Annotated in this window: 218 protein-coding genes, 6 tRNA genes, 1 other RNA gene, 3 pseudogenes, 2 riboswitches and 1 other annotated feature (2 of these 231 only partly in view); of the genes and pseudogenes, 104 read left to right on the top strand and 124 right to left on the bottom strand. The window is 74.8% G+C overall.

Annotated elements, in window-relative coordinates; genetic code table 11:
* Positions 1-989: the 5' portion of a DUF6779 domain-containing protein gene (locus MODMU_RS03555; RefSeq protein ID WP_166503388.1), read on the bottom strand. Its footprint begins 370 nt before the window's first position; only the first 989 of its 1,359 coding nucleotides appear in the window; it begins with the start codon at positions 987-989; its stop codon lies beyond the left edge, outside the window.
* Between the two features lie 158 nt (positions 990-1,147).
* On the opposite strand from MODMU_RS03555, the gene MODMU_RS03550 reads away from it, so the two are divergent.
* Entirely contained in the window at positions 1,148-1,756 is a 609-nt protein-coding gene (locus tag MODMU_RS03550) for a DUF1684 domain-containing protein (RefSeq protein ID WP_014738799.1), read from the top strand.
* 72 nt (positions 1,757-1,828) lie between these two features.
* Here MODMU_RS03550 and MODMU_RS03545 read toward each other — a convergent pair whose 3' ends face one another.
* The 3 genes from MODMU_RS03545 to MODMU_RS03535 form a co-directional block, all read right to left on the bottom strand.
* Positions 1,829-2,848, bottom strand: coding sequence for a glycine betaine ABC transporter substrate-binding protein (locus tag MODMU_RS03545; RefSeq protein WP_014738798.1), 1,020 nt, complete (start codon positions 2,846-2,848; stop codon positions 1,829-1,831).
* 151 nt (positions 2,849-2,999) lie between these two features.
* Positions 3,000-3,722 (bottom strand): ABC transporter permease, encoded by a 723-nt coding sequence (locus MODMU_RS03540; RefSeq protein ID WP_014738797.1) that lies wholly within the window; start codon positions 3,720-3,722, stop codon positions 3,000-3,002.
* Positions 3,719-4,393 carry an ABC transporter permease gene (locus MODMU_RS03535; RefSeq protein WP_231851759.1) on the bottom strand — a complete coding sequence of 225 codons (675 nt, stop codon included), beginning with the start codon at positions 4,391-4,393 and terminating at the stop codon, positions 3,719-3,721. Before MODMU_RS03535 ends, MODMU_RS03540 begins: the two co-directional genes overlap by 4 nt.
* A 49-nt stretch (positions 4,394-4,442) precedes the next feature.
* Here MODMU_RS03535 and MODMU_RS03530 point away from each other — a divergent pair, with 49 nt between their 5' ends.
* Entirely contained in the window at positions 4,443-5,627 is a 1,185-nt protein-coding gene (locus MODMU_RS03530; RefSeq protein WP_014738795.1) for an ABC transporter ATP-binding protein, read from the top strand.
* Between the two features lie 59 nt (positions 5,628-5,686).
* Here MODMU_RS03530 and MODMU_RS03525 read toward each other — a convergent pair whose 3' ends face one another.
* The 10 genes from MODMU_RS03525 to dacB form a co-directional block, all read right to left on the bottom strand.
* Positions 5,687-6,187 carry a DUF3180 domain-containing protein gene (locus MODMU_RS03525; RefSeq protein ID WP_014738794.1) on the bottom strand — a complete coding sequence of 167 codons (501 nt, stop codon included), beginning with the start codon at positions 6,185-6,187 and terminating at the stop codon, positions 5,687-5,689.
* Positions 6,184-6,687, bottom strand: coding sequence for a 2-amino-4-hydroxy-6-hydroxymethyldihydropteridine diphosphokinase (gene folK / locus MODMU_RS03520; protein ID WP_014738793.1), 504 nt, complete (start codon positions 6,685-6,687; stop codon positions 6,184-6,186). The genes MODMU_RS03525 and folK overlap by 4 nt, the downstream gene beginning before the upstream one ends.
* Positions 6,684-7,070, bottom strand: coding sequence for a dihydroneopterin aldolase (gene folB / locus MODMU_RS03515; RefSeq protein ID WP_014738792.1), 387 nt, complete (start codon positions 7,068-7,070; stop codon positions 6,684-6,686). Before folB ends, folK begins: the two co-directional genes overlap by 4 nt.
* Positions 7,060-7,920, bottom strand: a complete 861-nt coding sequence (gene folP / locus MODMU_RS03510) for a dihydropteroate synthase (protein ID WP_014738791.1) — start codon at positions 7,918-7,920, stop codon at positions 7,060-7,062. The genes folB and folP overlap by 11 nt, the downstream gene beginning before the upstream one ends.
* Positions 7,917-8,588, bottom strand: coding sequence for a GTP cyclohydrolase I FolE (folE, locus tag MODMU_RS03505; protein WP_014738790.1), 672 nt, complete (start codon positions 8,586-8,588; stop codon positions 7,917-7,919). Before folE ends, folP begins: the two co-directional genes overlap by 4 nt.
* On the bottom strand, positions 8,585-10,594 hold the full coding sequence (ftsH, locus tag MODMU_RS03500) for an ATP-dependent zinc metalloprotease FtsH (protein ID WP_014738789.1): 2,010 nt from the start codon (positions 10,592-10,594) through the stop codon (positions 8,585-8,587). The genes folE and ftsH overlap by 4 nt, the downstream gene beginning before the upstream one ends.
* Positions 10,595-10,800: 206 nt before the next feature.
* Entirely contained in the window at positions 10,801-11,400 is a 600-nt protein-coding gene (gene hpt / locus MODMU_RS03495) for a hypoxanthine phosphoribosyltransferase (RefSeq protein WP_014738788.1), read from the bottom strand.
* A gap of 5 nt (positions 11,401-11,405) precedes the next feature.
* Positions 11,406-12,410 (bottom strand): tRNA lysidine(34) synthetase TilS, encoded by a 1,005-nt coding sequence (tilS, locus tag MODMU_RS03490; protein WP_014738787.1) that lies wholly within the window; start codon positions 12,408-12,410, stop codon positions 11,406-11,408.
* Between the two features lie 22 nt (positions 12,411-12,432).
* Positions 12,433-13,527 carry a zinc-dependent metalloprotease gene (locus MODMU_RS03485; RefSeq protein ID WP_014738786.1) on the bottom strand — a complete coding sequence of 365 codons (1,095 nt, stop codon included), beginning with the start codon at positions 13,525-13,527 and terminating at the stop codon, positions 12,433-12,435.
* A 41-nt stretch (positions 13,528-13,568) separates the two neighbouring features.
* The gene (gene dacB, locus MODMU_RS29265; RefSeq protein WP_231851758.1) at positions 13,569-15,752 is read right to left on the bottom strand and encodes a D-alanyl-D-alanine carboxypeptidase/D-alanyl-D-alanine endopeptidase; all 2,184 of its coding nucleotides are present in this window, start codon (positions 15,750-15,752) and stop codon (positions 13,569-13,571) included.
* 135 nt (positions 15,753-15,887) lie between these two features.
* Here dacB and MODMU_RS03470 point away from each other — a divergent pair, with 135 nt between their 5' ends.
* Together MODMU_RS03470 and MODMU_RS03465 are read left to right on the top strand one after the other, a co-directional pair.
* Positions 15,888-16,379 carry an inorganic diphosphatase gene (locus MODMU_RS03470; protein WP_014738784.1) on the top strand — a complete coding sequence of 164 codons (492 nt, stop codon included), beginning with the start codon at positions 15,888-15,890 and terminating at the stop codon, positions 16,377-16,379.
* 160 nt (positions 16,380-16,539) lie between these two features.
* Positions 16,540-18,150 carry a helicase HerA-like domain-containing protein gene (locus MODMU_RS03465; protein ID WP_014738783.1) on the top strand — a complete coding sequence of 537 codons (1,611 nt, stop codon included), beginning with the start codon at positions 16,540-16,542 and terminating at the stop codon, positions 18,148-18,150.
* A gap of 6 nt (positions 18,151-18,156) precedes the next feature.
* Here MODMU_RS03465 and MODMU_RS26700 read toward each other — a convergent pair whose 3' ends face one another.
* The 4 genes from MODMU_RS26700 to MODMU_RS03445 all read right to left on the bottom strand — a co-directional run bounded on the left by MODMU_RS26700 (position 18,157) and on the right by MODMU_RS03445 (position 23,844).
* Positions 18,157-20,148 carry a hypothetical protein gene (locus tag MODMU_RS26700; protein ID WP_014738782.1) on the bottom strand — a complete coding sequence of 664 codons (1,992 nt, stop codon included), beginning with the start codon at positions 20,146-20,148 and terminating at the stop codon, positions 18,157-18,159.
* A 73-nt stretch (positions 20,149-20,221) separates the two neighbouring features.
* Positions 20,222-21,007 carry a GNAT family protein gene (locus MODMU_RS03455; RefSeq protein WP_014738781.1) on the bottom strand — a complete coding sequence of 262 codons (786 nt, stop codon included), beginning with the start codon at positions 21,005-21,007 and terminating at the stop codon, positions 20,222-20,224.
* Position 21,008: 1 nt separating this feature from the next.
* Positions 21,009-21,443, bottom strand: a complete 435-nt coding sequence (locus MODMU_RS03450) for an S-adenosylmethionine decarboxylase (protein WP_014738780.1) — start codon at positions 21,441-21,443, stop codon at positions 21,009-21,011.
* A gap of 109 nt (positions 21,444-21,552) precedes the next feature.
* The gene (locus MODMU_RS03445; protein ID WP_051144113.1) at positions 21,553-23,844 is read right to left on the bottom strand and encodes a putative bifunctional diguanylate cyclase/phosphodiesterase; all 2,292 of its coding nucleotides are present in this window, start codon (positions 23,842-23,844) and stop codon (positions 21,553-21,555) included.
* A 391-nt stretch (positions 23,845-24,235) separates the two neighbouring features.
* Between MODMU_RS03445 and MODMU_RS03440 the strand changes: the two genes are divergently transcribed.
* Positions 24,236-25,453 (top strand): tyrosine-type recombinase/integrase, encoded by a 1,218-nt coding sequence (locus MODMU_RS03440; RefSeq protein WP_014738778.1) that lies wholly within the window; start codon positions 24,236-24,238, stop codon positions 25,451-25,453.
* Between the two features lie 18 nt (positions 25,454-25,471).
* Here the strand turns inward: MODMU_RS03440 and MODMU_RS03435 are convergent, their stop codons facing one another.
* The 3 genes from MODMU_RS03435 to MODMU_RS30270 all read right to left on the bottom strand — a co-directional run bounded on the left by MODMU_RS03435 (position 25,472) and on the right by MODMU_RS30270 (position 28,233).
* Complete coding sequence (locus MODMU_RS03435; RefSeq protein ID WP_014738777.1) at positions 25,472-25,690, bottom strand: helix-turn-helix domain-containing protein; 219 nt, start codon at positions 25,688-25,690, stop codon at positions 25,472-25,474.
* Between the two features lie 525 nt (positions 25,691-26,215).
* Entirely contained in the window at positions 26,216-26,635 is a 420-nt protein-coding gene (locus MODMU_RS03430; RefSeq protein WP_231851757.1) for a hypothetical protein, read from the bottom strand.
* 503 nt (positions 26,636-27,138) lie between these two features.
* Entirely contained in the window at positions 27,139-28,233 is a 1,095-nt protein-coding gene (locus tag MODMU_RS30270; RefSeq protein ID WP_430699187.1) for a DUF732 domain-containing protein, read from the bottom strand.
* A gap of 262 nt (positions 28,234-28,495) precedes the next feature.
* On the opposite strand from MODMU_RS30270, the gene MODMU_RS03425 reads away from it, so the two are divergent.
* Positions 28,496-28,846, top strand: coding sequence for a hypothetical protein (locus MODMU_RS03425; protein WP_014738773.1), 351 nt, complete (start codon positions 28,496-28,498; stop codon positions 28,844-28,846).
* Positions 28,847-28,950: 104 nt separating this feature from the next.
* On the opposite strand, the gene MODMU_RS28315 is transcribed toward MODMU_RS03425, so the two are convergent.
* Positions 28,951-29,622 (bottom strand): hypothetical protein, encoded by a 672-nt coding sequence (locus MODMU_RS28315; RefSeq protein ID WP_166503387.1) that lies wholly within the window; start codon positions 29,620-29,622, stop codon positions 28,951-28,953.
* Between the two features lie 541 nt (positions 29,623-30,163).
* Between MODMU_RS28315 and MODMU_RS29925 the strand changes: the two genes are divergently transcribed.
* Complete coding sequence (locus MODMU_RS29925; RefSeq protein WP_014738770.1) at positions 30,164-30,481, top strand: transposase; 318 nt, start codon at positions 30,164-30,166, stop codon at positions 30,479-30,481.
* Positions 30,442-30,570, top strand: a sequence feature (AL1L pseudoknot). It overlaps the preceding gene by 40 nt.
* An 85-nt stretch (positions 30,571-30,655) precedes the next feature.
* Positions 30,656-31,414 carry an IS3 family transposase gene (locus MODMU_RS29920; protein WP_331437102.1) on the top strand — a complete coding sequence of 253 codons (759 nt, stop codon included), beginning with the start codon at positions 30,656-30,658 and terminating at the stop codon, positions 31,412-31,414.
* A gap of 396 nt (positions 31,415-31,810) precedes the next feature.
* Here MODMU_RS29920 and MODMU_RS28310 read toward each other — a convergent pair whose 3' ends face one another.
* The 4 genes from MODMU_RS28310 to MODMU_RS03390 all read right to left on the bottom strand — a co-directional run bounded on the left by MODMU_RS28310 (position 31,811) and on the right by MODMU_RS03390 (position 33,843).
* Complete coding sequence (locus MODMU_RS28310; protein WP_166503386.1) at positions 31,811-31,981, bottom strand: hypothetical protein; 171 nt, start codon at positions 31,979-31,981, stop codon at positions 31,811-31,813.
* A gap of 166 nt (positions 31,982-32,147) precedes the next feature.
* Positions 32,148-32,675 carry a hypothetical protein gene (locus MODMU_RS28305; protein ID WP_166503385.1) on the bottom strand — a complete coding sequence of 176 codons (528 nt, stop codon included), beginning with the start codon at positions 32,673-32,675 and terminating at the stop codon, positions 32,148-32,150.
* A 169-nt stretch (positions 32,676-32,844) separates the two neighbouring features.
* Positions 32,845-33,375 (bottom strand): hypothetical protein, encoded by a 531-nt coding sequence (locus MODMU_RS03395; RefSeq protein ID WP_014738765.1) that lies wholly within the window; start codon positions 33,373-33,375, stop codon positions 32,845-32,847.
* A gap of 192 nt (positions 33,376-33,567) precedes the next feature.
* On the bottom strand, positions 33,568-33,843 hold the full coding sequence (locus tag MODMU_RS03390) for a hypothetical protein (protein WP_014738764.1): 276 nt from the start codon (positions 33,841-33,843) through the stop codon (positions 33,568-33,570).
* A gap of 161 nt (positions 33,844-34,004) precedes the next feature.
* Here MODMU_RS03390 and MODMU_RS03385 point away from each other — a divergent pair, with 161 nt between their 5' ends.
* Positions 34,005-34,556: a phosphoribosyltransferase family protein gene (locus MODMU_RS03385; RefSeq protein ID WP_014738763.1), complete on the top strand. Its 552-nt coding sequence runs from the start codon at positions 34,005-34,007 to the stop codon at positions 34,554-34,556.
* A gap of 96 nt (positions 34,557-34,652) precedes the next feature.
* Entirely contained in the window at positions 34,653-35,075 is a 423-nt protein-coding gene (locus MODMU_RS03380; protein ID WP_166503384.1) for a barstar family protein, read from the top strand.
* A 68-nt stretch (positions 35,076-35,143) separates the two neighbouring features.
* Here the strand turns inward: MODMU_RS03380 and MODMU_RS03375 are convergent, their stop codons facing one another.
* The 7 genes from MODMU_RS03375 to tmk all read right to left on the bottom strand — a co-directional run bounded on the left by MODMU_RS03375 (position 35,144) and on the right by tmk (position 41,844).
* Complete coding sequence (locus MODMU_RS03375; protein WP_166503383.1) at positions 35,144-35,419, bottom strand: hypothetical protein; 276 nt, start codon at positions 35,417-35,419, stop codon at positions 35,144-35,146.
* Positions 35,420-36,097: 678 nt separating this feature from the next.
* Positions 36,098-36,892, bottom strand: a complete 795-nt coding sequence (locus tag MODMU_RS03365; RefSeq protein WP_014738759.1) for a hypothetical protein — start codon at positions 36,890-36,892, stop codon at positions 36,098-36,100.
* A gap of 225 nt (positions 36,893-37,117) precedes the next feature.
* On the bottom strand, positions 37,118-37,513 hold the full coding sequence (locus tag MODMU_RS03360) for a type II toxin-antitoxin system VapC family toxin (protein ID WP_014738758.1): 396 nt from the start codon (positions 37,511-37,513) through the stop codon (positions 37,118-37,120).
* Entirely contained in the window at positions 37,510-37,734 is a 225-nt protein-coding gene (locus tag MODMU_RS28055; protein WP_014738757.1) for a hypothetical protein, read from the bottom strand. The genes MODMU_RS03360 and MODMU_RS28055 overlap by 4 nt, the downstream gene beginning before the upstream one ends.
* A 234-nt stretch (positions 37,735-37,968) precedes the next feature.
* Positions 37,969-38,041: transfer RNA gene (locus MODMU_RS03350), tRNA-Thr, on the bottom strand.
* A gap of 57 nt (positions 38,042-38,098) precedes the next feature.
* The gene (locus MODMU_RS03345) at positions 38,099-39,277 is read right to left on the bottom strand and encodes a DNA polymerase III subunit delta' (RefSeq protein WP_014738755.1); all 1,179 of its coding nucleotides are present in this window, start codon (positions 39,275-39,277) and stop codon (positions 38,099-38,101) included.
* 83 nt (positions 39,278-39,360) lie between these two features.
* The gene (tmk, locus tag MODMU_RS03340) at positions 39,361-41,844 is read right to left on the bottom strand and encodes a dTMP kinase (protein ID WP_014738754.1); all 2,484 of its coding nucleotides are present in this window, start codon (positions 41,842-41,844) and stop codon (positions 39,361-39,363) included.
* Positions 41,845-41,869: 25 nt separating this feature from the next.
* Between tmk and MODMU_RS03335 the strand changes: the two genes are divergently transcribed.
* Positions 41,870-42,670, top strand: a complete 801-nt coding sequence (locus MODMU_RS03335; RefSeq protein WP_014738753.1) for a trans-aconitate 2-methyltransferase — start codon at positions 41,870-41,872, stop codon at positions 42,668-42,670.
* Between the two features lie 3 nt (positions 42,671-42,673).
* Here the strand turns inward: MODMU_RS03335 and MODMU_RS03330 are convergent, their stop codons facing one another.
* The 5 genes from MODMU_RS03330 to MODMU_RS03310 form a co-directional block, all read right to left on the bottom strand.
* Positions 42,674-43,417 carry a class I SAM-dependent methyltransferase gene (locus MODMU_RS03330; protein WP_014738752.1) on the bottom strand — a complete coding sequence of 248 codons (744 nt, stop codon included), beginning with the start codon at positions 43,415-43,417 and terminating at the stop codon, positions 42,674-42,676.
* A gap of 13 nt (positions 43,418-43,430) precedes the next feature.
* Positions 43,431-46,310 carry a type I DNA topoisomerase gene (gene topA, locus MODMU_RS03325; protein WP_014738751.1) on the bottom strand — a complete coding sequence of 960 codons (2,880 nt, stop codon included), beginning with the start codon at positions 46,308-46,310 and terminating at the stop codon, positions 43,431-43,433.
* Positions 46,311-46,517: 207 nt separating this feature from the next.
* Positions 46,518-48,059 (bottom strand): alpha/beta hydrolase, encoded by a 1,542-nt coding sequence (locus MODMU_RS03320; RefSeq protein ID WP_014738750.1) that lies wholly within the window; start codon positions 48,057-48,059, stop codon positions 46,518-46,520.
* Positions 48,056-48,379: a hypothetical protein gene (locus tag MODMU_RS03315; RefSeq protein WP_014738749.1), complete on the bottom strand. Its 324-nt coding sequence runs from the start codon at positions 48,377-48,379 to the stop codon at positions 48,056-48,058. The genes MODMU_RS03320 and MODMU_RS03315 overlap by 4 nt, the downstream gene beginning before the upstream one ends.
* A 146-nt stretch (positions 48,380-48,525) precedes the next feature.
* Entirely contained in the window at positions 48,526-50,787 is a 2,262-nt protein-coding gene (locus MODMU_RS03310) for a sodium-translocating pyrophosphatase (protein ID WP_014738748.1), read from the bottom strand.
* A 197-nt stretch (positions 50,788-50,984) separates the two neighbouring features.
* Here MODMU_RS03310 and MODMU_RS03305 point away from each other — a divergent pair, with 197 nt between their 5' ends.
* Positions 50,985-53,504, top strand: coding sequence for a DEAD/DEAH box helicase (locus tag MODMU_RS03305; protein WP_014738747.1), 2,520 nt, complete (start codon positions 50,985-50,987; stop codon positions 53,502-53,504).
* 45 nt (positions 53,505-53,549) lie between these two features.
* On the opposite strand, the pseudogene MODMU_RS30265 reads toward MODMU_RS03305, so the two are convergent.
* From MODMU_RS30265 to ssd, 7 genes and pseudogenes are all read right to left on the bottom strand, one after another.
* Positions 53,550-53,891, bottom strand: a pseudogene (locus MODMU_RS30265) (Rv3654c family TadE-like protein); the annotation flags it as partial.
* The gene (locus tag MODMU_RS03300) at positions 53,888-54,271 is read right to left on the bottom strand and encodes a TadE family type IV pilus minor pilin (RefSeq protein WP_014738746.1); all 384 of its coding nucleotides are present in this window, start codon (positions 54,269-54,271) and stop codon (positions 53,888-53,890) included. The gene MODMU_RS03300 and the pseudogene MODMU_RS30265, both read right to left, overlap by 4 nt.
* Before the next feature lie 6 nt (positions 54,272-54,277).
* The gene (locus MODMU_RS29915) at positions 54,278-54,505 is read right to left on the bottom strand and encodes a DUF4244 domain-containing protein (RefSeq protein ID WP_083869656.1); all 228 of its coding nucleotides are present in this window, start codon (positions 54,503-54,505) and stop codon (positions 54,278-54,280) included.
* A gap of 130 nt (positions 54,506-54,635) precedes the next feature.
* Entirely contained in the window at positions 54,636-55,382 is a 747-nt protein-coding gene (locus MODMU_RS03290; protein ID WP_014738744.1) for a type II secretion system F family protein, read from the bottom strand.
* Positions 55,379-56,188, bottom strand: a complete 810-nt coding sequence (locus MODMU_RS03285; RefSeq protein ID WP_231851755.1) for a type II secretion system F family protein — start codon at positions 56,186-56,188, stop codon at positions 55,379-55,381. The genes MODMU_RS03290 and MODMU_RS03285 overlap by 4 nt, the downstream gene beginning before the upstream one ends.
* Positions 56,170-57,321, bottom strand: a complete 1,152-nt coding sequence (locus tag MODMU_RS29000) for a TadA family conjugal transfer-associated ATPase (protein WP_014738742.1) — start codon at positions 57,319-57,321, stop codon at positions 56,170-56,172. The genes MODMU_RS03285 and MODMU_RS29000 overlap by 19 nt, the downstream gene beginning before the upstream one ends.
* Positions 57,318-58,352 (bottom strand): septum site-determining protein Ssd, encoded by a 1,035-nt coding sequence (gene ssd, locus MODMU_RS28995; protein WP_231851754.1) that lies wholly within the window; start codon positions 58,350-58,352, stop codon positions 57,318-57,320. Before ssd ends, MODMU_RS29000 begins: the two co-directional genes overlap by 4 nt.
* A 170-nt stretch (positions 58,353-58,522) precedes the next feature.
* Between ssd and MODMU_RS03270 the strand changes: the two genes are divergently transcribed.
* On the top strand, positions 58,523-59,395 hold the full coding sequence (locus MODMU_RS03270; RefSeq protein WP_014738740.1) for an HAD family hydrolase: 873 nt from the start codon (positions 58,523-58,525) through the stop codon (positions 59,393-59,395).
* 2 nt (positions 59,396-59,397) lie between these two features.
* On the opposite strand, the gene MODMU_RS03265 is transcribed toward MODMU_RS03270, so the two are convergent.
* Positions 59,398-60,195, bottom strand: a complete 798-nt coding sequence (locus MODMU_RS03265) for a Fic family protein (protein ID WP_014738739.1) — start codon at positions 60,193-60,195, stop codon at positions 59,398-59,400.
* Between the two features lie 77 nt (positions 60,196-60,272).
* Between MODMU_RS03265 and MODMU_RS03260 the strand changes: the two genes are divergently transcribed.
* From MODMU_RS03260 to MODMU_RS03250, 3 genes are read left to right on the top strand one after another with little or no spacing between them, the layout of a single operon-like run.
* Positions 60,273-60,839: a histidine phosphatase family protein gene (locus tag MODMU_RS03260; RefSeq protein WP_014738738.1), complete on the top strand. Its 567-nt coding sequence runs from the start codon at positions 60,273-60,275 to the stop codon at positions 60,837-60,839.
* Positions 60,840-60,882: 43 nt separating this feature from the next.
* Positions 60,883-61,446, top strand: coding sequence for a bifunctional adenosylcobinamide kinase/adenosylcobinamide-phosphate guanylyltransferase (cobU, locus tag MODMU_RS03255; RefSeq protein ID WP_014738737.1), 564 nt, complete (start codon positions 60,883-60,885; stop codon positions 61,444-61,446).
* A 43-nt stretch (positions 61,447-61,489) separates the two neighbouring features.
* Positions 61,490-62,269, top strand: coding sequence for an adenosylcobinamide-GDP ribazoletransferase (locus MODMU_RS03250; RefSeq protein ID WP_014738736.1), 780 nt, complete (start codon positions 61,490-61,492; stop codon positions 62,267-62,269).
* A 3-nt stretch (positions 62,270-62,272) separates the two neighbouring features.
* On the opposite strand, the gene MODMU_RS03245 is transcribed toward MODMU_RS03250, so the two are convergent.
* From MODMU_RS03245 to cobN, 4 genes are all read right to left on the bottom strand, one after another.
* Positions 62,273-62,641 (bottom strand): hypothetical protein, encoded by a 369-nt coding sequence (locus tag MODMU_RS03245; RefSeq protein WP_014738735.1) that lies wholly within the window; start codon positions 62,639-62,641, stop codon positions 62,273-62,275.
* Between the two features lie 78 nt (positions 62,642-62,719).
* The gene (locus tag MODMU_RS03240; RefSeq protein WP_014738734.1) at positions 62,720-63,004 is read right to left on the bottom strand and encodes a MoaD/ThiS family protein; all 285 of its coding nucleotides are present in this window, start codon (positions 63,002-63,004) and stop codon (positions 62,720-62,722) included.
* Complete coding sequence (locus MODMU_RS03235) at positions 63,001-64,080, bottom strand: WD40/YVTN/BNR-like repeat-containing protein (RefSeq protein WP_014738733.1); 1,080 nt, start codon at positions 64,078-64,080, stop codon at positions 63,001-63,003. Before MODMU_RS03235 ends, MODMU_RS03240 begins: the two co-directional genes overlap by 4 nt.
* 30 nt (positions 64,081-64,110) lie before the next feature.
* Positions 64,111-67,734 carry a cobaltochelatase subunit CobN gene (cobN, locus tag MODMU_RS03230; RefSeq protein ID WP_014738732.1) on the bottom strand — a complete coding sequence of 1,208 codons (3,624 nt, stop codon included), beginning with the start codon at positions 67,732-67,734 and terminating at the stop codon, positions 64,111-64,113.
* A 51-nt stretch (positions 67,735-67,785) separates the two neighbouring features.
* A riboswitch (cobalamin riboswitch) is annotated at positions 67,786-67,852 on the bottom strand.
* Between the two features lie 129 nt (positions 67,853-67,981).
* On the opposite strand from cobN, the gene MODMU_RS03225 reads away from it, so the two are divergent.
* The gene (locus tag MODMU_RS03225; RefSeq protein WP_014738731.1) at positions 67,982-69,178 is read left to right on the top strand and encodes a CynX/NimT family MFS transporter; all 1,197 of its coding nucleotides are present in this window, start codon (positions 67,982-67,984) and stop codon (positions 69,176-69,178) included.
* 9 nt (positions 69,179-69,187) lie between these two features.
* Here MODMU_RS03225 and MODMU_RS27510 read toward each other — a convergent pair whose 3' ends face one another.
* Together MODMU_RS27510 and MODMU_RS28860 are read right to left on the bottom strand one after the other, a co-directional pair.
* Positions 69,188-69,730, bottom strand: a complete 543-nt coding sequence (locus MODMU_RS27510; RefSeq protein WP_166503381.1) for an FKBP-type peptidyl-prolyl cis-trans isomerase — start codon at positions 69,728-69,730, stop codon at positions 69,188-69,190.
* Between the two features lie 140 nt (positions 69,731-69,870).
* On the bottom strand, positions 69,871-71,721 hold the full coding sequence (locus MODMU_RS28860) for a family 43 glycosylhydrolase (RefSeq protein WP_014738729.1): 1,851 nt from the start codon (positions 71,719-71,721) through the stop codon (positions 69,871-69,873).
* A gap of 1 nt (position 71,722) precedes the next feature.
* Between MODMU_RS28860 and MODMU_RS03210 the strand changes: the two genes are divergently transcribed.
* The 3 genes from MODMU_RS03210 to MODMU_RS03200 all read left to right on the top strand — a co-directional run bounded on the left by MODMU_RS03210 (position 71,723) and on the right by MODMU_RS03200 (position 74,235).
* Complete coding sequence (locus MODMU_RS03210) at positions 71,723-71,902, top strand: hypothetical protein (RefSeq protein WP_041794906.1); 180 nt, start codon at positions 71,723-71,725, stop codon at positions 71,900-71,902.
* On the top strand, positions 71,899-73,356 hold the full coding sequence (locus tag MODMU_RS03205; RefSeq protein WP_014738728.1) for a GntT/GntP/DsdX family permease: 1,458 nt from the start codon (positions 71,899-71,901) through the stop codon (positions 73,354-73,356). Before MODMU_RS03210 ends, MODMU_RS03205 begins: the two co-directional genes overlap by 4 nt.
* Before the next feature lie 165 nt (positions 73,357-73,521).
* Positions 73,522-74,235 carry a hemerythrin domain-containing protein gene (locus MODMU_RS03200; protein ID WP_014738727.1) on the top strand — a complete coding sequence of 238 codons (714 nt, stop codon included), beginning with the start codon at positions 73,522-73,524 and terminating at the stop codon, positions 74,233-74,235.
* 56 nt (positions 74,236-74,291) lie between these two features.
* Here MODMU_RS03200 and MODMU_RS29910 read toward each other — a convergent pair whose 3' ends face one another.
* Complete coding sequence (locus MODMU_RS29910) at positions 74,292-74,633, bottom strand: tetratricopeptide repeat protein (RefSeq protein ID WP_014738726.1); 342 nt, start codon at positions 74,631-74,633, stop codon at positions 74,292-74,294.
* A 174-nt stretch (positions 74,634-74,807) separates the two neighbouring features.
* Here MODMU_RS29910 and MODMU_RS03190 point away from each other — a divergent pair, with 174 nt between their 5' ends.
* The 5 genes from MODMU_RS03190 (at position 74,808) to MODMU_RS03170 (ending at position 80,305) form a co-directional block, all read left to right on the top strand.
* Positions 74,808-75,503, top strand: a complete 696-nt coding sequence (locus MODMU_RS03190; protein WP_014738725.1) for a DUF4383 domain-containing protein — start codon at positions 74,808-74,810, stop codon at positions 75,501-75,503.
* Between the two features lie 182 nt (positions 75,504-75,685).
* Entirely contained in the window at positions 75,686-76,867 is a 1,182-nt protein-coding gene (cobG, locus tag MODMU_RS03185; protein ID WP_014738724.1) for a precorrin-3B synthase, read from the top strand.
* Positions 76,867-77,487 carry a precorrin-8X methylmutase gene (locus tag MODMU_RS03180; protein ID WP_014738723.1) on the top strand — a complete coding sequence of 207 codons (621 nt, stop codon included), beginning with the start codon at positions 76,867-76,869 and terminating at the stop codon, positions 77,485-77,487. Before cobG ends, MODMU_RS03180 begins: the two co-directional genes overlap by 1 nt.
* Complete coding sequence (locus MODMU_RS03175) at positions 77,484-78,989, top strand: precorrin-2 C(20)-methyltransferase (RefSeq protein ID WP_014738722.1); 1,506 nt, start codon at positions 77,484-77,486, stop codon at positions 78,987-78,989. The genes MODMU_RS03180 and MODMU_RS03175 overlap by 4 nt, the downstream gene beginning before the upstream one ends.
* Before the next feature lie 80 nt (positions 78,990-79,069).
* Positions 79,070-80,305, top strand: coding sequence for an MFS transporter (locus MODMU_RS03170; RefSeq protein WP_014738721.1), 1,236 nt, complete (start codon positions 79,070-79,072; stop codon positions 80,303-80,305).
* A gap of 54 nt (positions 80,306-80,359) precedes the next feature.
* On the opposite strand, the gene MODMU_RS03165 is transcribed toward MODMU_RS03170, so the two are convergent.
* The 7 genes from MODMU_RS03165 to MODMU_RS03140 all read right to left on the bottom strand — a co-directional run bounded on the left by MODMU_RS03165 (position 80,360) and on the right by MODMU_RS03140 (position 86,132).
* Positions 80,360-81,958: a YfjP family GTPase gene (locus MODMU_RS03165; RefSeq protein ID WP_014738720.1), complete on the bottom strand. Its 1,599-nt coding sequence runs from the start codon at positions 81,956-81,958 to the stop codon at positions 80,360-80,362.
* On the bottom strand, positions 81,955-83,655 hold the full coding sequence (locus tag MODMU_RS03160) for a GTPase family protein (protein ID WP_014738719.1): 1,701 nt from the start codon (positions 83,653-83,655) through the stop codon (positions 81,955-81,957). The genes MODMU_RS03165 and MODMU_RS03160 overlap by 4 nt, the downstream gene beginning before the upstream one ends.
* Positions 83,656-83,730: 75 nt before the next feature.
* Entirely contained in the window at positions 83,731-84,216 is a 486-nt protein-coding gene (locus tag MODMU_RS03155; protein ID WP_014738718.1) for a hypothetical protein, read from the bottom strand.
* Positions 84,217-84,309: 93 nt separating this feature from the next.
* Positions 84,310-84,570: a VOC family protein gene (locus tag MODMU_RS03150; RefSeq protein ID WP_014738717.1), complete on the bottom strand. Its 261-nt coding sequence runs from the start codon at positions 84,568-84,570 to the stop codon at positions 84,310-84,312.
* Positions 84,567-84,698, bottom strand: a complete 132-nt coding sequence (locus tag MODMU_RS29905) for a VOC family protein (protein ID WP_014738716.1) — start codon at positions 84,696-84,698, stop codon at positions 84,567-84,569. Before MODMU_RS29905 ends, MODMU_RS03150 begins: the two co-directional genes overlap by 4 nt.
* Before the next feature lie 55 nt (positions 84,699-84,753).
* Entirely contained in the window at positions 84,754-85,404 is a 651-nt protein-coding gene (locus MODMU_RS03145; RefSeq protein ID WP_014738715.1) for an HAD hydrolase-like protein, read from the bottom strand.
* Positions 85,401-86,132: a cobalt-precorrin-6A reductase gene (locus MODMU_RS03140; protein ID WP_014738714.1), complete on the bottom strand. Its 732-nt coding sequence runs from the start codon at positions 86,130-86,132 to the stop codon at positions 85,401-85,403. The genes MODMU_RS03145 and MODMU_RS03140 overlap by 4 nt, the downstream gene beginning before the upstream one ends.
* A gap of 26 nt (positions 86,133-86,158) precedes the next feature.
* Here MODMU_RS03140 and MODMU_RS03135 point away from each other — a divergent pair, with 26 nt between their 5' ends.
* Complete coding sequence (locus MODMU_RS03135; RefSeq protein WP_014738713.1) at positions 86,159-87,238, top strand: cobalt-precorrin-5B (C(1))-methyltransferase; 1,080 nt, start codon at positions 86,159-86,161, stop codon at positions 87,236-87,238.
* A gap of 41 nt (positions 87,239-87,279) precedes the next feature.
* Here the strand turns inward: MODMU_RS03135 and cobM are convergent, their stop codons facing one another.
* The 3 genes from cobM to def are packed head-to-tail and all read right to left on the bottom strand — an operon-like array spanning position 87,280 to position 89,797.
* Positions 87,280-88,020: a precorrin-4 C(11)-methyltransferase gene (gene cobM / locus MODMU_RS03130; RefSeq protein WP_014738712.1), complete on the bottom strand. Its 741-nt coding sequence runs from the start codon at positions 88,018-88,020 to the stop codon at positions 87,280-87,282.
* A complete protein-coding gene (locus MODMU_RS03125) occupies positions 88,017-89,243 on the bottom strand; it encodes a bifunctional cobalt-precorrin-7 (C(5))-methyltransferase/cobalt-precorrin-6B (C(15))-methyltransferase (RefSeq protein ID WP_014738711.1) in 1,227 nt (408 codons plus the stop codon). The genes cobM and MODMU_RS03125 overlap by 4 nt, the downstream gene beginning before the upstream one ends.
* Positions 89,240-89,797 carry a peptide deformylase gene (gene def / locus MODMU_RS03120; RefSeq protein WP_014738710.1) on the bottom strand — a complete coding sequence of 186 codons (558 nt, stop codon included), beginning with the start codon at positions 89,795-89,797 and terminating at the stop codon, positions 89,240-89,242. Before def ends, MODMU_RS03125 begins: the two co-directional genes overlap by 4 nt.
* A gap of 45 nt (positions 89,798-89,842) precedes the next feature.
* Here def and MODMU_RS03115 point away from each other — a divergent pair, with 45 nt between their 5' ends.
* The 5 genes from MODMU_RS03115 to MODMU_RS03090 all read left to right on the top strand — a co-directional run bounded on the left by MODMU_RS03115 (position 89,843) and on the right by MODMU_RS03090 (position 95,715).
* Positions 89,843-90,841 (top strand): cobalamin biosynthesis protein, encoded by a 999-nt coding sequence (locus tag MODMU_RS03115; RefSeq protein WP_014738709.1) that lies wholly within the window; start codon positions 89,843-89,845, stop codon positions 90,839-90,841.
* A 248-nt stretch (positions 90,842-91,089) separates the two neighbouring features.
* Positions 91,090-92,541 carry a MocR-like transcription factor YczR gene (yczR, locus tag MODMU_RS03105; RefSeq protein WP_014738708.1) on the top strand — a complete coding sequence of 484 codons (1,452 nt, stop codon included), beginning with the start codon at positions 91,090-91,092 and terminating at the stop codon, positions 92,539-92,541.
* A 176-nt stretch (positions 92,542-92,717) separates the two neighbouring features.
* Entirely contained in the window at positions 92,718-93,434 is a 717-nt protein-coding gene (locus tag MODMU_RS03100; protein ID WP_014738707.1) for a PAS and ANTAR domain-containing protein, read from the top strand.
* A 114-nt stretch (positions 93,435-93,548) separates the two neighbouring features.
* The gene (locus MODMU_RS03095; protein WP_014738706.1) at positions 93,549-94,214 is read left to right on the top strand and encodes a lysophospholipid acyltransferase family protein; all 666 of its coding nucleotides are present in this window, start codon (positions 93,549-93,551) and stop codon (positions 94,212-94,214) included.
* A 1-nt stretch (position 94,215) separates the two neighbouring features.
* On the top strand, positions 94,216-95,715 hold the full coding sequence (locus MODMU_RS03090) for a cobyric acid synthase (RefSeq protein WP_014738705.1): 1,500 nt from the start codon (positions 94,216-94,218) through the stop codon (positions 95,713-95,715).
* Here MODMU_RS03090 and MODMU_RS03085 read toward each other — a convergent pair.
* Positions 95,702-96,091: an acyl-CoA thioesterase gene (locus MODMU_RS03085; RefSeq protein WP_014738704.1), complete on the bottom strand. Its 390-nt coding sequence runs from the start codon at positions 96,089-96,091 to the stop codon at positions 95,702-95,704. The genes MODMU_RS03090 and MODMU_RS03085 overlap by 14 nt on opposite strands.
* A gap of 50 nt (positions 96,092-96,141) precedes the next feature.
* Here MODMU_RS03085 and MODMU_RS03080 point away from each other — a divergent pair, with 50 nt between their 5' ends.
* Together MODMU_RS03080 and MODMU_RS03075 are read left to right on the top strand one after the other, a co-directional pair.
* Positions 96,142-96,762 carry an MSMEG_1061 family FMN-dependent PPOX-type flavoprotein gene (locus tag MODMU_RS03080; protein ID WP_014738703.1) on the top strand — a complete coding sequence of 207 codons (621 nt, stop codon included), beginning with the start codon at positions 96,142-96,144 and terminating at the stop codon, positions 96,760-96,762.
* A 33-nt stretch (positions 96,763-96,795) separates the two neighbouring features.
* A complete protein-coding gene (locus MODMU_RS03075; RefSeq protein WP_014738702.1) occupies positions 96,796-97,221 on the top strand; it encodes a VOC family protein in 426 nt (141 codons plus the stop codon).
* Positions 97,222-97,226: 5 nt separating this feature from the next.
* On the opposite strand, the gene MODMU_RS03070 is transcribed toward MODMU_RS03075, so the two are convergent.
* Positions 97,227-97,436, bottom strand: coding sequence for a hypothetical protein (locus MODMU_RS03070; protein WP_014738701.1), 210 nt, complete (start codon positions 97,434-97,436; stop codon positions 97,227-97,229).
* 219 nt (positions 97,437-97,655) lie between these two features.
* Between MODMU_RS03070 and MODMU_RS03065 the strand changes: the two genes are divergently transcribed.
* Positions 97,656-98,273 carry a type II toxin-antitoxin system PemK/MazF family toxin gene (locus MODMU_RS03065; protein WP_014738699.1) on the top strand — a complete coding sequence of 206 codons (618 nt, stop codon included), beginning with the start codon at positions 97,656-97,658 and terminating at the stop codon, positions 98,271-98,273.
* Between the two features lie 12 nt (positions 98,274-98,285).
* Here the strand turns inward: MODMU_RS03065 and MODMU_RS03060 are convergent, their stop codons facing one another.
* From MODMU_RS03060 to MODMU_RS03040, 5 genes are all read right to left on the bottom strand, one after another.
* Positions 98,286-98,567 carry a hypothetical protein gene (locus MODMU_RS03060; RefSeq protein ID WP_014738698.1) on the bottom strand — a complete coding sequence of 94 codons (282 nt, stop codon included), beginning with the start codon at positions 98,565-98,567 and terminating at the stop codon, positions 98,286-98,288.
* Positions 98,568-98,633: 66 nt separating this feature from the next.
* Positions 98,634-99,689, bottom strand: a complete 1,056-nt coding sequence (locus tag MODMU_RS03055; RefSeq protein ID WP_014738697.1) for an AbrB family transcriptional regulator — start codon at positions 99,687-99,689, stop codon at positions 98,634-98,636.
* 25 nt (positions 99,690-99,714) lie between these two features.
* The gene (locus MODMU_RS03050; RefSeq protein WP_014738696.1) at positions 99,715-100,047 is read right to left on the bottom strand and encodes a transcriptional regulator; all 333 of its coding nucleotides are present in this window, start codon (positions 100,045-100,047) and stop codon (positions 99,715-99,717) included.
* Positions 100,044-100,517, bottom strand: coding sequence for a hypothetical protein (locus tag MODMU_RS03045; RefSeq protein ID WP_014738695.1), 474 nt, complete (start codon positions 100,515-100,517; stop codon positions 100,044-100,046). The genes MODMU_RS03050 and MODMU_RS03045 overlap by 4 nt, the downstream gene beginning before the upstream one ends.
* Positions 100,514-100,960 carry a hypothetical protein gene (locus MODMU_RS03040; protein WP_014738694.1) on the bottom strand — a complete coding sequence of 149 codons (447 nt, stop codon included), beginning with the start codon at positions 100,958-100,960 and terminating at the stop codon, positions 100,514-100,516. The genes MODMU_RS03045 and MODMU_RS03040 overlap by 4 nt, the downstream gene beginning before the upstream one ends.
* 73 nt (positions 100,961-101,033) lie before the next feature.
* Positions 101,034-101,155: riboswitch (cobalamin riboswitch) on the top strand.
* 42 nt (positions 101,156-101,197) lie between these two features.
* Here MODMU_RS03040 and MODMU_RS03035 point away from each other — a divergent pair.
* The 14 genes and pseudogenes from MODMU_RS03035 (at position 101,198) to hflX (ending at position 115,203) form a co-directional block, all read left to right on the top strand.
* Positions 101,198-103,261: a putative cobaltochelatase gene (locus MODMU_RS03035; protein WP_014738693.1), complete on the top strand. Its 2,064-nt coding sequence runs from the start codon at positions 101,198-101,200 to the stop codon at positions 103,259-103,261.
* On the top strand, positions 103,261-103,875 hold the full coding sequence (gene cobO, locus MODMU_RS03030) for a cob(I)yrinic acid a,c-diamide adenosyltransferase (RefSeq protein ID WP_014738692.1): 615 nt from the start codon (positions 103,261-103,263) through the stop codon (positions 103,873-103,875). Before MODMU_RS03035 ends, cobO begins: the two co-directional genes overlap by 1 nt.
* A gap of 97 nt (positions 103,876-103,972) precedes the next feature.
* Complete coding sequence (locus MODMU_RS03025; protein ID WP_014738691.1) at positions 103,973-105,355, top strand: cobyrinic acid a,c-diamide synthase CobB; 1,383 nt, start codon at positions 103,973-103,975, stop codon at positions 105,353-105,355.
* Positions 105,342-106,079, top strand: coding sequence for an energy-coupling factor ABC transporter permease (locus MODMU_RS03020; protein WP_014738690.1), 738 nt, complete (start codon positions 105,342-105,344; stop codon positions 106,077-106,079). Before MODMU_RS03025 ends, MODMU_RS03020 begins: the two co-directional genes overlap by 14 nt.
* A complete protein-coding gene (locus MODMU_RS03015) occupies positions 106,076-106,390 on the top strand; it encodes an energy-coupling factor ABC transporter substrate-binding protein (RefSeq protein ID WP_014738689.1) in 315 nt (104 codons plus the stop codon). Before MODMU_RS03020 ends, MODMU_RS03015 begins: the two co-directional genes overlap by 4 nt.
* The gene (gene cbiQ, locus MODMU_RS03010; protein ID WP_014738688.1) at positions 106,387-107,127 is read left to right on the top strand and encodes a cobalt ECF transporter T component CbiQ; all 741 of its coding nucleotides are present in this window, start codon (positions 106,387-106,389) and stop codon (positions 107,125-107,127) included. Before MODMU_RS03015 ends, cbiQ begins: the two co-directional genes overlap by 4 nt.
* On the top strand, positions 107,124-107,972 hold the full coding sequence (locus MODMU_RS03005) for an energy-coupling factor ABC transporter ATP-binding protein (RefSeq protein ID WP_014738687.1): 849 nt from the start codon (positions 107,124-107,126) through the stop codon (positions 107,970-107,972). The genes cbiQ and MODMU_RS03005 overlap by 4 nt, the downstream gene beginning before the upstream one ends.
* A pseudogene (locus MODMU_RS29250) lies at positions 107,966-108,928 on the top strand (cobalamin biosynthesis protein); the annotation flags it as partial. The gene MODMU_RS03005 and the pseudogene MODMU_RS29250, both read left to right, overlap by 7 nt.
* Positions 108,929-109,349: 421 nt before the next feature.
* The gene (cobT, locus tag MODMU_RS02995; RefSeq protein ID WP_014738685.1) at positions 109,350-110,426 is read left to right on the top strand and encodes a nicotinate-nucleotide--dimethylbenzimidazole phosphoribosyltransferase; all 1,077 of its coding nucleotides are present in this window, start codon (positions 109,350-109,352) and stop codon (positions 110,424-110,426) included.
* Positions 110,423-111,652: a uroporphyrinogen-III C-methyltransferase gene (gene cobA, locus MODMU_RS02990; RefSeq protein WP_014738684.1), complete on the top strand. Its 1,230-nt coding sequence runs from the start codon at positions 110,423-110,425 to the stop codon at positions 111,650-111,652. The genes cobT and cobA overlap by 4 nt, the downstream gene beginning before the upstream one ends.
* Positions 111,653-111,873: 221 nt before the next feature.
* The gene (locus MODMU_RS02985; protein ID WP_231851753.1) at positions 111,874-112,797 is read left to right on the top strand and encodes an ABC transporter ATP-binding protein; all 924 of its coding nucleotides are present in this window, start codon (positions 111,874-111,876) and stop codon (positions 112,795-112,797) included.
* On the top strand, positions 112,794-113,648 hold the full coding sequence (locus MODMU_RS02980; protein ID WP_014738682.1) for an ABC transporter permease: 855 nt from the start codon (positions 112,794-112,796) through the stop codon (positions 113,646-113,648). The genes MODMU_RS02985 and MODMU_RS02980 overlap by 4 nt, the downstream gene beginning before the upstream one ends.
* Before the next feature lie 4 nt (positions 113,649-113,652).
* Entirely contained in the window at positions 113,653-113,913 is a 261-nt protein-coding gene (locus MODMU_RS02975) for a helix-turn-helix transcriptional regulator (protein ID WP_014738681.1), read from the top strand.
* A 126-nt stretch (positions 113,914-114,039) separates the two neighbouring features.
* On the top strand, positions 114,040-115,203 hold the full coding sequence (gene hflX / locus MODMU_RS02970) for a GTPase HflX (protein ID WP_014738680.1): 1,164 nt from the start codon (positions 114,040-114,042) through the stop codon (positions 115,201-115,203).
* An 82-nt stretch (positions 115,204-115,285) separates the two neighbouring features.
* On the opposite strand, the gene MODMU_RS02965 is transcribed toward hflX, so the two are convergent.
* Positions 115,286-116,257, bottom strand: coding sequence for an EamA family transporter (locus tag MODMU_RS02965; protein WP_014738679.1), 972 nt, complete (start codon positions 116,255-116,257; stop codon positions 115,286-115,288).
* Between the two features lie 74 nt (positions 116,258-116,331).
* Here MODMU_RS02965 and MODMU_RS02960 point away from each other — a divergent pair, with 74 nt between their 5' ends.
* Positions 116,332-116,871 carry a CGNR zinc finger domain-containing protein gene (locus tag MODMU_RS02960; protein WP_014738678.1) on the top strand — a complete coding sequence of 180 codons (540 nt, stop codon included), beginning with the start codon at positions 116,332-116,334 and terminating at the stop codon, positions 116,869-116,871.
* A 7-nt stretch (positions 116,872-116,878) separates the two neighbouring features.
* Here MODMU_RS02960 and MODMU_RS02955 read toward each other — a convergent pair whose 3' ends face one another.
* Positions 116,879-117,592, bottom strand: coding sequence for a (2Fe-2S)-binding protein (locus tag MODMU_RS02955; RefSeq protein WP_014738677.1), 714 nt, complete (start codon positions 117,590-117,592; stop codon positions 116,879-116,881).
* A gap of 128 nt (positions 117,593-117,720) precedes the next feature.
* Between MODMU_RS02955 and acs the strand changes: the two genes are divergently transcribed.
* The 4 genes from acs (at position 117,721) to MODMU_RS02935 (ending at position 122,173) form a co-directional block, all read left to right on the top strand.
* Positions 117,721-119,685, top strand: a complete 1,965-nt coding sequence (gene acs / locus MODMU_RS02950) for an acetate--CoA ligase (protein WP_014738676.1) — start codon at positions 117,721-117,723, stop codon at positions 119,683-119,685.
* A gap of 223 nt (positions 119,686-119,908) precedes the next feature.
* Positions 119,909-120,616 (top strand): helix-turn-helix domain-containing protein, encoded by a 708-nt coding sequence (locus tag MODMU_RS26695; RefSeq protein ID WP_014738675.1) that lies wholly within the window; start codon positions 119,909-119,911, stop codon positions 120,614-120,616.
* Between the two features lie 116 nt (positions 120,617-120,732).
* Positions 120,733-121,236 carry a phage holin family protein gene (locus MODMU_RS02940; protein WP_014738674.1) on the top strand — a complete coding sequence of 168 codons (504 nt, stop codon included), beginning with the start codon at positions 120,733-120,735 and terminating at the stop codon, positions 121,234-121,236.
* Positions 121,237-121,243: 7 nt separating this feature from the next.
* On the top strand, positions 121,244-122,173 hold the full coding sequence (locus MODMU_RS02935) for an alpha/beta fold hydrolase (protein WP_014738673.1): 930 nt from the start codon (positions 121,244-121,246) through the stop codon (positions 122,171-122,173).
* A gap of 88 nt (positions 122,174-122,261) precedes the next feature.
* Here MODMU_RS02935 and MODMU_RS02930 read toward each other — a convergent pair whose 3' ends face one another.
* Genes MODMU_RS02930 through nth form a run of 5 tightly spaced genes read right to left on the bottom strand, consistent with a single transcriptional unit; the run spans position 122,262 to position 125,788 of the window.
* Positions 122,262-123,443 (bottom strand): MarP family serine protease, encoded by a 1,182-nt coding sequence (locus tag MODMU_RS02930; protein WP_014738672.1) that lies wholly within the window; start codon positions 123,441-123,443, stop codon positions 122,262-122,264.
* Complete coding sequence (locus MODMU_RS02925; protein WP_014738671.1) at positions 123,443-123,628, bottom strand: cupredoxin domain-containing protein; 186 nt, start codon at positions 123,626-123,628, stop codon at positions 123,443-123,445. Before MODMU_RS02925 ends, MODMU_RS02930 begins: the two co-directional genes overlap by 1 nt.
* Complete coding sequence (locus MODMU_RS02920) at positions 123,625-124,392, bottom strand: NUDIX hydrolase (RefSeq protein ID WP_014738670.1); 768 nt, start codon at positions 124,390-124,392, stop codon at positions 123,625-123,627. The genes MODMU_RS02925 and MODMU_RS02920 overlap by 4 nt, the downstream gene beginning before the upstream one ends.
* Positions 124,389-124,979: a TlpA family protein disulfide reductase gene (locus MODMU_RS02915; RefSeq protein WP_014738669.1), complete on the bottom strand. Its 591-nt coding sequence runs from the start codon at positions 124,977-124,979 to the stop codon at positions 124,389-124,391. The genes MODMU_RS02920 and MODMU_RS02915 overlap by 4 nt, the downstream gene beginning before the upstream one ends.
* Positions 124,976-125,788, bottom strand: coding sequence for an endonuclease III (nth, locus tag MODMU_RS02910; protein ID WP_014738668.1), 813 nt, complete (start codon positions 125,786-125,788; stop codon positions 124,976-124,978). The genes MODMU_RS02915 and nth overlap by 4 nt, the downstream gene beginning before the upstream one ends.
* A 223-nt stretch (positions 125,789-126,011) precedes the next feature.
* Here nth and MODMU_RS02905 point away from each other — a divergent pair, with 223 nt between their 5' ends.
* Positions 126,012-126,296, top strand: coding sequence for a hypothetical protein (locus tag MODMU_RS02905; protein WP_014738667.1), 285 nt, complete (start codon positions 126,012-126,014; stop codon positions 126,294-126,296).
* 161 nt (positions 126,297-126,457) lie between these two features.
* On the top strand, positions 126,458-127,132 hold the full coding sequence (locus tag MODMU_RS02900; RefSeq protein WP_014738666.1) for a Crp/Fnr family transcriptional regulator: 675 nt from the start codon (positions 126,458-126,460) through the stop codon (positions 127,130-127,132).
* Between the two features lie 212 nt (positions 127,133-127,344).
* On the opposite strand, the gene MODMU_RS02895 is transcribed toward MODMU_RS02900, so the two are convergent.
* The 3 genes from MODMU_RS02895 to sp36 form a co-directional block, all read right to left on the bottom strand.
* Entirely contained in the window at positions 127,345-128,151 is an 807-nt protein-coding gene (locus MODMU_RS02895; protein ID WP_014738665.1) for an NUDIX hydrolase, read from the bottom strand.
* A 127-nt stretch (positions 128,152-128,278) separates the two neighbouring features.
* Positions 128,279-128,749 (bottom strand): RidA family protein, encoded by a 471-nt coding sequence (locus MODMU_RS02890; protein WP_014738664.1) that lies wholly within the window; start codon positions 128,747-128,749, stop codon positions 128,279-128,281.
* A complete protein-coding gene (gene sp36, locus MODMU_RS28045) occupies positions 128,749-128,922 on the bottom strand; it encodes a Sp36 family protein (protein WP_014738663.1) in 174 nt (57 codons plus the stop codon). Before sp36 ends, MODMU_RS02890 begins: the two co-directional genes overlap by 1 nt.
* A 61-nt stretch (positions 128,923-128,983) precedes the next feature.
* Here sp36 and bagA point away from each other — a divergent pair, with 61 nt between their 5' ends.
* From bagA to MODMU_RS02875, 3 genes are all read left to right on the top strand, one after another.
* Complete coding sequence (gene bagA, locus MODMU_RS02885) at positions 128,984-129,988, top strand: ATPase BagA (protein ID WP_166503379.1); 1,005 nt, start codon at positions 128,984-128,986, stop codon at positions 129,986-129,988.
* On the top strand, positions 129,985-131,199 hold the full coding sequence (bagB, locus tag MODMU_RS02880) for an ATPase BagB (RefSeq protein WP_014738661.1): 1,215 nt from the start codon (positions 129,985-129,987) through the stop codon (positions 131,197-131,199). The genes bagA and bagB overlap by 4 nt, the downstream gene beginning before the upstream one ends.
* Before the next feature lie 145 nt (positions 131,200-131,344).
* A complete protein-coding gene (locus MODMU_RS02875) occupies positions 131,345-133,732 on the top strand; it encodes a penicillin-binding protein (RefSeq protein WP_014738660.1) in 2,388 nt (795 codons plus the stop codon).
* A 95-nt stretch (positions 133,733-133,827) separates the two neighbouring features.
* Here the strand turns inward: MODMU_RS02875 and MODMU_RS02870 are convergent, their stop codons facing one another.
* On the bottom strand, positions 133,828-134,280 hold the full coding sequence (locus MODMU_RS02870) for a GatB/YqeY domain-containing protein (protein WP_014738659.1): 453 nt from the start codon (positions 134,278-134,280) through the stop codon (positions 133,828-133,830).
* A gap of 66 nt (positions 134,281-134,346) precedes the next feature.
* On the opposite strand from MODMU_RS02870, the gene MODMU_RS02865 reads away from it, so the two are divergent.
* The 5 genes from MODMU_RS02865 (at position 134,347) to MODMU_RS02845 (ending at position 139,779) form a co-directional block, all read left to right on the top strand.
* Positions 134,347-135,258: a metallophosphoesterase gene (locus tag MODMU_RS02865; RefSeq protein WP_014738658.1), complete on the top strand. Its 912-nt coding sequence runs from the start codon at positions 134,347-134,349 to the stop codon at positions 135,256-135,258.
* A gap of 84 nt (positions 135,259-135,342) precedes the next feature.
* A tRNA-Pro gene (locus MODMU_RS02860) sits at positions 135,343-135,416 on the top strand.
* Positions 135,417-135,513: 97 nt separating this feature from the next.
* A complete protein-coding gene (locus MODMU_RS02855; protein ID WP_014738657.1) occupies positions 135,514-136,896 on the top strand; it encodes a hemolysin family protein in 1,383 nt (460 codons plus the stop codon).
* On the top strand, positions 136,893-137,972 hold the full coding sequence (locus tag MODMU_RS02850; RefSeq protein ID WP_014738656.1) for a hemolysin family protein: 1,080 nt from the start codon (positions 136,893-136,895) through the stop codon (positions 137,970-137,972). Before MODMU_RS02855 ends, MODMU_RS02850 begins: the two co-directional genes overlap by 4 nt.
* 4 nt (positions 137,973-137,976) lie before the next feature.
* Positions 137,977-139,779 (top strand): S9 family peptidase, encoded by a 1,803-nt coding sequence (locus tag MODMU_RS02845; protein WP_041795823.1) that lies wholly within the window; start codon positions 137,977-137,979, stop codon positions 139,777-139,779.
* Between the two features lie 205 nt (positions 139,780-139,984).
* Here the strand turns inward: MODMU_RS02845 and MODMU_RS02840 are convergent, their stop codons facing one another.
* Together MODMU_RS02840 and MODMU_RS02835 are read right to left on the bottom strand one after the other, a co-directional pair.
* Positions 139,985-141,016: an aspartate-semialdehyde dehydrogenase gene (locus MODMU_RS02840; protein ID WP_014738654.1), complete on the bottom strand. Its 1,032-nt coding sequence runs from the start codon at positions 141,014-141,016 to the stop codon at positions 139,985-139,987.
* Positions 141,013-142,278, bottom strand: a complete 1,266-nt coding sequence (locus MODMU_RS02835) for an aspartate kinase (protein ID WP_014738653.1) — start codon at positions 142,276-142,278, stop codon at positions 141,013-141,015. The genes MODMU_RS02840 and MODMU_RS02835 overlap by 4 nt, the downstream gene beginning before the upstream one ends.
* 72 nt (positions 142,279-142,350) lie before the next feature.
* Between MODMU_RS02835 and MODMU_RS02830 the strand changes: the two genes are divergently transcribed.
* The 3 genes from MODMU_RS02830 to leuA all read left to right on the top strand — a co-directional run bounded on the left by MODMU_RS02830 (position 142,351) and on the right by leuA (position 146,684).
* The gene (locus MODMU_RS02830; protein ID WP_014738652.1) at positions 142,351-143,955 is read left to right on the top strand and encodes a phospholipase D family protein; all 1,605 of its coding nucleotides are present in this window, start codon (positions 142,351-142,353) and stop codon (positions 143,953-143,955) included.
* A 194-nt stretch (positions 143,956-144,149) separates the two neighbouring features.
* Positions 144,150-144,794, top strand: coding sequence for a helix-turn-helix domain-containing protein (locus MODMU_RS28300; protein ID WP_014738651.1), 645 nt, complete (start codon positions 144,150-144,152; stop codon positions 144,792-144,794).
* A 156-nt stretch (positions 144,795-144,950) separates the two neighbouring features.
* The gene (gene leuA / locus MODMU_RS02820; protein WP_014738650.1) at positions 144,951-146,684 is read left to right on the top strand and encodes a 2-isopropylmalate synthase; all 1,734 of its coding nucleotides are present in this window, start codon (positions 144,951-144,953) and stop codon (positions 146,682-146,684) included.
* A 100-nt stretch (positions 146,685-146,784) separates the two neighbouring features.
* Here leuA and MODMU_RS02815 read toward each other — a convergent pair whose 3' ends face one another.
* Entirely contained in the window at positions 146,785-148,638 is a 1,854-nt protein-coding gene (locus MODMU_RS02815) for an ABC-F family ATP-binding cassette domain-containing protein (RefSeq protein ID WP_014738649.1), read from the bottom strand.
* Between the two features lie 293 nt (positions 148,639-148,931).
* On the opposite strand from MODMU_RS02815, the gene MODMU_RS02805 reads away from it, so the two are divergent.
* Together MODMU_RS02805 and MODMU_RS02800 are read left to right on the top strand one after the other, a co-directional pair.
* Positions 148,932-150,386 (top strand): hypothetical protein, encoded by a 1,455-nt coding sequence (locus tag MODMU_RS02805; protein WP_051143915.1) that lies wholly within the window; start codon positions 148,932-148,934, stop codon positions 150,384-150,386.
* 12 nt (positions 150,387-150,398) lie between these two features.
* Positions 150,399-151,073, top strand: a complete 675-nt coding sequence (locus MODMU_RS02800; protein ID WP_014738647.1) for a hypothetical protein — start codon at positions 150,399-150,401, stop codon at positions 151,071-151,073.
* 53 nt (positions 151,074-151,126) lie between these two features.
* Here MODMU_RS02800 and MODMU_RS02795 read toward each other — a convergent pair whose 3' ends face one another.
* From MODMU_RS02795 to MODMU_RS02780, 4 genes are all read right to left on the bottom strand, one after another.
* On the bottom strand, positions 151,127-152,029 hold the full coding sequence (locus tag MODMU_RS02795) for a transglutaminase family protein (protein WP_197537378.1): 903 nt from the start codon (positions 152,027-152,029) through the stop codon (positions 151,127-151,129).
* 5 nt (positions 152,030-152,034) lie between these two features.
* Positions 152,035-152,985, bottom strand: a complete 951-nt coding sequence (locus MODMU_RS02790; RefSeq protein ID WP_014738645.1) for an alpha-E domain-containing protein — start codon at positions 152,983-152,985, stop codon at positions 152,035-152,037.
* Complete coding sequence (locus MODMU_RS02785; protein ID WP_014738644.1) at positions 152,979-154,631, bottom strand: circularly permuted type 2 ATP-grasp protein; 1,653 nt, start codon at positions 154,629-154,631, stop codon at positions 152,979-152,981. The genes MODMU_RS02790 and MODMU_RS02785 overlap by 7 nt, the downstream gene beginning before the upstream one ends.
* Positions 154,632-154,758: 127 nt before the next feature.
* Entirely contained in the window at positions 154,759-155,778 is a 1,020-nt protein-coding gene (locus MODMU_RS02780; protein ID WP_231851752.1) for a LacI family DNA-binding transcriptional regulator, read from the bottom strand.
* Between the two features lie 219 nt (positions 155,779-155,997).
* On the opposite strand from MODMU_RS02780, the gene MODMU_RS02775 reads away from it, so the two are divergent.
* From MODMU_RS02775 to MODMU_RS02730, 10 genes are all read left to right on the top strand, one after another.
* Entirely contained in the window at positions 155,998-157,308 is a 1,311-nt protein-coding gene (locus MODMU_RS02775) for an extracellular solute-binding protein (protein ID WP_197537377.1), read from the top strand.
* Between the two features lie 148 nt (positions 157,309-157,456).
* A complete protein-coding gene (locus tag MODMU_RS02770) occupies positions 157,457-158,446 on the top strand; it encodes a carbohydrate ABC transporter permease (protein ID WP_014738641.1) in 990 nt (329 codons plus the stop codon).
* A gap of 9 nt (positions 158,447-158,455) precedes the next feature.
* Positions 158,456-159,358, top strand: a complete 903-nt coding sequence (locus MODMU_RS02765; RefSeq protein WP_014738640.1) for a carbohydrate ABC transporter permease — start codon at positions 158,456-158,458, stop codon at positions 159,356-159,358.
* Positions 159,359-159,413: 55 nt separating this feature from the next.
* Positions 159,414-160,514 carry an ABC transporter ATP-binding protein gene (locus MODMU_RS02760; RefSeq protein ID WP_014738639.1) on the top strand — a complete coding sequence of 367 codons (1,101 nt, stop codon included), beginning with the start codon at positions 159,414-159,416 and terminating at the stop codon, positions 160,512-160,514.
* Between the two features lie 89 nt (positions 160,515-160,603).
* Positions 160,604-162,001 carry a GH1 family beta-glucosidase gene (locus MODMU_RS02755; protein ID WP_014738638.1) on the top strand — a complete coding sequence of 466 codons (1,398 nt, stop codon included), beginning with the start codon at positions 160,604-160,606 and terminating at the stop codon, positions 161,999-162,001.
* Positions 161,998-162,711, top strand: a complete 714-nt coding sequence (locus MODMU_RS02750) for an SDR family NAD(P)-dependent oxidoreductase (protein WP_014738637.1) — start codon at positions 161,998-162,000, stop codon at positions 162,709-162,711. The genes MODMU_RS02755 and MODMU_RS02750 overlap by 4 nt, the downstream gene beginning before the upstream one ends.
* A complete protein-coding gene (locus tag MODMU_RS02745) occupies positions 162,711-163,652 on the top strand; it encodes a glycoside hydrolase family 88 protein (RefSeq protein WP_014738636.1) in 942 nt (313 codons plus the stop codon). The genes MODMU_RS02750 and MODMU_RS02745 overlap by 1 nt, the downstream gene beginning before the upstream one ends.
* A 31-nt stretch (positions 163,653-163,683) precedes the next feature.
* Positions 163,684-164,649 carry a pirin family protein gene (locus tag MODMU_RS02740; protein WP_014738635.1) on the top strand — a complete coding sequence of 322 codons (966 nt, stop codon included), beginning with the start codon at positions 163,684-163,686 and terminating at the stop codon, positions 164,647-164,649.
* An 86-nt stretch (positions 164,650-164,735) separates the two neighbouring features.
* The gene (locus MODMU_RS02735) at positions 164,736-165,173 is read left to right on the top strand and encodes a VOC family protein (protein WP_014738634.1); all 438 of its coding nucleotides are present in this window, start codon (positions 164,736-164,738) and stop codon (positions 165,171-165,173) included.
* 5 nt (positions 165,174-165,178) lie between these two features.
* Entirely contained in the window at positions 165,179-165,820 is a 642-nt protein-coding gene (locus tag MODMU_RS02730) for a winged helix-turn-helix transcriptional regulator (protein ID WP_014738633.1), read from the top strand.
* A 34-nt stretch (positions 165,821-165,854) separates the two neighbouring features.
* Here the strand turns inward: MODMU_RS02730 and MODMU_RS02725 are convergent, their stop codons facing one another.
* The 7 genes from MODMU_RS02725 to MODMU_RS02695 form a co-directional block, all read right to left on the bottom strand.
* Positions 165,855-167,543: a dipeptide ABC transporter ATP-binding protein gene (locus MODMU_RS02725; protein WP_014738632.1), complete on the bottom strand. Its 1,689-nt coding sequence runs from the start codon at positions 167,541-167,543 to the stop codon at positions 165,855-165,857.
* Entirely contained in the window at positions 167,540-168,574 is a 1,035-nt protein-coding gene (locus MODMU_RS02720; RefSeq protein WP_014738631.1) for an ABC transporter permease, read from the bottom strand. The genes MODMU_RS02725 and MODMU_RS02720 overlap by 4 nt, the downstream gene beginning before the upstream one ends.
* A 1-nt stretch (position 168,575) precedes the next feature.
* Complete coding sequence (locus MODMU_RS02715; RefSeq protein WP_014738630.1) at positions 168,576-169,676, bottom strand: ABC transporter permease; 1,101 nt, start codon at positions 169,674-169,676, stop codon at positions 168,576-168,578.
* Positions 169,677-169,804: 128 nt separating this feature from the next.
* A complete protein-coding gene (locus MODMU_RS02710; RefSeq protein ID WP_014738629.1) occupies positions 169,805-171,466 on the bottom strand; it encodes an ABC transporter substrate-binding protein in 1,662 nt (553 codons plus the stop codon).
* A 174-nt stretch (positions 171,467-171,640) separates the two neighbouring features.
* On the bottom strand, positions 171,641-173,734 hold the full coding sequence (locus MODMU_RS29900; protein ID WP_014738628.1) for a TPM domain-containing protein: 2,094 nt from the start codon (positions 173,732-173,734) through the stop codon (positions 171,641-171,643).
* A 17-nt stretch (positions 173,735-173,751) separates the two neighbouring features.
* Positions 173,752-174,273, bottom strand: coding sequence for a hypothetical protein (locus MODMU_RS02700; protein WP_014738627.1), 522 nt, complete (start codon positions 174,271-174,273; stop codon positions 173,752-173,754).
* Between the two features lie 53 nt (positions 174,274-174,326).
* Positions 174,327-175,085, bottom strand: a complete 759-nt coding sequence (locus MODMU_RS02695; RefSeq protein ID WP_014738626.1) for a VOC family protein — start codon at positions 175,083-175,085, stop codon at positions 174,327-174,329.
* A gap of 136 nt (positions 175,086-175,221) precedes the next feature.
* Here MODMU_RS02695 and MODMU_RS02690 point away from each other — a divergent pair, with 136 nt between their 5' ends.
* Entirely contained in the window at positions 175,222-175,590 is a 369-nt protein-coding gene (locus tag MODMU_RS02690; protein WP_014738625.1) for a Rieske (2Fe-2S) protein, read from the top strand.
* A gap of 42 nt (positions 175,591-175,632) precedes the next feature.
* Here MODMU_RS02690 and recR read toward each other — a convergent pair whose 3' ends face one another.
* The 3 genes from recR to MODMU_RS02675 all read right to left on the bottom strand — a co-directional run bounded on the left by recR (position 175,633) and on the right by MODMU_RS02675 (position 177,392).
* Positions 175,633-176,229 carry a recombination mediator RecR gene (recR, locus tag MODMU_RS02685; RefSeq protein ID WP_014738624.1) on the bottom strand — a complete coding sequence of 199 codons (597 nt, stop codon included), beginning with the start codon at positions 176,227-176,229 and terminating at the stop codon, positions 175,633-175,635.
* Positions 176,230-176,272: 43 nt separating this feature from the next.
* Positions 176,273-176,608, bottom strand: a complete 336-nt coding sequence (locus MODMU_RS02680; protein ID WP_014738623.1) for a YbaB/EbfC family nucleoid-associated protein — start codon at positions 176,606-176,608, stop codon at positions 176,273-176,275.
* Positions 176,609-176,681: 73 nt separating this feature from the next.
* Positions 176,682-177,392 (bottom strand): TetR/AcrR family transcriptional regulator, encoded by a 711-nt coding sequence (locus tag MODMU_RS02675; RefSeq protein ID WP_014738622.1) that lies wholly within the window; start codon positions 177,390-177,392, stop codon positions 176,682-176,684.
* Positions 177,393-177,487: 95 nt separating this feature from the next.
* On the opposite strand from MODMU_RS02675, the gene MODMU_RS02670 reads away from it, so the two are divergent.
* Complete coding sequence (locus MODMU_RS02670) at positions 177,488-178,990, top strand: DHA2 family efflux MFS transporter permease subunit (RefSeq protein ID WP_014738621.1); 1,503 nt, start codon at positions 177,488-177,490, stop codon at positions 178,988-178,990.
* A 77-nt stretch (positions 178,991-179,067) separates the two neighbouring features.
* Here MODMU_RS02670 and MODMU_RS02665 read toward each other — a convergent pair whose 3' ends face one another.
* From MODMU_RS02665 to ffs, 3 genes are all read right to left on the bottom strand, one after another.
* Positions 179,068-181,338: a DNA polymerase III subunit gamma and tau gene (locus MODMU_RS02665; protein WP_014738620.1), complete on the bottom strand. Its 2,271-nt coding sequence runs from the start codon at positions 181,336-181,338 to the stop codon at positions 179,068-179,070.
* Between the two features lie 46 nt (positions 181,339-181,384).
* Positions 181,385-182,053 (bottom strand): YceI family protein, encoded by a 669-nt coding sequence (locus MODMU_RS02660; RefSeq protein WP_014738619.1) that lies wholly within the window; start codon positions 182,051-182,053, stop codon positions 181,385-181,387.
* Positions 182,054-182,125: 72 nt separating this feature from the next.
* Positions 182,126-182,221: signal recognition particle sRNA small type (ffs, locus tag MODMU_RS27500), an RNA gene on the bottom strand.
* A 110-nt stretch (positions 182,222-182,331) separates the two neighbouring features.
* Between ffs and MODMU_RS27495 the strand changes: the two are divergent.
* Positions 182,332-183,129, top strand: a pseudogene (locus MODMU_RS27495) (DMT family transporter); the annotation flags it as partial.
* Positions 183,130-183,195: 66 nt separating this feature from the next.
* On the opposite strand, the gene MODMU_RS02650 reads toward MODMU_RS27495, so the two are convergent.
* Positions 183,196-183,280: transfer RNA gene (locus MODMU_RS02650), tRNA-Ser, on the bottom strand.
* 139 nt (positions 183,281-183,419) lie between these two features.
* Here MODMU_RS02650 and MODMU_RS02645 point away from each other — a divergent pair.
* Together MODMU_RS02645 and MODMU_RS02640 are read left to right on the top strand one after the other, a co-directional pair.
* Positions 183,420-183,767: a hypothetical protein gene (locus MODMU_RS02645; RefSeq protein WP_014738617.1), complete on the top strand. Its 348-nt coding sequence runs from the start codon at positions 183,420-183,422 to the stop codon at positions 183,765-183,767.
* Between the two features lie 55 nt (positions 183,768-183,822).
* Positions 183,823-185,484, top strand: a complete 1,662-nt coding sequence (locus MODMU_RS02640) for a serine/threonine-protein kinase (RefSeq protein ID WP_166503378.1) — start codon at positions 183,823-183,825, stop codon at positions 185,482-185,484.
* Positions 185,485-185,523: 39 nt separating this feature from the next.
* Here MODMU_RS02640 and MODMU_RS26685 read toward each other — a convergent pair whose 3' ends face one another.
* Complete coding sequence (locus tag MODMU_RS26685) at positions 185,524-187,656, bottom strand: hypothetical protein (RefSeq protein WP_014738615.1); 2,133 nt, start codon at positions 187,654-187,656, stop codon at positions 185,524-185,526.
* Positions 187,657-188,048: 392 nt separating this feature from the next.
* On the opposite strand from MODMU_RS26685, the gene MODMU_RS28295 reads away from it, so the two are divergent.
* Positions 188,049-188,561, top strand: coding sequence for a hypothetical protein (locus tag MODMU_RS28295; protein ID WP_166503377.1), 513 nt, complete (start codon positions 188,049-188,051; stop codon positions 188,559-188,561).
* Positions 188,562-188,626: 65 nt separating this feature from the next.
* Here MODMU_RS28295 and MODMU_RS02620 read toward each other — a convergent pair.
* From MODMU_RS02620 to MODMU_RS02605, 4 genes are all read right to left on the bottom strand, one after another.
* A tRNA-Ser gene (locus MODMU_RS02620) sits at positions 188,627-188,711 on the bottom strand.
* Positions 188,712-188,721: 10 nt separating this feature from the next.
* Positions 188,722-189,180, bottom strand: a complete 459-nt coding sequence (locus tag MODMU_RS02615) for a nucleoside deaminase (RefSeq protein WP_014738613.1) — start codon at positions 189,178-189,180, stop codon at positions 188,722-188,724.
* Positions 189,181-189,246: 66 nt separating this feature from the next.
* Positions 189,247-189,888, bottom strand: a complete 642-nt coding sequence (locus MODMU_RS02610; protein WP_014738612.1) for an HAD-IA family hydrolase — start codon at positions 189,886-189,888, stop codon at positions 189,247-189,249.
* A 35-nt stretch (positions 189,889-189,923) separates the two neighbouring features.
* On the bottom strand, positions 189,924-190,448 hold the full coding sequence (locus MODMU_RS02605) for a tRNA adenosine deaminase-associated protein (RefSeq protein WP_014738611.1): 525 nt from the start codon (positions 190,446-190,448) through the stop codon (positions 189,924-189,926).
* An 11-nt stretch (positions 190,449-190,459) separates the two neighbouring features.
* Between MODMU_RS02605 and MODMU_RS02600 the strand changes: the two genes are divergently transcribed.
* Genes MODMU_RS02600 through MODMU_RS02590 form a run of 3 tightly spaced genes read left to right on the top strand, consistent with a single transcriptional unit; the run spans position 190,460 to position 192,096 of the window.
* Positions 190,460-190,903, top strand: a complete 444-nt coding sequence (locus tag MODMU_RS02600; protein WP_014738610.1) for a PaaI family thioesterase — start codon at positions 190,460-190,462, stop codon at positions 190,901-190,903.
* Positions 190,900-191,817 (top strand): prephenate dehydrogenase/arogenate dehydrogenase family protein, encoded by a 918-nt coding sequence (locus MODMU_RS02595; RefSeq protein ID WP_014738609.1) that lies wholly within the window; start codon positions 190,900-190,902, stop codon positions 191,815-191,817. The genes MODMU_RS02600 and MODMU_RS02595 overlap by 4 nt, the downstream gene beginning before the upstream one ends.
* Positions 191,818-191,862: 45 nt before the next feature.
* Positions 191,863-192,096: a DUF2630 family protein gene (locus tag MODMU_RS02590; protein ID WP_014738608.1), complete on the top strand. Its 234-nt coding sequence runs from the start codon at positions 191,863-191,865 to the stop codon at positions 192,094-192,096.
* 91 nt (positions 192,097-192,187) lie between these two features.
* Here the strand turns inward: MODMU_RS02590 and MODMU_RS02585 are convergent, their stop codons facing one another.
* Positions 192,188-193,390: a PucR family transcriptional regulator gene (locus MODMU_RS02585; RefSeq protein WP_014738607.1), complete on the bottom strand. Its 1,203-nt coding sequence runs from the start codon at positions 193,388-193,390 to the stop codon at positions 192,188-192,190.
* Between the two features lie 171 nt (positions 193,391-193,561).
* Between MODMU_RS02585 and MODMU_RS02580 the strand changes: the two genes are divergently transcribed.
* From MODMU_RS02580 to MODMU_RS02560, 5 genes are all read left to right on the top strand, one after another.
* Positions 193,562-194,446, top strand: a complete 885-nt coding sequence (locus MODMU_RS02580; RefSeq protein ID WP_014738606.1) for an ABC transporter ATP-binding protein — start codon at positions 193,562-193,564, stop codon at positions 194,444-194,446.
* Positions 194,439-195,206 (top strand): ABC transporter ATP-binding protein, encoded by a 768-nt coding sequence (locus MODMU_RS02575; protein WP_014738605.1) that lies wholly within the window; start codon positions 194,439-194,441, stop codon positions 195,204-195,206. Before MODMU_RS02580 ends, MODMU_RS02575 begins: the two co-directional genes overlap by 8 nt.
* Before the next feature lie 38 nt (positions 195,207-195,244).
* Positions 195,245-196,129: a branched-chain amino acid ABC transporter permease gene (locus MODMU_RS02570; RefSeq protein ID WP_014738604.1), complete on the top strand. Its 885-nt coding sequence runs from the start codon at positions 195,245-195,247 to the stop codon at positions 196,127-196,129.
* Between the two features lie 2 nt (positions 196,130-196,131).
* On the top strand, positions 196,132-197,289 hold the full coding sequence (locus MODMU_RS02565; protein WP_014738603.1) for a branched-chain amino acid ABC transporter permease: 1,158 nt from the start codon (positions 196,132-196,134) through the stop codon (positions 197,287-197,289).
* Between the two features lie 89 nt (positions 197,290-197,378).
* Positions 197,379-198,731, top strand: a complete 1,353-nt coding sequence (locus MODMU_RS02560) for an ABC transporter substrate-binding protein (protein WP_231851750.1) — start codon at positions 197,379-197,381, stop codon at positions 198,729-198,731.
* A 68-nt stretch (positions 198,732-198,799) separates the two neighbouring features.
* Here MODMU_RS02560 and MODMU_RS02555 read toward each other — a convergent pair whose 3' ends face one another.
* Entirely contained in the window at positions 198,800-199,531 is a 732-nt protein-coding gene (locus tag MODMU_RS02555; protein WP_014738601.1) for an SDR family oxidoreductase, read from the bottom strand.
* A gap of 96 nt (positions 199,532-199,627) precedes the next feature.
* On the opposite strand from MODMU_RS02555, the gene MODMU_RS02550 reads away from it, so the two are divergent.
* From MODMU_RS02550 to MODMU_RS02535, 4 genes are all read left to right on the top strand, one after another.
* Positions 199,628-200,479, top strand: a complete 852-nt coding sequence (locus tag MODMU_RS02550; RefSeq protein ID WP_014738600.1) for a LysR family transcriptional regulator — start codon at positions 199,628-199,630, stop codon at positions 200,477-200,479.
* Between the two features lie 100 nt (positions 200,480-200,579).
* Positions 200,580-201,563: a UDP-glucuronic acid decarboxylase family protein gene (locus MODMU_RS02545; protein WP_014738599.1), complete on the top strand. Its 984-nt coding sequence runs from the start codon at positions 200,580-200,582 to the stop codon at positions 201,561-201,563.
* Between the two features lie 124 nt (positions 201,564-201,687).
* Positions 201,688-203,346 (top strand): VWA domain-containing protein, encoded by a 1,659-nt coding sequence (locus MODMU_RS02540; protein ID WP_014738598.1) that lies wholly within the window; start codon positions 201,688-201,690, stop codon positions 203,344-203,346.
* A gap of 224 nt (positions 203,347-203,570) precedes the next feature.
* The gene (locus tag MODMU_RS02535) at positions 203,571-204,518 is read left to right on the top strand and encodes a beta-1,6-N-acetylglucosaminyltransferase (RefSeq protein ID WP_014738597.1); all 948 of its coding nucleotides are present in this window, start codon (positions 203,571-203,573) and stop codon (positions 204,516-204,518) included.
* Positions 204,519-204,590: 72 nt separating this feature from the next.
* On the opposite strand, the gene MODMU_RS02530 is transcribed toward MODMU_RS02535, so the two are convergent.
* From MODMU_RS02530 to MODMU_RS02490, 9 genes are all read right to left on the bottom strand, one after another.
* Positions 204,591-205,496, bottom strand: coding sequence for a glycosyltransferase family 9 protein (locus MODMU_RS02530; RefSeq protein ID WP_231851749.1), 906 nt, complete (start codon positions 205,494-205,496; stop codon positions 204,591-204,593).
* Positions 205,497-205,558: 62 nt separating this feature from the next.
* Positions 205,559-206,908 (bottom strand): D-glycero-beta-D-manno-heptose 1-phosphate adenylyltransferase, encoded by a 1,350-nt coding sequence (rfaE2, locus tag MODMU_RS02525; RefSeq protein ID WP_014738595.1) that lies wholly within the window; start codon positions 206,906-206,908, stop codon positions 205,559-205,561.
* Complete coding sequence (locus tag MODMU_RS02520) at positions 206,905-207,573, bottom strand: D-sedoheptulose-7-phosphate isomerase (protein WP_014738594.1); 669 nt, start codon at positions 207,571-207,573, stop codon at positions 206,905-206,907. The genes rfaE2 and MODMU_RS02520 overlap by 4 nt, the downstream gene beginning before the upstream one ends.
* On the bottom strand, positions 207,570-208,784 hold the full coding sequence (locus MODMU_RS02515) for a glycosyltransferase (RefSeq protein WP_041794885.1): 1,215 nt from the start codon (positions 208,782-208,784) through the stop codon (positions 207,570-207,572). The genes MODMU_RS02520 and MODMU_RS02515 overlap by 4 nt, the downstream gene beginning before the upstream one ends.
* Entirely contained in the window at positions 208,781-209,746 is a 966-nt protein-coding gene (locus tag MODMU_RS02510; RefSeq protein WP_014738592.1) for a glycosyltransferase, read from the bottom strand. Before MODMU_RS02510 ends, MODMU_RS02515 begins: the two co-directional genes overlap by 4 nt.
* Complete coding sequence (locus MODMU_RS02505; RefSeq protein WP_014738591.1) at positions 209,743-210,726, bottom strand: glycosyltransferase family 9 protein; 984 nt, start codon at positions 210,724-210,726, stop codon at positions 209,743-209,745. The genes MODMU_RS02510 and MODMU_RS02505 overlap by 4 nt, the downstream gene beginning before the upstream one ends.
* A 65-nt stretch (positions 210,727-210,791) precedes the next feature.
* Positions 210,792-212,291 (bottom strand): HAD-IIIA family hydrolase, encoded by a 1,500-nt coding sequence (locus MODMU_RS02500; protein ID WP_041794883.1) that lies wholly within the window; start codon positions 212,289-212,291, stop codon positions 210,792-210,794.
* A gap of 126 nt (positions 212,292-212,417) precedes the next feature.
* Complete coding sequence (locus MODMU_RS02495) at positions 212,418-212,933, bottom strand: MarR family winged helix-turn-helix transcriptional regulator (RefSeq protein WP_231851748.1); 516 nt, start codon at positions 212,931-212,933, stop codon at positions 212,418-212,420.
* Between the two features lie 11 nt (positions 212,934-212,944).
* On the bottom strand, positions 212,945-213,865 hold the full coding sequence (locus MODMU_RS02490; RefSeq protein ID WP_166503376.1) for a hypothetical protein: 921 nt from the start codon (positions 213,863-213,865) through the stop codon (positions 212,945-212,947).
* Between the two features lie 212 nt (positions 213,866-214,077).
* Between MODMU_RS02490 and MODMU_RS02485 the strand changes: the two genes are divergently transcribed.
* The 4 genes from MODMU_RS02485 to MODMU_RS02470 all read left to right on the top strand — a co-directional run bounded on the left by MODMU_RS02485 (position 214,078) and on the right by MODMU_RS02470 (position 218,209).
* Positions 214,078-215,376, top strand: a complete 1,299-nt coding sequence (locus tag MODMU_RS02485; protein WP_014738587.1) for an alpha-hydroxy-acid oxidizing protein — start codon at positions 214,078-214,080, stop codon at positions 215,374-215,376.
* Positions 215,377-215,446: 70 nt separating this feature from the next.
* Entirely contained in the window at positions 215,447-216,871 is a 1,425-nt protein-coding gene (locus tag MODMU_RS02480; protein ID WP_014738586.1) for an amino acid permease, read from the top strand.
* A complete protein-coding gene (locus MODMU_RS28290) occupies positions 216,868-217,779 on the top strand; it encodes a universal stress protein (protein ID WP_014738585.1) in 912 nt (303 codons plus the stop codon). Before MODMU_RS02480 ends, MODMU_RS28290 begins: the two co-directional genes overlap by 4 nt.
* Before the next feature lie 145 nt (positions 217,780-217,924).
* A complete protein-coding gene (locus tag MODMU_RS02470; protein WP_014738584.1) occupies positions 217,925-218,209 on the top strand; it encodes an MSMEG_0570 family nitrogen starvation response protein in 285 nt (94 codons plus the stop codon).
* Here the strand turns inward: MODMU_RS02470 and MODMU_RS02465 are convergent.
* From MODMU_RS02465 to MODMU_RS02445, 5 genes are all read right to left on the bottom strand, one after another.
* The gene (locus MODMU_RS02465; protein ID WP_014738583.1) at positions 218,200-218,940 is read right to left on the bottom strand and encodes an MBL fold metallo-hydrolase; all 741 of its coding nucleotides are present in this window, start codon (positions 218,938-218,940) and stop codon (positions 218,200-218,202) included. The genes MODMU_RS02470 and MODMU_RS02465 overlap by 10 nt on opposite strands.
* Before the next feature lie 16 nt (positions 218,941-218,956).
* Entirely contained in the window at positions 218,957-219,136 is a 180-nt protein-coding gene (locus tag MODMU_RS02460; RefSeq protein ID WP_041794879.1) for a hypothetical protein, read from the bottom strand.
* Positions 219,137-219,242: 106 nt separating this feature from the next.
* Positions 219,243-219,315 (bottom strand) — tRNA-Arg (locus tag MODMU_RS02455).
* 18 nt (positions 219,316-219,333) lie between these two features.
* Positions 219,334-219,422 (bottom strand) — tRNA-Ser (locus tag MODMU_RS02450).
* Between the two features lie 89 nt (positions 219,423-219,511).
* On the bottom strand, positions 219,512-220,720 hold the full coding sequence (locus MODMU_RS02445) for an MFS transporter (protein WP_041794877.1): 1,209 nt from the start codon (positions 220,718-220,720) through the stop codon (positions 219,512-219,514).
* 102 nt (positions 220,721-220,822) lie between these two features.
* On the opposite strand from MODMU_RS02445, the gene MODMU_RS02440 reads away from it, so the two are divergent.
* From MODMU_RS02440 to MODMU_RS02430, 4 genes are all read left to right on the top strand, one after another.
* Positions 220,823-221,353: a CGNR zinc finger domain-containing protein gene (locus MODMU_RS02440; RefSeq protein ID WP_014738580.1), complete on the top strand. Its 531-nt coding sequence runs from the start codon at positions 220,823-220,825 to the stop codon at positions 221,351-221,353.
* A 65-nt stretch (positions 221,354-221,418) separates the two neighbouring features.
* Positions 221,419-222,849 (top strand): bifunctional phosphatase PAP2/diacylglycerol kinase family protein, encoded by a 1,431-nt coding sequence (locus MODMU_RS02435; protein ID WP_014738579.1) that lies wholly within the window; start codon positions 221,419-221,421, stop codon positions 222,847-222,849.
* 211 nt (positions 222,850-223,060) lie between these two features.
* Positions 223,061-223,639 carry a DUF6318 family protein gene (locus MODMU_RS28285; protein WP_166503375.1) on the top strand — a complete coding sequence of 193 codons (579 nt, stop codon included), beginning with the start codon at positions 223,061-223,063 and terminating at the stop codon, positions 223,637-223,639.
* A gap of 266 nt (positions 223,640-223,905) precedes the next feature.
* The gene (locus MODMU_RS02430) at positions 223,906-224,544 is read left to right on the top strand and encodes a hypothetical protein (RefSeq protein WP_231851747.1); all 639 of its coding nucleotides are present in this window, start codon (positions 223,906-223,908) and stop codon (positions 224,542-224,544) included.
* Here MODMU_RS02430 and MODMU_RS02425 read toward each other — a convergent pair.
* Positions 224,535-224,938, bottom strand: partial view of a hypothetical protein gene (locus MODMU_RS02425; protein ID WP_014738576.1) — the 3' portion only. Its footprint extends 247 nt past the window's final position; 404 of the gene's 651 nt are visible here — the last part of the coding sequence; its start codon lies beyond the right edge, outside the window — the gene reads right to left on this strand; its stop codon occupies positions 224,535-224,537. The genes MODMU_RS02430 and MODMU_RS02425 overlap by 10 nt on opposite strands.

Raw genomic sequence — 224,938 nt, 5'->3', positions numbered from 1 at the left:
TAGGACGGCGTCCCGTAGGACGGCGTCTCTGGCGACGGCGGCTGGTGGGACGGGGCCGACGTGCCGAAGAGCAGCGCGTCGTACCGCGAGGCGTCGTAGCCGGACCAGGCGTCAGGTGCCGGCTCGGGGGCCGGCTCACGGGTCGGCGCGGCCGCGGCCGGGAGGGCGGTCGTCGGCGGGCCGTCCTCCGCGGGCACCGGCCACTCGCGCGCCGGCCGCTCCCCCGCGGCCGGCCGGGCGACGGGCTCGACCGGCTCGGCGGGCACCACCCGGGTCTCCGACCAGCGGTCGACGTCCCAGCCGGAGGTCATCGGGGCGGGGTCCCACGCCGTGCCGCCTTCCAGCACCCGGCCGTCGGTCCCCGGCTGCGCCGGTCCGCGCACCGACTGGGCCCGCATGACCATGCGCTCGACGAGCAGCTCACCGGAGAGCTGCTCGGTCAGCTCGGCGCGGATCCGCCCCAGCTCGCCACGCAGCTCGCCGAGCCCGCTCAGCTCCCCGCGCAGCTCGGCCAGCGCGGCGACCTCGGTGCGCAGCCGGCCCAGCCCGGCGAGGTCGTCCCGGAGCGCGGACAGGCCGGACAGCTCGGCGCGCAGCTGTGCGAGCTCGCCGCGGACCGCACCCTCCGCCTCCCGCCGGAGCCGGCCCTCCAGCTCGACCTGGAACTGCTGCCGGGCGGTCACCTCGCGCTCCAGCTCGAGGTCGTAGGCGTGTCGCAGCTCCGCTTCCCGGCCGGCCGCCGCGACCTGGTCGGCGCGGCGGCTGCCGGCCACGAACGCGGCGACGACGAAGGCCCAGCAGACGGCGAGCAGGGCCACCCGGAGGTACCGGGCGTCGTCGGTGAGGAGGACCGCGGCGCTGCCCCCGGCGGCGAGGAGCAGCCCGGCGAGGAGCCACCCCCGGTTGCTGTTCCGGCGCTGCTCGGGCACCGGCGGGGCGGGCGGCGGAGTGGAGGCGGACGCCCCCGCGGCCGTAGGGGCCGGCGGCACGGGCGGGAGCGTGCCCCGGCGGCCGGCGGGGCGCGCCGGGGCGTCAGCGTCCCGGCGACCTCCCATGACCCTCACCTTACGGGGTGCGCACGGTCACAGGCAGTGAACGGACCGGTCACCCGGTGCCGCCCGGCGCCCCGGGTGGCAGGCTCCGCCCGGTGACCCTCACCTTGCTGGACTGGCGGCGGCGGGTCGCCGCGCTGTACTCCGACGTCCGCGCCGCCGAGGACCCCGAGGCCGGCTGGCACGCCTGGCGGGAGGGTCGGGACGCGCTCGTCGGCGGCCACCCCGACTCCCCGCTGGACGACGCCGCCCGCGCCTCGTTCACCGGGATCCCGTTCGCGCCCTACGACCCGGCGCTGCGGTTCGTCGTCCCGGTGGACACCGACGGCGAGCCCGAGCGCCGGGAGGTCCCCACCGCCGCGGACGGCGTCGTGGTGCTCGACCGGATCGGCCGGGTGACCCTGGGCGACGTCGGCAGGCTCGACGTCTGGTGGGTCGGCGGCTACGGCGGCGGGGTGTTCCTGCCGCTGCGCGACGGGACCGCCGGGACGACGACCTACGGCGGTGGCCGCTACCTGCTGGACACCATCAAGGGCGCCGACCTGGGCGGGGACGACGGCCGGCTGGTCGTCGACCTCAACTTCGCCTACCACCCCTCGTGCACCTACGACCCGCGGTGGACCTGCCCGCTGGCCCCCGCCGGCAACGTGGTGGACACCCCCGTCACCGCCGGGGAGCAACTGCCGCCCGGCGGCTGGTACTGAGCGGCACAGGTACCAATACCTGCATCTTCGGCGTTCAGACGCAGGTATTGGTACCTAGGCCTGTACGGGCCGTCAGCCCTGGGCGAGGGCGCCGTCGGAGCTGAAGACCAGGCCCATGGAGACGTCGCCCTGCTGGATGGCGGCCTTGGTCAGCGGGCCACCGGCGTCGTACTCGGAGAAGCTGGCGAACTCCAGGCCGTAGGTGTCCTCGAGGCCGAGCTGGCACTGCGGCCGGGTCGGGCACTCCCCCGGCCCGCCGAGGGTCAGCGAGCCGTCGCCGCAGGCGTCGGCGAGCTCGGAGAGCGTGGTCACGCCCAGCGCGTCGGCGAACTCCTGGGTGACGGCGAAGGCGTTCTGGTCGGTCGCCTCGGCCGGCGTGCCGAAGACCAGCCCGTACTCCGCGGCGACGGGCGTGAGCGCGGCCAGCGTCTCGTCGGCGTCGCTGGTGGCGATCGCGGCGGCGTTGGGGTCGACGTTCTTGGCGATGATGTCGGCGACGGTGGCCAGGTACTCCGGGAAGACCTGGATCTCGCCGTTCTTCAGCGCCGGGAGGTACAGCTCGCGGTTGCCGACCGTCTGCACGGTGGCCTGGAAGCCGGCCGCGTTCAGGGTGTCGGCGTACACGTTGGCCAGCACCTGCGACTCGCTGAAGTCCGCGGCTCCCACCACGACCGGGCCGCTGCCGCCGGTGACGCCGGACCCGAGGTCGTTGTCGGACACGTACGCGGCGGCGACGTCGGTGGCGGACTGCCGGTCGATGTCCACGGCCTTGTTCATGCCGATGAGGTCGTCCTCGGTCAGCGCCGCGGAGACCGTGTCCAGCGCCTGGACCAGCGCCGGGTTGGCGTTGGCGGCGGCCGCGTTGACCGCCGGGACGATGTTGTCGGCGTTCTGCAGGCCCTTGTCGTCCTCGAGGACGACGAGCTGGTCGCCCGCCACCGGGGCGCAGGCGTCGCCGGAGGCCGACGAGCCGCTGGCGGCGGCGTCGCCGCCGGTGCCGGAGGACCCCGACTCACCGCAGGCGGCGGTGGAGAGCACGGCCGCGAGGGCCGCGATGGGGAGGATCGTGTGGAAACGGGGACGCGTGCGCATCTTCTCCGCCTTCTGTGTCCCGTGGTGCCCGCTGGTTGGACGGCCACGCGTGTCTGGCGGGAGGTGTCCCGCAGCTCCACTCAACCCCCGGGCGGTCCGGAGATCAAGTCCGTTGTGCACGACCGTGACCTGCCGGTGACCCGGCTCCGGGTCAGGGGGTGACCGGGACCGCCCCGGCATCGGTGGTGCGGGTGCGCACCCGGCCGACCCGCAGTCGCTTGGGCCCGGGCGTCACCAGCCAGGACACGACGGCCAGCAGCAGCTCGGTGGCCACGGCCAGCACCGCGACCAGGATGGCGCCGGCCAGCACCGCGCCGTAGTCCTGCTGCCGGAACCCGAGGGTGATGATCCGGCCCAGCCCGCCGCCGGCGACCAGCGCGGCGAGGGTCGCGGTGGCGACCACCTGGACGGCCGCCGTCCGGACGCCGGTCATCACCAGCGGGACGGCCAGCGGCAGCTCCGCGCGCAGCAGCACCTGCCGGCCGTTCATCCCCATCGCCCGCGAGGCCTCGACGACGTCCCGGTCGACGCCGCGGAACCCGATGTAGGTGTTGGTGAGAACCGGGGGCAGCGCGAACAGCGCCAGCGCGATGGTGGTGGCGGTCGGGCCGAAGCCGATCGGGGTCACCGCGAACACCGTCAGCAGCGCGAGCGTCGGGATCGCCCGGGAGACGTTGGACAGGGCGACGGTGAAGCCGCCCCCGCGGCCGGTGTGCCCGAGCAGCGCGCCCAGCGGGATGCCGATCACCATGGCCACCGCGACGGCGATGACCGAGATCCGCAGGTGCTGGGCGGCCAGGTCGAAGATGCCGTTGGTGCGCGTCCAGTTGAACGGGTCGTTGAGGTAGCGGATGGCCGCCTGCAGCTCGTTCACGCCCGGGCCCGCCGGGTCCACGGAGTCAGCGCGCGCTCGGCGCCGGCCAGCAGCAGGTCGGCCACCAGGGCCAGCAGCACGCAGCCGACGGCGCCGGTGACGATCTCGGCGCGGTAGAAGTTGGCGTTGAACCCGCCGGTGATCAGCTGGCCCAGCCCGCCGTGGCCGACGATGACGCCGACGGTCACCAGCGCGACGGTGGACACGGTGGCCACCCGGATCCCGGCCATGAACGACGGCAGCGCCAGCGGCAGCTCCACCTGCCAGAACAGCCGCGCCGGGCCGTAGCCCATGCCGCGGGCCGCCTCCTGCACGTCGGCGGGGACCGACTGCAGACCGGCGAGGAAGTTCCGCACCAGGATGACCAGCGAGTACAGGACCAGCCCGACCAGCACCGTCGTCGCCGACAGCCCGGTGACCGGCGCGACGAAGGCGAACATGGCCAGCGACGGGATCGTGTAGACCAGCGTGGAGACGCCCAGGACGCCGGCGGCCAGCCAGCGGTTCCGCCGGGCCAGCAGCGCCAGGGGCAGCGCGATCAGCGCCCCGAGGACCACCGCGGCCACCGTCAGCCTGACGTGCTCGCCGAGATAGGACAGGATGGTGTCCCAGTTCTCCGTCACGTAGGAGGGGTCGAACCAGGGGTTCGGCGCCGCATCAGCTGCGAGCACCGCACCGCTCGCCGCGCTCAGCACCGGGCGCCCGTCAGGAAGGCCACTCGTGGACGTTAGCGCCCCGACCGGTTCGATCGCAGCCGCACCGGCCCAGGCCATCCGGCTGGAGGGGGTCAGCAAGACCTACCCCGACGGCAGCGTCGGCGTCCGGCAGCTCGACCTGACCTTCGCCGCCGGGGAGCTGACCGTGCTGGTCGGCCCGTCGGGCTGCGGCAAGACGACCACGATGAAGATGATCAACCGGATCATCGAGCCGACCACCGGGCGGGTCCTGCTCGGCGACGACGACGTCACCGACGTCGACCCGGTCGAGCTGCGGCGCCGGATCGGCTACGTCATCCAGAACGTCGGGCTCTTCCCGCACCAGACGGTGCGCAAGAACATCGGCACCGTGCCGCGGCTGCTGGGCTGGGACAAGCGGCGCACCGCGGACCGGGTGGAGGAGCTGCTGGACCTGGTGGGGCTCGACCCCGCGGCGTTCGGTGACCGCTACCCGCACCAGCTCTCCGGTGGCCAGCGCCAGCGCGCCGGGGTGGCCCGAGCGCTGGCCGCCGACCCCGCCGTCCTGCTGATGGACGAGCCGTTCTCCGCGGTCGACCCGATCGTGCGCGAGCGGCTGCAGTCGGAGTTCCTGCGGCTGCAGGAGACCGTGCGCAAGACCATCGTCTTCGTCACCCACGACATCGAGGAGGCCGTGCGCCTCGGTGACCGGATCGCGGTGATGAGCCAGGGCGGCAAGGTGGAGCAGTTCGCCCCGCCGGCCGAGCTGCTCGGCTCCCCCGCCACGCCCTTCGTCGCGGACTTCGTCGGCGCCGACCGGGGGCTCAAGCGGCTGGCCGTCACCGGCATCGACATGGCCGACCTGGAGCAGCCACCGGTCGTGCACGCCGACGACGACGTGCGCGCGGCGCGGGCCGTGCTCGAGCGGGCCGGCGCCCGCTGGGCCGTGGTGCTGGACGACCAGGACCGGCTGAACGGGTGGATCTCCACCGAGCGGGCGACCGGCAGCGGCACGGTGCGGGAGGCCGGACGCCGGATGGACGCCTGGGTGCCGATCGACGCGTCGCTGAAGACCGCCTTCTCCACCATGCTGCAGCTGGAGGCCGGGTGGGTGGCGGTGCTGGACGGCGAGAGGTTCTGCGGGGTGCTCACCCCCGAGTCGCTGCACGCCGCGCTGCGCCGCTCGATCGAGGGCTCGGTCCCCGAGGTGGCCGGCGCCGCCCACCTCTGAACAAGGACCCCGTCCTCCTCACCCCTCGCGAGCTCGGGGCGAGCCTCTGGACGGGGCCATCAGGCCTGGGCGGACGCGTCCTCGTCCTCGTCCGGGGGGACCCGGCAGACGTGCTCGAGCCACAGCGCGGCAGCGACGAGGGCGGCGGCCAGCAGCACGCCGATGACCGCGGTCGTGGTGTCACCCGAGGCCGCGCCGAGCCGGCCGACCGCCGGGGCGGTGTGCAGCAGCAGGCCGGCCCACAGCCCGGCGACGACCGCGCCGACCCACGCGCTGGCCTGGGCGAGCACCGCCAGCCGGGCGACCAGCATCGGCTCGACCGGCCGCGCGGCGGTCGCCGGGCTGCGGCCGGGACCCCGCCGGCCGGCCCGCTGGGCGCCGAGCCGGGCCCGCAGCGTGCGGGCGCCCAGGGCCTCAGCGACGGCGAGCACGCCCAGCGGCACCGGCAGCCACCACTGGAACGGCGGCAGCGAGCCGTAGCCGGAGCGCACCACCAGCCAGGCGGCGAAGGCCACCGCGACGGCGAGCGCGAGCAGCTCCCGGCGGCGCACCGGCGTCATGCCAGCTGCTCCCACCGGGTGACCGCGGCCACCTCGTCGGCCGGCAGCGCGGCCACCAGGTCGGCGACGCGGCCGTGCCCGGGCAGCGTCGCCGCCGGGTCCAGGGACAGCCACGGGACGAGCACGAACGCCCGCTCGTGCGCCCGCGGGTGCGGCAGGGTCAGCTCCGGGTCGGCCGACAGCACGGGTGCGCCGTCGTCCCCGGTGACGGTGACGACGTCGACGTCCAGCGTCCGCGCGCCCCAGCGCACCTCCCGGGTGCGCCCGGCGGCCTGCTCCAGCTCGTGGGCGAGCGCCAGCCAGCCGGCGGCGTCCCGGTCGCCCCGGACGACGGCGACGGCGTTCAGGTACGGCGGCTGCTCGACCGGGCCCCAGGGCGGGGTCTCGTACAGCGTCGAGCGGGCGACCAGCCCGTGGCCGGTGAGCGCGACCAGGGCGGCGCGCAGCGTGCCCGCGCGGTCGCCCAGGTTCCCGCCGAGCGAGAGGACCGCGCGGGTCACTGGCGTTCGCGCCGGATGGCGACCGTGACGTCGTCGGCGGGCACGCCGAGGTCGACCTCCGGCTTGTGCACGGTGATCTCCACGGCGTCGACGACCGGGTAGGCCAGGCAGCAGTCGGCCAGCCGCTGCGCCAGGGTCTCCAGCAGGTCGACCGGCTCGCCGACCAGCAGCGCATGCAGCTGCTGCGCCAGCTCGCCGTAGTGCACGGTGAGGGTCAGGTCGTCGCCGGCCGCGGCCGGTGCGGTGTCGAGCTCCAGCACCGCGTCGACCCGGAAGGTCTGGCCGTGCTCGCGCTCGGGCGGGTAGACGCCGTGGTAGCCGTGGCCGGTGAGCCCGTGGACGGTGATCCGGTCCGGGGTCGACCGGGGGGCGCTACTGGGCACGTTCTCCTCCTGCGCTGCGCGCTGCCTGCACCGCGGTGACGGTCGCGATCGCGTCCAGGGACTGCACCGGGTCGTGCACGCGCACACCCCACGCCCCGGCCTGCGCGGCCAGCACCGAGATGGCCACGGTCGCGGCCTCCCGCCCCTCCACCGGCCGCAGCTCGCCGTCGGGGCCGGCCAGCAGCCGGCCGAGGAAGGTCTTCCGCGAGGCGCCCACCAGCACCGGCAGCCCGAGGGCGACCAGCCGGTCCAGCCCGGCCAGCAGCGCCCAGTTGTGGTCGGCGTTCTTGGCGAAGCCCAGGCCCGGGTCCAGCACCAGCTGGCCCGGGTCGACCCCGGCCGCGACGACGTCCTCGACCCGGGCGGTGAGCTCGGCGCCCACCTCGTGCACCACGTCGCCGTAGCGGGCGGCGGCGTACATCTCGCGGCTGTGGCCGCGCCAGTGCATCAGCACCCACGGCACGCCGGCCTCGGCGACCAGCCGGGCCATGCCCGCGTCGGCCAGCCCACCGCTGACGTCGTTGACCAGGGACGCGCCGGCCTCCAGCGCCGCGGCCGCGACGTCGGCGCGGGTGGTGTCGACGCTGACCCGGGCGCCGGCGGCGGCGAGGTCGCGGACGACGGGCACCACCCGGCGGCACTCCTCCTCGGCGTCGACCCGGTCGGCACCGGGCCGGGTGGACTCCCCGCCGACGTCGACGTAGTACGCGCCGGCGGCGTGCATCTCCAGGCCGTGCGCGACGGCGGCGTCGTGGTCGGCGTAGCAGCCGCCGTCGGAGAACGAGTCCGGGGTGACGTTGAGGACGCCCATCACCAGGCAGCGCCCCGGCTGCGGCAGGAGGACCGTCACCGGCCCAGGATGAGGCTCATGGCCTCGCTGCGGGTGGCGGCGTTCTCCCGGAAGATCCCGCGCACGGCCGAGGTCATCGTCCGCGTCCCCGGCTTGCGGACGCCGCGCATCGCCATGCACAGGTGCTCGGCCTCGATGACCACGATGACTCCGCGCGGCTTGAGCACGTCGTACAGCGAGTCGGCGATCTGCCGGGTCATCCGCTCCTGCACCTGCGGGCGGCGGGCGTAGACCTCGACCAGCCGGGCCAGCTTCGACAGACCGGTGACCCGGCCGTCGTACCCGGGGATGTACCCGACGTGCGCGACGCCGTGGAAGGGCACCAGGTGGTGCTCGCAGGTCGAGTACATCGCGATGTCCTTGACCAGCACCAGCTCCTCGTGGCCCTCGTCGAAGGTGGTGGCGAGGGCGTCGGCCGGGTCCTGGGCCAGCCCGGCGAAGCTCTCCGCGTAGGCGCGGGCGACCCGGGCGGGGGTGTCCTGCAGGCCCGGGCGGTCGGGGTCCTCGCCGATCGCGGCCAGGATCTCCCGCACGGCGGCCTCGATCCGCCCGGCGTCGAACCGCCCCTCGGGGAGGTCGGCGACCGGGTCGCCGGTGCGCGGGTCCAGCCCCGCACCGTCGACCTGGCCGGCCGCGCTCTCGCGTGCTCCCCCCGGTGCGGCGCTCACCGGCCCTGCGCGGGGGCGCCGACGTCCCCGACCGGTGCCTGGGTCGCGCCGTTCGCCGACCCGTGGACGCCGTTGCCATTGCCCGCGGCCGCCTCGGCCGGGGTGAGCACCGGCGGGCGCTCGGAGGGGGTGCGCTTGCCGAAGCCGTTGTAGGGGGCCATCGACGGGCGCTTGACCACCCCGGCGCAGATCCGGTCCATGTCCTCGCGGGACAGCGTCTCCTTGTCCAGGAGCTCGAGCACCAGCCGGTCCAGGGTGTCCCGGTACTCGACCAGGATCTCCCAGGCCTCGTCGTGCGCGGCCTCGATGAGCGCGCGCACCTCGCCGTCGATGTCGGCGGCGACGGCGTCGGAGTAGTCCGGGCGCGAGCCCATGTCCCGGCCCAGGAACGGCTCGGAGTCGGTGCTGCCGTACTTCACCGCACCGAGCTTCGCGCTCATGCCGTACTGGGTGACCATCGACTTGGCCAGCGAGGTGGCCTTCTCGATGTCGTTGCCGGCACCGGTGGTCGGCTCGTGGAAGACCAGCTCCTCGGCGGCCCGGCCACCCAGCGCGTACGCCAGCGTGTCGATCATCTCCGAGCGGGTCTGGTTGTAGCGGTCCTCGGTCGGCAGCACGAGGGTGTGCCCCAGCGAGCGGCCGCGCGGCAGGATCGTCACCTTGTGCACCGGGTCCAGGTTGGGCAGTGCGTGCGCCACCAGGGCGTGCCCGCCCTCGTGGTAGGCGGTGACCTTCTTCTCCTTGTCGCTCATCGCCCGCGTCTTGCGCTCGGGGCCGGCGACGACGCGGTCGATGGCCTCCTCGAGCACGGCGTCGGTGATCTGCGTGCCGCCGTGCCGCGCGGTGAGCAGGGCGCCCTCGTTGAGCACGTTGGCCAGGTCGGCGCCGGTGAAGCCGGGGGTGCGCCGGGCCACGGTGGTGAGGTCGACGTCGGGTGCCAGCGGCTTGCCGGTCGCGTGCACCTTGAGGACGGCGACGCGGCCGAGCAGGTCGGGGCGGTCGACGGCGATCTGCCGGTCGAAGCGGCCCGGGCGCAGCAGCGCCGGGTCCAGGATGTCCGGGCGGTTCGTCGCGGCGATCATGATCACGCCGCCGCGGACGTCGAAGCCGTCCATCTCGACCAGCATCTGGTTCAGCGTCTGCTCGCGCTCGTCGTGCCCGCCGCCCATGCCGGCGCCGCGGTGCCGGCCGACGGCGTCGATCTCGTCGATGAAGATGATCGCCGGGGCGTTGGTCTTGGCCTGCTCGAACAGGTCGCGGACCCGGCTGGCGCCCACACCGACGAACATCTCGACGAAGTCCGAGCCGGAGATCGAGTAGAAGGGCACGCCGGCCTCACCGGCGACGGCCCGGGCGAGCAGCGTCTTGCCGGTCCCGGGCGGGCCGAAGAGCAGGACGCCCTTGGGGATCTTCGCGCCGATGGTCTGGTACTTGACCGGGTTCTGCAGGAAGTCCTTGATCTCGTGCAGTTCCTCGATCGCCTCGTCCGCGCCGGCGACGTCGGCGAAGGTCGTCTTCGGGGTGTCCTTGCTGACCACCTTGGCCTTGGACTTGCCGAACGCCATGACGCCCCGGCCGCCGCCCTGCATGGAGTTGAACAGCCAGAACAGCAGGAGGAGCAGCAGCACGAAGGGCAGGAAGCTCACCAGCAGGCTGACCAGCAGGTTGTCCTGGGTGACGTTGGTGTCGAACGACGCCGTCCCGGTGCCCGCGTCGGTGCCGCCGCGCACGGCGGCGAAGACGTCGTCAGCCGCGCCGAGGGGGTAGGAGGCGGAGATCTTGGAGCTGCCGTCGACCGGGTCCCGCAGGTCCAGGTCGAGCGTCTGCTCCTTGTCGTTGATCGTCGCCTCGGAGACGTTGCCGCTGGAGAGCTGCTCGAGGGCGGTCGACGTGGAGACCTTGTCGTAGCCACCGTCGTTGCTGAAGAACTGGGAGGCGATGAAGCCCACCACGACGACGACAGCGACCCAGAGCCAGACGGACCGGAAGATCTTCTTACGTTCCATACACCGTTGCCGGGCCACCGGGGACGCCCGGACTGCCCGTCGACCCTCCTGATCGTCGCAGGACGTCGCGCACGACCCTGGGTGGCACCCCGCCGCGGGGCGACGTCGTTGCGACGACGGTACACCGAAGGACCTGTGCCCCCGCTCCACGCGCGCTGCCGGCGAGCTGTCGGAGTGCTGCGTGGCCCGGGCGGCCCGTGCCGCTGCTAGGAGGAGTAGACCTCGGGCTTCAGCGTGGCGATGTAGGGCAGGTCCCGGTAGCGCTCGGCGTAGTCCAGGCCGTAGCCGACGACGAACTCGTTGGGGATGTCGAAGCCGATGTAGCGCACCGGGACGTCGACCTTCACCGCGTCCGGCTTGCGCAGCAGCGTGCAGACCTCGAGGCTCGCCGGCCCGCGGCTGCCCAGGTTCTTCAGCAGCCAGGACAGCGTGAGGCCGGAGTCGATGATGTCCTCGAGCACCAGCACGTGCTTGCCGGCGATGTCCCGGTCCAGGTCCTTGAGGATCCGCACCACGCCCGAGGAGCTGGTGGCGCTGCCGTAGGAGGAGACGGCCATGAACTCCATCTGGGTGGGCAGCTGCAGCGCCCGGGCGAAGTCGGACATGAACAGCACGGCGCCCTTGAGGACGCCGACGAGCAGCACCTCGCGGCCGGCGTAGTCGACCGCGATCTGGGCGGCGAGCTCGGTGATCTTGCCCTGGATCTGCTCCTCGGACAGCAGCACGTGGTCGATGTCCGGGCCGTAGCCGTGGTCGGGTCCCAGCGGCCCCGTGGCCTGGGCTCCGGGGGTGGTGCGCTCGCTCACGGCGCTCAGGGCTCCTCGAGGGGATCGATTGCAGGACGGGCAGCCGGCCGCGGGCCGCGCTGCACGGTCAGCCTGCCAGACGCCCGCACCACCCCCGTACCGCCGGGTAGGTCGGCCTGCCCCTGCCCCCGCCACCGGGTGAGCAGCGCGTCGACGGCGGCCAGGTGGACCGCCTGCAGGTCGGGCACCCCGGCCCGGAGCAGCCAGCCGCGCAGCACCCGGCGGCGCAGCGCGGCGGGGAGCTGGGCGAGCGGGCCGGCCGGCAGCGCGCCGTCCGCCCCGAGCAGGGCGCCCAGCTCGTCGGCGGCCAGCGCGTCGAGCGCGTCGAGGTCCTCGCGGAGCAGCGCCGCGGTGCGGGCCAGCGCCGGCGCCACCCCGCCGCCGAGGACCTCGTCCAGCAGCGGCAGCACCTCGCTGCGCAGCCGCACCCGGGTGTAGGCCGGGTCGGTGTTCCACGGGTCGTCCCAGACCGGCAGCTCCTGCGCGGCGCAGGCCGCCCGGGTGGCCTCCCGGCGGACCCCGAGCAGCGGGCGCCAGAACGGTGCGCGGTGCTCGACCATGCCGCCGACCGACCGCGGGCCCGACCCGCGGGCCAGCCCGAGCAGCACCGTCTCGGCCTGGTCGTCCAGGGTGTGCCCGAGCGCCACGGTCGCGCCGTGCTCGGCGGCGGCGGCCCGGAGCGCCGCACCGCGCGCCTCGCGGGCGGCCGCCTCCGGCCCGCCGGCGGTGCCGACGGTCACCGGCACGACGAGCACCGGCGCCAGCCGCAGCGACCGGAGCAGCGCGGCGGTGCGCCGGGCCTGCTCGGCCGACCCGGGCTGCAGGCCGTGGTCGACGGTCACCGCGCCCACCGGGCGCCCCGACCGGGGTGCCTCGAAGGCCAGCGCGGCGGCCAGCGCGACCGAGTCCGCCCCACCGCTGCAGGCCACCAGCACCAGGCCCGTGGTGGCGCTCAGGCCCGGGCGGACCGCCGCGCGCAGCGCCGCGACGGCGGGGTGCGGACCTGCCATGCCGGCTGTCGCGCCCGCCGGGTCAGGCCGGGATCGCCGGCCGGGTGCCCAGCACCCGCTCCACCCAGCGGGCGGGCTCGGTGAGCTCCTCCTTCAGCGGGAGGTTCGCCGGGCCGGCCCACACCTGGTTGAAGCCGTCCATGCCGACCAGGTCGACCACCCCGGCGACGAAGACGCGGCCGTCGGCGTACTGCTGCATCTTCTGCTCCAGCCCCAGCAGCCGGCGCAGCACCCGGTCGATCGGGCCCCGGCCCTTGCGGCGCTGGGCGAAGCGCTTGCGCAGCGTGCGCACCGAGGGGACGACGTCCGGGCCGACGCCGTCCATCACGAACTCGGCGTGCCCCTCGACCAGGCTCATCACCGCGGTGACCCGGTCGAGCGCCGCGCGCTGGGCCGGGTCCTTGATCAGCGCCATCAGGCCCTGCGGCGCGTCGTCGTCCGGGCTGCCCCCGCGGACCGCGTCGGTGAGGCTGCGCAGCACGTCGGTGAGCCGCTCGCGGAGCACGTCGGGGGTCAGGTCGGTGGCCTCGGCGAACGAGCTGACCTGCTCCTCCAGGTAGCCGCGCAGCCACGGGACGGCGGTGAACTGCAGCTGGTGGGTGACCTCGTGCAGGCAGACCCACAGCCGGAAGTCGGTGGGGTCGACGCCGAGCCGGCGTTCGGTCTCCACGATGTTCGGGGCCACCAGCAGCAGCCGGCCGCCGCTGCCGAAGACCTCGTACTGGCCCAGCACCCGGCTGCACAGGAAGGCCAGCACGCCGCCGGCCTGCACGCCGGTCGCCCGGGACCCGATCGCGGTCGCCAGCGGGCCGGGGCTCTTGCCCTGGGCCTCGGTGAGCGCGTCGGCCAGCGGGTCGAGCAGCGCGGCCATCCCGGCGGTGTTGGCGGTCACCCAGCCGGGCCGGTCGACGACGGCGACGGTGGGCACCGGGCCGCCGGGCACCGGGTGCAGCCCGGTGAGCTCCTCGACGTGCGCGACGGCGGTCGCGGCGGCGCGGTGCAGCTCCTCGACGACGGCGGCGGCCTCCTCGCGGGTGGTCTCCGGCCCGGGCGAGACGAGGCGGCGGGCGGTGCGGCCGGCGAGGTCCCAGTCGACGAGGGACGAGGAACGGCTCATCAGCTCACCGTACTCACCGGGCCCGGGGCCGGCCCGGCCGTTCAGCGGCAGCCGCAGCCGGCCAGGGCGTCGGCGACGACGTCCAGCGACCCCTCCCCCGCGGTGAGGCTGCCGACCGTCCCGTCCGCCATGACCGCGAAGGCCAGCAGCCGGCCGTCGGCGGTGAGGACGGTCCCGGCCAGGTCGTTGGTGCCGAGCAGGGTGCCGGTCTTGGCCCGCACCGAGCCGGGCCCGGCCTGCCCACCCGCGACGACCCGCTCGGCCAGCGTGCCGTCGTAGCCGGCCACCGGCAGCCCGGACAGCAGCCCGTCGGCGTGGTCGGCGCTCCCGTCGGCGGCGGCCCGGACGACGTCCACCAGCAGGTGGGCCGGCACCCGGTCGTCCTGGGACAAACCGCTGGCGTCGTGCAGGTCCAGCCCGGTGGTGTCCAGCCCGGCGTCGGTCAGCGCGGCGGTGATCGCGTCGGCGGCACCGTCGAAGCTGGCCGGCAGGCCGCGGGCGAGGGCCACCTGCCGGCCGAGGGACTCGGCGAGCAGGTTGTCCGAGGCGTTGAGCGCCTCCTCGACCAGCCGGTCGACCGGTGCGGACTCGACCGTGCCGAGCGTCCGGGCGCCGGCCGGGGCCTGGCCCAGGTCGACCGGGACGTCGGGCGCGCCGAGGGCCGCCGCCAGCGCCCGGCCGGCGTCGGTGCCCGGCGACCCGCTGCGCTGGCTCTCCCCAGGCGCGACGCGGGCGCCGTCGACGGCGGTGGCCGTCACCGGGGCGGCGTAGCTGGACGGGGCGTCGTCGGCGCCCCAGCCGGAGGCGGTCAGCGGGCCGGTGAACAGCGAGTTGTCCACCACGACGCCGGTGACCGGCTGGCCGCCGAGCGCCTGGGTGACCTGGGCGGCCAGGTCGGCGACGGTGGCTGCGCCCGGGTAGTCGGTGGAGGGGTCGGTGGTGGACAGCGTCGGGTCGCCCCCGCCGACGAGGACGACCTGCCCGGGGCTGCTGCCGGCCACGACCGAGGTGGAGAGGGTGTCGGTCGGGTCGAGCGTGGTCAGCACGGCGAGCCCGGTCAGCAGCTTCGCGGTGGAGGCCGGGGTGCTCGGGTCCGCGGCGTCCCGGTCGAACAGCACCTGCCCGGTGGCGACGTCGACCACCTGCGCGGACAGCCCCCCGCCGAGGGCCGGCGCCGCGAGCAGCGGGGAGAGCACGCCGGCGAGGGCGGTGGGGTCGGGCAGCGGCGCGTCGGTGCCGAGCGCGGTGAGCACCGGGCCGGGGTCGCTGAGCTCGGGCAGCACGGCGTCGGGCACCTGCTCGGCGTCCGCGGCGACGGTCGAGCCGCTGCGGTCGGTGAGCCGGAGGGTCACCAGCACCCCGGCGGCGACCACGAGCACGAGGGCGAGGAGGGCGGCGACCAGCGCCGTCCGCCGCCGTCGCCCCGCGGGCCGGGGCGCGGTGCCGGCATCCGGCGGGGGCTCCGCCGCGCGCCGCCGGCCCGTTGCCGGCGCGGCGGACGCGCCGCGCGCCCGGGGGGTGGGCCGGGGGCGCTCGGGTCGCTGCTCGTCGCCGACCGGCGCCCGGACCGCGCTGTGCCGGCCGGCAGCCCACTCCTCCTGAGCCCGCTGGACGTCGGCTCGCTCGGCCGCCTGCTGCGCCGCGGCCCGCTGAGCGGTGGCGGCCGCCTCCTGCTGCTCCAGCTGCCGCTGCGCCCGTTCGGCCGCCTCCTGCTGTTCCTGCTCCTCCTGCTGCGCCGCCCGCTCGGCCGCGGCACGGTCGGCCGCGACCTGCTCAGCGGCCCGCTGCTCGGCCTCCGCCTGCTCGGCAGCGGCACGGTCGGCCTCGGCCCGGGCCGCCTCGGCAGCTGCCCGGTCGGTGGCGGCCTGCTCCTCAGCGGCGGCCCGGTCGGCCGCGGCCTGCTCCTCAGCGGCCTGCTCGGCGGCGGCCCGCTGGGCGGCCCACTCGCGGACGGCCGCGAGGTCGGCGGCGGCCTGCTCGGCCCGCGCCCGTTCCAGCTCGGCGTCCTCGGCTGCCGCCTGCGCTGCGGCGGCCTCGGCGGCGGCCTCGGCCGCGGCCCGTTCGGCGGCGGCGCGCTCTGCCGCCCACTGCTTCACCGCGGCGAGGTCGGCGGCGGCCTGCGCGGCGGCGCGGTCGGCCTCGGACGGCCCGGCCTCAGCCTCCCCGGCGTCATCCGCCGCTGGTCCGGGCGCGGCGGGCTCGACCACCTCGGCGGGCGGTGCCACGGCTTCCGCTGCCTCGTCGGTGGAGACCTCCGGCGCTCCCCCGTCGGACTCCTCGCCCGGCCTCGCCGCGATCGCCCCCACCCCCTGGAGTGACCTCCGCCGACACGGCGGCCCGTCGTACGACAGACTATCGGCGTGCAGTTCGACGTGACGGTAGAGATCCCCAAGGGCCAGCGGAACAAGTACGAGCTGGACCACGCCACCGGACGCATCCGGCTCGACCGGATGCTGTTCACCTCGACCCGGTACCCGGCCGACTACGGGTACATCGAGGAGACGCTCGGGATGGACGGTGACCCGCTCGATGCCCTCGTGCTCCTGGAGGAGCCGACCTTCCCGGGGTGCCTCATCACCTGCCGGGCGATCGGCATGTTCCGGATGACCGACGAGGCCGGCGGGGACGACAAGGTCCTCACCGTCCCCGCGACCGACCCCCGGATGGCCCACCTGCAGGACATCAACGACGTGTCGGAGTTCGACCGGCTGGAGATCCAGCACTTCTTCGAGACCTACAAGGACCTCGAGCCGGGCAAGTCGGTCGAGGGTGCCGAGTGGGTCGGGCGCGCCGAGGCCGAGGCCGAGATCGAGGCCTCCCGCCAGCGCGCGATCGACACCCCGCTGCACTGAGGCAGACCCCTCCCGCTCCCTGCGGGAGGGCCGCACCGAGACCGCACCGACCGCCGACGGCGGCGCACCCACCCGGGCGCGCCGCCGTCGGCGTCTGGCGGACCCCGACGCCGCCGGGCAGGCTGTCCCCCGACCTGCCCGGCCGGACGGAACGGACGACGTGACCACACCTGACGAGCAGGCCCCCGCCGACCCGGGCACCGCGGCCGACCCCGTGGCCGGCGCGATCGCGGCCGGCTACGACTTCCCGGGACCGGCGCTGGAGTTCGGCTCGGTCGTCCACGGCGGCGTCCCGCACCCCACGGCGCAGGTGCGCGTGCCGCTGTCGATGATGAACCGGCACGGGCTGATCGCCGGGGCAACCGGCACCGGCAAGACCAAGACCCTGCAGCTGCTCGCCGAGCAGCTCTCCGCCCAGGGCGTGCCCGTCGTGCTCGCCGACGTCAAGGGCGACCTGAGCGGCCTGGCCCGCCCCGGCGAGGCCGGCGAGCGGGTCACCCGCCGCGCCGCGGACACCGCCGACGACTGGACGCCGACCGGGTTCCCCGTCGAGTACCTGGCGCTGGGCGGCCTGGGCACCGGCGTGCCGCTGCGCGCGACGGTCACCAGCTTCGGCCCGCAGCTGTTGAGCAAGGTCATGGACCTCAACGCCACCCAGGCCAGCTCGCTGGGCCTGGTGTTCCACCACGCGGACGCCGCCGGGCTGCCGCTGCTGGACCTCAAGGACCTCCGCGCGGTGATCAGCTGGCTGACCAGCGACGCCGGCAAGGCCGACCTCGAGCAGCTGGGCGGGCTGTCCCGGGCCACGGCCGGCGTCATCCTGCGCGAGCTGGTCACCCTGGAGGACGGCGGCGGCGACGTCTTCTTCGGCGAGCCCGAGTGGGAGACCTCCGACCTGCTGCGGACGGCGCCGGACGGCCGCGGCGTCATCACCGCGGTCGAGCTGAGCGAGCTGCAGGACCGGCCCCGGCTGTTCTCCACCTTCCTCATGTGGCTGCTGGCCGACCTGTTCGAGGAGCTGCCCGAGGTCGGGGACCTGGACCGGCCGAAGCTGGTGTTCTTCTTCGACGAGGCGCACCTGCTGTTCACCGGCGCGAGCAATGCCTTCCTGGAGACGGTGACCCAGACCGTGCGGCTCATCCGGTCCAAGGGCGTGGGCATCTTCTTCGTCACCCAGAACCCCACGGACGTGCCGACGCCGGTCCTCGGCCAGCTGGGCAACCGGGTGCAGCACGCGCTGCGGTCGTTCACCCCGGAGGACGCCGACGCGCTGAAGAAGACGGTGCGCACCTACCCCAAGACCGACGCCTACGACATCGCCGAGACCCTCGGCGCGCTGGGCACCGGCGAGGCGGTGATCACCGTGCTCAGCGAGCGCGGGGCGCCGACGCCGGTCGCCTGGACCATGCTGCGCGCGCCGCGGTCGGCGATGGCCCCGCTGGACCCGGCCGCCCAGCAGCAGGCGGTCGCGGCCTCCCCGCTGCAGGCGCGGTACGGGACCCCGCTGGACCGCGACTCCGCCTACGAGCGGCTGGCCGCCCGGATGGCGCCGCCGGAACCGGCGCCCGCCCCCCGCCGGGCGCCCGAGCGTGAGCCGGCCGACGAGCCGGCCCCCCGGGCACGGCGGCGCAGGGAGCCGGAGCCGGCCGACGACGGCGTCCTGGGCCAGGTGCTCAGGTCCTCGGCCTTCCGGTCCTTCGCCCGGTCGGCGGCCTCGGCGCTGGGCCGGGAGGTCACCCGCGGCATCTTCGGCACCCGCCGCCGCCGCTGACCCCGGTCAGCGGTAGGTGATGCTGACCCGGTTGTCCCGGTAGCTGACGGTGCCCTGCTGGAAGTCCTGCGCCGACCCACCGGGGACGCCGTACGCGTCGCCCACCGGGTAGCCGAGCCGGCCGTTCTCCCAGCCCTGCGACGCCCAGCCGTCCCGGAGCGCCCCGGAGACCGGACGTGCGCCCGTGCGGGGGGACCAGTAGACGCTGCCGCCCTGGAACACCTGGAAGCAGCCGCCGTCCCGCAGGCCGCAGACGGGACCCCTGATCGGGTAGCCGAGCCGGCCGTTCTCCCAGCCCTGCCACGCCCAGGCGTCCCGGATCGCCCCGGACACCGGCAGTGCGCCGGTGCCGCGGGACCAGTAGACGCTGCCGCCCTGGAACACCTGGAAGCAGCCGCCGTCCCGGATGCCGCAGGCCGCCTCCGTCGTCGGGTAGCCCAGGCCGCCCCGCTCCCAGCCCTGCGCCCCCCAGGCGTCGCGGATGGCGCCCTCCGTGATCCGCGGCCCGGTCCGGGGTGACCAGTGGACGCTGCCCCACTGGAACAGCTGGTAGCAGCCGCCGTCCCGGAGGCCGCAGGCCTCGTCGGACATCGGGTAGCCCAGCGGACCGTTCTCCCACCCCTGGGCGGCCCACCGGTCCCGGATGGCACCGCCGACGACCCAGGTGCCGGTGTAGCGGTAGGAGTAGACGCTGCCGCCCTGGAAGTGCTGGTAGCAGCCGCCGTCCCGGATCCCGCAGACCGCGTCGGTCGTCGGGTAGCCCAGGGTGCCCCGTTCCCAGCCCTGCGCCGCCCACCTGGACCCGATGGCGCCCTCGATGCGCCGCACACCGGTCGCGGCGGACCAGTACAGGCTGCCACCCTGGAACTGCTGGAAGCAGCCGCCGTTGCGCAGGCCGCAGACCGTGTCCGTCAGCGGGTACCCCAGCGCGCCGGCCTCCGCGCCCAGTCCTCGCCACCTGTCCCGGATCACGCCGGTCACCAGGTGCGGGCCACCGGTCAGGGGGTACTCGTAGAGGCTGCCGCCCTGGAACTCCTGGCGGTGGCCGGCGTACCGCATGGGGGTCCCGGCCAGGTCGACGGGGTTCGAGGTGGGCCAGCCCAGACTGCCGGCGGGGCCGCCCAGCTGGGCGTACCGGCTCGCGCCGAAGTCCGTGTAGTAGGCCGTCGTCGCACCGGGTGCCAGCAGGACCGACCCGTTGGCGTAGTCCCGGACCGTGCCACCGGCCCGGGCGTACTCACCGGTCACGGAGTGGCCGAGGACGCCCTCGGGCCCACCGAGGGCCCGGTACACGACGCTGATCGGCGTCGAGGGCTCCCCGGGCACGGTCACCGTCACCGGGTCGGACGGCGTACCCGGGTGGTCGTCGGCCTCCGGCCGCGCGAGCCGGTAGGTGTACTGCCCGGCGAGGAGGTCGGTGTCCGACCACCGCGCACTGCCGGACACGCGCTGGCTCCGCCCGTCGCGCAGCACGAGGTACTCCGCCGACGGGCCGAGGTCGTCCCAGCTCAGCTCGGCCCGCCCCGGGCTCACCGTGACCACCAGACCGGTCGGCGCGGGCACCGGCGGTTCCGGGACCGCGGTCACCGCGCGGGACTCGGCTCCCTCCACACCCCGGGAGTCCACTGCGGAGACCGTGTACGAGTAGCTGACGCCGACCTGGAGGTCGTCGTCGGACCAGCTGCCGGTGCTCGCCCCGGAGATCGGCGGCAGCGGATGACCGTCGCGACGGACCTGGTAGCCCACGGCTCCGGGGACGACGACCCAGTCCAGGCGCACCCGGGTGCCGAACACCCTGGCGTCGTACAACCCCGGTGCGGGCAGCAGCGAGGTGGCCGACGGGCTCACCGTCCCGGACGTCGCCGGCGCCGTCGTCCCGGCCGGCGCCGCGGAGGCGGGCGGTGCGACGAGGCCGATCGAGCAGAGGGCCAGGGCGACGACGACCGAGCGCGCGCCCCTCCGACGGTGTGGCCGGTCCTGGCCTGACTGCCGTGTCATCTGTCGTCCCGGGTCCGCGGCTGTGGGCTGCCGCGATGGCGGCGCGGAGATGGTGACACGGAGCGACGTCAGATCAGCCGTAGGTGACGCCGACGCGCTCGCCGCGTCCGGCGGCCAGGTCCGCCGGGGTGGCGGAGATGGTGGGCAGCTCACCGTCGAGCATCACGGGGGCGACATCGGGCCGGCGGGCCCGCATGTTCGGCGCGATGTCGTCGAGCAGGCAGACGCACGGCGTGCTCGCCGGGGAGCCGAGGTAGTACTCCGACCCCGCGCCCGGCATGACGGTCCACGGCACGCCCATCACCCGCAGCAGCCGGAGCACCCGGTCGTCCAGGACGGTGACCCAGCCCTCGACGCCGCTGAGCCGGGAGAACCGGTAGAGGCCGTGGCAGAGCGCCAGGGTGACCTCCCCGCGGCCCGCGCCGCTGCGGTGCCCGCGGGCGACGGCGAGGGTCGCGACGTCCCAGACCACCCGGTCGGCGAGACCGGCCGAGCGCAGCGAGTCCGGCACGGACACCTGCCAGGGCGGGCCCGCGACGTCGGTCAGCGTCTTCAGCTCACCTGCGGCGTCCGGGACGATCAGCCGCATCATCCCCAGCGCCGACCCGTCGGAGTCGTCGAGGACGACGACGTAGCGGGAGCGGTCGGCATAGTGGCCGTACTCCTGCTCCATGACCTCCGGGGTGTTGTCGAACGAGTCGAGGAAGACCTCCGCCTCCAGCGCCTGGGCGGCGGCCACCTCGGCGGCGGTGTCGGCGACGACCAGCCGCAGCCCGCGGTCCGGCGGAGCCAGGCTGCTGGTCCCGAAGAGCTGCGGGTGGACCGGGCCGCCGGGCGCCGGCGGAGGAGCGGTTCCCACGTCAGAAGGACTTCGCGACGATCGTGCTCGCGGAGAGGAAGTCCTGGGTGAAGGCGACGGCGGTGTCCACGTCGAAGGCCTTGCACGTGTACAGGTCCACGGAGAAGAACAGCCGCGGCTGCTCCCAGGCGTAGAAGTGCGCGCCGGAGGTCTCCCAGTGGATCCAGCCGGCCCAGCCGTACAGGTCGGAGCGGTGCGTCACCGGTTCGATGAGCTGCACCATGTCGACCGCGCGGGACAGCGCGGACAGGTAGCCGCGGATGAGCTCGTCGTCGACCGGGTGCGCGGGGACGCCCTCGATCACCAGCCGCTGGCGGAGGATGTCGGGCGCGAGGTCGCGCCACTGCTCGGTCCCCGTCGGCAGCGGCTGCCGGTCGCCGGTGCCGAAGAGGTGGGGTCGGACGAGGTCGGTGGCGGTGATCGGGGAGGCTGTCACGGAACCCAGCGTGGCGGGTCAGCAACACAGCGCGCGCGAGCGCGACGGCGTGTCCGCTGGTGAGATGTGCCGAAGTTGGCCGACCGCGCTGGTCAGCCCGTCGCCGAGGTCAGGCGGCCGTCGGGTCCAGCTCGGCGGCGGCCGCGGTCGCGGCGAGCCAGGCGAGGAAGTCGGCGACCGGCATCGGGCGGGCGATCGCGTACCCCTGGGCCACGTCGCAGCCGAGCTCGGCGAGCACCGCGCCGGTGGCGACGTCCTCCACGCCCTCGGCCACCAGGCTCAGCCCCAGGTCGTGGGCGAGCGCCACGGTGTGCCGCACGATCGCGGCGGCCCGCGGGTCGCAGTCGACGTCCGCCGTGAGGCTGCGGTCCAGCTTGAGCTCGTCGGCGGGCAGGGTGCGCAGGTAGGCCAGCGAGCTGTAGCCGGTGCCGTAGTCGTCGATCGACGTCCGGACGCCGAGCCGGCGCAGGTCGCCCAGCACGGTGCGGCCGCGCTCCGGGTCGGCCATGAGGGTGTCCTCGACGAGCTCTAGCGTCAGCGCGCGGGGCGGCAGCCCGTGCCGGCGCAGGGCCGCGGAGACCTTGCTCGGCAGGTCCAGGTCGGTGACGTTGGCTGCGGTCAGGTTCACCGACACGGCCACCTGCTGCTCGGTCCACCACCGGCCGGCCGCGGCGAGGGCGAGCTCCAGCACCTGGTCGGTCAGCGGCCCGAGCAGCCCGGCCTGCTCGGCGGCGGGCAGCAGGTCGGCCGGCGAGAGCAGCCCGCGGGTCGGGTGCTGCCAGCGGACCAGCGCCTCGGCGCCGACGACCGTCCCGTCCCCCAGGGAGACCTGGGGCTGCAGGAAGACGACCAGCTCGTCGTCGGTGAGCGCGGTCCGCAGCTCCTCCATGGTGCGCAGCCGGTCGCCGGCGGACTTGGCGGTGTCCGGGACGTGGACGTGCACGCCCTCGCGGGTGCTCTTGGCGGTGTACATCGCGACGTCGGCGGAGCGCAGCAGCTCCTGCACGCTGGCGGCGGGGACCGGGGCGGTCGAGACGCCGATGCTGACGCCGACGTGCAGCCGGATGCCCTCGACGGTGAACGGCTGGAGCAGCAGCTCGCGCAGCCGGTGGGCCAGGGCCTGCGCCTCGGCCATGCTGGTGTCGGGCACCATGACGGCGAACTCGTCGCCGCCGAGCCGGGCGAGGACGTCCTCGGCCCGCAGCGCGCTGCGCAGCCGCGGCCCCACCTGGCGCAGCAGGTCGTCGCCGGCGGGGTGACCGAGGCTGTCGTTGACCTCCTTGAACCCGTCGAGGTCGAGCAGCAGCAGGGCGGCCGGCCGGGCGGGGGTCGCCGCGGCGAGGATGGCCTGGGCCCGGGCCAGCAGGGCCCGGCGGTTGGCCAGCCCGGTGAGCTCGTCGGTGCGGGCCTCGAGCTTGACCTCGTTGAAGCCGCGGACCTCGTTGAAGGTGACCGCGATCCGCACGATGCCGGCCAGCACGCAGGCGATGGCGAAGTATGCGGAGACGGCGGGCATCGGGTACAGCCAGCCGTAGCCCAGCACGAACAGGCTGGCCACGGTGCAGACCAGCGGCACGGCCAGCAGCCGCCAGCCGATCCGGGAGCCGACGGCGGGGTCGGCGGGCTGGGGCTGCTCGCGGGCCCAGGACGCGGCCAGCGCGGCCAGGACCATGCAGGTCAGCCAGCCCAGCTCCAGCGGGCCGCCGTCGACGTAGCGGCCCTGGTACTGCAGGGAGAACAGGATGATGTCCGAGCCGGCGACGAAGGTCAGCCCCACGGCGAGCGCCAGCAGGATCCGGTCGAACCGGGCGCCGAGGATGGAGCCGACCGCGACCAGCACCGCCAGGAGCAGCACGTCGCTGGTCGGGCCGACCAGCTCGGGCAGCGACACGACCCGCTCACCGGCGTGCGGGAACAGGTAGGGGCCCAGCACGAAGGCGACACCGAGGGAGAGGCTGCCCAGGGCGCCGATGACGCCGTCGAGCCACATGCTCGGGTGGAAGCGGGGCACCCGCGCCCGGATGATGCCGACCACGAAGACGTAGAGCATCAGGTACCCGGCGAGGGTGAAGACGAGGGACAGCGTGGTCGCGGGCCCGTTGCCGTTCACGTCGGCGGCCAGCACACGCAGCGCGTTGCCGACCGCGCTCAACGCCAGCGCGAGGCCGAGACCCGTCCAGGGGAACCGCTCGCTCCGCACCCGGACGGCGGCGGCGAAGCAGCCGGCCGTCGCGGCCAGGTAGGGCAGGTTGAACAGGACGACGTCGTAGGCCCGGTCCCAGGCCAGACCGGCGGGACGACCGCCCACGCCGGTGGCGTACAGCAACGAGAAGGCGACGGTGGCCAGCAGCGTCCACGCCGGTCGGCGCCGCACCGTCGCCGGTCGCTGTAGCTGCTCCATGGACCTGTCATCGACCTCCGGGAGCTGCTTCCGCAGGCTGGTCCGGGTGCCGGTCACCCGTCCGGGTGATCAACGGCCGGGGTCGACTGGCTGGGAGGTGGAGAGCCGCCTGTCGGAATCCGACCGACGACCTTCTCATTACGAGCGCCTCCGGGACTTCACCAGGCACCGCCGTATGCCGCCGTGCCAGACCGTTCGTCCAGGTCAGAGGGGGCGATGGGCACCGCCGTCGACCACCGCTGACCAGGTACCGCCGGCTACGGCGTGCCCAGTTCGTGCCCAGCGCCTCCCCCGCTGGAGTGGTGTCAGGGCTGCCCGCGACGCTCCCCACCACCGCTCGAACCCCGCGCTCGATCGGGTGGGCGATCGGCCGGAGCGGAGGGAGTGGTCAGTGACCGGGACGGTGTTCAAGCGGTGCAGCTGCCCACCGGCCGTTGACGCGGCGGGCCGGCGGAAGAACTGCCCGAAGCGGCACGGATCGTGGTTCTTCGCCCACGACGTGCGCGATCCCTCCGGACGGCGACGTCAGGTCCGGCGGGGCGGCTACGACTCCGCCGCCGACGCCCGGGCCGCGCTGCAGGCATCGCTCGCGGTGACCGGACAGGGCGTGCGGGTGCAGGACCAGCGGCGGGTCACCGTGGCCGGCTACCTGGAGAGCTGGTTGGAGCGGAAGAAGGACGCCGGCCGGTTCCGGCCGTCCACCGCGTTGCACACCCAAGGGCACCTGCGCGACTACTGGATCCCGCTGCTCGGCCACTACCGGCTTGCGGACCTGACCGTGGACGACGTCGACCGGGCGTTGGCGTCGTTGCGCCGGCAGGGCACTCGGTCCAAGCGGCTGTCGCCGTCGTCGGTGCGCCGGATCCACGCCACGCTGCGGTCGGCGCTCAACGACGCCGTCCGGCGCCGCGTCATCCCCTACAACCCGGCGGCGCTGGCCGAGCTGGAGCCCACCCGCCGTCCGAAGGTCCGTCCCTGGGAGCCCGAGGAGCTCGGCGCCTTCCTGGACGCCTCCGCCGGCCACCGGTTGGGTGTGCTGTTCGAGGTGTTGGCGATGACGGGGCTGCGCCGCGGTGAGGTCGTCGGTCTGCGCTGGGGTGACGTGGACTTGGACAAGCGGGTGCTGTGGGTTCGCCAGTCAGTGGTGCAGGTCGGCTACGAGAGCGTGGTCGGGCAGCCGAAGACCGCCAGCGGCGAGGACCGGCGGGTGGATCTCGACGCCTCGACGGCAGGATCGCTGATCGCCCACCGGCTGCAGCAGGACGCGGAGAGGGCAGCGTTCGGCGCGGCGTACGAGGAGCACGACCTGGTGTTCGCCCGCGAGGACGGCTCCTACCTCAAGCCCGAGGTCGTCTCCAGGACCTTCCAGGCTCTCGTCGCTGACGCCGGGCTGCGGCGGGTGCGGCTGCACGACCTCCGGCACGGGCAGGCGTCGATCATGCTGGCGGCCGGCGTCGACATGACCGTCGTCTCGAAGCGTCTCGGGCACTCCGGCATCCGGATCACGTCGGACACCTACACACATCTGCTGGAGGGCGTGGGCCGGCAAGCCGCCGAGGCTGCCGCCGCCCTCGTCCCGCGCGGATCGGGAGCGCACCGGTCGGGGTGACGTCGCGTCGAACCTCTGTCACCCCTGAGCTGACCGTTGCTGCGGCAGCCCGAGAAATGCACGGAGACCGGCGGTTGGCACCACCCACTGCCGGCCGACGCGGTAGGCGGGGAACGGAAGCTCGTCCCGGCCGGCCAGCGCGTAGGCCGTCGTGGACCCGATGCCGAGCGCGATGCGGCAGGCGGTCACCAGGTCGGTGCGTAGGCCGAGGTCGTCGACGTCCTGGACGCCGAGCATGCGCGAGCCCGCAGCTCCACTGTGCGCTGCACTGCCAGGACCGTCGGCGGCTCGGACAGGAGGGCCCGGGGCTGCGGCTTTCGGGTCCACATGAGGCACCAAGGCCGGTCGAAGCGGTCGACGACTGCGAGGTTGGCGCCGAGTGCCGCCTGTCGGAACCCCCGAGATGCTCAACTGCTCGTCGCTCACGTCCGTCCTCCTTCTCGTGGCGCCCACCTGAGGCGGGGCAGGCATGACCGAGAAGGCGTCAGTGACGAGCTGGAACTGACGTGGGCCAGGCATCGTCAGAACGTGCCCACTCCCCCACGAACGCTGGCCTCATCGGCGCCCCTGCTGACGGTGCTGGCCTCACTGCTCTGAGCGGAGCAACTCGTCACAACGAATCGCGTCCGCCCGAGTGCATGAGGTGTGTCGGATGGTGATCTTGTCTTCGGGAGAAGGTGACAGTGGAGCGCGTCGAGCTGGTCGGCCGCCGGGCGGGGATCGGCGATCGAGGCCGTGCGGCGCGCTCCGGACCCTTCGGGGTCAGCCGATCGACGGTGGGCGGGCGGTGAGGGTGAGCCCGCGCTGCTCGGCGATTCGGACGGCGATGTCGGGGACGGTCTGCTCGCAGCGGTCGGCAGCGGCCCGTGTGTAGAGGACGACCGCCGAGACGGCGTAGGTCCACAGCCGCGGCTCCCAGGCCCCGGCCTCTCGCAGGAGATCGGGCAGCAGTCCGCCACCCAGGCACGCCGCGGCGTAGAGGGCGTACTGGGTGCGGTAGCGCAGCGTGCGCCCGTCCAGCATCTGATCGGAGAGATAGCGGTCTGTCAGCCCCTCGTACTCCAGCGGATCGCTCCCTGGCGGGCAGGCGAGGCCGAGTGCGGTGGCCGCGACCTCGAGCAGGGCGACGTCGGGCGTGAAGTGACCGGGAACGTCGCAGGGCGCGACCGCGCCCAGGAGCACGAGAACGTCGTCATCCCCGGCCGCGAGGCCGGACAAGATCCGGACTTGGGCGTTGAGGTGCAGGACCCCAGGATCCTCAACTCGGCGCTTGACCACGCGTGCATCGTCTCGCGCGTTGCCTTGCCGGAGAACGCCTGACTGAGCGCAGTCACAAGCGAAGTGGGCGGTGGTGTGACCGCAGGGCTACTGCAGCCCGACGCCGGTCGCCAGCGACAGCCGGTCCTGGACAGGGGCAGGTGTCCCAGAAGGCGGCTTCAGGGACACAGCGACTGCCGGCGCACCAAGTGCTCCATCGTCGGCAGGTACAGGGACCACCCATGCGGGGTGACGTCCCGCTGAGTGGTGGATGTGGCCCCCACCGTGTCAATCAGCGATGGGGTGACTTTGACGCGATCAGGGCCGGCTCCGCTACCTGCTCACCAGGCTCGGGCACCCGCTCGGGCCCGCAGCCGTCGTGCGGCAACAGTAGCGGCAACGGTGCGATCGCCTCCTCCGGCATGTCACTACGTCGAGGGCACATACCTCGCAACTTCAGGCCAGACGGTTTCGCAGGGGACTCCATTCCTATCGGCGTCCATGAGATCCGGAGCGCCCCATAGGAACCAATAGTCCACCGCTTGCTTTGGCCCCAGCCCGAGCATCGAAAGTTCAGCACACCGCAGGCCATCGGGAAGGGCAGAGATTTCGCCTAGCGCGGACACTGCGGTGGAGTGCAGCCAGGTGTAGAGAGGGTCCGGATACTGATCGGCGATGTCGACCATCACTTGATATCCACACAAGTCTACGACCTCTAGCACGACGTCGGTCAGGGCGCTTAAGGCAGCATTCGACCCGGTCGTGGGCATCTCCCCTCCGGGGAATGCTGCCTGAACTTGCTGATGGAAAGACGTCACGGCCGCCGACAGCGGAGAACATGGCTGCCCGGCAGGCGCCGTCGGCCGCGCGCCGCCCGTCTCTTCCCCAGGAGAGGACCTCGGCAACTTGCAGTAGGTTCGTCCAGCCGCTGCCGCCATCACCTCTAACCTCTGTCGGTCACTCGAAGACGAGGTGGTTGCGAAGATCTGAGGCAGGGTAAAACCTTCACTCAGTCGAGCACAGACGGCCTCGCCGATCTTGATGTATTGCGCCTGGTCTTGATAGGGGGGCCCAATCTCGAAACCGTGTTCGATTAGGTCGCCAAGATAGAAGGTGTCATACGCCGTCAGGCATTCCCAGGCGCACGCCTTATTTGCCTCGGAGGCAATGGACTCTGGGATGAGCGTTGTGAGAGCAGGTGCGATCGCAGCTTCCGCGGTGCTGGTTGCGCGCGTAGGCGGAGTGTCCGCGGTAGTTGTCGCAGCAACTGTCGGCGCGGAGGAAGACCCAGCGTCCGAGCAGGCTGACAGAGCGACGGTGATCAGCGCCAACGTGGCCAGCAGCCAAGCGGCCGTCGACCGCTGGTGTCGGCGTCCCCGCAAAACCTCGGATCGCCGCGCAGTGAGTCGACGACGTTGCCGGCTAGCTCCCGAGCATTGCCCGTGAAAGTGTCCCCCTGCGGCGCTGGGATGAGCGCCAGAACCAAGAGTCAAGCGACGAGGATGACGTTCAGTGGTGCCCACGCTGCTCCCCGCGCCCTTGGTTCGCCGACTCGATCCGTCAGTCGAGAAATCTTCGCGCACGACTTGGCACGCGGCAGTGATGACGGGCGGCGGGTCACCCAGAAAGTGGAGGGCGCAGGTGACCCGCAGTGGGCCGTTTAGGCGAACGTTGGCAGCCGAGGCACGAGCTACAAGTGCGGGGCATCACTCGTTTGGGCGATCTTGAGCGTGTTGTCGCTGTCGAAGCGCTGGGTCATCACTGAGCGGGCCTAGTGTGCGGGCGGTGCGAGGGCGCCTGCTTACTGTTCTGCTCGGCCTGGTTCTGGGGGTCACCTGCCTGAGCGGCTGCGCCGTTGCCGGCGCCGTGCTGGGGGTGGACGCGCAAAGCTTGGACACCTCCGGCTTCACCGAGGACGAGGCCGACTACCTCATCGATCTATTCGACGGCGGGGTCATCACCGGCGAAGAGAGTCGCACCAGCCTGCGCAGCCTCGTTGACGTCGGAAACGCCGTGTGTCTGCTTCCGCCCAGCGGGGAGAACGACGCCGAGTTCCTCGCCAAGGCTGTCGAGGCTGGGGGGACTTTCTCGGGGGCGGACGCCCTCCTGCGCGCCGCTCGTGCGCACTTGTGCTGATCTCACTTTCCGTGGTGTTGGGATTGTGAACGGGTAGTCAATGCACGGGGTCTTGCCCCTGGCCGTGAGGGCGGCTTAAGAGACACCCTGTGTCGGCCGCGACGTCACGCCGTCGCGGCCGCCCTCCTCGCGGCAGCGGTGAAGTCCTCAGCGTCGAGGTGGTCGAGCAGATCGCTCGTCATTGACACCCGCCAGCCGTTGACATGATCAGCGTGACGAGCTTTCTCCCGGACGACGTCTACTGGCACCAGAACAGCGCGATGCACCTTGTAGTCGATGTCCCGAAGCAAAACGAAAGCGGCACGTTCGAAGTCCCACGAACGGAAGACACTGGTCTGCAGCTGGCTGTTCCGCACGGGGACACTGACCACCCGAGTCTTCACCTGAACTCGCTGCCCGTCAGGCGTCGTGAGGTCGAAGGACTTCACCGAGAAGTTGTCGACGAGTGCGCCACCCAGCGCCCGACACGCAATCCATTCCCCGAAGTCGCCCGCTGGTGCGTTGTTCGAGCGAACAACCCCTCGGCGCCTTAGTTCAGCGAGTATCTGCACATAGCCATTCAGAAGCTCGGCGGTGCTGCGGCCATCAACCGGAGCAGCCACCGTCGGCAACGTCGGGGCCGTAAGTATTCCTGGAGCCACTGACGGCGCGGAAACTTTGGGATCAGCGGACCCATTGCCGAGCATGGCCACGGCCTTCGCTCGGAGCGCCTCACTGGGCAACTCATCAAGCACCGAGGAATCCGCTGTGCCGAGCTCGCGCAGCCGACGTCCCACCAGAGAGGCATGCCGGGCATCGTGACCGGGGCGGTAGAGCGCCGAGGTGCTGACGGTCTCACCGCAGCCGCAACGGCATGTTCGAGGCAGAGTCGACACGCTGGCAGTGTGCCAGCGCGTTTGAGCGCGCCCGCTTCCGCTCCCGAAGACTCGCTTTTGGCACTCGACCGGACAGACGGGCCTGGGATGACTTTGCGGTCGGTGTGCGCGCCATCGCGCTGACACTTGGCTCTGGGAGCTTGTTCGGCTAGCCGCCTGGCATGGAGGGATCGCGAGGATCAACGGTGTCTCTGAGTGGGCCGCTTGAGGACATCCGAATCGGAGACCGTTGCTGAGTCACCTCCATGCGGTCGGCAGCCCACTCATCTGACGACTAAGCCGCCATTCGGCCGGCCGCTCGTCTGGCGAGAACCAAGCGCACCCGGCGGCGATCCACTTCGAGCGGTAATCACGGACTGACATGAGATCGAGATCATCCACGCCTGACTTTATCCCGCCCCGGGTCTGATGGAGGCTCTCCATCCACGTGAGGATGAGAGTCATGGCGGCACCGAGGAAGTACCCCGACGAGCTGCGTGAGCGGGCGACCCGGCTGGCGGTCGAGGCGCGGCGTGACCCGGCGACCCGGACCGGGGCGTTGAAGCGGATCGGCGCGCAGTTGGGCATCAACGCCGAGACGCTGCGCAACTGGGTGATCCAGGCCGAGATCGACGAGGGCCACCGACCGGGCACCACGACCGATGACGCCACCCGGCTGGCCGAGCTCGAGCGTGAGGTCCGCGAGCTTCGTCGAGCGAATGCGATCTTGAAGAGCGCGTCGGCTTTCTTCGCGGCGGAGCTCGACCGCCCCTCCCGCTGATCGTCGCCTACATCGATCAGCACAAGCTCGAACACGGGGTCGAGCCGATCTGCGCGGTCCTCACCGAGGCCGGCGCGAAGATCGCCCCGAGCACCTACTACGCACACCGCACCCGCCCGCCGTCGGCGCGATCGGTCACCGACGCAGCAACCACCGAGGTCATCGAGCAGGTGCATGCCGACAACTACGGGGTCTATGGCGCCCGCAAGGTGCATTGCCGAAGTGCGCCGGCAGGGCCACCCGGTGGCCCGCTGCACCGTCGAACGGCTGATGCGCGCCGCCGGCCTGCGCGGCATCACGCGGGCGAAAGGCCCGCGCACCACCGTGCCCGGCGCGGCCCCGGACACCCGCCCGGACCTGGTGGAACGGGCGTTCACCGCGACCGGCCCGGACCAGCTGTGGGTCGCCGACATCACCTACTGCCGGACCTTCTCCGGCTGGGTCTACGCCGCCTTCGTCATCGACGTGTTCTCCCGCCGGGTGGTCGGCTGGCAGCTGTCCCGCTCGCTGCGCACCGACCTCGCCCTGGACGCCCTGGAGATGGGCATCTGGACCCGCCGGCGCGCCGGCCACGACGTGACCGGGCTGGTCCACCACTCGGACAAGGGCGTCCAGTACGTCGCCGTGCGCTACACCCAGCGCCTCGCCGAGGCCGGCGCGGTCGCCTCCGTCGGCTCCACCGGCGACTCCTACGACAACGCCCTGGCCGAGGCGTTCAACTCCCTCTTCAAGGCCGAGCTGGTCCGCAACCGCGGGCCCTGGAAGGGCATCGACGACCTCGAGATCGCCGTCGCCGAGTACATCGACTGGTTCAACCACCGACGGCTGCACGGTGAGATCGGGCTGGTCCCGCCGGCCGAGCACGAAGACGACTTCTACCGGCACAACACCGCGGCGACTACCGTCGCCGCGTCAGTTCCGAGCCTCCACTGAACCCGGGGCGGGACACTCCGCGCCGCAGCAGGAGCAGACGACGTACTGAGCACGGTTCGTCCCCGCCCAGCGTTCGTCGTCCTCATTGAGACCGCAAACCCTGCACGAACTCTCGACCATGCCCACCTTCCCCGCCGACCACGTCATCTTCGGCAGATGCATGGGTGTCCCTGAGTGGGCCGCTCAGGGACAAGCAAGCCTGCTTGTCTGGACGGCGATCACGGACGCCGGTGATTCCCCGGACGGGAGGCCACGGTGCTCACCGCAACACCAACAGCCGCCTACTGATCTCCGCGTTAGGGCACCCGTTCGAGGCGGGGCGCTCCTGCGCAACGAGTTGACCAGCGATTCCTCTGATAGACACCGCCGGTGAGTAATCCCCTGCGGTCGCCGATTTCAGCGTTGATGCTCGTCGGCGGCGCAGCGGGTGCTCTGTGCGGACTCGGGCTGATGATGAGCGGACACAAAGTCCTTGGGGGCCTGCTGGCCCTTGTTGGCTTCGCCGTTGAGGTTGGCGGCGCTTGGGTGCACGACCGTTCTCACCGGCGCCGAGGTGAGCAGCCCCATGCCATGTGGGGCTCTGGTGACCGTCATCGTCCTACGAAACGTCCCCGCCTCCGCTGAAGGAGGCACGAGGCAGTCGGCGCCCAGCTCGACTTGCCCGGCACGGCGAGTGGTTCGAACACCGGCGCTCGGCGACCCATAGTGGGCCGCCCTGGGACACAGAGCGGCCTCAGAGCTGGCGGTGCCGGTCGACCACGACCAGGTGGTCCCCGAGTTGCGCGACCATCGCGCCCCACAGGGCCCGCCTCTGTGCACCGGGCGGCGGCTCGTTCGCGTCGCCCCACACGAAGTCGTAGAGGGCGTGAAAGCCTGCTCCGTCGCGCACCCGCTCAGCCCAATCCATGTCGTCACAAGTTGCGGCCGCATCCCAGACCAGATCGTCGAACTCGACGATGGCGCCCCTCGTGGTGCCCGTCCAGCGCATCGGTGACCGGCCAAGTCGGTGACCGACCGCCCGGACGTCGAGTACCAGCATCCCCGGCTGTACCGGCGCGGCCAAAGCTCCGTCACCGACGTTGGCCGCAATCAGCCGACTGGGGCTCGTGGCGGCTACCACATGACCATCCGCCGCCAGCAGTCGTTCTGCCCCTGGGTACCGCTCGTCGTCCACACTGCGGCCGTGCTGTCGCAGGACGTAGAGCAGTTCGGTCAGACCCGGGAGCCGCAGTCGAACCACCCGCAAGCACCGATCGTCCACGGCGTCTCCTCGGGGCAACTTGCGGTACGGCAGAAGACGGACCCTACGTCTGCGTCCCCGCTGGGCGGCCCTGACACGTCAGGGTGCCGCGCCGGGTCACTGAGGCGACACTTCTAGTTCAAAATGGCCCGCTCAGGGACGTCAGCGCCGGCTCACCTGGGAGGCGGCTTCAGCGACCGTCCCGCCCGTTCTCCGCCGGCTCTGAGCCTTCTACCCAGAACCAGTCCTCCGGAGGACCGAACTCATCTTCGAACAGGTCCTCGAAGTAGGAGTGCGTGGGGCCGCCATGCCAACTCGCATTCGGTCGCTTCGACCGGCAGACCGCCTCCGATAGGACGAAAACGCCTCGGTCCGTAAGGCACTGGACCACGCTGCCCGGCCATCCACTGTCAGCCGCCGTCGCAAACCGGAGATAGCGCCCGTCTTGGCGGAGGATCACCGCCGCGTACGGCAACACGGTCGAGATGAAGACGACGGCCCCCTGAGGCCCAGGCCCACTCACCTCGTAGACGCACGAGATGTCGCCGATGTCCTCCTCCGTCTGCACCGCCACTTGGCCGAGTTCTGCAAGGGCTCGTTGGACAGGCACATGCACGTTGGCCACCGCGAGCGAGACCGCTCTGCTCCCGTCCTCTGGCGAGCGGAGGGCGACGCGCAGGTAGTGCTCCAGGGTCTCCTCGATGCCGCCGCCATCGGTCACTGGCGCACGCTAACCGATTCGCCGTGTGGAGCCGCCCCTGCGGAGTTCGGGCTCACCGCTGTTCCTCAGAGGGCCGCTGTGGGAAGGACGGCGGCACCGCGGACAGCCTTAGCCCTCGTCTTCCGAGGCAACAGCGGATCTGCGTTGGGCAAGGCGACGGCGGAGCCGGGCACGTCCCCGCGCCCCCTCAAGTCAACCACCGGCCAGCAGCGCCTCGGCACGCTGCACGATGCGTGAGAGAACCTCGACGTCGGCGGGTAACTCGTCCAAACGCACGAACACGTCCTCGTACAACGGAGCCAGCGGAGCCAGGCCGTCCGGGCGGACGTGCGGCTCCAGCCGCTGCTGCCAGGCTGTCTGGCTATCCAGCTGGTCGTCGTAGAAATCGTGATCCACGACGAACTCCAGCAGTTCAGCCAGCGACTCCTCGAGCAGCTCGATGCGGTGCTTGCTGTCAGCTTCCGTCACGGCGGAAGTATGGCCACCCGAGCACGGTCCACGTGTGCGCAAGTGGGCCGCTTGAGGACACAGCTCGGAAGGCTGTCCTAAGGAAACCTGGGACGACGCGCGCGGACGCCGCCTGGGCGTGGCGCGCGATCACGGCTCGCCCCTGCGGGAATCATTCAGCGGTGAATTCGACCGCAGATCTCCGCGATCGGCTGAAAGCCACGTTCGCTTGGCGGGGTGATCGCACAGATGCGCGGTCGCTGGCTGATGTGACCGGGTGGTGGCGGGACCCTGCTCTCCTCGCCGATCTCGGCCCCGCTCTCGGTGACCTCGTTCCCGAGGCGAAACCCACCGTGGTCCTCGGTCCGCAGTCCCGAGGTTCGATGCTCGGCGCACTGGTGGCCACGGCGCTGGACATTGGGCTGGTCGAGGTTCGGAAGGACGACGAGCCGTTGGCCGACAGCGACGCATGGCTCCAGCGCACGACACCACCGGACTACCGGGATCGCCATCTCTCGCTCGGCTTCAGGCGAGGCCTCGTCAAGGGCGGCGATCGTGTGCTGTTCGTCGATGACTGGATCCAGACCGGCGGTCAGGCACTGGCCACTCGGGCACTGGTCGAGGCCGCCGGCGCGACCTGGTGTGGTGCAGCGGTAGTGGTCGACGGACTGTCCGACACCCGCGTTCGGCGTGATCTAGCCATCAGCTCCCTGATCCACGTCCGCGAGCTCTAACACGACCTGTCCCTGATTGGTCGCTATGGGTGACCGGTGGGGCGGACGGACGTCAGTCTCCGAGACGAGCACTCGACGCCAGTAGCGTCCGAGCGCATGACCTCTGAACGTCCTTCGGTGCGAGGAGAGATGCCCTGGCTGCAGTCGGGGCCGCTGTTCCGCGTGCACGCCAGCGCCCGGGAGCAGCTGGACGCGTTCCTGAACCGCCACGGGTACCGGCGACTGGACCTGGACGGCCACGCCATGACGTCACGGTCAGCCGCTCACTTAGAGCTCGCCCGGGCGTTCGGCTTTCCCGACTACTACGGCGAGAACTGGGATGCCTTCGACGAATCCTTCGAAGACGTCATCGAGCAGCACGCCAGCGGCCTCGTTGCGGTGGTCTGGAACCACATGAACGTCTCTGCCGGTCTAGCTCCGGCGACGACCGTTGAAGTGGGGTGCGCGTTGCTCGACAAACGAGCGACTCCGCTGGATGTGTTTGCGGTAGGCGACGGAGATGACTTCGACCGCCCGTAGAACTGACCCTTGGTGGGCCGCCTTGGGACACCGGCGCCGGCTCGCCCGGAGGGCGACTTGAAGGCCAGCTACGTCTCGGGAGCCGTGGGAGTCCAGCGGAAATAGGTTCCGCTCTCGTCGTCGACGTCCACCGCCACTACGTCCACCACATCGGCGGCAGAGTCGAGGACCAGGATGGCGGCCTGAGCCATGTCACGTCCCGCGTCAACAGCAGCGTGAGAGTCAGGGGCGGGGATCTCGATAGTGGCGTGGAGCAGGGTCCTGTCATCGGCATCTACCCAGACGCACTGCTCTTCATCGGGGGGCCGGAACACCATGAAGCGGTTCAGCACGGAGTCGGTCATCGGCCCCGGGACGCGAATCGAGACGGCGACGTACCACTGAGGCATGGGGACAGTATCGAGGCGGGCGGGCTGCGATCTCGTGTAGCCCTGAGTGGGCCGCCCAGGGACACATCCGGCGACGGACAAGCCGGATAACGCCAGCTAGAGGGGTGAAACACCAACCACGGCGATTGGGCTGATCGAGTGCTGAGCGGTCACAGCTACTTCCGCGACGCCCGGTAGTCCGTCCACCCCACGATCAGGAGGACGATCCCGCTGAGGAGGAACACATACCCGGCCAGGGGGATGAGCCCGCCGCCGATGTCGGTCGGGTCCCCAATTCTCCCGACATCCGCGGCCGCTAGCACCTGATACAAGACGTGGAGTGCGATGCCGAGGGCGAGACAGCGCACACCCCGTCTCACGTTGGGTTCCGTCATCACCGGGCGAAGTGTCCTCCTCTGGTCGCGCGGTCGATGGCTCCTCAGCCTGGTTGGCGTGGCGATGTTCGCCTTCGCCTTGTGGGGCAACCGCTACTTCCGTAAGCGGATGTGCGAAGGGAGGCGACCGACCAGCCCGCTGCCCCGCGCCAACCGCGCGACCGGTGTGAGCGACTGTCCTCGAGTGGGCCGCTCAAGGACACCCCGCCGTCGTCAGGCGGGACTGCCCAGGGTCTTAGTGCCAAGGCTCATCGCAGAATCAGCGGTCAGCCGCGGACGATGCTGCGTTCCCCCATTCGCCGACGTGCACCCACACGGTGGTGTCTTGCGGACACTGCCAGATGGCCCGACCCGCAGGCTCCCGCGTGGCAAGCATCGGATGCTCGTGCTGTAGGCACTTCGGCCAAGCACCGTGGACCTCCTCGATGACTTCGTCCTGCACGGCGCCCGCCAGGATGGTCGTCACCTCCTCGAAGTCCTCTACGTCCTCAAGGCGAGGCAGATAGATGTGAGCGTGGGGCAGCTCCAACACAATGTCCGGGAAGTCCAGTGCCCGTTCCTGCAAGGACACCTCGCCCTCAAGCCCCCAAACCCCCTGCCGTGCCGGCGGCGGCGCCAGCCCCTTCCACGCGACCTCGGTCTCCCGGATGGCGACCCGCCATGGGATCGCTCGCCCGGCGGCCGCCTGCACGTCCTGGAACACCCGCGGCGCGACGTCTTCCCAAAGGCGCTGCAGCACGGGGATCTGAGCCCGCCACTCCGCCATGGCCTGCAGATCACGGTCCAGCCGGGTTCCTGGTCCACCCTCGCGGTCAAAGGCGGCCCAGCTATCAATTTCGTCGAACAACCCCTCGGCGGTGAGCGGGTCGGCGTACGCCCCGGCGACCCGGACTCGCAGGTCGCCGTAGTTCACCCACAGAGCGCCGTCTTCGACCGTCAGCCCGCACGGGTCCGTCAACCCGCGTTCCTTGCGAAGCCGCTCGGCCGCACTCCTGAGAGCGCGTTGCCAGTGAGCCAGCGCGACGGCATCCGGCCACTCAGCCCTCGTGTTCATCGGCAGATGATGTCGCACGTCACGGAAACAATGCGGCCTCCTCGTGAAAGCCGGCCTACTCGGCGGCGCATCGCGACGGGGTGCTCCGAAGCCGAAGCCGACTACACGCGGGGCCGGGGGCGCCACTGACCCAGCGGGAAGCCACGCCGCCGGCGACCAGACGACCTTGCTGTCCCCCTTAATGGGTCGCTTCGGGCCATCGGTTGGACGGGCCCTTTTGATCAATCATGTGGCAGCACCACGGATGACTCGGACTTCCACGGCCAGCTGACTCGCCCAGTTCAGCCAAGCTCGATCAGCGGTGTAGGCAGGGCTCGAGAGATTGCGAGCCAGCGCCAAGCAAGCTCGGTCGCCCAGGCTCAGGTCCGATCCGTGGCGGTAGAACGATGCCGCGAGGCGAGCGTCGAGTCGCCCGAACTGGCTCACGGTGATGCCGAGGGCATCGAGATGCGAGTCGACCAGCTCGGGTTGCACGCCCAGCCGGGCTGCCTTCTGGAGCGTCTCGGAGTAGTTGACGGAGCTGACGGTGGCATCCTCCGCAGCTGCGGCTGTCGCGACGACGTCCCATCCCGGCTCCTGCTTGATGAGAGCGAGCAGAGCAGAGGCGTCGAGGACGATCACTGAGCGCGTGGTCGGTCGGAGTGCCGCTCGATCGTCACGCCGCCGCTCATGCCGACGCCGTTCTCGGCTGCCGCCTCGAGGCGTCGCTCGGCGATCAGTTCGTCGCTGAGGCTGACCTTGTCTCCACCAGCGTCCTTGAAGGCCTGCCACAAGGACTCAAGAGCCGCCCGCCGGCGAGGGTCCCACCCCGCCAGAGGATCGTCGTTGGCGGCGGTCGTCATGATCAACAGAGTAGTCGTCCAAGCCCCTCGGGTGAACGATCCTCACGTGCGGAGGGGCCTGGCAGCTTCGCTCAGAAGTGGCCGTCCAAGCGGGTCGTGGCACCCGTCTCCGACCGCCTTGCGACACCGAAGACCGGCAGCGGCAGCGAACCGTCCGTTCCCAATTCGTGCCCAGTCAGCCGAGAATCGGCCCTGGAGGAAGCCGACAACAGGCGAATACGCTGGTCGGATGCGAGCCGCCTGTCGGAATCGAACCGACGACCTTCTCATTACGAGTGAGATGCTCTACCGACTGAGCTAAGGCGGCGGACTGCGCGGGTGAGCTTACGGCACCGCCGCCCTCCGCCCGGCGACCCCCCGGGGTTCAGGCCGGCAGCCGCAGCGCCACGGTGAGCGCCTCGACCGCGATCTGCGGTTTCACGTTCTGCTCCAGCGCGGTGCGGGCGGCCAGCACCGCGTCGATCCGGCGCAGCGCCCCCTCGGCACCGATCCGGCGGGCCAGCTCGACCGCGTCGGCCCGGCGGTCGGGGTGCGCCAGCGGAAGGGTCAGCTCCCCCGACCCGGCGCCGACGGCGCTGACCACCAGCGCGTCCCGGTACATCGCGGCGAGGTCGACCAGGGCCCGGTCCAGGGAGTCCCGGCCGATCCGGGTGGCCCGGGACTTCTGCCGCTTCTCCAGCTCCTTGAGCTGGCCGGCGCCGCGGCTGGCCGCGGCCACGCCCGGCCCGCGGGCGCCGACGCCCAGGCTCGCCTTGACCGCCTCGGTCTCGACCGCGTCGACCTCGGCGACGGTCTTGTCCGACTCGTCCTTGGCCGACCCGACCAGGTCGTCGGCGGCGTTGAGGCAGGCCGCGAGCGAGACCAGCGACAGCGGGATGTCCAGGACCGCCTTGCGGGCGAGCCGGGCCGCCTCGTCGCGGGCCAGGTGCCGGGCGCGGCCGACGTGGCCCCCGGCGGCCGCGGCGGACCAGGCGGCCAGCGCCGGGTCGATGCCGTCCCGGCGGGCCAGCACCTCCGCGACGGCGTCGACGGTCGGGGTGCGCAGCGCCACGACCCGGCAGCGGGACCGGATGGTGACCGGCACGTCGTCGGGGTGCAGGGAGGGCGCGCAGAGCAGGAACACGGTGCGCGGCGGGGGCTCCTCGAGCATCTTGAGCACCGTGTTGCCGGCCTGCTCGGTCATCCGGTCGGCGTCCTCGACGACCACGATCTGCCAGCGCCCGCGGGAGGGCGCCCGCCCCGCGGTGCGCACGATCTGGCGCACCTCGGCGACGCCGATGGACAACCCCTCGGGCACCACCCGGTGCACGTCGGCGTGGCTGCCGGCCAGCACGGTGCGGCACTCGTGGCAGGTGCCGTCCCCGCCGGCCTCGCACTGCAGCGCCGCGGCGAACGCCCGCGCGGCGACCGAGCGACCGGACCCGGGCGGGCCGGTGAAGAGCCAGGCGTGGGTCATCGCGGCCGGCTGCGCCACCGCCGCCTGCAGCTCCGCCACCACCGCCGGCTGCCCGACGACGTCGGCCCACACCCCCGTCGCACTCATGTGCTCACCTTGCCTCAGTCAGTCCCGGCCCCGCTGCAGGGTCCCGCCGCGAGCCCGCGAGTGGTGGGGGGCAGCGGGGTCCTTCACGGGTGCAGCTGCGGCGTCGACCCGGTCTGCACCACGTGGTCGCCGTGCCGGCGGGTGCGCGGCACCCGGGCGTGCTGCGGGAGCTGCTGCAGCGGCAGGCCCTGCAGCAGGTCGCTGACCCGGGTCCGGATCGCCGCGGCGAGCTCGTCGGGGCTGCGGCGCGCGTCGAGCACCAGGTACCGGTCCGGCTGCGCCTCGGCGAGCGCGCGGAAGGTGCCCCGGACCCGCTGGTGGAACTCCAGCGACTCCGACTCCAGCCGGTCGGCGGCGGCCCGGCCGCGCGCCCGGGCGAGCCCCACCTCCGGCGGCAGGTCCAGCAGCACGGTGAGGTCGGGCTGCAGCCCCTGGGTGGCCCAGCGGGAGATCGACCGGACGTCGTCCATCGGGATCGTGCGACCAGCACCCTGGTAGGCCAGCGAGCTGTCGACGAACCGGTCGGTGATCACCACCTCCCCGGCGTCCAGCGCGGGCCGCAGCACGTCGTGCACGTGCTGGGCGCGGTCGGCGGCGTAGAGCAGCGCCTCGGAGCGCGGCGACAGCCCGGCGCTGGCCGGGTCCAGCACGATCGCCCGGATCTTGGCCCCCAGCGGCGTCCCGCCCGGCTCCCGGGTGGTCCGGGCGACCAGGCCCTCCTCGGTGAGCCACTCCTGCAGCCGGCGGGTCTGCGTCGACTTGCCCGCGCCCTCGCCGCCCTCGAAGGCGATGAACACCCCGCCACCGGCGAGCCGGCGGCGGGCGGTGGTGTCCCGGCGCAGCGCGGTGACCACGTCGGCGACCAGCGGCACGGGGCGGCCGTCGTCCATCTGCCGGTAGGCCAGCACGCCGACCGCGACGGCGAGGAGCCCGGCGACGAAGAGCATCACCCGCTCGCCGGTCACCGCCAGCTCCACCGAGCCGACGTCGACCGACGTGCGGCCGAGCAGCCCGACCCCGAACGGCACGACCGCCAGCGAGACGATCAGCGACGCCCGGACCAGGGACTGGACCAGCGCGAAGGTGCGGCCGCGCAGCGCGTCGTCGACCTCGGTGCCCAGCAGGGTGAAGCCGGCCAGGTAGGCGATCCCGGCGAAGAAGCCCATCACCACGACCAGCAGCAGCGCGATCCACAGCGTGAAGGTCCAGGCCAGCAGCCCGACGCCGACGCCGGCGCCGACGATGGCGACGCCGAACAGCCGCTCCCGGGACAGGTCCCGGGCGATGCTCGGCCCCAGCGAGATGCCCAGCCCCAGGCCGATGAAGACCGCGCCGAAGAGCAGGCCGTAGGCGGCCTCGCCGCCGCCGACCGAGCTGGCGAAGGCCTGGCCGGTGGCGATGACCACCCCGGCGGCGACGAACGCGCCGGTGATGCCGACGACCAGGCCGCGCACCAGCGGCGTGTGCCCGGCGAAGCTGAAGCCGGCGCGCAGCGAGTGCAGGAAGCTCTCGCCGGTGACCTGCGTGCCGGCGGCCCGGCGGCCGCTGATCGAGGGCAGGTTCCAGATGACGACCGCGGCCACCAGGAACGTGAGCGCGTTGAGGTAGAGCGACAGCTTGGACTCGTCGAGCGAGGGGACCGTGGTGCCGAGCCGGTCACCCACCGTGGTCAGCACCGCGAAGACCAGCGCGGCCAGCACCGGTGTGAACCCATAGGTGGTCACCAGCGAGAGCTGGTTGGCCGGCTCCAGCTGGTCCTTGCGGAGCATGTTCGGGACGGCGGCCTCCTTGGCCGGGATCCAGAACAGGCTGATCGCCTCGATGAGGAACTGCGCGACGAACAGCCACACCAGCTCGTCGACGATCGGGATCGAGGCGAACAGCGCGAAGCGCAGCACGTCGGAGACGACCATGGTCTTGCGCCGGTCGAAGCGGTCGGCGAACGCCCCGGCCAGCGGGCCGAGCAGGATGGCCGGCAGCAGCCGGAACAGCAGCACGGCGCCGAGCGCGTAGTTCTGCCCGGCGAAGCCGTCGACCAGCGAGGTCGCCGTGGCGGTGATCGCCAGCAGGCCCAGCCAGTCACCGAAGCTGGACAGCGACATCGACAGCCACAGCTTGCGGAAGTCCCGGACCCGGAGGACGGCCCGCACCTTGGCGACCAGGCTCACGCCGGCGGCGTGGTGGTCGTCGGGCTCGTCGTGGTGCCCGTCGGCGGGCTCGCCCTGGTCGCCGGCCGGCTGGGCGCCGGAGCGGTCCGCGGCCGGGGCCTCCTCGACGTGCAGCCCGGCCAGCGGAACACCCGCGCCGTCCGCGCCGGCCGGCGGCAGGCCGTCCGCGGGCTCCGCGGCGACCGGCGGCTGGTCGGCCGCGCTGGGGACCCCGCCCGGACCCGGGTCGGGTGCGGCGGGGACGCCGTCGGCGGACGGACCCCCGGAGGGCGGGCGGTCCGTCGGGTCGGAGCTGATCGAGACCCCCCGGGGTGGTGTGGTGTCTGGCCCGTGGCTCGGCTCGGCAACGGTACCGGGCCGGGACGACGGAATCGCCCCGTTCCACCCGTCCGGGGGCAACTGCCGCCGGCGCTAGCCTCGCCCCGTGCAGAGCCCCGGCGCCTGGGACCCGACCACCTACCTGCGCTTCGCCGGGGAACGGGCCCGGCCCTTCGCCGAGCTGGTGTCCCGGGTCGGCGCCCGCGCCCCCGCGGTCGTGGTGGACCTGGGCTGCGGCGACGGGTCGGCCACCGCCGGGCTGGCGCAGCGCTGGCCGGGGGCCCGGGTCACCGGGGTGGACAGCTCACCGGCGATGCTGGCGGCCGCGGCGGCGCACGCCGTCCCCGGCCGGCTGGAGTTCGTCGCCGGCGACCTGCGGGACTGGCGCCCGGCCGGGCCGGTGGACGTGCTGGTTAGCAACGCGGCGCTGCACTGGGTGCCCGGGCACGGGGACCTGCTGGCCCGCTGGGCCGGTGACCTGGCGCCGGACGGGTGGCTGGCGGTGCAGGTGCCCGGCAACCAGACCGCACCCACCCACGCGCTGCTCGCCGACCTGGTCGGCAGCCGGCGCTGGCGGTCGCGGCTGGCCCCGGGCGGGGACGCGGTGCTCGACCCGGCCGCCGTCCTCGACCCGGCCGGCTACCTGGACGTGCTCTCCGCCGCCGGGCTGGACGCCGACGTCTGGGAGACCACCTACCTGCACGTGCTCAGCGGGGCCGACCCGGTGCTCGGCTGGGTCTCGGGCACCGTGCTGCGCCCGGTCCTCGGCCGGCTGCCCCCGGACGACGCCGACCAGCTGACCGCCGAGTACGCCGCGGCCCTGCGCGCCGCCTACCCGGCGCGAGCGGACGGGACGACCGTGCTGCCGTTCCGCCGGCTGTTCGCCGTCGGCCACCGGCCCGGCTGACCGTCAGCGGAGGGCGAGCCGGTACGCCCGGGTCGTGTACGGCAGCTCCAGCACGTCGCGGCCGCGGGTGTCGGGGTGGGTGGCCAGCAGCGCCCGGACCGAGCCGAGGAAGCGGTCCCGGCCGGCGTCGTCCATGGTGGCGACGTAGCTGCGGGTGCCGATCCCGCGGACCACCTGCTCGGGTGTGACGTGCTGGACCGTGCCCGAGTCGTGGACCTGCACCGCCGCCGGCAGCTCGACGGCGAACCGGTCGACGACCCCCTGGTCGGCCTCGTGGTCCCGGGCCTCCGCGGCGAGCAGCTCGCCCAGCGCCCGGACCCAGGGCACCCGCTCGTCGCGGGTGTTCCAGACGAGGCCGACGACGCCGCCGGGACGGAGCACCCGGCGCAGCTCCGCGGCCGCCGGCGCCGGGTCGAACCAGTGCGCGGCCTGGCCGGCGACGACCGCGTCGACGTCGGCGTCCGGGAGCGGGATCGCCTCCGCTCCCCCGGTCGCCGCGCTGACCTGCGGCAGCCGGGCGCGCAGCTGGTCGAGCATCGGCGCGCTGAGGTCGACCGCGACGACCTCGTGCCCGGCCGCCAGCAGGACGTCGGTCAGCAGCCCGGTGCCGGCGCCCAGGTCGAGCACCCGCAGCGGCCGGCTGCCGAGCAGGAACGCCACCGCGTCGGCCGGGTAGCCCGGCCGCAGCAGCGCGTAGTCGGCGGCCACCCCGCCGAACGAGGTGCGCCGCTGCTCCCAGTCCTCCACCGACGTGCCCGCCTCAGCTGCCGGCGGGGACCGTCTCGGCGACGTCGGCCACCCGGACCGCGGACTTCGCCGCCGTCTTCTTGGCCGCCGTCGACTTCGCCGCCGTCTTCTTCGCCGCGGTGGCCTTCTTCGCCGGGGCCTTCTTCGCCGGGGCCTTCTTCGCCGCCGCCTTCTTCACGGCCTTCTTCTTCACCGGCGCCCGCTCACGGCGGTCGGCCAGCAGCTCGGCGGCCCGCTCCAGGGTGAGCGTCTCGATGTCGTCGCCCTTGCGGAGGCTGGCGTTGACCTCGCCGTCGGTGACGTAGGGCCCGAACCGGCCCTCGCGCACCGTGACCTGGCCCTGGCTGACCGGGTCGGCACCGAGCTCCTTGAGCGGCGGCTTGGCCGCCGCCCGGCCCCGCTGCTTGGGCTGGGCGAAGATCGCCAGCGCCTCGTCGAGGGTGACGGTGAACAGCCGGTCCTCGCTCTCCAGCGAGCGCGAGTCGGTGCCCTTCTTGATGTAGGGCCCGTAGCGGCCGTTGAGCGCCTGGATCTCCTCGCCGTCGGCGTCCGTGCCCACCGTCCGCGGCAGGGTCAGCAGCTGCAACGCCTGCTCGAGGGTCACCGTCTCCGGCGTCATCGTCTTGAACAGGCTGGCGGTGCGCGGGGACTCCTTGCTGCCCTCGGGGACCAGCGTGGTGACGTAGGGGCCGTAGCGCCCGGCCTTGACCGCGACCGGGAACCCGGTCTCCGGGTCGGTGCCCAGCTCGCGGTCCGAGGACGGCGCGTCGAGCAGTTCGGCGACCCGCTCGCTGGTCAGCTCGTCGGGGGCGATCTCGTCGGGGATGCTGACCCGGGCCCCCTCCTCCCCGCCGGCCTGCAGGTAGGGCCCGTAGCGACCGACGCGGACGACGACCGGGTCGCCGTTGCGCGCGGTGGCCTGCAGCGGGATGGAGTTGACCCCGCGGGCGTCGATCTCCTCCAGCCGCTGGCCGATGACCTGCTTCAGCCCGCCGGAGGCCGCGATGCCGCCGGCGTGCCCGCCCCCGCCGCCGAAGTAGAACTCGGTCAGCCAGTCGACCCGGCGCAGGTCACCGGCGGCGATCTCGTCGAGCTCGGCCTCCAGCGAGGCGGTGAAGTCGTAGTCGACCAGCGCGGCGAAGTGCTGCTCGAGCAGGTTGACCACGGCGAAGGCGATGAACGTCGGCACCAGCGCCGACCCCTTCTTCCACACGTACCCGCGGTCCTGGATCGTCTGCATGATCGAGGCGTAGGTGGAGGGCCGGCCGATGCCCAGCTCCTCCAGCGCCTTGACCAGGCTGGGCTCGGTGTAGCGGGCCGGCGGCGAGGTGGTGTGCCCCTTGGGGTCCAGCGCCGTGGTGTCCAGCGGCTGGCCGCGCTCGAGGCGGGGCAGCCGGCGCTCGGCGTCGTCGGCCTCCTCGTCGGTGGTCGCGCCCTCGTCCCTGCCCTCGACGTAGGCCCGCAGGAACCCCGGGAAGGTGATCGTGCGGCCGCTGGTGGAGAACTCGACGGCCTCGTCGGTGGTGGAGCGGCCGGCCAGCCGCACGCTGACGGTCTGCCCGACGGCGTCGGCCATCTGCGAGGCGACGGTGCGCTGCCAGATCAGCTCGTAGAGCCGGAACTCGTCCCGGGCCAGCTGCCCGGCGAGCTGGCCGGGGGTGCGGAAGGAGTCACCGGCGGGGCGGATGGCCTCGTGCGCCTCCTGGGCGCCCTTGGCCTTCTTGGAGTAGCGGCGCGGCTCGGCCGGCACGTAGGCGTCGCCGTACAGCTCGCGGGCCTGGTTGCGGGCCGCGGACAGCGCCGTCTCGGACAGGTTCGTCGAGTCGGTGCGCATGTAGGTGATGAAGCCGTTCTCGTACAGCCGCTGCGCGGTGCGCATCGTCTGCTGCGAGGACCAGCCGAGCTTGCGGCCGGCCTCCTGCTGCAGCGTGGAGGTCATGAACGGCGCGTAGGGACGGCGCCGGTACGGGCGCTCGTCGACCCGGCTGACCGCCATCCGGGTGCCCTCGAGGCGGGCGGCCAGGCCGCGTGCACCGGCCTCGTCCAGGTGAACCACGTCGCTGGTGACCCGGCCGGTGTCCGGGTCGAAGTCCCGGCCGGTGGCGACCCGGCGGTCGTCGACGGTGACCAGGGTGGCCGACAGCTGCCGCGGCTCACCGGCGTCGCCGCCGGTGGTCTGGCCGACCACGTCGAAGGTGCCCTCGACGCTCCAGTAGTCCGCGGCGCGGAAGCGCATCCGGGCGCGCTCCCGCTCGACCACGATGCGGGTGGCCACCGACTGCACCCGGCCCGCGGAGAGCTTGGGGAGCACCTTCTTCCACAGCACCGGGCTGACCTCGTAGCCGTAGAGCCGGTCGAGGATGCGGCGGGTCTCCTGGGCGTCGACCAGCGCGGTGTCCAGCTCGCGCGGGCTGGCGACGGCCCGGGCGATCGCCTCGCGGGTGATCTCGTGGAACACCATCCGGCGCACCGGCACGGTCGGCTTCAGCGTGTCGATCAGGTGCCAGGCGATGGCCTCGCCCTCGCGGTCCTCATCGGTGGCGAGGTAGATCTCGCTGGCCTCCTTGACCAGCTGCTTGAGCCGGGACACCTGCTGGCGGCGGTCCGGGCTGACCACGTAGAGCGGCTCGAAGCCGTGGTCGACGTCGACCCCCAGCCGGGCCCAGGACTCCCCCTTGTGCGCGGCGGGGACGTCGGCGGCGTTGCGCGGCAGGTCGCGGATGTGCCCGATGCTCGCCTCGACCACGTAGTCGCTGCCCAGGTAGCCGGCGATCGTCTTCGCCTTGGCCGGGGACTCCACGATCACCAGGGGCTTGCCCCCGGCCGCGGCCGTCCGCTTGCGCGGGGCGCGGTTGCCGGTGCTGGTGGCTGACGTGGTCTTGGTGGGCGGCACGGTGCTCCTGTCGGGGGTGCTGACGCGGGCGCCGGGAGGACCCGGACGCACACGGGGACAGCGCGAGCTGCACCCGTTCGGCGAGGCCACGGTAGGCCACGCCGGCGGGACGAGCCCGGGCGGCGAGCAGATCCGGGCGCGCCGTCGACCGTCCAACGGTCGGCGGGGGGACGTGTTCCCGCGGGGCCGGCCCGCCGTGACGCCCGCTCACCCGGCCCCCCGGACCCCGGCCACGACCTCGCCGACCGCGGCCAGCGTCGGGCGGTCGGGGTCGAGGTAGTCGGTGTGCCCCTCGGTCAGCTCGGTGGGCAGCGGGGTGTCACCGAAGGAGGGGTCGGCTGGGGTGTCCCCGAACCACTGCAGCCAGGACACCGGGTCGGCCAGCGACCAGGCGCCGTGCACCTCAGCGGCCTCGAGGTCCTCGGCCTCCCCGCCGGCCAGCCCGGGGCTGCCCAGCAGCACCACCGCGTCGGCGGCCAGGCGCCCGGGCGCCCGGGCCGCCTGCCCGGTCACCACGGTCCCGTAGCTGTGGGCGACCACGGTGGTGCGCGGCGGGGCGGCTCCGGCACCCGCTCCGCCGGGGACGGTGCGCGCGGCGGCGAGTCCGTCGAGCGCCCGGTCCAGCGCCGGGCCACCCCGCCGGGCCGCCGCGGGCAGCGCCATCGTGCCCAGCCCCGGCGTCCGGTAGCCGAGCCAGGCCACGGTGGCGACGGCGAGCCCGGGCGCGGCTGCCACCGCGGCCGACCCGACGGCGGCCGCCTGCCCGAGCAGGGCGGGCAGGTCGTCGGCGGGCGTCGTGTTGATCCCCGGGACCAGCACCCCCACCGCGGCCGCGGTGTCCAGGTCGCCCAGGGACACCGCGACCAGGTCCCCGGCCGGGTCGAACTGCACCAGCTGGGCGGTGGCGCCGGCGCGGTCCAGCGCGGTGAGGCGGGCGGCGAGCACCTCGGCCGTCCGGCGCGGTCCGCCGGCGGGCAGCGACGCGAGCGCGGCCGCCAGCACGGAGCGGTTGGCCCGGTCCCGCGCCCAGGCGGGCAGCCCGTCGAGCGCACCGACCACGGCCGGCCGCGCCGCGACCTCGGCCAGCTGCTCGGCGGCCGACAGCCCGGACCACCACGCGGCCACCCGGCGCGGGCCGGCGTCCGGCGGGACCGGCAGCGGCCGCGCGGCCGGCAGCCGGACGACGAGGTCGGCGAAACCGACCGCGCCCGGCGCGGACGCCCCCTGCCCGGCCAGCGGCTGCCGGGCGGCGCGGGCGCAGGCCAGCGCCCGGGCGGCGAGGAGGAGCGCCTCCTCCGCCCGGGCCGCGGCGAGCCGGCCCGCCTCCCGGTCCGCCAGCACGTCGGCCACCTGGTCGGCCGCCATGGCCGGGCTCGGTGGCGCCGGCAGGCCGACCGGCGCGCCCGCCCCGTCCAGCGTCAGCCGGCCGGACGCCGCCGTCGCGAGCGCCCCGGCGGCCCACTCCTGGGCCTCGGTCGCCGCGGCGGTGAGGCCCTGCAGGTCGGTGAGCGACCCCGCCAGCGCGCCGGACACACCCGACGCCACCGTGGACAGCTCGACGACCGCGGCCGCGGCCACCGACCCGGCCGGACCCGACCAGCACTCCGCCCGGCCCAGCTGGCGGCCCAGCACGTCGAGCCGGGCACGCCAGGGCAGCAGCCGGTCGGCCACCTGGTCCAGCCGCCCGACGCCGCCGCGCAGCCCCGCGACGTCCCAGCCGGCGACCTGGTGCACCGTCGTCCCGCTCACCGGGGCACCGCCGGCAGGCCGGGCCGGGCCGGGGTCAGCCGGTCGGCCAGCTGCAGGTCGGCGGCCCGGTAGGCGGCCAGCGCCGCGTCGAGGGTGGCGGCCACGGCCAACGTCCGGGCGGCCAGCGCGCCCAGTGCCCCGGCCCACTCGGCGCCGGCCGCCCCGGCCTCCTCCCCCACCGGGCCGGCGAGGGACCGGGCGAGCGCCTGCCCGGACGCCGCGGTGAGCTGCTGCTCCCCGTCGAGCTCCACCCCGAGCGCCCGCAGCTCCGTCAGCAGCCCGCCCAGCACGTCGAGCTGGACGGAGATCAGGTGGGACACGGCGCCTCCCGGCTGCGGCACGGGCCCCGACGGGACCGACACCACGACGCTAGGGAGACCGGACCGGGGTCCGTGCGCCGTCGTCCACACCCCTGCGCGGGATCCACAACCAGCCGGCCGGGCCACCGGGGGCGGCGGCCCCGTGGTCAGGTGGCGGTCTTGGTCAGCGCCTCCGCCGGGGTGTCGGTCTCCCCGCCCACCACGGTGGAGCGGCGCTTGCTGACCACGACCGCCGTCACGATGACCGCCGCGGCGGCCAGCGCGATGGCCACCCGCAGCGCGGTGTTCTGGTCCTCGCCCACCGTCATCCCCACGACCGCCGGCGCGATCAGCAGGGCCACCAGGTTCATCACCTTGATCAGCGGGTTGATCGCCGGGCCGGCGGTGTCCTTGAAGGGGTCGCCCACGGTGTCGCCGATGACGGTCGCGGCGTGCGCCTCGCTGCCCTTCCCGCCGTACGCGCCGTCCTCCACCATCTTCTTGGCGTTGTCCCAGGCGCCGCCGGAGTTGGAGAGGAAGACCGCCATCAGGGTGCCGGTGGCGATCGCGCCGACCAGGTAGGCGGCCAGCGGCCCGAAGCCCAGCCCGAAGCCGACGGCGACCGGCGCGAGGACGGCGAGCAGCCCGGGCGTGGCCAGCTCGCGCAGCGAGTCCTTGGTGCAGATGTCCACGACGGCGCCGTAGTCGGGCCGCTCGCTGTAGTCCATGATCCCGGGCCGGGTGCGGAACTGCTCGCGCACCTCGAACACCACCCGGCCGGCCGCCCGGGAGACGGCGCTGATCGCCAGGCCGGAGAAGAAGAACACGACCGCCGCGCCGATGACGGCGCCGACGACGTTGTTCGGCGACACCAGGGTGAAGGCGTCCCCGAGGCGGGCCCCGGCGTCGTCGAGGGCCTCGCCGATGCTGGCGTTGTAGGAGCCGAAGAGGGCGGTGGCCGCCAGCACCGCGGTGGCGATCGCGATGCCCTTGGTGATGGCCTTGGTGGTGTTGCCGACCGCGTCGAGGTCGGTGAGCACCTGGGCGCCCTCCTCGTCGATCTCGCCCGACATCTCGGCGATGCCCTGGGCGTTGTCGCTCACCGGGCCGAAGGTGTCCATGGAGACGATGACCCCGGCCGTGGTGAGCAGCCCGCAGCCGGCCAGGGCGACGGCGTAGAGCGCCGCGGCACCACCGATGAGGAAGGCGCCGTAGACGGCGGCACCGATGAGCAGCGCGGCGTAGACCGCGGACTCCAGCCCCAGCGAGATGCCGGAGAGGATCACCGTGGCCGGCCCGGTCAGCGAGCTGCGGCCGACGTCCTTGACCGGGCGCCGCTTGGTCTCGGTGAAGTAGCCGGTGAGCTGCTGGATGGTGGCGGCCAGCACGATGCCGATGAGCACCGAGACGAAGCCGAGCACCTGCGGGCTGACCGAGACGTCCAGGCCGTCGGAGATCGAGGGCAGCACGGTGAACGACGCGGCCGCCACCAGCACCAGCGACACCGCGGCGGAGGTGAAGAACCCGCGGTTGATCGGGGACATCCAGGAGCTGTCCCCGGCGGTCGGGTTGCTGGCCAGGATGCCGACGATCGAGGCGATGATCCCGATCGCGGCCACCACCAGCGGGAACACCATGCCCACGGCGCCGAAGAAGACCTGCCCCAGGATGAGTGCGGCGACCAGCGTGACCGCGTAGGACTCGAAGAGGTCCGCGGCCATGCCCGCGCAGTCGCCGACGTTGTCGCCCACGTTGTCAGCGATGGTCGCGGCGTTGCGCGGGTCGTCCTCGGGGATGCCGGCCTCCACCTTGCCGACCAGGTCCGCCCCGACGTCGGCGGCCTTGGTGAAGATGCCGCCGCCCACCCGCATGAACATCGCGAGCAGCGCGCCGCCGAAGCCGAAGCCCTCCAGCACGATCGGGCCGGTGTCGCGGAACAGCAGCAGGGCGAGCGAGGCGCCGAACAGCCCCAGGCCGACGGTGATCATCCCGCAGACGCCGCCGGTGCGGAACGCGATCCGGAAGGCCGGCCGGTGCCCGCCCGCGGCCGCCGCGGCGGCCACCCGCACGTTGCCACGCGTCGCCAGGGTCATGCCGATGAAGCCGACCGAGGCCGAGAAGGCGGCGCCCACCAGGAAGAAGACGGCCCGGCCGATCCGGGTGCCGGTGCCCCCGTCGGAGACCGGGAGCAGCAGCAGCAGGATGAACACGATGACGGCGAACACCGCCAGCGTCCGGAACTGCCGCCGGAGGAACGCGCCGGCTCCCTCCTGGATCGCCTTGGCGATCTCCTGCATCTTCGGCGTCCCCTGGTCGGCGGCCATGACGGCCCGCGACAGGTAGAAGGCGAAGCCCAGGGCGGCGAGGGAGATGGCGAGGACGACCGCCACGAGGGTGAGGTCGCCTCCGGACAGTTCGGTGTCGGGCATGTGTTCCTCCGCGGCGAGGTGGGGACGCGCACCCGCCAGGCGCCCCCGGGCCTGCGCGCGGGGAGGGCCCGGCGTGGCACGCACTGTGCCGCAGGAACAACGTCAAGACCAGACCTGTTCGTGATCCAGTTCACACCGAGCGTCAGCTGTCCCCACCACCCTCACCCTGGGTTGCGCGACGGTGTGACAGTGGAGAGGTGACGTCCCTGCGTCCCGTCGGGCACCCGCCCGACGGACCCGAGCCCGCCGTCGCCGCCCTCCCCGGCACGGAGCTGCTGGCCGCCCTGCTGGCGGGCACCGAGCCCGAGGACGACCCGGTCACCCACGTCCACCGGCTGCCCGTGCGGCGCAGCCGGACCGCGCCGTGGCCGGCCTGGGTCGGCGAGCCGCTGCGCACCCGGCTGGCCGAGCGCGGCGTGCAGGAGCCGTTCGGCCACCAGGTGGCCGCCGCCGAGCTGGCCCGGGCCGGCTCGCACGTCGTCGTCGCCACCGGCACCGCCTCGGGCAAGTCGCTGGCCTACCAGCTGCCGGCGCTCACCGCGCTGGCCGAGGACCCGCGGGCGTGCGTGCTCTACCTGGCCCCCACCAAGGCGCTGGCCCGCGACCAGCTCGCCTCCGTCGAGGCCCTGGCCGACCCCTCGGTGCGTCCGGCCGCCTACGACGGGGACACCCCGATGGAGGAGCGGGACTGGGTCCGGCGGCACTCGCGCTGGATCGTCACCAACCCCGACATGCTGCACCGCGGGATCCTCCCCGCCCACCAGCGGTGGTCGAGCACGCTGCGCCGGGTGGCCTACGTCGTGATCGACGAGTGCCACGCCTACCGCGGGGTCTTCGGCTCGCACGTCGGCCACGTGCTGCGCCGGCTGCGGCGGATCTGCCGCCGCTACGGCGCCGAACCGGTGTTCGTGCTGGCCTCGGCGACGGTGGCCGACCCGGCCGCGGCCGCCAGCCGGCTGGTCGGGGCCCCGGTCGCCGCCGTCACCGACGACGGGTCGCCGCGGCCGGGGGCCACCTTCGCCCTGTGGGAGCCGCCGCTGACCGAGCAGACCGGCGAGCACGGCGCGCCGGTGCGGCGCTCGGCCGCCGCGGACGCCGCCGGTCTGCTGGCCGACCTGGTCGAGCAGAACGCCCGCACCCTGGCGTTCGTCCGGTCCCGCCGCGGCGCGGAGTCGGTGGCCGAGCAGGCCCGTGCGGTGCTGCGGTCGCGGGGCCGGGCGGACCTGGCCTCGCGGGTCGACTCCTACCGCGGCGGCTACCTGCCCGAGGAGCGCCGCGAGCTGGAGCGGTCGCTGTCCAGCGGTGCGCTGCTGGGCGTGGCCACCACCAACGCCCTGGAGCTGGGCATCGACATCGCCGGCCTGGACGCCGTGGTGCTCGCCGGCTACCCCGGCACGCTGGCCTCGATGTGGCAGCAGGCCGGCCGGGCCGGGCGGGCGCAGAACGAGTCCCTCGTCGTGTTCGTCGCCCGCGACGACCCGCTGGACCACTACCTGGCCCACCACCCGCAGGCGGTGTTCGGCCGGCCCGTCGAGGCGACGGTGACCGACCCGGCGAACCCCTACGTGCTCGGCCCGCAGCTGTGCTGCGCGGCCGCTGAGCTGCCGTTGACCCCCGCGGACCTGGCCGACTTCGGCGGTGACGTGGCCGAGGCCCAGGTGACCGAGCTCGTCGCCGACGGGCTGCTCCGCGCCCGGCCGACCGGCTGGTACTGGGCGGGACGGGGACGGCCGGACGTCGACATCCGCGGCAGCGGCACGGCCCCGGTGTCGATCATCGAGGGCGCGACCGGGCGGCTGCTGGGCACCGTCGACGGCGATGCCTCGCACGCCACCGTGCACACCGGTGCGCTGTACGTGCACCGCGGCGAGACCTACGTCGTCGACGAGTTCGACGTCGACGACGCCTGCGCCGTCGTGCACCCGGAGAGCCCGGAGTGGACGACGGTCGCCCGCGACGTCGTGGACCTCTCGATCGTCTCCACCGACCGCACCCGGCGGCTCGGGGCGGTCACGGCGCACACCGGCGTCGTGGACGTCACCAACCAGGTCGTGGCCTACCAGCGCCGGCGGATCGGCACCGGGGAGGTGCTCGCGGAGTTCCCGCTGGACCTCCCCGCCCGCCAGCTGCGCACCCGGGCGGTGTGGCTGACCCTGAGCGACCGGGCCGTCGAACGGGCCGACGTGGACGAGACCGCGCTGCCCGGCTCGCTGCACGCCGCCGAGCACGCCTCGATCGGGATCCTGCCGCTGCTGGCCACCTGCGACCGCTGGGACCTCGGCGGGGTCTCCACGGCCCTGCACCCCGACACCGGCGCGGCGACGATCGTGGTCTACGACGGCCACCCCGGCGGCGCCGGCTTCGCCGAGCGCGGGTACGCGGTGCTGCGCGACTGGCTGCAGGCGACCCGGGCCACGGTGGCCAGCTGCGAGTGCGAGGCCGGCTGCCCCTCCTGCGTGCAGTCGCCCAAGTGCGGCAACGGCAACGACCCGCTGGACAAGGCCGGCGCGGTCCGGGTGCTCGACGTCGTCCTGGACGAGCTCGCCGGTGCTCCCGAGCTGACGCCGGAGGAGGCGGAGGTGACCCGCCGGCCGGCGCCGCGGCCGGGCCTGTTCGGCACCAGCGGCCCGGCGCCCGCCGGGGTGGCCGAGACCACCGAGGCGGCCGACGAGGTGGCTGCCGAGCCCGAGCGCGACCCCGACGACCTGGTCTTCTGACCCCGCCCCGACGGGGCCGGCGTCGGGCGCCGCCGGGCCGGCACGGGCCCGGGCGGGCGCGTCCACGACGCCGAGCGGGCCGAGCCGGACGGGGACGTGCACCCGCAGCTCCACCACCGCCGCCGCGCTGACCGCGCAGGAGTCGACGACCGCCCCGTTGGCCCGGGCCACCTCGGAGGCGGTCGCGCACGGGTCGGCCTCGCCCTGCACCGCCCTGCCCGCCGCCGCCAGCGCGGCCAGGTCCGCGGCCGTGCCTGCCCGGTGCCGGGCGACCACCGCCGCACCGACCAGGAGCACCGCGGCACCCACCACCGCGAGGACACCGGCCAGCGCGACGGTCCACACGGTGGCCGAGCCCCGCTCGTCGGCCGGCCCCGACGGCGTCACGGGGCTCCGCTCCCGGCCGCAGCCGGCTCGCGCACCGCGGTGGCCGTGGCCGAGACCTCGACGTGCCAGGGCAGCGGACCCAGCGGCGAGATCGTCGCCGAGACGGTGACGGTGACCGTGCCGGTGTCACCGCCGACGGTGGTGACGGCGCCCGCGGGAGCCGCCTCGGCGGCCAGTGCCACCACGACCGCACCGGGCTCGCCGCGCGCCGCCGCACGGGTCGCCTCCCGCGCGGCGTCCACGCAGCGCAGCTGCGCGCCGACGACCACGACCGCGGCGACCGCCCCGGCCAGCACGAACAGCAGGACCGGCAGCACGACGGCGGTCTCGGCGGTGACCATCCCGGCCTCGGAGCGGCCGGCGGGGCGGCGGGTGCGCACGACGGCTCAGGAGAGCGTGGCCAGGGCGGACTCCACCAGGTCGCCGAGCGCGCCGACCACCGAGCCGCCGGTGACCACCTGGTAGAGCACGGCCGCGAAGGCGCAGGCCGCGACGGTGCCCACGGCGTACTCCGCGGTGCTCATGCCCTCCTCCCCCGTGCGGACCTCCGCCCACCGCCGGGCCAGCACGTCCCGCCTCCGCGCTGCCGGCTCCTGCCGCGACCCGTTCCCCATGTCCCCACCTCCACCGGGCCGCCTGCCGGCCCGCCACGGACGACCCTGCGGGGAGCCGGCCCGCCGGCCCAGGGCTGCGCGCGGGTTGTGGACGGGGCCCTCCGCTGTGGACGACGGCGCCCGCTCCCGGTCACGGCGTGCCTCCGCCGAAGACGTCGGTGGCGATGCCGAGCACCAGGGGGACGACACCCAGGCACAGGAACGCGGGCAGGAAGCACAGCCCGAGCGGAGCGAGCACCCAGACCCCCGCCCGGCGCACCGCCGCCTCGGTCTGGCTCCGGGCGCTGCTCCGCAGGTCCACCGCGAGCCGCTGCAGCGCCGGGACGACCGCCGAGCCGGACTCCCCCGCCCGCACCAGCGTCCGGCCCAGCACGTCCAGCGGCGGCGGCGACCCCGACCACGCCCGGCGGGGGGCGGCCCCCAGCCGGTACAGGGCGCCGACCTCGGCCAGCCGCTCGCCCAGCGGCCCGGGCACCGCGTCGCCGACCGCGGCCAGAGCCGCGCCGACCGGGGTGCCGGCGGTCAGGCAGACGGCGAGCAGGTCGCACGCCACCGGCAGGTCGCGGGCCAGCTGCGGGCCCTCGTCGGGGAGGGTGCCGGACCGGCGCAGCAGCCGCTCCAGCCCGACGGCGACGCAGCCGCCGGCCAGTGCGGCGCCCGGGCCGCCGCCGAGGAGCAGGAAGACCCCGGCCGCAGCGGCACCCGCCTCCGCCCACCGGCGCCCGGTGCCCGGCGGCGCGCCGGGGACCCGCCGATCGGACCGGGCGGGGCGGTCCCCCGCCGCCCGGACGGCCCGCAGCCGCTCCCGGCGGTCCGGGCCGGGGGGCACCCACACCAGCAGGGCCGTGGCCAGCGCGGCCACCGCGGCCGCGGTCATCCTCGCGCGGCGCGGCGCACCAGCCGGGCCGACCACGTCGTCCCGGCCAGCTCCAGCGCCACGCCCAGCACGAGCAGCACCGTCCCGGAGCCGGTCGTGGTCAGCACCCGCCACGGGTCGGCCCCGACCCCGCTGCCCATCAGCAGGCCGAGCACCGGGAGCCCGGCCAGCACGGTCGCGCTGGCGCGGGGACCGGCGACGGCGGAGCGGAGCTCCTGCTCCGCGTGCAGCCGGGCGCGCAGGTCGTCCTCGACGGCGCCCACAACGCCGGCCAGCGAGCAGCCGGTGCGCGCGCTGAGCCGTACCGCGGCGGCGATCCGCCGCAGCGCCCGGGCGGGCTCGTCGCCGGCCCGGCCGGGCGGGGCCTCGCCCAGCCGGAGCACCGGCCCGAGCGCGGCGGCGGTGACCGGGTCCGGGCAGCAGTCCAGCGCCGTCGCGGTCGCCTCGGCCAGCGGGCGGCCGGCCCGCAGCTCGGCGGCGAGCGCGCCCAGCCCCACGATGAGCGCGCGGCAGCGCCGCTCGTCGGCGGCGGCCGCCGCCCGCCGCCGGAGGGCGTGCCCGGCGGCCAGCCCGCACACCGCGGCCAGCGCGGCGACGACCGGCGTGGACAGGACGGCCCCGGCGCTGCCGGCCGCCAGCGCGGGCAGCAGCGCGCCCGCGCGACCGCTCAGCAGCGCGGCCGGCCCGGGTCGGGGCAGCGGACCGCTGGGGCGCCCCGCCAACCGGGTGGCCGGCCGCGCGGTCGGCCAGCTGAGCAGCGCCGCGGACAGGCAGAGCAGCGCCGGGGTCATCCCGGCACCGGGCACCGCAGCAGGGCGGCGAGCTCGTCGCGGGCGGGGCAGGGCCCGCCGTCGGCCCGCCAGCCCGCCGCGACCTCGATCAGCTCCCCCCGGCGCCGGACGACGCCCAGCTCGGCGACGTGCCGTCCGGACGGGCCCCGGCGCAGGTGGACGACGACGGCGAGCGCGGCCGCTGCCTGGCTGTGCACCGCCGCCCGGCCCAGCCCGGCGGCCTCGCCGAGGGCCTCGAGCCGGGCCGGCAGGTCCGCCGCCCGGTTGACGTGCACGGTGCCGCACCCGCCGTCGTGCCCGGTGTTGAGCGCGGCCAGCAGATCGACGACCTCCGCGCCCCGCACCTCCCCGACCACCAGCCGGTCCGGCCGCATCCGCAGCGCCTGGCGGACCAGGTCGCGGAGGGTGACCGCACCGGCGGCCTCCACGTTCGGCGGCCGGGTGAGCAGCCGGACCACGTGCGGGTGCGGCGGCGCGAGCTCGGGGGCGTCCTCGCAGAGCACCACCCGCTCCCCGGGGTCGGCCACCCCGAGCAGCGCGGAGAGCACCGTGGTCTTGCCGGTGCCGGTGCCGCCGGTGACCAGGAAGGCCAGCCGGGCCCGCACCACCGCGGTCAGCAGGTCGGCCGAGGCGCCGGGGAAGGCACCGCGGCCGGCGAGGTCGGCGAACGGGAGCGCCGCCCGGCGCAGCACACGCAGCGACAGGCAGGTGCCCGACCCCGACACCGGTGGGAGGACGGCGTGCAGCCGGGTGCCGTCGGGGAGCCCGGCGTCGACCCACGGCGCGGCGTCGTCCAGCCGGCGCCCGGCGGAGGCGGCCAGCCGCACGGCGAGGCGGCGGACCGCCGCCTCGTCGGGGAAGCGCACGTCGACCGGCTCCAGCCCCGCGCCACGGTCGATCCAGACGGCGTCCGGGCCGTTGACCAGCACGTCGGTCACCCCGGGCAGCCGCAGCAGGGGCTCGAGCACGCCGGCCCCGGACAGCTCGTCGGTGCCGTTCCGGACCGCGGAGAGGACGCCGCGGTCGCCCAGCAGCCCGCCGGCCTCCTCCCGCACCAGCGTCGCGACGGTGACCGGGCTGGGGGCGCCCGCGCCGCCGGCCAGCCGGGCGCGCACCCGCTCGACCAGCGGCGCGGCGGACTCGGTCACGCCGGGCGCCCGGGGAGCTGGGCGAGCAGCTGCCGGCCGAGCAGCCCGAACGGTGACCGGGCGGCCACCGACGGCGGTTCGCCGCGCTCGCTCCGCGCCACCGCGGACCGGTCGGGGGCGAGCTCGGCGAACACCGGCCGGCCCAGCAGGTCGGCGACCTCGGCGCGGGTCAGCCCGCCGGGCAGGGGCCGGCTGACCAGCAGGGCCGACGCCCACGGGCTGCGCTCGCCGGCCAGCAGGGCCCGGGCGGCCGCGGCGGCCCGCAGCCGGGCGGGCACCAGCAGCACGGCCAGGTCGGCGTCGGCGAGGACCGCGTCGGTGCCCGCGCCGCGGACGGGCAGGTCGACGACGACCCCGCAGCCGCTGTCCCGGGCGCCGGTGGTGACCGCCAGCAGCGCCTCGACGGGCACCTCCTGCGGCTGGTCCCGGGACGCGGCGAGGACCGGGACGCCGCAGGCCTCGGGCAGCGCGGCGACCAGGGCGGGGCCGGCGACCCGGCCGCTGATCCCGGCCAGCTCCGGCCAGCGCAGCCCCGGGGTCCACTCGGCGCCCAGCAGCAGGTCCAGGCCGCCCGACCAGCCGTCCCCGTCGACGAGCAGCACGTCCGGACCGCTCGCCGTGCGCGCGGCCAGGGCGAGCGCGGTGGCCAGCGTGCTCGCCCCGGCGCCACCGCAGGCGCCGCCGACGGCGACCAGCCAGCCGGGCCGCACCGGCGCCCGGACGGCGGCAGCCACCCGCTCGACCAGCCACGACTCGTCCTGGGGCAGGACGACGACGCGCTCGGCACCGACCGCGACGGCCGCCGGCCAGACCTCGGCGTCCGGCGGGCCGCTGACCACGACGAGCAGCCCCGCCCGCCGCGGCAGGGCCCGCACCGGAGCGCTGGCCAGCGCGTCCGCGCCCACGAGCACCAGCGGGGCGTCGCGGTGGGCGCGCCGCAGCGCACCTCCGCCGGCGGTGAGCTCGCCGGTGGTCCCGGCGGCGGCCAGCAGCCGGAGGAGGTCGTCGAGCAGGACGGGGTCGCCGCTCACGACCAGCGGGTGGGCGGCGGGCGGGGCGGGAGGGGCAGCAGGCACCCGCCCAGCGCAGCGCGTCCGGGCGGCCGGCGGCAGGCCCCGGCCGGATCTGTGGACGACCCGTCCGGGTGTGGACGACGGTGCGCACCGCCGCCGGGACTGCCGATCCACTTACCGTGTGGGATGTGACCTGCGCCGCAGCGTTCTTCGACCTCGACAAGACGGTCATCGCGAAGTCCAGCACGCTGGCCTTCGGACGCCCGTTCTTCCAGGGCGGGCTGATCAACCGCCGCGCCGTGCTGAAGGGCGCCTACGCGCAGTTCGTCTTCTCCCTGGCCGGCGCGGACGCCGACCAGATGGAGCGGATGCGCCGCCAGATCACCGCCATGACGACGGGGTGGGACGTCGCGGTGGTGCACGACATCGTGCGGGAGACCCTGCACGAGATCGTCGACCCGCTGGTCTACGCCGAGGCCGCCGACCTGATCGAGGAGCACCGGGCGGCCGGCCGCGAGGTCGTCATCGTCTCGAGCAGCGGGGCGGAGATGGTCGGCCCCATCGGGGAGATGCTCGGCGTCGACCGGGTCGTGGCCACCCGGATGGTCACCGTCGACGGCCGGTACACCGGCGAGATCGACTTCTACGCCTACGGCGCGAACAAGGCCGCGGCGATGCGCGCGGTCGCCGCCGAGGAGGGCTGGGACCTGGCCGACTGCTGGGCCTACAGCGACTCGGTCACCGACCTGCCGATGCTCGAGGCGGTCGGGCACCCCACCGCGGTCAACCCCGACCGCGGGCTGCGCCGGGCCGCCACCGAGCGCGGCTGGCCGGTGCTGCAGTTCAGCCGGCCGGTGCGGCTGCGCTCCCGGTTCTCCGGCGGCCGGGCGCCCGCGGTGACCAGCGCGGCCGTCGGTGTCGGTGCCGCGGTGGCCGGGCTGGCCTGGTACGCGCGGCGGCGGGCGCTGCGCGCCCTGCCCGCCGTGCCCGCCCTGGCCCCACTGCCGGACGTCGTGCCGCTCGCTGCCCCTGCCCACCGCCGGCGGCGGCGCGGGGCCTGAGCTCAGCCGCGGAGCAGCGCCTCGCAGATCGCCAGGCCCTCGGTCGCGCCGAGCTCGGTGCCCCGGGCGCAGTGCACCAGCCAGCCGGCCACCCCGGCGGGCTCACCGCTGCGGTATCCGGCGAGCGCCTCGGCGTAGGCGTCCCGGCCCAGCTCGGCCAGGCCGACCTCCGGCACGGAGACGGCCTTCGGGTCGAGGCCGCGGGTGATGCCCACCAGCCGGCCGGCGGCCCGGGCCACCACGCCGTCCTGCGTGCCGAACGGCGCCAGCGCCGCCAGCTCGCCGTGCACGACGCTGGCGACCACCACGGCCGGCACGGTGGTCGCGCCGGTGATGACGCCGAACAGCCCGGCCAGTCGCGGCCCGGCGTTCCCCGAGGGCCGGCCGAGGTCGGCCGGGGCGGCCAGCCCGGTTGCGGCCAGCACGTGCAGCCGGGCGAGGACCTGGCCCGGCGCCCGGTCCCAGGTCTCCACCATCGAGCCGAGCCCGACCGACGCCCGCAGGGCGCCCTGCACCACCGGGTCGTCGACCTCACCCGCCCGCAGCGCGGCCAGCGGCAGGTCCACGCCCTCCAGCGCCGCCGAGGCCCGCGCGCCGCGCAGCGCGGACTCCGCGCTGACCCCGGCGGACTCCCGGCGCAGCACCTTGTGGCCGAGCAGCCGGTCGACCGCCGTGCGCGCGGCCTCGGCGGCCTCGGCGACACCGGGCAGGCCCAGCAGGCCGGCCAGCGGGTCGGGGCCGGTCGGGCGGGCGGCGGGCCGGGAGACCCGGCCGGCGCCGGGGCGGAGCGGGATGGTCACGGCTGCGACGGTACGAGCCGCGCGGCGCCGGACCACCGGCACCCCGGGAGCCGTCCGCCGCATAGGCTGCCCCGACGATGGCCGCCTCGCTCACCCTGCTCCTCGTCCGGCACGGCCAGAGCGAGTGGAACGCCGCCGGCCTCATGCAGGGGCAGACGCCGCACGTGCCGCTCACCGAGCTCGGCCACCAGCAGGCCGCCCGGGCCGCCGCGGAGCTGGCCGGCCTCGCCCGCGACGGCGCCGGGCCGGGTGCGCTGCTGTCCAGCGACCTGCTCCGCGCGGTGCAGACCGCCGAGCACTGCGCGACGGCCACCGGGCTCGGCGTCGGCACCACCCCGGCGCTGCGCGAGCAGGGCTACGGCGTGCTGGAGGGCCGGCCCTCCCGCGAGCTGTGGGACGTCGTCGACTGGACCGACCCGCACTGGTCCGCCGAGGGCGGGGAGAGCCTGGCCCAGCTGCACGGCCGGGTCGCCGCGCTGCTCGGGCAGCTGCTGGCCGACCCGCCGGCCCCGGTGCTGGCCCTGGTCACGCACGGCGACACCATCCGGGCCGCGCAGGCGGTCGCGGCCGGGCTCGGCCCGGACCGGCTGCCCGCGGTCACCCCGCACAACGGCTCGGTCACCCGGCTGGAGCTGGACGGGTGACCGCGCCGCCGAGGGAGCAGCGGGACGAGCCGGGAGGCCGGCGATGAGCAAGGTCCTGGTGCTGGGCGGCTCGCGGTCGGGGAAGTCCGCCCACGCCGAGCAGCTGCTCGACAGCGAGCTGGAGGTCACCTACCTCGCCACCTCCCGGCGGGACGACGCCGACGCGGAGTGGACCGACCGGATCGCCGCCCACCGGTCCCGCCGCCCGGTCAGCTGGGCCACGGTGGAGAGCACCGCACCCTCGGAGCTGGTGCGGGGCGGTGCCGTGCTGGTCGACAGCATCACCACCTGGGTCGCCGCGCTGATGGACGAGACCGGGGTCTGGGACGCGGTCGACCCCGGCGGCGCGCACGCTGCCGAGCGGTCCGGCGACGTGCGGGCCGCGCTGGACCGGCTCGCCGGCCGCTGCGACGCGCTGGTCGACAACTGGGTGATGACGCCCGCGCACGTGGTGGCCGTCAGCGACGAGGTCGGCCTGGGCGTGGTGCCCGAGACCCGCGCCGGCCGGCTGTTCCGGGACACCCTCGGCTCGGTCAACCAGCGGCTGGCGGCCACCGCCGACCAGGTGTGGTTCGTCGTCGCCGGCCTCCCCCAGCGCCTCCGGTGACCCGCCCCGGGGGCGCGCACCGTCGCCGTCCGGGGGTGGACCGGTGAGCTCCGCGCCCCGCCGCCCCTGGTCCGGCCCCGCCGAGGCCTTCGCCGTGCTCAGCGTCGTCCGGGTGCCGGCGGCGTCCTCGGCCCGCGGCGTGCTGCCGTGGGCGCCGCTGGTCGGGCTGGTCCTCGGCGCGCTGGCCACCGCGGTGGGGTGGCTCGGCGGGCGGTACGCGAGCCCGCTGGTCGGCGCCGTGCTGGCCGTGGTCGTGCTGGCCGCGCTCACCCGCGGCCTGCACCTGGACGGCCTGGCCGACACCGCCGACGGCCTGGGCCCGCTGCGCGGGCGGGAGCGCGCCCTGCAGGTGATGCGGGCCGGTGACGTCGGCCCGTTCGGCGTGGCCACCCTCGTGCTGACCCTGCTGCTGCAGGTGGCCTGCACGGCTCAGCTGCTCGGCGTCGACGGGGGCTGGCTCGCCCTGCCGGCGGCGGTGGTCGGGGCCCGGGTGGCGATGGCCGGCACCGGGCTGGCCGGCGCGCCGATCGCCGAGGGCTCCACGCTGGGCGCCGCCGTCGCCGGCACCGTCTCCCGGCGCTGGCTGGCCGGCAGCGTCGTGGTCTCCCTGGCGGCGGTCGTCGCCGTCGTCCTCGCCACCGGGCACGGCTGGGGGCGGGCCGGAGCCCTGGTCGGCGCCACGGCCCTGGGGTGGCTGGCTGCCGGCGCGCTGCGGCGCCGCGCGGAGGCCCGCCTCGGCGGGGTCAACGGGGACGTGATGGGCGCGATGGGCGAGGTGACCGCCACGGTCACCCTGCTGGCCGCCGCGGTGCTGGTGGGCTGACCCTCAGCGCCGGAACATCTTGCCGATCCCGCCGGAGGGCTTCGCCGCGGTGCGCCCGCTCCCGGCCTGACCGCGGGTGCCGAAGCCCTTGAAGGACCGTCCGCTGCGGGGCTGCCCGCCGGTGGTGGCCTTGCCGGTGCCGGCCTTGCCGCGGGAGCGGAAGCCCCCGAACGAGCGCCCGGTCAGGCCCCGGTCGTCGGTGCCCCGACCGCCCAGGCCGCCGCCCATGCCCTTGCCCGTGGTGCTGCGCCGCCCGGTGCCGCCCGCCCCGGTGCTGCGCGTAGCGGTGCTGCGCGCCCCGGTGCTGCGGGCACCGGTGCTCTTCTTGCCGGTGCTCTTCGCCGAGCCCGTCAACCTGCTGAGGATCCCCATCCCGTCACCGTCCTCCCCGGCGCGACCGCCAGCCCGCCGGACGGGCTCGGCGCGCGCAGGCACGGCGCGCCGTCGCGCTCAGCCACCGGCGACGGACTGCACCACCATCACCTCGGCGTCGGCCGGCACCGGGGTGCCCAGTCCGGACAGCCGCCGGACCTCCTCCCCGTCGACGTAGACGTTGACGTGCCGGCGCAGCGCCCCGGTCTCGTCCCGGACCCGGCGGCCGAGCACCGGGTGCTCGGCGGCGAGCAGGTCCAGCAGCGCGCCGACGGTCGCCGGCGCCGGCGCGTCCAGCGCCATCGACGTCCGGCCGCCGGCGCACTCGGCCAGCAGCCGCGGGAGCAGCACCTGGACGGTCACGGCAGCACCGCCGCCCGCACGCAGAGCACGTCGGGCAGGTGGGAGGCGACGGTCGTGAAGGTCTCCCCCTCGTCGGCGCTGGCGTAGACCTCGCCGCCGCGGGTGCCGACGTACACGCCGACCGGGTCACCGGCGTCGACGCAGGCGGCGTCGCGCAGCACCGCGTTGTACTCGTGCGCCGGCAGCCCGTCGGTCAGCCGGCGCCAGCTCGACCCGGCGTCGTCGCTGCGGTGCACCGCGAGCTCACCGCCGGGCGGGATCCGCTCGCCGTCGGCGACCAGCGGCACCACCCAGACCGTCCCACCTCGGCGGGGGTGCGCCAGCATCACGAAGCCGAAGTCCGAGGGCAGCCCGTCGGCGATCGAGGTCCACGAGTCGCCGTCGTCGTCGGAGCGGTAGACGCCGTGGTGGTTCTGCGCGTACAGCCGCCGCGGGTCGACGGCGTCCCGGGCGATCTTGTGCACGCACTGCCCGAACTCCGGCGCCGGCCCGGGCATGAAGTACGCGCTGATCCCTGCGTTGCGCGGCTGCCACGAGGCGCCGGCGTCCCGCGTCCGGTAGACCCCGCCGGTGCTCATCGCGACGTGCACCGTGCCGTCGGGCCCGGGGAGGACGGAGTGCGCCGCCGCCCCGCCGTAGCCCGCGCCCCACTCCGACCGGTGCGGGTGGTCCCACAGGCCCCGGCAGAGCGCGAAGGAGTCGCCGCCGTCGTCGGAGCGCCACACCGAGATCGGCTCGCAGCCGGCCCAGACGACGCCCGGCCGGTCGGCGGAGTCCGGCTGCAGCTGCCAGATGCGCTCCACCGCCGCGCCGGTGTCGGCCGGGAAGCTGATCGCGCCGTCGGCGGGCTCGTCCCAGCTGACGCCGAGGTCGTCGGAGTGCACGACCGTCGGCCCGAAGTGCTCCGAGCGCACGCCGATCATCAGCCGGGTGCGCCCGCCGCGGACGTCGATGCCCACGCTGGGCACCTCGGTCATCAGGAAGTGCGGGGAGGACAGCGACCAGCTGCGCCGGTCCTCACTCGTCGCGAGCCAGAGCCCCTTGCGGGTGCCGATCGCCAGCAGGGTCGTCGCCATGCAGCACCAGACCGCAGCACGGCGGGGAACTCATCGGACGACCGATCGCGCGGGGGTGTCGCCGCCCTCCAGGTCGCCCTCGGTGTCGAGGTAGGCCTGCTGCAGCTCGGCGAGCAGCGCCGGGTCCGGCTCGGCCCACATCTTGCGGTCGACGGCCTCCAGCAGCCGCTCGGCGATGCCGTGCAGCGCCCAGGGGTTCGACTTCTCCATGAACTCCCGGTTCTCGGGGTCGAGCACGTAGGTCTGCGCGAGCTTCTCGTACATCCAGTCGGCGACCACGCCGGTGGTGGCGTCGTAGCCGAACAGGTAGTCGACGGTCGCGGCCAGCTCGAAGGCGCCCTTGTAGCCGTGCCGGCGCATGGCGGCCAGCCACTTGGGGTTGACCACCCGGGCGCGGAACACCCGGGAGGTCTCCTCGACCAGCGACCGGGTCCTCACCTGCTCGGGCCGGGTGGAGTCGCCGATGTAGGCCTCCGGTGAGCTGCCGGTCAGCGCGCGGACGGTGGCCACCATCCCGCCGTGGTACTGGAAGTAGTCGTCGGAGTCGGCGATGTCGTGCTCGCGGGTGTCGACGTTCTTTGCGGCCACTGCGATCCGCTTGTAGGCGGCCTCCATGTCCGGCCGGGCGTTCACGCCGTCCAGGTCGCGGCCGTAGGCGTAGCCGCCCCACACCGCGTAGACCTCGGCCAGGTCGGCGTCACCGCGCCAGTCCCGGGAGTCGATGAGCGAGAGCAGCCCGGCCCCGTAGGCACCCGGCTTGGAGCCGAACACCCGGGTGGTCGCCCGCCGCCGGTCGCCGTGCGCGGCGAGATCGGCCTCGACGTGGTCGCGCACGTAGTTCTGCTCCGGGGCCTCGGAGAGCCCCGCCACCAGGGTGACCGCGTCGTCGAGCATGGTCACCACGTGCGGGAAGGCGTCCCGGAAGAAGCCGCTGATCCGCACCGTGACGTCGATCCGCGGCCGGCCCAGCTCGTCCAGGTCGATCGGCTCCAGGCCGGTGACCCGCCGGGAGGCGTCGTCCCAGACCGGCCGGACGCCGAGCAGCGCCAGCACCTCGGCCACGTCGTCGCCGGAGGTCCGCATCGCCGAGGTCCCCCACACCGACAGCCCCACCGAGCGCGGGAACTGCCCGTCGTGGTCGGCCTGGTAGCGCTCGACCAGCGACTCGGCCATCGCCGACCCGGTCTCCCAGGCCAGCCGTGACGGGATCGCCCGCGGGTCGACGGAGTAGAAGTTCCGGCCGGTCGGCAGCACGTTGACCAGCCCGCGCAGCGGCGAGCCCGAGGGCCCGGCCGGCACGTAACCGCCCTCGAGGGCGTGCAGCGTCATGTCCAGCTCGTCGGTGGTGCGCTCCAGCCGCGGCACGACCTCGTCGACGGCGAACCGGAGCACCTCCGTGACCTGGTCGTCCGTCGTCCCCAGGACGCCGGTGACCACGTCGGCGATGGCCGCTGCGGTCCAGCCGCGCTCCTCCATGCCGGCGACCAGCGCCTCGGCGAGCGCCTCGACCCGGTCGGTCTCGTGCAGCCCGGCCGTGCCGTCCTCGGTCAGCCCGAGGGCCTGGCGCAGGCCGGGCAGCGCCACCGCCCCGCCCCAGATCTGCCGCGCCCGCAGCATCGCCAGCACCAGGTCGACCCGGTCCTGCCCGGAGGGCGGGGTGCCCAGCACGTGCAGGCCGTCGCGGATCTGGGAGTCCTTGATCTCGCACAGCCAGCCGTCGACGTGCAGGATCATCTCGTCGAAGTGGTCGTCCTCCGGCCGCTCGGCCAGGCCCAGGTCGTGGTCGAGCTTGGCGGCCTGCAGCAGCGTCCAGATCTGCTGCCGGACGGCGGGCAGCTTGCCCGGGTCCATCGCGGCGATGTTGGCGTGCTCGTCGAGCAGCTGCTCCAGCCGGGCGATGTCGCCGTAGGAGTCGGCCCGGGCCATCGGCGGGACCATGTGGTCGACCAGGGTGGCGTGCGCCCGGCGCTTGGCCTGGGTGCCCTCACCCGGGTCGTTGACCAGGAACGGGTAGACCAGCGGCAGGTCGCCGAGCGCGGCGTCCGGCCCGCAGGCCGCTGACATCCCGACGGTCTTGCCGGGCAGCCACTCGAGGTTGCCGTGCTTGCCGACGTGCACCATCGCGTGCGCGCCGAACACCGACCGGAGCCACCAGTACGCGGCCAGGTAGTGGTGCGAGGGCGGCAGGTCCGGGTCGTGGTAGATCGCGATCGGGTTCTCCCCGAAGCCGCGCGGCGGCTGGACCATCACCACGACGTTGCCGGCCCGCAGCGCGGCGAAGACGACGTGCCCGTCATCGACGAACAGCGACCCGGGGGCGGGGCCCCAGTGCTCCTCCATCGCCGCGCGCAGCTCGGCAGGCAGGGTGTCGAAGTGCCGCTGGTACTCGGCGGCGGAGATCCGCACCGGGTTGCCGCTCAGCTGCTCCTCGGTGAGCCAGTTCTCGTCCTGCCCGCCCGCGGCGATGAGCGCGTGCACCAGCGCGTCGCCGTCCAGGTCTGCGACGCCGGGCAGCGCGTCCGGGCCGTCGAACGGGCCGATGTCGTACCCCTGACCCTGCATCGCGGCCAGCAGCCGGACGACGGACGCCGGGGTGTCCAGGCCGACCGCGTTGCCGATCCGGGCGTGCTTGGTCGGGTAGGCGCTCAGCATCACCACGATCCGGCGCTCGCCGGGCGGGGTGTGCCGCAGCCGGGCGTGCGCGACCGCGGTGCCGGCGACCCGGGCGGCCCGCTCGGGGTCGGCGACGTAGGAGGTCAGCCCGTCGGCGTCGGTCTCCTTGAAGGAGAACGGCACGCTGATCAGCCGGCCGTCGAACTCGGGGATGGCGACCTGGTTGCCCACGTCCAGCGGGGAGAGCCCGTCGTCGCTGGCCGCCCAGTCGGCCCGGCTCGAGGTCAGGCACAGCCCCTGCACCACCGGGACGTCCAGCTTCGCCAGCTCGCCGACGTCCCAGGCGCCGTCGTCCCCGCCGGCCTGCGCGGTGGCCGGCCGCGACCCGCCGGCGGCGAGCACGGTGACGACGAGGGCGTCGGCGGTGCGCAGGACGTCGACCAGGCCCGGCTCGACGGTGCGCAGCGAGGCGGTGAACACCGGCAGCGCGCGGCCGCCGGCGTCCTCGATGGCCGTGCACAGCGCCTCGACGAAGGCGGTGTTCCCGGACAGGTGGTGCGCCCGGTAGTACAGGACGGCGACGGTCGGACCGGTCCCCCGGCTCTCCCGCTCCAGGACCCCCCACTCCGGTGCCACGGACGGCGGCTCGAAGCCCTCGCCCTCGAGCAGCACGGTGTCGCCGAGGAAGCGGTGCAGCTGCGCCAGGTTGTCCGGGCCACCCTGCGCGAGGTAGCCGTGCGCCTCGGTGGCCACGCCCATCGGGACGGTGGACAGCTCCATCAGCTCGGCGTCGGGCACGGTCTCCCCGCCGAGGACGACGACCGGCGCCGGCCCGGCCAGCAGCGGGGCCAGCATCTCCTCGTACTGCCGCCGCACCCCGAGGATCCGGACCACGACGAGGTCGCTGCCGATGGCGAGCTCGACCATCCCGGCCGCGCCGAGCCGGGTCGGGTTGCCCAGCCGCCAGTCGGCCGGGCAGGACCGGGCCGACAGCAGGTCGGTGTCCGACGTCGACAGCAGGGTGTAGGTGCGAGAGCTCAAGGCCGTGCCTCCCTCGGGGTCCGCGCCCCGGGTCGTCGGTCACGGCAGCCGAGGTGTCTGGCTCCCCCGAGGTGGGGTCACAGTGGCGGGACCGCGCCGGGCTCGCACCGGCTTCCCTGCTGCACTGCCGTGGGTGACCCAGACGCTACCCGGCGGACCCCCGGGCAGCCGCCGGTTACCGTGACCCGCGGCTCGGTTGCCCAGCGAAACCCGTCGGCAGCCCGCCTCGACGACGAGGAGACCCCCCATGGCGAGCGGTACGGCGACCGGTGTCCGGGTCGGTGCGGCCCCCCGCTCCGGGTTGCTGCTGGCCGGCATCCTGCTCATCGCGGCCAACCTCCGGGCTGCGATCACCTCGGTCGGCCCGGTCATCGAGGACGTCCGCACCGACCTGGACATCGGCGGTGCGACCGCGTCGGTGCTGATCAGCCTCCCGCTCGTCGCCTTCGCGGTCGTCTCCCCCGTCGCACCGGCCCTCGCCCGCCGGATCGGCACCGAACGGGCGCTGGGTGCGGCGCTCGCCGTCCTGGCGGTGGCGACGGTGGTCCGCTCGCTGCCCTCGACCCCCGCGCTGTGGGTGGGCACCGCCTTCCTCGGCATCGCCATCGCGGTGATCAACGTGCTGCTGCCGTCCCTGGTCAAGCGGGAGTACCCGGACCGGATCGGCCAGGTCACCGGTCTCTACTCCTCGGTCCAGGGCGCCGCCGCGGCGCTGGCGTCCGGGTTCGCCGTCCCCCTGGCCGGCACCACCCAGCACGGCTGGCGGCTCGCGCTCGGCATCTGGGCCGGGCTCGGGCTGATCGCGCTGGCCGTCTTCCTCCCCCAGCTGCGCCGCCGCACCGTCCCGCCAGCGGCGACGTCGGCCGCGGTCCGGCACCGGTCACCGTGGGGCAGCGCCCTGGGCTGGCAGGTCACCGTCTTCATGGGCATGCAGTCGACGATCTACTACACGCTGATCACCTGGTGGCCCTCGGTGGAACGGGCCCACGGCGTCTCCGCCGCCGCGGCGGGCTGGCACCTGTTCGCCATGCAGGTCGCCGGGCTGCTCAGCAACCTGGCGACGGCGCGGCTGATCCCCCGCTTCCCCGACCAGCGGTGGCTCCTCCTGGGTGCGACCGGGCTGTTCGCCACCGCGATCGCCGGCCAGCTGGCCCTGCCCGGGGCCTCCCTGCTGTGGATCGTCGTCGCCGGCGCCGGCGGTGGGGCGTGCATCGTCCTCGCCCTGTCGCTGTTCGGGCTGCGGACCCGCGACCACCACCAGGCCGCGGCCCTGTCCGGGATGGCCCAGTCGGTCGGGTACGCCCTGGCCGCTGCGGGTCCGATCCTGCTCGGTGCCCTGCACGACGCGACCGGCAGCTGGACCGCGCCGCTGGTCGTGCTGCTCGGCGTGCTGGTCGTCCAGGCCGTCGCGGGGGTGCAGGCCGGCCGCGCCCGATTGCTCTGACGCCGCGGGTCAGGCGACGCCGACGCAGTCGATGATGAAGACCAGCGTCGCGTCCCCGGGGATGGGCCCGGAGCCGTTCGGGCCGTACCCGAGGTCGCTGGGGATGACGACCATCCGCCGGCCGCCCACCTGCATCCCCTCGACCGCCTGGTCGAAGCCCTCGATGACCTGCCCGGCGCCGACGGTGACCGGGAAGGTCTCGTCCGCCCCGCGGCTCCAGGAGGAGTCGAACTCCTCGCCGGTCTCGTAGAACGCGCCGACGTACTTCATCGTGGCGGTGCTGCCCGCGACGGCCTCCGCGCCGGTGCCGACCACCACGTCGCTGACCACCAGGTCGGCCGGGGGCGCGGCGTCGTAGCAGGGCGCCTCCGGCTTCACCGCGAGGTCGGCCGAGACCCCGGCCGGGGCCTCCGTCGTCGGCGGCCGGCTCTCGCACGACGAGGACGTCCCACCCGAGGCGGCGGAGGAGCCCTCGTCGTCCCCGCCGCACGCGGTCAGCGAGACGGCGACGGCGAGGGTGAGCAGCAGGCGCGGGGCGGTGCGGCGGTTCATCGGGGCGGGTCTCTCCTGGCCGAGCACGGGGGCTCGCGTCGGGGCGCTGGGGAGCACCCAGCACACCACAGGCCCCGAGAGCACGACGGACCCCCGGCCGGGGGTGCTCCCCGGCCGAGGGCCCGTCGTGGCTGCCGCGGTCAGTACACGTCGACCGCGTCCAGCTCGGCGTAGAAGGTGCCGCGGGTCAGGGTGACCGTGTTCCAGCCCTTCTGCAGCTTCACCGGGTGCTCCACCGTCGTCCAGTTGTCCCAGCGCGTGTGCCAGAAGGTGACCACGCCGGCGTCCTGGCCGTTGACCGTGACGGTGTCGGTCGACTCGACCGGGTAGCCGCCCCGGTCCGAGCCGTTGGCGAAGCGGATGCCGAGCGTCGCCGGCCCGGCCTTGTCCGCGAACACCTGCAGGGTGACGGAGCTGTCGGCGAAGTCCAGACCGCCGACCTTGGCCCCGGCCGAGGCGTTGGGGTCGTCGACGACCCGGGCGTGGGTGACCACGCCGTCCTCGGCCTCGTACCGGACGGCGGTCGCCGGGACCACCGGCGGGGCGCTCGGGGCGGGGCCGTGGTCGGCGGCGTACACGTCGATCGCGTCGATCTCGGCGAAGGCCGTGGCCTTGGTCAGGGTGACCGTGTTCCAGCCCTTCTGCAGCTTCACCTGCTGCTCCAGCAGCTGCCAGTTGCCCCAGGTGGTGTGCAGGAAGGTCACCGTGCCGGCGCTGCGGCCGTTCACCGTGAGGGTGTCGGTCGCCAGCACCGGGCCGGTCGCGTCCACCGACCCGTTGGCGTAGCGGATGCCCAGCGTCGCCGGTCCGGCCTTCTCCGCGTACACCTGCACCGTCACCGAGCTGTCCGGAGCGTCCAGCCCGCCGACCTTGGCCAGCCCGGAGGCGGTGTCGTCGGCCACGACCCGCGCGTTCGTGACCACGCCGTCCTCGGCCTGGTAGCGGGTCGAGGCCGCCGCGACCGACGGGACGCCGGTCGCGGACCAGTCCAGGTCGCTGACGTACATCGCGCGGTAGGAGTAGGTCGGGTCCCAGCCGTGGAAGACGATCGAGGTGCTGCCGTCGGGGTTGGTGACGACGTCCTGACCCCCGGGGCCCCGGACGTCGCCCTGGAACCGGTCGGTGGTCATCAGCTCGGTGCGCGACTTCACGTACGGCCCGGTGAGGCTGGTCGACGTGGCGTAGTTGGTGCGGTACCCGCCCCCGGCGAAGTCGTTCGCCGAGTAGAAGAGGTAGTAGGTGCCGTTCCGCTCCACCAGCGTCGGCGCCTCGACGACGTTGCCCTCGAACGGCTGGTCGCGGCGGATCAGCTCGGTCGGCGGGCCGGTGAGCGTGGTGCCGTCGGCCGACAGCGGCTGGAGGTAGATGATCGCCGTCTTGCCCGCGCAGCAGTTGCCGTCGGCCTTCCACAGCAGGTACAGCTGACCGCCCTCGCGGTAGGTGCTGGCGTCGATGGCGCCACCGAGCGCCGGCGTCCCGTCCTGCCCGGTGGGGCAGACCAGCGGCTCGGTGCCCACGGGCACGAAGGGGCCGTTCGGCGAGGCGGACGTCGCCACCCCGATGCACTGGAGCTGCGAGCTCTCGTCACGCGCGGTGTAGTACAGCGCGTAGCCGCCCTCGACGGCGCTGACCTCGGGGGCCCACACGCAGTTGTCGGTCGCCCCGCCCGGGGCGAAGGAGCACGGGCCGACCCAGTCGCCGAGCACCGGCGCGGCGTCGGGCTGCGGCGTCCAGTGGACCAGGTCCGTCGAGGTCTGGTGCTGGACGTTCTGCCCCTCGTTGTTCGTCGCGTAGGCGTGGTAGACGCCGTCGACGACCAGGATGTCGGGGTCGGGGAAGTTCGCGTCGATCACGGGCTCGATCGAGGCCTGCGCGCCCGCCGACGGCGGTGGCGCCGCCTGGGCGGTGCCGGTGAACGCCGGCGCGAGCAGGCCCAGCGCCAGCAGGGCGCCGGCTGCCGCGGTGCGGCGGTGGGACGTGGGTGACGGCATTGTGACCCTCTCCGGTTGTGCGGTTCGTGTGCGACAGCGTGCGGTGTTGACCGCCCGTGGTCAATCGCTGATCGAACTCGTCCGCTTGCTCACCGTCACCGTCGGCGTCCAGTTGCTGCGCTGCAACCAACGGGTCGAGACTGTGATCATGACGTCGACCGCACGGCCCGAGCAGCGATGACCGTCCTGGCCGCCGAGGTCGACCACACCAGCAGCCAGCCGCTGCTCGTGGTCGCCGCCCTGCTCGGCATCGCCGTGGTGGTCGTGCTGATCACCGTGCTCAAGGTGCACCCGTTCCTCGCGCTGATCCTGGGGTCGGCGGTGCTCGGGGTGGTGGCCGGGGTGGGGGTCAGCGACATCGTCGCCAGCTTCTCCGCAGGGGTCGGCTCCACCGTCGGCAACGTCGGGCTGCTCATCGCGCTCGGCGCCATGATCGGGGGCCTGCTCACCGCCTCGGGTGGCGCCGACCGGGTGGTCAACCGGATCGTCGACCGGGTCAGCCCGCGGGCGCTCCCGTGGGCGATGGGCGGGGTGGCGGCGCTGATCGGCATCCCGCTGTTCTTCGAGATCGGCGTGGTCCTGCTCATCCCGATCGTGCTGCTGGTCGCCCACCGCAGCGAGCAGCCGGTGCTCCGGGTCGGCATCCCCGCCCTGGCCGGGCTGTCGGTGCTGCACGGGTTCGTCCCCCCGCACCCGGGGCCGCTCGTCGCCATCGACGCGCTCGGCGCCAGCCTGGGCCTGGTGCTGCTGTTCGGGCTGGTCCTGGCGGTCCCGGCGGTCATCGTCGCCGGGCCGGTGTTCGGCAGCTTCATCAGCAGGCGGCTGCACGTGGCCACCCCGACCGCGCTGGTCGGCGCGGCGGTGGGCGGCCGGGAGACCGGCACGGCCGGCGCCGGGACGACGGACGCCGAGGAGCGCGACCTCCTCGACACCGGCGACAGCGCCCGCCCCGCCGAGGGCGCCCGCCGTCAGCCCGGTTTCGGGGCCACGGTCGCCACCGTGCTGCTGCCGGTGGTGCTGATGGGCCTCGGCGCCATCGGCGAGCTGACCCTCGACGAGGGCACCGCGCTGCGGACGGTCTCCAACACGCTGGGCACCCCGGTCATCGCCCTGCTGATCGGCGTCGTGGTCGCCATGTTCACCCTCGGGACGGCGGTCGGCTTCGGCCGGCAGCGCATCTCGGACACGATCGGCGGCTCGCTGCCCGCCATCGCCGGCATCCTGCTGATCGTCGCCGCCGGCGGCGGGTTCAAGCAGCTGCTCGTCGACTCGGGGATCAGCGGTCTGATCGCCGACGCCGCCGAGGGCGCCGACCTCTCCCCGCTGCTGCTGGGCTGGCTGGTCGCCGTCGGCATCCGGCTGGCCACCGGCTCGGCGACGGTCGCGACGATCACCGCGGCGGGCATCGTCGCCCCGCTGGCCGAGGGGCTGGACTCCCCGACCGTCGCGCTGCTCGCCCTCGCCGTGGGCGCGGGCTCGCTGTTCTTCTCCCACGTCAACGACGCGGGCTTCTGGCTGGTCAAGGAGTACTTCGGGATGACCGTCGGGCAGACCATCAAGAGCTGGTCGGTGATGGAGACCCTGATCTCGGTGGTCGGCCTGATCGGGGTCCTGCTGCTGAACCTCGTCGTCTAGCAGCCGACCTGCTCCTCCGCCGCGACGGGGTCACGCGCTGCGACGGCGCACCGTACGACCGTCCCCGCCGGTGCGCCGGGGTGAACCGGGAGGGGCCGGGGCCCGTAACCCGGTCGTGCGGCTCTCCTGCCGCGCCCCCCCCGCCCGGCCCCGAGGAGTCGACGCGTGCTCCGTGCGTCCCGCAGCCCCAGCCCGCTCCGCGTCCCCGGTCAGGCCGCGGCACCCGACGGCCCGGTCGACCTCGCCACGATGTACCTCGTCCACTGGGGCTTCCGGCGCGACCTGGCCGCGTTCGCCGCGGCGGTCCCCCGCACGCCGGTGGCCGACCTCGTCACCTGGAACCGGCTGTCCCGCCGGTTCACGCTGTTCGCCGACGTCCTGCACAAGCACCATGCCGGCGAGGACGCCGGGCTCTGGCCGCTGCTCGCCGAGCGCGGCGCGGACCCCGCCGCCCTCGCCGCCCTCGAGGCGGAGCACGCCGATCTCGACCCCCTGCTGGCCGGGTGCACGGCCGGGCTGCGCGCACTCGCCGCCGGGTCCGTGGCACCGAGCACCCACCCGCGGCTGTGCGCCGCCGTCGACGGCCTGCAGGCGACGCTCGGTGCGCACCTGGCCCACGAGGAACGGGTCGGGATGGTGCTCGTCCAGCAGCACCTGCAGCAGTCGGACTGGGACCGGGTGGACCGCGACCACCTGGCCACGCAGTACCGGGCGCGGGACGTCCCGGCCGCCCTGGGCTGGGTGATGGCCGGCCTGCCCACCGGTGCGGAGCGGCACCTGGCCCTGCCCCACCCCGCGGTGCTGGCCGCCGGGCGGGTGCTGGGCAGGCTGCGCCGCCGGTCGGACGCCCGGACCTTCGGCGCCGGGCTCGGGACGTGACGCGGGGCGGCACCCTCGTCGGGAGGGTGCCGCCCCGTGGGTGAGCAGGTCCTTCGTCAGGCGCCGAGCGCGTCGGCCACCCGGTGGTGCACGGTGGCGTCCGCCGCGCGGCTCTGCCGCTCCAGCGTGCGGGCCAGCGCCCGGCGGGCCCAGCCGTTGGCCGGGGCCAGCTCCACCAGGCGGGTCAGCGACGTCTCGGCCCGGGTGAGCTGGGCGGACCCGAAGTAGCTGCGGGCGAGCAGCTCGAGGGCGGCCTGGTTGTCCGGCTCGGCCTCGAGCACCCCCTCCAGCACCTTGGCCGCCTCGATGGGCTGGCCCATGGCGAGGAACAGGTCGGCGCGGAGGTACTCGGAGTGCAGGTCGATGTCGTGCGGCTGACGGGCGTCGGGCTGGGTCATGGCGCTCCTTCCACGGCCCCCAACCAGACGTCGGCCGCAGAGCTTCCCGACCGGGATCGGGGCAGCGGAACCGGAAAAGTCGTGTCCAACCGAGTTGATCCGCACTGAGTGGGTAGCTCACCGTCGCCGGACGCCACCCGGCCCCGGTACCGACTCCCCTCCGGAGTTCCTGAGATGACCCACGCCCTGCACCTGCCGCACTGGTCCTCCTCGGCCGACGGGGAGGAGGCGGGGCTCGTCCCCGCCGTCCACCGGATCGGCGCGGTCGTCGTCGCCGCGGTGATCGCCGCGTTCGGCGTCCTCGGCCTCGTCAACGGCCTGGCCTACTTCTCCACCGACGGCCAGCGGGTGGCCGGGCTGTCGTCCAACGGGCTGCTGTCGACCATCTCGCTGGTCACCGCACTCGTCCTGGTCGTCGCGGCGTTCCGCAGCTCCCGGGTGGCGTCCACGACGATGCTGGTCATCGGCGTGCTGTTCCTGGTCTCCGCGCTGGCGAACCTCGCGGTGCTGGAGACCGACCTGAACGTCCTGGCCTTCTCCATGGCCAACGTGATCTTCTCGATCGTCGCCGGGCTGGTGCTGCTGACCCTGGGCGCCTACGGCCGGGTGAGCGGGAACCTGCCCCCCGACAGCCCCTACCGGGCCGAGGGCGGCGGGGACGTCCCCGACGACGAGGACACCAGCCAGCAGCTGCCCGAGACCCCTGCGGAGCGGGCCGCGGAGCGCGCCATGCGCGACGCAGAGCTGGCCGTGGTCGAGCACCGCGCCACCCCCGACCAGCAGCGCCGGGTGACGGCGATGGCCGAGGTGCGCACCCGGGCCGACCGGCGCGCGGTGTGGATGTCCTTCGACCGCGCGTCGCTGGGCTGACGGCACGAGCGTGGCATCGACGTCCGGGCGGGGGCTGGCCCTGCTCTCCTTCTGCGATCCGGGCCGACCCGACCGCGCCGCTCCCCACCGGGAGCGCCGGCGCCGGGGCCGGCGACCGCCTGCGGAGGGCGGCGGCCGGGGGTGAGCCCCCGGGGCGGGTGGGAAGTAGCCTCGCGGGCGCCATGTCATCTCCCGCCCTCCCCGCCGCCGCACCCTCCCGGGACCGCGTCGACGCCTGCCCCGGCGCGCTGCAGACCCACGCCGCGGCCGACGGCGGGCTCGCCCGGGTGCGGGTGCCCGGCGGCACGCTGGACGCCGAGCAGCTGCGGGCGCTGGCGGCGGCGGCGCGCGAGCTCGGCGACGGGCACCTGGAGCTGACCAGCCGCGGCAACCTGCAGCTGCGCGGCCTGGCGCCGGGCGCGGAGGCCGAGCTGGGCGCCCGGCTGGCCGACGCCGGGCTGCTGCCCAGCGAGACGCACGAGCGGGTGCGGAACGTGCTGGCCAGCACGTTGTCCGGCCGGACCGCCGCGGGCCACGTCGACGTCCGGCCGTGGGTGCGCGACCTGGACGCCGGGCTCCGGGCCGACCCCGTCCTCGCCGGGCTGCCCGGCCGGTTCCTCGCCACCCTGGACGACGGCCGGGGCGACGTCGCCGGGCTGGGCGGGGACGTCGGCCTGCTCGCCCTCTCCCCCGGCACCGTCGCGCTCATCCTGGCCGGCACCGACTCCGGGCTGCGGGCCGCGCCCGCGGACGCCGTCGCGCTGGCGCTGGCCGCCGCACGGGCCTTCCTCGCCGAGCGCGTCGACCAGGGGTCCTCGGCCTGGCGGCTCGCCGAGCTCACCGACGGCCCTGCCCGGGTCGCCGCCCGACTGGGCGGCCAGGACGGCCCCCGGGTGCGGGTGCCCGAGGCCCCGGTCACCGGCCCGGTGGGCGCGGCCGGGCAGCTCGACGGCCGGACGGCGCTGATCGGCGTCCTCCCGCTCGGGCGGCTCAGCGCCGACCAGGCCGACATGCTCGCCCGGCTGGCCGCCGAGGTGCAGCTGACCCCGTGGCGCAGCGTCGTCGTCCCCGACCTCGCCGAGGACGCCGTGGACGACGCCGCGGTCGACCTGTTCCGCACCGGCGTGGTGTTCGACGAGGCCAGCCCCTGGCTGCAGGTGACCACGTGCGCCGGCCGACCGGGCTGCGCCAAGGCGCTGGCCGACGTCCGCGCCGACGCCACCGCCGCCGTCCGCGCCGGGACGCTCCCCGCAGACGGCGCCCGGCAGCACTGGGTGGGCTGCGAGCGCCGGTGCGGCCGGCCCCAGGGCGACGTGGTCGACGTCGTCGCCACGCCCACCGGTTACCGGATCGAAGAGGACTGATGTACGACTACGAGCACGACGGCGCCGAGATCTACCGGCAGTCCTTCGCGACCATCCGCGCCGAGGCCGACCTCTCCCGGCTGCCGGCCGACGTGGCCCGGGTGGCGGTGCGGATGATCCACGCCTGCGGGCAGGTCGACCTGGTCGACGACGTCGTGTTCTCCCCCCGGGTCGTCGAGCGGGCCCGCGAGGCGCTGGACGCCGGAGCCCCGGTGCTCTGCGACGCGCAGATGGTGGCCTCCGGCGTCACCCGCCGCCGGCTGCCCAAGGACAACGACGTGGTCTGCACGCTGAACGACCCGCGCACCCCCGACCTGGCCCGCGAGCTGGGCACCACCCGCACCGCAGCGGCCATGCACCTGTGGGGCGACCGCCTCGACGGCGCCGTCGTCGCCATCGGCAACGCCCCGACCGCGCTGTTCCACCTGCTGGAGATGGTCGCCGACGGCGCGCCCCGGCCGGCCGCGGTCATCGGCATCCCGGTCGGCTTCATCGGCGCCGTGGAGTCCAAGGAGGCGCTGGCCGCCTCGGACCTCGAGCACCTGGTGGTGCGCGGCCGGCGCGGGGGCAGTGCGATCACCGCAGGCGCCGTCAACGCCATCGCGAGCGACGTCGAGTGACCGGCCGGCTGTACGGGGTGGGGCTCGGCCCCGGCGACCCGGAGCTGGTCACGGTCAAGGCCGCGCGGCTGATCGGCGCGGCCGACGTCGTCGCGTTCCACGCCGCCCAGCACGGCCGGTCGGTGGCCCGCGCCCTCGCCGCGCCGTACCTGCGCGAGGGGCAAGTCGAGGAGCTGCTGGTCTACCCGGTGACCACGGAGACCACCGACCACCCCGGCGGCTACCAGGGGGCCATCGACGAGTTCTACGAGGCCGCCGCCGCCCGGTTGGCCGCGCACCTGGACGCCGGCCGGGACGTCGTCGTCCTCGCCGAGGGCGACCCGTTCTTCTACGGCTCCTACATGCACATGCACAAGCGGCTGGCGCACCGGTACCCGACCGAGGTGGTGCCCGGCGTGACCAGCGTCAGCGGCGCCGCCGCGGTGCTCGGCCGGCCGCTGGTCGAGCGGGACGAGGTGCTCACCGTGCTGCCCGGCACGCTGCCCGCCGAGGAGCTGGCCGAGTGGCTGGCCACCACCGACTCGGCCGCGGTGATGAAGCTGGGGCGGACCTTCCGCAACGTCCGGGATGCCTTCGAGGAGGCCGGCGTGCTCGACCGGGCGTACTACGTCGAGCGGGCCACCACCGACCGGCAGCGGGTCGCCCCGCTGGCCGACGTCGACCCGGACACCGTGCCCTACTTCTCCCTCGCCCTGCTGCCCTCCGAGCTCACCCCGGTTCAGGCGCCGAACCCGGAACCGGTTTCGGCGCCGAACCCTGCGGAGGTCGGGGAGGTCGTCGTCGTCGGGCTCGGGCCCGGGCAGCGCAGCTGGACGACGCCGGAGACCGCCGAGGCGCTGGCCCGCGCCGACGACCTGGTCGGCTACGGCCCCTACCTGGACCGGGTGCCGGCCAACCCGCGGCAGGTCCGGCACCCGAGCGACAACCGGGTGGAGGCCGAGCGGGCGGCGGCCGCGCTGCGGCTGGCGCAGACCGGGCGCCGGGTGGCCGTCGTCTCCAGCGGCGACCCCGGGGTGTTCGCGATGGCCGCGGCGGTGCTGGAGGTGGCCGCGCAGCCGGAGTTCGCCGACGTCGAGGTGCGGGTGCTGCCCGGGCTCACCGCGGCGCAGGCGGTGGCCTCCCGGGTCGGTGCGCCGCTGGGCCACGACTTCTGCGTGCTCAGCCTGTCCGACGTGCTCAAGCCCTGGGACGTCGTCCTGGACCGGCTCCGGCATGCGGCCGCCGCCGACCTGGTGATCGCGCTCTACAACCCCCGGTCGAGGGCACGCCCGCACCAGCTCGCCGAGGCCCGCGACCTGCTGCTCGAGGTGCGCAAGCCGGAGACGGTGGTCGTGGTCGGCCGGGACGTCGGCGGGCCGGAGGAGTCGGTCACCGTCACGACGCTGGACGCCTTCGCCCCGGAGACCGTGGACATGCGCTGCCTGGTGCTCATCGGCTCGACCCAGACCCGGGTCACCCCGGCCGGCGCCGTCTACACCAGCCGCCGCTACCCCGGCGGCTGAAGGACCACCCTGCCCCCCGCTGCAGGGTGGCCGGGGGACGGCGGGGAACACCACGGGGCCGTTGGGGCTTGCACCGGAGCGTGCCCCGTCGACAGCTCGCCCGGACCGCTGCCTTCTGGAGCGTCGCCGTCCTGCTGGTGCTCGTGCTCGCCGCGTCCGGGGTGCCCTCGCCGCTGTACCGGGTCTACGCAGAGCAGTTCGGCTTCGGCCCGGGCGTGATCACCGTCGTCTTCGCCGTCTACACGTTCGCGCTGCTGGTGTCGCTGCTGGTGGTCGGCGGGCTCAGCGACCACGTCGGACGGCGCCCGGTGCTGGCCGCGGCGCTGGTCCTCGAGGCCGCGTCGATGGTGCTGTTCCTGGCCGCGGACGGCGTCGGCTGGCTGCTCGCCGCCCGGATCGTGCAGGGCTTCGCGACCGGTGCGATGACCGGCGCGTTCGGCGCCGCGCTGCTGGACCTGCAGCGCCCGGACCGCCCGCTCGGCCCGCTGGTCAACTCCGCCGCGCCCGGCTTCGGCCTCTCCCTCGGCGCGGTCGGCGCCGGTCTGGCCGTGGAGTTCCTGCCCTCCCCCACCGACTGGGTGTTCGGGCTGCTCACCGGGCTGTGCCTGGCCGCCGCGCTCGGCGTGTGGGTGTTCCTGCCGGAGTCCTCGCCGCGGCTGCCCGGCACGGCGGCCTCGCTGGTGCCCAGCGTCCGCGTGCCCACCTCGCAGCGCCGGGCGTTCATCGTCGTCCTCCCCTGCCTGATCGCCACCTGGGCGCTCGGCGGTCTGTACGCCTCGCTCGGCCCGTCGCTGGTCGCGGGCGTCTTCGGGGTCGAGGACCACGTGGTCGGCAGCCTGCTGATCCTGGCGCTCAACGGCACCGGCCTGATCGGCTCGCTGAGCATGCGGGGTGTGGCGCCGACCCGGCTGATGGTGATCGGTGCGCTGGTCTTCGCCGCCGGGGTCGGCAGCACCGTCGCCGCGCTGGCCACCGGCTCGCTGGCGTTCTTCTTCGTCGCCGCGATCATCTCCGGGTTCGGCTTCGGCTCGGCCTTCCTCGGCGCGATGGCCACCGTCACCCGCGGCGTCGCGGCGGGTGAGCGGGCCTCGCTGCTGTCGGCGGTGTTCACCGTCAGCTACCTCGGCTTCAGCCTGCCGGCCATCGCCGCGGGCGTCGCGGCCGGCCACATCGGGCTGGAGCGGACCGCGCAGGTCTACGGCGTCGGCGTCATCGTCCTGGCCCTGCTCGCCGTCGCCGGGCTCGCCCTGCAGGCCCGCCGCCCGGCTCCCACCCCGCTCCCGGCGCCGGAGGCGGACCCCGCCGCGGTCCGGTGACGCTCGTGCTCTGCTGCCCACCAGGCAGCAGAGCACGAGCGTCCCGGGGTCAGGTCAGCTGCCGGCCCGGGTGACCGCGGCGCAGAACCGGTCGTGGTCGGCGCGGGCCTCGGTCAGCGGCTCCAGCACCTCGGTGTCGGCCACCTCGGCCACCCGCTCGGTCAGCCGCCGGCGCACCTGCCGGGCCCGTCTCCGCGCCCCGGCGTGCACCAGCGGTCTGCTCACCAGCGCCAGCAGCAGGCCGGCGAGCAGCCCGCCGACCAGCAGCAGGGTGGGCACCGGGATGCCCTCCACCCGGGGCAGCGGGACGACGTCGTCCAGCTGCAGCAGGCCCAGCCCGACCAGCCCGAGCAGCCACAGCGCCCCGGCCAGCGCGACCAGCGCGAGCAGCCACTGCAGCCCGCCGACCGCCCGCTGCCAGATCGGCGTCCGGTCCGGCCCGAGGTCGGTGCCGGCGACGGCCCGGTCCAGCCGGTCGGCCAGCCGCTCCTCCTGCAGGTCCGCGGTGCGCCGCAGCTCGTCCCGCCAGGCCTGCGGCAGCCCCTGACCGGCGGCGTCCCGGGCCCGGCGCAGCGCGGCGTCCATGCCGGCCGTCTGCACCGCACCGGCCTCGGGCAGCGAGGTGCGGGCCGCCTCGTCGCCCAGGTGCAGCCGGCTCAGCGGGTCGGCCCGCAGCTTCGAGGTCCAGCGCAGCACCGGCCAGCCGGTGTGCTGGTTCCCCCGGCGACGGGCCGAGCGCTCGACCGCGCTGACGACCGCGGGCACCCCGGCCGCGTTCGCCAGCGCGTCGGCCAGGCCCTCGCGCTCGTCGGGGTCCCGGCTGCGGTCCTGGCCGGCGTCCGGGGCGCAGTGCTGGGCCAGCGCGGCCGCGGCGGCCCGGGCGTCGGCGGCCAGCCGGTCGGTGGCCGCCCGCCGGGCGGCCACCCGGGAGGCGAGCTCGGCGCGCAGCTCGGCCAGCCCGGCCCCGGTGCGGGCCGCGGTGGGCACGATGGGCGTCGCGGCCAGCCCCTCCCGGTCGAGCAGCCCGCGCAGGTCGGCGAGGCAGGCCCGGACCGAGGCGTCGTCCAGCCGGTCGACCTGGTTGAGGACGACGACCAGCACCCCCGCGTGCCCGGCCAGCGGCGCCAGGTACCGCGAGTGCACCGCCGCGTCGGCGTACTTCTGCGGGTCCAGCACCCAGACCAGCACGTCGACCAGCTCCACGAGCCGGTCGACCTCCAGCCGGTTCTCCAGCCGGACGCTGTCGTGGTCGGGCAGGTCGAGCAGCACCAGCCCGTCCAGCGCGGGCTCGGCCGGCTGGACCCGGTGCCGGCGGGGCACCTGCAGCCAGTCGAGCAGCCGGTCGGCGCCGTGCTCGCCCCACACGCTGGCGTGCGCGACCCCGGTGGTGGGCCGGCGGACGCCGGGGCTGCTCACCTCGCTGCCGCTCAGCGCGTTGAACAGCGTGGACTTGCCGCTGCCGGTCGCGCCGGCGAGCGCGACGACGGTCGCGTCGCCGAGCGCCTCGCGGGCGCCGGCCTTGGCCAGCAGGGTGCGGGCGCGGGACACCTCGGGCACCTCGAGCCGGTCCTCGGCGACCTCGACCGCCTCGCGCAGCGCGGACAGCCGGTCGGTCAGGGAGAGCTCGCTGCGCCGCCCGCCGCCCAGCCTCACGCGTGGGCCCCGCGGGCGGTGGCCAGCCCGGCGACCGCGGCGCGCAGCTCGGCGGCGGCGTCCGGGGTGGGCGCGACGTCCGCCAGCAGCTCGGTGAACCGGTCCTGCTCCCTCTGCAGCACCCGGTCGGCGCGGGCGTCCAGGTCGGCGCGGGCCTTCACCGCGAGCTCCCGGACGGCGTTGTCGCCGAACACCGCCTCCAGCAGCCGCTGACCGACGGCCGTGGTGCCGCCGGCGATGACGACCTCGGCACCGGAGAGCCCGGCCGTGGAGGCGAAGACGGCGATCATCAGCGCCGCGCCGGCGCCGTTGACGCCCCAGGACAGCAGCCGGGCCTGCGACCGCTTGCCCGCGCCCTCCTCGCGGACCAGCTCCAGCACGAAGCCCTGCCAGGCCCGCACCTCGTCGGCGGCCACCCCGGTGAAGGCCGGGGAGACGCCGTCCAGCTCGGTCTCCCGGCCGCCGATCAGCGCGATGCCGCCGGGCAGCGAGCGCCAGGCGGCGACGGTGTTCTCCGCCGCCCGGTCGGCCTCGGCCCGCAGCAGCAGCTCGACGCCGGACTCCAGCGCGCCCTGCAGGTCCGCGGCCGGGTTGGGCCGACCGGTGAACGCCGCGGTGACCCGGTCGCGCAGCTTCCCGACCTGCCCCTGCAGGCTGCGCATCCACTCGCCGGTGCCGACGAACTCCTGCCAGCGGGCGAGCACCTCCCCGCGCAGCAGGCTGCCGTTGCCGACGCCCTCGTCGATCGAGGCGCGGGCCCGGGCGTAGGCGGCGTCCGCGGCGGCCCGCAGCGCCTCGGCGGACAGCGCCTGCTCCTCGACGCCGGCGGCGACGACGTCGACCCGGCCGCTGAGGCTCTCCAGCGCGCCGGCCAGCGTCTGCCGGACCACGGCCGCCCGCTGCTCCTGGTCGGCGGCGAGCGCGTGCAGCCAGTCCCGAAGCGGCGCCACCTGGTCGGCCGGCAGGAACCCCTCGACCAGCGGCCGCTCCTCGACGACGAACAGCCGGGCGCCGCCCAGCCCGCCGCGCTGCAGCATCGCGGCCAGGTCGTCGGCGACCTCACCGACCGCCTCGGGCGGCACCCGGTCCAGGACGACGGCCAGCGCGGTGCCGCGCTCCTGCGCCGTCCGCAGCAGGTCCCAGGGGACGGCGTCGGCGTAGCGGGACGCCGTCGTCACGAAGACCCACAGGTCGGCGGCCCCCAGCAGCTGCCCGGCGAGCTCGCGGTTGGCCTCCACGACCGAGTCGACGTCGGGGGCGTCGACCAGGGCCAGGCCCGGTGGCAGGGCGTCGGTGGGCACGAGCGTGATGCCGCTGAGGGTGTCGCCCTCGCCGGTGGTGCGGGCCAGCCCCGGCAGCACCCGGTCGCCGGAGAACCACCCCACGTCGGCGGTCGAGCAGACCAGCACCGGTGAGCGGGTCGTCGGCCGGAGCACGCCCGGGGTGGTGACCCGGGCGCCGAGCACGCTGTTGACCAGCGTGGACTTGCCGGCGCCGGTCGAGCCGCCGACGACGGTCAGCAGCGGGGCGTCCAGGTCGCGCAGGCGGGGCAGGAGGTAGTCGTCGACCTGGTCGACGACGGCGCGGGCGGTACGGGCGGCGGCATCGCGGCCGGTGGTGGCCAGGCCCAGCGGCGCTGCGGCGACGGAGTCGCGCAACCGCTGCAGGGCGTCCGGCAGCCCGGTCGGGGTGGTCATGCCCCGGTACCTGCCCGCGGCGGTGGATCTTCACCCCTCGACGGCCCGGCCCGCCGTGCCGGGCTCAGCCGGGGGTCACTCGCGCACCGGCCACGGGACGACCGGCCCCAGGACGACGCGGGCGTCGGCGACCCCGTCGTCGGGGCGGACGACCTCGGCGTGCTCGTGGCTGCCCGCCGCGTGGGCGAGCGCGGCCAGCAGCAGGGTGAGCTCGGCGCGGTCCACCCCCGCGGTCAGGTCGGCGAGGTCGACCGGCTGGCCGTCGGCGAGGCCGGCCGCCGCCCGCAGCAGCCGCAGCTGGCCGCTGCTGCCGGAGATCACCCCGCGGCGCAGGGCGCCGTCCAGGTCGGCCCACTGCACCGCCGCCCACGGGCCGCCGTCGGCGTCGCCGTCCAGCGCGATGGTGATCAGCCCCGCGGCCTGCAGCCGGGGTAGCCAGTGGCCGGAGTTGGCCAGCAGCAGCACGGCGGCCTCCACGGCGTAGTCGCCCACGGCCGCCCGCAGCAGCGCGCTCTCCACGTCCAGCAGGTCCAGGTCGACCGCCTGCGGTTCACCGATCACGGCAGCACACCTCCACGGCAGATCCCCTTCCGGCGGAGCACCTCTGTGCACCCGGTCCCACTGTGCCCGCAGGGTCTGACAAGACGCCGTGGGTCAGGGCGCGGCCCGCTCGGCGTCGCTGCGCAGGATGCAGAACTCGTTGCCCTCGGGGTCGGCGAGCACCACCCAGCCGCTCCCGTCGGGCCGGCGGCGGTCGTCGAGCTCGCGGACGCCCAGCTCCAGCAGCCGCTGCAGCTCCTCGTCCCGGGTCCCGGCGGCCGGCACCAGGTCCAGGTGCAGCCGGTTCTTGACCGTCTTGGCCTCCGGCACCTCGATGAACAGCAGCCGCTGCCCGCCGTCCGGCGCGGCGATCATGCACTCCTCGTGGCCGGCTCGTTCGGGTCGTCCGGGTCCTCGGTGAACCCCAGCACCGCCGACCAGAACAGCGAGAGCGCGTAGGCGTCGGAGCAGTCGACCGAGGTGTGCGAGATGCGTGCCGTCATGGCGGCAGCGTCGCCGCCGGACGGCCGCGGTGTCCACGTCGTTTGCCGGGCACGCTCAGCCCGGGAGTGCGCCCAGTGCCGGCAGCACGTCGGCCGGGGTGGCGGCGACGGCCGCCGCGCCGGCCGCGGCCAGCTCGCCGGGCGGCGCCGGACCCCACCCCGCACCGATGCAGGGCAGCCCGTGCGCGGCGGCACCGAGCACGTCGTGCGACCGGTCGCCGACGAGCACCGGCCGCTCGCCGTCCGGGTGGGCGGCCAGCGCGGCGGCGACCACGTCGTGCTTGTGCCGCACGGTGCCGTCCAGCGTCGCGCCGTGCACGCCGGCGAACGCCGGCAGCAGGCCGGTGTGGGCCAGGATGCGCACCGCGAACGGCTCCGGCTTGCTGGTCGCCACGGCGAGGGTCGCCCCGTCGGCGCGGAGCGCGGCCAGCAGCCCGGGGATGCCGGGGTACACGTCGGCGTCGAACATCGCCCCCGCCGCGTAGTGCGCCCGGTAGGCGCCCACCGCCCGGTCGACGTCCTCGCCGACCAGGCCGAAGGCGCTGGCGAAGCCGTCCTGCAGCGGGGGGCCCACCATCGACCGCAGCTGGCCCGGGGTCGGCTCGGGGAGCCCGAGCGCGGCGGCGGCGACCCGGATCGAGGCCCAGATGCCCGGCGTGGAGTCGACCAGGGTGCCGTCCATGTCGAAGAGCACCAGCCGGCTCATCGGCTGCGGATCCAGGCGAGGGCCTCGTCGACGGTGGCCACGGTCGCGACGCCCGCCGGCAGCGGCGGCCGGCGGACCAGCACGACCGGGATGCCCAGCTCGCGGGCGGCGGTCAGCTTGGCCTCGGTCATGTGCCCGCCGGAGTCCTTGGTGACCACGACGTCCACCGCGTGCTCGCGCATCAGCGCCAGCTCGTCGGCGACGCTGAACGGCCCGCGGTCCAGCAGCAGGGTCGCCCCGGCCGGCAGCGGCTCGTCGGGTGGGTCGACCGAGCGCACCAGCACCCGCCCGGGCAGGTCGGCGAAGGTCCGCACGCCCTGCCGGCCGGTGGTGAGGAAGACGCTGGAGCGGTCGGCGACGGTGGCCGCGGCGTCGGCCAGCGAGTCGACGAACCGCCAGTCGTCCCCGGGCTGCGGCGTCCAGCCCGGCCGCTGCAGCCGGAGCAGCGGCGTGCCGTGCGCGGCCGCCGCGGCGGCGGCCGACGCGGTGATCTCGGCGGCGAACGGGTGGGTGGCGTCGACGACGGCGCGCGGGCGGTGCTCGGCCAGCCAGGCCGCCAGCCCCTCCGCGCCGCCGAACCCGCCGACCCGCACCTCGCCCACCGGCAGCACCGGCTCGGCGACCCGGCCGGCCAGCGAGGAGAGCACGTCGACCCCGTCGGCGACGAGCGCGGCAGCCAGCCGCCGCGCCTCCCCGGTACCGCCCAGCACCAGCACCTGACCGGTCACCGGGGTCCGCCAGGCACCATGGGCCCGTGACCGAGGACGGCAGGGGGCTGCGGCACGGCTGGACGACGGGTGCCTGCGCCACCGCCGCGACCACCGCCGCCTACACCGCGCTGCTCACCGGCGAGTTCCCCGACCCGGTGACCATCGACCTGCCCCATGACCGGCACCCCTCGTTCGCCCTGGCCCGCGAGCACCGGGACGGCGCCCGCGCCACCGTCGGCATCGTCAAGGACGCCGGCGACGACCCGGACGTCACCCACGGCGCGCTGGTGTCCGCGACGGTCTCGCCCGGCGAGCCCGGCAGCGGCGTGGTCTTCCGGGCCGGCGAGGGCGTCGGGACGGTGACCAAGCCCGGCCTGCCGCTGGCCGTCGGCGAGCCGGCGATCAACCCGATGCCGCGGCAGTTCATGACCGAGCACGTCGCCGCGGTGGCCGGCCGGTTCGGCGGCACGGGCGACGTCGTCGTCGAGGTGTCGGTGGAGAACGGCGCGGAGCTGGCCCGCAAGACCTGGAACCCGCGGCTGGGCATCCTCGGCGGCCTGTCGATCCTGGGCACCACGGGCGTCGTCGTCCCGTACTCCTGCTCGTCCTGGATCGACTCCATCCGCCGGGGCATCGACGTCGCCCGCGCGGCCGGGCACACCCACGTCGCGGGCTGCACCGGCTCGACCAGCGAGCGGACCGTCCAGCAGCTCTACGGCCTGCCCGAGGACGCGCTGCTGGACATGGGCGACTTCGCCGGTGCGGTGCTCAAGTACCTGCGCCGGCACCCGGTGCCCCGGCTGACCGTCGCCGGCGGCATCGGGAAGCTGGCCAAGCTCGCCGAGGGCCACCTGGACCTGCACTCGGGCCGGTCGCAGGTCTCGTTCGCGGCGCTGGCGCAGCTGGTCGCGGACGCCGGTGGGTCGGCGGAGCTCGTCGCCGGGGTGCGTGCGGCGAACACCGCCCTGGACGCGCTGCAGCAGTCCCGGGCCGCCGGGCTCCCGCTGGGCGACCTGGTCGCCGCCGGCGCGCGCCGGACGGCGGAGGACGTGCTCCGCGGCGCCCCGGTGGCGGTGGACGTCGTGGTCATCGACCGCGCCGGCACCATCGTCGGCCGCGCCTGAGTGGAGTGCCACGGCGCGGAGAATGATGCCCTGGCACTCCACTAGCGTTGCCGCGTCGTCGAGTAGAGGTGGCTGTCGAGGAACTGCTCGGCGGCCAGCACCCGGCCGACGACGACCACGGCGGTGCGCCGCACGCCGGCCGCGGTGACCTGGTCGGCGATGTCGGCGAGCGTGCCGCGGAGCACCAGCTCGTCGTCCCGGCTGGCCCAGGCCACCACCGCCACCGGGCAGTCCTCGCCGTAGTGCGCGGCCAGCTCCGGGGCGAGCGCGTCCATCCGCTGCACCGCCAGGTGCAGCACCAGGGTGGCGCCGGTGGCCGCGTAGGCGGCCAGCTCCTCCCCCGGCGGCATCGGCGTCGACCGGGCCGACGTCCGGGTGAGGACGACGGTCTGCGCCACCCCCGGCACGGTGAGCTCCCGCTTCAGCGAGGCGGCCGCGGCGGCGAAGGCCGGCACCCCCGGGACGACGTCGTAGGGCACCCCCGCGGCGTCCAGCCGGCGCATCTGCTCGGCCATCGCGCTGTAGACCGACGGGTCGCCGGAGTGCAGCCGGGCGACGTCCTGGCCGGCCTCGTGCGCGGCGACCAGCTCTGCGGTGATCTGGTCCAGGTCGAGGTCGGCGGTGTCGACCAGCCGGGCGCCCGGCGGTGCGGTGGCCAGCAGCTCCCGCGGGACGAGCGCCCCGGCGTAGAGGCAGACCGGCGACGCGGCGATCAGCCGCGCGGCCCGCACGGTCACGAGGTCGGCGGCCCCCGGGCCCGCCCCGATGAAGTGCACGGTCACCGCGTCACGCTCCAGATGGTCACCGGCATGGCGGGCTTCCAGCCGGTGAAGCCGCCGACCGGCTGGGCGTGCGCGACCAGCAGCCGGGTCAGCTGGCCGCCGACCCGCGCGTGCCACTGCGCCAGCACCGCCTCGCTCTCCACGGTCACCGCGTTGACCACGAGCCGGCCGCCGGGGGCCAGCGCGGCCCAGCAGTCCTCCAGCACACCGGGCTCGGTGGCCCCGCCACCGACGAAGACGGCGTCCGGGGCGGGCAGCCCGCCCAGCGCCTCGGGCGCCTTCCCCTCGACCACCTGCAGCCCGGGGACGCCGAGCCGCGCGGCGTTCTGCCCGATCCGGTGGGCGCGGTCCGGGCGGGACTCGACCGCGACCGCCCGGCAGGAGGGGTGCACCCGCATCCACTCGATGCCGATCGAGCCGGCGCCCCCGCCGACGTCCCACAGCAGCTGACCGGGCAGCGGCGCGAGCCGGGACAGCGTCACCGCCCGGACGTCGCGCTTGGTCAGCTGCCCGTCGGAGGCGTAGGCCTCGTCGGGCAGGCCGGGGACGGTGGGCAGCGGCACCGTCCCCGGGTCGGCGACGACCTCGACCGCGGTGACCACGAGCGGGTCGGTCTCGGCGTGCGCCCACGCGGCGGCGGTGCCGGTGAACCGGCGCTCGGCCGCCCCGCCGAGCTGGGCCAGCGCGGTCAGCCGGCTCGCCCCGTAGCCCCACTGCCGCAGCCGGTCGGCGGCCAGGCCGGGCGTGGTGGTGTCCGCACCGAGCACGACCAGCCGCCGTCCGGGGGTGACGTGCGGGACCAGCAGCTCCAGCGGGCGCCAGACCACCGACACGACCGTCGTCTCCTCCACCGACCAGCCCATCCGCGAGCAGGCCAGGGTCACCGACGACGGGTGCGGGACGACGTCGACCGCAGCCGCGCCGAACCAGCGGACCAGCGTGGTGCCGATCCCGGAGAACATCGGGTCGCCGCTGGCCAGCACCACCACCCGGCGGCCGGGGTGGGCGGTCGGGAGCTCCCGGACGGCCAGCGCCATCGGCGAGGGCCACGGCACCCGCTCGGCGTCCACCTCGGCGGGCACCAGGCCGAGCTGGCGGGCGCTGCCGCGGAGGACGTCGGCGCCGGCGATCGCCCGCCGGGCCGCCGGGGACAGCCCGTCCCACCCGTCGGCACCGATGCCGACGACGGTGACCGTCCACCCCTCCGGCGCCGCGGCGGTCACGCGGGCAGCTCACCCTCCGGACCGGCGGCCTCGGCCAGCAGCAGCTCGCGCTGCTCGGCGGGCAGCCGGTCGACGTAGACGGTGCCGTCGAGGTGGTCGACCTCGTGCTGCAGGCACCGGGCGGCCATCCCGGTCGCCTCGATCGAGGTCGGCGCACCGTGCGCGTCGACCCCGTCGACCCGGGCCCGGAAGGCGCGCTCCAGCTCGGCGTACGGGCCGGGGACCGACAGGCAGCCCTCCTCGGTCACCTCGACCGCCGGCTCGTCGCCGACCGGGTCGAGCACCGTGAGGACCGGGTTCACCACGTAGCCGATGACGTCCTCGCCGTCGGCGTCCGGGCAGTCCATGACGAAGACCCGCGCGTCGACGCCGATCTGGTTGGCCGCCAGCCCCACCCCGTCGGCGGCCTCCATGCTGGCGAACATGTCCAGCAGCAGGTGCCGCAGCGCCCGGTCGAACTCGGTGACCGGGGCGCACGGGCGGTGCAGCACCGGGTCGGTGCCGTAGGTGACGATCGGCCGGGCGACGCCGTCGTAACGGCCGGGCAGGCGCATGACCGTCGATCCTAGGGACGTCGCCGGTCTCTACAGTCACCGGCGATGTCCTCCGCCGGCGCTCGTGCTCTGCTGCCTCCCCGGCAGCAGAGCACGAGCCTCGGCCGGAGGGGTGCCGCGACGGCGGCCGGGCTGGCCCTCGGCAGCCTCGCCGACCTGCTGCTCGCCGACCCGCGCCGCGGCCACCCGGTGGCCGGCTTCGGGCAGGCGGCGGGCGCTCTGGAGCGCCGGACGTGGCGGGACCACCGTGCGGCCGGCGTCGCGTACGCGGCCGTCTGCGTCGGCACGGCGGCGGCGGTCGGGACGGCGGGGCAGCGGCTGACCGCCGGCCGGCCGCTGGCCCGCACCGCGCTCACCGCCGCCGCCACCTGGGCCGTGCTGGGCGGCACCTCGCTGGGCCGGGCCGCGACCACGATGGAGCAGCACCTGGCCGCCGGCGACCTGGCCGCCGCCCGCGCCCACCTGCCCACCCTCGCCGGGCGCGACCCCCGCGGTCTCGACGAACCGGCCCTGGTGCGGGCCACCGTCGAGTCGGTCGCGGAGAACACCTCCGACGCCGCCGTCGCGCCGCTGTTCTGGGGCGCGGTCGCCGGGCTGCCGGGGCTGCTGGCCTACCGGGCGGCGAACACGCTGGACGCGATGGTCGGCTACCGGTCGGCCCGGCACCTGCGGTTCGGCTGGGCCGCCGCCCGCCTCGACGACGTGCTGAACTGGCTGCCGGCCCGGACGACCGCCGCCCTCACCGTGCTCACCGCGCCGCTGGTCGGCGCCTCGCCGGCCGGGGCCTGGCGCGCCTGGCAGCGAGACGGCGCCGCCCACCCCAGCCCGAACGCCGGACGCTGCGAGGCCGCGCTGGCCGGCGCCCTCGGCGTGCGGCTGGGCGGGCGCAACGCCTACGGCGAGCGGGTCGAGGAGCGACCGGGCCTGGGCGACGGTCAGCCGCCGGTGCGCGGCGACATCCGCCGCGCGGTCCGGCTCTCCCGGGCGGTGTGGACCGCCGCGGCGGTCCTGGCGACCGCAGCCCGGCTGGCCCGCCGGGGCTGAGCGCCCCGCCGGTGCAGCACCCCCCGCGGAGCGGGGAGCACCGGGAAGCCGGCCGGGTCGGTGCGCTCGTGGCTGGCCGGCGGGTCACCGGACCCCCGCCCGCCGCGGACGGCGACGACGAGGGTGGTGACCGCGAGGCCACCCAGCCCGAGCAGGAACAGCAGGACGAGGACTCCACCTGTGGTCATGGGACGACAGTGGCACCGTCTGGACTGGTGCGATGCAGGCCAATCCGGCATGGTGGCCGCATGCCAGTTGCGTCCGAGCAGTCCACCGGTGCCCGTGAGGTGGCCACGCTGATCGGGCCGGTCGGCTCCCTCGCCGCGCCGCGGTACGCCGGGCTGGCCCGCCGGGTCCGCGAGCTGGTGCTGGCCGGGCAGCTGCCGGCCGGCACCCGGCTGCCCGCCGAGCGGGACCTGGCCGCCGCGCTCGCGGTCAGCCGGGTGACCGTCGCCTCGGCCTACCGGGTGCTGCGCGAGGAGGGCTGGGCCCGGACCCGGCACGGCTCGGGGACCGTGACCGAGGTGCCGGGCGGCGGCGACGACCGGGCGAGCTGGCTCCCGGAGCACACCGCCGACCTGGTCGACCTGGCGCACGCCTCGCCCTCCGCCGTCCCGCAGCTCGAGCCCGCCTACCGCCGGGCGGTCGAGCTGCTGCCCTCGGTCACCGACGGGCACGGCTACTCCCCCGGCGGGCTGCCCGAGCTGCGCGTGGCGATCGCCGACCGCTACACCGCCCGGGGCCTCCCGACCGAGCCCGACCAGGTGGTCGTCACCTGCGGGGTCGGCGACGCGGCGGCCGTCGTCGTCGACGCCCTGCTCGAGACCGGCGACCGGGTGCTGGTCGAGCACCCCAGCTACCCCGGGGCGCTCCGCCTGGTGGAGAGCGCCGGCGCCCGGCTGGTCCCGGTGCCGGTGGACGAGGCCCGGCCCGACGACCTGGTCGAGGCCGCGCACCTGGCCGCCCGGCAGAGCAGCCCGCGGATGGCCTACCTGATCCCCGACTTCACCAACCCGACCGGCGCGCGGCTCACCGCGACCGGGCGCCGGCGGCTGGCGGCGACCCTCTGGCAGCAGGGCGTGCTCGGCGTGGTCGACGAGTCGTGCGCCGAGCTGTACCTCGACGAGGGCCCGCTGCCGCCGTACGCCGCCGGGCTGCCCGACGCCGCCACGATCACCCTCGGCGGGCTGGCCAAGGCGGTGTGGGGAGGGCTGCGGATCGGCTGGCTGCGGACCGACGCCGCCCTGGCCGCCCGGCTGAGCACCGTCTACGGCCGCCGGCAGCTGTCGGTCGGCCTGGTCGACCAGCTGGTCGCCACCCTGCTGGTCCGGGACCTGGACGCCGTGCTGGAGCACCGCCGTGCGCAGCTGCGCACCCAGCGGGCGGCGCTGCTCGACGCGCTGGCCGACCAGTTCCCGGACTGGCAGGTGCACCCGCCGGCCGGGGGCCTGTCGCTGTGGTGCCGGCTACCGCCGGGGCTCAGCTCCGCCGCGCTCACCGCTGCCGCGGCGCCGCACGGTCTGCTGCTCGCCGAGGGGCGCGCCTTCGGCACCGGCCACGCCTTCGACGACCACCTGCGGCTGCCGTTCACCCGCCCCGCCCCGGCGCTGCGCGGCGCGGTCGAGGTGCTGGCCCGGCTGGCCGAGGGTCTGCGCGGCGGCACCGGGCACCCCGCCGTCCCGGCCCGCACCGTGGTCTGACCGGTCACCCGGACGCCGCGCGCCGGGCGGTGTGCGCGTACGCCGCGGGCGCGGTAGCTTCAGCGCACTGGAGCGGTCGCGCCTGAGGAGGGCCGACGGGTCGTCCGGGTCGAGTCAACGGCTGGAGGACCCCCGCCGGAATCCTTCCGGTGCGCCCGGCTAGATCGGTCGATGTCATGTCCTCCACGTCCGCGTTGCCCCTCACCGCACCCACGCACCCGCGCCCGCAGGCGCACGCCCGCGCCCGCCACCCCGCGTTCCGGCCGACGCCGCTGACCGCCCGGTTCCGCGGCGACCTCACCACCGAGCAGTGGTGGTGGTCCCCGGAGCTCTTCGAGCTGCACGGCATCCCGAGCGGCTCGGTCGAGCCCACGGTCGGGCTGCTGCTCGCCCACGTCCACGGTGACGACCGGCCGGCGCTGCAGGAGGCGCTGCGCGAGGCCGCCACCACGGCCGCCCCCTTCACCCGGGAGTACCGGGTGCTGCGGCTGGACGGCCGGCCGATCACCGCCCTGCTGGTGTGCGAGCCGGAGACCGACGCGGCCGGCGCCGTCACCGCCCTGACCGGGCTGGTGGTCGACGTGACGGCGGGACGCAGCCAGGCGCCCGCCGACGACCAGCTCCGGCAGCTGGAGACCGAGGTGGAGCAGCTGCGCAGCGCGATGGCCAGCCGCGCGGCCATCGAGCAGGCCAAGGGGATCCTGATGCTGCTCATGTCCTGCGGTGACCAGGTGGCCTTCGACCTGCTGGCGCACATCTCCAGCCACACCCACCGCAAGGTCCGCGACGTGGCGGTGTCGATCATCGAGTCGGCGAGCGGGCGCACCCCGCTGCCCGACGACGTCCGCGACATCCTGCACGACGCCTGCCCGCCGGGCCGCGCGGCGGTCTGACGGCCCGCCCGGGCCCGCGTCGCACCCGCCCGTCCCCGCCCGGCACCGATCGGAGAGGATGCCCGGAACGGTCCGGGGCCGACGAGGGTCCGGGACGAGGGAGGGGGCCGCGGCGTGTTCTACCTGCTTGCGCGGTTCGTGCTGCGTCCGCTGGTCTGGGTGGTCTTCCGGCCCGCGGTCACCGGCCGGGAGAACGTGCCGCTCACCGGGCCGGTGATCCTGGCCAGCAACCACCTCTCCTTCATCGACAGCATCGCCATCCCACTGATGGCGCCGCGCAAGGTCGCCTACCTGGCCAAGGCCGAGTACTTCCGCGGCTCCGGGTTCAGCGGCTGGGTGTCCCGCACCCTGTTCACCGCGCTCGGTGCGCTGCCGGTGGAGCGGGAGGCCTCGAGGGCGGCGCAGGCCGCGCTGGACACCGCGATGGGCGTGCTCCGGGGCGGTGGCGCGTTCGGCATCTACCCGGAGGGCACCCGGTCCCGCGACGGCCGGCTCGCCCGCGGGAAGACCGGTGTCGCCTGGCTGGCGCTCAACGCCGACTGCCCGGTCGTCCCGGTCGCCGTCCGCGGTACCGACAAGATCCAGCCGATCGGGGCGCGCTGGCCGCGCCCGCACCGGGTGTACGTGACGTTCGGCGAGCCGCTGACCTTCCCCGAGCACCGCGGCCAGGCCGGCAAGGGCCGGGCGCGCCGCGAGGTCACCGACCAGGTGATGGAGGCGATCGCCGAGCTGTCGGGCCAGGAGAAGGCCGGCTGGGGCACGCCGTCCGCGGCCGCCTGAGGTGAGCGGCGCGCTGCTGGTCGCCGGCACGACGTCGGACGCCGGCAAGTCGGTGGTCACCGCCGGCATCTGCCGCTGGCTGGTCCGCCAGGGCGTGCGGGTGGCGCCGTTCAAGGCGCAGAACATGAGCAACAACTCGATGGTCACCGCCGACGGCGCGGAGATCGGCCGGGCGCAGGTGATGCAGGCCGCGGCGGCCCGGGTCGAGCCCGAGGCGGCGATGAACCCGGTGCTGCTCAAGCCCGGCGGGGAGAACGCCAGCCAGGTCGTCGTCCTCGGCAGGCCGGTCGCGGACGTCACGGCGCTGTCCTACCGGCCGATGAAGGCCGCGCTGCTGGAGCAGGCGCTGGCCTGCCTGGCCGACCTGCGGTCGCGCTTCGACGTGGTGGTCTGCGAGGGCGCGGGCTCCCCCACCGAGATCAACCTGCGCGCCGACGACATCGCCAACATGGGGCTGGCGACCGCGGCCGGGCTGCCGGTCGTGGTGGTCGGCGACATCGACCGCGGCGGGGTGTTCGCCGCGCTCTACGGCACCGTGGCGCTGATGCCGCCGGCCGACCAGCGGCTGGTCGCCGGCTTCCTGGTCAACAAGTTCCGCGGCGACGCCCGGCTGCTCGCCCCCGGGCTGGACCAGCTCGCCGCGCTGACCGGCCGGCCCACGCTGGGCGTGCTGCCCTGGCAGACCGGCCTGCACCTGGACGTCGAGGACTCCCTCGGCGTGGACGCACCCCGCGGCCCCGCGCTGCCGCCGCACGGGGAGGACGTGCTGCGGGTGTCGGTCGCCCGGCTGCCCCGGCTGTCGAACTTCACCGACCTGGACGCGCTCGGCGCCGAGCCCGGGGTGCTGCTGCGCTACGCCGAGCGGCCCGAGGAGCTCGCCGACGCCGACCTCGTGGTGCTGCCCGGCACCCGGTCGACCGTCGCCGACCTGCAGTGGCTGCGCGCGACCGGGCTGGCCGACGCGGTCGCGCGCCGGGCCGCCGAGGGCCGTCCGGTGCTGGGCATCTGCGGTGGCCACCAGATGCTCGCCCGCACCATCAGCGACGACGTCGAGTCCCGGGCCGGCGTCGTCCCCGGGCTGGGGCTGCTGCCGGCCGACGTCCGGTTCGGCGCGGAGAAGGTGCTGGCCCGCCCCATCGGCACCGCGCTCGGCCACACCGTGCGCGGCTACGAGATCCACCACGGCGTGGTGACTGTCGACGGTCCCGCGGAACCGTTCCTCGACGGCGCCCGGGTCGGCTCGGTCTTCGGGACGACGTGGCACGGCGCGCTGGAGCACGACGGGTTCCGCCGGGCCTTCCTCACCGAGGTGGCGCGGATCGCCGGCCGCCGGTTCGTCGTGGCGCCGGACACCGACTTCGCCGCCGTCCGTGAGGCCCGGCTGGACGCCCTGGGCGACCTGGTCGCCGAGCACGCGGACACCGACGCGCTCTGGCGGCTGGTCGAGGACGGCCCGCCGGCCGACCTCCCGGTGCTGGCGAGCGGGATCAGCCCGCGCTGAGCAGCGCCCGGACGTCGTCCGGCCAGGGGGTGGGGCGGCCGTCGACGGTGGCCACGTAGGTGGTGCGGACCGTGCAGCAGGTCCGGTCGCCCACCCGCACGGTGAACTCCAGGGTCAGGCTGGTCCGGCCGACCGCCGCCGGCCCGACGTCGACCGCCACCGTCTCGCCGTACCGGGCCGAGGAGACCCAGTCCAGCGAGCTGGCCTTGACGAAGTACTCCACGCCCCGCTCGACCAGCGCCTGCCACGGCAGCCCGCGCGCCGCCCACCAGGCGTTGACCGCCTCGTCGGCCCAGACCAGGTAGTGCGCGTTGAAGGCCACGCCCTGCTGGTCGCACTCGACGAACCGGACCGGAGCACTCCACACCTCGGGCACGGGACGCAGGCTACGGACGACGGCTGCGGGCGGGCCGCTACCGTCGACCCGTGCAGCGCACCGTGGAGACCCAGCCCGCCGACGCGGAGGTCCTGGCCGGCTACCGCGAGCCCTCCCAGCTCGTCCGGGACAAGGTGATCGACCGCGTCGACGAGCACTGCCGGGCGTTCATCGCCCTCTCCCCCTTCGCCACCCTGGCCACGGCCGACGCCGAGGGCTTCCCCGAGATCTCCCCGCGCGGCGGCGACCCGGGCTTCGTGCACGTCCTCGACGAGCACCGGCTCGCGCTGCCCGACCGGCAGGGCAACAACCGGGTCGACAGCCTGCGGAACCTCTCCGTCAACCCGCAGGCCGCGCTGCTGTTCTTCGTGCCGGGCGCGGAGGAGACGCTCAAGGTCTTCGGGACGACGTCGCTCGTGGAGGCCGACGCGCTGGGCATCGACCTGGTCGAGTTCGGCCGGGCGCCGAAGTCGGTGGTCGTGCTGACCGTCCAGCGGGCCTACTTCCACTGCGGCAAGGCCGTGATGCGCTCGGGCCTGTGGGACCCGGAGCGGCAGGTCGACCGGTCGACGATGACGCCGTTCGGCCAGGTGCTCAAGGACCACTGCCGGCTGGAGACCCCGCTCCCCGACGACGCCACGATCCGCGCGGACCTGGCCCGCGAGCTGTAGGAAACTGTCGGGGGTCGGGCCTAGCGTCCCCGCATGGCATACCTCTTCCAGGTGACGATCGACTCCACCGCGCCGCACCCGCTCGCCGACTGGTGGGCCGAGGCGCTGGGCTGGCAGCGCGAGCCGACCGACGAGGCGTTCATCCGGCGCATGGTCGCCGAGGGGCACGCCACGGAGTCCGAGACGATGCGGCACAACGGTGAGCTGGTCTGGGCGGTGGGCGCGGCGATCCGGCACCCCACCGACGAGGCGCCGCGGGTGCTCTTCCAGCAGGTGCCCGAGCCCAAGACGGTCAAGAACCGGGTGCACCTCGACGTCCGCGTCGGCCCGGAGAACGTCGACAGCGAGGTGGCCCGGCTGACCGCGCGCGGCGCGACGGTGCTGCACCACGGCCGGCAGGGCCCCTTCCGCTGGGTCACCATCGCCGACCCGGAGGGAAACGAGCTCTGCCTCACCTGAGCCGGTCAGCCCAGGCGGAGCTCCCGCTCTACCTCGCGCTCGGCCCGCCGCTCAGCGACCGCGCGCTGGGCGAGCAGCCGCCGGCGCTCGTTGCGGGGCCGGCGTCCTGATCGGTACCGCGCGTCCTCGACGAGCTGGAACGCCGCCAGCGCGCTCGCGCGCACGGCTGTGGGGAGTGGGACCTCGACCGGGTGGACCGGCTCCGCTGTGGACATCAGGCTGCTCTTTCCCCCGTGGCGCCCGGTGTTCGGCCGCCAGTGCAATGTGGCCCGCCGGGCCGCATCTCAACCGCGATGTGACCCGTCAGTCCCGCTCCGCGCATCGACGATCACACGTGGGAGGCGCCGCGCCCGAGCGCCGCGCGGGAGCGCGCCGGCCCCGGCGGCGTGTCGCCGGGTGCCACGCCGCAGCGGCCATCCCCTACGGTCCGGTGGGTGGCGAGCAGTGCGTGGCGCAGGGTCCTGGGTCGGCTGGTGGACGTCGCTGTCCGGCAGGGCAGCGAGGAGCTGGCCCGGCGGAGCCGGCGCGACCGCTCCGCCACGGCGCCGCGCCCGCCGGCACCGCGCCGCTCCGCCCCGGCCCGGTCGACCGCCCCGGCGGCCCCGCCGCGGGCCACGCTGCCGCCGGCCGGCCCGCCGCGGCGCCGCGGCCCGGTCACCGAGCACACCGGCCCGCTGCGGCTGGAGTACCGCCCGCACGACGACGACCGGCCCGACCCCGGCGAGGTCGTCTGGGCCTGGGTGCCCTTCGAGGAGGACGACGGCCGCGGCAAGGACCGGCCGGTGCTGGTGGTCGGCCGCGACGGCGACGCCCTGCTGGGGCTGATGCTCAGCAGCAAGGACCACGACCTCGACGCCGACGACGAGGCCCGCCAGGGCCGGCACTGGGTGGACGTGGGCACCGGCGCCTGGGACCGCCAGGGCCGGCCGAGCGAGGTGCGCGTCGACCGGGTGCTGCGGATCGACCCGGCCGACGTCCGCCGGGAGGGCGCGGCGCTGGACCGGGCCCGCTTCGACGAGGTCGCGGCCGAGGTGCACCGCCGCCGCGGGTGAACCGCCGGGCGCTCAGTGCTGGTCGGGGCAGGGGTCCTCGACGCGCTGGGTGCGCGGGCGCAGGTGGTACACCCCGGCCGAGTCGGTGAGCGACTGCAGGTCGTAGCGGTGTACGACCTTCGGCCCGCCGTGCAGGTGCACGTGGGTGATCGTCGGCAACGGGTCCCCGTGCCGGGCCTCGCGGATCTCCACCCGGCCGTCGAGCGGGCCGCCGACGAAGAGCAGCACGGCATCGGTGCCCTCGGCGCTGCTCACGGCGTCGGCACTCGCTTCTCCCTCGGTCGACTGGCGCACCCGGACCAGGGTAGGCGCGCGCCCGCCCGGCGACCGGCTCGTCCACACCGGTGTGGCGGACACCGCTCAGCCGGACCGGGGTCGCAGCACCCGGGCCAGCAGCGGCGCGGAGAAGAGCATCACGAACAGCCGCAGCACCTGCACCGCCAGCACGAAGGTCGCGTCGGCACCGCTGCCGGTGGCGGTGGCGAGCACGGCGTAGAGCCCGCCGGGCGTGGTCGCCAGGTAGCCGTCGAGGAGCGTCACCCCGGCGGCGCGGGACAGCACGACGCCGAGCCCGGCGCAGGCGGCCACCGCTCCGACGATGAGCACCAGCGCCAGCGGGAGCGCCCGGCCGACCAGCCGCAGGCTGTCCCGGGTGAAACCGAGCCCCACCTGCAGCCCGATCGCGAGGAAGCCCGCCGCCTCGACGACCGCCGGCACCCCGGCGCCCCGGGACAGGCCGGTCAGGTCCAGCGCGGCGGCGACCGCGAGCGGGCCGAGCAGCGCCCCGACGGGCAGCCGGCTGACCCGGCCGAGGAGCACGCCGACGGCGACGCAGACCGCGGTGAACAGCAACCCGGCGGGCCAGCCGGGTCCGTCGCCGGCCGGCGCCGTCCCGCTGCCGGCGGAGGCGCCGTAGACCGTCGTCGCCACGACCGGCATCGCGACCACGATGAGCAGCACCCGCAGGTACTGCAGCACGGCGACCACCTGCTCGTCGGCGCCGAGGTCGCGCGCCATCGCGGTGATGCCGGAGGCGCCGCCGGCGATCATGGAGAACGCGCCGGTCACCGGGCTGATCCCGCGCTGCAGGCGCATCAGCTGCCCCGCGACCATGCTGACCAGCAGGGTCGCCACGGTCACCGCGAGCACGGGCAGCCAGTGCTCGGCGATCGTGCGCAGCGTGGCGGTCTGCACCAGGGCACCGATCGAGACCCCGATGACCGCCTGCGCGCCGATCCCGGCCGGGCGGGGCAGCGAGAGCCGGCTGCGGCCCAGCAGCGCCCGCCCGAGCCCGGCGACCAGCCCGCCGAACAGCGGGGCCGAGGGGACGCCGAGCAGGGCGAGCAGCACGCCGGCGGCGACCCCGACCGCGAGGACGGCGGCCCAGTCGAGCAGCCCGCGCCGTCCGCCGTCCATCACGGCCCACTCTGCCCGGCGCTGGTCAGGCTCCCGTGCCGACCCCTCCGGTGGCCGCGTCCAGCGGTCCGGCCACGATGCGGCGGAGCTCGGCGACGTGCCCGGCGAAGGCCGCCCGCCCGGCCTTGGTCAGGGCCAGGCTGGTGCGCTGCCGGGAGGCGATCGTCGCCTTCCGCACCGCCACGTACCCGGCCTCCTCCAGCTGCTTGACGTGCTTGGAGAGCACCGAGTCGCTGACCCCGACCGCGTCCCGGACGGCGGAGAACTCCATGGTGTCGACCGCCGCCAGCAGCCCGCAGATCTGCAGCCGCGGCGACGGGTGGATGACCGCGTCGAACCGCGGGACGACGGCGCTCACCGGCCGGCCCGCAGACCGGCCGCGTAGACCCGGGTCACCCACCGGCCGAGCAGGGCGACCGAGGTGCCGAGCAGCACGCCGACGACGACCATCGTCCCGCGCAGGTCGAGCAGGTACTCGGCTGCGCCGCCGAGGGCGAGGAGTCCGGCGCAGCCGATCGCCCACCACCGGACGGCGAGCCGGACGCGGTCCTGGACCGGGCCCACCCGGCGGGCGTCCCACCAGGTGCCGGTCCGCCGCCGGTACACCGCGACCAGGGCGCGCAGGCCGGCCAGGTAGAGCACCAGAGCGAGCAGCACGACCCAGGCACGGTGGGCGGCGTAACTGCTCACGAACCCGGCGAACAGCAGACCGGAGGCGGCGTCCCACCACCACGGCTGGACGATCCGGTGGGCCAGCGCGGCCTGGTCGGCCTCCAGCACCTGCAGCTGCGCGACCGCGGCCTCCCGGTCGGAGACCCCGCCGGTCACCGCTCGCCCCGCAGCTGCGCGGCGTAGGCCCGCCCCCAGTGCCGGCCGAGCAGGGTGACCGCGAGGCCGAGGACCGCGCCCGCCGGCACCATCACCCAGTGCTGGTCGAAGCCCTCCGCCAGCACGAACGCGGGCACCAGGACCAGCAGCACCAGCGCGGCCCACAGCGCCATCGTCCGGGCGTCGACGTTGACCCACACGCCGGTGATCCGCTTGTAGACCGAGACCAGCAGCGCGAGGCCGACGAAGAAGACGACCATCGCCGGGAAGGTCACCCAGAGGGAGTCGGCGGCGTAGGAGGACAGGAACCCGAACAGCAGCAGCCCCAGGGCCACGTCGTGCCACCACGGCTGCACGACCCGGTCGGCCAGCGCGGCGCGGTCGGCGTCCAGCGCGGCCAGCTGGGCGGCCGCGGCGTCCCGGTCGATCTCGTTGCTTTCCATGTCGGAAAGAGTGACGCATGACTTTCCACTTCGTCAAGAGACACCGCCCCTGTCCTCAGCGGAGCCGCCGTGGTCTGATGGGCGCGAACTGCGACGGCAGTGGAGGAAGCCCGGTGAGACTCCGGCGCGGTCCCGCCACTGTGAGCCGGCTCCCCCGCCGGTGAGTCAGGAACTCCCGCCGTCGCCTCCTGCCACCTCCGGGCGTGGACACCCGGGGAGAGGACCAGTGACCTACCCGTGACCTACCCGTTCGGCGCCGTCGTCGGCATGGACGACATGCGGCTCGCCCTCCTGCTCAACGCCGTCTCGCCCGCCGTCGGCGGTGTGCTGGTCCGCGGGGAGAAGGGGACGGCGAAGTCCACCACCGTGCGGGCGCTGTCCGCCGTCCTCCCGCCGGTCACCGTCGTCGCCGGCTGCCGGTTCGCCTGCGACCCCGCCGCACCCGACCCCGGCTGCCCCGACGGCCCGCACGACCCCGGCACCCCGTCGGTCACCCGGGCCGCCCGGCTGGTCGAGCTCCCGGTCGGCGCCTCGGAGGACCGGCTGGTCGGCTCGCTGGACCTGGAGCGCGCGCTCACCGAGGGCGTGAAGTCCTTCGAGCCCGGACTGCTCGCCGGCGCCCACCGCGGCGTGCTGTACGTCGACGAGGTCAACCTGCTGCACGACCACCTGGTCGACCTGCTCCTCGACGCCGCCGCGCTCGGCCGCGCCTACGTCGAGCGGGAGGGCGTCTCGGTGCAGCACGCCGCCCGGTTCCTGCTGGTCGGCACGATGAACCCCGAGGAGGGCGAGCTCCGCCCCCAGTTGCTGGACCGCTTCGGCCTCACCGTCGAGGTGGCCGCCCCGCGGGACGCCGACCTCCGCGCCGAGGTGGTGCGCCGCCGCTTCGCCCACGACGCCGACCCGGCCGGCTTCGCCGCGACCTGGGCCGCCGACGAGGCCGCGCTGGCCGCCCGGATCGCCGGGGCGCGGGAACGGCTGCCGCAGGTCGTCCTCTCCGACGCGGCGCTGCGCCAGGTCACCAGCGTCTGCGCCGCCTTCGACGTCGACGGGCTGCGCGCCGACATCGTGACCGCCCGCGCCGCCATCGCGCACGCCGCCTGGTGCGGCCGCACCGACGTCACCGAGGACGACGTCCGGGTCGCCGCCCGGCTGGCCCTGCCGCACCGCCGCCGCCGCAACCCCTTCGACGCCCCCGGCCTGGACGAGGACACCCTGGACCAGGCCCTCGCCGACTCCCGCCCCGACGAGCCCGACGACGACCCCGAACCCCCGACCGACGGCGGCCCCGGCGGCCCCGACGGTGGCGGCGGCACTCCCCCGCCGTCCGGCGACGCAGGTAAAGGAACCAATACCGGCGGATCCGAGGCCGAAACGCAGGTAAAGGAACCTATGCCCGCGGACGACGAGGGGCCGACGACGGCGCCGCGCGGTGAGGGCGGTGGGCACACCGAGGCCGCGCCCGCGCCGGAGAAGGCGGCCGTCGCCCCCGACTCGCCGTTCCGCGTGCAGCGCCTGGAGGTGCCCGGCATCGGCGCGGGCGCGGCCGGGCGCCGGTCCCGGGCGCGCAGCGAGCGCGGCCGGGTGGTCGGCTCGCGGCGCCCCGACGGCCCGGTCACCCGGCTGCACCTGGTCGACACCGTGCTCGCCGCCGCACCGCACCAGCGGGCGCGCGGCCGCAGCGGCACCGGGCTGCGCGTCCAGCGCGAGGACCTGCGCCAGGCCTCGCTCGAGGGCCGCGAGGGCAACCTGGTGCTCTTCGTCGTCGACGCCAGCGGCTCGATGGGCGCCCGCTCGCGCATGGCCGCGGTGAAGGGCGCCGTCCTCTCCCTGCTGCTGGACGCCTACCAGCGGCGGGACAAGGTCGGGCTGATCACCTTCCGCGGCGGCGAGGCCGAGCTGGCCCTGCCGCCCACCTGGTCGGTCGAGGCGGCCGCCGCCCGGCTCACCGGCCTGCCCACCGGCGGCCGGACACCGCTGGCCGCCGGGCTGCTGCGCGCCCACGAGACCCTGCGGCTGGAACGGGTCCGCGATCCGCACCGCCGGCCGCTGCTCGTCGTCGTCACCGACGGGCGGGCCACCGGCGCCCGCGGCACCGACTCCCTCGGCGAGTCCCGGCGCGCGGCGGCACTGCTGGCGGCCACGGGGGTGGCCGGTGTCGTCGTCGACTGCGAGTCCGGCCCGGTGCGGCTGGGCCTGGCGGCGTCCCTGGGTCTCCAGCTCGGCGCGCAGATCCTGCGCCTGGAGGAGCTGGGCGCGGAGCAGCTGGCCGGCGTCGTCCGGGAACGGCGGGCGGCCTGATGCCGCAGGGGCAGGTCACCGCCGTCCCGGTCGACGGGCTCACCACCCGCCAGCGCCGTAACCGCCCGCTGCTGGCGGTGCACACCGGGGAGATGAAGGGCAAGTCCACCGCCGCGTTCGGGATGGCGATGCGGGCCTGGAACCAGGGGTGGTCGATCGCGGTCTACCAGTTCGTCAAGAGCGCCAAGTGGAAGGTCGGCGAGGAGAACGCGCTGACCGCACTGGGCCGGCTGCACGCCGAGACCGGCGAGGGCGGCCCGGTCGTCTGGCACAAGATGGGCTCGGGCTGGTCCTGGTCGCGCAAGCACGGCGAGGAGACCGACCACGCCGCCGACGCCGCCGAGGGCTGGGCGCAGATCAAGCGCGACCTGGCCGCCGAGGCGCACCGCTTCTACGTGCTCGACGAGTTCACCTACCCGCTGAAGTGGGGCTGGGTCGACGTCGAGGACGTCGTCGAGACCCTGACCCACCGGCCGGGCAACCAGCACGTGGTCGTCACCGGGCGCGACGCCCACCCCCGGCTCGTCGAGGCCGCCGACCTGGTCGTGGAGATGACCAAGGTCAAGCACCCGATGGACGCCGGCCAGAAGGGCCAGCGGGGGATCGAGTGGTGACCGACGTGACCCCCTCCCCTGTTGATCATCGGCGGGTGGCGCGTCCCGCCGGCGTGTCGAACGACCAGATGCCGATGATCAACCGCGGGGCGGACCGGTGAGCAGCCACCGGATCCCGCGGATCGTCGTCGCGGCGCCGTCGTCCAACGCGGGCAAGACGTCGATCACCACCGGGCTGGTCGCCGCGCTGACGAACCGCGGCCTCGTCGTCAGCCCGCACAAGGTCGGCCCGGACTACATCGACCCCGGCTACCACGGTCTGGCCGCCGGCCGCCCCGGCCGGAACCTGGACATGTGGCTGGCCGGCGAGGACCGGGTCACCCCGCTGTTCCTGCACGGCGCCCGCGGTGCCGACGTCGCCGTCGTCGAGGGCGTGATGGGCCTGTTCGACGGCGCCGCGCACGCCAGCGTCGAGCCCGGCTACGGCTCCACCGCGCAGGTCGCCGCCCACCTGCAGGCGCCGGTGGTGCTGGTCGTCGACGCCGCCTCGCAGGCCCGCAGCGTGGCCGCGCTCGTGCACGGGTTCGCCACCTTCGACCCCACGGTGCGGATCGGCGGCGTCGTCCTCAACCGGGTCGGCAGCGACCGGCACGAGGCGATCCTGCGCGAGGCGCTCGGCGCGGCCGGGGTGCCGGTGCTCGGCGCGGTCCGCCGGATCGAGGCGCTGCAGACCCCGTCCCGGCACCTCGGGCTGGTGCCGGCCGCCGAGCGCTCGGCCGAGGCGGTGCGCACGGTGCGCGCGCTGGGTGCGGTCGTCGAGGCGAGCGTCGACCTGGACGCCGTCCTCCGGCTGGCCCGCACCGCCCCGGACCTGGCCGGCGACGCGTGGGACCCGGTCGCCGAGGTCACCGCGGTGCCCGGCCGGCCGGTCGTCGCCGTCGCCGGCGGCCCGGCCTTCACCTTCGGCTACGCCGAGACCGCCGAGCTGCTGACCGCCGCCGGCGCCGAGGTGGTGACCGTCGACCCGCTGCGCGACTCCGCACTGCCCGAGGGCACCGCGGCGCTGGTCGTCGGCGGCGGGTTCCCGGAGGTGCACGCCAGCGCGCTGAGCGCGAACGTCGGCCTGCGGACGGCGATCGCCGACCTCGCCGCCCGGGGAGGGCCGATCGCCGCCGAGTGCGCCGGGCTGCTCTACCTGTCCCGGGAGCTCGACGGCGAGCCGATGTGCGGCGTGCTGCCGACGACGACCGCGATGCACCCCCGGCTGACCCTGGGGTACCGGTCGGCGGTGGCGCTCACCGACAGCGTGCTCGCCCCGGCCGGCACTCGGGTCCGCGGTCACGAGTTCCACCGCACCACCGCCTCCCCCGCGGCGGGCGCGACCCCGGCCTGGCAGTGGAACGCCGACGGCCCCGAGGGCTTCGTCTCCGGCAGCGTGCACGCCAGCTACCTGCACCTCCACTGGGCCGGCTCCCCCGCCATGGCCTCGCGCTTCGTCACCGCGGCCGCTCGTCAGGAGGTGCTGGGTGCACATCGCTGAGGGGTTCCTCCCGCCCGCGCACGCCATCGGCTGGACCGTCGCCGCCGCCCCGTTCGTCGTCCACGGCGCCCGGTGCGTGGTCAGGGAGGTGCGGGAGAACCCCGAGTCGACGCTGCTGCTGGGCGCCGCCGGGGCGTTCACCTTCGTGCTGAGCGCGCTCAAGCTGCCCTCGGTGACCGGCTCGTCGTCCCACCCGACCGGCACCGGGCTGGGCGCCGTCCTGTTCCGGCCCCCGGTGATGGCGCTGCTGGGCACGATCGTGCTGCTGTTCCAGGCGCTGCTGCTGGCCCACGGCGGGCTCACCACGCTCGGCGCCAACGCCTTCTCGATGGCGGTCGTCGGGCCGTGGGTCGGCTACGGCGCCTACCGGCTCACCCGCCGGCTCGGCGGCGGCCTGCTGCCGGCCGTGTTCGCGGCGATGGCGCTGTCGGACCTCTCCACCTACGTGACCACGGCGCTGCAGCTGGCCTGGGCGCACCCGGACGCCGAGAGCGGCTTCCTCGGCGCGGCGGTCAAGTTCCTCGGCGTCTTCGCGGTCACCCAGGTCCCGCTGGCGATCGGCGAGGGGCTGCTCGGCGTCCTGCTGTTCCGGGTGCTCACGGTCAACGCCCGGCCCGAGCTCGAGCGCCTCGGCGTCCTCACCCCCGAGCCCGACGAACCAGGTTCCGGCGCCGAGACCGGGCCCGGTTTCGGCGCCGAGACCGGCGAGGGGGAACGGCGGTGAGGCGGCACGTGGTGACGGCGCTGCTGGTGCTCGCCGTCGTCGCGCTGTTCGCGCTGCCGCTGCTCCTCGACGACGGGAGCGACTACGCCGGTACCGACAGCCGCGCGACCGAGCTGATCGAGGAGTCCGACCCGGGCTACACGCCGTGGTTCTCCTCGGTCTTCTCCCCGGGGTCCGCCGAGGTCGAGTCCGGGCTGTTCGCGCTCCAGGCAGCACTCGGCGGCGGCGTCCTGGGCTACGTGCTCGGCCGGCTGCGCGGACGCCGGGTCGCCGAGAAGGCGGCGCAGCAGGACGAGGCCGGCGGGCCGTGAGCGGACTCGCGATCGACGACGCCGCCTGGGCCAGCGCCTGGCGTCCCCGCTCCCCGGGGGACAAGGTGCTGGTCAGCCTGGGCCTGGTGTTCAGCGCGCTGCTGCTGCCGGTGTGGCCGGGGAGCGTGCTGGTCGGGCTGGTCGCGGTCGGGCTGGCGCTGGGCCCGGCCCGGGTGCCGGCGCGCACCTTCGGCCGGGCGGTGCGGGCGCCGCTGGCGTTCATCGCGATCGGCGCGCTGACCACGGTCGTCGAGGTCGGCGGCGGCGGGGTCGGCTGGGCGCCGGACGCCGCGGCCCGGGCCGGCTCGCTGGTCGGTCACGCGGTGGCCGGCAGCGCCGCCGTCCTGCTGCTGGCCACCACGACGCCGCTGTCGGACCTGCTGCCGGCGCTGCAGCGGCTGCGGGTGCCCGCCGCCGTCATCGAGGTCGCCTCGGTGACCTACCGGATGCTGTTCGTGCTGCTCACCAGCCTGCGCACCATCCGCGAGGCGCAGACCGCCCGGATGGGCTACGCCGGCCTGCGCCACTCCTACCGCTCGTCGGGGGCGCTGGCCGCCGCGGTGCTCACCCGCTCCTGGGACCGCGCCCGGCGGCTGCAGGAGGGGCTGGCCGGCCGCGGTCTGGAGACCGGGCTGCGGGTGCTGCCGGAGACGCTGCCCGCCTCCCGCCGCTTCGAGGCCGCCAGCGTGCTCGGCCTCGCCGCGCTCACCGCGGTCAGCCTGGTGGTGGCCCGGTGAGCCACCTGACCCTGGCCGGCACCGGGCTGGTGGTCGGCTACGACCGGTCCCGGCCGGTGCTCGACGGCGCCTCGCTCACCGTGGCCCCGGGCCGGCGGCTCGCGGTGCTCGGCGCGAACGGCTCGGGCAAGACCACGCTGCTGCGCTGCCTGTCCGGCGCCCTGGCCCCGGCCCGCGGCCGGGTGACCCTGGACGGCGCGGAGCTGCGGCACACCCGCGCCGGCCTGCGCGCCCACCGGCAGGCGGTCCAGCTGGTGCTGCAGGACCCCGACGACCAGCTGTTCAGCGCCTCGGTCGCCCAGGACGTCTCCTTCGGTCCGGTCAACCTCGAGCTGCCCGAGGCCGAGGTGCGCGCCCGGGTCGCCGAGGCGCTGGACCTGCTGTCCGTCACGCACCTGGCCGGCCGGCCCACCCACCAGCTCTCCTACGGCGAGCGCAAGCGGGTGGCGATCGCCGGCGCGGTCGCCATGCGTCCCTGCGTGCTGCTGCTCGACGAGCCGACCGCCGGGCTCGACCCGACCGCCGTCGGGGAGGCGCTGGCCGCGCTGAGCCGGCTGCAGGAGGCGGACTCCACCGTCGTGATGAGCACCCACGACGTCGACCTGGCGCTGCGCTGGGCCGACGAGGTCGCCGTCGTGGTCGACGGCGGGGTCGTGCAGGGCCGCCCGGACGTCGTCCTCGGGGACGACGTCCTGCTGGCCCGCGCCCGGCTGGACCGGCCCTGGGCGCTCACCGTGGGGGCCCGGCTGCAGGCCCTGGGGCTGCTGCCCGGCGGCGCCCTCCCCCGCGACGCCGACGCCCTGGTCGCCGCCCTGCCCGACTCCCCGGGCGTCCGGGCGTGCTGACCGTCGGGGTCGGCGCCGCCACCGGGGTGACCGTCGAGGAGGTGCTCGCCGCGGTCGACGCGGTGCTGCCCGCGGCCGGGGGCCCGGTGCGGCTGGCCACCCTCGACGCCCGCAGCACCGAGCCGGGGCTGCGCGAGGCCGCTGCCCGCCGCGGCTGGCCGCTGACCGGGCACCCGGCCGCGGCGCTGGCCACGGTGCCCGTCCCGGCACCGTCGGCGCGGGTCGCCGCCGCCGTCGGCACCCCCTCGGTGGCCGAGGCCGCCGCGCTGCTCGACGGCGGGCAGCTCGTCGTCGGCAAGACCGTCCACGGCCGGGTCACCGTGGCGGTGGCGGCCGAGCCGGACCTGCGCCACCACGGGGACGTCGAGGCGACCCCCGGCCTGGTCGACCTCGCCGTCAACGTCCGGGACGGCACCCCGCCGGACTGGCTGCGCGCGGTCCTGCACGACGCCGTCGACGCGAGCGCCGGATACCCCGACCCGCGGGCGGCCCGCGCCGCCGTCGCCGCGGCGCACGGGCGGCCCGAGGCCGAGGTGCTGCTGACCGCCGGCGCGGCCGAGACGTTCACCCTGCTCGCCCGCGCGCTGCAGCCCCGGCGGGCGGTCGTCGTACACCCGTCCTTCACCGAGCCGGAGGCCGCGCTGCGCGCCGCCGGGCACCCGGTCGATCGGCTGCTGCTGGCGCCCCCGGGGTACCTGCTGGGCGGGGTGCCCGAGGACGCCGACCTGGTGGTGCTGGGCAACCCGACCAACCCGACGTCGGTGCTGCACCCGGCCGAGGCGGTCGCGGCGCTGGCCCGGCCGGGCCGGGTGCTCGTCGTCGACGAGGCGTTCGCCGACACGGTGCCCGGCGAACCCGCGTCGCTGGCCGGGCGCGCCGACCTCCCGGGCCTGCTGGTGGTGCGCAGCCTGACCAAGACCTGGGGGCTGGCCGGGCTGCGGGTCGGCTACGCGCTGGGCCCGGCCGACCTGGTCGCGGCGCTGGCCGCCCAGCAGCCGCACTGGCCCGTCTCCCTTACGGGCTCGCCGCGCTGTCGGCCTGCACGGCACCCGCGGCGCAGGCCGAGGCCGACGCGGCCGCGCGGCAGCTGGTCGAGCACCGGGCGGCGCTGCTGGCCGCGCTGCCGGCCGGCGTGCGGGTGGTCGGCACCCCGCGCGCCTCCTTCGTCCTGCTGCACGTCCCCGGCGGCGCGGTCGTGCGCGAGCGGCTGCGGGAACGGGGCTGGGCGGTGCGCCGCGGCGACACCTTCCCCGGGCTCACCGGTGACCACCTGCGGGTCGCCGTCCGGGACCCCGGCACCTCGCGTGCGTTCGGCGCCGTGCTGGCTGAGATCCTTGTCGAGGTCCTCGCCGGGACCACCACCTCGGAGGAGACCCGTTGAGCCACTTCGCCGGCACGCTGCTGGGCGAGACGATCGCCGCCGTCCGCCCCCGGGACGCCGCAGCGGAGCACGCTGCCCGGCAGCGGCTGGACCGGATGACCAAGCCGCCGGGCTCGCTCGGCGTGCTGGAGGACGTGGCCGCCCAGCTCGCCGGGACCGCCGGGGAGTGCCCGGCGCCGCTGCCGACCCCCGCCGCCGTCGCTGTCTTCGCCGGTGACCACGGGGTGCACGCGCAGGGCGTCACGCCGTGGCCGCAGGAGGTGACCGCCCAGATGGTGGCCAATTTCGCCACCGGCGGTGCGGTGGTCAACGCCTTCGCCGCCGGCCTCGGCGCGGACGTCGTCGTGGTCGACGTCGGGGTCGCCTCGCCGGTCGGCCCGGCTGCCGGGCTGCTGGACCGCAACGTCCGCCGCGGCACCGCCGACCTGGCCCTCGGCCCGGCGATGACGCTCGAGGAGGCCCGGCGCGCCGTCGAGGTCGGCATCGAGGTGGCCACCGGGCTCGCCGCCGACCACGGCTGCCTGGTCACCGGCGACATGGGGATCACCAACACCACCGCCTCGGCCGCCCTGGTCTGCGCCTTCACCGGCGCGAGCCCGGTCGCCGCCACCGGCCGCGGCACCGGGGTCGACGACCCCACCCTGGCCCGCAAGGTCGACGTCGTCACCCGCGCGGTGGCCCGGGTGCCGGCGCCGCCGACGACCCCCGAGGAGGCGCTCGCCGCGCTGGCGGAGGTCGGCGGGCTCGAGCACGCCGCGCTGGCCGGCTTCCTGCTCGGCGCTGCCGCGGCCCGCGTCCCGGTGCTGCTCGACGGCGTCATCGCCGGCTCGGCGGCGCTGGTCGCCGCCGCGCTCTGCCCGACGGCGCTCGAGCACGCCCTCGCCGGGCACAGCTCCGCCGAGCCGGGCGCCGGCCTGGCGCTGCGCGCGCTGGGGCTGCGCCCGCTGCTGGGCCTGGACCTGCGGCTGGGCGAGGGCACCGGCGCGCTGCTGGCGTTCCCGCTGGTCGCCAGCGCGGCCCGCGCGCTGCGCGACGTCGCCACCTTCGACTCGGCGGGCGTCACCGAGAAGTGAGCTCCCCGACCGATCCCGCCACCGTCTACCCGGTCGGCCTCCGGCTGGCGGGGCGCCGGGTGGTCGTCGTCGGCGGTGGCCAGGTCGCCCACCGGCGCGTCGCCGGCCTGCTCGAGGCCGGCGCCCTGGTGACCGTGGTGAGCCCGGAGCTGACCCCCGCTCTGGAGGCCCTGGTCGCCCCCGGGTCGGTGACCTGGCACCCCCGGCGGTACGTCGCCGGGGACCTCGCCGGCGCCTGGTACGCCGTCGCCGCCACCGACGCCCCCGCGGTCAACGCCGCCGTCGCCGCGGAGGCCGAGCGCGACCGGGTGTTCTGCGCCCGGGCCGATGACCGGTCGACCTCGACGGTGTGGACCCCCGCCGTCGGCCGGCAGGGCGACCTGGTCGTCGGCGTGCACGGCGGCGGCGACCCGCAGCGCGCCGTCGGCGTCCGCGACGCAGTGCTCGCCGGGCTCACCGACGGCTCGATCGCCGACCGGGCCGCGCGCGCCCCGTCGGTCGCCGTCGGCAGCGTGGTGCTGGTCGGCGGCGGGCCGGGCGACCCGGGGCTGGTCACCGTCCGGGGCCGGCAGGCCGTCGCCGGGGCGGACGTCGTGCTGGCCGACCACCTCGCCCCGCAGGGGCTGCTCGCCTCGCTGCCGCCGGAGGTCGAGGTCATCGACGCCTCCAAGCTCCCCCGCGGGCGGGCGATGGCGCAGGAGCAGATCAACACCCTGCTGGTCGACCGGGCGCGGCGGGGCAAGCGGGTGGTGCGGCTCAAGGGCGGCGACCCGTTCGTGTTCGGCCGCGGCTACGAGGAGCTGGAGGCGTGCACCGCCGCCGGCATCCCGGTGGAGGTCGTCCCCGGCGTGACCAGCGCGATCGCCGTGCCCGGGCTGGCCGGGATCCCGGTCACCCACCGCGGCATGACCCACGAGTTCGTCGTCGTCTCCGGGCACGTCCCGCCCGGGCACCCGTCGTCGCTGGTCGACTGGGCGGCGCTCGGCCGGCTGCGCGGCACCGTCGTCGTGTTGATGGGCGTCGACACCGCCCCGGCGATCAGCGCCGCGCTGATCGAGCACGGCCGGGACCCGCAGACCCCGGTCGCCGTCGTCAGCGACGGGGCGACCCCGGCGCAGCGCTCGGTGCGCACCACGCTGGCCGGTCTGGCGCAGACCCTCGTCGACGAGGGCGTGCGCCCGCCGGCGGTCTGGGTCGTGGGCGACGTCGTCGCACTCGGCGCCTGAGGGCGCTCCCAGCTCCGACGTCCGCCGGCGCACCTCCGGCCGGCCGACCCGGCCCTGCGGACGCCCGGTGACCGTCCGGTGACGCACACGCCGTCGGGCAGCAGCTGTCCCCCTCGCGACAGCGTCTGAGCAGCAGCGCGGAGCTGATAGCACTGGTGCTCTGCATGTAGCAGTCCTACTGTCCGCGCCACGAACCCCGCCTGCTGCCGAGGAGTGGTCCCGTGGCCGCACCCGCCTGTCCCCCCGCCGTCCGGGTCCGTGACCTGCGGATGACCTACGGCACCCACGAGGTGCTCACCGGCGTCGACTTCGACGTCGAGCAGGGCGAGGTGGTGTGCCTGCTGGGGCCCAACGGAGCGGGCAAGACGACCACGATCGAGGTGCTGGAGGGCTTCCGGCTGCCCTCGGCCGGCGACGTGCAGGTGCTCGGCGCCGACCCGGCGACCGGCGACGACGCCTGGCGGGCACGCATCGGGGTGGTGCTCCAGTCCTGGCGCGACCACCCGCGCTGGACGCCGCGGCGGCTGCTGCGCTACCTGGCGGGCTACTACGCCCCCTGGTCGACACCTGCGCACCCCCGCCCGTGGGACGTCGACGAGCTGCTGGGCACCGTCGGCCTCACCGCCGACGCCGACCGGAAGATCGCCACCCTGTCCGGGGGGCGGCGCCGCCGGCTCGACGTCGCCGTCGGCCTGATCGGCCGGCCGGAGCTGCTCTTCCTGGACGAGCCCACCGCCGGGTTCGACCCGCAGGCCCGGCGGGACTTCCACGACCTGGTGCACCGGCTCGCCGACCTCGAGGGCACCAGCATCCTGCTCACCACGCACGACCTCGGCGAGGCCGAGCGGCTGGCCGACCGGATCCTGATCCTCACCGACGGCCGGATCGTCGCCGACGGCAGTGCCGACGCGCTGACCCGCCAGGTGGCCGGTACCAGCGAGGTCCGCTGGGCCGAGCACGGCGAGCGTTTCGTGCATGCCACCGACGAGCCGATCCCCTTCGTCCGGCAGCTGCTCGCCCAGCACGGCGACGAGCTCACCGACCTGGAGGTGCGCCGGCCCGACCTGGAGGACACCTACCTCGCGATGGTCCAACGGTTCGAGTCCCGGACGCCGGCCCGGCACCTGGCGGAGGTGACCCCGTGAACGCCTCCCGGCACGCCGCCGGCCAGGGCCTCCGCCGAGGCTGGACGGAGTTCGTGCAGAGCGTCCGCAGCCCGCAGGACCAGGGCTTCTACCTCTTCACCGGGCTGGTCACCCTCGCCGTCCTGTGGTTCAACCGGGACAACGAGGTGGGCAGCACCGGGCTGATGTACCCGACGTACGCGCTGCCGAGCGTGCTCGGCGCCCTGCTCACCTTCGGCGTGGTGATCGGCCCGGCGTACGCCCTGGCGATGGAGCGCGAGGACGGGACCCTGCTGCGGCACAAGGCGGTCCCGCACGGCATGCAGGGCTACGTGACCGGTCAGCTCACCTTCCAGTCGCTCAGCCTGGCACCCGGCCTGCTGGTCGTGCTGGTGCCGAGCCTGCTGCTCTTCGACGACGTCATGCAGGGTGGCGCGGGCGGCTGGCTGGCCGTCGCCGGCCTGGTCGTGATCGGCCTGCTCGCGACGCTGCCGTGGGGCATGGTGCTCGGCTCGGTGGTGCCGGGCGTCCAGAAGGTCGGCACCTGGGGGATGCTGCCCGTCCTCGTGCTGGTGGCGATCTCCGGCGTCTTCACCCCGGTGCAGGCCATGTGGGGCTGGGTGCAGGCCGTGGCCCAGGTCTTCCCGGTCTACTGGATCGCGCTGGGCATGCGCTCGGCGTTCCTCCCCGCGGAGGCGGCGGTGGCCGAGCTGGGAGACTCCTGGCGCACGGGCACGATGCTGGTGGTGCTCTCCGCGTGGGCGGTGGCCGGCCTGCTGGTCGCGCCCCGGGTGCTCCGCCGGATGGCCCGCCGCCAGTCGGGCTCGGCGGTCCAGGCGGCACGGGAGGCGGCTCTGCAGTGGGTGCGGTGAGCGGGTGAACGAGGGCGTCTTCAACCGGATCACCCTGCTGCGGGCCGAGCAGGGGGTCAGCCGTCGCGAGCTCGCCGACGCCCTCGGCGTCCACTACCAGACGGTCGGCTACCTCGAGCGCGGCGAGTACAACCCCAGCCTGCACCTGGCGCTGCGGATCGCGGAGTTCTTCGGGCTGCCGGTCGAGACGGTGTTCTCGACCCGACCGTTCCCGCGGATCAGCGACGCCCCCCACGACGAGCTGGGTCGCGCCGCCTCCGGCTGAGCCCTCCGGTGACCGTTCCGGTGGCAGGACGTCGTGGACCCGGCGAGGCTGGGCGGACCGGACGCCGTCCCGACGGCGCAGCGACGAGCAGAGTCCGCCCCCGGTCTCCGCACGGAGGCACCTCCCATGCCCGGTCCCTGGCTCGTCCGCTCCGGCGGCACCGCTCTGCTGTCCGCCGACGACCCCGCGGCCGGTCAGGACGACGGAGCCCGCGCCGTCCTGCTCGGGCTGGAGGCCTCCGGTGAGGCGGCCGGCGGGCTCGACGAGCTGGAGCGCCTCGCCGAGACCGACGGGGTGGCCGTCGTCGGCCGGCTGACCCAGGCGCGGGACGAGCCCGACCCGGCGACCTACCTGGGCTCCGGCAAGGTGGCCGAGCTGGCCGGCCTGGTCCGCGAGCGCCAGGCGGGGATGGTGATCGCCGACGGCGAGCTCAGCCCGGCGCAGGTCCGCAACCTCGAGGAGCGGCTGGCGGCCCGGGTCGTCGACCGGACGGCGCTGATCCTGGACATCTTCGGCCAGCACGCCCGCAGCAGCGAGGGCCGGGCGCAGGTCGAGCTGGCCCAGCTGGCCTACCAGCTCCCCCGGCTGCGCGGGCAGGGCACCGAGCTGTCCCGGGTCGGCGGTGGCCGGGTCGCCGGCGGCGCGGGGATCGGCGTCCGCGGACCCGGTGAGCAGCGGCTGGAGACCGAACGACGGCACCTGCGGCGACGGATGGCGCTGCTGCGCCGGCAGGTGGCCGAGACCGGCCGCCGCCGCGCGCGCACCCGCTCCCGGCGGCGGCACAACCAGGTGCCCTCGGTGGCGATCACCGGTTACACCAACGCCGGGAAGTCCGCGCTGCTCAACCGGCTGACCGGTGCCGACGCCCTGGTCCAGGACGCGCTGTTCGCCACCCTGGACCCGACGGTCCGCCAGACCCGCTCGCCCGGCGGCCGCCGGTACACGCTCACCGACACGGTGGGCTTCGTCCGGCACCTGCCGCACCAGCTGGTCGACGCGTTCCGCTCGACCCTGGAGGAGGTCGTCGAGGCCGACCTGGTGCTGCACGTCGTCGACGCGTCGGCGCCGGACGCCATGGACCAGGTGACGACGGTGCGCGGCGTGCTCTACGAGATCGGCGCCCGGGACCACACCGAGCTGCTCGCGCTCAACAAGGTGGACGTCGCCCCGCCGGAGTGGCTGGCGGCGCTGCGCTCGGCCTACCCGGACGCCGTCGCCGTCTCAGCGCTCACCGGGGAGGGCATCGAGGACCTGCGTGCCGCGATCGACCGGGCGCTGCCGCCCGGCTGACCCGCCCCGGCCAGTCCGCGCCCGGGTCGCCGCCTGACCGCACGCGGTGACGGGGCCGGTCGACGCCCGGCCCCGTCAGCGCTCACCGGGCCGTCGCGTCGTCCGCCGCCAGCACCGGGTCGACGTCGACCGCCGGCTCCCCGGGCGGCCGCTCGCCCAACCGGACCAGCACGATCCCGGCCAGGACGACGACGCCGCCGACCAGCTGGACGGCCCCCGGCTGCTGCCCCAGCGCCAGCCAGGCGGCCGCCACCGCGAACAGCACCTCGCTGAGCCCGACGAACGAGCTCAGCCGCGAGCCCAGCCGCCGGACGGCGGCGATCCCGGTGGCGTACGCGAAGGCCGCCGCGAGCAGCGACAGTCCGAGGACCGGCACCAGCCAGCTGGTCGACCGCCCGGCGAACACGACGTCGGAGGCGGTCGTCCGCCACGGCAGGACGCCGACCGCAGCCGCCGCACCCAGGCCCAGTGCCCCGACGGTGAGCCCCGCCCAGGCGCTGGCCAGCGGTGGCAGCGCGTCGTCGGTCCGGGCGGACAGCACGAAGTAGGAGGCGAGTCCGAGGGCGGCGAGCAGGCCCCAACCCAGACCGACCGGGTCGATCCGGGCACCACGGACGACGTCGAGCACGAGCACCAGTCCCACCAGTGCGACGACCACCCCGGCGCCGGTGACCGCGCTGGGGCGCTGCCCGAGCCGGGCCCAGACCCACAGCACGACCAGCAGGACGCCGCAGTACTCCAGCAGCAGCGCCACCCCGACCGACAGCCGGGACACGGCGAGGAAGTAAGCGAGCTGGGGCAGCGCGACCGCGAGCACGCCGAAGGCCAGCACGGCGCCGGCGTTGGCGCGCAGCAGCCCCCACCGGCCACGCAGCTGGACCACGGCGGGCACGGTCAGCGCGAGCGCCGCGACGGCCATGCGCGCGGTGACCGCGGAGCCGGCGGTCCAGCCGGCGTCCAGCAGGCCCGTGGCGAAGACCCCGGAGGTGCCGAAGGCGGCAGCGGAGAGCAGCGCCAGCAGCAGTCCCACGAGTCCGGTCCGGCGGTCGAGCACGGCAGCCACCTCCTCGTCAGGAGTCAACGGACGTACGCTCCTGACATCGGGACGCTAGCAGAGTCAGGAGTCACATGCTGTTTGCCCATGACACCGAGATGGCGCTGGCCGCCGCGGCCGCACTGGTGAACACCGCGGCGGACGGCGAGGAACGGCTGCCCGACCCGGGGGCCCTGGCGGCCTTCCTGGACACCTGGGAGTTCACCGGCAGCCGGGTCGGCGACGAGGCCGAGCTGGCCGAGGTGCACCAGCTGCGCGCGGTGCTGGCCGGCATCTGGGACACCGACGAGGACGGCGTGGTCGCGGTGGTGAACCGGCTGCTCCGCGACGGGCACGCGCTCCCGCAGCTGGTCCGGCACGACGACTGGGGCTACCACGTGCACGCCACCGAGCCGAGCGCGTCGGTGGCCGACCGGATGGGCGTGGAGGCGGCGATGGCGGTGGCCGACGTGGTCCGCGGCGACGCCCTCGACCGGCTGCGGCGGTGCGCGGCGCACGGTTGCGACGACGCGCTGGTGGACCTCACCCGGAACGGCAGCCGCCGGTTCTGCGACAGCAGCTGCGCCAACCGGGAGCACGCGGCCGCCTACCGGGCCCGCCGCGCCGCCGGCTGACCCGCGCTCAGCCCCAGCGCTCCGCGGCGTCCTCCAGCAGCACCTGCCGTGTCGCCGGGTCCCGGTGCGGGCAGGAGGTGCACATCGGCTCGTGCGGCACGCGGTAGAGCAGGCAGCACGACGCCCGCCGGGTGAACCGCACCCCGCGGACGTCGACGTAGCGCGGTGCCGGCAGCGGCGCCCCGACCGCCGCGGCCAGCGGTCCGGCCAGCGCGGTCGCCGCCGGCACGTCGCCGACCGCGCGGCCGACGGCGAGCAGCCGGTTGGCCAGCGAGTCGGTGGCGATCGCCCAGAGCGGCCGCTCCCGGGTGCCACCGGCCTCGGCCACCGCGGCGACGACCGCGCCGAGCGTCGTCCGCAGGTCCTCGACCAGGTGGGCGGCGCTGCGGCCGGTGGTCGTCGCCGCGATGGGCACAGGACCCTCCAGGGCGTGCACCGTGGTGTCGCCGAGCCGGGCGGACAGCCCGACGCCGGTGACCAGCCCGGCCAGCACCGGACCGAGCAGCACGCTGGACGTCGAGTACCACCACACGGTGGCCAGCACCCGGCGGTCCTCGGTGCGCTGCCGGGCGGCACGCGCCGCCAGCATCTCGGCGGTCCAGGCCGGGTCGGCCAGCAGCACGCCGGGCACGACCGCGGCCGACGGCGGTGCGACGAGGCCGAGCGCGGCCGCACCGGGCACCCGGGCGGCGACCAGCGCCTGGGACGCGTCGTCGGTCACCGGGCCAGTCTGCCCAGTCGCCGGCTTCCCGTCGCGCACCGACCTGACGGGGCGGTGACCGGGGCCATAGGTTGTCCCCGAGAGACGGCGCCGTGTGCGGAGGCGGCGCCCTGATCCGGAGGTGCCGCATGAGCGAGACGACCGAGGCCCACGGCCTGACCAACCCCGAGGGCGGCTTCCCGCCGCCGGAGGCGCTCGCCGCCGCCGCCAACGTCGGACCGGACGTCTACGACCGCGCCGCCGCCGACCGGGTGGGGTTCTGGGAGGAGGCCGCCCGGCGGCTGGACTGGGCGCAGCCCTGGGACCAGGCGCTGGACTGGAGCAACCCGCCGTTCGCGAAGTGGTTCGTCGGCGGGAAGCTCAACGTCGCGGTGAACTGCGTGGACCGGCACGTCGACGCCGGCCACGGCGACCAGGTCGCCTACCACTGGATCGGCGAGCCCGGTGACACCCGCACGCTCACCTACGCCCAGCTCAAGGACGAGGTCTGCAAGGCGGCCAACGCGCTGGTCGAGCTCGGGGTCCAGGCCGGCGACCGGGTCGCGATCTACCTGCCGATGATCCCCGAGGCCGTCGTCGCGATGCTGGCCTGCGCGCGGATCGGCGCCGTCCACATGGTCGTCTTCGGCGGGTTCTCCCCCGACGCGCTGGCCAGCCGGATCACCGACGCCGACGCGAAGGTCGTGATCACCGCCGACGGCGGCTACCGGCGGGGGGCGCCGAGCGCGCTGAAGCCGAACGTCGACGAGGCGCTGACCAAGACCGAGGGCGTACGCAGCGTGCTGGTCGTCCGGCGCACCGAGACCGACGTCGAGTGGACCGAGGGCCGCGACGTCTGGTGGCACGAGCTCGTCGACCGCCAGCCGGCCGAGCACGAGGCCGAGGCCTTCGACGCCGAGCACCCGCTCTACATCATGTACACCTCGGGCACGACGGCGAAGCCGAAGGGGATCCTGCACACCACCGGCGGCTACCTGACCCAGGTCAGCTACAGCCACTGGGCGGTCTTCGACATCAAGCCCGACACCGACGTCTTCTGGACGGCGGCCGACGTCGGCTGGGTCACCGGCCACAGCTACATCGTCTACGGCCCGCTCTCGAACCGGACGACCTCGGTGATGTACGAGGGCACGCCGGAGACCCCGCACCGCGGTCGCTGGTGGGAGATCGTCCAGGAGTACGGGGTCACGGTGCTCTACACCGCGCCCACCACGATCCGCACGTTCATGAAGTGGGGCGAGGACGTCCCGGCCGGGTTCGACCTCTCCTCGCTGCGGCTGCTCGGGTCGGTCGGTGAGCCGATCAACCCCGAGGCGTGGCTCTGGTACCACACGCACATCGGCGGCGGCCGCTGCCCGATCGTGGACACCTGGTGGCAGACCGAGACCGGCGCGCACATGATCACCCCCCTGCCCGCCGTGACCACGCTCAAGCCCGGCTCGGCGCAGCGCCCGCTGCCCGGCATCGCGGCCAGCGTGGTCGACGAGGAGGGCAAGCCGATCGAACCGGGCGCCACCGGCTACCTGGTGCTGACCGAGCCGTGGCCGGCGATGCTGCGGACCATCTGGGGCGACGACGACCGGTACGTGGACACCTACTGGTCCCGGTACGGGCAGGGCGTCTACTTCGCCGGCGACGGCGCCAAGCTCGACGAGGACGGCGACATCTGGCTGCTGGGCCGGGTCGACGACGTCATGAACGTCTCCGGGCACCGCATCTCCACGACCGAGGTGGAGTCCGCGCTGGTCAGCCACCCGACGGTCGCCGAGGCGGCCGTGGTGGGGGCCACAGACCCGACGACCGGCCAGGGCATCGTCGCGTTCGTCATCCTGCGCGGGGACGCCGTCGACTCCGGCGAGGACCTGGTGAAGACCCTGCGCCAGCACGTGCGCAAGGAGATCGGCCCGATCGCCAGCCCCCGGCAGATCATGGTCGTCGCGGAGCTGCCCAAGACCCGCTCGGGCAAGATCATGCGCCGGCTGCTCCGGGACGTGGCGGAGAACCGCGAACTGGGCGACGTCACCACCCTCACCGACTCCTCGGTGATGGAGCTGATCAGCTCGAAGCTGCCGTCCTCCGCCAGCGAGGACTGAGGAAGGACCCCGCTGCCCCCCACGCTTCGCAAGCTCAGCGCGGGCCCCTGCAGCGGGGCCGTGCAGGGGGCCGAGTCCAGCAGGTCATCTGTGACGCTCGTGCTCTGCTGCCTCCCAGGCAGCAGAGCACGAGCGTCCCGGGACCACCCCCGGACCACCAGCTCGTCCACAGGCTGCAGCACGCCGGCCCCGGAGCGAGCGGCTGAACGGCACCATCGTCCGGGTGACGGATGCGCCGCCCGCCGCCGGGGACGAGGGCCTGCTCAGCGCCCTGCTCCGGCGGATCCGTCGCACTGCGGACCTGTCCCAGCGCGAGCTCGCCGACGCCCTCGCGGTGGCCCGGTCGACCGTGGCGCGGGCGGAGCTCGGCCAGCGCGACCTCCCGGTGGGCGTGCTCGTGCGGGCGGCAGGTCTGGCCGGACTGCGGCTGGGCCTGCTCGATGCGACCGGCAGCGAGGTGCGGGGGATGGACCGGAACGCGGTCCGCGACCGCGCGGGGCGGCACTTCCCGGCGCACCTGGACACCCGCTACGGCGACGACCAGTGGTGGCATGCCGACTGGTATCGGAGCCGCCCTCAGCCCTGGTACACGTTCGACCGGCGCCGCGACTGGCGTGACAGCCAGCGCAAGGCTGCGGGGACCCCGCCGGACCACCAGCCGCCGCGGGCCGGCGACGCCCCGGCGGACCGCGCACGCGTCCGGGCCGAGGCGGCCCGAGCAGCGTGGCGCGAACGGTGGCGCAAGGAGCTCGCGGAGCACCAGCTGCGCGTGCAGGAACGGCTCCGGCTCGGCCTGCCGCTGTGGTCGGACCCCGTGTGCACCTGCCCGCCGGCGTGCGACGACCTGCTGTTCGCCGACGGGCCGCTGTCCCCGCGGCAGCAGGCGGTCCCGCACGTCGAGGACTGCCCCTGCCTGTGCGACATCGCCTGACGACCCGGGTGACGCGGCACTCACCCGGGTGACCCGGACCGGCGGGCGTGGCGATCATGCGGCACGATCACCCGAGGAACGCGCCGATCCGGGCGCTGATCAGGGAGGAGCCACCCGTGGCCCACAGTGTCTCGACGACCCAGCCGGCGGTCCGGTCCGCGGGCCCCGCCGAGCCCTCGGTCGGCACGCTCGCCAAGAGCGCCATGGCCGACATGTCCACGCTGATCCGCTCGGAGATCGAGCTGGCCAAGACCGAGGTGACCGTCTCGGCCAAGCGCGGCGGCATCGGTGCTGCCGCCTTCGCCGCCGCCGGCGTGCTGCTGGCCTTCGCCGCGATCTTCTTCTTCATCGCGCTCGCCGAGTTCTTCACCTGGCTGGGCCTGGCGCGGTGGATCTCCTACCTCATCGTCTTCGCCCTCCTGGTCCTCATCGCCGCGGTCGCCGGGTTCATCGGCTACCGCCAGGTCAAGAAGATCAAGAAGCCGGAGAAGACCCTCGAGACGCTGTCGGACCTGCCCGACCTGGCCCGCCGCGAGGCCCCCGGCCAGCGGCAGCACGACCTGCCCGTCGTCCGCAACGGTCAGGTCGTCCGCCAGGACCCGCACGCACGCCTGCGCTGATCCCTGCATGACCGAACCCCAGGACGGGCAGCCGGACGCGACCAGCGTCCTGCTCCCCGGCCCCTGGGCGCACCGCGACGTCTCGGCCAACGGCGTCCGGTTGCACGCCGCCGAGGCCGGTGACGGTCCGCTGGTCCTGCTGCTGCACGGCTTCCCTCAGTTCTGGTGGACCTGGCGGCACCAGCTCACCGGCCTGGCCGCGGCCGGGTTGCGCGTGGTCGCCCCGGACCTGCGCGGCTACGGCGCCAGCGACAAGCCGCCGCGCGGCTACGACCTGCCCACCGCCGCCGCCGACGCCGCCGCGGTGATCCGCGCGCTCGGCGAGACCGACGCCGTCGTCGTCGGCGCGGACTGGGGCGGGTTGGTCGGCTGGACCATGGCCGCGCTGCACCCGCGCAGCGTGCGCCGGCTCGTCGTCATCGGGGCGGCGCACCCGCGGCGGCTGCGCGCCTCGGTCACCGACGGGCGCCAGCGGCGCGCGCTGGCCTACGCGCTGCACTACCAGCTCCCCCGGCTCCCCGAGCGGCGGCTCACCCGGGCCGACGACGACCCCGTCGCCGACCTGATGCGCCGCTGGGCGGGGCCGGCCTGGGTGCAGACCGCGGACTTCGCCGAGGCGGTGGACCGCTACCGGGCGGCCTCCCGGATCCCGCAGGCCGCCTACGGCGCGATGGAGTACTACCGCTGGGCCGGCCGCTCCCAGCTGCGGCCCGACGGGCTGCGCTTCGCCCGCCGGATGGCCGCACCGGTCACCGCGCCCACCCTGCAGCTGCACGGCGCCCTCGATCCCTACGTCCTGCCGCGCACCGCCCTCGGCTCCGACCGCTACGTCGCCGGGGCCTACGAGTGGCGCGAGCTGCCCGGCGCCGGCCACTTCCCGCAGGAGGAGACCCCCGCCGACGTCACCGCCGCCATCGCCGGCTGGGCGACCCCCTAGCGCAACCCAGCTGCGCGCCGCACCCAGCCGCCGGCCTCGTTCAGGGGCCCGCGCTGAGCTTGCGAAGCGTGGGGGGAACGAGGTCCTTTCATTCGCAGGGACCGGTGTCGACCGCGGCGACCGCAGCGGTCCCGGTGGCCGCCGCGTCGGCGACCTCGGCCGCGGTGAGCGCGTAGCCGGTGTCCGGGTCGTCGATCGCGGAGGCGAAGACGACGCCCAGCACCGAGCCGTCGGTGGCCAGCAGGGGGCCGCCGGAGTTGCCTGCCCGCACCTGCCCGTACAGGGCGTAGACGTCCCGCTGCACGGTCCGGGTGGAGCGGAAGTCCGGTCCGCTGATCTCCCCGCGGTCCCGGACCCGGGCCGGACCCACGTACAGGCCGCCGCCGCCCGGGTAGCCCATCACGATCGCGTCCGCGCCGGTGTCCACCGGGCTCGGGGTGAAGCGCAGCGGCACCTGCGGCAGCCCGGGCACGGCGAGGACGGCGATGTCGGTCTCCTCGTCGACGTACACCGGCGTCGCGTCGTACGCCTCGCCCTCGGCGGTGACCTGCGGGTCGCTGACCCCGGCCAGCACGTGCGCGTTGGTCATCACCCGCTGGTCGGCGAAGACGAAGCCGGAGCCGTCGATCTGCCGGGAGCAGGACGCCGCGATCCCCCGGATCTGCACCACCGAGCCCTGCACGCTGCCGACGACGGGGCTGTCCAGCAGCGCCTGGTCCGGCGCGGGGACGTCCCGCGCCTCGGTCGGGGTGAGCGGGTCGAGCACGTCGGGCAGGCCCTGCCGGTCGATCGCCGTCCGCAGCGAGTCGTAGAGCGAGCGCACCTGCGAGGGCACCGTCCGGTCCACGACCTGCACCAGCGCCGACTGGCGCACCTGCCCGGCGACCCCGGGGAACGGCGAGCTGGCCAGCGGGGTGGCCACCATCCACGCCACCAGCAGGACGGCGGCCGCCGAGACGACCGCCCCGGCCACGGCGTCGACCATCTTGGCCGGCTCCCAGGTGACCCGGGTGCGCACCGCGCGGCCGATCACCCCGGCCAGCAGCTGCCCCAGCAGGGCACCGGCGAGCACCACGACCAGGGCCACGAACACCCGGGTGACCGAGGAGTCGGCGATGTCGTCGGCGAGCGGCCCGGACAGCTGGGCGCCGAGCACCGCGCCGCCGAAGAAGCCGACGAAGGAGGCCGCGGAGACGATCAGCCCCTGCCGGAAGCCGGACAGCGCGAACACCAGCGCGAGGACGATGAGGGCCAGGTCGACGAGGGACATCACCCGCTCACCGTCATGGTGCCCACCTGCCCGAGCGCGGCGTGGAAGCTGCACTCGACGGGGTGGTCACCCGGCGCGCTGACGGTGAACTCGATCGTCTCTGCCAGCAGCAGGCCGGCCAGCAGCCCGCCGAACGGGGCCGGCCGGCCGCTTCCGCGCGCAGCGCGGGACCGGGCCGGGCTCATGGTCCGGGGACGGTACGCGGCGAACCTGTCCGTCCTCCGTCGTCGGCGACCGTCGGCGCGGCGCGGTCGGCGACGTCGGAGTCCACCGGCTCCTCCTCGGAGTCCGCCGGTGCCGCCGCGGCCAGGCCGGTGAGCGGCCGGACGTCGCCGGCGTCCCAGGGCAGGCTCAGCCCCGCGGCCTGCAGGACGGCGTCCAGCAGGCCGGCGGTGAAGCCCCAGACGACCATGCCGGCCACCCCGAACGCGGGCCCCACGTACCCGGCGGGGTGCCGCACCCGGAACCGGTTCGCCGGGTCGACCAGCTGCGCCAGCGGCACCCGGGCGACCTTCGCCACCTCGCGCGGGTCGGCGGTCGCGATCTCCCGCGGGTCGTCCCACCAGCCGACCACCGGGACGACGACGTTGTCCGACGGGCCGAGGAACAGCGCCGGCAGCGTCGCCAGCACCCGCACGCTCGCCGGGTCGACGCCGACCTCCTCCTGCGCCTCGCGCAGCGCGGTGCCGACCGGGTAGTCCTCCCCCGGGTCGGCGCCGCCGCCGGGGAACGCCGGCTGCCCGGCGTGGCTGCGCAGGTGCGCGGACTTCTCGATCAGCAGCACGTCCGGGCCGCCGGGGCCCTGCCCGAACAGGATGAGGACGGCGGAGCGGCGGGCGGTGGCCGAGGGCGCGCCGTGCCGGTGCCACAGCGGCAGCTCGCCGGCGTGCGCGACCAGCCGCTGGACGTGCTCCGGCAGCCCGGCGAGCTCGTCGGCGGGGAGCGTCACAGCTGCACGCCCAAGTGGTCGGCGACCAGCTGCTCGAACTCCGCGAGCGACTGCACCTGACCGACCTGCACGTAGGCGATGGAGCCGTCGGCGGCGAGGAAGATCGTGTGCGGCAGCGTGTTGACCCCGATCGCGGCCATCACCTCCCCCTCGCCGTCGAAGGCGCTCGGGAAGCTGATCGCGGCGTCCTTCGCGAAGGACGCCGTCTGGGAGGCGCCGTCGAGGCTGGCCACGCCGAGCACCCGCACCCGCTCACCGCCGGCGTCGGCGAGCTGCTGCACCAGCGGCAGCTCCTCCCGGCAGGGCCCGCACCAGCTGGCCCAGAGATTGACCACGGTCGGCACCCCGGGGGCGCGGCTGAGGTCGAGGGTGCCGCCGCCGAAGCAGTCGAAGACCGTGGCGGGCAGGTCGCTGTCGGCGGCCGGCTGGTCGGGCTGCTCCGGGCAGGGCTGCAGGTCGGCGTCGAGGGACTCCAGGTCGCTGCTCGCCGGCGTCGGCGCCGGCTCGTCGGACTCCGCCGACGTGCAGCCCGCCAGCAGCGCGAACAGCACCAGCAGGGCGCCGGCGGCGCGCAGGGCGCGGCTCACTCGGTGTCCGAGGCAGCGGGGGTCTTGACCAGCTTCTCGGCGACCTCGGGGTCCAGCGGCCCGATACCGTAGGAGGGGCACCAGGCGGCCAGCCCGCAGGCCCCGCAGGCGGGCTTCTTCGCGTGGCACACCCGCCGGCCGTGGAAGATCACGCGGTGGGAGAACATCGTCCACTCCTTCCTGGGGACGATCGCCGCGATCTCGGTCTCGACCTTGACCGGGTCCTCCTCCGCCGTCCAGCCGAAGCGGCGCACCAGCCGGCCGAAGTGGGTGTCCACGGTGAGCCCGGGGACGCCGAAGGCGTTGCCGAGCACCACGTTGGCGGTCTTGCGGCCCACGCCCGGGAGCGTGACGAGGTCGACCAGCTTCCCGGGCACCTCCCCGTCGAAGCGCTCGACCAGCGCCTGCCCCAGGCCGATCACCGAGGTGGCCTTGGCCCGGAAGAAGCCGGTCGGCTTCAGGATCGTCTCCAGCTCGTCCCGGTCGGCGCTGGCGTAGGCGTACGCGTCGGGGTAGCGGGCGAACAGCGCCGGGGTGACCTTGTTGACCGTCCGGTCGGTGGTCTGCGCCGACAGGACGGTGGCCACGAGCAGCTCCAGCGGGGTGGTGAAGTCCAGCTCGCAGTGCGCGTCCGGGTGGATGGCCGCCAGCTCCCGGGCCATCCGCCGGGCCCGCCGGGTGCGCCCCAGCGGGCTCTCCTCCGGGTCGAACGGGGAGATCCCCAGCCGCGCCGCGCGACCGGGACGCCGGGGCGGTACGGGTCGTGTGTAGGCCGGGAGGGCGTCGGGTGCGGTGGCGGGCCGGGACACGCGAGTGAGGGTAGGCGTCGCCTCCCCCAGGCTCTGCCGCACGTGCGACACAGGCTCCGCCGCAGGTGCAACACGGCCTCCGCCGCACGTACGCTGCCGGGCGCCGACCGTCATACTCGACGGCGGTGCGCGGCCCAACGGACAGCGCGCCACCATCAGACCGCACGACCGACGTCGTCCTCACCTGGGCGGCCTGCCCGCAGACGTCGCCGAGGAGGTGCACGTGGTCGCCCTCATCGTCATCCTGTTCCCGCCGTTGCTCATCGCCTTCCTGCTCGTCATGGAGCGGGTCGAGGAGCCGCTGCGCCGGCCCACCTCGCAGCGCGAGGTCGAGGACTTCCTGGGCACCGCCACCGAGGCCGAGGTCGGCACGCTGGCCCACTCCGGCATCCGCCGGGCGATGTCCCGGTGGCGGGCCCGGCGCCGGGGCCGCGGCCGCCGGGTGCCCAGTCCGGTGCTCACCGACCGGGTGACCGAGCCCAGCGAGCAACCCCAGCACGCCGACTGAGCGGATGCACACCCGGCCCGCTCACCGGGAGGGACGACCCCCGGAGCCACTCAGAGTGGGCAGTCCGGTGACTCAGTGCACTGGTGAGGTCAGCCACAGGCCCTAGACTCTCCTGGACGCGGGTCGCCATCGCACCCGTGAGGACGTTGCGAGAGGTGCACGTGGACGAGGTCCTTGCCCAGTCCGGTCTCTTCCAGGGACTGTCGGAAGAGGCTGCCGAGCCGGTGGCCAGCTCGCTGGAGACGGTGACCCTGCCCCGGGGCCGCGTCGTCTTCAACGAGGGCGAGTCGGGCGACAGCCTGTACGTCGTCCTCTCCGGCAAGATCAAGCTGTCCCGGCGGGCGCCCGACGGGCGCGAGAACGTGCTGGCCGTCATGGGTCCGTCGGACCAGTTCGGCGAGCTGTCGGTCTTCGACCCGGGCCCCCGGACGGCGACCGCCACGGCGGTCACCGACGTCCGGCTGGCCAAGATGCCGAACAACATGCTCCGGCCCTGGATCACCGCGCACCCGGAGATCGGCGAGCAGCTGCTGCGGGTCCTCGCCCGCCGGCTGCGCCGCACCAACGACTCCGTCGCCGACCTGATCTTCACCGACGTGCCCGGCCGGGTGGCCAAGGCGCTGCTGCAGATGGCCGACCGCTTCGGCAGCCGGGAGAGCGACGGCCTCCGGGTCAAGCACGACCTGACGCAGGAGGAGCTGGCCCAGCTGGTCGGCGCCTCCCGCGAGACGGTCAACAAGGCGCTCGCCGACTTCGTGCACCGCGGCTGGATCCAGCTGCAGGGCAAGTCCGTCGTCGTCCTCGACGAGGACCGCCTCCGCCGCCGCGCGAGGTAGGAAGACCGTCGAACGCGAGAGGCCCGGAACTCACCGAGTTCCGGGCCTCTCGCGTTCAGGCGAGGGGACCACGAGTGACGGGACCACCGGTACGGACCCGAGCGCAGCGAGGGGTGGACCGGTGACGGGGCCCGGAGGGTCCCTCGCCGGGACACGGCCAACGGCTCAGCGCAGCGCAACCCGGCACCTGGCCGCGGTGTGATCCGCCAGGATCACGCGGGTAGTGGCACGACCATGCGGATCCTCGTGCCGTCGGGGAGCACCGCGTAGTTGCCGTCGGGAGTCTGCTCGAAGGTCGGGCTGATCGGCTCCAGCGGGGCGGGCGGCGAGCCGGCGAGGGCAGCGGCGGCGTCCGGGAAGGGCGCGAGCTGGCCGAGGGTGTGGATCGTCGGCGGCAGCATCGGCCGGCTCCCGCCGGCGTGCTCCTGCAGCGCGGCGGCGGGCGTCGTCCAGACCGCCTCGTCGGCCTCGCCGGAGACGTCGCGCGCCTCCTGCCCGGCGGGCAGCAGCGCGGCGAAGAACTTGGTGTCGTAGCGCCGGCGCTCCGGTGGCGGGGTGATCCAGTGCGCGAAGGGCCGCAGCAGGTCCGCCCGCAGCGCCAGGCCGCGGCCGGCGAGCAGCTCGGCCAGGGAGAGATCGCGGGCCAGCAGCGCCTGGCGCTGGGCCTCCCAGTCGTCGCCGGAGACGTCGGGGACGACGCCGGACCCGTCGGCCGGCCCGGCCAGCAGGACGCCGGCCTCCTCGAAGGTCTCCCGGACGGCGGCGCACACCAGCTCGCGGGCCAGCCGCTCGTCGCAGCCGAAGGCCGCTGCCCAGTCGGCCGGCGGGGGGCCGACCCAGGCCAGGTCGGTGTCGCCGTCGCGGTCGTCGACGCCGCCACCGGGGTAGGCGCTCATCCCGCCGGCGAAGGGCATGCCCCGGGTGCGTCGGAGCAGGTAGACCTCGAGGCCGACCGTGCCGTCGCGCAGCAGCAGCACGGTCGCCGCCTGCCGGATCGGGACGGGCCCCGGAGGGGTCATGCCACGCCGACGCAGGAGGCGGTGGACCCGGCACGGGGGCCGGAGGCTCCCTGCCGGGGACACGGGAAGCGGCTCCACGCAGCGCGACCCGGCACCTGGCCGCGGTGCGGCCCGCAGGGTCGCGACGTCATCGCAGCTCGACGGTGAGCTCGACCTCGACGGGGGCGTTCATCGGGAGCTCGGCGACGCCGATGGCGCTGCGGGCGTGCGTGCCGGCCTCGCCGAAGACCCGGCCGAGGAACTCGCTCGCCCCGTTGACCACCCGCGGCTGGGCGCTGAAGCCCTCGGCGCTGGCGACGTAGCCGACCACCCGGATGACCCGGGCGATGGCGTCCAGCCCGACCAGGTCGTCGATCGCAGCCAGCGCGTTGAGCGCGCAGACCTTGGCGTCGGCGGCGGCGTCCTCGATGTCGACGGTGCCGCCGACCTTGCCGGTGCGGCGCAGCCCGCCATCGACGAAGGGCAGCTGGCCGGAGGTGAAGACCAGCTGGCCGCTGCGGATGGCGGGCACGTAGGCCGCCACGGGGGCGGCGACCGGGGGCAGCCGGACGCCGAGTTCGGCGAGCCGGGCGGTCCAGGTCTGCGCGGGCTGGGTCATCAGCTCGTCGGGCGCTTGAGGTAGGCCACCAACTGGTCGCCGCCACCGGGACCCGAGAGCACGGTCACCAGCTCCCACCCGTCGACGCCCCAGGAGTCGAGGATCGCCTTGGTGTTGTGGATCAGCAGCGGGATGGTGGCGTACTCCCACGTGCGGCGGGCGGATTCGGTCATGGCGCGACGCTAGCGCAGCCGAGAGAGGCCGGAGTCGGCCGCCGCTCGTAGGCTCGCAGAGGTGACCCCTGCACCTCGAGAGCCGCTGCCCGTGCGGTGCCACGTCGTGACCGGCAAGGGCGGGACCGGGAAGACGACGGTCGCCGCCGCGCTGGCGCTGTCCCTCGCCGCCGACAGCCGCCACGTGCTGCTGGTCGAGACCGAGGGCCGGCAGGGCATCGCCCAGCTCTTCGACACCCCGCCGCTGCCCTACGAGGAGCGCCGGGTCGCCGTCGCCCGCGGCGGTGGCGAGGTGAAGGCGCTGGCGATCGACGTCGAGGCGGCCTTCCTCGAGTACCTGGACATGTTCTACAACCTCAAGCGGGCCGGGTACGCGCTGCGCAAGATGGGCGCCGTCGACTTCGCCACCGCCATCGCCCCCGGCCTGCGCGACGTGCTGCTGACCGGCAAGATCAAGGAGGCGGTGACCCGCCGCGGCAAGGACGGCCGGCCCGTCTACGACGCCGTCGTCGTCGACGCCCCGCCGACCGGTCGGATCACCCGCTTCCTCAACGTCACCGGCGAGGTGGCCGGGCTGGCCCGCTCCGGTCCGATCAAGGCGCAGAGCGACGGGGTGATGGCCGTCTTCCGGTCGCCGCAGACCGCGGTGCACCTGGTGACCCTGCTGGAGGACATGCCCGTGCAGGAGACCGCCGACGCGATCGCCGAGCTGACCGCGGCCCGGCTGCCGGTGGGCTCGGTGATCGTCAACATGGCGGCCGAGCCGCTGCTGCCCGCCGCCAGCCTGAGCCGCACCGCCGAGGGCCGGCTCATCGGCGCCGACCTGCTCCCCGCGCTGACCGCGGCCTCGGTGCACGGCGGCGTGGAGGTCGCCGACGGGCTCGCCGCCGAGGCGGTCGAGCACGCCCAGCGCTGGGTGGCGCAGGACGCCCTCCGCGGGGAGGTCGAGGCGCTCGGCCGGCCGGTCGTGGAGCTGCCGCTGTCGGTCACCCCGATCGACCTGGGCACCCTGTTCGAGCTGGCCGACCGGCTCGAGGCGATCCTGACCACCGAGGCCGCCGCGTGACCGCGCCCCGGCGGCCGGGCCCGGCGCCCGCCCTGGACCTCGCCGCCCTGGTGGCTGACCCGCAGACCCGGATCATCGTGTGCTGCGGCTCCGGCGGGGTCGGCAAGACGACGACGTCGGCGGCGCTGGCCCTGGCCGCGGCCGAGGCCGGCCGGCAGGTCGTCGTCCTCACCATCGACCCGGCCCGCCGGCTGGCCCAGTCGCTGGGCCTGGTCGAGCTGGACAACGAGCCGCGGGTGGTCGAGACACCGGGTTCGCCGGGCGAGCTCTCGGCGATGATGCTGGACATGAAGCGGACGTTCGACGACGTCGTGTCCGCGCACTCGACGCCCGAGCGTGCCGAGGTGATCTTCGCGAACCCCTTCTACCAGGCGCTCTCCTCGTCCTTCGCCGGGACGCAGGAGTACATGGCGATGGAGAAGCTGGGGCAGCTGCGGGCCAGCGAGCGCTGGGACCTGATCATCGTCGACACCCCGCCGTCCCGGTCGGCGCTGGACTTCCTGGACGCACCCAACCGGATGAGCCGCTTCCTCGACGGCACGATGATCCGGCTGCTCACCGCGCCGGCCCGGGCCGGTGGGCGGGCCGGGGTGCGGATCGTCGGGGCCGGCTTCGCGATCTTCACCCGGATCATCAGCAAGATCCTGGGCGGCCAGCTGCTGAACGACATCTCCGCGTTCGTCTCGGCGCTGGACACCATGTTCGGCGGGTTCCGGGAGCGCGCGACGGCGACCTACGAGCTGCTCCGCCAGCCCGGGACGTCGTTCGTCGTGGTCGCCGCCCCGGAGCCGGACGCCCTCCGCGAGGCCTCCTACTTCGTCGACCGGCTGTCCACCGAGGGGATGCCGCTGGCCGGGCTGGTCATCAACCGCACCCACCCGCCGGCGACGACGGCGCTGTCGGCGACCCGCGCCGAGGCCGCCGCGGAGGCGGTGGCCGAGGCCGGCGGCAAGGGCGCGAAGCTGGCCGCGGGGGCGCTGCGGGTGCACGCCGAGCGGATGACGCTGGCCACCCGGGAGCAGCGGCTGGCCGACCGGTTCACCAGCGCGCACCCCGAGGTCAAGGTGCGCACGGTGCCGGCCGCCGCCGGTGACGTGCACGACCTCGAGGGGCTGCGCACGATGGGCGAGGCGCTGCTGGCCGCCGAGGACGACACCGGCACGGGCACCCCGCGCAGCCGGGTCCTGCCGCTCCGGCCGCAGGCCGGCTGAGCGGGCGCGCGGGGGTCGCCGAGACCCCCGCGCCGGGCCCCCCGACCCGGTGCCGGGCGCGTCCCCGCGCGACCCGCCCGGGGCCGCCGCGCGTCGGGGTCGAGGCGGGGCGCCGGGGCCCGCCGAACAGGTACCTTGGCCTGCGATGTCCGAGTCTGCGCACCTCCGTCGCACCGCCCTGGTCAAGCTGGCCGGGGCCATCGTCGTGGCCGGCCTGCTGGTCGCCGCCATGCTGCTGCCATTCGTCGGCGGGACCGGGCTGGTGGCCCGGAACTCCTCGACCCTCCTCGACGCGCTGCCGGTCGAGCTGACCGACAAGACGCCCAGCGGGAACACCAAGGTGCTGGCCGCCGACGGCTCGGAGATCACCGAGTTCTTCACGAACAACCGCACGCCGGTGACGCCGGACCAGATCTCCGACGTCATGAAGCAGGCGATCGTCGACATCGAGGACTCGCGCTTCTACGAGCACAACGGCCTGGACGTGCAGGGCACGCTGCGCGCGCTGGCGAAGAACGTCGCCGCCGGCGGGGTCGAGGAGGGCGGCTCGACGCTGACCCAGCAGCTGGTCAAGCAGACGCTGCTGCAGACCGCCTCCACCCCCGAGGAGCAGCAGGCGGCCACCGCGCAGACCGTGGGCCGCAAGCTCAAGGAGGCCCGGCTGGCGCTCGCCTTGGAGCAGACCTACTCCAAGGACGAGATCCTCACCCGCTACCTGAACATCGCCTACTTCGGTGAGGGCGCCTACGGCATCCAGGCCGCCGCGCAGAAGTACTTCAGCGTCAACGCCATCGACCTGACCCTGCCGCAAGCCTCGGTGCTCGCCGGCCTGGTGCAGAGCCCGACCAACGACGACCCGCTGGTCAACCCCGACGCCGGCGCGAAGCGGCGCAACCAGGTGCTGCAGCGCATGCACGACCTCGGGCACATCACCGACCAGGAGCTCGCCGACGTCTCGGCCGCCCCGATCCCGCTGGCCGAGGGCGGCACCCCGCCCAACGGCTGCATCGACGCCACGGTCGGCGGCTTCTTCTGCGACTACATGTACAACTACCTGACCGGCACGCTGGGGATCAGCGCGGACGCCATCAAGAACGGCGGCTGGACGATCCAGACGACGCTGCGTCCGGACATCCAGACCTCCGGTGACCAGGCCGTGCTGAACACCCTCCCGATGGGCGGCGGCAACGACCTGGCCGGCGTCTTCACCGCCGTCGAGCCCGGCACCGGGCACGTGCTGGCGATGAGCGTCAACCGCCGGTACGGCTGCGACGCCTACGAGTGCGAGTCGGTCAACCTCAACACCGCGACCAGCGCCGGCGCCGGGTCGACCTACAAGGTCTTCACCGCCGCCGCCGCGCTCGCCCAGGGCTACGGCGCGAACTACACGATCACCACCCCGCAGCCCTACAGCTCCAAGGTGTTCAAGAAGAACGGCGGGACGACGGGCGCCCCCTACGTGGTGAGCAACGTCGGCACCAACTACCCGGACACGATGGACATGACCGCCGCCCTGGTCGAGTCCTCCAACACCTACTTCGTGGGCCTGGAGGACGCGCTGGGCAGCGTCGAGCCGGTGGTGCGCACCGCGCAGGCGATGGGGCTGCACTCCATCGACGCCACCGCCGACCAGATCATCGCCGAGAAGCGCGGCTCCTTCACCCTCGGCGTCGACGCCACCAGCCCGCTGTACCTGGCCAGCGCGTACTCCACGCTGGCCGCCAACGGCACCCAGTGCGAGCCGACGCCGGTCGTCTCGATCGTCGACTCCACCGGTGAGCCGGTCACCAAGGACGACGGCACGCCCTACGTCAGCGGCAACACCTGCAAGGAGAACGCCATCCCGGCCGGCGTGGCCACCACGCTGAACCAGATGATGATCGGCGACACCGTCACCGGCACCGCGACCCGGGCGGCCATCCCCGGCCACCAGATCGCCGGCAAGACCGGCACCATCCAGGACAACAAGTCCGCGACCTTCGTCGGCTCGACGCCGAAGTACACGGTCAGCGTGATGGTGTTCAACCCGAAGTCGCAGCGGGACGTCGGCGGCTACGGCGGCAACAAGCCCGCGACGATCTACCACGACGCGATGCTGCCGATCCTGTCCAAGGAGCCGTCGGTGCCCTTCCCGCCGGCCGACCCGCTGGTGGTCTCCGGCAACCGGCCGACCGTGCCCAGCTGCTCCTCGGTCAGCTCCTGCCGGGACACGCTCACCGGGGCGGGCTTCCAGCCGGTCGTGGCCGAGGTGAACGGCGCGCGCTCCGAGGGCAGCTTCCTCGGCACCAGCCCCCGCGCCGGCGCCCAGGCCAGCCCCGGCCAGGTCGTCACCATCCAGGTGAGCAACGGCTCCGGCTACCGCACACCCGCGCCGACCACCAGGCCGCGCAACACCCCGACCCCGGAGCCGGCGCCCAGCGCCCCGGCGCCCACCCCGGAGGCACCGGCCGTGGAGCCACCGCCGGTGGAGCAGCCGCCCAGCGGCCAGTTCGAGCTGCCGGACTGGAACGGGGACGGCGACCCCGGCGAGTGAAGAAGGACCCCGTTCCCCCCACGCTTCGCGAGCTCAGCGCGGGCCCCTGAACGGGGCCCCGGTGGGGCGAGCTGGGAGGGAACGGGGTCCTGTCGTCAGCCCAGCTGGCGGCGCACCTCGGCGGCGATGCGGCCGCCCTCGGCCCGGCCGGCCACCTTCCCCTGCACCGCGCCCATGACCTTGCCCATGTCCTTCATGCCCGAGGCCCCGGTGCTGGTGACCACGTCGGCGACGATCGCCGCCAGGTCGGCGTCGGCCAGTTGGGCCGGCAGGTAGGTCGCGATCACGCCCTCCTCCGCGCGCTCCCGCTCGGCCTGCTCGGCGCGCCCGGCACCGGCGAACGCCTCGGCCGCCTCGCGGCGCTTCTTCGCCTCCCGGCGGAGCACGGCCATCACGTCGTCGTCGCTGAGCTCACGAGCCTCCTTGCCGGCCACCTCCTCGGCGGAGACGGCGGAGAGCACCATCCGCAAGGTGGCGGTGCTCAGCTCGTCGCGGCCCTTCATCGCGGTGGTCAGGTCGGTACGGAGTCGGTCCTTCAGTCCAGGCACACCGCAGAGCCTGCCACCTCCGCCCGCGCCGGGACGACGGAGTTCCCGCGCCCGTAGGCTCGCAGGATGCGTGCGAGAACCGCCGTCCCTGCCGCCGTCGTGGCCTCCGGCGCCGCCACGGTGGCCTACGCGAGCCTCGTCGAGCGGACCGCGTGGACGCTGCGCCGCTTCGACGTCCCCGTCCTGCCACCGGGTTCGGCCCCGCTGACCGTGCTACAGCTGTCCGACCTGCACATGACCGCGGGGCAGCGCAGCAAGCAGGAGTGGGTGGCCGGGCTGGCCGACCTGCGCCCGGACCTGGTGATCACGACCGGCGACAACCTCGCCGGGATGGACGCCGTCCCGGCGACGCTCCGCGCGCTGGACCCGCTGATGGAGCTGCCCGGCGCGTTCGTGCTCGCCAGCAACGACTACTACGCGCCGCGACCGAAGAACCCGTTCAAGTACTTCAAGACCGACCACAAGCGGGTGCACGGCGACCCGCTGCCCTGGCGGGACCTGCGCGACGGCATGACCGCCCGGGGCTGGCTCGACCTGACCAACGCCACGGGCACGCTCACGGTGGCCGGGACCCAGATCGCGTTCACCGGCCTCGACGACCCGCACCTGAAGCGGGACCGGTACGACGACGTGGGTGGCCCCGCCGACCCCGACGCCGACCTGACGATCGGGCTGGTGCACTCCCCCGAGCCGCGGGTGCTCGACCGGTTCGCCGCCGACGGGTGGGACCTGCTGCTGTGCGGGCACACCCACGGCGGCCAGCTGCGGGTGCCCTTCTACGGCGCCCTGGTCACCAACTGCGGCATCGACCGGCAGCACGTCCGCTGGCTGCACCGCTGGGCGCAGCCCTCACCCGGGCACCCGAACGGCACGTGGCTGCACGTCTCCGCCGGGCTGGGCACCAGCCCCTACGCCCCTGCCCGGTTCGCCTGCCCGCCCGAGGCAACCCTGCTGACCCTCAACCCGCGCGCCGCGTAGCTGGCGGACCCCCTCGGCCCCCCGGCACTCGCCGGGCCCCTGCGAGAGGGCCGCACCCCGTCGGTTACAGTTGTCGACGCACCTCGGGGTGTGGCGCAGCTTGGTAGCGCGCGTCGTTCGGGACGACGAGGCCGCAGGTTCAAATCCTGTCACCCCGACCCACCACTCAGGGACCGCCACCGGCGGTCCCTGAGTCGTTTGTGCTCTCGGGCACCGCTCGTTTCCCCGGCCCGTGCCGCGGGCACCTCAGCGGGGATGACCGAGTGGCTGCTCCTCCTGGCGGCCGTGCTGTTGACCGCGTTCACCGGGTTCTTCGTCGCGGCCGAGTTCTCCTTCACCTCCGTCGACCGCGGTCAGGCCGAGCGGGCCGCCGCCGAGGGCGACAAGGGCGCCGAGGGGGTCGTCCGCGCGCTCCGGGGGCTGTCCACCGAGCTCTCCGCGGCCCAGCTGGGCATCACGCTCACCACGCTGGTGGTCGGCTTCCTCGCCGAACCCGCGCTGGGCGGGCTGATCGAGCCGGTGCTCGGCGCGATCGGGCTGCCCGAGGGCGCCACGGCACCGGTCGCCGTCGCCCTGGGCATCGCGCTGGCCACCTTCCTGCAGATGATCCTGGGCGAGCTCGGCCCCAAGAACCTCGCCATCGCCCGGCCGCTGCGCACCGCCTCCGTGGTCGCGCCGGGCATGCGCGCGTTCACCCTGGTCACCGGCCCGGTCGTGCACGCCCTACAGGCGCTGGCCAACGGGATCGTCCGCCGGCTCGGCTTCGAGCCCAAGGAGGAGCTGGACGACACCCGGGACGCCGAGGGCCTGGCCGCCGTGGCCCGCCGCTCGGCCGAGGAGGGCGACCTGTCCCCCGTCGCCGCCCGGCTGCTCAGCCGCTCGCTGGGGCTGCGGGAGAAGTTCGCCACCGACGTGATGACCCCGCGCACCCGGCTGTGGACGCTGAGCTCGGAGGCGACCGCCGCCGACGTCATCGACGCCGCCATCCGGTCGGGCAACTCGCGCTTCCCGGTCTACGGCTCCGACCTCGACGAGGTCACCGGCGTGGTGCACGTCAAGCACGCGGTCTCGGTCCCCGAGGAGGAGCGGCTGCAGCGCACCGCGGGCGAGCTGGCCGAGCCGGTGCTCGCCGTCCCGTCGTCGCTGCACCTGGACCCGCTGCTGGACCTGCTGCGCGAGCAGGGCCTGCAGCTGGCCCTCGTGGTCGACGAGTGGGGCGCCACCCACGGCATCGTGACCCTGGAGGACATCGTCGAGGAGCTGGTCGGCGAGATCACCGACGAGACCGACCGGCCGCTGCGCCAGCTGCGCCGCGACGGCGAGGACTGGGTCCTCTCCGGCCTGCTGCGCCCCGACGAGGTCCGCGAGCGCACCGGCATCCCGGTCCCCGAGGGCCGCTACGAGACCGTCGCGGGCTTCGTGCTGGAACGGCTGGCGCACCTGCCCGAGGAGGGCGAGTCGGTCGAGGTGGAGGGCTGGCGGCTGACCGTCGCCGGGGTCGAGGGCCGCCGGGTGTCCCGGCTGCGGGCCGCGCCGCAGCAGGCCGAGCCCGACCCTGCCGACGACGAGCCGGCGGACGTCGCCCCTCCGGCCGGCGCGACCGCCGTCCGGTTCGAGCGCGAGGTGGCGCCGGCATGAGCGATGCGCTGAGCCTGCTGGTCCTGATCGCGCTGCTGCTCGGCAACGCGTTCTTCGTCGCCGCCGAGTTCGCGCTGGTCTCCGCCCGCGCCGACCAGATCGAGCCGCGCGCCGCGGCCGGGTCGGTCCGCGCGCAGAAGACGCTGGCCGCGATGCGGAACGTCTCGCAGATGATGGCCGGCGCGCAGCTGGGCATCACGCTGTGCTCGCTGGGCCTGGGCGCGGTCGGCGAACCGGCCGTGGCGCACCTGATCAAGGCACCGCTGGAGGCCGTCGGCGCGCCGGAGGGCCTGCTGCACCCGGTCTCGCTGGTGATCGCGCTGTCGATCGTGACCGTGCTGCACATGGTGCTCGGCGAGATGGTGCCCAAGAACATCACCATCGCCGGGCCGGACCGCGCGGCGATCGTGCTCGGCCCGCCGCTGGCGTTCCTGGTCCGGCTGCTCAAGCCGTTCATCTGGTTCTTCAACGTCGTCGCCAACGGCTTCGTCCGGCTGTTCGGGGTCACCCCGACCGACGAGATCACCGCCAGCTTCGACCACGACGAGATCCAGTCGATGATCGCCCAGTCCCGGCGCGAGGGGCTGCTCGGCAACGAGGTCAGCGAGCTGGCCACCGGCGCGCTGAGCTTCGAGCAGCACGACGTCAGCTCCGTGCTGCTCTCCCCCGACTCGCTGGTCACCGTGCCGCGCCGCTCCACGCCGCGCGACCTGGAGGGCGTCGTCGCCGAGCACGGGTACAGCCGCTACCCGATGCGCCTCGACGACGGCTCGCTCGCCGGCTACGTCCACGTCAAGGACGTGCTGGGCACCGGGCCGACGTCCCGCGACAAGCCCGTGCCCGACCAGGCGGTCAAGGACTTCGTCGAGCTCACCGCGGCCGAGCCGCTGCCGGAGGTGCTGCAGGAGATGCGCCGGTCCGGTTCGCACCTGGGCCTGGTCCGGGACGGCGACCGGGTGCTCGGCCTGGTGGCGCTGGAGGACGTGCTGGAGCAGCTGATCGGCGACGTGCGGAGCGCCGACGTCACCGGGCCGGTGCCCGGTGCGCAGGCCGGGGCAGGCGCTGGAGGACGATGAGCGGGTGACCGCCGAGCCCGTGCCGACCGACGTCCCCGTGCTCCCTCCCGAGGTGACCGCCCGCTGGCAGGCCCGCTTCCGGGCGCCCCGGGTGAGCCTGCCGGACTGGGCGGAGGACGCCCCGCAGCGCAGCCTCTACTCCTCCGACGTCAGCGGCGTGGTCGAGCAGTACGCCTGGGACCGGGACACCGGCACGCACCGGCAGGTCACCGACCGGCCCAACGGCACGCTGGGCGCCACGCTGAGCCCCGACGGCGAGACGATCTGGTGGTTCGCCGACACCGACGGCGACGAGTTCGGCGTCTGGATGACCCAGCCCTTCGCCGGCGGCCCGGACACCGTGGCGCTGCCGGACGTCGGCCCCGCCTACCCCGCGGGGCTGGAGATCGGCTCCCGGGTCGTGCTGGCCGGCCGGTCCACCGACGACGGCAGCGAGCTCTGGGTGGTCCCGGCCGGTGGCACGCCCATGAAGTTCTACGCCAGCCCGGACACGGCCTCGGTCGACGCGCTCTCCCGGGACGAGTCACTGCTGGTGTTCTCCCACTCCGAGCACGGCGACCCGCGCTACCCCGCCCTGCGGGTGCTGCGCACCGACGGGCTCGAGCTGGTCGCGGACAAGTGGGACGGCGAGGGCCGCGGCCTGCACGCGCTGTCCTTCTCCCCCGTCGCCGGGGACCAGCGGCTGCTGGTCGGCCACGAGCGGCGCGGCCGCGAGGAGCTGCTCATCTGGGACGTCGCCGCCGACACCGAGTCCGAGCTGCTGCTGGACCTGCCCGGCGACGTGAGCGCCGGCTGGTACCCCGACGGCTCCGCGCTGCTGGTCGGCCACGACCACGCCGCCCGCAGCGAGCTGTACCGCTACGACCTGGCCTCCGGGGCCCTCGTCCAGCTGGACACCCCGCGCGGCGTCGTCCGCGGCGCGACCGCCCGCCCCGACGGCACCGTGGAGCTGGCCTGGTCCAACGCCGAGACCCCGCCGGTGATCCGCCGGGCCGACGGCCCGGTCGTGCTGGCCGCGCCGGGCGAGGCGCCGCCGACCGCCTACCCGGTGGAGGACCGCTGGGTCCCCGGTCCGGGCGGCACCGTGCACGCCCTGCTCGTCCGCCCGGCCGGGGAGGGGCCGCACGCCACCGCGTTCCTGGTGCACGGTGGGCCGGAGGCGCAGGACGACGACTCCTACCGCGCCCGCCGGGCCGCCTACGTCGACGCCGGGTACGCGGTCGTGCACGTCAACTACCGCGGGTCCACCGGGTACGGCAGCGAGTGGCGGGACGCGCTGACCGGCCGCCCGGGGCTCACCGAGCTCGAGGACGTCGCCGCGGTCTACGACGCGCTGGTCGCCGAGGGCGTCGTCGACCCGGCGCGGGCCGTCCTGTCCGGCGGCTCGTGGGGCGGGTTCCTCACCCTGCTCGGCCTGGGCACCCAACCCGAGCGCTGGGCGGCCGGGATCGCCGAGGTGCCGGTGGCGGACTACATCGCCGCGTACGAGGACGAGATGGAGGGCCTGCGGGCCTACGACCGGGCGCTGTTCGGCGGCTCACCGGAGGAGGTGCGCGACGTCTACGTGCGCTCCTCGCCGCTGACCTACGTCGACGCGGTGGCCGCCCCGGTGCTCGTCGTCGCCGGCGCCAACGACCCGCGCTGCCCGATCCGGCAGATCGACAACTACCTGGCCGCGCTCGACGAGCGGGGCAAGCCGCACGAGGTCTACCGCTTCGACGCCGGCCACGGATCGCTCGTCATCGAGGAGACCATCCGCCAGGTCGAGGTCGCCCTGAGCTTCGTCCTCAGGCACGTCGAGCCGTAGGAGAGCCGGCCACCTACGTGCACGGACCGCGGCACTGCAGCGCCAGCTGCCGGTGACCGTCCGGCGCGGGGCCGGAGGCTCCCGCCGGACGGTCACCCCGTGCCGCGGTCGCACCGACGGGAGGACGGAGTCCTCCCCGAGGTGCGACAGGAAGCGGCTCAGCGCCCCCGGGGCACGGCTCCTGGCCGCGGTGTGACCCGAAGGGTCACCGTGACCCAGCGATCAACTCAGCGATCTGGACGGTGTTGAGGGCGGCGCCCTTGCGGAGGTTGTCGTTGGAGACGAACAGCGCGAGGCCGTTCTCGCCGTCCTGCCGGATCCGGCCGACGTAGGAGGGGTCCTTGCCCGCCGCCTGGAGCGGGGTCGGGACGTCGACCAGCTGCACGCCGGGCGCGGTGGACAGCAGCTCGGTCGCCCGCTCGACCGACAGCGGGCGGTCGAACTCGACGTTCAGCGACAGCGAGTGGCCGGTGAAGACCGGAACGCGGACGCAGGTGCCGGAGACCCGCAGGTCGGGGATGCCGAGGATCTTGCGGCTCTCGTTGCGGAGCTTCTGCTCCTCGTCGGTCTCGAAGGAGCCGTCGTCGACGACCGAGCCCGCCATCGGCAGCACGTTGAACGCGATCGGTGCGACGTAGACCTCCGGCGCCGGGAAGGCGACCGCGGACCCGTCGTAGGCCAGCTCGTCGGCCTTCTCGACGACGGCGAGCGCCTGCCCGTGCAGCTCGCGGACGCCGGCGACCCCGGAGCCGGAGACCGCCTGGTAGGTGCTGGCGACGATCCGCACCAGCCCGGCCTCGTCGTGCAGCGGCTTGAGCACCGGCATCGCGGCCATCGTGGTGCAGTTCGGGTTGGCGATGATCCGGCCCTCGGCGGCCAGCGCGATGTCCCCGGGGTTGACCTCGCTGCAGACCAGCGGGATCGCCGGGTCCCGGCGGAACGCGGAGCTGTTGTCGATCACCGTGACCCCGGCGGCGGCGAACCGCGGTGCCTGCGCCCGCGAGGTGCTGGCGCCCGCGGAGAACAGCGCGACGTCCAGCCCGGTCGGGTCGGCCGTGGCGGCGTCCTCGACCACGATCTCGCCGTCCCCCCAGGGCAGCGTGCTGCCGGCTGAGCGGGCCGAGGCGAAGAAGCGGATCGAGGCCAGCGGGAAGTCCCGCCCGGCCAGGATCGAGCGCATGGCGACGCCGACCTGACCGGTCGCGCCGACGATCCCCAGGTGCAGCGGCCGGCTCATCGTCCCGTCCCTCCGTAGACCACGGCCTCGACCTCGGAGCCCAGGTCGAAGGCGTCGTGCACCGCGCGGACGGCGACGTCGACGTCGGTGTCCCGGCACGTCACGGAGATGCGGATCTCCGAGGTGCTGATGAGCTCCAGGTTCACCCCGGCGTCGGCCAGCGCGCCGAAGAACTTCGCCGAGACCCCGGGGTGCGAGCGCATCCCGGCGCCGACCAGCGAGACCTTGCCGATGTGCTGGTCGAAGCGCAGGTCGCTGTAGCCGACGGTGTGCTTGACCGCCTCCAGCGCGGCCAGCGCGGTCGGCCCGTCGCTGACCGGCAGCGTGAAGGAGATGTCGGCGAGCTTGCTGCCCTCGGCCGACACGTTCTGCACGATCATGTCGATGTTGATCTCGGCGTCGGCCAGGACGCGGAAGATCTGCGCGGCCTCGCCCGGCCGGTCCGGGACGCCGTAGACGGTGATCTTGCCCTCGCTCCGGTCGTGCGCGACGCCGGTGATGATGGCCTGTTCCACGGTGAGGTCCTCCATCGAGCCGGTCACGATCGTGCCGGGGAGCTGTGAGTAGGAGCTGCGGACGTGCACCGGGATGCCGTACCGGCGGGCGTACTCGACGCAGCGGAGCATGAGCACCTTCGCCCCGGAGGCCGCGAGCTCCAGCATCTCCTCGTAGGTGATGGTCTCGAGCCGCTTGGCGTTCGGGACGATCCGCGGGTCGGCGGTGAAGACGCCGTCCACGTCGGTGTAGATCTCGCAGACGTCGGCCTGCAGCGCGGCGGCGACGGCGACGGCGGTGGTGTCCGAGCCGCCGCGGCCCAGCGTCGTCACGTCCTTGGTGTCCTGGCTGACGCCCTGGAACCCGGCGACGATGACGATCGACCCCTCGTCGAGCGCGTCGCGCAGCCGGCCCGGGGTGACGTCGATGATCCGCGCCTTGCCGTGGCTGGAGGTGGTGATCACCCCGGCCTGGGAGCCGGTGAACGACCGCGCCTCGTAACCGTGCGTGGAGATCGCGATCGCCAGCAGCGCCATCGAGATCCGCTCACCGGCGGTGAGCAGCATGTCCAGCTCGCGGCCGGGCGGGTCGGCGGTGATCTGGCTCGCCTGGTCCAGCAGCTCGTCGGTCGTGTCGCCCATCGCGGAGACGACGACGACCACGTCGTCGCCGTTCTTCTTCGCCTCGACGATGCGCTCGGCCACGCGCTTGACGCGCTCGGCGTTCGCGACGGAGGAGCCGCCGTACTTCTGCACCACCAGGGCCACGGGCCCAGGCTACCGACGGTGCCGCGCAGCCGGGGGTTGCGGGGCCGGTTCGTCACGGGATGTGATCACCGGATGGACGACGCCGAGCACTGGCTGCTCACCGCCGACGAGCGCGGGAACCGTGCTTCCGGCCTCCCTGCCTGGACGTCGGGCAACCGCGTCGAGGCGCTCGTCGACGGTGCCACCTACTTCGACCGGCTCGTCAGCGCGGTGGAGGAGCTGGGCGTCGGCGACCACCTGATGTTCACCGACTGGCGCGGCGACCCCGACGAGCGGATGCGCGAGGACGGCCCCACCGTCGGCGAGCTGTTCGGCTCGGCGGCCCGCCGGGGGGTCTGCGTGTTCGGGCTGGTGTGGCGATCGCACTGGGACGGACTCAGCTTCTCCAAGGAGGAGAACGCCGCCCTCGACGAGGCGGTCGAGGACGGCGGCGGAGTCGTGGTGCTCGACCAGCGGGTGCGCCGGCTGGGCAGCCACCACCAGAAGATCGTCGTCCTGCGGCACCCCGACGACCCCGACCGGGACGTCGCCTTCGCCGGCGGGATCGACCTGTGCCACGCCCGCCGCGACACCTACGAGCACCGCGGCGACCCCCAGCCGCAGTCGATGGCGGAGGTCTACGGGCCGCGTCCGCCCTGGCACGACGTGCAGCTGCAGCTGCGCGGCCCGGTCGTCGGCGTGCTCGACACGGTGTTCCGCCAGCGCTGGGAGGACCCGCACGGCCCGGACACCGACCACCCGCTGGCCTGGGTGCACGACAAGCTGTCCAGCTCGCGGATGAACGCCGTCCCGCTGCCCGAGCAGCCCCCGCCTCCCCCGGAGTGCGGGCCGCACCTGGTGCAGACGCTGCGCACCTACCCGGCGATCAAGCCCGCGTACCCGTTCGCCCCGCACGGCGAGCGGTCGGTGGCCCGCGGCTACAGCAAGGCGATCAACCAGGCCCGCCGGCTGGTCTACCTGGAGGACCAGTACCTGTGGTCGACCGAGGTCGCCCACCTGTTCGCCGAGGCGCTGCGCGCCCACCCCCGCCTGCACCTGGTCGTCGTGGTGCCCCGGGTCCCCGACCAGGACGGCGCGATCGCCGAGCGCCCGCAGTACGTGGGCCGGCACCAGGCGATCGAGACCTGCCGGGCGGCCGGCCCCGGCCGGGTGCACGTCTTCGACCTGGAGAACGACGAGGGGACGCCGGTCTACGTGCACGCCAAGGTGTGCGTCGTCGACGACGTCTGGGTCAGCGTCGGCAGCGACAACTTCAACCGCCGGTCCTGGACCCACGACAGCGAACTGTCCAGCGGCGTGCTGGACACCACCCGCGACGCGCGCGAACCGCGCGACCCGGCCGGGACGGGCTACGGCGCGCGGGTCCTGGCCCGCGACCTGCGCCTGCGGTTGGCCCGCGAGCACCTCGGCCGCGCCGTGGACGGTGGCGGGGACGGCCGCGCGGACGACGACCTGCTCGACCCGGAGGACTTCGTCGCCACCCTGGCGCGGTCGGCCACCGCCCTGCAGGAGTGGTACGACGGCGGCCGCGTCGGCCCGCGCCCGGCGGGGCGACTGCGTCCGCACCGGCCCGAGAAGCTGTCCCGGCTGACCCGGATCTGGGCGACCCCGATCTACCGGCTGGTCAACGACCCCGACGGCCGCCCGCTCCGCCTCCGCCGCGCCAAGGAGTTCTGACCCGGACCGCACCCGGCTCGCCGCTGCGAGCGCCAGGCCGGGAGGTGCTCTGCCGGCAGTCGAGCTCTGCCCCCACCTGGGGGCAGAGCTCGACTGTCCGAGGACCACCGTGGCGGCTGTGCACAACCGACAGCTCCCTCCACAGACCGCCCGTGACCGGGCTCGACGGGCGCTCCGGCCGTCAGGCTGGGCACGTGGACGCGTTCCCGCTCGCCGGCGTCCTCCGACGCATCCGCCGGCTCACCGACTGCTCGCAGCGTGAACTGGCCGAGCGCATCGGGATCTCGAAGACGGCGGTGGCAGCTGCCGAGCACGGCACCCGGGACCTCGCCGTCTCCGTCCTGGTCCGGGCCGCGGCCACCGCGGGCTGCCGGCTGGCGGTGCTCGGCCCGTCGGGCCTCGAGCTCGGCCCGATGAGCGGGGACACCGTCCGGGACGGCGCCGACCGGCTGATGCCCGCCCATCTCGACACCCGGCACGGGGACGACGACTGGTGGGGCGGCCCGCACCGCCCCGGGCTGGTCAACCCGCGCTACACGTTCGACCGCGACCGCTCGCTGCGCGACCGGCGGCGCGGGGTCGACCTCCCGGCCGATCACCACCGACCGGAGGACGGCGACTCCCTCGCCGAGCGCGCCGCCGCGCGGCGGGCTGAGGCGGTCCGACGGGAGGCCGCCCGCCGGCTGGAGCGGCACCAGGCCTGGCGGGCGGCCGGCTCCCCGCCCTCCGCGGACTGGGAGGTCGACTGCACCTGCCCGGCCGGGTGCGAGTACGACGAGGAGCGCAACCCGGACCGGCTGCACGCCCCGGACTGCGCCTGCGGCTGCGATGTCGACTGACGCGCTGCTACCGTTCCCGTGTGCGCGGCAGCCTCCTGCTTATCAGCCGCGGCGAGGGCCTCTCCTAGGTCGGCCCCCTCGCCGCGGTGATCGCGCGTCCCCGGGCGCCAGCTGACCGCATCCCGGAGCTGTCCGCAGCCCGCAAGAGGAGCCACGATGCCCGAGTCCCACCCGCACGCCCGCAACCCGCAGCGCCCCTCGGCCATGCCGATCGGCAAGTACGCGCCGTTCACGCCCGTACCCCTGCCCGACCGCACCTGGCCGGAGAAGACCACGACGGTCGCGCCCCGCTGGTGCGCGGTCGACCTGCGTGACGGCAACCAGGCCCTGATCGACCCGATGACCCCCGAGCGCAAGCGGCGGATGTTCGAGCTGCTCGTCCGGATGGGCTACAAGGAGATCGAGGTCGGCTTCCCCGCCGCCAGCCAGACCGACTACGACTTCATCCGCCAGCTCGTCGAGGAGGACCTGGTCCCCGACGACGTCACCGTCCAGGTGCTGACCCAGGCCCGGGACGAGCTGATCGAGCGCACCTTCGAGTCCCTGCGCGGCGCCAGGCAGGCGATCGTGCACCTGTACAACTCGACGTCCACGCTGCAGCGCCGGGTCGTGTTCGGCCAGGACCGGGCCGGGATCACCGACATCGCCGTCCACGGTGCGCAGCTGGTGCGCAAGCTGGCCGAGCAGATGGGCGACACCGACATCCGGTTCGAGTACTCCCCGGAGTCCTTCACCGGCACCGAGCTGGACTACGCGGTCGAGGTCTGCAACGCCGTCACCGACGTGTGGGAGCCGACCGTCGACCGGCCGACGATCCTGAACCTGCCGGCCACGGTGGAGATGGCCGAGCCCACCGTCTACGCCGACCAGATCGAGTGGATGCACCGCAACCTCGCCCGCCGCGACGCGGTCGTGCTGAGCCTGCACCCGCACAACGACCGGGGCACCGCCGTCGCCGCCGCCGAGCTGGGCCACCGCGCCGGCGCCGACCGGATCGAGGGCTGCCTGTTCGGCAACGGCGAGCGCACCGGCAACGTCGACCTGGTCACCCTGGGGCTCAACCTGTTCAGCCAGGGCATCGACCCGCAGATCGACTTCTCCGACATCGACGAGATCCGGCGCACCGTCGAGTACTGCAACCAGCTGGGCGTGCACGAGCGGCACCCCTACGGCGGCGACCTGGTCTACACCGCCTTCTCCGGCTCCCACCAGGACGCGATCAACAAGGGCTTCGCGGCGATGAAGGCCGACGCCGAGGCCGCCGGGAAGACCGTCGACGAGATCCCGTGGGCGGTCCCCTACCTGCCGATCGACCCCAAGGACGTCGGCCGCAGCTACGAGGCCGTGATCCGGGTGAACAGCCAGTCCGGCAAGGGCGGCGTCGCCTACATCATGAAGACCGAGAACCAGCTGGACCTGCCCCGCCGGCTGCAGATCGAGTTCAGCGCCGTCGTCCAGCGGCACACCGAGGACGAGGGCGGCGAGGTCACCGCCCAGCAGATGTGGGCGGCGTTCACCAACGAGTACCTGCCCGACCCGGCCGCGGCCTGGGGCCGGTTCGCGCTGACCGGCCACGAGCACAACGCCTCCGGCAGCGGCCGGGACGAGCTCCGGGTCGAGCTGGTCGACCACGGCGTGCCGGTGACCGTCACCGGGCACGGCAACGGTCCGATCGCCGCGTTCGTCGACGCGCTGCGCAGCGTGGACGTCGACGTCCGCGTGCTCGACTACGCCGAGCACGCGCTCTCCGCCGGGGGCGACGCGCGCGCCGCCTCCTACGTCGAGTGCGCCGTCGGCGAGCGGGTGCTGTGGGGCGTCGGCATCGACGAGAACATCCTGACCGCGTCGCTGCGCGCCATCGTCTCCGCGGTCAACCGCGCCGAGCGCTGATCATCGCCGGGGGCGGAGCTGGATCTCCGCCCCCGGCGGTGGCCCCGGTGCAGGGGCCCGCGGCGAGCCTGCGAGCCGTGGGGGGCACCGGGGTCCTTCATCAACCTTCGGCGACCTCGGCGGCCGTCAGCCAGTCCAGCTCGACCTGCTCCTTCTCCGCCTGCACCGCCCGCAGCCGGGCGTCGAGCTCGGCCGCCTTCGCGTAGTCGGCGGCCGCCTCGGCCAGCTCGCCGTGCAGCGCCTTCTCGTCGGCGTCCAGCTTGAGCATCCGGCGCTCCAGCCGGGCGGCGTCCTTGCGGGCGGCGCGCACGTCGGCCGCGCTGCGGGACGGTGACGCGGTCTGGCTGCCCGGGGAGGCCACCGACCCGGCCGAGGGCAGCGCCGCCTCGCCCGCCGCACGCCGGGCCAGGTACTCCTCGACCCCGCCGGGCAGCGCCGCGACCGTGCCGTCGCCCATGAGCGCGACCACCGAGTCGCAGACCCGGTCGACGAAGTACCGGTCGTGGCTGACCACCAGCACCGTGCCCGGGAAGCTGTCCAGCAGGTCCTCGAGCGCGGTGAGCGTGTCGATGTCCAGGTCGTTGGTGGGCTCGTCGAGCAGCAGCACGTTCGGCTCGGCCATCAGCAGCCGGAGCAGTTGGAGCCGGCGGCGCTCACCACCGGAGAGGTCGCCGACCGGGGTCCACTGCCGGTTGGCGGCGAACCCGAACCGCTCGGCCAGCGTGGACGCCGAGATCTCCTGGTTGCCGATCTTGGCGATCCGGGCGACGTCCTGCACGGCCTCCAGCACCCGGGAGCGCGGCGGCAGCTCCGTGACGTGCTGGGACAGGTAGGCGGGCGCGACCGTCTGGCCCACGACGACCTCGCCGGCGTCCGGCTGCACCTCACCGACCAGCAGCTTGAGCAGCGAGGTCTTCCCCGCGCCGTTCACGCCCACGATGCCGATCCGGTCACCGGGACCGACGTGCCAGGTGAGGTGGTCGAACAGCGTGCGCGCCTCGGCACCCCGCGGGTCGGCCGGGCCGCCCGGGTCGTCGTCGACGTCCCCGCGGCCGCGGACGGTGTACGTGACGTCCTCGACGTCGTAGACGGTCTTCCCCAGCCGCCGGGCGGCGAAGCCGGCCAGCGCCATCGTGTCCCGGGCGGGCGGCTCGTCGGCGATGAGCGCCTGGGCCGCCTCGATCCGGAACTTCGGCTTGCTGGTCCGGGCCGGCGGGCCGCGCCGCAGCCAGGCCAGCTCCTTGCGCACCAGGTTCAGCCGCCGCTCCTCGGTCACCGAGGCGATCCGGGCGCGCTCCGCGCGGGCCAGCGTGTAGGCGGAGTAGCCGCCCTCGTAGGCGTGCACGCTCCCGTCGGCGACCTCCCACGTGGTGGTCGACACCTCGTCGAGGAACCAGCGGTCGTGGGTGACCACCACCAGCCCGCCGGCGCGGGCCTTGACGTACTCGGCCAGCCAGGCGACGCCCTCGACGTCGAGGTGGTTGGTCGGCTCGTCGAGCACCAGCAGGTCCAGCGGCCGGATCAACTGGGCGGCGAGGGCGACCCGGCGCCGCTCACCGCCGGACATCGGCGCGACCGGGGAGTCCAGCCCGAGCCGGTCGAGCTCCAGCCCGGTCAGCACCGACCGGACGGCGGCGTCACCGGCCCACTCGTGCTCGGCGGCGAACCGGGAGGCGGGCAGGACGACGTCGCGCACCGTCGTGCCCGGCGGCAGGGTGCCGGTCTGGTCGAGGACGCCCATGGCCAGGTCGCCGCGGCGGGTGACCCGGCCGGAGTCGGGCTCCTGGGTCCCGGTCAGCACCCCGAGCAGCGTGGACTTGCCGCCGCCGTTGCGGCCGACGACGCCGATCCGCTCCCCGGCCGCGACGCCCAGGGAGACGTCGTCGAGGATGACGGTCGTCCCGTGGGCCTTGTGCACCCGCTCCAGGTTGACCAGGTTCAGCGGTGCGCTCATCGGGGCGGTCCAGCGGTCATCCCGGCCATTCTCCCCCATGCCGCCGCGCGTCCCGGCAGCGCCCCGGGCACCCCACGCGCACCGGGCGACCCACTCGCCCCAGGAGTGGCGGACGATCTCGTTTCGGTGACCGACACGCCGCGGGTCGCGAACCTGCAGGTCACAGGCAAGGGCCAACATCTGCGGCGAATCCCGCCGATGGACGGCGGAAGACGACATGAGGTCACGAGATGACGCGCAGCTCTTCGGCTGTTCTCCGCAAGCCCACGGCCATCCGTACGGCAGCAGTCACCATGGGACTGCTGACCACGGCAGGGGCGTTCGCGCCGGCCGCCCTGGCCGAGGAGACCGCTGCCCCGACCGACACCGCCGCCCCGACGACGGCGCCGGAGACCACGTCCCCCACGCCGACCACGGTCCTGACGCCTGAGCCGACCGCCACCGCCACGGACGCCCCGGCCACCGCTACGACCGAGTCCCCCGCGACGAGCGCGCCCACGACGACCGCCCCGGCCGTCCCGGCGGCGCCGACGACCTCGGCGGACGCGCAGCCGGCCGTCACGCTGCCCGGTGCCGACTACGGCACCGGCAAGCTCTACCCGCAGCTGGAGGCCCCGGAGGGCTCGGGCATCGACTCCGAGGAGATCGACCCGACCGGCGCCCAGGTGAAGCTGACGTACAGCACGCTGAGCGGTGCTCCCTCGACGGCGGAGGGCACCTGCACCTTCGACTACTACGCCTGCGTCTTCCCGAGCAGCTCGACCGTCCCGAAGTCGCCCTTCAACCCGGGCCTGGCCAACATCCCCGCGAACTCGGTCTACACCCTCACCCTCGTCAAGGGTCCCGACTCCGGCCAGGTGCTGCTGCTCCCGGGCGCCACCGTGAGCACCCAGGCCCACAGCAGCGCCGGCACCGGATCGATCGACCCCATCTTCGGCAGCGACGACCTGTTCGGCTCGGTGTACGTACCGCTGGTCGCCCCGCACGGCTACCGGCAGATCGGGATCTCCGGCGGCCCGGCCGGCGAGGAGTTCCGCCTCTGCACGGTCGCCGACTGGGACTGCGTCTCCGAGGACGACGGTGACACCGACGGCGACCTGATCACCCTGGCGAGCGTCGACGAGGACTCTTTCGCGACGGTGACCACCGACGGCTCCGGGAACGCGACCTTCGACGGCATCTACCAGCCGGGCACCTACACGCTGTTCGCGTCCAGCGCGCCGACCACGCCGCTGACCCTCGAGGTCGGGATCGCCACCTCGCTGGCCGAGCGCGACACGGCCGTCCGCCTGCAGCTGGGCGCGCCGGTCACCCAGCCGACCACGCCGGCCGCCCCCGCCCCCACGGTCACCACCCCGGCGACGAAGTCCGTCGCCGCCGCCTCGCTGGCCGCCGGCAAGCAGCAGACGATCAGCATCGGCGGGTTCCTGCCCGGCGAGATGGTGAGCGGCGTGCTGCACTCCACGCCGGTCGACCTCGGCACGGTGCAGGCCGACGCGAACGGCGTCGCGACCTTCACCTTCACCGTCCCCGCGGGCTTCGAGGCCGGCACCCACACGGTCGAGATGCAGGGCCTGACCAGCGGCATCACCGCTGAGGCGACGTTCACGGTGACCGAGGCCGCGACCACCTCGGGCGGCCTGGCCTACACCGGCACCGACGTCCTGCCGCTGATCGCCGTCGGTGGTGGCCTGCTGGCCGCCGGCGCCGCAGCCGTCACCGTCGCCGCCCGGCGTCGCTCCGCCTGAGCGGGGTCGTCGATGCCCAGCGGCCTGGAGTCGCTCTGGCGCGCTCACCACCAGGCCCCCGGTGAACCGGGGTACGTGGTGGTGGCCGTGGCCAGCGCGGAGTTCGCCGACGGGACGGTGGTCCAGCTCCCGCCGCCGGTCCGCCGTCCCACCGGCTGGGTCGCCGAGGTGCACCTGCCCGGCCCCGGCCAGGCGCCCTCCCGGGTGCTGATCGCCGACGCGGCGGTCCCGGGGGCGCCGGTGCTCTGGTACGTCGTCCTCCCGGCCCCCGGTACGGCGTCGGAGGTCGACCTGGTCGCCTTCTCCACGCCGGACCGGGCCGAGGGCGACGTGCTGGACGAGGCCGGCCTCCAGGCCCTGGGCATCGACTGGAGCAACCAGGTGGGGGCCATGCGGTGGGACGCCGCGACCGGCCTGGTCCGCCAGGTCTACGTCGCCCCGGCGTTCCGCCGGCTCGGCGTGGCCACCAAGGTCGGCTGGGCGGTGGCCTGCGTGGCCGCCGGCCGCGGCTGGCCGGCGCTGCAGGCCGACGGCCAGCGGACCGACCTGGGCGAGGCGTGGGTCGCCGGCCGCCGCGACGGCTGGCGCACCCACGTGCCCGAGCGGACCGGCTGGTCACCCCCGATGACCCGGCCCGAGGACACCACCGGCGTCCCCCGGCGGAACCTGGAACCCGACCCCACGTGACCTGACCGACCCGACCCCCGTACCGCCGCCCGGCGGTGCGGGGGTCGCGTCGTTCAGGCGAGGCGGGTGACCTCCACGGTGACCTTCGAGCCCTCGCTCTTCGGCCCGGAGAAGATGCCCTTGAGCGGCGGCACGTCGGTGTAGTCCCGACCCCGGGCCAGCGTCACGTGCCGGGTGCCGATCTCGACGACGTTGGTCGGGTCGTAACCCGACCAGCCGCCGTCCCACCACTCCACCCAGGCGTGGCTCTCCCCCGTCACGGCCTGCCCGATCTGCGCCGACGGCTTGGGGTGCAGGTAGCCGGAGACGTAGCGGGCCGGCAGCCCGAGCGCGCGCAGCAGGCCGACCGAGACGTGCGAGATGTCCTGGCAGACCCCCTTGCCGGAGGTCCAGGCCTGCATCGCGTTGGTCTTCACGTTGGTCGAGCCGGTCAGGTACTCCATGTGCTCGTACACGAACCGGCAGACCAGGCGGCCGGCCTCCCGCGGGCCGGCGTCGCCGACGACCTCGCGGACGGCGGCCACCACCGGCTCGTCCATCGCGGTCAGCCGGGAGGGGCGCAGGAACTCACCGAACCGGTCCAGGACGTCGGGCTCGGCGAGCGCCGTCCAGTCGACCGGGTCGGGCAGGTGCGGCTCGGGCCCGGCCTCGACCACCGAGGTGGCCTTGACCACCAGCTCGGTGTGCGGGCCGTGGGTGTCGAAGGCGGTGACCGTCGAACCCCAGTAGTCGCGGTAGGCGTGCACGGTCGCGGTCGGCTCGATCTCCACCCGCGAGCGCAGCGTCGTCTGCCGGCTGCTGTTCTCCGGGGTCATCCGCGCCTCGTTGTAGGAGGAGCGGACCGGGCCGCCGTAGCGGAACTGGGTGCGGTGCACGACCTGGAGCCGCCAGCGGTCGCTGGGCACCCGGGCCGGGCCCTGGACCTGGGTCTGGTACTGGGACTGCGACTGGGGCACGCCCGTCACCCGACGCTCTCCGGCACCCAGATCTGGGGTGCCTGCTCGGTGAAGAACCGGCTGGTGACCGCCTCGCTGGCCAGCGAGCAGGTGCGCTGCAGCTCGTCGAGACGGGTGGGCAGCTTGGCCAGGATCTCGTCGGTCTGCATGAACTCCAGCATCGTCCGCGCCCGGCCGACGATCCGGTGCGCCTCGCCGGCGACGCCGACCCGGTGCCCCTCGCGCACGTTGGCCCGCTCCAGCTCGGCCAGGCAGCCCTCGGCCTGCTCCAGCGAGGCGAACACCGAGCGGGGGAACAGCCGGTCGAGCAGCAGGAACTCGGCGGCCCGGCTGGAGTTCACCGCGCCGCGGTAGGTGCGCAGGTAGGGCTCGTAGGCGCCGGTGGAGCGCAGCACCAGCGTCCAGGACGGCGCGGCGTCCCCGGCCAGCACGCGGGTGGACAGCATCCGGGCGGTCATGTCGACCCGCTCCAGAGAGCGGCCGAGGATGAGGAACAGCCAGCTCTCGTCGCGGCTCATCGTGGCGTCGGCCAGCCCGAACACCATCGCCGAGCGCTCCCGCACGAACCGGAACAGCGAGTGCGGGCCGTACCGGCGGGCCATGGTGCGCTGCTGCGGGAGGGCGTTGTGGGTGACGTTGAGCGACTCCCAGATCTCCGCCGAGAGCACCTCGCGTGCGCCGCGGGCGTTCTCCCGCGCCGCGGACAGCGCCCCGGTGATCGAGCTCGGGCTGGACCGGTCGAAGGCCAGCGTGGCCAGCACCCGCTCGGTGTCGGCCTCCTCCTCCGCGCACGGCGCACCCATCAGCGCCAGCAGGTTCGCGCAGGCCCGCCGCTCGTCGATCCACGGGTCCTCGACCAGCCGCTGGGTGTGCACGTCGAGGATGCGGGCGGTGTCGTCGGCCCGCTCCACGTACCGGCCGATCCAGAACAACGACTCCGCGATCCGGCTCAGCACGGGGCACCTCCCGTCGGCCCCGCCCAGAGGCTCGCCCCGAGCTCGCGAGGGGTGAGGAGGGCGGGGTCCTTCTGCTGCTGCTGCTGCTGGGACTGGGCGATCGCGTTGTCGTTGGCCGGGCCGGGGTCCTGGGCGGGCGGCTCGGCCGGCAGGTCGGCGGTGGTGAACTCGATCCGGGTGACGTCGTGCTCGGGCGCGGGCTCGGCGGCCGGCCGCGGCGGGGTGATCACCCAGGTGTCCTTGGACCCGCCGCCCTGGCTGGAGTTGACCACCAGCTCGCCCTCCGGCAGCGCCACCCGGGTCAGCCCGCCGGGCAGCACCCACACGTCGGAGCCGTCGTTGACCGCGAACGGCCGCAGGTCGACGTGCCGGGGGGCGATCCGGCCGTTGATCAGCGTCGGGGACGTCGACAGGCCGATCGGCTTCTGGGCGATCCAGTCCCGCGGCGCGGCGCGGACCTTGACCGCGAGCTCCTCCAGCGTGCGCTGGTCGGCGCGCGGGCCGATGACGATGCCCTTGCCACCCGAGCCGTCGACCGGCTTGAGCACCAGCTGGTCGAGCGAGGCCAGCACCCACTCCACGGTGTCCCGCTCGTCGAGCCGGTAGGTGTCGGCGTTCTGCAGGACGGGTTCCTCGGCCAGGTAGTAGCGGATCAGGTCCGGCACCCAGGTGTAGAGCAGCTTGTCGTCGGCGACGCCGTTGCCCACCGCGTTGGCGATGGTCACCCGGCCCGCGCGGGCGGCGTTCAGCACCCCGGCGCAGCCGATGACCGAGTCGGAGCGGAAGTGCACCGGGTCGAGGAACTCGTCGTCGATCCGGCGGTAGATGACGTCGACGCGCTGCTGGCCGTCCGTCGTCCGCATGCTGACCTGACCGCCCGAGCACACCAGGTCGCGCCCCTCGACCAGCTCGACGCCCATCTGGCGGGCCAGCAGCGCGTGCTCGAAGTAGGCGGAGTTGTAGACGCCCGGGGTCAGCAGGACGACGGTCGGGTCGGCGACCCCGGTCGGGGCGGAGGCCTTCAGCGCAGCCAGCAGCCGGCCCGGGTAGTCGCTGACCGGCTGCACCCGGTGGTCACCGAACAGCTCCGGGAGCACCTGGCTCATCGCGGCCCGGTTGGTGATCACGTAGCTCACCCCGGACGGCGAGCGGAGGTTGTCCTCCAGCACCCGGAAGTCGCCGGCCTCGTCGCGGACCAGGTCGATCCCGGAGACGTGCACGCGGACGCCGTTGGGCGGCACCAGGCCGTGCGCGGCGCGGTGGAAGTGCGCGCTGGTGGTGACGACGCTGCGCGGGACGACGCGGTCGGTGAACACCTGGCCGGCGCCGTAGACGTCGGCGAGGAACGCCTCCAGGGCGTGCACCCGCTGGGCCACCCCGCGCTCGATGAGCGACCACTCCTCGTGCCCGATCACCCGGGGCACGATGTCCAGCGGGAAGGGCTGCTCCTCGCCGGCGTGCGCGAAGGTCACCCCGGCGTCCCGGTAGGTCTGCGAGAGGACGTCGGCCCGGGCGGCCAGCTCCTCCCCCGACATCGGCTGCAGCGAGCTGTACAGACCGGTGTACGGCGGGCGGGGCTGGGCGGGGGCCTCGAACATCTCGTCCCACTGCTGCCCGAGGGGGTAGCCGTCGAAGAGGTCCGCCATGGTGGTGAACCTAGACAGACCGTGTGTCCCGCGCGTTTCGACGTTCAGGTGACGTGCTGGAACGGCCCCCTCGCAGGGGCCCGCCACGAGCTCGCGAGTGGTGGGGGGCGAGGGGGTCCTTCGTCCACTACGCGGAGGCGCGGCGGACCAGGTGGGTCTGGCAGATCCGGGACTCCGCCGGGCCGGCCACCCCGTCGATCTGGCGCATCAGCAGCTCGGTGAGCAGCGGGGTCATGTCCGCCAGCGGCTGGGCGACCGTGGTGAGCGGCGGGTCGGTGGTCTCGGCGACGGCGGCGTCGTCGAAGCCGACGACCGCGACGTCCTCGGGCACCCGCCGCCCGGCGGCCCGCAGCGCCCGGAGCGCACCGGCGGCCATCGGGTCCGAGGCCACGAACACCCCGTCCAGGTCGGGGGCACGGGCCAGCAGCTCCTCCATCGCCCGCCGCCCGCCGGCCTCGGTGAAGTCGCCCTCGGCGACCAGGGCCGGGTCCGGCTCGACGCCGGCGGCGGTCAGCGCCTGGCGCCAGCCGGCGTACCGGTCGACCCCTGCGATCATGTCCAGCGGGCCGGTGACCGTGGCGATCCGCCGTCGTCCGGTGCCGAGCAGGTGCTCGGTGGCGACCACCGCCCCACCGCTGTTGTCCGCGTCGACGTAGGCCACCTCCCGGCCGTCGAACGGGCGGCCGCACAGCACGAGCGGCACCCCGGCCACGGCGAGGATGTCCGGCAGCGGGTCCTGGCTGTGCAGCGACATGAGGATCACGCCGTCGACGTGCCCCTGCCGGGCGTACCGGCCGACCTTCTCCTGCTCGCGCTCGTCGCGGGCGGTCAGCAGCACCAGGTTGAGGTCGGTGTCGGCCAGCGTGGCCGACAGCCCGCGCACGATGCTGGCGAAGAACGGGTCGGAGAAGACCTGGGTGTTCGGCTCGTTGAGCACCAGCGCGATGGTGTCGGTGCGCCGGGTGACGAGACTGCGGGCCATCCGGTTGGGCACGTAGCGCAGCTCGGCGACCGCGGCCTGCACCGCCTCCCGCGCCTCGGGGCTCACCCGCGGGGAGTCGTTGATGACCCGGGACACCGTGGCCCGCGAGACGCCGGCGAGCACGGCGACCTCGTCCAGCGTCGGTGACGCAGGTCGTGTGCTCATGTCGGTCATGGCTCTCCCGGGGTTCGGATGGTGGCCACATGGTGCCCTGTGAGAGCGCTTTCCAACAGTCCCCAGGCGTTACCCAGCTGTTACTTGACAGCCTCCTGTGGCGCAGACCACTCTGTGCCGCACGGCCGTGAGAGCGTTCTCACGCCCCCGGCGAGCGGTGCACAGGAGCACTGTCCCGGGCCCGACCCAGGAGGTCCGATGTTCCATTCGATGAGGGGCAAGGCGACGCTCGGCGCCGCCCTGGCCGCCGTCCTGCTGACCGCCGGCTGCGGCGGCTCGGACGACAGCGCCGACGCGGCAGCTGCCAGCTACGACCCCGACGCTCCGGTCACCCTGACCGTCGGCACGTTCGGCACCATGGACTTCGACAACGCCGGGCTCTACGACGAGTACATGAAGCTCCACCCGAACGTCACCATCAAGCAGAACAACATCGCCCAGTCCGCGGCGTACTACAAGTCGCTGCAGACCCGGCTCGCCGCCGGGTCCGGCCTCGACGACATCCAGGCGCTGGAGATCGGCTTCATCGCCGACGTCGTGCAGAACCAGGCCGACGCCTTCGTCGACTTCGCCGCCGAGGACAACGGCGACGAGCTGAAGGCGAACTTCTACGACTGGAAGTGGGGCCAGGCCTCCACCGAGGACGGCAAGACCGTCGGTCTCGGCACCGACTCCGGTCCGCAGGCCATGTGCTACCGCAAGGACCTCTTCGGGCAGGCCGGGCTGCCCACCGACCGCGAGCAGGTCGGGCAGCTGTGGAGCAGCTGGGACCAGTACCTGGACGTCGCCCGGCAGTACAAGACGGCCACCGGCAAGCCGTTCGTCGACAGCCCGGCCAGCGTCTTCTCCTCCTCGGTCTACCAGGGCGACGAGGCCTACAACGACGAGGACGGCAACCCGATCCCGGAGGAGAGCACCGGGGTCAAGACCGCCTGGGGGCTGGCCAGCCAGGCCGCCTCGGAGGGGCTGACCGCCAACCTCAAGCAGTTCGGTGACGAGTGGAACGCGGCGTTCTCCAACGGCGCCTTCGCCACCATCGCCTGCCCGGCGTGGATGCTCGGCTACATCAACTCGCAGATGGGCGACGCCGGTACGGGCCTGTGGGACATCGCCCCGCTCCCCGGTGCCAGCGAGAGCGCCAGCAACTGGGGCGGCTCGTTCCTGAGCGTGCCGGCCGAGGGCAAGAACGTCGAGGCCGCCAAGGACCTGGCCGAGTGGCTGACCGCCCCCGAGCAGCAGATCACGCTGTTCACCGAGACGGCGCACTTCCCGTCCAGCCCGACGGCCGCCGAGGACCCCGCGGTCGTCGACGCCACCAACGCGTACTTCAGCGAGGCGCCGACCGGGCAGATCTTCGGGCAGGCCGCCGAGAACATCAAGCGGACGCCGATCGGCCCCTACGACACGCAGATCCAGGACGCGTTCACCACGGCGCTGACCGACGTCGCCGCCAACGGGACCGACCCCGACGAGGCGTTCGACAACGCGGTGAAGGCCGCCAACCAGGCGATCGGCGGCTGAGCCCCGGGCTCACCCGCACGCCGACCGGACGCGGTGCCCGGGAGCGTCCCCCGCTCCCGGGCACCTGCACCGGCCGCCCAGCCCCGGCCCGCTCCGGCCCCCGGGGACGTCCCCGGTCCGCCCGCCCCCGACCACCTCGAGGCCCCGCATGACCATCGCGAGCCAGAGCTCCCCCGAGGCGATGACCGCCTCGCCCCCGGCCGCCGCGCCGGCCACCCCCGACCGGACGCCGGCCCGCCGCCGGACGACCCTCACCCGCAACCGCTGGGGCTACGCCTACGTCGCCCCGTTCTTCCTGGTCTTCGGGGCCTTCAGCCTCTACCCGTTCGTCTACACCGCCTGGGTGTCGCTGCACCGCACCAGCCTGTCCGACATCGACGGCGGCACCTGGGTCGGCCTGGAGAACTACCGCAACCTGCTGCAGAGCGAGTTCTTCTGGAACGCGGCGCGCAACACCCTGACGATCGGCATCCTGGCCACCGTCCCCCAGCTGTGCCTGGCCCTGGGGCTGGCGCACCTGCTCAACTACAAGCTGCGGAACCGCACCTTCTTCCGCACCGTGATGCTGATGCCCTACGCCACCAGCATCGCCGCCGCGACCCTGGTGTTCGCCCAGCTCTTCGGCCGCGACTACGGCCTGATCAACACCCTGCTGGAGAGCGTCGGGCTGAACGGGATCGACTGGGAGGGCGGCACCTGGAGCAGCCAGATCGCCATCGCGGTGATCGTCACCTGGCGCTGGACCGGCTACAACGCGCTGATCTACCTGGCCGCGATGCAGTCCATCCCCGGCGAGCTCTACGAGGCGGCCGAGATCGACGGCGCCAGCCGGTGGAAGCAGTTCCTCAACGTCACGATCCCGTCGCTGCGCCCGACCATCCTGTTCACCATCGTGGTCTCGACGATCGGCGCGGTGCAGCTGTTCGGTGAGCCGCTGCTGTTCTCCGGCAACGGGACGACGTCCGGCGGCGCCTCCGGGCAGTACCAGACCCTCGGCCTGCTGATGTACCAGCAGGGCTGGAGCAACTTCCACATCGGTCAGGCGGCCACCACCGCCTGGGCGATGTTCATGATCATCCTGGTGATCGTGGGGGTCAACGCCCTCATCGGCCGCCTCCGCAGCCGAGCCGACCGGTAGGAGCCCGACATGGCGACCCTCGCACTCCCCGGCACCGAGACCACCGCGGTCCGCCCGGTCGACAAGCCCGAGCGCCGCGGCGGCAAGAGCGGCCGGGCCGGCAAGGCCGGCCCGGTCACCTACACCCTGCTGACCCTCACCGCGCTGGTGTCGATCTTCCCGCTGTACTGGACCGTCGTCGCGGGCTCGCACACCAACGCCGAGATCGCGGCCACCCCGCCGCCCTTCCTGCCGAACGCGAGCCTGTTCGACAACTTCCGGGCGGCGCTGGACCAGGCGCCGATCGGCAAGGCGATCCTGAACTCGGTGCTGGTCTCCGGCAGCATCACGATCGGCACGGTGCTGTTCTGCACGCTGGCCGGGTTCGCCTTCGCCAAGCTGCAGTTCCGCGGCAAGGGGCTGCTGCTGGCGCTGGTGATCGGCACGATGATGGTGCCCACCCAGCTCTCGGTGATCCCGTTGTTCATGATGATCGCCGACCTGCAGTGGGTGAACCAGCTGCAGGCGGTCGTCCTCCCGACGCTGGTCAGCGCCTTCGGCGTCTTCTTCATGCGGCAGTACCTCATCTCGGCGCTGCCGAACGAGCTGCTCGAGGCCGGCCGCGTCGACGGCGCGTCGACCTTCCGCATCTTCTGGTCGATCGTCGTCCCGGTGGCCCGGCCGGCCATGGCCGTGCTGGCCATGCTGACCTTCCTCACCGCCTGGAACGAGTTCTTCTGGCCGCTCATCGCGCTGACCAACGCCAACCCGACCGTGCAGGTCGCGCTGGCCGGGCTCGGCTCCGGCTACGTCCCGCAGCGCTCGGTGATCATGGCCGGCACCCTGCTGGGCACCCTGCCCGTCCTCATCGTCTTCACGATCCTGGGCAAGCAGATCGTCGGCGGCATCATGCAGGGCGCGGTGAAGGGATGACCCGCTGCGCAGGCTCGACCCCCCTCCCCTCCACCGCAACGAGAGGTGCCTGACCATGGCCACCGTGACCTTCGACCAGGCCACCCGGATCTACCCCAAGGCCGAGAAGCCGGCGGTCGACGCCCTGGACCTGGAGATCGCCGACGGCGAGTTCCTCGTCCTCGTCGGCCCCTCGGGCTGCGGCAAGTCCACCTCGCTGCGGATGCTCGCCGGGCTGGAGGAGGTGGACGCCGGCTCCGTGCTCATCGGTGACCGCGACGTCACCGACCGCCCGCCGAAGGACCGGGACATCGCCATGGTGTTCCAGAACTACGCCCTCTACCCGCACATGACCGTCGGGGAGAACATGGGCTTCGCGCTGAAGCTCGCCGGGGTGGACAAGGCCGAGCGGGCCCGCCGGGTCGCCGAGGCCGCGAAGATCCTCGACCTGTCCGACTACCTGGACCGCCGCCCCAAGGCGCTGTCCGGCGGCCAGCGCCAGCGGGTCGCGATGGGCCGGGCGATCGTGCGCTCGCCGCAGGTCTTCCTGATGGACGAGCCGCTGTCCAACCTCGACGCCAAGCTCCGCGTGCAGACCCGGACCCAGATCGCCGCACTGGTGAAGCGGCTGGGCACCACCACCGTGTACGTCACCCACGACCAGGTCGAGGCGATGACCATGGGCGACCGGGTGGCCGTGCTCAAGGACGGCGTCCTGCAGCAGTGCGACACCCCCGGTGCGCTCTACGACCGCCCGGCCAACGTGTTCGTCGCCGGCTTCATCGGCTCCCCGGCGATGAACCTGGTCACCGGCACCGCCGTCGAGGGCGGGGTCCGGGTCGGCGGCGCGGTGCTGCCCGTGCCGCGCGAGCAGCTCGCCCGCGCCGCGGCCGGCAACGGGCAGGTCACCGTCGGCTTCCGGCCCGAGGCCATGCACCTGGTCGGCCCCGGCCAGGGCGTGCCGGTGCTGGTGAACGTCGTGGAGCAGCTCGGCTCGGACGCGTTCCTGTACACGAAGCTGGCCGGCGAGGACACCGACGACGTCCTGCACCCCTCCGACGTCGTCATCCGCACCGAGCCCCGGTCCGCCCCGGCCATGGGCGAGAAGCTCTGGCTGGGTGTCCGCGAGGGCGCCCTGCACGTCTTCGACGCCGCCAGCCAGCAGCGCTTGGAGTAGCCCTCCTCCCCCTCCTGCGCACGGCCCGACCGGGCCGTGCCGGTCCCTCCTGCCCAGCCCACGCCCAGCACCAAGGAGCAACCCCCCTCATGACCTCCACCGACGTGCGCCCGGACACCGCCACCGGCCTGTCCTTCCCGCCCGGTTTCACCTTCGGCGCCGCCACCGCCAGCTACCAGATCGAGGGCGCGGTGGACGTCGACGGTCGCGGGCCCTCGATCTGGGACACCTTCAGCCACACCCCGGGCAGGACCCACCTGGGCCACACCGGCGACGTCGCCGTCGAGCACTACGTCCGGTACCCGCAGGACGTCGCGCTGATGAAGGACCTCGGTCTGGACGCCTACCGGTTCTCCGTCGCCTGGCCGCGGGTGCTCCCCACCGGCGCGGGCGCGGTCGAGCAGCGCGGGCTGGACTTCTACCGCCGGTTGACCGACGAGCTGCTCGAGGCGGGCATCGCCCCCTGGCTGACGCTGTACCACTGGGACCTGCCGCAGGCGCTGCAGGACCGCGGCGGGTGGGCCGACCGGGACACCGCGCTGCGCTTCGCCGACTACGCCGGGGTGGTTTACGACGCCCTCGGCGACCGGGTCCCGCACTGGTCGACGCTGAACGAGCCGATGTGCAGCTCGCTGCTCGGCTACATGGCCGGCCAGCACGCCCCCGGCCACCAGGACGCCGTCGAGGCCTCCCGCGCGGTGCACCACCTGCTGCTCGGGCACGGCCTGGCCACCCAGGTGCTGCGCGACAAGGGCGCGGACCACCTGGGCATCACGCTGAACTTCACGCCGATGTCGCCGGCCACCGACTCCCCCGCCGACGTCGACGCCGCCCGCCGCCTCGACGGGCAGCAGAACCGGATGTTCCTCGTCCCGATCGTCACCGGCGAGTACCCGGCCGACGTCGCCGCGGACCTGGCGGCGGCCGGCGCACCGCTGCCGATCGAGGACGGCGACCTGGAGGTCATCTCCACGCCGCTGGACTGGCTGGGGGTCAACTACTACTTCCGCTCCGTCGTGCAGGCCGTCGCCGAGCCCACCGGCAAGGCCAGCCCCTTCATCGGTGCCGAGCGGGTGCAGGACCTGGAGCCGGCGGGCCCGACCACCACCATGGGCTGGGGCATCAACCCCGAGGGCTTCACCGAGCTGCTCCTCCGGCTGCGCGACCTGGCGCCGGGCCTGCCGCTGTTCATCACCGAGAACGGCTCGGCCTGGCCGGACCAGGTCTCCGCGGACGGCGCGGTCCACGACCCGGAGCGGGTCGACTACCTGCTGCGCCACCTGGCCGCGATGACCGAGGCGATCGACGCCGGAGCCGACGTCCGGGGCTACTTCGCCTGGTCGCTGCTGGACAACTACGAGTGGGCCCGCGGCTACGACCAGCGCTTCGGCCTGGTGCACGTGGACTACGAGACCCAGGTGCGGACGCCGAAGGACAGCGCTCACGCCTACGCCGAGGTGCTCCGCCAGCACCGGGACGGCGTATGAGCCCCGCCGACCTGACCGGCCGCCGGGTGCTGCTGACCGGCGCCTCGCGCGGCGTCGGCCGGGCGGTCGCCCAACGGCTGGTCCGGGCCGGTGCGGACGTCGTCGGCACCGCCCGCGACGAGCAGCTGCTCGACGAGGTCGCCCGCGCCGCGACCGGCGGACCGGGCTCCTTCGTCCCGGTGGTCGCCGACCTGACCGACCCGGCGACCCCGGGGCGGCTGGCCGAGGTCGTCGACCAGCGGTGGGGCGCCCTCGACGTGCTCGTCAACAACGCCGGGGTGATGCTCGCCCGCGACGAGCGGTTCGAGGACGAGCCGGCCGGCACCCTCGAGGAGACCCTCGCGGTCAACCTGGTCGCCCCGCACCGGCTGGTGCTGGCCCTGCTCCCGGCGCTGCGGGCCGGCAAGGAGCCGCAGGTCGTGCACGTCAGCTCCGGCGCGGGTTCGGTCGCCGGCATGGCCGAACCCGGCATCGGCAGCTACCGGGTCAGCAAGTACGCGCTCAACGGGCTCGTGCTCATGCAGGCCGCGCAGCTGCACGGGGAGGTCGCGGTCAACGCCCTCGACCCGGGCTGGGTGCGCACCGGCCTGGGCGGCGAACAGGCGCCGGGCACGGTGGAGGAGAGCGCCTTCGGCGCGATGGCGCTGCTGGCCGAGCCGACCTCGGTGACCGGCCGGTTCTTCAAGGACGGCATCGAGATCCCCTTCTAGTGCTGGACGACGCCACCCGCGAGCGGGTGCTGACCGCCCTGCTGGTCGGTCAGCGCCACTCGTGGGAGCAGGGGGTGACGGCCGCCGTGCTCGAGCAGACGGGCAGGGCGGCCGCACTCCGCGTGCTGGTGGACGACGCGGTCGCCCGCCAGCTCCCCGACGGCCGGCTCGCCGAGCTGGACCCGGCCTGCGCGGTCAACAGCGCCGCGGTCGGGCTGTTCGTCGAGCGGCTGGCCGCCGGGGACCCCGGGCTCGCGGCCGCCGCCGCCCGGCAGCGGGCGTGGGTGCTGACCGGGGCACCGCGCGCCGCCGACGGCACGCTGTTCCACCTGCTCGGCAGCCGCGAGGTGTGGGCCGACACCGTGCACATGGTCGTGCCCTACCTGGCCTCCCTCGGGGAGGCCGCCGCCGCGGTCGCCCAGCTCGACGGGCACCGGGCGCGGCTGCGGGACCCGCGCACCGGTCTGTGGTCGGCCCGCTGGGACGAGGACTCCGGCACGCTGGCCGACGCCCGCGCCTGGGGCACCGGCAACGGCTGGGTGGCCGCCGGGCTGGCCCGGGCGGTGCGGGAGCTGCCCGGACGGGCGGGGACGGCGGCCGCCGCGGAGGTCCACGAGCTGCTGGACGCCTGCCTGCGGCTGCGCCGTCCCGACGGTCTCTTCGGCGACGTGCTCGACGAGCCGGCCCGCCCCGCGGACACCGACGTCGCCTCGATGCTGGCCTGGGCCGCGCTGCTCGGCGCCACCGAGGGCTGGCTGCCGGCCCGTTACGGCGAGGTCGGCGAGGACCTGCTCGGGTCGGTGGTCGGCTGCCTGGACGCGCTCGGCCGGGTCACCGGGGCCAGCGCGGCGCCGCACTTCGACCGGCCCGGCCACTCCCCCGAGGCCCAGGCGTTCCTGCTGCTCGCCGACTCGGCGCACCGGAGCTGGCGGGCCCGGTGACCGGCGCCGCGTGAGCGGGCAGGATCGGGGCATGAGCAACCTCGAGCCGCGCCCCGACGCGCACGAGCTGGGCGGGCTGGCCTCGACGTCGGCGCGTCCGGCGCTGGACCTGCTGCCGGGCAAGGAGGTGCTGCTCGGCGAGGGCACCCCGGTGCGCCGGCTGCTGCCCACGTTGGGCCGGCGGCTGGTGGGCGCCTGGGCGTTCGTCGACCACTACGGCCCCGACGACCTCGGGTCGTCGGCGGGCATGCAGGTGCTGCCGCACCCGCACACCGGGCTGCAGACGGTGTCCTGGCTGCTGGAGGGCGAGGTGCACCACCGCGACTCGCTCGGCAGCGACGTCGTCATCCGGCCCCGGGAGCTCGCGCTGATGACCGCCGGGCACGCGATCGCGCACGCCGAGCAGTCACCCGTCGAGCACCCGCGGCTGCTGCACGGCGCCCAGCTGTGGGTGGCGCTGCCCGACGGCGCCCGGGACACCGCGCCGGCGTTCGAGCACCACACCACCCTGCCGGGGTTCGACTCCGACGGCGTGCGGGCGACCGTGCTGATGGGGTCGGTCGGCGGCGCGACCTCACCGGGGACCGCGCACACCCCGCTGGTCGGCGTCGACCTCGCGCTGGCCGCCGGCGCCGACGTCGAGCTGCCGCTCGAGCCGGACTTCGAGCACGCCGTGCTGGTGGCCTCCGGGGCCGCCGACGTCGAGGGTGCGCCGCTGACCCCGGGCGCGATGCTCTACCTGGGCACCGGACGGCGCACCGTGCGGCTGCGCACCGAGGCCCCGGCGCAGCTGCTGCTGCTGGGCGGCGAGCCGTTCGAGGAGCGGATCGTCATGTGGTGGAACTTCGTCGGCCGGTCCGGCGAGGAGATCGCCGAGTACGCGAGCGCGTGGGCCGAGGGCGACCGGTTCGACGACGTCCCCGGCTTCGACGGCTACCGGCTGCCCGCTCCTGCCCTGCCGCCGCTGCCGCTGAAGGCGCGCGGCCGGGAGCGCTGAACGGACGCCGTGGCCGGGGGTCTTGACGCCGCACTTGCTATTCACAAGTGTGAGGGCGTCCACAGACCACGCGAAGGAGACCCCCGATGACCTCGATGTTCGTCAACCTGCCGGTGACCGACCTGGAGCGGGCCAAGGCCTTCTACACGGCGATCGGCTTCACCCTCAACCCGCAGTTCACCGACCACAACGCCGCCTGCGTCGTCGTCGAGGACGGCCACAGCTACTTCATGATCCTGGTGCGCGAGTTCTTCCAGACCTTCACCGACCTGCCGATCGGGGACCCGAAGGTGAACCCGTCGGTCTCGACCGCGATCTTCCTGGACAGCCGGGACCAGGTCGACGCCACCACCGCCAAGGGCCTGGCCGCCGGTGGATCGGAGCCGCGCCCCGCCTCCGACTACGGCTTCATGTACCAGCGGCAGCTCACCGACCCCGACGGCAACGTGCTGGAGTTCGGCTGGATGGACCCGGTCGCCGCCGAGCAGGGCCCCGAGGCGTTCGCGCAGCAGCAGCAGGCCTGAGGTCGGTGGCCGCGCGCGAGTACGGGCAGTACGACGGCGTCGCGCGGGCCCTGGAGCTCGTCGGCGAGCGCTGGGCGCTGCTCATCGTCCGCGACCTGCTCGTCGGGCCGCGCCGCTACGGGGAGCTCGCCGCGGGGCTCCCCCGCATCCCGAGCAACATCCTGGCGGCGCGGCTCAAGGAGCTGCAGGCGGCCGGCGTCCTCCGCCGGGCGCCGCGCTCGCGGGTCGTCGTCTACGAGCTGACGCCCTACGGCCGCGAGCTGGAGCCGCTCGTGCTCGGGCTCGGCGCGTGGGGGGTCAAGGCCCTGGGCGACCCGCGGGAGGACCAGATCGTCACCCCCGACGCGATGACGATCTCGCTGCGCACCGCCTTCCGGCCGCAGGTGGCGGCGGAGCTGCCGGCAACCGCCTACGCGGCACGGCTCGGGGCCGCCGAGCTGCTCATCCGGGTGGACGGCCCCACCCTGGACGTGACCGGCGGGAGCGGACCGGTCGACCTCGCCTTCACCGCGGGCCCGGGCATCCACCGGCTGATGACCGGCGAGCTCGCCCCGGAGCGGGCCATCGCGACCGGCGTGGTCGAGGTGCTGCGCGGACGGGGCGACCTGCTCGACCGCTTCGCGGACACCTTCCACCTGGCCGCCTGAGCCGGGCCGGGGCGCAGCGGCCCCGGCCCGGTGGTCAGTCGGTGGCGCGCAGGGCGTTCCACTCGGTGCGGCGGCGGGCCTGCTCGTCGGGGTCGGGCACCGGGAGCGAGGCGAGCAGCCGCTGGGTGTAGGAGTGCTGCGGCGCCCCGAGCACCTCCGCGCCGGTGCCCTCCTCGACCAGCTTGCCCCGGTAGAGGACGGCGATCTTGTCGGCCAGCAGGTCGACGACGGCGAGGTCGTGGCTGATGAACAGCGCCGCGAACCCCAGCTCCTTCTGCAGCTCGTCGAAGAGCTCCAGCACCCGGGCCTGCACCGAGACGTCGAGGGCCGAGGTGGGCTCGTCGGCGATCAGCAGCTCCGGCTGCAGCGCCAGCCCGCGGGCCAGGCTGGCGCGCTGCCGCTGCCCGCCGGACAGCTCGTGCGGGTAGCGGTCGCCGAAGTGCTTCGGCAGCTGGACCGCCTCCAGCAGCTCGTCGACCCGGGCGCGGGCGGCGCGCGGGTCCTTGGCGCGCTTGTGCACCACGAGCGGCTCGGCGACCGCGTCGGCGATGGTGAGCAGCGGGTTGAAGCTGGACGCCGGGTCCTGGAAGACGAACCCGATCCGCTCGCGCACCGGCCGGAACGCGCGCTCCTTGAAGCCGTTCATCTCCGCGCCCAGCACCTGCAGCGACCCACCGGTGACCTTGGTCAGCCCGGCCATCGCGCGGCCGATGGTGGTCTTGCCGCTGCCGCTCTCCCCGACCAGGCCGAGGACCTCGCCCGGGCGGATGGAGAAGCTGACGCCGTCCACGGCGGTGAAGTCCGGCTGGCGGAGCCGCCCGGGGTACACGATCCGCAGGTCGCGGGCCTCGACGACCGGTGCGACCTCCGCCCAGCCCGGCGCCCGCCGGGCCGCCCGCTCCCGGGTGTGCGCGACACCCTGGCCCAGCCGCGGCACGGCGGCCAGCAGCTGCTGGGTGTAGGGGTCCTGCGGGGCGCTGAACAGCGTCCGGACGTCGGCCTGCTCGACGATCTCGCCCTGGTACATGACCGCCACCCGGTCGGCGAGGTCGGCGACCACGCCCATGTTGTGGGTGATCAGCACGATCGCGGCGCCGAAGTCGTCCCGGCAGCGGCGCAGCAGCTCGAGGATCTCGGCCTGCACGGTCACGTCCAGCGCCGTCGTCGGTTCGTCGGCGATGATCACGCCGGGGTCGAGCACGAGCGCCTGGGCGATGACGATGCGCTGCTTCTGCCCGCCGGAGAACTGGTGCGGGTAGTGGTCGATCCGGTGCTCGGGGTCGGGGATGCCGACCCGGCGCAGCACGTCGACCGCCTTGGCCCGGGCCTCCTTGCGGCTGAGCTTCCCGTGCGCGCGCAGCCCCTCGATGATCTGCCAGCCGACCGGGTAGACCGGGTTGAGCGAGGTCGACGGCTCCTGGAACACCATCGCGGCGTCCTCGCCGCGCACCTCGCGCAGCGCCGCGCCGCGCAGCGGGACGACGTCCTGGGAGCTGCCGCCGTCCCTGCTGGTCAGCACCACCGCACCGCGCACCCGGGCGGTCTCCGGGAGCAGGCCGAGGATGCTGCGCGCGGTCACGGTCTTACCGCTGCCGCTCTCGCCGACGATGGCCAGCACCTCGCCGGCCTGCACCTGGAGGCTGACCCCGGAGACGGCGTCGACGGTGCCGGCGTCGGTGGCGAAGGAGATCTGCAGGTCGGTGATGTCGACGACGGCGCTCACCCGCCCCACACCCCGCCCACGGCGATGTCCGTGGCGACGACCGCGCCACCGGGCTCGACGGTGCCGGCCGGCGGCGGTCCGTCCGCGGCCGCCCGGCGGCTGCGCAGCCGCGGGTCGGCCAGGTCGTTGAGGCTCTCCCCGACGAGGGTCAGGCCGAGCACGGTCAGCACGATCGCGACTCCCGGGAAGATCGACGTCCACCAGATGCCGCTGGAGACGTCGGCGATGGACTGCTTGAGGTCGTAGCCCCACTCGGCCGCCGAGGTGGGCTGGATGCCGAAGCCGAGGAAGCCCAGCCCGGCGAGGGTGAGGATCGCCTCGGAGGCGTTGAGGGTGAGGATCAGCGGCAGCGTGCGGGTGGCGTTGCGCAGCACGTGCCGGGCCATGATCCGCCAGTTGCTGGCCCCGATCACCCGGGCCGACTCGACGAACGCCTCGGACTTGATCCGGACCGTCTCGGCCCGGACCACCCGGAAGTACTGCGGGATGAAGACGACCGTGATCGAGATGGCTGCCGCGAGCACACCCCCGATGAGGCTGGACTGGCCGCCGCTGATGGCGATGGCCACGACGATGGCCAGCAGCAGCGACGGGAAGGCGTAGACCGCGTCGCAGACCACGACCAGGAGCCGGTCCAGCCAGCCGCCGAAGTAGCCCGACACCAGGCCGAGCAGCACGCCGGCGACGACGGACAGCAGGACGGCGATGACGATGACCGCCAGCGCGGTCCGGGTGCCCCAGATGACCCGGGAGAGCACGTCGTACCCACCGACCGTCGTCCCGAGCAGGTGGTTGCCCGAGGGGCGCGCCTGGGAGCCGAACGGGCCGTTCGCGTCGCGCAGCTGGTCGTACTCGTACGGCGCCAGCAGCGGCGCGAAGACGGCGGTGAGCACGAAGACGCCGGTCAGCACCAGCCCGGCAACCAGCATGCCGCGCTGCAGCCCGACGCTCTGCCGGACCTGCTTGACCAGCGGCAGCCCGCGCCAGGTCCGCTTCCGGACCGGGCTGTCCACGGTGGTCGCGGTGGCCATCTCAGTACCTCACCCGGGGGTCGATGAGCGCGGCGATGATGTCGACGATGAAGTTGGTGACGGCGACGATCACCGCGAGCAGGGCGACGATCCCCTGCACCGCCACGAAGTCACGGGCGGAGAGGTACTGGAACAGCTGGAAGCCCAGGCCCTTCCACTCGAAGGTCGTCTCGGTCAGCACCGCGCCGCCGAGCAGGACGGCGATCTGCAGGCCGATGACGGTGATGATCGGGATGAGCGCCGGCCGGTAGGCGTGCTTGCGCAGCAGCCGGGACTCGGACACCCCGCGGGAGCGGGCCGCCTCGACGTACCCGGAGCCGAGGGTGCCGATGACGTTGGTGCGCACCAGCCGCAGGAAGATGCCGGCGGTCAGCAGGCCGAGCGCGATTGCCGGCAGGACGGCGTGCTGCAGCACGTCCTTGACGGCCTCGGGGTCACCGAGGCGGATCGCGTCGAGCAGGTAGATGTTGGTCGGGTTGTCCATCGTGGCGAACTGGATCTCGGTGCCGGTGGAGGCCCGCCCGGCAACGGGCAGCCAGTCCAGCCACACCGAGAAGACCAGCTTGAGGACCAGCCCGGCGAAGAACACCGGGGTGGCGTAGCAGAGGATCGCGAAGACCCGCAGGACCGCGTCGGGGTACTTGTCCCGGAAGTAGGCGGCCAGCAGGCCCAGCGGGATGCCGACGATGAACGCCACGATCAGCGCGTAGAAGACGAGCTCGAGGGTGGCCGCGCCGAAGGTCTTGAGCACGTCCAGCACCGGCCGGCGGTCGCTCAGGGTCGTCCCGAAGTCGCCGTGCGCGATGTCGCCGAGGTAGGAGAAGTACTGGGAGATGAGCGGCCGGTCGTAGCCAGCGGCGCGGATGCGCTCGGCCAGCTGGTCGGCCGGCAGCCGGCCACCGAGAGCCGCGGTGATCGGGTCGCCGGTGGTCCGCATCAGGAAGAAGACGGCCGTCACCAGGATGAAGATCGTCGGGAAGATCAGCAGGAAGCGGATCAGCAGGTAGCTGCCGAGGCCGCCACCGCTGCGCGTCCGTTCCGCCGGGGCGTCGCCCGTGGGGTCGGTGGAGCCGGCGGTCAGCTCCGTCGTGGTCGTGGTCATCGCTCCCAGTCCATCAGTACGGCTCCCCGGCCGGTGCGGCAGGGCCGGACGTGCGGAGCCCCGGGCGACCCGCGTCGTGCGGGTCGCCCGGGGCCGTGTGCGGTGTCGATCAGCCGGTCAGCGGCTGATCAGCCCTTGGACAGGACGCCGTAGCGGAACTTGAAGGACGCGTCCAGCGTGTCCTCCGTGCCGCTGACGTCGGTACCGACGACGGCGACCTGGGATCCCTGCAGGTAGGGGACGGTGGCCAGGTCCTTGGCGACCTCCGTCTGCACCTGCTCGATGAGCTGCTGGCGGGCGGCCGGGTCCGTGGCCGTCACCTCCTGCTGGATGAGCGCGTTCACCGCGTCGTTCTGGTAGTGGTTCTGCAGGAACGCGGTGCTCTCCGGGGTGTTCAGGAAGAACGGCGTCAGGTAGTTGTCGGCGTCGGAGAAGTCCGGGAACCAGCCGAGCTGGTAGGCCGGGTAGACGTCGGCGACGCGGTCCTTGGAGTACTGCACCCACTCGGTGGTCTGCAGGTTCACGGTGAACAGGCCGCTGGACTCCAGCTGGTCCTTGATCAGCGCGTACTCGTCACCCGAGGACGGCCCGTAGTGGTCGCTGGAGTACTGCAGGCTGAGCTCGATCGGCGTGGTCACGCCGGCCGCGGCCAGCCGCTCCTTGGCCTTGTCGACGTCCGGGCCACCGTTGCCGTCGCCGTAGGCGTCCTTCAGCGGGGTGATGGCGCCGGTCAGGCCCTCGGGGACGAAGGAGTACAGCGGGGTGTAGGTGCCCTTGTAGACCTGGTCGGCGAGCTCCTGCCGGTCGATCAGGTCGGCGACCGCCTGGCGCACGGCCAGCGCCTTGGCCGGGTCGGCCTCCGGGGTGGTCGCGCCGAAGGGCTGGGTGTTGAAGTTGAAGGTGATGTAGCGGATCTCCCCACCGGGGCCGTCGATCACCTGCACGTTGTCGTTGCCGCGCAGGTCGGCGATGTCGGTGGCCGAGAGGCTGCGGAAGGCGACGTCGATGTTGCCCTCCTGGATGTCCAGCTTCAGGTTCGAGGCGTCGGCGTAGTACTTGACGTTGACCGTGTCGGTCTTCGGCGCGCCGAGGACACCCTGGTAGTCGGGGTTCGCCTCGTAGGAGACCAGGTTGTTCTGGTCGTAGTTGGTGATCGTGTACGGGCCGGCGAAGGACTCGCCCGCGACGATGTCGGCGTCCGGGGTGAGCGCGTCGGCCGACAGCACCTCCTCGTCGACGATCGGGCCCACGTTGGTGGACAGGATCTGCGCGAAGGTCTGGTCGTTGCCGACCTTGAGCTTGAACACGACCGTGGTGTCGTCCGGCGCCTCGACGCTGGCGAGGTTGGCCAGCAGCGAGGCCGGGCCGTTCTCGTCGTTGATCGTCAGGATGCGGTCGAAGCTGAACTTGACGTCCGAGGAGGTCAGGTCGTGGCCGTTGACGAAGGTCAGACCGGGCTTGAGCGTGACCGTGAAGTCGGTCGGCGAGGTGAACTCGGCGGACTCCGCGATGTCCGGCTGGACGTCGGGGTTGCCCGGCGTCGTGTTCATCAGGAACGGGTAGACCTGGTTCATCACCGCGAACGAGCCGTTGTCGTAGGCGCCGGCGGGGTCGATCGTGGTGATCTTGTCGCTGGTGCCGATCGTCAGGCTGCCGCCGCCGCCCGAGCCGCCGCCGCTGTCGCCGTCGTCGCTGCTGCCGCCGCCGCAGGCGGCCAGCGCGAGCGCTGCCGCCGTGATGCCTGCCGTCGCGACCAGCGTGCGCCGGCCGTTCCTGGACACGGAGTTCATCCGCTACCTCGATCTCGTGGGAGGCGGCCTGCGGGCGCACGGTGGCGCAGCACCGCAGCCGCCAGTGGCCATCGGAAGTCCATGACTAACACACCGGTCCCACGGTGTGAGAAGCGCGGATGAGGCTGTGATCGTGTTGTGACCACGGCCGGACGCCGGTGTGGTGCGGGCCGCTCAGAAGCGGCCGCCACCACCGTGCCGTCCCCGGCTGCCCGACCCGCCGAAGCTGCCGCCGCCGCCACGGCCACCCCCGCCACGGCCGCCACCGCCGAGGCCCCCGCCACCGAAGCCGCCACCGAACCCACCGCCACCGAACCCACCGCCACCGAAGCTGCCGCCGCCGAACCCGCCGCGGGAGCCGCCGGCCAGGATGCCGCCGAGCACCAGGCTGCCCAGGTCGACCCCGGGCCCGCGGCCGTACCCGCCTCCGCGGCCGCCGCCGTACGCCGGGCCGCCGTAGCCGGGGCCGCCCGGCCCGCTGGACCACTGGTCCACGTCGGCCTGGGCCAGGTCCAGGGCCTGCTGCGCCAGGGTGGCCGCCTGCTGCGCGTCGCGCAGGGCACCGACCGGGTCCCCGGGACCGTTCGCGACGGCGGCGTCCAGCCGCCGCTGGGCCTCGGCGAGCCGGGTGCGCGCCTCCGGACCGATGGCGCCGCGCCGGGTGCTGATGAAGTCCGCCGCCGCGTCGATCGTCGACCGGGCGGTGAGCACGGTCTGGTCCAGCGCCGCGGTGGCCCGGCGGGCCTGGGTGGCGGCGTCACGGGCGCCGGCGAGGGCCTGGTCGAGGGCGCCGTCGGCCTCCTCCAGCTGGCGCACCACCGCGAGCGGGTCCGGTCGCTGGCCGCCGGCCACGGCACCGGTGGCGGCGAGCGCCGCCTCCGCGCGGGCCACCAGGGGGCCGAGACCGGTGGGGTCGCCGGGGGTGCTGGCCAGCAGGGAGCGCGCCTCGGCGAGGTCCTGCTCGGTCTCGGCCCGGACCGCGGCGAGCCGGGTGGGCGCCGCCTCGAGGTCGGCGGCCAGCCGGCCGATGCCGTCGAGCAGCGTGCCGCTCTGCGCGACGGCGTCCTCGGCGACCCGCAGCGAGCCGACCGCCTGCCCGGCCTGCCCGGCCTGGACGTGACCGCGGGCCTCCTCGACCTCGGCGGCGGCCGCCTCCAGCCGGGCCCGCGCCTGGGCGACGTTGTCCGCGACCGGCGCGAGGGCCGAGTCGGCGAACCGCTGGCGCAGCGCGGCCAGCCGCTGCTCCTCCTGCGGCAGCCGGGCCTGGAGGGCGGCCACCTGCGGCGTGAGCCGGTCCAGCGCCTGCGGTGCGGTGCGCTCCAGGTCGCGCAGCTGGTCGAACGCCGCGGCCTGGGCGTCCAGCCGCGCGTCGGCGGCACCGGTCAGCCGGAGCACCTCCGCGAGCATCCGGCGCTTGGTCGGCTCGTCCTCGGGGATCTCGTCGTCCAGCTGCTGGCGGAGGGTGAACGCCTGCTGCATCTCCGACTGCGACTGCGCCAGGGCCTCCGCGAACCCCGCGACCGGCTCGTCGCCGTACTGGGCGCGGGCGAAGTCGAGCTCGAGCGAGGAGGTGCGGACCGCCTCGTCGACCTCCAGCAGGGCGCCGCTGGCCCGGAAGGTCAGCTGCTCGGTGGTCTCGTCCGGGAACGGGTCGGCGGCCCGGGCTGCGGCCACCTGCTGGGCCGCGGCCTGCTTGCGCCGCCTGCGGTTGCGGGTCAGCACGTAGCCGCCGCCACCCACGACGGCGATCGCCGCGATGACCCCGAGCGCCGCTCCGCCACCGCCGGAGCCGTCGTCCCCGCTGGGCCCGACGTCTCCGCCCAGCCCGTCGGCGACGGCGACGACCGCGCCCTCCCAGTCGCCGGCCGACAGCTCCGGCTCGACGTCGGAGGTGAGGAACTCGTCGATCTCCGCCTCCGACTGCGGGACCGCGTTGCCGACGGAGAGCCCGTAGAGGCCGTCGTCGACGGCGACCGCGAAGACCGCGTCCTCCGATCCCAGTCCGGTCGCCGCGGCGGTGGCGTCGGCCCATGCCTGGCCGTCCTGCCCGTCGAAGCTGTCGACGAAGACGACGAACAGCTGGACACCGGCGTCGGACTCGACGCTGTCGATGGCCGACTGCGCCTCGGCGGGGTCGTCCAGCACCCCGGCGGCGTCGGTGAGCTCCCGGGTCAGGTCGCTGGGCGGCGAGGCGGCCGCGGTGCCGGTGACCAGCAGCGGGGCGGCCAGCACGGAGAGGGCGGCGACCAGTCGGGGGAGGCGGGACATGCCCCCATCGTCGCTGATCAGGCCGCGGCAGGGGTGGGTGGTGCGCCGACCGCGTGCAGCCGGCGCTTGGCCACGGCGATCGGCAGCTGGCCGACCAGGGCGGGGAGCAGCCACCACACCGGATTGCCGGTCTCGGCGATCAGCACCCCGGTGACCAGCGCGATGTAGGACCCGCCCAGCAGGTGCGGCTGCCAGCTCCGCCAGCCCGGCCAGTTCCGCCGCCGGGCCAGCGCCCCGGTGACCGCGAGCACCTCGGTGGCGACCGCGACCGGCAGCAGCCAGGCCAGCTGGGGGTCGGTGACGGCGAGGACCCCGGCGGAGACGGCGACCCCGGCGACCACCGCCTGGTAAGCCGCCGCCAGGCCGGTCGCCGGGCGGCCACGGAGCCGGGCGGCCGCCCACGCCGGGCCGAGCAGCAGCCCCCCGCTGCCCAGCAGGACGTGCACCGCCAGGACGACGTTCCGCACACCGACCACCCCCTGCGGCCGACCGCCGCGGTCCGGCGCCCGGTCGCGGAGGTGCCGCCGCAGGGCGTGCACCCAGCCTGTCCCGGGGCCTCGCCCCGGGACAGGTGCCAGATGTCAGGTCCTGCTCAGCCGGCGATCTCCGCCATCACCGAGAAGGAGGCGCCCCACGGGTCGGCGAGGACGGCGAACCGGCCGAACTCGGTGTCCTGGGCGGCCATCAGGACCTTGCCGCCGCCCGCCTCGACCGCCCGGACCGCCTCGTCGGTGGAGGCCACCGAGAAGCAGGTCGACCAGCCCGTGGGCAGCCCCGGGTCGGTGCCGCTGAGCCCACCCAGCGGCCGGTCGCCGGTGGCGAAGGTGGTGTAGCCCTCGGCGCCGGCGACCTCCTCCCAGCGGAACCCGAACACCGCGCCGTAGAACTCCCGCGCCGCAGCCGGGTCGGCGACGGCCGCCTCGTTCCAGACCAGCGCGCCGGGTTCGTTGAACACCTCGACCCCGGTCGTCTCCCCGGCCTGCCACAGGCCGAAGGGGTTGCCCTGCGGGTCGGCGGCGATCGCCATCCGCCCGGCGGGACCGACGTCCATAGGTCCGGCGAGCACCGTGCCGCCCGCGCCGGTGATCGCGGCGGCGGTGGCGTCGGCGTCGTCGGTGGCGAAGTACGTCGTCCAGCGGGGCGGGTCGTCGGGGCTCTGCTGCGGGCCCATGCCGGCCGCCTTGCGGCCGTCGCGCAGGCACATCGCGTAGCCGCCGTCCTCCGGGCCACCGCCGGAGTACGTCCAGCCGAGGAACGACGCGTAGAACGCCTGCGCCGCGTCCATGTCGGGGGTGCCGAGGTCGACCCAGCACGGCGTGCCGGACGGCCAGGGGGTGTCGCGAGTGGGCATGACTCCTCCTCGGGTCGGGAGGTCGACCGTCCCACCGGGCACCGACAGATCCGGTGCCCCGGCGCGCGAGGTCTGCACGCCGCTGCGCGGGGTAGGGAGGTCGGCACCCACCGAGACCAGGAGGCCGGAGCCCGTCATGGACACCGCACCCGAGCCCGATCGCGTCCCCGCCGCCGACCTGCCGCCGGGTGCCGTGCGCCCGGCCGGGCAGTGGGCGGTGGTCAACGACCGCGGCCGGCTCGCCGCCGTCTCGCGCCGGTGCCGGCACCAGCTCGCCGACCTGGCCCAGGGCAGCGTGGACGCCGAGGGGTGCCTGGTGTGCCCGTGGCACCAGGCCCGCTACGACCTGCACACCGGCGAGATGGTGTCCGGTCCGCGCGGCTTCCTCGGCTACCACGGCCCGACCCCCGGCTACTCCGGGCTGGTGAAGCGGTTCGGCCAGCTCGTCCGGCTCCGCGTCCGCCGCGCCGTCCGCCGCGGGGACGACGTCGTCGTCCTGGACTGAGCGGAGTGCCAGGGGCGCGTTTCCCGCGCCCTGGCACTCCGCTCAGGCGATGCGGCGGCGGCCCTCGAAGGCGCGGCCCAGGGTGACCTCGTCGGCGTACTCGAGGTCACCGCCGACCGGCAGGCCGCTGGCCAGCCGGGAGACCTCCATGCCCAGCGGGTTGACCAGCCGGGCCAGGTAGGCGGCGGTCGCCTCGCCCTCGAGGTTGGGGTCGGTGGCGATGATCAGCTCGGTGACCTGACCGTCCATCAGCCGGGTCATCAGCTCCTTGACCCGCAGGTCGTCGGGGCCGATGCCCTCGATCGGGCTGATCGCGCCGCCGAGCACGTGGTACCGGCCCTTGAACTCGCGGGTGCGCTCGATCGCCACGACGTCCTTGGGCTCCTCGACGACGCAGATGACGTCGAGCGACCGCCGCGGGTCGCGGCAGATCCGGCACTGCTCGCCCTCGGCGACGTTGTAGCAGGTCACGCAGAAGCGGACCTCGGCCTGCACCCGCTGCAGGGCGGCGACGAGCCGGCCCACGTCGGCCGACTCGGCGGCCAGCAGGTGGAAGGCGATGCGCTGCGCGCTCTTGGGACCGACGCCGGGCAGCCGCCCGAGCTCGTCGATGAGGTCCTGGACAGCGCCCTCGTACACGGTTCTCCTTCGAGTGGGACGGCGGGACGCCGCCCCGGGTGGGTCAGAAGCCGGGCAGACCCAGCCCGCCGCCGAGGCCGCCCGTGACGGGGCCCATCGTGGCGGCGGCGAGCTCGTTCACGGCCCGCTGGGCGTCCCGCAGCGCGGCGACGACCAGGTCCTGCAGGGTCTCGACGTCGTCGGGGTCGACGGCGGCCGGGGCGATGGTGAGGGCGACGACGTCACCGTTGCCGGTCATCGTGGCCGTCACCAGGCCACCACCGGCCGAGCCGGTCACCTCGCTGGTGGCCAGCTGCTGCTGCGCGTCGGCGAGCGCCTGCTGCATCTTCTGCGCCTGCTGCAGCAACTGGCTCATGTCGGGCTGGCCACCGGGTCCCATGACTGGAGCGTAGGTGCTGCTGCCGACAGTCGTGGCCGACTCCCCGGTCCCGATCTCGTCCGGTGCGGGTCGGTCAGCCCTCGGCCGGCCCCGGCCCGGCCCGCCGGGCCGGTTCGTCGAGGCAGGCGAGGTCCGCCTCGACCGGCGGCACCCCGGGCAGCGGCGAGGGCGCGTCCCGGGAGACGGCGAGGCCGTCGAGCAGCAGGGTGACGTACCGCTGCCGCAGGTCCGGCCGGTCCGGGCCGCCGATCTGGCTGAGCGTCGCGGTGGCGATGGCGATGTCCAGCGCGGACACGTCCGCCCGGAGCACACCGGCGGACTGGGCGCGGGTGACCAGCAGCGCGACCGCCGGCTCGATCCGGGCCCGCCCCCGGGCGATCCGCTCGTGGCCGTAGCCGCCGGCGGTGAGCACCTGGGACAGGCCGCGATCGGCCGCCTGCGCCTCGACCCCCCAGGTGACGAAGCCGCACAGGCCGGCCCACGGGTCCGGGTCGGCGGCGGCCGCCTCGACCCGGGCCACCACCGCGTCGATCTCCTCCTCGAACAGGGCGTCGACCAGGTCACCGCGGTCGGGGAAGCGCCGGTACACCGTGCCCACGCCCACCCCGGCGACCCGGGCGATCTCGTCGAACCCGGCCCGGAGACCGCGCTGGGCGAACACCTGGCGGGCGGCGGCGAGGATCAGCCGTCGGTTGCGCTCAGCGTCCCGGCGGAGGGGGCGGGCGTCGTCGATGGCTGTGCCGACCGCTGCGTCGGCGGCGGCGACCGGGGTGACCGAGGACATGCCCCGAGGGTAGCCGAAGTGGAACAAGTCTCCGTTTCCCTTGCTAGCCTCCTCGACAGAAACGGAAACACCGCTCCACTTCTCACGGAGGACTGATGACCAGCGCCACCGGCACCGACCGGGCCACCGCGGCCCCGCCGGCGTCTCCCCCCGACCACGCGCGCCGCTGGCTCGTCCTCGCGGTGGTCGCCACCGCCCAGCTCGTCGTCGTGCTCGACGCGACCATCGTCAACATCGCCCTGCCGACCGCCCAGGCCGACCTCGGGTTCGGCAACGACGACCGGCAGTGGATCGTCACCGCCTACGCCCTGGCCTTCGGCTCGCTGCTGCTGCTCGGCGGCCGGCTGGCCGACCTGTTCGGCCGCAAGCCGCTGTTCCTCATCGGGCTGGTCGGCTTCGCCGCCGCGTCGGCCGTCGGTGGCGCCGCCGAGGGCTTCGGCCTGCTGGTCACCGCCCGCGCGGCCCAGGGCGTCTTCGGCGCCCTGCTCGCCCCCGCCGCCCTCTCGCTGCTCACCGTGACGTTCACCGACGGCCGCGAGCGCGGCCGGGCCTTCGCCATCTTCGGCGCGATCTCCGGCGGTGGCGGCGCCATCGGCCTCATCCTGGGCGGGGCGCTGACCGAGTACCTCTCCTGGCGCTGGTGCCTCTACGTCAACGTGCCGATCGCCGCGGTCGCCGTCCTGGGCGCCGTGATGTTCCTGCCCCGCGCCGACGCCCGGGAGAAGGGCGGGCCGCGGCTCGACGTCCCCGGCACCGTGCTGAGCGTCGCCGGCCTGGTGTCCCTGGTCTACGGCCTGGGCACCGCCGAGACCGACGGCTGGACGGCCACCAGCACGCTGGGCTTCATCGCGGCCGGGCTCGTGCTGCTCGTCGGCTTCGTGGTGGTCGAGACCCGCACCGCGCACCCGCTGCTGCCGATGCGGGTCGTGCTGGACCGCACCCGCGGTGGGGCGTACATCGCCGTCGCCGTGATCGGGGCCGGCATGTTCGGCGTCTTCCTGTTCCTGACCTACTACATGACGACGGTGCTCGGCTTCGCGCCGCTGCCGACCGGCGTGGCCTTCCTGCCGATGATCGTCGGGCTGACGGTCTCCGCCCAGCTTGCGCCCGTCCTGGTCAACCGGATCGGGCTGAAGATCCCGGTCGTCGCGGGCTTCCTGCTCGGCGCCGGCGGGCTGCTGCTCTTCGTCACCCTGGGCGTGGACAGCGGCTACTGGACCCACGTCTTCCCGGGCCTGGTGGTCGTCGGCCTCGGCCTCGGCCTGGCGATCGCCCCGGCGTTCGCCGCCGCCACCCTCGGGGTGGACCGCACCGACGCCGGGGTGGCCTCGGCGGCGGTGAACACCTTCCAGCAGATCGGTGGCTCGATCGCCACCGCGGTGCTCAGCGCGCTGGCCGCCGCGGCCGCCACCGACGCCCTGGCCGGGGTGGACCCGGGCGACCCGGCCGCGCTGCTGGAGGCCTCGGTGAGCAGCTACACCACGGTGTTCGCCTGGTCGGCGGCCATCTTCGCCGCCGGCGCGGTCATCTCCGCGGTGCTGCTGCCGCACGGCGCGGTCGAGCAGGACCCGGACGCCGCCCCGGTCATCGCGCACTGAGGAAGGACCCCCTCGCCCCCGGCCCCCTCGCAGGGGCCCGCGGCACGCGGAGCGTGTTGTGGGGGGCGAGGGGGTCCTTACTCGATGGGGCGGGCGCCCAGCTGCGTGCGCAGCAGCTGGAGCGCTGCCGCCTCCGGGTCGAGCGGGGGCGGGGCGTCCGCACCGTCGGGGGTGACCTCGGCGGCCCGCTCGGCCATCAGCTCGTCGGCCTCGGCGCTCTCCGCGGCCTGCACCGCAGCCCGCGCCGCCTCCGGGGTCGGGGCCGGACCGGCCGCCGGCTGCCCCGGGGCGTCGACGACGGCCTGCACCTTCCACCGGACGCCGAGCAGCTCCTGCAGCGCCTGCCGGACGATGTCCTTGTTCAGGTCGTCGCCGAGCATCTTGGCCAGCGCCGGTGAGGTGGCCACCAGGGTGAGCGTGCCGTTGGTCAGGTCGTGCACCTGCGCGCTCTTGAGCAGCGCCTCCGTGGTGCGCTTGTGCCGCTTCACCACCGCGAGCAGCTCCGGCCAGATCCGCCGGACGTCGACGGTGGTCAGCTCGCCGTCTCCCCCGCCCGGCTCCTCGGGGTTCGCCGAGACCAGCGGCGTCGGCTCACCCCCGCGCGGTGCGGGAGCCGACTCCGCCGCAGCGCGCGGCGCCGGAGCAGGCGTCGAGGCGGGCGGGGCAGCCGGAGCCGCCGGCTCGGGCTGCGGCGCCCGTGCCGGAGCCGGGGCCTGCGTGGGTGCGGCGGCGCGGGTCGGCTGCGGCCAGTCCTCGTCGTCGGTCGGCTCGGGCGGCAGCGGCACGTCGGGCTCCCCCGCCGCCACCGGCGGCCGCGGCCGCACTGTCGGCGGCCCGTCACCGGCCGAACCGGACGACGCGGGGGCCGGCGCGGGAGCGGAGGCCATCGCGCCCGGACGGGCGGTGACCGGCCAGCCGTCGTCGCCCTCCGGGGCCGCGGCCGCCGGTGTGGGGGCGGCGACCGGACCGGCCGTCGCCGCCGCACGGGCCTGGGACGGCCGCACGTAGGCCGGGCGGGCGGCGGCCGGAGCAGCTGCGGCCGAGGCTGCCGCGACCGCAGCAGCGGGCGCCGGCTCGCGCTGCGGCGCCGGCGCACGCTCCACCGGGGCGGGGGCAGGTGCGGGGCGCACCGGTGCGGCCGGGGCGGCGGCGACCGCGGGCTCGGGACGGCCGGCGTGCTCGCCGGCGATCGACATCCGCCGCTCCAGGCGCTCCAGCCGCTGCAGCGTCGCGGCAGCCGAGTCGTCGACGCCGGGGAGCAGCATCCGGGCGCAGACCAGCTCCAGCAGGAGCCGCGGCGCGGTGGTGCCGCGCATCTCGGTCAGGCCCTCGTGCACGGTGTCGGCCAGCCGGGACAGCGTCGCCGCGCCCAGCGCCTGCGCCTGCCGGGACATCAGGTCCAGCCGGTCGGGCGGGCAGTCCAGCAGCCCGTTGCCGCCGGCCTCGGGGACGGCGTTGAGCACGATCAGGTCGCGCAGCCGGTCGAGCAGGTCGGTGGCGAACCGGCGCGGGTCGTGCCCGGCCTCCACCACCCGGTCGACGGCCTGGAAGACCCCGGGCGCGTCGGCGGCCGCCAGCGCGTCGACGGCCTCGTCCAGCAGCGCCTCGTCGGTGACGCCGAGCAGCCCGACCGCGGTGCGGTAGGTGACGCCCTCGGGCCCCGCGCCGGCCAGCAGCTGGTCGAGGATGGACAGCGAGTCGCGCACCGACCCACCGCCGGCCCGCACCACCAGCGGGAAGACCGTCGGCTCGACCTGCACGCCCTCGGCGGCGCAGGTCTTCTCCAGCAGCCCGCGCAGCGTGCTCGGCGGCACCAGCCGGAACGGGTAGTGGTGGGTGCGCGAGCGGATGGTCGGGAGGACCTTCTCCGGCTCGGTCGTGGCGAAGACGAAGACCAGGAACTCCGGCGGCTCTTCGACCACCTTCAGCAGGGCGTTGAAGCCCTGCGTGGTGACCATGTGCGCCTCGTCGACGATGTAGACCTTGTAGCGGCTGTGCACCGGCGCGAAGAACGCCTTCTCGCGCAGGTCGCGGGCGTCGTCGACACCACCGTGGCTGGCCGCGTCGATCTCCATGACGTCGATGGAGCCCGGGCCGTCGGGGGCCAGCGAGATGCACGAGCCGCAGACCCCGCACGGCGTCGACGTCGGGCCCTGCTCGCAGTTGAGCGAGCGCGCCAGGATCCGCGCCGAGGACGTCTTGCCGCAGCCGCGCGGGCCGCTGAACAGGTAGGCGTGGTTGATCCGCCCGCTGTCGACGGCGTTCATCAGGGGCGCGGTGACGTGCTCCTGACCGACCACCTCGGCGAAGGTCGCCGGGCGGTACTTCCGGTAGAGCGCCAGAGCCACGCCCTGAGGCTACGTGCCCGCACCGACGATCCGGACGAGGCCGGACTCAGAGGGTCAGGTGCAGGAAGAACTCCACGGCACCCTGGTCGTCCACCCGGACGAAGCCCAGGTTCGGCGCGTCGATCCCGTAGTCGCCGAAGGTCACCGGGACAGACCCGGAGACGTCGACCCCGGCACCGGTGCGGACGACGGAGATCTCCGTCTGCACCTGCTGGGTGACCCCCTTGAGGGTCAGCTCCCCGGTCACCGGCACGGTCACCGGGGTGCCGGTCAGCTCGGGCAGGTCGGCCGGCTGGGTGACCGAGAACGTCGCGGTCGGGTTCGCGTCGACGTCCATGACGTTGCCGCGGAAGTAGGAGTCCCGCTGCCCGCTGTCGGTGGCGATCGAGGCGACGTCGACGCTCAGGTCGGCGTCGGCCAGGTCGCCGCCGGTGATGACCACGCTGCCGGTGACCTGGTCGGTGGTGCCCGCGACGGTCGCGTCGGCGCCGTTGAGCACCTCGTGCACGCGGTAGCCGGCCGACGAGCCCGCGGCCACGGTCCAGGTGCCGTCGGTGTCGTTGACCAGGGCGGCGTCCGAGGGCTGGACCTGGACGGTGGGCGCCGGCGGGGCGTCCTCCTCCAGCGCGGCGTAGACCAGCGGTCCCCCGACCGCGGCAGCGGCGACGACGGCGACCGCTCCACCGGTGATCCACCAGGCGCGGCGACTGGGCATGACGGCTCCCCTGTTTGAAGGTTCATGCATCAAAGCGGATGAACCTGGGAGGAGCCTGTGAAGCCGACAACGAAAAGGGACCCCCCGCACACCCGTCAGAGCCCGCTTATCCTTGCTGCCTTCCGGCCCTGGGGAGGTTCACAGGGTGACGCCGCACGAGGGGTCGTGCACCACTGTAGAGGACGCCCCCGCCGGAAGTCGTTCGCCGTCCGGAGATCGTGCTCGCTACGCTCCCGCGCGCTGACCGCGCCGCCCGACCGGACCACCCCAGGAGCGTCATGCCCTCCCCCGCGCGCGGCTTCGCGCTCGTCGTCCTCGCCGCGCTCTGCTGGGGCACCTCAGGGCTCACCGGTGACGTCGTCGCCGACCGCACCGGCCTGGACCCGCTGGACGTCGCCTGGCACCGGATGGCCATCGGCGCCGCCGTCCTGGGCGTGGTGCACGCGGCCCGCCGGCCGCGCACCGGGACGCCGCTGACCGGCGGGCTGCGGTGGCGGCTGGTCGCCGTCGGCGCCGGGCTCGCCGCCTACCAGAGCGCCTACTTCGCCGCCGTCGCCACCGCCGGGGTGAGCATCGCCACGCTGGTCTCGCTCGGGCTCGCCCCGCTGCTGGTGGCCGTCGGCGCCGCCGTCCTCGGGCACGGCCGGCCAGACCGGCCGACCGGGCTGGCACTCCTCGTCGCGCTGGCCGGCCTGGTGCTGCTGGTCGGCGTCTCGGCCGGCGGCGACGGCGGGGACGCCGTGCTGCTCGGCGCGCTGTCGGCGGTCGGCTGCGCGATCGCCTACGCCGGCGTGGTGCTGCTCTCCGCCCGGGTGCCCGACGGCGTGCCGACGACGACGGTGGGCTTCGCGGCCGGTGCCGTCCTGCTGACGCCGGTGGCGCTCGCCGCCGGGCTGGACCTGACCACCGACCCGCTGTCGCTGGCCCTGCTGCTCTACCTGGGCACGGTGCCGACGGCGCTGGCCTACGGGCTGTTCTTCACCGGGGTGCGCGTGGTGCCGGCCGCGGTGGCCTCGATCGTGACCCTGCTCGAGCCGCTGACCGCGACCGCGCTGGCCGCCGCGCTGCTCGGCGAGCGGCTCGCCCCGACCGCGCTGGCGGGCGGGGCGCTGATGCTCGGCGCCGTGACGGCGCTCTACCTGCGGAGGATGGGAGATTCGAACTCCCGAGGGCTTGCACCCAACCCGCTTTCCAAGCGAGCGCCATAGGCCACTAGGCGAATCCTCCAGTGCGGCGTCACTCTACCGGGCACCTCCCGGGCAGTCAGCCGGTCCCCTCCCTGCCGAGCGGCCCGCACCCTGCGAGAGTGGTTGAGTTGTCGGACCCGGCGACACGCCAGCCGGGCACAGGAGCGGGAGGACGGGACATGAGCGGTACCGAGCAGGTGCGCCCCGAGGTGGTCGCCGCCATCGTGACGGCGCTGCAGGAGACCGACCCCAGCAACCTCCCGGCCGACGCCACGCGGGCCGAGAAGGACGCCGCGAAGGACCAGTACCTCTCCGGCATGGTCGCCGAGCGGGCCCAGCGCGACCGGCAGACCCGGGCCTGGGAGCTGCTGCTCACCCGCAGCCACGACGACCCGCCGAGCTGGTCCCAGCTGTTCGACGAGCTGCCGCAGAGCTCGATCGACGAGCTGGCCGACCTGTACGACGCACTGCCCGAGGGGGCCCAGACGGAGTACGCGCGCCGTTTCGGCGCCCCGGTCTCCGCCTGAGCTCCGGCCGGGCGGGCGGGCGATCGGGACAGGGGTGACGGCGGCGGGTGCCCGGGTGGCCGGGCGCTATCTGCTGAGCCGTCGGCTCGGTGGCGGGGCGATGGGCGCGGTCTGGCTCGCCCGCGACGAGCTGCTGGGTCGCGACGTCGCGGTCAAGCAGGTGCTGATCCCGGTCGGCAGCGACCCGGAGGCCACCGCCGGCCACCGCGACGCGGCGATGCGCGAGGGCCGGATCGCCGCCCGGATCACCCACCCGCACGCCGTCTCGGTCTACGACATGGTCGACGACGGCGGCACGCCGTGGCTGGTCATGGAGTACCTGCCCTCGCGCAGCCTGGCCCAGGTGCTGGCCGACCGCGGCACCCTGCCGGTGCAGCAGGTGGCCCAGATCGGCGCCCAGGTCGCCGACGCCCTGATCGCCACGCACGCGGCCGGGGTCGTGCACCGCGACGTCAAGCCGGGCAACATCCTGATCGGCGAGGGCGGCCGCAGCGAGGGCCAGGTGAAGATCACCGACTTCGGCATCTCCCGGGCGCGCGGCGACGTCTCGCTGACCCAGACCGGGGTGGTCAAGGGCACGCCGGCCTACCTGGCTCCGGAGGTCGCCCGTGGGCAGGAGCCCGACGAGGCCAGCGACGTCTACTCCCTGGGCGCCACGCTGTTCGCCTGCCTGGAGGGCACCCCGCCGTTCGGGATGACCGAGAACCCGCTGGAGATGCTCTACCGGGTCGCCGGCGGCGAGTTCACCCGGCCGCGCAACGCCGGTGCGCTGACCCGCCCGCTGATGCGCATGCTCGACTCCGACCCGGCGCAGCGGCCGTCGATGACCGAGGTCCGCGACGAGCTGGCCACCCTGGCCGCCGGTCGCGACCGGGACGTCACCGCGGTGCTCACCGCCCGGACGCCGCTGCCCTCCACGCTCACCGACGGCCACCCGGTGGGGGCCCGGGTGCTGCCCGCCGTCCCCGCCGCCGGCACGCCGGCCACGCCGGCGGGCACCCCCGCTGCGACCGCCGTCCAGGCCGTGGCACCCGCCCCCGCGCAGCCCGCGCCCGCCCCCTCCCCGCCGGCCGGGCCACCGGCGGACCGCACCCCCGCGGCCGCCCCCGCCCCGGCACCGCGCCGGCGCCGCCGCGGCCGGCTGATCGCGCTGGCCGCGGCGCTGGTCGCCGCACTGCTGGTCGGCCTCGTGGTCGTCTGGCAGCTCGGCCGGGACGACGACCGGACGCCGACCGCCGACCCGACGTCCAGCAGCGCGCCCGCGTCCGAGCCCACCGCCACGCCCTCCCCGACGCCGTCGGCGGCCTCGTCCAGTGCGCCGTCGACGTCGGAGAGCGCGCCCTCCACCCCGCCGTCGACGCCCGCGCCGTCCACGACCCCGCCACCGTCGTCCGACGACGCGGAGCAGGGCTCGGCGGCCGAGGTGCGGCAGGCGATCACCAGCTACTACGCCCTGCTGCCGCAGGACCCGCAGAGCGCCTGGGACCTCACCGGGCCGACGCTGCGCGGCGCCGAGAGCCGCGGCAACTACATCGCGTTCTGGAACCGGTTCGACTCGGTCACCCTCGGCCCGGTGTCGGCCACCGACGGCTCGCTCACCGCCTCCGCGCCGGTCACCTACGTCGAGAACGGCAGCACGCTGCCCGAGCAGCACACGTTCGTGCTGGTCCGCGGCGAGGACGGGCAGCTGCTCATCGACTCCGACCGGGCGGGCTGACGCGCAGGCGGGTCAGCGACGCACGTCAGGTGGGTGCGGTCACCGCACTCGGCCGTTGGCGTAGGTCAGGGTGCCGCCCTGGAAGCGTTGAGCGATGCCGCCGGTCACCCGGTACTCGTCGGTGACCGGGTACCCCAGCCGGCCCGCCTCCCAGCCCTGCGCTGCCCAGGTCGCGTAGATCGCGCCCCAGGTGACGTGCGCCCCGCTGGCCGGCGACCAGTGCACCACCCCACCCTGGAACGTCTGGTAACACCCAGCGCCGCGCAGACCGCAGCCCTCGTCGGACGTCGGGTAGCCCAGCAGCCCGCTCTCCCAGCCCTGCGCCGCCCACCGGTCGTAGATCGCACCCCGCGTGACGTGCGCCCCGCTGGCCGGCGACCAGTGCACCAGCCCGCCTTGGAAGGTCTGGTAACACCCGGCGCCGCGCAGACCGCAGCTCTCGTCCGACGTCGGGTAGCCCAGCACGCCCCTCTCCCAGCCCTGCACCGCCCACCGGTCGTAGATCGCACCCCGCGTGACGTGCGCCCCGCTGGCCGGCGACCAGTGCACCAGCCCGCCCTGGAAGGTCTGGTAACACCCGGCGCGGCGCAGACCGCAGCTCTCGTCCGACGTCGGGTAGCCCAGCACGCCCCTCTCCCAGCCCTGCACCGCCCACCGGTCGTAGATCGCACCCCGGGTGATGTGCGCCCCGCTGGCGACCGACCAGTACACCGAACCGCCCTCAAAGAACTGGAAGCAGCCGTTCCCCGAGAGCGAGCACGTGTCACTGGTGGTCGGGTAGCCGAGGGCCCCGTCCTGCCCGCCGGCCGCCAGCCATGCTGCGCGGATGGGACCCAGGATGGTGCGAGCGCCGCTCGCCTCGGACCAGACGACGGACCCCGTGGTGAACTCCTGGCTGCACCCCCCGTTCCGGAGCGCGCACGTGGCCTCGGCGATCGGGTACCCGAGCGGACCGGTCTCCCCGAAGGTCGACGCCCACCTGCCCCAGACGGCGCCGGTGACGGCATGGGCCCCGGTCCTCGGCGACCAGAGGACCTGCCCGTTCGCGAAGCTGCGCAAGCAGCCCCCGTCGCGCAGCCCGCACGTGGTCGGCCCGGTGATGCCACCGAGGCTGCCGGCGGCACCGCTGCTGGTGTCGTAGCCGACCGCGATCGGGTCCTCCGTCGAGAGCTCGACGGGCTGGCCGACCGTGGGGCCCGCGCCCAGCGCGGCCCGGATGAGCGAGAACCGGCCCTGCTCGCAGCCGTGCGCGTTGTCGGCGAGGTGCAGCCGATCCGCGTGCAGGAGCGAGGGGTGGGCGGTGACGAACGCGTCCCAGTCCAGGACGGTCAGGTTGGGCCACCGGCCGGCCGCATCCCGGAGGACGGCGTTGAACTGCGCCGTCGCGTCGACGAGGTTGCCGTTGTGCAGGTTGAACCAGGCGACCGGCCGCCCAGCGGACTGCTGCATGAACCAGTCCACGTTGGCCCGGTACTGGGCGACCGTCAGCAGCCGCATGTCGTTGGACCCGAGGCCGATGACCCACGAGTCCGCCCGACGGAAGTCGGCCAGCTCCTCTGCGTGCGAGCTCTCGGTCAGGTAGGGCCAGCTCCCAGCGGGGGAGCTCATCCGGTTGCGCATGTCCTGGGTCGTGCCGCCCCACCAGCCGACCATGCCCAGTGAACGGGTGCCCACCCCGAGGGAGTCGCCGCACTGCAGGAACAGCGAGTCACCCATGCCCCAGACGGTCGTCGTGGGCACGGCCGCTGACCCGCTCGTGGACGCATCCCCGGGCGCCGTCGCGTCCTCGATCGCGGGGAGCGCCGGCTCGGTCGTGGGCGGGACCTCGGTCCCGGGAAAGGCCGTCCTGGCTGCGGGTGCACCCGGGTCCACGGGGGGCAGCACCGGCTCCCCGGTGGAGGCCCAGGGCTCGTCGTCCGGGACGACGGCCGGGTCAGCGGCTGCCACCGACTCCTCGGCAGGGCGGTCGCCGGCCTGTGCAGCAGGAACGGCGATGAGCAGCACCGTCAGGGTCGACGCCCCCGTCACGACCGTGCGCACCCACCGGCCACGACAGGCCCGCCAAGGCGTGCCGCGACGATGCGAGGACCGGAACAGCGCGGTACCGACGACCACGGCGAGCACCGTGGTGACCACGAGGGCGACCACGTCCGAGGCAGGGAGAAGTGGCACGATGTCGTCCGATCAGTTGGTGTAGCGCCCTCCAGACGGCAGCGGTCAGCACCCGGCGACCGTCATGGACAGGCGCAGCACCGACCCCGGTCCAGGCGCCAGGAACTCGATTGCGGAACCGTATCGGCCCTAATGGACACCGGTGCGCCAACTCCAGATCCGACGTGGGGTGCCTGTCGCTGCAGGCACTGCGCCCACATGCAGCGCACGAGTCCCACCCGGCCGGCCGGGTCTCCGCTCGACCCAGCTCGCGGCGAGCTCATCCTGCGACCAGCGACGGCAGCACACTGCCCGGGGCGCACGTTCGTGCTGGTCCGCGGCGAGGACGGGCGGCTGCTCATCGACTCCGACCGGGCGGGCTGAGCGTCCACAGCGTTCGTTACGGTCCGGCAATGCGCAGTCACAGGTCCGTCATGCTCCTGCTGCCCTTCGCGGTGGCCCCCGTCCTGCTCGCCGGCTGCGGCTCGTCGGACTCCGCCGCGGACGCCGCCGCCACCACGAGCTCGTCGTCGACGGGGTCGTCGGCCGCCTCCTCCTCCAGCGCCGCCCCCAGCGCCTCCGCCGACTCGGACGCGGAGAAGAAGGAGACCTTCTGCACCGAGGTGCCGGCGCTGCTGTCCGACATCAGCGACGACCTGCAGGGGGTCACCGCCGCACCGGAGCAGGCGCCGGCGCTGCTGGCGGAGGCGGTGGACAAGATCTCCGCCGTCCAGCCCCCGGCCGACGCGGCGCCGCAGTGGCAGCGGCTGGTCACGGCCTGGACGTCGATGCGCGACCTGCTGGCCCAGGCCGACCTGACCAACCCGCAGGCGAACACCGACCTCGCGCCGCAGCTGCAGAGCCTGCAGACCGAGCTCGTCGACTCCGGCACTGCGGTGGACGACTACGGCAAGGCCAACTGCTGACGGTCACCCGCTGAGACGACGACGGCGGCGCCTGATCCAGGGGATCGGGCGCCGCCGTCGTGCTGCGGTGGCGGTGGGATTTGAACCCACGGAGGCGTGAACCTCACACGCTTTCGAGGCGTGCTCCTTCGGCCGCTCGGACACGCCACCGCCGAAGAGACTACAGGGCCCGCTTGGCGCGGAAGAACGCACGTAGCAGCGCGCCGGACTCCTCGGCCCGGACCCCGGCGAGGACCTCCGGCCGGTGGTTGAGCCGCCGGTCCCGGACGACGTCCCACAGCGACCCGGCCGCGCCGGCCTTCGGGTCGTCGGCGCCGTAGACCACCCGGGCGACCCGGGCGAGCACGCTCGCACCGGCGCACATCGTGCACGGCTCGAGGGTGACCACCAGCGACGCACCGGTCAGCCGCCAGCCGTCACCGTGGACCCGCGCCGCCTCGCGCAGCGCCAGCACCTCGGCGTGCGCGGTCGGGTCACCCCGCTTCTCCCGCTCGTTGGCGGCCTCGGCCAGCACCTCGCCGCCGGACCCGAGGACGACGGCCCCGATCGGCGTGTCGCCCCACTCCTGCGCCGCGGCCGCGAGCTGGAGCGCCCGCAGCATCGCCTCGTCGTCGGTCACCGGATCACCTCCGCCGGCAGTCGAGCTCTGCCCCACATGGGGGGCAGAGCTCTACTCCCCGAGTGGTCACGTCAGGTCCAGGCCGGTCAGGACCGAGAGCTCGGCGAGCGCCGCCCCCGGCTCGACGACCTTGATCGTGTGCATGCCCAGCGCCCGGGCGGGCTTGAGGTTGATGCCCAGGTCGTCGAGGTAGGCGCAGTCCCCCGCCTCGACCGGGCGGCCGACCGCCTCGGACAGCCGGCGCAGCGCGAGCTGGTAGATCGCCGGCTCGGGCTTGCGGACGCCCTCGACCGAGGACTCCACCACCGCGTCGAACAGCCCGAGCAGCTCCCCCAGCCGCCCGGTGCGCTCCATCGGCGCGACGTTGTTCGACAGCAGCGCCAGCGGCAGCCCGGCGGCCCGCAACCGCCGGACGGCGGTGACCACCGCCGGGCGGAGGTCCCCGTGCAACGCGGCGAGCACCCGGCCGGCGTCCAGGGTGAACCCGGCCGCCGCGGCCTCGGCCTCGAAGGCGGCGCGGAACCCCGCCTCGTCGAGCTCGCGGCGCTCGTAGCGCGCCCAGGCGTTGGTGTCGGGGTCGGCGCTGTTCAGCCGGCGGACCAGCCCGTCGGGCAGCCCGGCCTCGGCCTCGTACGCGGCGAAGGCGGTCATCGGGCTCTCGGTGATGACCCCGCCCAGGTCGAACACCACCGCGGAGACGGTGCCCACGGGGTCGCCTCCGCGACCAGCCGTCCGGCCGGTGCTCACGGCGCCGCCACCGCGCGCAGCTCGTCGGCGAAGCCCAGCCGCTCGGCGATCCGGAGCACCATCTCGTCGGCCCACAACTCGTCGGAGTCCAGCAGCCGGGCCAGCTCCTCGGCCGGCATCCCGGCGTCGGCGAACACCTCGAGGTCCCCGCCCGGCCAGCCCTGCCCGTCCTCGTCGAAGGCGTCGTCGACGGTCGTGCCGGTCTCCACCGCGATGCCGTACCGCTCGACCACCTCCGCGGCGAGCACCCACTCCTGGAAGGTGGCGTCGGAGATCAACGCCCGCACCATCCCGCCGGGCCCGTGCCGCAGCACGACGAAGTACAGCCGGCTGTCCACCACGACCACGAACGGGCCGGGCCAGCCGGCGGAGCCCGGCTCACCGAGGGCGCGCTCGAGGGCGGGCAGCTCGTCGTCGGCGTCGGCGGCCAGCAGCTCGCAGTGCCAGCGGTCCTCGAGGCGGCTGACCCGTACGGCGAAGCTCTGCCGCAGCGTGCTGCCGTCGTCCGGCGGGGGCGTCATAGCCTCTGATCATGGCCGACGCCCCGGACGAGGACCGCACGCCCGTCGACCCGGCGCTGTTCCGGGCGCTGGCCGCGGACCCGCTCGCCGCCCACCTGGGCATCGAGCTCACCGACGTCCGCCCCGGTTACGCCCGCGCGACGATGACCGTGGGCCCGCAGCTGCTCAACAGCGTCGGCACCGCGCACGGCGGCGCGACCATGGCGCTGCTCGACGTGGTGCACAGCGCGGTGAGCAACAGCCACGGCACGGTCGCCGTCGCCCAGGACGTCCATACCGAGTTCCTCTCCGCCGGCCGGCCCGGTGACCAGCTCGTCGCCGAGGGCGTCGAGGTGCACCGCTCCAGCCGGACGGCGGTCTACCGGATCGACGCCACCACCACCGACGGACGCCGGGTGGCCACCGCCCTGGCCCGGGTGTTCCGGCTCGGCACGCCCTGGGAGACCTCGGCGTGAGCGGCTTCCCGGTCCCGACGATGCCCGCCCCGCCGGTGTCGGTGGTCGGCCTCGGCCAGCTCGGCGGCTCGCTGGCCGCCGCCCTCGCCGGCGCCGGCCGGCCGGTCTCGGGGTGGGACGTCGACCCGGCGGCCCGGGACGCCGCCGAGGACCAGGGCGTCCGGATCAGCCAGGAGCTCACCGGCGTCGTCGTCCTGGCCGTGCCGCTGCCGGTGATGGGCAGCGCGCTGACCGGGCTGCGGATCGACCCGGGCGCGACCGTCACCGACCTCGGATCGGTGAAGGTGCCGGTGCTCGCCGAGCTCGGCGCCGCGCACGGCGACCGCTTCGTCGGCGGGCACCCGATGTGCGGGACCGAACGGTCCGGTCACACCGCCGTCGACCCGGCGCTGTTCACCGGCGCGCGCTGGGCGCTGTGCCTGGAACCGGGCACCGACCTGCGGCGCTGGCTGCGGGTCGCCGAGATCGCGCTGTCCGTCGGCGCCGAGGTGGTGCCGGTGACCGCCGCCGAGCACGACGACGCGGTCGCCGCGATCAGCGCCGTCCCGCACCTGCTGGCCGCCGCGCTCGCCGCCGCCGCCGGGCAGGCCGGACCGCTCGCGCTCTCCCTCGCCGCGGGCAGCTTCCGCGACGGGACCCGGGTGGTCGGCAGCGACCCGGCGTTCGTGACCGCGCTGGTCGAGGGCAACGCCGGCCCGACGGCCGCGGCCCTGGACCGGGTCCGCGCCCAGCTGGCCCGGCCGTGGGCCGACCTGGTCGCCGACGGGCACGCCGTCCGGACGGCGTCCGCGGGTCGCCGGCCGGTGCGGGTGCCGCTGGACCGGACGGCGCTGCTCGCGCTCGGCCGCGCCGGCGGTGCGGTGACCCGGCGGCTGGCCGCGTTCGTCGAGGGCTGGGTCCCCGAGGGGGCCTGACCGACCGCAGGCGCAGAGCCGGGCGGGACAGGGCAAGCTGGGGCCATGGACGACAAGGACATCCACGCCAAGATCGACGCGCTGGTGGAGGAGGAGCACGCGATCCGCAACGCCAGCGAGCACACCGAGGAGCAGCGCGCCCGGCTGCGCCAGATCGAGGAGGACCGCGACCAGCTCTGGGACCTGGTGCGCCAGCGGGACGCCAAGCGCCAGTACGGCGAGGACCCGGACGAGGCCAGCCCGCGCCCCGAGCCGCAGGTCGAGAACTACCTGCAGTAGAGGCAGGGCGCGCAGCACGAGGCTCGTCCGGCCCCGTTCAGGGTCCCGCGCTGAGCGTGCGAGGCGTGGGGCGAACGGGGTCCTCCATCGGTCACCGCTGACCGGCGCCGAGCAGGGCCAGCTGCCACAGCAGCCGGGCCCGGGGGTCGGCCACCGAGCGGCCGGTGACCTGCTCGATCCGGCGCAGCCGGTGCATCACGGTGTTCCGGTGGCAGTACAGCTCCTCCGCGGCCCGGGTCGGTGAGCCGTCGGCGGCGAGGAACGCGGTCAGCGTGCCCAGCAGCACGTCGCGTTCCTCGCCCGGCAGCTCCAGCAGCCGGCCCAGCGACTGCGCGACCAGCCGCTCGGCGATCTCCGGGGAGCTGCTGAGCAGCGCCTCGGGCAGCCGGTCGTCGATGGTGACCACCCGGGCCTGACCCGCCGGCAGCGTCCGGGCGGCGGTGTCCGCCAGCCGCCATGCCGCGGCCACCAACGCCGCGCCCTCCACGACCGGGGAGGCACCGACCGGGCCCTGCGCCTGCTCCGCCAGCCAGCCGAGCACGTCGGCGACCGGGCGGGTGCCCAGCGCGACGACGCCGACCTGGGCACCGCTGCGCCAGCCCCACACCGAGCGGACGCCGCGCGCCAGAAGCCGCGCCGCGGGGTCGGCCAGCGTCGGTGAGCCGGCCTCGTCCGGCGGTGCCACCGCGCAGACCAGCCGCCCGTCGAGCGAGAGCGCCAGCAGCTCCGACGCCGACCGGACGAACACCGGGTCACCGCCCCGGCCGCCGAGCAGGCCGTCGAGCACCTGCTGCCGGGCCTCGTCGTCGATGCCGGCCAGCCGTCGCTCCTCGGCCCGGTAGGCCTCGGCCAGGGCGGCGCACTGCACGTCGTTGACGTGCCACACCGAGCCCGCGACCTCCAGCAGGACGTCGCTGTCCCCGGGCGCCTCGGTGCAGCGGGCCGACGCCCGGAGCGCCTCCCAGGTGACCTGGCCACCGAGCCGGTAGGCCCGCAGCACCGTCTCCAGCGGCACGCCCTGCGCGGCGCGGCGGCGGCCCACCTCGCGGGCCGCGTCCAGGGCGGCGCGCCCGCCGTCCTCGGCGTGGCCCATCAGCGTGCGCACCCCGCGCTCGAGGTTGGCCCGGGTCGATGCGAACAGCTCGCCGACCACACCCGGCCCCTGGTGGGAGTAGCTGTCCTCGCTGCGCTCGAGGATGCCGATCATCCGCGCGGTCATGTCGTCGAGCTGGTCGAGCAGCGGTGGCGCGAGCTCTGCCAGCCTCGCGGCCACCTCGGACCGGAACGGTTGCACCTGCCACCCCTTTGTGACTCACCGCACAGAGCACAGTCCATCTGGGTGATCGCTGTGCTGCCCGCCCATTGTGACCGCACTCACCGGACCGCAGTCTCGACGGGTCGGGGCCACCCGACGCCCGTCCGCCGCGGCATGCCCGGCGGTCGGGGAACCCGAGGCAAGGGAGCCGTGGGCCCGTTGGCGCAGCCGACCCCGACTGCAGGCAGCACCGCGCTGGACCGGACCACCGCGGGAGCCCCGTCGTCCCGGTTGGAGATGACCGGCATCTCGGTGGCGTTCGGCGGGGTCACCGCCCTCTCCGACGTCTCGCTCGTGGTGGAGCCGGGGCAGGTGCACGGCCTGATCGGGCCCAACGGCGCGGGCAAGACGACACTGTTCAACGTCGCCTGCGGCATCGTCCGGCCGACCGCCGGCTCGATGACCTGGCGCGGCAAGCCGCTGCGGCGCCTGCGCCCGCACCAGCTCGCCGGTCTCGGGATCTCCCGGACCCTGCAGGGCGTGGGGCTGTTCCCCGGCATGACGGTGCTGGAGAACGTCATGATCGGTGCACACCGGCACGCCCGGGCCGGCTTCGCCTCCGCCCTGCTCGCTCTGCCCCGCTCCGACCGCGACGAGCGCGAGCTGCGGGCGCGCGCCACCGCCGCCCTGGCCGACCTGGACGCCGAGGGGTTCGCCGGCCGGTACCCCGGCGGGCTCCCCTACCCGGTGCAGAAGCGGGTCGCGCTGGCCCGCGCCCTGGTCGCCGAACCCGAGCTGCTGCTGCTCGACGAGCCGGCCAGCGGGCTGGGCGAGGACGAGATGCACGAGCTCGGCGAGCTGATCCGCCGGCTGTCCGGGCGCATGAGCGTGCTGCTGGTCGAGCACCACATGGACCTGGTCATGCGGGTCTGCGACCGGATCACCGTGCTGGACTCCGGCAAGCAGATCTCGGCCGGCACACCCGCCGAGGTCCAGGCCGACCCGGCGGTCACCGAGGCCTACCTGGGCGACGACGTGGAGGTCCCGGCCGCCGGGGAGCCGTCGGCGACCGACGGAGGACGCCACCGTGGCTGACACCGGCGGGCACGGCAGCACTGCCGTGCGCACTCCGGGGGGCACCCCGGGCGCGGCGCTGCTGCAGGTGGAGGACCTCACCAGCGCCTACGGCGCGGTGCGCGCCCTGGACGGCGTGACGCTGAGCGCCGAGGCCGGCCGGATCACCGCCGTGCTCGGTGCCAACGGCGCGGGCAAGACGACGCTGCTGCGAACCGTCAGCGGCCTGGTCCGCTGCGTCTCCGGCCGGGTCACCCTGGACGGCGAGGACATCACGTCGGCACCGGTGGAGTCGATGGTCGGGCGGGGCATGGCGCACGTGCCCGAGGGGCGTGGCGTCATCGCCGAGCTCACCGTCGACGAGAACCTGCGGGTCGGGTCGCTGTTCCGGGGCAAGGTCGCCCGCAGCGAGTTCGACCGCATCTACGACCTCTTCCCGCGGATCGCCGAGCGGCGCGACCAGCCGGCGCACGTCCTGTCCGGCGGCGAGCGGCAGATGCTGGTGATCGGCCGCGCCCTGCTCGCCCAGCCGCGGGTGCTGCTGCTCGACGAGCCCTCCCTGGGGCTGGCACCGCGCATCGTGGCGCAGATCTTCGGCCTGCTCCGCCGGCTCGTGGACGCCGAGGGGCTGTCGGTGCTGCTGGTCGAGCAGAACGCGCGCAGCGCCCTGTCCGTGGCCGACGTCGGCGTCGTGCTCAACCTCGGCCGCGTCGTCGTCACCGACTCCGCCCGGACGTTGATGGCCGACGAGGACCTCCGGCACGCCTACCTGGGCTTCTGACCTCCGCCCCTCCGCACCACCAGGAAGGCCCCTCTCCCGTGCAGTACTTCGTGAACGTCACCCTCACCGGGCTGACCGAGGGCATGGTCTACGCGGCCTTCGCCCTCGCCCTGGTGCTGATCTGGCGGTCCACCCGGATCGTGAACTTCGCCCAGGGGTCGATGGCGGCCGCCACCACCTTCATCGCCCTGGCGCTCATCCAGGCCGGGCAGTCCTACTGGGTCGCGCTGGTCGTCGCGCTGGTCTCGGGCTTCGTGCTGGGGGCCGTGGTCGAGCGGGTCGTCATCCGGCCGGTCGAGGGCGGCCCGGAGCTCAACGCCGTCATCGTCGCCCTCGGCCTCTTCGTCGCCATCCAAGCCGCGATCGCGATCGTCTTCGGCTCGTCGTTCCAGTCCTTCCCGACCCCCTTCGGCCTCGAGGGCTTCCAGGTCGGCGACGCCCGGATCGCGCTGACCCCCACCAGCCTGTACGTGATCGGCTCGGTGCTGGTGGTCATGGCGCTGCTGGTCGTGCTGTTCCGCTACACGCGTGTCGGGCTGGCGATGCGCGCCGCGGCGTTCGGCCAGGAGGTGGCTCGGCTGCTCGGCGTCCGGGTCGGCCGGATGCTCACCCTCGGCTGGGCGCTGGCCGCCGTGGTCGGGTCGCTGGCCGGGCTGCTCATCGCCGGCGGCGAGTTCGTCTACCCCGCCTACATGGACAGCCTGATCGTCTTCGGCTTCGTCGCCGCGATCCTGGGCGGGCTGGACTCCCCGGTCGGGGCGATCGTCGGCGGCCTGGTCCTCGGCCTGGCGCTGAGCTACGTCAGTGGCTACGTCGAGCGCGGCAGCTCGCTGGTCAACGTCGCGGCGCTGGTGATCCTCATGGTCGTCCTGCTCGTCCGCCCCGGTGGCCTGTTCGCCAGCACCACGGCTCGGAGGGCCTGACCATGAGCGACCTGCAGAGCCCTGCCGCCGCCGGCGCAGCCACCGACGAGGCCCCGTCGACGGCGACCGCGGCGGCCAACGCCAGCTCGGCCCCGTCGTCCACCGGCCGGACCCTCCTCCCCCGGTCGACGCTGCTGCGCCACCTCGTGCTCCTGGCCGCCGCCGCGGTGGCCGTCGTCGTCCTGCTGGAGGTCACCGACCCCTTCACCAACTCGCAGCTGGCGACGCTGAGCTACTACGCCATCGCCGCCGGCGGGCTGACCGTGCTGACCGGGATGAACGGCCAGATCTCCCTCGGCCACGGCGCGCTGATGGCGGTCGGGGCCTACACGACGGCGCTGTTCCTCTCCGCCGACGAGCCGCTGCCGCTGCCGGTCGTGCTGCTGGCCTCCATCGTGGTGGCGATCCTGGTCGGCGCCCTGGTGGGCGTCGCCGCCGCCCGGCTGCACGGCCCCTACCTGGCCGGCGCGACGCTGGCGCTGGCGGTCGGCCTGCCCGGCCTGGCCGTCTACTTCAACGGGACGCTCGGCGGCGACCAGGGCCTGCGGGTGCGGGCGCCGCGCGCCCCCGAGTGGTTCGAGGGCTTCATCGACACCGTCTCCGGCAACCCGGCCACGAACACCAAGTGGCTGGCCTACGTCGGAGCGGTCTGCCTGCTGATCAGCTACTTCCTGCTGGCCAACCTGGTCCGCAGCCGGATCGGGCGCACCTGGCGCGCGGTGCGCGACCAGGAGGTCGCCGCCGAGCTGGCCGGGATCGACCTCGGCCGGTGGCGGGTGCTCGCGTTCGTGGTCAGCGCGGCCGCGGCCGGGCTCGCCGGCGGGGTGCTCGCCCTCGTCGTCCGGCTCGCCGCCCCCAGCGGCTTCACGCTGGTGCTGTCGCTGTCCCTGCTCACCGCCATCGTCATCGGTGGCCTGGGCAGCCTGGTCGGCGCCCTGCTCGGCTCGGCGCTGCTGGTGTTCCTGCCGCCGTACGTCACCGACCTGGGCACCAGCTGGGGGCTGGACAGCACCGAGGCGGCGCAGCTGGCCCCGTTCGTCTACGGCGTGGTGCTCGTCCTGGCGATGATCTTCGCCCCCGCCGGCCTGGTCGGCACCCTCCGCCTCCGCTGGCTCGGCAGCCGCGCGAAGCGGACGGCCGCCCGCGCGAGCAGGGGGTGAGGACGACCCGACGCCTCCACCGCTCCCGTCCTCCCTCCCCGCCACCGACTCCCGGGCGACGACGCCCGGGCCGCACAAGAGGAGCACCGTTGCCCAGATCCTCCCGGCGTCTCGTGACCGTCCTGGCCGCAGCCACCGTCGCCTCCACCCTCGCCGCCTGCGGCGGGAGCAGCGACGACGGCGGCGACGGGGGCGGCGGCGGGGACACCGCCGCCAACGAGGCCTCCGACATCGGCATCACCGAGAACTCCATCAAGCTCGGCGCGCACTTCCCGCTGACTGGCGTGGCCGCGCCCGGCTACAGCGAGATCCCGACCGGCGCCACCGCCTACTACGACTACGTCAACAAGAACGGCGGGGTGAACGGCCGGTCGATCGAGTACGTCTACCGCGACGACGCCTACAACCCGACGAACACCAGCCAGGTCGTCAACCAGCTGGTGCTCGAGGACGAGGTCTTCGCCATCGTCGGCGGCCTCGGCACGCCGACGCACAGCGCCGTGCTGGACTTCCTCAACAGCGAGGGCGTGCCCGACCTGTTCGTCTCCTCCGGCTCGCTGCTGTGGGGCGAGGACCCGGAGACGAACCCGTACACCTTCGGCTGGCAGACCGACTACGAGAGCGAAGGGAAGATCATCGGGCAGTACATCGCCGACGAGTTCCCCGACGCCAAGGTCGGGCTCTTCCTCCAGGACGACGACTTCGGCGAGGACGGCGAGAAGGGCATCCGCGAGTACATCGACGACCAGGTCGTCGCCGCGGAGCGCTACACCCCCGGCAACACCAACGTCGGCCCGCAGATCGCCGCGCTGCAGGCCGCCGGAGCGGACTTCGTCGTCGGCTTCAACGTGCCCAGCTACACGGCGCTGTCGCAGCTCACGGCACTGCAGCTGGGGTACGACCCGCAGTGGTTCTACTCCAACGTGGGGTCCGACCCGGCGCTGGTGGGCTCGCTGCTCAACAACTTCTCGCAGGGCAAGGTGACCGACGCCAGCGTGCTCGACGGCACGCTGACCACCGACTACCTGCCGACGGTCGACGAGCCGGACAACCCGTGGGTGCAGCTGTTCCAGCAGGTGTGGGACGAGTCCGGCCAGGAGGGCGAGCTGACCAACTACCGCATCTACGGCATGGCGCAGGCCTACACCACCGTGCAGGCGCTCCAGGCGGCCGGGCAGAACCCGACCCGCGACGGCCTGGTCGACGCCATCCAGCAGGCGGGCGGCGACTGGGAGGGTCCGGTCCTCGCGCCGTTCCGCTACTCCGAGGACAGCCACATGGGCACCAGCGGGATGTCCATCAGCCGCATCACCGGGACCAGCACGGAGGAGGTCCGGCCGGTGCAGCAGACCGACATCGGTGACGCCGACATCACCGAGTTCGACGGCGACGCCAGCACCCCGCCGGCCAACGGCATCCCGGACGAGGAGTCCGTCGAGTAGTCGACCCGCGCCACCCGGGCCGCCGGTCCCCCTCGGGGGGCCGGCGGCCCGTCGGCGTCCCGGGCGCCTCACCAGGGGACGACGCCGGCGTCCTCGAAGAACCCGCCGGTGGGCCCGCCGTCGGGCAGGGTCGCCAGCCGGATGGCGGTCGCGGCCCCCTGCTCCGGGGTGCGCACGCCGCGGAAGCCGTTGAGGTCGGTGGCGACGTAGCCCGGGCACGCGCAGTTGACCAGGATCCCGGTGCCGGCCAGCTCCCGGACGTACTGCAGCGTGACCGCGTTCAGGAACGTCTTCGACGGCGAGTAGGCCGCGGCCACCGGACCCACGGCGGCCTCCCCGCCCGGGCCGGACTGCCGGGTCAGCGACCCCACGGTGCTGGACACGTTCACGATCCGCGGCGACGCCGAGCGGCGCAGCAGCGGCAGCACCGCGTTGGTCACCCGGACGACGCCGATGACGTTGGTCTCCACGACCGCCCGGATGACCGCCGGGTCGACGGTGCTCGGCTGCTGCGGCCCGCCGCCGGTGATGCCGGCGTTGTTGACCAGGGCGTCCAGCCCGCCGCCGCGCTCCTCGAGCAGCCGGGCCGCCGCGGTGACGCTCCCGTCGTCGGTGACGTCCAGCGGGACGCCGAACGCGTCGACCCCCGCCTCCTGCAGCCGGGCCACCGCCGCCTCCCGCCGCGCCTCGTCGCGCGCGCCGACCCCGACGCTCCAGCCCAGCGCGCCCAGCCCTGCCGCGATCTCGTAGCCGATGCCCTTGTTCGCCCCGGTGACCAGGGCCGTCCTCTTCTCCCTCATGGGATCGATCGTCGGCGCGGGGCACCCGGCGGTCCACGACCACCTCGGTCCTGAGCGATACCCTGGAGGTATCGGCGCCCGGCCCGAGGAGGACCAGTGGTGGAGACCCGCGAGCTGCGCTACTTCGTCGCCGTCGCCGAGGAGCTGCACTTCGGCCGGGCGGCGCAGCGGCTGGGCATCGCCCAACCGCCGCTGTCCCGGGCGATCAGCCAGCTCGAGCGCCGGGTGGGCGTCGCGCTGCTCGAGCGCACCTCCCGGTCGGTGACGCTCACCGCGGCCGGCGAGGTCCTGCTGCACGAGGGCCGCGCGGCGCTGGACGCGGTGGCCGCGGCCGAGCACCGGGCGCGGCGCGCGGGGCAGGCCACGGCGGGGGCGGCCGGCGTCGTCCTGGCCGCCAAGGCCGGTGCCTCCAGCGAGCTGCTGGCCAAGCTGCTGGACGCCTACGCCTCTGAGCCCGGGTCCGTCCCGGTCGAGGTGGTGCTCTCCGGGCCCGGGGAGCAGGCCGGCCTGCTGCGCGACGGCCGCGCCGACGTCGCCGTCCTGCACCACCCGTTCGACGACACCGCGGGCTTCGACACCGAGGCGCTGGCCACCGAGGGCCAGGTCGCCGTGCTGCCGGCCGGGCACCCGCTCAGCACCCGGGCGGAGCTCCGGCTGGCCGACCTGGCCGACGTGCCCGACCTGCCGCAGCCGCGGTGGCCCCGCCCCGACGGCACCTACGCCGACGGCCCGGGTCCGCAGGTGCAGAGCCAGACGCAGCTGCTGCAGCTGGTCGCGCTCGGCCGGACCGTGCTGGTCGTGCCGGACTCCGCCCGGTCCCAGCTGCACGACGGCCTGGTCGCCGTGCCGGTGGTGGACGCACCCGAGGTCACCACCGTCATCGCCTGGCCGGCGCACAGCCGGTCCCGGGCCGTCGCCGACCTCGTCCGCACCGCACTCCGCCGCTGACGAGAACTTCACCTCCGAAGTGGTTGGTGGATGATCATCACGGGTAGGACGGTCCGGACCCACGGGCAGTCCGCGTGGGCAGTCGGGACGGGAGCAGGGCATGGCGGTGCACGGTGCGGTGCGGGACATCGAGCGGGCGGTGGTGACCGGCGGGGCCGGCTTCCTGGGCTCCCACCTCTGCGAGCAGCTGCTCGACCGCGGCGTCGAGGTCGTCTGCCTGGACAACTTCCTCACCGGCTCGCCGGAGAACGTGCTGCACCTGATGGAGCACCCAGGGTTCCGGCTGGTCCGCTGCGACGTCACCGACTACGTGCACGTGCCCGGCCCGGTCGACCTGGTGCTGCACTTCGCCTCCCCGGCCAGCCCGCTGGACTACCTCAAGATGCCGATCGAGACCCTCAAGGTCGGCAGCCTGGGCACGCTGCACACCCTGGGCCTGGCCAAGGAGAAGGGCGCCCGCTACCTGCTCGCCTCGACCTCGGAGGTCTACGGCGACCCGCTGGAGCACCCGCAGCGCGAGGAGTACTGGGGCAACGTCAACCCGGTCGGCCCGCGCGGGGTCTACGACGAGGCCAAGCGGTTCAGCGAGGCGCTGACCACCGCGTACCGCACCTCGCAGGGCACCGACACCGCCATCGTGCGGATCTTCAACACCTACGGGCCGCGGATGCGCCCGAACGACGGCCGGGCCATCCCCGCCTTCGTCGGCCAGGCGCTCGCCGGCGAGCCGCTGACCGTCGCCGGCGACGGCTCGCAGACCCGCTCGATCTGCTACGTCGACGACACCGTGCGCGGCATCCTCGCGCTGGCCTTCTCCACCGAGACCGGCCCGATGAACATCGGCAACCCCGACGAGCTGTCCATGCTCGAGCTCGCCCGGTGGATCGTCGAGCTGACCGGCTCGTCGTCCGAGATCGGCTTCATCGACCTGCCGGTCGACGACCCCAAGGTGCGCCGCCCTGACACCACCGCCGCCGAGCGCGCGCTGGGCTGGCGCCCGACGGTGACCTCCGAGGAGGGGCTGGCCCGCACGGTCGCCTGGTTCGCCGCCCAGCGTGAGGCAGCAGCCCCCCGCGCCAGCTAGGGACCCGAGGTAGGGGCGATCACCGCCTCCGCATGGGTAGAGTTCCGGCCGACCGATGCCCGGGAAGCCGCGCTCCGGCGCGCCCCTGGCACTGCACAGGGCTCGAACACCACGGAGTGACCAGATGGGGCGGCACGCCTCCACACCGTCCCGGTCCGGGATCGCCGGCCGCCCCGCGCTGCTCGGCGGCCTGGCCGTCCTGCTGGTCGCGGCCATCGGCCTGGGCGTGGTCTGGTGGCGGTCCGGGGACGACGGCACCGCCGATGCGGCCACCTGCAGCGACCGGCAGACCGTGCGGGTCACCGTCGCGCCCGAGGTCGGCCCGCTGGTGGAGCGGCTGCTGGCCGACCCGGCGCCGCTCGGCGGTGGCGCCTGCGCCGTCGCCGAGGTGACCGCGGAGGAGCCGCTGCAGACGCTGGCGTCGGTCGGGGCGCTGGAGCCCGACGCGCTGCCGCAGGTGTGGGTGCCCGACTCCTCGCTGTGGGCCGCCCGCGCCGACGGCGCCGACCTCGAGGCCGCCGGCTCGCTGGCCTCCTCGCCGCTGGTGCTGGCCACCAGCCGGGCCGCGGCCGACCAGCTGGGCTGGACCAGCACGCCGCCCACCTGGGGCCAGGCGCTGGGCACCGGCCGCCCGCTCGCCGTCCCGGACCTGGCCGCGAGCGCCGAGGGCCTGTCCGCGCTGGCCGCCGTCCGCCAGTCGCTGGGCGGCGGCGAGGACGCCGACAACGCCGTCGTGGCCGCGGTGCTCGCCGCCGGGCGCGGGGAGGTCCCCTCCCCCGCCGACGCGCTGACCGCCGGGACGCAGGGCGGCGCCGACGCGCCGCTGGTGCCGGTGAGCGAGCAGGAGGTGCTGACCGCCAACACCGCGGCCGGCTCGGACCAGCTGGTCGCCGTCTACCCCAGCGACGGCTCGCCCGCCTTGGACTACCCGGTGCTGCAGGTCGGGGCGGCCGCGGCGACCGAGCCCGAGGCGGTGGACGCCGTCGTCGCGGCCCTGACCGCCGCATCGGCCGGTCCGCAGGTGCGCGCCGCGGGCTTCCGCGACCCGGAGGGCGGCGCCCCGGACGGCGCCGGGCCGGACACCGGGGTGCAGGAGGCGGCGCCCGCGTCGCTGGAGCTGGACCCCGCCGCGCTGCAGGACCTGCTCGGGCGGCTGTCCAGCCTGGCCACGCCGTCCCGGCTTTTGACCGTCATCGACGTCTCCACCTCGATGAGCGCCCCGGCCGGTGACGGCACCCGGGCCACCCTGGCGCGGGACGCGACCAAGAGCGCCCTGACCCTGCTGCCGGACTCCTACTCCGGCGGCGTGTGGGTGTTCGCCTCCCGGCTCGACGGCGACCGCGACTACGAGGAGCTGGCCCCGCTGCGCCAGTTCGGCGCCGACGTCGACGGCCAGACTCAGCGCGAGCTGATCGACGCGCAGTTCGACAGCCTGCCCAGCCGGCTCTCCCCGGGCGGCACCGGGCTGTACGACACCACGCTGGCCGCGGTCCGCGCCGCCCAGGAGGCCTACGACCCGGCGTCGGTGAACAGCGTCGTCCTCATCACCGACGGCGAGAACGACGACGACACCGGCATCGGCCTCGACGAGCTGCTGAGCACGCTGCGGGCCGAGGCCGACCCGGCCCGGCCGGTGAAGGTCATCGGGATCGCGCTCGGCCCGGACGCCGACCAGGACGCACTGCAGCAGATCGCCGACGCCACCACCGGCGCCGCCTACGCCGCGCTCGACCCGGAGGACCTGCAGGGCGTCCTCTTCGACGCCATCCGCCGCCGGGGCTGAGCCGGTTCCCGGAGCGTCGACGACGTTCCCGTGGCAGTCCACCAGCCGATCCCAGAGCTCGATGTGGCCCGGCACCGCAGCGGGACGGGTCGTCGCTGTTCCTGTGGGACACTGCCCGGTACCTCGGGCCTGTGCCCCCGGTGACCCGGCGGCGGGGGCGGTGAGTGCTCCCCTGCCCCAGGGGCCGCACGAGCGTCCTGCGGCCCGCGAAGAGGTGGATTCCCATGACACCGCTGGCGGCCATCGTCCTGGCGCATGCTGACCCGACGCACGTACGCCGGCTGATCGAGGCGCTCCCCGATGTGCCGGTCTTCCTCCACGTGGACGCCAAGACTGCGGACACCGTGGCAGAGGACATGGTCCGGGGTGCCTCGTCCCAGGTGACGCTCTGCCCCCGGTTGCCCACGAGCCTCGCCAGCTGGTCCCTGGTGGCCGCCGAGCTGGTCGGGTTGCGGACGGCGCTGCGCAGCACGTCGGCGGAGCACATCGCCGTGCTGTCCGGGTCCGACTACCCGCTCGTCTCCGCTCCGCGGTTGGTGGCCGAGCTGTCCGCCTGGGCCGGGTCGAGTTGGATGTGGAACCAGCCCCTCCCGTACGCCCCGTGGGGCACACCCCGGCACCCGGACGGCGGGCGGTGGCGCGTCGAGCACCGCTTCCTGACCCGGAGAGACCGGGTCGTCTACCTGCGAGACGTGCCGTTGCGTTGGCCGGTTCGCCGCGAGGTGCCTGCAGGCCTGGAGCTGCGCGCCTCGGCACAGTGGAAGATCTATGCCCGGCACCATGCCGAGTTGGTACTGCAGATCGTCGACCGCCACCCGGAGATGGTCCGGTTCTGGCGCTCCACCCTCGTGCCGGAGGAGAGCTTCACCACCTCCGTGCTCGCCAGCCCGACGTTCGCCGGCTCGGACGCGCTGCCCCCGTGCGCCGCGCACGCCTGGTACATGCAATGGCCGGAGGGGCGCTCGGACCATCCGGAGTGGCTGACGGACGACGCCTTCCCGGCGCTGGCCCGCGTGGTCGCCGCGCCCCCGGCGGAACCTGCGGAGGCCGTGGGCACCGTGGCCGAGAAGCCGCTGCAGCGACGCCGGTTGTTCGCCCGCAAGTTCTCGTCCACCCGCAGCTCACGCCTGCTGGGCCGGGTCGACGCCGAGCTGCGGACGGCAACGCCGTGACGGTCGGTCCCGGACGCGGCCGTCGAGCAGGCGAGCCGACCTACGAGCCGCCATCACCGCCGTCCGTGGTCCTCATCCCAAGAGCAACGTGTCCAGGGCAGTGGTGACCTCCTCGACGGTGATCTGCGCGAGCGCGCGGTCGAGCGTCGTCCCCCAGGGGTCGCCGGTGCCGTCGCCGTGCCAGAGGACGACGTGCTGCTGGCGCGGCGGTGGCCCCCACAGCGCCGGCGACACCGGCCCGAACAGCACCACCGACGGACGGCGGTAGGCGCTGGCCAGGTGGGCGACCCCGGTGTCCCCGCAGACCACGACCCGGGCGGCGGCGACGACGGCGGCCAGCTCCAGCGACGTCGTCCGGCCGGCCAGCACGGCGTCCTCCCCCAGCCCGGCGCCGGCCGCGACGGCGAGCGCGAGCTCCCGCTCCGCCGGGCCACCGGTGACCACGACGTCCAGCCCGGCCCCCGCCAGGTGCGCCGCGACAGCGGCGAACCGCTCGGCCGGCCAGCGTCGGCCGGGGAACGCCGCGCCGGGGTGCACCACGGCGACGTCCCGCACGGGTGGCTCGACGTCGGGCACCGCGAGGTCGAGCGCGTCGGGGTCGCAGGCGACGTCCAGGCCCTCGGAGACCAGCCGGCACCAGCGCCGGACCTCGTGCTCGTCAGGGTACCAGGTCGGCCCCGGGTAGCCGGGGCTGTCGAAGGTGAGCAGCCGCTGCGGCTGCAGGTCGGCGACGACGACGTGCGACAGCGGCCCCTTGCCGTGCAGGTCGACGGCGAGCTCGGGCGGCGGGCCGGTCCAGTCCAGCGGCTCGAGCTCGACCGCGGGCAGCACCTCGTCGACCGCGTCGATCAGCGCGGCGAGCGGCGCCAGCGCCCGGGTGGTGGCCAGCACCAGCCGGTGCTCGGGCACGGCGGCCCGGACCCCCCGGATCGCCGGCACCCCGGTGAGCAGGTCCCCCAACCCCAACGGCCGCAGCACCACCGCCGTCTCGCGCGCTTCCGCGCGCGAAACCGCGCGTGCTTGATCGCGCGAAACCGCCATCAGACCTGGGAGCGCTCGACCAGGGCGGTGGTCGAGTGGCCGTCCAGGTAGGGCAGGACGACGGCCTGGCCGCCCCAGGTCTGCAGCACCGCGGCCTCGGGGAGGTCCGCACCGGCGTAGTCGCCGCCCTTGGCCCACACGTCGGGGCGCAGCTGCTCCAGCACGGCCGAGGGGGTGTCCTCGTCGAAGACGACGACCGCGTCGACGAACTCCAGCGCCTCCAGCACCCGGGCCCGGTCGGCGGCGGTGACCAGCGGGCGGGTGGGTCCCTTGAGCCGGCGGACCGAGTCGTCGGAGTTGATGCAGACCACCAGGCAGTCGCCGAGCCCGCGGGCGGCGCGCAGCGTGGCGACGTGCCCGGCGTGCAGCAGGTCGAAGCAGCCGCCGGTGGCCACCACCGTCCCGCCGGCCGCCCGGACCCGCTCCAGCAGCGCGTCGACGCCCGGCGCAGCCGGGGCCGCAGCGGCGGGGACGGCGTCCCAGGCGGTGGCGCCGCCGCGGGCGACGAACGCCCCGGCCGCGGCGACCGCCGAGGTGACCGCCTCGCCGGTGACCGCACCCCCGGCCAGCGCGACGGTGACCGCGGCGGCGAAGGAGTCACCGGCACCGCACGGGTCCCCGCCGGTCACTGGCACCGCGGGCACGACCATCGGCGCGCCCTCGCCGTAGGAGAGCAGGGCGCCGCGCGAGCCGAGGGTGACCGCGACCGCGCCGACGCCCCACCGGGCGATGAGCGCCTGCGCCCGCGCGCCGACGGCGGCCAGCCCGTCACCGGTCACGTCGGCACCGGCCACCCGGGCGGCCTCGGCGCCGTTGGGGGTGACCAGCCGGGTCGAGGGCACCGGGTCGGCGCCACGCGGGTGCGGGTCCCAGACCACCGGACCGCGGGCGGCGGACAGCGCGGCGCGGACGTCGGCGGCCGACGTCGTCCCCCGGCCGTAGTCCGCGACCAGCACGGCGGCGGCGTCCCGGATCGCGTCCGCGGCGGGTGCCGGCAGCGCCCCGAAGGTGGCGGACGAGCCGCCGGAGTCCAGCCGGGCGACCGAGTGGTCGCCCACCCGGATCCGCTGCTTCACCGCGGTCGGCGACGTCGCCGGGATCTCGATGAGCCGGACCCGGCCGGCCAGCAGCTCCCGCAGCCGCCGGGCGCCGTCGTCGTCGCCGAGCGGGGTCACCAGGACGACGTCGGCACCGGACCGGGCGGCGATGACGGCGGCCAGCGCGGCCCCGCCGGGGCGTTCGCGGCGCTCGACGTCCTCGACCACCGGCACCGGCGCGTCCGGGGTCAGCCGGGACGCCGACCCGACCAGGTCGACGTCGAGCAGCGCGTCCCCGACGACGACGATCACTCGACGACCTGCACGTGGTTGGCGGTCGCGACCCGGGAGGGCTCGGCGAGCACCGCGGCGTCGAACGCGGCGCACAGCAGGTGCAGCGCGACCAGGTGGCACTCCTGCACGGTCGCCGTCCACGGCGAGTCGACGGCGACCGTGTCGTGGGCGACAGCGGCCAGCGGGTTGGGCGCCGGGCCGGTCATCGCCAGCACGGTGATGCCGCAGTCGCGGGCCCGGCGGGCGGCGGCGACCGCGTTCGGCGAGCGGCCGGAGGTGGACAGCAGCACCAGGACGTCGCCCGGCCGGCCGTGCGCCTCGACCTGGCGGGCGAACAGCTCGTCGGCCGGGTAGTCGTTGGCGATCGCGGTCAGCGAGGAGGTCTCCGCGGTGAGGCAGATCGCCGAGAACGGCGGCCGGTCGGCGCGGTAGCGGCCGACCAGCTCGGCGGTGAGGTGCTGGGCCTGGGCGGCGCTGCCGCCGTTGCCCGCCGCCAGCAGCCGGCCTCGGGAGTCGCTGGTCAGCACGTCGGCCAGCAGCCGGCCCCAGCGGTCGAGGGTGTCGACCTGGTCGGTCAGGCTGCGCAGGGCGACGCTCAGCGAGGTGATGTGGTCGTGTCCGGTGAGGTGCGTGCAGGAGTCCGGGGAGACCACCTCGGCGGCGCGGAACGGGACGGTGCTCAACGGGACTCCTCCAGCAGGACGGGCGCGCGGGCAGCGAGCACCTGGCGGTAGACGGCGTCGGTGTCGGCGACGACGCGGGACCAGCGGTAGCGGGTGCGGGCCCGCCGGACGCCGGCGGCGCCGTAGGCGGCCCGCCGCTCGTCGTCGGCGAGCAGCGACGCGAGCGCCGCACCCAGGGCGGCCGGGTCGCGCGGCGGCACCAGGTCGCCGGTGACCCCGTCGGCGACGCTGTCGACCAGCCCGCCGACGGCGGTGGCCACGACCGGGCGGCCGCAGGCCATCGCCTCGAGCGGGGTGATGCCGAACGGCTCGTACCAGGGCACCGCGAGGACGACGTCGGCCGAGCGGATCCAGCCCGGCACGTCGGCCCGGGCGACCGCGCCGGCGAACACCAGCCGGTCGGCGACGCCCAGCTCCTCGGCGATGCCGCGCAGCCGCTGCACCTCGGGGTCGTGGTCGACCTGGTCGGCGGGCGGTCCGCCGACGACGACCAGCTCGGCGTCGGGCACCGCGACCAGCGCCCGGACGGCGTCCTCCTGGCCCTTGCGCTCGACCAGCCGGCCGAGCACCAGCAACCGCGGCCGGCCCGAGCGGGCGGCGACCGGGCCGCGCGGGGTGAACTCCGCGGTGTCCACGCCGCACGGCACGATCGACACCCGGTCGCTGGACAGGCCCAGCCGGCGCAGCTCGAACACCTCGTCGGTGCAGGTGGCCACGACGTGGTCGACGTCGCCGCACAGCCCGCGCTCGAGCTGGATGCGCTGCTCGGGCGAGGTGTCGGCGTCGCCCTGGTGCCGGCGCTTGACCGAGCCGAGCGCGTGGAAGGTCTGCAGCACCGGGACGCCGAGGCCGGCGGCGGCCTGCACCGAGGCCAGCCCGCTCATCCAGAAGTGCGCGTGCACGACGTCGGGCCGGGTGACCGACCACTCGGCGTGCAGCACGTCGGCGAAGGCGGCCATGTGCTGCAGCAGGTCGTCCTTGGGCAGCGTGGTGGCCGGGCCGGCGGTCACGTGCGCGACGTCGTAGCCGTCGGCGGTGCGCACCCGGTCGGGCAGGTCGGGGGCGTCGCGGCGGGTGTGCACGGTGACCTCGTGGCCGCGGGTGGCCAGGCCGGCGGCGAGCGCGGCGACGTGCACGTTCTGCCCGCCGGCGTCCACCCCGCCGATGGCCGCGAGCGGCGAGGCGTGCTCGCTCACCAGGTCGATCCTCATCGGGTCACCTCTCCCAGCAACCTGTCCCAGTCGGCGAGGAACCTCGCCAGTCCGTAGCGCTCCAGGGCGGCGGCGCGCGCGGCCTTGCCGGCCAGCCGGGCGGCGTCCGGCTCGTGCACGAAGGTGCGCACCGCGTCGGCCAGCCGCTGCGGCCGGGTGGAGAGCACCCCGGCCTCGGCCGGGACCGCCTCGACGGCCTCGGTGGTGGCCAGCGCGACCACCGGCATGCCCAGGTGCATCGCCTCCAGCAGCGACAGCCCGAGGGAGGTCCAGCGCACCGGGTGCACGTACACCCGGCGGCGGGCCAGCTCGGCGTGCATCGCGGCCTGCGGCGGGTCGTCGTGCAGCCCGACCCGGCCGGGGTCCAGGTCGTAGCGCTCGTGGAGGCCGGACAGGCCCATGCCGAAGACGTCGAGCGGCGCCGCCTGCGCGAACAGCGGCAGCAGGTCGCCGCCGGTGTAGCGGCCGCGCCGGACCGGCTCGTTCACCACGACCGCGGCCCGGGCCAGCTCACCGGTGTACCGCTCGCCGGGGTCGACGATGCCGTGCTCGATGACGACGGTCGGCGCCGTCCCGTTGTCGTAGAACAGCTCGTTGAAGAACGTGACGTGGGCGATCGGGATCTCGGCCTGGTCGGCGAGCGGGTGCCGGGTGTTCGGCACCGCGCCGTCGGGGGCGTTGTGCTCGAGGAAGACCGCCGGCAGGTCGTGCCCGGGCTCGCGGCCCAGCCACTCGCGCACCAGCTCGAGGTCCCGGGTGCGTTGCAGCACGACGACGTCGACGTCGGTGTCGCGCAGCTCCTCCGGCGTCACCTCACGGACCGAGGCCGGCCAGTCCCAGGTGCGCGCCCGGCCCAACCCGTCGGGGCCCCGGTCGGGCGTGACGGGGAGCAGGTACTCGTGCGGCCCCTGGACGAACGACGTCGTCCAGGACCCGTGCACGTGCCAGAGCAGGACCTTCATGCCGCGACCACCTTCCCCACCGCGGCCACGACGTCCGCGGCGGTCACCGAGCTCAGACAGGGATGGCCGGGCACCGGGCACTCGCGGGCGCGGGTGTCCCGGCAGGGCGCCGACTGGTCGCCGAGCAGCACGGTCGGGACGCCGTAGGGCGCCCACCGCACGGCCGGCACGACCGGGGAGAACAGCGAGACGACGGGGGTGCCGACGGCCGCGGCCAGGTGCGCCGGGCCGGTGTTGCCGACCACGACCGCCGCGGCCCCGTCGAGCAGCGCGGCCATCCCGGCCAGCGTCGTGGCCCCGCCGAGGTCGGTGCCGCGGCTGCCGGCGACGGCCGCGGTGAGCGCGCGCTCCCCCGGTCCGCCGGTGACCAGCACGCGGTAGCCGGCGTCGGTGAGCGCCTCGACGGCCTCCGCGCAGCGGGCTGCGGGCCAGGCGCGGGCGGGTACCGAGGCGCCGGGGTGCAGCACCACGTAGCCGGGCTCGCGGTCGAGGGCGGGCAGCGGACGGCGGACGGCGAGCCGGCCGTCGTCCCCGTCGGGCAGCTCGAACCCGGCGGCCCGGGCGAGGGAGAGGGCGCGCTCGGGTTCGGGCAGGTCGTCGTCCACCCGGTGCCGGACGTCGAGCAGCGAGCCCGGGTAGTCGACGCTGATGGCGGAGACCCGCCCGACGCCGGCCAGCCGCAGCACGAGCGCGAGCGGCAGCGGCGACTGGTGGAACGAGGTGCTGACCACCGCCTCGTCGACACCGCGGAGCCGCTCGGTGAGCGCGGCGATGTCGGCGGGGTCGACCGGCTGCGGCGAGCCGTCGATCCACGGGCAGTGCCAGGTGACGACCTCGTCGACGCCGGGCAGCAGCTCGGCCGCGGCGGTGCCCTGCGGGCTGGCCAGGAACACCACCCGCTCCGCCCCGTGCGCGACGGCCCGCACGAGCGGGCCCTGCAGCAGCACGTCCCCGGCGTTGTCCAGCCGCGCGACCAGCACCGTCCCTGCCGGGTTCGGCGCCGAAACCGGCGCGGGGTTCGGCGCCGAAACCGGCGCGGGGGCGGTCACCAGGTGCCGGCCAGGACGTCGGCGACGGCGGCGGTCAGGGTGGCCGCGCGGTGCGGGGCGGCGGCGATCTCCTGCGGGCGGGTGACCGGCGTCGGCACGATGATCGACGCGGCGCCGGCCGCCGCGGCGGCCCCGACGTCGGCCCCGATGTCGCCGATGACCAGGCAGCGGGCCGGGTCGACGTCGAGCTCGGCGCAGGCCGCCTTGACCATGCCGGGCGCGGGCTTGCGGCAGTCGCACCCGTCCTCGGGGGTGTGCGGGCAGACCTGGACGGTGTCGAACGGGCCCAGCAGCTCGGCCAGCCGGGCGTTGACCGCGTCGACCTGCGCGCGGGTGATCAACCCGCGGCCGACGCCGGACTGGTTGCTGACCAGGCCGATCCGCACGCCCCGGGCGCGCAGCTCGTCGAGCGCCTCGCGGGCGCCCTCGACCGGGCGGACCTGCTCGGGGTCGCCGTTGTAGGGGACGTCGTGCACCAGGGTGCCGTCGCGGTCGAAGAGCACCAGGTCGGGCAGCCCGCGCCACGTGGTGACCTGCCGGTGCTGGACGGCGCCGCGCAGGAAGTGCCAGCTGGCCAGCGGCGGGATCAGCGCACTGGTGGCGAGCATGGTGGTGACCTCGGCGCGGTCGCGGGGGCCCGGGGCGATCCGCGCCCAGGCGAACTCGGCGGTACCGGCGGCCCAGCCGAGGGCGGCCAGTGCGGCGGCGCGCGGCCGGCCGGCGGCGAGCAGCCCGACCGCGCCGAGGGCGGCGGCGGTCACCGCGAGGTGCCGGGGACGGCGCCCGACGGCGGCGTCGGCCCGCTCCCGCCAGGTGGGCCCGTGCAGCCGGCGCATGAGCACGTCGTCGGCGTTGCCGGCCTGCACGCGGGCGGAGACCCAGCGGTCGACCGGCCGGACCGGGTGGGTGATCCACCGCTCGCCGCGGGTCAGCGTCGACCCGGTGTCCATGACCCGCAGGGCGAGGTCGGAGTCCTCGCGGAAGGCGCGCGGGAAGCGCTCGTCGAAGCCGCCGACCGCGGCCAGCGCGGACCGGCGGTAGGCGAGGTCGGCGGTGATCCAGCTGCTGGTGGCCAGGCCGGCAGTGCCGCGCTCCCAGTCGGTGGGGCGGCGGCTCTCGGGCAGCGGCACCCGGACCCGGCCCTGGCTGCCGGCGACGTCGGCCGGCAGCGCGGCGAGGTCCCCGGCGAGCCGGTCGTACCAGTCGGGGTCGGGGACGACGTCGTCGTCCAAGAAGGCGATCCAGCCGGTGCGGGCGGTGCGCCAGCCCAGGTTGCGGGCGGCCGCGGGCCCGCCGCCGCCGGTGCGCACCACGCGGACCGGCGGGAGGCCCGGGCGCTCCGGGGACAGCGGCGTACCGGTGGGGCGGTCGTCGACCAGCACCAGCTCAGCCGGGCGCGGCCCGGTGCTGGTGGCGAGGGCGTCGAGCAGGACGTCCAGCGACGGGCGGCCGATCGTCGGGACGACGACCGTGCAGTCGCGCAGGGCATCCGTCATGCCCGCTCGGTTCCCGCGTTCCACCGCCCGAAACACTACGGGCTTTAAGTGGTCGGCGACCAGCTCGGTCCGTACCCGTTTGGGTGATCGTCAGACACCGTTTCCGTAGTCGTCCACCTGGTGGGACTAGCGGGGCCGGCGGGCGGCGGAGGACACCCGGGCGAGGGCGTCGGTGACCAGCGCGGCGTCGTCCCCGAGCATGCTCAGCAGGTGCGTGACCAGGTCGTCGTGGGTCGAGCCGGCGGCGCGGACCCGCTCCCGGCCGACGTCGGTGAGCCGGGCGTGCAGCAGCCGGCGGTCGCCGCCGTGCCGCTCGCGGGTGACCAGCCCCTCCTCGACCAACCGGTTCACCGTGCTGGTGATGCCGGGCCGGCTGAGCCCGACCGCCTCGGCCAGGTCGCCCATCGAGGTGCGCTCGCCGGGTGACTGGGCGATCCGCCGGAGCACCTCGAAGCCGGTGAGCGAGAGCCCGTGCTGGCGGTGCAGCGCGGAGTCGACCCGGCGGGTGATCCGGTCGTGCACCTGCACGATGCGCAGCCAGGTCTCGGTCGCGGTCGGGCCGGCGCCGGCCAGCCCGCGGACGTCGCGCGGCACGCCCCGCGGCGGGGCACCGTCGTGCAGCTTGTCCATGGGGGGTTCCACGTCCTCGTCGTTCAGCAGGGCGCCGGCAGGACCGAGCCGCGCGGGCGGCGGGCCGCGCGCAGGCCCAGCAGGCTGGTGGCGCCGATCAGGGAGGCCCCCGCGGCGAGCACGGGGACGGAGGTGGTCTGCTCGGCCAGCGGCCGGACGCGGGCCGCGACCTGCAGGTCCAGCCCGGCAGTGGCGGAGGAGAACCCGCCGACGAGCTGCACGGTCGCCGTCCCGAGCGCGGCGGCGCGCGGGATCTGCACGACGGCCTCGACGCTGCCGTCAGGGGCGGCCGGCACGGTGGTGAGCGCGCCGTCGCGGCCGAGCAGGCTGACCTGGACCGGCTCGCCCGGGGTGAACCCGGTGGCCCGGACGGTGACCACGCCACCCGGGGCGACGGACGAGGACGAGGCGCTGGCCGCCTCCACGTCGGCGTCCCCCCAGCTCGGCTGCCCGGTGCCCCAGCTCGGCACCGCGGGCGTGGTCGTCCGGGTCGACGGCCCGGCGTCCGCGGACAGCGCCACGGGTGCGACCGCCGCGCAGTCCTCGGCGGTCGGCCGGGTGTAGGTGCCGAACTCGACCGGGGTCTCCGCGGTGCCGTCGGGCCGGGTGATGGTCACGGACACGTCGACCGTCTGGCCCCAGTCGACGTCGCCGCTGGCCAGCTCGGTCTGCTCGCCGGGGGCCAGCTCGGTGACGTCCTGCTCGGCGATGCCGTCGAACACCAGCGCCACCCGGCGCGGCTGGCTGCCGCCGGTGACCTCGACGCGGACGACGCCCGGCCCGCAGCTGGGCCCGTGGGTGATCTCGGCCGCGGGACGACGCGGGTCCTCGATCGCGGCGGCGGGGCCGGCCAGCGCGACCGCCGCGGTGAGCAGGACACCGGCGGCCGCCAGCACGAGCAGGGCAGCGGCCGAGGCGGAACGAACAGAGCTGGGTGTCGGCACGGTCGTTCCCCCGATCTCGCGCCTGTCGCACGGCTGGTCCCGCGGCGTGTCAGTGCTCTGCCCCGGAACTCCCCCAACCATGTACGAGGAACGCACCGCCAGCCCCGTACGCCACACCAGTCACATCCGTGTCACCGGCGTGTCCCTCCCGGGCGTGTCGTTGGAGGCCCGCCCCGGGACGTCGGGGAGAGGCAGGTCACTACGGTGGCCGGGTGACCTCAGCGGCGGGGACCGGGCGGCGGCGGCAGGACGCGATCTACCGGGCGGGCGTGTACGGCCGGCACCCGCGGGTGCCCACGGTGTACCGGCAGCTGGCGGTGGAGGCCCGGCGTCGGCTGGGCGCGCGGGCCTACGGCTACGTGGCCGGGGGCGCCGGCGACGAGGACACCCAGCGCGCCGACCGGGCGGCGTTCGACCGCTGGGCGGTGGTCCCCCGGGTGCTCCGGGACGTCAGCGCGCGGGACACCTCGGTCGAGCTCTTCGGACGGCGGCTGCCGGCACCGCTGCTGCTCGGCCCGGTGGGCGCGCTGGAGCTGGTGCACCCCGAGGCCGACCTCGCCGTCGCCCGCGCGGCGGCCGCGACCGGCGTCCCGATGGTGTTCTCCAACCAGGCGTCGGTGCCGATGGAGACCACCGCGGCGGCGATGGGCGACGCCCCGCGGTGGATGCAGCTGTACTGGTCGACCTCAGACGAGCTGGTGGAGAGCCTGCTGGGCCGGGCGGAGGCCAGCGGCTGCGAGGCGGTCGTGGTCACCCTGGACACCACGATGCTGGGCTGGCGGCCGCGCGACCTGGACCTCGGGCACCTGCCGTTCGCGCTGGGCAAGGGGATCGCGCAGTACACCTCCGACCCGGTGTTCCGCCGGCTGGTCGAGGAGCGGGCGGCCGCGGCCGGCACCCCGCGGGACCCGCAGCCGCGGCCGAACCCCTCCGCCGTCCGGGCGCTGGTGGGCATGTCGCGGGCGTGGTCGCGGGCGACCGGCATGCCGCTGCGTGAGGCGCTGCGCTCCCCGCTCCCCCGCGCGGCCGTCGAGGTGTTCCTCGGCATCTACTCCCGGCCCTCGATCACCTGGGCGGACCTCGCCTGGCTGCGGCAGCGGACCCGGCTGCCGATCGTGCTCAAGGGCGTCCTGCACCCCGACGACGCGCGGCGGGCGGTCGACGAGGGGGTCGACGGCCTGGTGGTCAGCACGCACGGCGGGCGCCAGGTGGACCGCTCGATCGCCGCGCTGGACGCGCTGCCCGACGTGGTCGACGCCGTCGCCGACCGGGTGCCGGTGCTGTTCGACAGCGGGGTGCGCAGCGGCGCCGACGTCCTGGTCGCCGTCGCGCTGGGCGCCCGGGCGGTGCTGCTCGGCCGGCCCTACGCCTGGGGGCTCGGCGTGGCCGGCGAGGAGGGCGTGCGGCAGGTGGTCGAGGACGTGCTCGGCGAGTTCGACCTGACCCTCGGCCTGACCGGGCACACCGCCGTCGGCCAGCTCACCCGCGAGGTCCTCCGCCGCCGCCCCTGACCTCTCACCACCGGGTGCGGGATGGACGCTGCTTCGGCAAGGTGGGGCGACCCCCGCGAGAGGACGCCCGGTGACCGCTCCCTCCTTGCGCCAGCAGCTGTTCCGCCGCAAGCCGGTGTCGGCGATGGTGGCCGAGACCGGCGGGGACGACGGCGGTGGGGGCCTCGCCCGCCGGATCGGCCCGCTGCAGCTGATGAGCTTCGGCATCGGCGCGACGATCGGCACCGGCATCTTCTTCGTGCTGACCACCGCGGTGCCGGAGGCGGGCCCGGCCGTGATCGTCAGCTTCGTCATCGCCGCGGTGACGGCGGGGTTCACCGCGCTCTGCTACGCCGAGCTGGCCTCGAGCATCCCGGTGGCGGGCTCCTCGTACTCCTACGCCTACGCGACCCTCGGCGAGGTCGTCGCCTACGGCGTCGGCTGGTGCCTGGTGCTGGAGTACGCGGTGAGCTCCGGCGCGGTCGCGGTCGGCTGGAGCGAGTACCTCAACCAGCTGCTCGACGACACCCTCGGCGTGCGGATCCCGGACGCGCTGTCCGCGGCCCCGGGCGCCGGCGGGGTGGTGAACCTGCCGGCGATCGTGCTGGTGACGCTGTGCGCGCTGCTGCTGGTCCGCGGCGCCAGCGAGTCGGCGCGGGCGAACGCAGTGATGGTGATCATCAAGATCGCCGTCCTGCTGCTGTTCGTGGTCATCGCGTTCACCGGGTTCGACAGCGGCAACCTCACCCCGTTCGCGCCGATGGGCGTGGCCGGGATCAGCGCCGCGGCGTCGACGATCTTCTTCTCCTTCATCGGCCTGGACGCCGTCTCCACCGCCGGGGAGGAGGTGCGCGACCCGCGCCGGACGCTGCCGCTGGCGATCATCGGTGCCCTCGTGGTGGTCACGGTCGTCTACCTGCTGGTGGCGCTGTCCGCGGTCGGCGCGCAGCCAGCGGAGGAGTTCGAGGGCCAGGAGGCCGGGCTGGCACTGATCCTGGAGCGGGTCACCGGCTCGTCGTGGCCGGGCATCCTGCTGGCCGCCGGCGCGGTCGTCTCGATCTTCTCGGTGACCCTGGTGACGATGTACGGCCAGACGCGCATCCTGTTCGCGATGAGCCGCGACGGCATGATCCCGTCGCTGTTCGCGAAGGTCGACCCCCGCACGCTCACCCCGGTCCGCGGCACCGTGGCCGTCGCCCTGTTCGTGGGGCTGCTGGCCGGGTTCGTCCCGCTGGACTTCCTCATCGACCTGACCAGCATGGGCACGCTGGTCGCCTTCACCGTCGTGTCGATCGGCGTGATGGTGCTCCGCCGCACCGCCCCGGACCTGCCCCGCGGCTTCCGGGTGCCCGGCTACCCCGTCGTCCCGGTGCTGTCGGTGCTGTTCTGTATGTATCTGATCTCCGGGCTGAGCGGGACGACGTTCGCGCTGTTCGCCGGCTGGCTGGTCCTGGCCGCCGTCGTCTACGTGACCTACTCCCGGAAGCACTCCCGGCTGCGGACGCCGTCGCGATGACCGTGCTGCTGGGGTGGGAGGCCGCCGAGCTCGGCGGTGGGGACGACGCCGCGCTGCAGCTGGCCGCGCAGCTCGCCCGCGTCGAGGACGCGCCGGTCGTCGTGGCCACCGTGGTGCCGCCGGACCCGGTGAGCGCGATCGCCTCCCGGGTCGACCGGGAGTACCGGCAGTGGCGCGCCGCGCTCACCCACACCCGGCAGAGCGAGGCGGTCACCGCCCTGCAGGCAGCCGGCGTGCACGACGCCCGGACGGCCGTCGTCCCGGGGTCGTCGGTGCCCTCGGGGCTGGTCGAGGCCGCGCACCGGTACAAGGCCCGGGTGCTGGTGCTCGGGGCCGCGGTCGGGGCGCCGGTCGGGCGGTTCTCCCCCGGCTCGGTGGCCGAGCGGCTGCTGCACAGCTCGCCCGCGCCGCTGGCGCTCGCGCCGCGCGAGTGGCCGGAGCCGACCCGGCCCACCCGGCTGACCTGCGCCTGGGCCGGCACGGCCCGGTCCCGGGAGGCGCTGGCCGCGGCGCGCGAGTTCGCCGGGCGGTGGGGCGTGCCGATCCGGCTGGTCACCTTCGTGCCGGAGCGGGCGGCGATGCTCCCGTCGGAGACCGGGCTGCGGATCGAGCAGCTGGTGAGCGAGGAGTGGGCCACCCAGGTGCAGGGCTCGCTGGACGACGTGGTGGCGGGCTGGCCGGGGCCCGGCCCGGCGCCGGAGACGCTGCTGGCCCGTGGCGCCGGCTGGCTGGGCGCGGTGGCCGCCGTCCCGTGGGCGCCCGGGGACGTGCTCGTCGTCGGGTCGTCGCGGCTGGGGCCGCTGGCGCGGGTGTTCGTGGGGTCGACGGCCACGAAGATCCTGCGCGCGGCGACGGTGCCGGTGCTCGTCGTCCCGCGTGGTTCCAGCGGCACGCCGACCGGCTCTTGACTTCGATCTGTGAGCGGAGTCACAGTGAGCGCGGGCGGGGGAAGCCGGTACGAATGGCCCTCCACCGCTGGAGGGACCGACCAACGCGGCCAGACCGCCAGGACCGGCCCCCCGCCCGCCAAGCCCCCTCGCGCACACTGAGCCCGTGCCCGAGGTGATGGTCGACGTCCAGTGGCCCGACGGCAGCCGGGAGTGGGTCTACTCCCCCTCCACCGTCGTGGAGGACGTGTTCAGCGCCGGCGCGAGCTACCCGCTCGCCGAGTTCGTCGCGCTGAGCCGGACGGCGATGACCGAGGCCAGCCGCCGGGTGCAGGAGCGCTACGGGTTCCCGTGCTCCCGCGCCGCGGCCACGCTGGCCGGCATCGAGGGGACGGCGACCCGGTTCGACACCGGCGACGTCCAGGTGGCCGGCTTCCGCCGTCAGGCCTGAGCCGAGGCCACCGCGTGGGCGACCGGCCCACGCCAGGGCTCGCCGTGCCCGGGGAGCACCAGGTCGGCGTCCAGCTCGGCCAACGGCGCCAGCGCGGCCACCGTCGCCGTCCGGTCGTGGTCGAAGAAGCCGGGCAGCAGCTGCGGGCCCCGGCGCCGCGAGGTCGGGTGCCCGGTGACCAGCCCGTCGCCGGTGAGCACCGCCCCGACGGCCGGCAGCAGGAAGGCGCTGTGCCCGCAGGTGTGCCCGGGCGTCGGCACCGGCACCGGCCCGCCGGGCAGGTCCAGCGGGCCGGGCCCGGGGAACGGCTGCGCGTGCGGGACGGCGCTCGCCGTCGTGCCGCCGAGCCGGACGGCCCGCACCGCCCACGGCAGCACGCCCGGCCGCCAGGCGTTCGCCAGCACCTGCACCGGCGTCACCTGCTCGAGGAACTCCCGCCGCGCGTGCGGGACCTCGGCGGCGCTGCAGAACGCAGGGGTGCCGTACCGCGCGTGCAGCGGACCGGCCGCGCCGATGTGGTCGGCGTGCGCGTGGGTGACCAGCAGCGCTCGGACGTCGCCCGGGTCGTGCCCGAGGAGCCGGATCGAGGACTCGACGTCCCCGGCGTTGCCCGGGTACCCGGCGTCGACCAGCGTGAGGTCCCGGCCGTCGCGCAGCAGGTACCAGTTCACGATGCCGCCGTCGACGCGGAACACCCCGTCGGCGACCTGCTGGACGTCGCTGCGGTTCATGCCGGCAGTCTGCCGCTCAGCCGGGCTCGCAGTCCGGGTCGGCCGCCGGCGTCGGGCACGACGAGGTGCTGCTCGTCTGGCCCGCCGTCCGGCCACCGGGTGCGCCGTCCGGCGCAGGGAGGGCCCGGCCCAGGGCGACGCCACCGCCGATGACGGCGACCCCCAGCAGCGCGAGGGCGACGCGGCGTGGCTCCATGAGGCCCTCCCGGGGGACAGCTCCAGCATGCGCTGCGGACCCGGGAACACGAACGGCCCCGTTCCTCACGAAGAGGAACGGGGCCGCGCGCTGTCTCAACCAGACGTGCACCCGAAGGGACTCGAACCCCTAACCTTCTGATCCGTAGTCAGATGCTCTATCCGTTGAGCTACGGGTGCGTGTTCAGTTGTCGTGCGCGGAGGCTCCGGGATTTGAACCCGGGATGGGGATTAACCCAAACCGCATTAGCAGTGCGGCGCCATAGACCGGACTAGGCGAAGCCTCCCGGGCTCCGAGTCGCCTCGGAACCACCGAGAAGAGAGGTTACCAGCGCCTGCAGGCGTCCCCCCACACGGGTGGGGGGACGCCGTCGGATCAGGCGTGGACGACGTCCCGGCGGGGTGCGGTCGGCGCGGTCGGGCGGCGGCCCGGCAGCAGCGTGACCAGCACGGCGAGGGCGCCGGCCAGGGTGGCGAGGACCAGCGCACCGGCCACGCCGAACTCGGTCTCGATGAGCGCGCCGCCCACGGCGGCCCCGATCGCGGAGGCACCAAAGGAGACCGTCGACAGCCAGGTGAACGCCTCGGTGGTGGCCGACGCCGGGGCGATCGAGCCGACCAGCGAGCTCTGCACGGTCAGCGTCGGGGCGATCGCCGTCCCGCCGAGGAACAGCAGGACGCCGAGCAGCCACGGGCTGGACACCGCGGCGAGCGGGGCCAGGCCGACGGTCACACCCAGCAGCCCCCACCGGTACTGGCGGGGCAGCGTGGCGCTGATCATCCGCGCGCCGAACCAGAGACCGCCACCGGCCGAGCCGAGCGCCCAGACGGCGAGCAGCAGGCCGGACATTCCCGGGGCGCCGGCGGCGTCGGCGAAGGCCGGGACGGCGACCTCGAGCGCACCGATGCCCAGCATCAGCGCGGTGCCGCTGAGCAGGATGCGCGGCATCCCAGGCGTGGTCACCGTCGCGAACAGCGGCCGCCGCTGCGCCGACGCCGGGACCCAGGCGCGCATGGCCGCACTCGTGGCGATGCCCAGCGCACCGGCGACGCCGAGCACGCCGGCGACCGCGAGGGCGATCGACGGGCTGGCGACCAGGGCGAGGACGGCGACCAGCGACGGGCCGGCGACGAACACCAGCTCGGTGGCCGTCGCGTCCAGGGCGTAGGCGGTGGGCCGCACGCGCGGGTCGACCCGGGACCACAGGGCACGCACGGTGCCGGAGACCAGCGGGGTGCTCGCGCCGACCGCGCCGGCCGCGGCGAGCAGCGCCCACACCGGGGAGCCGACCAGGACGACGATCGCGGCCAGCGTCAGCAGCAGCGGGTACAGCGCGGACTGCGCGAGGAGCACGCCGCGCGGGCTGCGACGGTCGGCCAGCCGCCCGAGCACCGGGGCGACGAGGGCGGTGGCGATGCCGTAGGTGGCCGAGACACCGCCGGCCACCGCGTACGAACCGGTCTGCTCCTGCACCATGAGGAGCAGCGCGAGCGGCACCATGGACGACGGCAGACGGCCGGCGAAGCCGGAGAGCAGGAGCACCGGGGCGGACGGCAACCGCCACACGGTGAGGTACGAACGCATGACTGTGCTCACTTCAGGTTGTGCGAGAAGGGAATCTGTAGGGGGTCAACGCTCGTTGAGTCCCTACAGATTCCGAAGGCTAGCACGGGCGTAGGGAGCCAAATGGACTACGACACCTACGGGTCCAACGCGGTGGAGCTGGCGATCGACCTCGCCAACGCCGACCGCGACGACCCGGGCTGGGTGCGGGCGTTCCTCGATGCCCACACCGAGTGGTTCACCGAGGGCACCTCGCTGACCCTGCCGGAGCAGGACGCCGGGCAGGTGGCCCAGACGGCGACGCTGGTCCGCGACGTCGCCCTGGCCGAGAGCGAGCCCGACGTGATGGCCCGCCTCAACGCCCTGCTGGCGCTGGCCTCCCCCCGGCCCTACGCCACCGACCACGACGGCGAGCTGCACCTGCACTACGCCCGTCCGGACGCCGGTGCGGTCGAGCAGCTGACGACGACGGTGGCGATGGGCCTGTCGCAGGTCGTCGTCCAGCACGGCTGGCAGCGGCTGGGCGTCTGCTCGGCCGAGGGCTGCGGCAACGTCTACGTCGACACCTCGCGCAACGCCAGCCGCCGCTACTGCTCCAACACCTGCGCCAGCCGCTCGACGGTCGCCGCCTACCGGGCCCGCAAGCGCGCCTGACCCCTTGGAGGTGGAGTGCCAGCGCTCGGAAAACGATGCGCTCGCACTCCACTAGCGTCCGCGGCATGAGCTCACCGCGCCGCTGGGACGCCGCCCTGCTGGCGCGCGTCGGCCGCCTCCCGACGACGCGGGTCGACCGGTGGCTGCGCAAGCTGTCCACCTTCGCCGACCACGGCAAGCTCTGGGCGCTGATCGGTGGGCTGCTGTCGTTGCAACGTGGGCGGCCGCGGCGGGCAGCGGTGCGCGGGGTCGGCTCGCTCGCACTGTCCAGCGCGATCGTCAACGTCGTCCTCAAGCGCCTCTTCCAGCGAGGCCGGCCGGATCAGGCGGCCGTCTCCCACACCCGTGCGCTCCGGCGCACGCTGGACTCGCACTCCTTCCCCAGCGGCCACTCGGCGTCCGCGGCGGCGTTCGCCACCGGCGTCGCACTGGAGAGCCCGGTGCTGGGCGCGCTGATCGCGCCGGTCGCGCTGGGGGTGGGCTACTCCCGGGTGCACGTCGGCGTCCACTACCCCGGGGACGTCGCCGCCGGCATGGCCGTCGGCAGCGCCGTGGCGCTGGCGACCCAGCGCTGGTGGCGGGTGCGGCCGGTCGAGCCGGCACGGGTGTGGCAGGCCTGGGACGCCCCGGCACTGCCGGACGGCGAGGGCCTGGTGATCGCGGTCAACCCGCGGTCCGGCCGCGAGGACTACGACCCGGCCGCCGACATCCAGGAGCTGCTGCCCCGCGCCGAGGTGCTGGAGCTGCGCGAGGACGCGGGTGTGGCCGAACTGCTCGGCGAGGCCGCGCGGTCGGGGCGCGCCCGCGCGCTGGGCGTGGCCGGCGGCGACGGCAGCGTGGCGGCGGCTGCGGCCGTCGCGCTGGAGTTCGGTCTGCCGCTGGCGGTCGTTCCCGCGGGAACGCTGAACCACTTCGCCCGCGACCTGGGCGTGGCCACGCCGCCCGAGGCCGCGAAGGCCGTGGTGAGCGGGGACGCCGTGCAGGTCGACGTGGCCGAGGTGAACGGGGTGCCGTTCCTGAACACCGCGTCGATCGGCTCGTACCCGGAGATGGTGCGGCGCCGTGACCGGCTGAGCGGGCGGATGGGCAAGTGGGCGGCGCTGACGGTCGCGGCGGCCCAGGTGCTGCGGCACGGGTCGCCGGTGGAGCTGGAGCTCAACGGGCAGCGGGTGTCGGCCTGGATCCTGTTCATCGGCAACGGCTGCTACGTGCCCCGCGGACTGTCGCCGGCGTGGCGGCCGCGGCTGGAGGACGGTCTGCTCGACGTGCAGTACCTCCGCGCCGACCTGCGGTTCGGGCGCACGCGGGCGGTCCTGGCGACGCTGCTCGGGGTCTCGAACCACAGCCGGTCCTATGCGGAGTTCCAGGCGTCGGAGCTGCAGGTGCGGGTCCTGTCTGGGCCTCAGCAGGTGGCCTACGACGGCGAGACCGGCGAGACGACGTCGGAGTTCGTGTTCCGCAAGCGCGAGCGGCTGACCGTCTACTGCTCCCGGTGACGCTCGAGCTCTGCCCCCACCTGGGGGCAGAGCTCAACTGACTCCAGCACCTCTTCCCGCAGGCTCGATCTCTGCTCCACATCTGGAGCAGAGCTCGAGCCTCCGCACACGCCCCCCGTCCACAGGTACGGCGTCCGGGTGACGCGGACGAGCCGCTGAGCTGCGTAGTCTCTGAGGACTTTTTCGTTCCGAGACTGTGGGAGGACGACGAATGCGGCTCGTGCACGTGGCTGCCGCAGCGATCGCAGGCGTTGCCGTGCTCGCTGGTTGCTCAGATGGCCAGAGCGCCAACGAGACCCTGCCGTCAACCTCGGCCAGCGCAGCCCAGACCACCGCGAGCCTGCCGCCCCTAGGCCCGCCCGACCTGCCCATGCCAAACGAAGCAAGGCGAGACACTTCCGAGGGAGCCGCGGCCTTCACGGGCTACTACTTGGCCCTCATCAATCGCACCAATGCCGTCATGGATTCGCAGTACCTGCGCCAATTTGCCCGATCCTGCGAGACATGTGGCCGGATTGCGGACGAGACAGACGCAGATGCCGCCGCTGGGTACCGATACGTCGGTGGCGAACTCAAACTCGACGGCGCACTGAATGCCGCTATTACGAAGCCCGGCAATGCAGAAGCCGCCTTCCTGCTCGACCAAGCGGCCTTGCAAGTAGTCGATCGCGCAGGCACTCCCGTCCCTGATCTGAGCTTTCCAGCGCTAGACGACCTTTCCTCAGGGGCTGCAACCACCTGGGATCAGGGACTACAGAGCTGGGTCATGCAAGACCTCACCCTGGGCTAGCGAAGATGCGACTTCGCATTGTGGTGGTCGCCCTGGCTCTAGTCTGGGTCACGTTGGCGTCTACCGCAGCAGCAGCACCACCGTGCCGCCGGGGCTCGTGCCCCGACGTGAACATCGGCGAAGGTGCAATCACCGCCTCGTACGTTGACGGCGACGCCAGTTCTCCCGTTCGCTCGGCTTCGAATGCCGCGCCACCGCCGGAGCTCCCGTACCGCTGGTACCTGCGAACGTCATGTCAAGTCACGGACGAGACCCAGGGCGGTTGTGTGGCCGGCAACAACGAGTGCCCGACCGTCGAGGGTCGATTGATCTATTACTACATCGTCCTGCACCGGCGCATCCTGCTTAGCACCGGCCCAATAGACGCGGTTCCAGTACCTGCAGGAACTGCCGTGGGTGACGTCTATGGACCACTGGTGCCGGAGGGCGGCTCCTGTGTTGACGTCACGGACCTCAACCCGCCGCCGTCGCCGGACGAGGTGTTCCGCTACTTCCAGACCCTGCCGCTCCCCCAACTGACCACCCGTCAGCAGCCCCCCGGCGAGGCTCTCGTCGGCCTGCCGGTCATCTTCTTCACCGACAGCCCGACCACCCAGCTGTTCACGGTCGACATCCGCGGCTTCACCGTCGACATCGCAGCGACCGCCAGCACCTACAGCTGGGACACCGGCGACGGCGTCGTCCTCACCACGGACGATCCGGGCGCGCCCTACCCGAACGAGACCATCACCCACGACTACTCGTCGGGCACCTACACCGCTTCGCTCACCACCACCTGGAGCGCCACCTACTCCGTCGACGGCGGCGTGCAGGCCGACGTCCCCGGCACCACCACGACCCAGGGCGCACCGGCCACCTTCACCGTGCTGCAGGCGCGCACCGTCCTGACCAACCCCTACGACTGAGAGCGGCGGCGCGGCACCCAGCGGGACACGACCACCAGCAGCACCAGCGCGGTCACCGCCTCGCCGCCCTCCTCCACGAACGTCGCAATCGCCAGCGCGACCCACGGGTGGTGCAGCCGGGCGACGGCCATGGTGATCTGGTCCAGCCCGATCGCCGCAGCCGCGTAGAGACCCAGCGCCACCACGATCGGCGTCGTCCCGGGCACCGACCACGCGCGACCGGCCCACCGCAGCAGCGACAGCCCGATCGCCGTCACCAGCAGCGCACCGATCAGGGTGGCGAGGCGCCCGTCGTCCCGCTCCAGCGCCGAGTGCGAGCTCACCGCCTTGGCCACCGTCAGCGCGGCTCCCCCGGCGACCACCCCGGCCCACCACCACCGCGCCCGGCCGGCCG

This window comes from Modestobacter italicus (assembly GCF_000306785.1).
GTDB lineage: Bacteria > Actinomycetota > Actinomycetes > Mycobacteriales > Geodermatophilaceae > Modestobacter > Modestobacter italicus.
The sequence above is the reverse complement of the archived record's forward strand: the minus strand, read 5'-3'. Positions and strand labels throughout refer to the sequence as shown.

Excerpts from the sequence above, each read along its gene's own strand:
- MODMU_RS02465 (WP_014738583.1), bottom strand. The coding sequence starts at position 218,940 with ATGAACCGCAGCGACGTCCAGCAGGTCGCCGACGGGGTGTTCCGCGTC.
- MODMU_RS02590 (WP_014738608.1), top strand. The coding sequence starts at position 191,863 with ATGGACGACAAGGACATCCACGCCAAGATCGACGCGCTGGTGGAGGAG.
- MODMU_RS03180 (WP_014738723.1), top strand. The coding sequence starts at position 76,867 with ATGTACGACTACGAGCACGACGGCGCCGAGATCTACCGGCAGTCCTTC.
- MODMU_RS02890 (WP_014738664.1), bottom strand. The coding sequence starts at position 128,749 with ATGACCCAGCCCGCGCAGACCTGGACCGCCCGGCTCGCCGAACTCGGC.
- MODMU_RS02545 (WP_014738599.1), top strand. The coding sequence starts at position 200,580 with ATGGCGGTGCACGGTGCGGTGCGGGACATCGAGCGGGCGGTGGTGACC.
- MODMU_RS02750 (WP_014738637.1), top strand. The coding sequence starts at position 161,998 with ATGAGCCCCGCCGACCTGACCGGCCGCCGGGTGCTGCTGACCGGCGCC.
- MODMU_RS28055 (WP_014738757.1), bottom strand. The coding sequence starts at position 37,734 with ATGACGACCGCCGCCAACGACGATCCTCTGGCGGGGTGGGACCCTCGC.
- tilS (WP_014738787.1), bottom strand. The coding sequence starts at position 12,410 with ATGGCAGGTCCGCACCCCGCCGTCGCGGCGCTGCGCGCGGCGGTCCGC.
- MODMU_RS02830 (WP_014738652.1), top strand. The coding sequence starts at position 142,351 with ATGGACGACGCCGAGCACTGGCTGCTCACCGCCGACGAGCGCGGGAAC.
- leuA (WP_014738650.1), top strand. The coding sequence starts at position 144,951 with ATGCCCGAGTCCCACCCGCACGCCCGCAACCCGCAGCGCCCCTCGGCC.
- MODMU_RS02515 (WP_041794885.1), bottom strand. The coding sequence starts at position 208,784 with ATGAGGATCGACCTGGTGAGCGAGCACGCCTCGCCGCTCGCGGCCATC.
- ftsH (WP_014738789.1), bottom strand. The coding sequence starts at position 10,594 with ATGGAACGTAAGAAGATCTTCCGGTCCGTCTGGCTCTGGGTCGCTGTC.
- MODMU_RS02800 (WP_014738647.1), top strand. The coding sequence starts at position 150,399 with ATGCCCAGCGGCCTGGAGTCGCTCTGGCGCGCTCACCACCAGGCCCCC.
- MODMU_RS28295 (WP_166503377.1), top strand. The coding sequence starts at position 188,049 with ATGCGCAGTCACAGGTCCGTCATGCTCCTGCTGCCCTTCGCGGTGGCC.
- MODMU_RS03310 (WP_014738748.1), bottom strand. The coding sequence starts at position 50,787 with ATGCCCGACACCGAACTGTCCGGAGGCGACCTCACCCTCGTGGCGGTC.
- MODMU_RS03290 (WP_014738744.1), bottom strand. The coding sequence starts at position 55,382 with ATGACCGCGGCCGCGGTGGCCGCGCTGGCCACGGCCCTGCTGGTGTGG.
- MODMU_RS03345 (WP_014738755.1), bottom strand. The coding sequence starts at position 39,277 with ATGAGTGCGACGGGGGTGTGGGCCGACGTCGTCGGGCAGCCGGCGGTG.
- MODMU_RS02600 (WP_014738610.1), top strand. The coding sequence starts at position 190,460 with ATGGCCGACGCCCCGGACGAGGACCGCACGCCCGTCGACCCGGCGCTG.
- MODMU_RS28290 (WP_014738585.1), top strand. The coding sequence starts at position 216,868 with ATGACCGTGCTGCTGGGGTGGGAGGCCGCCGAGCTCGGCGGTGGGGAC.
- MODMU_RS02435 (WP_014738579.1), top strand. The coding sequence starts at position 221,419 with ATGAGCTCACCGCGCCGCTGGGACGCCGCCCTGCTGGCGCGCGTCGGC.
- cobG (WP_014738724.1), top strand. The coding sequence starts at position 75,686 with ATGTCATCTCCCGCCCTCCCCGCCGCCGCACCCTCCCGGGACCGCGTC.
- acs (WP_014738676.1), top strand. The coding sequence starts at position 117,721 with ATGAGCGAGACGACCGAGGCCCACGGCCTGACCAACCCCGAGGGCGGC.
- MODMU_RS02895 (WP_014738665.1), bottom strand. The coding sequence starts at position 128,151 with ATGACCCCTCCGGGGCCCGTCCCGATCCGGCAGGCGGCGACCGTGCTG.
- MODMU_RS27510 (WP_166503381.1), bottom strand. The coding sequence starts at position 69,730 with ATGAACCGCCGCACCGCCCCGCGCCTGCTGCTCACCCTCGCCGTCGCC.
- MODMU_RS02680 (WP_014738623.1), bottom strand. The coding sequence starts at position 176,608 with ATGGGACCCGGTGGCCAGCCCGACATGAGCCAGTTGCTGCAGCAGGCG.
- MODMU_RS02925 (WP_014738671.1), bottom strand. The coding sequence starts at position 123,628 with ATGAGCCCGGCCCGGTCCCGCGCTGCGCGCGGAAGCGGCCGGCCGGCC.
- MODMU_RS26700 (WP_014738782.1), bottom strand. The coding sequence starts at position 20,148 with ATGACACGGCAGTCAGGCCAGGACCGGCCACACCGTCGGAGGGGCGCG.
- MODMU_RS03235 (WP_014738733.1), bottom strand. The coding sequence starts at position 64,080 with ATGGCGACGACCCTGCTGGCGATCGGCACCCGCAAGGGGCTCTGGCTC.
- MODMU_RS29910 (WP_014738726.1), bottom strand. The coding sequence starts at position 74,633 with ATGACCCAGCCCGACGCCCGTCAGCCGCACGACATCGACCTGCACTCC.
- MODMU_RS02695 (WP_014738626.1), bottom strand. The coding sequence starts at position 175,085 with ATGCCCACTCGCGACACCCCCTGGCCGTCCGGCACGCCGTGCTGGGTC.
- MODMU_RS02670 (WP_014738621.1), top strand. The coding sequence starts at position 177,488 with ATGACCAGCGCCACCGGCACCGACCGGGCCACCGCGGCCCCGCCGGCG.
- MODMU_RS02785 (WP_014738644.1), bottom strand. The coding sequence starts at position 154,631 with ATGGCGGACCTCTTCGACGGCTACCCCCTCGGGCAGCAGTGGGACGAG.
- MODMU_RS02770 (WP_014738641.1), top strand. The coding sequence starts at position 157,457 with ATGACCATCGCGAGCCAGAGCTCCCCCGAGGCGATGACCGCCTCGCCC.
- MODMU_RS03445 (WP_051144113.1), bottom strand. The coding sequence starts at position 23,844 with ATGGAGCAGCTACAGCGACCGGCGACGGTGCGGCGCCGACCGGCGTGG.
- MODMU_RS28285 (WP_166503375.1), top strand. The coding sequence starts at position 223,061 with ATGCGGCTCGTGCACGTGGCTGCCGCAGCGATCGCAGGCGTTGCCGTG.
- MODMU_RS02540 (WP_014738598.1), top strand. The coding sequence starts at position 201,688 with ATGGGGCGGCACGCCTCCACACCGTCCCGGTCCGGGATCGCCGGCCGC.
- cobU (WP_014738737.1), top strand. The coding sequence starts at position 60,883 with ATGAGCAAGGTCCTGGTGCTGGGCGGCTCGCGGTCGGGGAAGTCCGCC.
- MODMU_RS02865 (WP_014738658.1), top strand. The coding sequence starts at position 134,347 with ATGCGTGCGAGAACCGCCGTCCCTGCCGCCGTCGTGGCCTCCGGCGCC.
- def (WP_014738710.1), bottom strand. The coding sequence starts at position 89,797 with ATGCGCCTGCCCGGCCGTTACGACGGCGTCGCCCGGCCGATCGTCACC.
- MODMU_RS02555 (WP_014738601.1), bottom strand. The coding sequence starts at position 199,531 with ATGAGGGAGAAGAGGACGGCCCTGGTCACCGGGGCGAACAAGGGCATC.
- cobO (WP_014738692.1), top strand. The coding sequence starts at position 103,261 with ATGCCGCAGGGGCAGGTCACCGCCGTCCCGGTCGACGGGCTCACCACC.
- MODMU_RS28860 (WP_014738729.1), bottom strand. The coding sequence starts at position 71,721 with ATGCCGTCACCCACGTCCCACCGCCGCACCGCGGCAGCCGGCGCCCTG.
- MODMU_RS02645 (WP_014738617.1), top strand. The coding sequence starts at position 183,420 with ATGAGCGGTACCGAGCAGGTGCGCCCCGAGGTGGTCGCCGCCATCGTG.
- MODMU_RS02735 (WP_014738634.1), top strand. The coding sequence starts at position 164,736 with ATGACCTCGATGTTCGTCAACCTGCCGGTGACCGACCTGGAGCGGGCC.
- MODMU_RS02565 (WP_014738603.1), top strand. The coding sequence starts at position 196,132 with ATGAGCGACCTGCAGAGCCCTGCCGCCGCCGGCGCAGCCACCGACGAG.
- MODMU_RS03190 (WP_014738725.1), top strand. The coding sequence starts at position 74,808 with ATGACCCACGCCCTGCACCTGCCGCACTGGTCCTCCTCGGCCGACGGG.
- MODMU_RS03115 (WP_014738709.1), top strand. The coding sequence starts at position 89,843 with ATGTCCTCCGCCGGCGCTCGTGCTCTGCTGCCTCCCCGGCAGCAGAGC.
- MODMU_RS02775 (WP_197537377.1), top strand. The coding sequence starts at position 155,998 with ATGAGGGGCAAGGCGACGCTCGGCGCCGCCCTGGCCGCCGTCCTGCTG.
- MODMU_RS03245 (WP_014738735.1), bottom strand. The coding sequence starts at position 62,641 with ATGGGGATCCTCAGCAGGTTGACGGGCTCGGCGAAGAGCACCGGCAAG.
- MODMU_RS03205 (WP_014738728.1), top strand. The coding sequence starts at position 71,899 with ATGACCGTCCTGGCCGCCGAGGTCGACCACACCAGCAGCCAGCCGCTG.
- MODMU_RS29915 (WP_083869656.1), bottom strand. The coding sequence starts at position 54,505 with ATGGGGAACGGGTCGCGGCAGGAGCCGGCAGCGCGGAGGCGGGACGTG.
- MODMU_RS02500 (WP_041794883.1), bottom strand. The coding sequence starts at position 212,291 with ATGACGGATGCCCTGCGCGACTGCACGGTCGTCGTCCCGACGATCGGC.
- MODMU_RS02740 (WP_014738635.1), top strand. The coding sequence starts at position 163,684 with ATGAGCAACCTCGAGCCGCGCCCCGACGCGCACGAGCTGGGCGGGCTG.
- MODMU_RS03075 (WP_014738702.1), top strand. The coding sequence starts at position 96,796 with ATGGCATACCTCTTCCAGGTGACGATCGACTCCACCGCGCCGCACCCG.
- MODMU_RS02605 (WP_014738611.1), bottom strand. The coding sequence starts at position 190,448 with ATGACGCCCCCGCCGGACGACGGCAGCACGCTGCGGCAGAGCTTCGCC.
- MODMU_RS02760 (WP_014738639.1), top strand. The coding sequence starts at position 159,414 with ATGGCCACCGTGACCTTCGACCAGGCCACCCGGATCTACCCCAAGGCC.
- MODMU_RS29905 (WP_014738716.1), bottom strand. The coding sequence starts at position 84,698 with ATGACGGCACGCATCTCGCACACCTCGGTCGACTGCTCCGACGCCTAC.
- MODMU_RS02445 (WP_041794877.1), bottom strand. The coding sequence starts at position 220,720 with ATGCGTTCGTACCTCACCGTGTGGCGGTTGCCGTCCGCCCCGGTGCTC.
- MODMU_RS02780 (WP_231851752.1), bottom strand. The coding sequence starts at position 155,778 with ATGAGCACACGACCTGCGTCACCGACGCTGGACGAGGTCGCCGTGCTC.
- MODMU_RS03545 (WP_014738798.1), bottom strand. The coding sequence starts at position 2,848 with ATGCGCACGCGTCCCCGTTTCCACACGATCCTCCCCATCGCGGCCCTC.
- MODMU_RS03150 (WP_014738717.1), bottom strand. The coding sequence starts at position 84,570 with ATGATCGCCGCGCCGGACGGCGGGCAGCGGCTGCTGTTCATCGAGGTG.
- MODMU_RS02535 (WP_014738597.1), top strand. The coding sequence starts at position 203,571 with ATGACACCGCTGGCGGCCATCGTCCTGGCGCATGCTGACCCGACGCAC.
- MODMU_RS02840 (WP_014738654.1), bottom strand. The coding sequence starts at position 141,016 with ATGAGCCGGCCGCTGCACCTGGGGATCGTCGGCGCGACCGGTCAGGTC.
- MODMU_RS03055 (WP_014738697.1), bottom strand. The coding sequence starts at position 99,689 with ATGGACGGCGGACGGCGCGGGCTGCTCGACTGGGCCGCCGTCCTCGCG.
- MODMU_RS29900 (WP_014738628.1), bottom strand. The coding sequence starts at position 173,734 with ATGTCCCGCCTCCCCCGACTGGTCGCCGCCCTCTCCGTGCTGGCCGCC.
- MODMU_RS02460 (WP_041794879.1), bottom strand. The coding sequence starts at position 219,136 with ATGGAGCCACGCCGCGTCGCCCTCGCGCTGCTGGGGGTCGCCGTCATC.
- MODMU_RS03435 (WP_014738777.1), bottom strand. The coding sequence starts at position 25,690 with ATGCTCGGCGTCCAGGACGTCGACGACCTCGGCCTACGCACCGACCTG.
- MODMU_RS02855 (WP_014738657.1), top strand. The coding sequence starts at position 135,514 with ATGACCGAGTGGCTGCTCCTCCTGGCGGCCGTGCTGTTGACCGCGTTC.
- MODMU_RS03485 (WP_014738786.1), bottom strand. The coding sequence starts at position 13,527 with ATGAGCCGTTCCTCGTCCCTCGTCGACTGGGACCTCGCCGGCCGCACC.
- MODMU_RS03160 (WP_014738719.1), bottom strand. The coding sequence starts at position 83,655 with ATGACCACCCCGACCGGGCTGCCGGACGCCCTGCAGCGGTTGCGCGAC.
- MODMU_RS03260 (WP_014738738.1), top strand. The coding sequence starts at position 60,273 with ATGGCCGCCTCGCTCACCCTGCTCCTCGTCCGGCACGGCCAGAGCGAG.
- MODMU_RS02660 (WP_014738619.1), bottom strand. The coding sequence starts at position 182,053 with ATGCCCAGTCGCCGCGCCTGGTGGATCACCGGTGGAGCGGTCGCCGTC.
- MODMU_RS03525 (WP_014738794.1), bottom strand. The coding sequence starts at position 6,187 with ATGACGCCGGTGCGCCGCCGGGAGCTGCTCGCGCTCGCCGTCGCGGTG.
- MODMU_RS02805 (WP_051143915.1), top strand. The coding sequence starts at position 148,932 with ATGGGACTGCTGACCACGGCAGGGGCGTTCGCGCCGGCCGCCCTGGCC.
- hflX (WP_014738680.1), top strand. The coding sequence starts at position 114,040 with ATGCCCGGTCCCTGGCTCGTCCGCTCCGGCGGCACCGCTCTGCTGTCC.
- MODMU_RS29920 (WP_331437102.1), top strand. The coding sequence starts at position 30,656 with ATGCCGACAACTACGGGGTCTATGGCGCCCGCAAGGTGCATTGCCGAA.
- MODMU_RS02755 (WP_014738638.1), top strand. The coding sequence starts at position 160,604 with ATGACCTCCACCGACGTGCGCCCGGACACCGCCACCGGCCTGTCCTTC.
- MODMU_RS28310 (WP_166503386.1), bottom strand. The coding sequence starts at position 31,981 with ATGGGGCTGCTCACCTCGGCGCCGGTGAGAACGGTCGTGCACCCAAGC.
- MODMU_RS03365 (WP_014738759.1), bottom strand. The coding sequence starts at position 36,892 with ATGAACACGAGGGCTGAGTGGCCGGATGCCGTCGCGCTGGCTCACTGG.
- MODMU_RS02875 (WP_014738660.1), top strand. The coding sequence starts at position 131,345 with ATGTCCGAGTCTGCGCACCTCCGTCGCACCGCCCTGGTCAAGCTGGCC.
- MODMU_RS02690 (WP_014738625.1), top strand. The coding sequence starts at position 175,222 with ATGGACACCGCACCCGAGCCCGATCGCGTCCCCGCCGCCGACCTGCCG.
- MODMU_RS02850 (WP_014738656.1), top strand. The coding sequence starts at position 136,893 with ATGAGCGATGCGCTGAGCCTGCTGGTCCTGATCGCGCTGCTGCTCGGC.
- MODMU_RS03100 (WP_014738707.1), top strand. The coding sequence starts at position 92,718 with ATGTCCTCCACGTCCGCGTTGCCCCTCACCGCACCCACGCACCCGCGC.
- MODMU_RS02675 (WP_014738622.1), bottom strand. The coding sequence starts at position 177,392 with ATGTCCTCGGTCACCCCGGTCGCCGCCGCCGACGCAGCGGTCGGCACA.
- MODMU_RS02930 (WP_014738672.1), bottom strand. The coding sequence starts at position 123,443 with ATGTCCCTCGTCGACCTGGCCCTCATCGTCCTCGCGCTGGTGTTCGCG.
- MODMU_RS03145 (WP_014738715.1), bottom strand. The coding sequence starts at position 85,404 with ATGAGCCGGCTGGTGCTCTTCGACATGGACGGCACCCTGGTCGACTCC.
- MODMU_RS02815 (WP_014738649.1), bottom strand. The coding sequence starts at position 148,638 with ATGAGCGCACCGCTGAACCTGGTCAACCTGGAGCGGGTGCACAAGGCC.
- MODMU_RS03040 (WP_014738694.1), bottom strand. The coding sequence starts at position 100,960 with ATGGAAAGCAACGAGATCGACCGGGACGCCGCGGCCGCCCAGCTGGCC.
- MODMU_RS03070 (WP_014738701.1), bottom strand. The coding sequence starts at position 97,436 with ATGTCCACAGCGGAGCCGGTCCACCCGGTCGAGGTCCCACTCCCCACA.
- MODMU_RS02720 (WP_014738631.1), bottom strand. The coding sequence starts at position 168,574 with ATGGCCACCGCGACCACCGTGGACAGCCCGGTCCGGAAGCGGACCTGG.
- MODMU_RS03380 (WP_166503384.1), top strand. The coding sequence starts at position 34,653 with ATGACCTCTGAACGTCCTTCGGTGCGAGGAGAGATGCCCTGGCTGCAG.
- MODMU_RS02715 (WP_014738630.1), bottom strand. The coding sequence starts at position 169,676 with ATGACCACGACCACGACGGAGCTGACCGCCGGCTCCACCGACCCCACG.
- MODMU_RS03375 (WP_166503383.1), bottom strand. The coding sequence starts at position 35,419 with ATGACCGACTCCGTGCTGAACCGCTTCATGGTGTTCCGGCCCCCCGAT.
- sp36 (WP_014738663.1), bottom strand. The coding sequence starts at position 128,922 with ATGACCGAATCCGCCCGCCGCACGTGGGAGTACGCCACCATCCCGCTG.
- MODMU_RS02510 (WP_014738592.1), bottom strand. The coding sequence starts at position 209,746 with ATGAAGGTCCTGCTCTGGCACGTGCACGGGTCCTGGACGACGTCGTTC.
- MODMU_RS02935 (WP_014738673.1), top strand. The coding sequence starts at position 121,244 with ATGACCGAACCCCAGGACGGGCAGCCGGACGCGACCAGCGTCCTGCTC.
- MODMU_RS02710 (WP_014738629.1), bottom strand. The coding sequence starts at position 171,466 with ATGAACTCCGTGTCCAGGAACGGCCGGCGCACGCTGGTCGCGACGGCA.
- MODMU_RS29925 (WP_014738770.1), top strand. The coding sequence starts at position 30,164 with ATGGCGGCACCGAGGAAGTACCCCGACGAGCTGCGTGAGCGGGCGACC.
- MODMU_RS02440 (WP_014738580.1), top strand. The coding sequence starts at position 220,823 with ATGGACTACGACACCTACGGGTCCAACGCGGTGGAGCTGGCGATCGAC.
- yczR (WP_014738708.1), top strand. The coding sequence starts at position 91,090 with ATGCCAGTTGCGTCCGAGCAGTCCACCGGTGCCCGTGAGGTGGCCACG.
- MODMU_RS02960 (WP_014738678.1), top strand. The coding sequence starts at position 116,332 with ATGCTGTTTGCCCATGACACCGAGATGGCGCTGGCCGCCGCGGCCGCA.
- MODMU_RS03225 (WP_014738731.1), top strand. The coding sequence starts at position 67,982 with ATGGCGAGCGGTACGGCGACCGGTGTCCGGGTCGGTGCGGCCCCCCGC.
- MODMU_RS02765 (WP_014738640.1), top strand. The coding sequence starts at position 158,456 with ATGGCGACCCTCGCACTCCCCGGCACCGAGACCACCGCGGTCCGCCCG.